The organism is Gammaproteobacteria bacterium, assembly GCA_015709635.1.
Taxonomy (GTDB): domain Bacteria; phylum Pseudomonadota; class Gammaproteobacteria; order Burkholderiales; family Nitrosomonadaceae; genus Nitrosomonas.
In genome coordinates this window covers 2191513-2422198 of the sequence record CP054180.1, presented here as the reverse complement: position 1 = coordinate 2422198, position 230686 = coordinate 2191513, and the positions used below count along the sequence as shown (strand labels likewise).

The following is a 230686-nucleotide window of genomic DNA, read 5'->3' as shown; positions in this document are numbered from 1 at the left end:
TTGCTTTGCCAGAACTGCTGCGATGGCCAGGTTGCTTTGATATTTCAGTGCCTGAATCATGGCATCGACAGGAAATGCATAGCGTAAGGCTGCGGTGGTGCGCGTGAATGCCGGCGTTTTTTTCAGGCAAGCACCGCAGATTTCGCCGGTTGGCACCGGCCACAGGCAAATAGGGCAATGGTTGGCGGGTAATTGCGGTAAATCGCGCTGACAAGCGCTGCAAAAATCTTCGTCAGTGGTTATGCCGCAAAGCAGGCAGTTTTTCTGAGTGCGGATTCGCATCGTATATAATCCATTGTTTGAAAATCGGCAGTGGTAAAATAGGCGGCACTGACATCATTCTTGATTATCGAAGGCTATCGGCAAGCGCTGCGATCGCTACAGCATTTAAACGGAACAATAGGTAAATGGATATGAATTGGGATTCACTGATAAGCGGCGAGATACAAAACGATCCGAGTGGTATCACCGGAAAATCGCAAGATTCAACAGCTTGGAGCGTAGCGGATGTTGAAGCGTTGCTGAATGCAGCGTTTAACGATCTGCTTTTCCGCGCGCAAACGGTGCATCGCCAATATCACGATGCCAACGGCGTGCAGTTATCGACGCTGATTTCAGTCAAGACCGGCGGCTGTCCCGAAGATTGCGGTTATTGTCCGCAAGCCGCGCGCTACCATACCGGGGTCGAGAATCAGGACTTGCTGTCGTTGGACGAAGTGGTTATTGCTGCGTCGGCGGCCAAGGCCAAGGGTGCTTCACGTTTCTGCATGGGCGCGGCATGGCGCGGACCGAAACAGCGCGACATCGAAAAAATGACCGAGATGATACGCGCGGTCAAGTCGCTCGGCATGGAAACTTGCGCCACTTTGGGTTTGTTGAAGCCGGGTCAGGCGCAACAGCTCGGCGAAGCCGGTCTGGATTACTACAACCACAATCTCGATACTGCGCCGGAATATTATGAAGAAATCATCACCACGCGGCAGTATCAGGATCGTCTCGATACGCTGCAGGAAGTGCGCCACGCCGGCATCAACGTGTGTTGCGGCGGTATCGTCGGCATGGGGGAGACGCGCCGTTCGCGTGCCGGCTTGATCGCGCAACTGGCGAATTTGAATCCTTATCCGGAATCGGTGCCAATCAATCATCTGGTACAGGTCAAAGGCACGCCGCTGTACGGCACCGAAGAACTGGATCCGCTCGAATTCGTGCGCACCATCGCTGCGGCGCGGATCACGATGCCGAAAGCCATGGTACGGCTATCCGCGGGCCGCCAGGAAATGTCCGATGCGGTACAGGCGTTGTGTTTTCTCGCCGGTGCCAATTCGATCTTTTACGGCGACAAATTGCTGACGACGTCGAATCCGGAAACCGATCGCGACCGGATGCTGTTGGATAAACTGGGATTGCGCGCACTGTCGTAGATGTTTGCCGATCTGGCCGGGCAGCTGCACGTCCGCGAGCAGCAAGGTTTGCGGCGGGTAAGACAGATCGTCGACAGCCCGCAGGCGAGTCATGTCATGATCGGCGGGCAGGATTATCTGGCGTTCAGCAGTAATGATTATCTCGGGCTGGCCAATCATCCGGATTTGATTCAGGCGGTATGCGAAGGCGCGCGGCGCTACGGAGTTGGCGCCGGTGCATCGCATCTGGTCAATGGGCACTCGACGGCGCATCATCAGTTCGAAGAAGCGGCGGCGGCATTCACCGGTTTTCCACAAGCGCTGTTGTTTTCCACCGGTTACATGGCGAATACCGGCGTGGTGACTGCGCTGGCGGGGCGTGACGATGCCGTTTTTGCCGACAAGCTCAATCATGCATCGCTCAATGATGCGGCGCTGTTATCGCGCGCCAAATTCATCCGCTATCCGCACCTCAATCTGGTGGTGTTGGAGAAACGGCTGGCGGCAACCCAGGCGCGGCGCAGATTGATCATTTCCGATGCGGTATTCAGCATGGAAGGCGATATTGCGCCGATTGCGCAACTGATCGCTCTGTGCGAGCGCTACAATGCGCTGCTGGTGCTCGACGATGCGCACGGTTTCGGCGTGCTCGGGCGGCAAGGGCGCGGCAGTCTGCATATGGCGCCGGGACTTGCCGCACATTCCCCGCATGTGATCTATATGGCTACACTCGGCAAAGCCGCCGGAGTGTTCGGCGCGTTTGTCGCGGCGCAACCGGATGTGATCGAAACCTTGATCCAGTCGGCGCGCAGTTATATTTATACCACCGCTACGCCGCCGGTGTTGTCGCATGCGCTGCTGACAAGTTTACGGCTGATCGAGCAAGACGAGTGGCGGCGTGAGGTGTTGACGCAGCACATTGCGCAACTGCAACAGGGCTTGCAGTCATCGCCTTGGAAGTTGCTGCCATCGACCACACCGATTCAACCGCTGTTGATCGGCGACAGCGCTGAAGCCGTACGCATCAGTCAAGGACTGCGCGAGCGCGGCCTATTGGTGCCGGCGATCCGTCCGCCGACGGTGCCGCAAGGTATGGCACGATTGCGTATTTCCTTGTCCGCCGCGCATCAGCCGCAAGACATCGCACGGCTGACCGATGCCTTGCGCGAACTGGCCGCACCGTCATGACCGCACTGCATATCGAAACGTTCGGGCAAGGTCCCGATCTGGTGCTATTGCACGGCTGGGCGATGCACAGCGGCATCTGGGGCAGCGTGCGCGATTCGCTGGCGCAGCATTTCCGTTTGCATCTGATTGATTTGCCCGGGCACGGCCTGAGCCCGGCGTGCGAACCGGGAACACTCGATCATCTGACCGAGGTCGTGGCTAATAGCTTGCCCGAGCGTTGCCTGCTCGGCGGCTGGTCGCTGGGCGGGCAGATCGCGATGCAACTGGCGCTGCAGCAACCGCAGCGGGTCGAGAAACTGATCCTGATCTCGACCACGCCATGCTTTGCTTGGCAGAATGATTGGGAGTTCGGTATGGATCGTAAGCTATTGCAACTATTTTTGGAGAATCTGAAACTGAATTATGCGACTACCATCAACCGGTTTTTGACGCTGCAAATGAGCGGCGACCGCGATGCGAGCAAAATTCTGCCGCAATTGCGCAAAAGTTTTCTGCAACGCGCCGAGCCGGATCCCGCAGCACTGGAAAAAGGTTTGAGGATTTTGCAGCACAGCGATTTGCGCGGCCGCATCGGCGACATCCGGCAACCGGTATTGATCATGCACGGCGGTAATGATGTCATCACGCACCCGGCGGCGGCGGATTGGATGCATCGGCAATTGCCGCAATCGCGCTATCTGAAATTCGATCATTGCGGGCACGCACCGTTTTTGTCGTACCCCGAACAATTTGTCATGCATCTCAATGAATTCCGAACAAACGCTTGATAAAAAACAACTGCGCGCTTCGTTTGAGCGCGCCGCCAACAGCTACGACCAGGCGGCGGTGTTGCAACGCGAAATCAGCAATCGCATGCTGGCGCGCCTGGAATACATCAAATACCAGCCGGATGTCGTCCTCGATGCCGGCAGCGGTACCGGTTACGGTACGCAGCAACTGGTTAAACGCTACCCGCAAAGCCGTTTGATCGCTTTCGATATCGCCTGGACGATGCTCACGCACGCGCGTCCGAACACCGCTTGGTGGCAACGTTTGCTGCCGTTGCAGCAGCGCAGCGGCTATGTGTGCGGCGATATCGAGCAACTGCCGTTCAAGAACGAAAGCATCGGTCTGATTTGGTCGAACCTCGCGTTGCAATGGTGCAACGACCTGGATCGCACCTTTGCCGAAATGCACCGCATATTGCGCGCCGACGGGCTGCTGATGTTCAGCACCTTCGGCCCGGATACATTGAAGGAGTTGCGTCAGGCATTTGCGAGTATCGATGGTTACCAGCACGTCAACCGCTTCGTCGACATGCACGATATTGGCGATCTGCTGCTGAATAACCGTTTTTCCACGCCAGTGATGGACATGGAATACATTACGCTGACCTACGACGACGTCATCGGCGTGATGCGCGACCTCAAAGCCATCGGGGCGCATAACGTGACCCAGGGGCGGCGCCAGGGATTGATGGGTAAGAATCAATGGCGGCAGGCGATCGATGCTTACGAAACCTTGCGCCGCGACGGTAAATTGCCGGCCACATTTGAAGTGGTGTACGGCCACGCCTGGAAGCCGTTCGATCCGCGTTCGATTCTGACACCGGAAACGCGCCGGCAGTTGGGATTGCCGCCTTAATATGGGGCAAGGCTACTTCGTTACCGGCACCGATACCGGCATCGGTAAAACCATCGTCAGTTGCGCGTTGCTGCGTGCGTTTGCCGCACAGGGGGAAAAAGTTATCGGCATGAAACCGGTAGTAGCGGGCAGTGAAAACGACCACTGGTACGATGTCGAACAACTGATCGCCGCCAGCAACATCAGCGCCGCCCGCGAGCACATCAATCCCTACGCTTTCGATCCCCCGGTCTCGCCGCATATCGCCGCGCAACAAGCCGGTGTCGACATCGATCTTGCCGTGATTCAACGTGCTTACCAGGCGCTTAGCAGTCAGGCGGATATTGTCGTCGTCGAAGGCGCTGGCGGTTTTCTGGTGCCGCTCAATGCGCGGCAAACCGGTGCGGATCTGGCGCGCGCATTAAATCTTCCGGTGATTCTGGTGGCCGGCATGCGCCTTGGCTGTTTGAATCATGCCTTGCTGACCGCGCAAGCGATCTGCGCGGCTGGTTTGTCATTGGCAGGCTGGGTGGCGAATGGCATTGATCCGCAAATGATGATGCTGGAGGAAAATATTGCCACGTTGGAACAGCGATTGAATTGTCCGCTGCTGGGAATATTACCGTTTACCAAGGAAACGGTTATGCAACAAAAATCCAGTCCGTTGAATGTTTTAAAACTCTAAGGAAGCTCTGAGAAGCTACTGCGCTCGACCATGTTGCATTTTAATCAGGTTCAAAATGCTCATTTACCATTCATAAACTATGCTGTTTCACTTGATTTCGCCTTGCTTGGTCATCGCTTGCTACCTTTTTCAGAGTTTTTCTAAGCCAATGATTGCTTGAAAAATAATTTTTTAGATCGGTACTTGATTCAATCGGAAAAACGGAGAATACTTGACATCTGCTTGTGGCCGGATTCAATAAATTTTGACCGTTTTGTCGCAGCAGGAGTATCAGACAAATGCCCTACTGTTCAAACCAGTAGTGCATTTGGAACAAGATAAATGGAACGATTTACTTTTTCCGGTGTTTTATACTCAAAATTCTAGTGCCAATCTGGTTGCCAAGGGCTTCTAAATTGGTTCGATCAATAATAAAAAAGGAATAATTCTATGTTTCATACGTTTACTCATTCAGTGATGCGGCTAGCCGCTGCTCTGATTATTACCGGAGGAGTCAGCTTATCCGCTTACGCTTTTCCGATTGCCGCACCAGGCACCGAAGGTCTTAAAGTAATTGCGACAGGCGGAGAAATCATCGCAACTTACGAAGGAAATTCCGCTTCATTCAGCAATGATCTCTACTTGGATTCTACTTTTATTTTTAATAACCACGCCACACCGGTCGGTACCTCAGTAAGCTTGGGAACTTTTGTTGCCGGAACCGAGCTCGTGTTCCGTATGCACGTCAACAATACCGGCTATGATTTCTTTACCGGTGAAGCAAGCCGCAATCCGGACGGCCACGAGCACGCGCGTGTTCAATCCGACTGGCTCCCGCATACCACGTTGGTCAGCTTCGAGGATTTGTATAACGGGCCGTTTGACTACAACGATTTAAGTTTCTCATTCACCAATACGATAGCCGCCGTGCCTGAACCGGAAACTTATGCGATGTTACTGGCCGGGTTGGGATTGGTTGGTTTTTTTGCGCGTCGCAGAAAACAAAATAACTAAAATAACAGAACTGGCTTAATTGAAGTAACCCCGTTCAATGTAACGGGGTTATTTTTTAATAGCGCCGCATAATGGTTTATGCCGCAAAATACCCCACGCAATTGGTCGCACCAAGTCACCGAAACCAGCGACGCCCTCGATCTCGAGTCCGGTGTATTTACCTGGGATGATCCGCATAAAATCGCGTTGTCGCTGAAGCATTCCGCCGACTGCAGCGAACGGCGCAAGGCGGAGCCATTTGCATCCGCGATGTCGATGCTGAATTTCTACATCAACCGCGCAGGAAAGAATTTGTCGGCGCAGCAGCGCGAGGTGCTGGAAAAAGCCAAGGATGAGTTGCGCGTACTTTATGGAAAGCCGCACCGCAGCGGCTAGGCTGCTATCCTGGCGACCGGTCACGTAGCTTTTTTTGCTTCAGCCTGTCACAATCTGCAATTTCTTTTCGCCATCATTCGTTTAATCCGATAGTTTTTTACCCATGAGTTACCTCAACTTAACCGACCATCAATTGAATCCCATCAGCCATTGGGAACGGCCGCTGGATACGGCGAGCATCCCTTTGGCGCGCGATCTGGCGTTGTTCGATCAAAACGGTTACGACCTGACCGACTTGGAACAGCGCTACGCAGCCGCCAATCAGATGCAGGCACACTCGCACCGGGAGCACCGGCATGCGCTGAAAGCGCCGTGGTTCACACAACCGGATCGGGTTGAGGGTGCGGTGCTGAATCATAGTTTGCTGTTCGAACGCAAAGGTTACGCCGGGGAAGCGCTGCAACAACTACAGCACTGGGCGCAAGCGAATCCGCTGATCTATAAAATCATTCGCATCCGCCCGAAATGGGGGCTCGATTTCAGCATCGATTACGCCGACCGTGACGGTAACGTGTTCGAAGTGTTGCATTGGGAGTACGACGGTTTCGATTATGCCGAAGTCGAAGACCGCAAGCAGGAACTGGAACCGAGATTCGCCGCCATCGATTGGGACGATGCCGCTACCAGCATCCTGCAGCAGAAAGAGCAGTGGCACCACCTCGATTTCTTCGCGCAAAGCGACTGGAAATGTAATTACTTCGGTATCGTCAAAGAACGCTTCAAGATGGTGATTTGGGAGTAAGAACATCGAGCCCACGAAAAGAAGTCGCTGACGTTTCATAGAACATCATTTTGTTTGCTCGATCACAGTCATCCGTTTAGGAGAAAGCATGTCAGACCTCAAGGATCCGAGAGTACTCTTTGCTGCGGAGCGCACGCTGCTGGCTTGGAACCGTACCAGCCTTGCCTTGATCGCCTTCGGGTTTTTGGTTGAGCGCACCGGTCTTTTGTTGAATGTCCTCGCGCCGGATCGCCTGCATGCTTCCAGCATGGTGTTGACATTGTGGCTGGGTTTCGCTTTCGTTTTCCTTGGTGCGGTATCGGCGATTTATTCATCCCGTCAGTACGCGGTTTTTCTGAAAACCCTGAATCCGGCTGAATTTCCGGAGGGCTACGGAACCCGTTGGGGCATATTGGTGAATGCCACCGTGGCTATCTTGGGTTTGGGGCTCATTGCGGTTCTTTACATTGGGCATTCGTGAGGTAATCACTGAGGAAGCAAGGATGCCGTGCGTCTAGCGATTCCAAGCGCCGTGAACACTGATTGAGTAGCCAAAAATAGCTGTTTTTTCTCGATGAATCAGATGCGCCAAGAATATTTCGGTTCAAACTGAACCAATCAGGAGTACTGAGCTCTTACACGATTCTGTTTTTCACAGCTCATCACAAAAAGAAAATGTTCTACAAAGAAACTCTCAGTCTGATTGCTATCGCGATCACTTTGGCTGCTTTCATTCCGTACATCCGGGAAATTTTTCGCGGAGCGGTCAAACCGCATATTTTTTCCTGGGTGATTTGGGGTGCGACCACGCTGCTGATTTTTCTAGCGCAACTGGAGGACAAGGGCGGTGCGGGTACTTGGCCCATCGGTGTTTCAGCCATAATTACGATAGGTATTGCCTATCTGGCCTATATCAAGCGTGCCAATGTAGTGGTCACTCGAACCGACTGGGTATTTTTTATTGCAGCATTGTCTTCGTTGCCGCTGTGGTATTGGACATCCGATCCGCTGTGGGCGGTGGTATTGCTGACAGCGATCGACGTAGCCGGATTCGGTCCTACGGTCAGAAAAGCGTATCAATTTCCGTATTCGGAGTCTTTGCTGTTTTTCGCATTATTTACGTTGCGCAACGTGTTGGTGATGCTAGCGCTGGAGAATCTTTCCGTGGCGACGCTATTGTTCCCGGCTGTCATGCTGGTGATCTGCTTATTCATGGTCACCATGATCGCTTACCGCAGGCGGGTTGTGGTCGCGTAATACATTTGCGCATTGGATTCCGCCATTAACACCGGCCGTCCCGGCTGCAGTAAACTGGCTGGGTGATGCAAGCAATCCCACAGTCCAATTAAAACAAAAGGCGCACAACAATGGCTTATAAGGAATACAAAGTGCTGTACGTGACGGAAGGCGGATTGGGGACGATTTTCCTGGGAGCCTCCGGCATTCCGATCAAGCGCTTGGAGGCGACGCTCAATAGAGAAGCGGCGGATGGCTGGACATTGGTGTTTCAGTTTGTCGAGCAGAAACGGTTTTTGTTGTTTTGGAAGCGGGAAGCCGTCATCATCACGCTGGCGCGTTGAACTGCAAAGCAGGCTGCGTATGAGCATCGCACTGAAAAGCAAGGAAACCATTCAAGAGGATGAGGAGCGCATCAGAAAATGGGTGCGCGAATTACCGGATGACAAACGGCTGCAATTTTTTAAGCAAGCCGAACAAGAACTGAAAGATCCGGATACTTATGCGGTGCTGAATTATCTCTTTATCGCCGGATTGCATCATTTTTATCTGGGCAAATGGCTGCGCGGCATGACCAATCTGGGCGTTTTTACCGCCGGTGCGGTTTTACTGTTTACTGCTTTTGCCGGTACCGGTTTGCTGCTGATGATCGCGATCACCGCGGTTGAATTGCGGGATCTGTTCAATTCGCAGAGCGTGGTTCAGGATTACAATAATAGTGTGATGGAAAATATTTACCACAGTCTGACCAAAGACTGAGGGAAGTGCTGATTAATTCAGCGGACGAGATGAAGCACGAGGCGCACGGAACACAGCAACCGAGATATCTCAACAAGATAGACGAGGGAGCGAGTACCGCGCAACGAAGTGATTCGCTCGTATAGTCAATTAATCAGCGTTTCCTGAGCAAACCGGAATCTGATCGCGGTTTCACGCATTTCAACCGGACTTGCAAAAATAACCACTTCATTCTCGAGTACTGTATGCACAAAGGGTTGCGTTTAATTCTATCCGGTTTAGTTGTAATACCATTGCTCGTATCCGTATCTGATGCCAGCGCCGAAAAGTTATGGAATTGGCGCTATACGGGAAGCAAAATATCGGCCAGCGGAACGTTTTCGACTGCCGAGACCGCGGATGAGCAAGGGTATTATCAAATTCTCACCATTGCCGGCCACCGCAACGGTGAACGCATTACCGGACTGCATCCCACCGGCAAATCGATTCCGGGGAACGAACCGTTTACGCTGGACAACTTGGTCCGTGTCGATGCAAACGGGCAGATCACGCCGAACGGTTTCGGTTTCGCCACAGCCTCCGGTAACTACATCAACACTTTTTACGCCAGTTTTCTTGCCACACCGGTATACATGGAAGTATTTGTCACGCCGACCACTTATAGCGAACTGCCGGTCACATTCGTTGCCACACCGGTTTCCGAGCCGGAAATCCAACTGGACACGCCAAGCGGTGAACCGGGAAAAATGGATGATTAAGGGGATTACGGATCGAATGAGAAAACCGCTCCTGCTCGCGCTGACCGCTCTGTTGATCGCATGCGCGACACCGCTTCACGGCGATTTAGAGCAGCAGCGGAAAAAATGGCGCGAAGCAAATATCACGCACTACCGTTTTGAATTGAATCTGGTGTGTTTCTGCGTGTTCCGGAGTCGTATGCCGTTGCAAATCGAAGTGTTGAACGGGCAGGTCGTGGCGATAATGGATAATGCCGGTCGTGCGGCCACGGCGGAGGATACCAATTATGATTATTTTTCCCGCTACGCGACATTCGACCGCTTGTTTTCCGAGATTCAATCGGACTTAAGCGGCAAAGCGGATAAGGTTGTTGTCGCTTATCATCCGGATTACGGTTTTCCAACCCGGATCACCGTCGATCGCATCACAGGCGCTGCGGACGATGAACTGAGTTTGACAGTATCCGCGTTTGAGCGGCTGCCTTAGCCGCAAGACTGATCCGGGCTGTTCTAATTGGCAATGTCGCCGGTTTGACTGGCCCAGCCGCTGGCTTGTATTTTGATGCCGGTGAATTCATCCAGACTCAGGAAACCGAGATTGGCCAGAATGGATTGAATCGCGGCATGATCGCCTTGTCCATCCGCTTCCAGCAATTTGAGCGCCTGGCCCAAACGCCCCTCACGTGTCATCAGCGCTTGGCACATGTCCTCGGAAATGCCCAGTTTATTGACGATCTGTTGCATATCGATGCCCAATAATTCGTCGAGCAGCGACAAAATGCCGACAATGAAAGCTCTTTCGTGGTGATTTTTGTCGTGCGGACGCTCGGCGGCGGCGATCAATTCCATTATTTTGCCGCGTTCCACCGCGTTTTGCATGCGCAAATCGGGCATGCCGTCTTCCGCTGAACCGGAGGTATACAGCAGCAGCTGTATCCATTTCTGTAATTGCCCGCATCCCATCAACGTGATGGCATGCTTGATCGAATTGATTTTCCGCGGCAAATCACCGGCCACGGAATTGACCATGCGCATCAGGTGATAGCTCAAGCCGGGCTGGCGTTTGAATTCCCTTTCAATGGCTTCGTGATCGCAATTATCCGTCACCAAAGTCAACAACTTCTGCAGCGACGGTTTGCCCGGATCGGCGCGCTTGACCGACATCACTTCGGGCTTGGCAAAATAGTAACCCTGAAACATCTGGAATCCCAATTGCTTGCAGCGCATTTCCTGTTCCCGGTTTTCCACTTTCAGCGCCAGCAGCAGAACCGGCCAGTGTTTCAGCGCCGCGACCAGTTTTTCCAGTTCGCTGGTTTCGAGCGCCAGCACGTCGACTTTCACGACGCTGACGATCGGTAGCAACTGTTCGATTTTGCTGTCGATGGACACGATATTATCCAGTGCGAATTGGTATCCTTTTTGTTTCAGCTCGTTGCATTGCTGCAAAAATTCCGCCGTGATTTGTTCCGGTACTCTGACTTCCAGCACGACATGCTTGCTGGGCAGCAAGCTGATGATGTCGCTCATGATCAAATCGAGATCGGCATTGATAAAACCGCGTTGCTGCCCGAGCACATTCTGAATGCCGAAGCGGCCGTAGGCATTGACGATCACGTTGGCCGACGCGGACAAATCATCGGTGATTCTGGCTGCTTCCTGGGTCTGTTCCTGGCGGAACAGCAATTCGTATGCGACCAGGTTTTGATTGCGATCCAGAATGGGTTGCCGGCCAAGAAAATAACTTTCCATTGATTCCTCCGCGTTGATCGATGACTGCAACTGCTTGTTCGGGTAAATGAAGCTGGAGTATACGGTAGGGGAAAAGGTGATCCAAAGCGGGAATAAGCGGGCTTTTCCGTTCAGCGGGGAATTTGGTCAATCGTGGGATGCATATTTAAGGAAGCTCTGAAAAAGGTAGCGAGCGACGGCCAGGCAAGGCGACATCAGGCGAAAAAGCACAGTTTACGAATGGTAAATGAGCATTTTGAGCCTGATTTCAATGCAACATGACCGAGCGCAGCAGTTTTTCAACGCTTTCTTAAGGCACAATAATCATAGCCGTAGTATTTCGCTTTTATAAGAGCATTTCCTTGCAATCGCAACCGGCGGTTGTTTTGTAGCGAGATGCAAGATTTATTTCTTTCTCAGTAAACCAATTTTGCTTTTTGGGTGGCAGCTATCTTTACTTATTTACGTAACGCCGCATCAGGGATCGATCAATATCTGTTGCTGTTTTGCACGGTTTGGACAGGTATTCTGATTGCGCTGAACTATGCGCTGAACATCGAGAGCGGCATGATTCAAAGGCTGGATTCGCGCTTTAGTCAGTTTTGTGCGCTTTTTGCGGTTTATGGCAGCGCTTTTATCGTGCCGTACGGATTTGCTATCTGGTTTAGGAGGCATCTTGTGGTGCCTGCGCCGGGGTTTTGGCTGCTGTTGCTGCTGGCGCCGGCCTTATTTGCGCTCAAGGCGAGTATCGCCAATCCATTGCAAAATACCATCGAAGGAGTTTGGGGCAGTTATTGGGCGATCGTCACGACGCTACCGTTTAAATTGCTGGTCGTGCTGATTCCTTTGATCGTTTTTTACCGGGTGTTTCCCGAGCAACCGGGTTTCTGGGGCATTACGGTGCGGGGTGTGCGCTGGCAGCCTTATGGCCTGATGCTGGCAATGATGGTGCCGCTGATTGTTTTTGCCGGCACGCAGCCGGATTTTTTGCAGGCCTATCCGCGCTTAAAGCAGATTGCCTTCATCGCGCCGCACACGGAATATTTCGGCTGGTATCAGTTATTGTACGAAATCAGTTACGGTATTGATTTTGTAACGATAGAACTATTCTTCCGCGGCTTCCTGATTTTTGCATTTGCCCGTTATGCCGGCGCGGCGGCGATTTTGCCGATGGCGGTTTTCTATTGCAGCATCCATTTCGGTAAGCCGTTGCTCGAGTGCGTTTCTTCATTTTTCGGCGGTTTGATATTGGGTATTGTTGCCCATAGAACCCAATCCATCATCGGAGGCTTGGCCGTGCATCTTGGGATCGCCTGGATGATGGAAATCAGCGGTTACGTGGGAAATTTAAGGAGCGGATAAACCCAAACCCGGATGCGACCGGCAGCGGTATGACGGTGCTTTACTTGCTGCGGGTTTTGAAGCGATCGGTGGCGCGGATCAAAGCGGCTTGTATGCCCGGTTCCCACACCGAATGCCCGGCATCGTCGATGACGATGTATTCCGCTTGCGGCCAGGCGCGATGCAGGTCGTCCGCGCTGACGATCGGGCAAACCGCGTCGTAGCGGCCTTGCACGATGGTGGCGGGGATGTCGTGCAGTTTGTGCACGTTATCCAGCAGTGAATTTTCCGGCAGGAAAATATCGTGCATGAAGTAATGCGCTTCCATGCGCGCCAGCCCGAGCGCCACGGTGTCGCTGGCGAAATAGCTGACTGTCGCCGGATTCGGCAGTAATGTCGAACACGAGCCTTCGTAGGTGCTCCAACTGCGTGCGGCGGGCATATGGATAGCCGGATCGGGATCCATCAGGCGCCGGTAATAGGCGGAGAGAATATCGCTTCGCTCTGATTCCGATAACGGTGCGACCAATTCACGCCATGCTTCCGGGAACAGATTGCGCAATCCATACAAAAACCAGTCGATTTCCTGTTTGCGGCACAGGAAAATGCCGCGCAGGATAAAACCCAGGCAGCGTTCCGGATGCGCTTCGCCATACGCCAGCGCCAGCGTGCTGCCCCACGAGCCGCCGAATACCAGCCAGCGCTCGATTCCCAGATGCTGGCGCAGTGCTTCCAAGTCGTTGATCAAATGCGGTGTTGTGTTGTTTCGTGTCTCGCCCAGCGGTGTGGAACGTCCTGCGCCCCTTTGATCGTATATCACGATGCGGTAATATGCCGGATCGAAGAAGCGCCGGTGTGCTGGTGTCGATCCGGCACCGGGGCCGCCGTGGAGAAATACCACTGGTGTGCCGGAGGGGTTGCCTGATTCCTCCCAGTACATGGTGTGAATGTTATCCAAGGCTAATGCGCCTTGCCGGTAGGGTTGGATTTCAGGATATAGTGCAACGGGTAAATGATGATTCATGATATGGGTACAAATGCCGATAATTAATTAGGTTTAAGAAAGACAGAAAAACGTGGCAAACATCACAGAGTTCGAATCTTAAATCGATTATAGTTCTTGCTATAGTGCTCGACAGGTTGTTTACTGTATCAATGTCAAAAGGAATATCATATGCCTAATACTATCCTGAGAGAACAAGAAGTTTCCATGTTGCGCGAGGAAATGGAAATATTGATGAATGAGCGTCAATGTCTGCTCGATACCACCGGTGCTGCGGCGGTGTTTGTGGCCAAGTTGGACAGTTCCATATTGCCGGATTCGGTTTGCCAAGCGGCAAAAATCTTGTCCAGTTCGTTAAATAACTTACCAGAAGAAACCTTACGGGATGCGCTGGAGAGGGTGAAGTCAGAGTTTGCAGTTCGTGTATGAGCAAAAAAAAGAATTAACCGCGCCTAAAGTTGGACTTGTTCTAACCGGCGGCGGCGCGCGCGCGGCTTATCAAGTCGGCGTGTTGCGCGCAATTGCCGAGTTATTGCCCGATAAAACGCGTAACCCGTTTCCGATCATTTGCGGTACTTCTGCCGGCGCTATCAACGCTGCCAGTATCGCGGTTTCCGCCAATAATTTTGCCGAAGGTGTCGAACGGCTTGAAGCTGTCTGGTCAAATTTTCATGTTGACCAGATCTACCGTTCGGATCTCATGGGTGTTATTCACAATACACTGCGTTGTTTGCTTTCCTTGGTATCGAGCGAGTACGGCCAGCATAATCCGATTTCCTTGCTCGATAATTGCCCGCTGGAAACCTTACTCAGAAACCGTTTTTCTTTTCGCACCATTCAGCACTGTATCCGCTCCGGTTCGCTGCATGCCTTGGGGCTGACGGCATGGGGATATACATCAGGGCAGTCGGTAACTTTTTATCAAGCGGCAAGAGAAGTGCTGCCGTGGAAGCGGGCGCAACGATTGGGTATTCCGGTTGAAATCGGCGTCGAACATTTGATGGCTTCGTCAGCGATACCGTTTATCTTTCCCGCTGTCAAATTGAACCGTGAATATTTCGGCGACGGCTCCATGCGTCAATTGGCACCCATTAGTCCGGCGCTTCATCTGGGTGCCGACAAATTATTGATCATCGGCGTGCGCAAACCTGTGACCGACGAGCCCAAACGGATGAGCGCATCGGGTTATCCGCCTTTTGCGCAGATTGCCGGGCATGCGTTGAACAGTATCTTCGTCGATAGTCTGGATGTCGATCTGGAGCGTTTGCTGCGTATCAATGAGACGCTGAAATTGATTCCGCCTGAGGCGCTTAAAGCCAAAAATATACCGTTGCGTCCGGTCGAATCGATGATGATCGCGCCGAGCGAGGGAATCAACGAAATCGCACAAAAATATGCGCATACATTGCCATGGATCATGCGGTATTTGTATCGCGCGATTGGTGCCATGGGCCCGAATGGTTCGACGCTACTCAGTTATGTTTTATTTGAAGTTCCCTTTTGCCGCGATTTGATCGAGCTGGGTTATAACGATACCTTGCAGCAAAAAAATGAACTCTTGAAGTTTATCGGGGTTCAAGACGAAGACAAGGCATAGAAAATCCGCTAGTCCTATTTTTTATTGGTTTGAAATTTTTGTCAGGAAAAATAAATGGCTTTTGATAGTCCGCAATTCTGGATCGCAGTGTTACAAATCATTGCAATCGATATCGTGCTCGGCGGCGATAACGCCGTGGTGATCGCGCTGGCGTGCCGGCGCTTGCCTGAGCAGCAGCGTAAGCTGGGTATTTTTTGGGGTGTTTTCGGCGCTATCGTACTACGCGTGGTACTGATCTTTTTTGCCTTGAGTTTGTTGACGATGCCTTATCTCAAGATCGTCGGAGCGGTTTTATTGGTGTGGATCGGCATCAAGTTGCTGCAACCCGAAGCGGAAGGGTCGCATGAGATCGATGCCAGCACGACGTTAATCGGCGCGATCAAAACGATCATCGTGGCGGATGCGGTGATGAGCCTGGACAATGTCATCGCCATTGCCGGCGCAGCCAAGGATGACATTGGGCTGGTGGTTTTCGGTTTGGTCGTCAGCGTACCGATCATTGTGTGGGGCAGTCAGATGGTGCTGAGAGTCATGGATCGTTATCCGGTGACGATTGCCATTGGTGCCGGATTATTGGGATGGATTGCCGGGGATATGGCGGTTACCGATGTGGTCACCAAAGAGTGGGTCAGTAGCGAGGCGAAGTATCTCCAGTGGATTGCACCGGCTTCGGTCGCCTTGCTGGTTATCGTTGCGGGTAAAATGTTGGCTGCGCGGAAACCCGCTAAGCTGGAACCATTGGAAGACTTGGTTAAGGAAAGAAATCCCAAATGATGGATCATGCATAAAAATTGAGAGATTGATCATGTTAAAAATTTTATTACCTGTAGATGGCTCGGATAACGCCAACAAGGCGGTGACCGATTTCATTGCTTTATTCGGCTGGTATAAGGAAAAACCGGAGCTGCATTTATTGAGTGTGCAACCTCCGCTGCATGGCAATGTCTCGTTGTTCATCAATCAAGCGGATATTAAGCAGTATCACCAGGAAGAAGGACTGAAGAGTCTGCAAAGCACGCGTGCTTTACTCGATCAGGCGGGAATTGCTTATCAGCATCACATTGTGGTGGGTGATCCGGCCGAAACGATTGTCCGGTTTGCCAGTGAGGAGCAATTTGACCAGATTGTCATGGGGCCGCGTGGCAAAGGCGGTATACAAGGTCTGCTGCTGGGATCGGTAACCAGCAAAGTGATGCAACTGGCAAAAACTCCCGTGTTGTTGATGAAGTGATGAATTTCTAGGGCTAGTCTTTTGAAGCTCAGGATCTTGGGGTGTAGCGGAGGGATAGGGAGCGGCGAACAAACCACGGCAATGCTGCTGGATGACGATGTGTTGATTGATGCTGGAGCCGGTGTCGGTAATCTGAGCTTAGCCGAAATGATCAAAATCGATCATATTTTTGTTACACATGCACACTTGGATCATGTCGCTTTTATTCCTTTTCTCGTTGATACCGTCGGTTCACTGCGCAACAGACCGATAACGATTCATGCTATCCAGCCTACGCTGGATACGTTGCAAAAGCATTTGTTCAACTGGCATCTGTGGCCGGATTTTACAAGAATTCCCAATGACAATTCCCCTTATATGCGTTACGAAGTATTGACGCTGGGGGATACTTTTTTTCTTGAGGGACGTGCGATTACACCAATGCCGGCTCATCATACCGTTCCCACCATCGGTTTTCAGTTGGACTCGGGATCCGTCAGTCTTGTTTTTTCCGGCGATACGACGACTAATGATGCCCTGTGGCTGGCCGTTAATAAGATCACGAATCTGAAGTATTTAATCATTGAAACCGCCTTCTGCAATCAGAAAAGGGATATTGCGATCAGGTCCCGGCATTTATGTCCCAGCTTACTGGCGGAAGAATTGGAAAAACTGGAACGGAACGTGGAGATATTTATTACGCACCTAAAACCGGGTGAAGCCGACGTCATTATGGAAGAAATACAGCAATGCGCCGGAAAATATAATCCACGCCGCCTTGAGAACAATCAATTATTTGAATTTTAGGAAGCGATGCCATGGGTACAATTACAACGATACAACTACAAAAAAATAGTGCGAGCAGCATAAATGAATCGGCTTTTTCCAAGAATCTACAGATTGTTGTCAATAAGATACAAGCTGCCAACGATATCGATGAAATCATGCTGGAGGTTAGTAAGGATATTTGCACGTTACTGGATGCGGACCGGTTTACTATTTATTCGCTGAGTGACGACAAATCATTTTTTGTTTCCCGGGTTAAAACAGGATTTGATTCTTTTCAGGATCTGAAACTGGCGGTGACGGAAAACAGTATTATCGGTTATGCCGCTTTGCAGAAGAGAATTGTCAATATTGCAGATGTTTACGATAAGAGCGAGTTAAAAAAATTTAATCCGTTACTTGTTTTCTCCAATGAAGTGGACAAACGCACCGGTTATCGGACCAAGCAGATGCTGGCGGTACCGATCCTGAATGCTGACAGCCGGGAGCTGGTTGGTGTGGTTCAGGTGATTAATAACAGGTGTAATGAGTCATTCACGGCTGTGATCGTGGAAGGTGTGGAGGAAATTTGCCGTATGCTTGCAATGGCATTTAGGCAGCGTCAAAAGCCCGTGCAATTGCTGAAATCAAAATACGATTATCTGATTTTCGATGCCCTGATTTCCGCCGCTGAATTAGAACTGGCAACCCGCTCGGCGCGTAAAAAAGGTTGCGATGTGGAAGACGTATTGATTGAAGAATTCCAGATAAGCTTGCCGCTCATCGGTAAAGCGCTGGCATCATTTTTTCAGGTTAAATACGAGCCTTTCAAGGTTGACCGGATTAAACCGATCGATTTACTCAGAAATTTAAAAAAGGATTATGTTGAAAGCAATTCCTTGCTGCCGATCGATGAAACCAAAGACGGGTTGATAATCCTTACGCTGGATCCCGAACGGATTAAGTCGCAACGTATCGCCAATACGATTTTTCCCAAACACAAAATTACTTACGCAGTTACCACTCAGCGTGAATTCAATGCAACGATCGAACAGTTCTATGGCGGCAGCACTGACGAGATCGGCACGGGCGACATCAATGAGATGCTGACCAATCTGGGCGCGGAAGATACTGAAGAAGCCGGCGCTGAGATCGAGGAGTCTTCGGCCGCTACCGACAACGAGCTGGTTAAACTCGTCAATAAGATCATTATCGATGCCTACAAGATGGGGGTATCGGATATTCATATCGAGCCCTATTCAGGCAAGGAGAAAACCAAGATCCGCTTCCGCAAGGACGGTTCGCTGATGTCATATATCGAAATTCCTGCAGGCTATCGCAATTCGTTGGTGACGCGGATCAAGATCATGTGTGATATGGACATTTCCGAAAAGCGCAAACCGCAGGACGGTAAAATAAAATTCAGGAAATTCGCACCGCTGGATATTGAGTTGCGCGTTGCAACACTACCCTCGGCGGGCGGCTTGGAAGATGTCGTGATGCGTATTCTTGCGGCCGGCGAACCAATTCCGCTGGAGAAAATGGGTTTTACCGGGCATAACCTGGAAGAGTTGAAAAAAATCATCAGTAAACCCTACGGGTTATTTTTTGTGTGCGGCCCGACAGGCTCAGGTAAAACAACCACGCTGCATTCCGTTTTGAAGTATCTCAACCGTGACGACACCAAGATTTGGACTGCGGAAGATCCGGTTGAAATTACACAAAGGGGATTGCGCCAAGTACAAATCAATGTCAAGGCAGGGTTGACCTTCCCGGTCATCATGCGCTCATTCTTGCGGGCCGATCCGGACATTATTATGGTCGGTGAGATGCGCGACAAGGAAACTACCAGTATCGGCATTGAAGCTTCGCTAACAGGTCACTTGGTATTGGCGACATTGCATACCAACAGTGCTCCTGAATCGGTCATACGGTTACTGGATATGGGTATGGATCCCTTTAATTTTTCCGATGCACTGCTAGGCGTACTGGCGCAGCGATTGGCCAAACGGCTGTGCAAATGTAAACAACCGCATGTCGCGGATGAAAGCGAGATTCAAGCGTTATTGCTGGAATATTGCGGAGAACTGAAAAATATAGACCGATTCAAGGCCGATCCGGAAGCCGCCTATCAAGAAATTCAGCAGCAATGGATCAAGCAATACGGCGACGAGAATGGCCGGATTACCTTGTATAAAGCCGTCGGTTGCGATAATTGCGTGGGTACCGGCTATTCCGGCCGGGTGGGATTGCATGAGTTAATGACAGCAACCGATGCGCTGAAAAAAAATATCCAAGAGCGCGCTCGTGTAGCGGATATGCTGGTAACTGCCCTAGGGGACGGTATGCGGACGTTGAAGCAGGATGGGATCGAAAAGGTTCTGCAAGGAATTACCGATATTCACCAGGTACGGGTGGTTTGTATCAAGTAAGCAATGTGACAATTTTTGTTACATTGTGACGTAGTAATGTCTTTTGTATGATGAAAGTTGCTGCCGAAAGAATTTTGCTGGATTCAATTCGTATGCATGTCCTTGAGTTTTCGTTACGAATTTTTTTGCTTATCATCAGTATTAAACTCTCATTTAGAGCTTGCTCAGTCTCAATGTATACTTCTTAGTGCATAATGTTAAGTAATCGCAAAACATGCAGGCGGTTTTAAGAAGGTACAACGCCCATTATAGGGTATAGGGATTGTGTCTTAAGAAACTGAACTGCCAAAAACTGCCACTGCCAAATAAAAAAACCGCACTTTGGTAAAGAGCGGTTTTTTTGTTGTGTCGGTTATAGCTTTGTTAACAAATTGGACCACCAGTAGCAGTGGATGTTTTGCAGCCACCAGCAATTGTCCATGATACTCCACCTGTACCAGTTATAACGGGCAGGAGTGTGTAAGTATCAGCTGCCGCTATTCCATTAGCAGCAAGGGGGGTAGCTGTTATTAGGCCGTTGGCACCAACTGTTACAGAGGTTACATTTGCTGATGCACCAGCATCATTGGGCACATCTGTATTGGCACGAGTAGCGCCAGTCGCAGGAACAACTATAGCACCAGCATTAACACAACCGCCAGTTTGTACACATAATTCAAGAGCTGTTTTAAAAGGAGCTGTTGAATTAACAACTTCCGTGAAACGTGCTTTTAAAGTATAGGTTTGATAAGCAGGCACTGCAACAGCAGCCAGAATACCAATAATAGCGACGACGATCATTAATTCAATCAGGGTAAAACCTTTTTGTGCTTGTTGCATTTGCTGTTCTCCTTTGGGTTGAGTAAGGCACACCACGTGTGTGTTTTGTGTCTATAGCAGAAACTGTGCCAGATTTGTGATTGCAAAATTTATTTTTTAATGTGCATTAATTTATAAAGTTATTGCTAACAATTGAAGTTGAATCTACTTAGAAAAGCGGGAATGTATTTAGTTTGATTGGGATTCATTTTACAGCGGATGAAATTTATTTTGTTAATTGGTGAATACTTCTTCCCATAACGCCAGTACCGCCGTGCGATCATCTTTTAAATGGTTCATTTCCACACGGGTAAATTTTTGGGCTTGTCCATCGATAGGGACGTTACCTGTCATATCCGTATCGCCGCTCAACCGCAAGCGATGCTGAATGCGCCGGAATTCCCGGTAGGCGGAGCGAACTTTCTCGGCGGTATCTCTGGAGATGAGTCCTAACTCACCGGCGAGTTTCAGCAGTGCGATATTGCCGATATTACCGGTCAATTGAGGGTAGCGGCAGGCATAACCCAGTACCAGATACTGTACGATGAATTCGACGTCGATAATACCGCCGCGGTCATTTTTGATGTCAAATAACGCGCTAGGATTGGGATGAACATCCAGCATTTTTTCACGCATTTTCAATATGTTTTGCTTGAGTTCGATAAGGTTGCGCGGTTTGCATAGGATCTCCTTGCGTGTATTTTCAAATACTTCACCCACTTGTTGATCGCCTGCAACGAAGCGTGCCCGGGTCAATGCTTGATGCTCCCATACCCAGGCTTGCGCGCGCTGGTACTGTGCAAAAGATTCCATTGAGCTGACCAGCAAACCGGAAGCGCCATTGGGGCGCAAGCGCAGATCGGTTTCGTACAGCAGACCGGCCGACGTGTGGCGAGTGAGCCAGGCGTTGATGCTTTGTCCCAGTTTGGTATAGATCTCCGCAGCATCGGGATGATCGTTCGCATAGAGAAAAACCAAATCGAGATCGGAAACATAACCCAGTTCTTTGCCGCCCAGTTTGCCGTAGCCGATGATTGCAAATGCGGGCTTTTCCCGGTGGCGTTTTTTTAGACCGCTCCAAGCCAGGTTCAGTACTGTTTCCAATATCAGATCGGCCAGTGCGGTCAGATGATCGCTGAGCGTCTCGAGCAGCAACGAACCTTCCAAATCGGTAACCAGCAGCCGGAATGCCTGGGCGTGTTGAAAGTGACGCAAAACGTCCATTTGCCACTCAATGACGTCCTCCTTGGGATTGTTGACATGATTCAACTGATAAGCGAGTTCGTTACTGAGGGCATGCCAGTCGGGAACGGGGTGAGGGGAATCTTGCCGCAGTAATTCATCCAGCAAAATAGGGTGACGCCCGAGATAGTCACTCGCCCACCGGCTGATGCTGGCGAGTTCGGCGACGCGGTGTAAGGTGTGCGGGTGTTCCAGCAGGAGCGCCAGATACGATGCCTGCGGGCTGATTTTTTCCATCAATTGCAGCATGCGTTCCAGCGTGGTTTCAACCGGCGGTAGCCCGGCCACAGCTTCAATCAACAAGGGGATTAAGGTATTAATTTGCTCACGGTTGGTTGCAGGCAGTTGCTGATAAAAACTGCTCTGATAAAACAATCGCAACCGTGCCGAGATTTTGACCGGATCACTGAATCCGAGCGTGCTCAGTTGCATGGTGGCGGCTTCCGTTTGCGAAACATCCTGTGTCTCGGTTTGCCACAAATTGGCCAGCGTGTCATGCGCGGGTGATTTCCGCGGAGTGGCAAAAATGAGCTCAAAGTGACGCGTTACGTCATTTCGGTGAATATCGAGCTGTTCCATGAAAGCCGCATAACCGGAAAATCCCATCGCAGTGGCGATCAGTTTCTGATCATCCGCGTTCAACGGCAAGGTTTGTGTTTGCTGATCGTCGAGATATTGCAGGCGATGTTCCAGTTTGCGCAGGAACAGATAAGCATTGATGAGTTCCGCGACGGTCTCCGCCGGGAGTTGCTGTTTCTTTTGCAGGCGCTGCAAAACACTGAGCGTCGGGCGGATACACAAATCGACATCGCGGCCGCCGCGAATCAATTGAAAAACCTGTGTGATAAATTCGATTTCGCGAATACCGCCCGGCCCCAGCTTGATGTTGTCGTGCATTTCGCGGCGCTCGACTTCCTTGCGCAGTTGCGCATGTAGATTGCGCATCGATTCGTACGCGCTGAAATCGAGATATTTGCGAAAAACGAAAGGCCGGACAATTTTTTCCATCAGCACCGATTCAGCGTTTGTGCCCGCATGATTGGTGATAACCCGGCCTTTGATCCAGGCATGGCGCTCCCATTCCCGTCCTTGCTTGATGAAATATTCTTCCAGCATGGGAAAGCTGATGGCTAACGGGCTGTTTTCACCATGCGGGCGCAGCCGCATATCGACCCGGAAGACATAGCCATCGATGGTCAAATCATTGAGGCTGGCGATCAGTTTGCGGCCGAGGCGGGCAAAAAATTCATGGTTCGAAATGGATTTGGCGCCATCGGTTTCGCCATCTTCCGGATAAACGAAGATCAAATCAATATCGGACGATACATTGAGTTCGCCGCCGCCCAGCTTCCCCATGGCTACCACCAGCAGATGCTGAATCGCGTTGCTGTTTTCGCCGCGCGGAAGTCCGAAACGATCGGGTTGGGTCAACCAGCTTTCGTGATACTTGAGTGCAAAATTGACGGTGACTTCGGCGAGACCGGTCATGCACGCCATCACTTCGGTTAAATCGGCCAGGCCGCTGATGTCGCGCACGGCTAACCGGAGCATGACTTGTTTGCGCAAATCGCGCAGGATGCGATGCAGTGTTTCCTCATCGTCGATTTGACCGGCGTGTGAATTCAGAAAGGCTTGCATTTCATCCCGCTGAAAAGAAAATAGGAGCGTTTCCTGCAGCGCGATTTTTCGTGCCGGTTCGCTGTCCAATATGCGCTGCGCATAACGGCTGAATGGTAGCGCGGCGGTAAGTATTGCGGCTGTCGGTTGAGCGGTCATAGGGATGATCGAATGATAAAGACTATATTGGAAATCATTTTAGATTAAGCATAAATCAAAATAGAACGTTATCAGAGTAAATGCTAGAATCTGGCTTGCTAAGTGAAATCGTTGTTCTCAGTAGGGTGATCGTTAAGAAGAAAAACGCCCGATTAAAAGGATTTGCTGGCGATGCCTGTTTCTTGACAGAGCTATTTTGAAGAACAAAACAATCGACCAGCGACTATGTTAAACAATATCAGTAAACAGCAGCAATCAATGATGGAAAACAAAAAAAATAAAGGCTTTCGCGTTGCCGCCATTCAAATGGCTTCGGGACCGAGCGTATCGGCAAATCTGGAAGAGGCGGCACGTTTAATCGAAGATGCCGTTTCCCGGAAAGCCAAGCTGGTCGTATTACCGGAGTATTTCTGCATTATGGGGATGAAGGATACGGATAAGCTGGCGGTTAGGGAACAGCCGGGCGATGGGCCGATTCAGAAATTTCTTAGTGAAACGGCAAAACGGTTGGGTATATGGTTAGTCGGGGGATCGGTGCCATTGGCGTCATCCGAAACGGATAAAGTTTACAATAGCTGTTTGGTTTATGCGGATAATGGTGCGCAAGTTGCGCGCTACGACAAAATTCATTTATTCGGCCTGCAGCTCGGACATGAGCATTACGCCGAGGAAAAAACCATTAAAGCAGGCGATAAAGTGGTGACCGTCGATTCTCCGTTTGGCCGGATTGGCTTATCGATATGCTACGATTTGCGCTTTCCGGAATTATTCCGCTTGATGAATAAAGTTGATATTATCCTGGCACCCGCAGCGTTTACCGCGATTACCGGCAAAGCGCACTGGGAAGTGCTGGTACGTGCCCGTGCGGTTGAGAACATGGCGTATGTGATCGCACCAGGACAAGGGGGATATCATGTCAATGGGCGCGAGACCAATGGTGACAGCATGATCGTTGATCCCTGGGGGGTTGTGATGGAACGCCTGCCACGCGGCTCCGGAGCTGTTGTGGCAACAATCGATCCCGAGTATCAAACCAGTTTACGGACCAATTTGCCGGCGCTGGATCACCGCATTTTGCAACCGTGTTAACCGCTTCTCCCACGATTGATAGAACGGCATAGTATGACAACCGAATACAGAGTAGAACCGAAGGACTTCCTGGCGATCGCGGATCGTTGTCTGTTGTCGCCTTATGATATCGATGCAAGCGGATTGCAACAGGTTCTGGGGCAAATCCTGACGCATAAAATCGACTATGCCGATCTTTATTTTCAGTATAGCCGCTCGGAAGGCTGGATGCTGGAGGAAGGCATTGTCAAATCGGGCAGTTTCAATATTGAGCAAGGTGTTGGTGTGCGTGCAATCAGCGGAGAAAAAACCGGGTTTGCGTATTCCGATGATATCAGCATGCCGGCATTGGTGTCGGCGGCTCAGGCAACACGGGCTATTGCCAATCAAAGCGGTTTGCAGCCGGTACAGATCGCCAAGCGGAATTCATTGGAGCGGCGGGCACAGCTTTATTTACCGGAAGATCCGATAGCCAGTCTCAAAGATGCGGAGAAGGTGGCCTTGCTGGAGCGGCTGGAGCGCTATACCCGGCAGCTTGATCGGCGCGTAACGCAGGTGATTGCGTCACTTGCAGGCGAATATGAGGTAATTTTGGTGACTCGTAGCGATGGATTGCTTGCGGCTGATGTAAGACCGCTGGTGCGTCTGTCACTGCAAGTGATCGCGGAGGAAAACGGCCGCCGTGAGCAAGGTGTGGCCGGTGGCGGCGGGCGCTTCAGTTATGCTTATTTTACCGATGAGATTTTGCAGGATTACGCGAAAAAGGCTGTGCATCAAGCCATGGTGAATCTGGATGCGCGCCCGGCACCGGCAGGCACGATGACGGTTGTTTTGGGAAGCGGCTGGCCTGGCATATTGCTGCACGAAGCGATCGGTCATGGATTGGAAGGCGATTTCAATCGCAAAGGAAGCTCAGCTTTTTCGGGCCGGGTCGGTGAACGTGTTGCGGCTCCCGGTGTCACTGTTGTCGACGATGGAACGATCCCGCGCCGGCGCGGTTCGTTGAATATTGATGACGAAGGCAATCCGACGCAATGTACGGTGTTGATAGAAGATGGCATACTGCGGGGCTATTTGCAGGATAGTCTGAATGCCCGGCTGATGGATTTGCCGGTTACCGGCAATGGGCGGCGTGAATCGTTCGCGCATATTCCGATGCCGCGCATGACCAACACGTACATGTTGAACGGCGACAAAGATCCGGAAGAAATTATCGCGTCCGTGAAGCATGGTTTGTATGCAGCAAATTTTGGCGGCGGCCAGGTCGACATTACCAGTGGCAAATTTGTTTTTTCCGCTGCTGAAGCTTACATGATTGAAGATGGTAAAATAACCTATCCGGTTAAAGGGGCAACCTTGATCGGTAACGGGCCTGATGTGTTGACCCGGGTTTCCATGATCGGTAACGATATGTTGCTGGATCCGGGTGTCGGGACATGCGGTAAGGAGGGTCAGAGTGTACCGGTGGGTGTCGGGCAACCGACGTTGCGTATTGATGGATTGACTGTCGGCGGGACAGGAATTTAACGATGCGATGATAATTAGAATGTTTTTATAACTTGTTGAATTGATATTGGGATGCAAAAAGCATGAGTGCGGAATTAACCGGTGCTGAAATCACCATACGCTGTCTGCAGGAAGAAGGCGTGCAGTGTATTTTCGGCTATCCTGGCGGTGCGGTGTTGTTTATTTATGATGAATTATTCAAGCAGGATAAAGTCCGGCATATATTAGTGCGCCATGAGCAGGCTGCAATACATGCCGCGGATGGTTATGCGCGCTCCAGCAATAAAGTGGGGGTGGCGCTGGTGACTTCGGGGCCGGGTGTTACCAATGCGGTGACAGGGATAGCGACGGCTTATATGGATTCCATTCCGATGGTGGTGATCAGCGGGCAGGTGCCGACCAGTGCGATCGGTCTTGATGCATTCCAGGAAGTTGATACGGTCGGTATCACGCGACCTTGCGTCAAGCATAATTTTCTGGTCAAAGATATAACCGAACTGGCGTCGACCATCAAAAAAGCTTTTTATATTGCATCGACAGGGCGTCCCGGTCCTGTGCTGGTCGATATTCCGAAAGACGTGACGCAACAGAAAACCAAGTTCGTGTACCCGGATAAGGTCAGCATGCGTTCCTATAATCCGGTGACCAAAGGGCATGCGCGGCAAATTAAAAAAGCGGCCGAATTGATACTCAGTGCCAAACGCCCCATGGTTTATGCCGGCGGTGGTGTGATTTTGAGTGATGCAGCTCCACAATTGACCGAATTGACGCAAATGCTGAATTTTCCCTGCACCAATACATTGATGGGGTTGGGCGGTTATCCCGCGACGGATAAACAGTCATTGGGTATGCTGGGGATGCACGGCACTTACGAAGCCAACATGGCGATGCAGTATTGTGATGTGCTGATAGCTGTGGGTGCTCGTTTTGACGATCGTGTGATCGGAAATCCGAAGCATTTTTCCAATGAAAATAGGAAGATAATTCATATCGATATCGACCCATCTTCCATTTCCAAACGCGTCAAAGTCGATGTGCCGATTGTCGGCGATGTTCTGGATGTGTTGAAAGAGCTGATCAAGTTGCTCAAGGCCGAGAAAGAAAAGCCGGATCAAGTCGCGTTGAAAGAGTGGTGGAAACAGATCGAGCTGTGGCGTGAACGGGATTGTTTGAAATTTGACCGCGGTAGCAAAATCATCAAACCGCAGATGGTGATTGAAAAGCTGTTCAACATCACCAAAGGCGATGCGTTTATTACTTCGGATGTCGGGCAACATCAAATGTGGGCGGCGCAGTTTTATAAATTCGATAAACCGCGCCGTTGGATTAATTCCGGCGGATTGGGCACGATGGGATTCGGTATGCCTGCCGCTATGGGGGTGCAACTCGCCAATCCGAAAGGAAAAGTGGCATGTATTACCGGAGAAGCGAGTATTCAAATGTGCATCCAGGAGCTATCAACCTGCAAGCAATATAGGTTGCCGTTGAAAATTGTTAACTTGAACAATCGCTATATGGGTATGGTCAGGCAATGGCAAGAGTTTTTTCACGGTAACCGCTATGCGGAATCCTATATGAATGCGCTACCCGATTTTGTCAAACTGGCGGAGAGCTACGGGCATGTCGGAATGAAGATTGAAAAACCGGAAGATGTGGAAGATGCTCTGAAAGAAGCATTTAAACTGAAAGATCAACTGGTGTTCATGGACTTCATTACCGATCAGACAGAAAACGTTTTCCCTATGGTACCGGGCGGCAAAGGCCTTTCTGAAATGATTCTGGTGTAGAAAACTAAATGCGACATATTATTTCTTTATTGATGGAAAATGAAGCAGGAGCCTTGTCACGCGTGGCCGGCCTGTTCTCGGCACGCGGTTATAACATTGAGTCGCTTTCAGTCGCACCCACCGAGGATCCTACTTTGTCGCGAATGACGCTGGTCACGATCGGGTCGGATGAAGTCGTGGAGCAAGTCACCAAGCAATTGAATAAGCTGATCGAAGTGGTAAAAATCATCGATTTGAACGACGGTGATCATATCGAGCGCGAATTGATGCTGGTCAAAGTGCGTGCGGTCGGTCCGGATCGCGAAGAAATCAAACGGTTGGCTGAAATTTTCCGTGGCTCTATCATCGATGTGACGGATAAGTCCTATACCATTGAGCTAACGGGTACGAGTTCAAAATTGGATGCATTTCTTCAAGTGATCGAACGTAGCGCAGTGCTCGAAACAGTGCGCACCGGAGCCTCCGGCATAGGGCGCGGAGAATGGATTTTAAAGGTATAATCCAGATTGTTGAAAAATCCCGGTTTTGAGTCTGGTAATCAGAGTATCAATTCTAAATAGAATTCTCTCAATTGCTCACCTGTTTCTATCCTATTTTTGTATAAAAGGAAAATAATGAAAGTTTATTACGATAAAGATGCGGATCTATCTCTAATCAAAGGAAAGAAAGTCACGATATTGGGCTATGGCTCGCAAGGACATGCACATGCTAACAATTTGAGCGAATCCGGTGTGAAAGTGACCGTTGGTTTGCGCAAAGGGGGATTGTCCTGGAGTAAAGCGGAAAAAGCCGGATTAAAAGTCATGGAAGTTGCCGAAGCCGTTAAGGACGCCGATGTTGTCATGGTTCTGCTACCCGATGAACAAATTGGCGCGGTATATAAAAGGGAAATCGAGCCCGGTTTGAAGAAAAATGCGACTTTGGCTTTTGCGCACGGTTTCAGTGTGCATTATGGGCAAGTGACACCACGTGACGACCTTGATGTGATTATGATTGCACCTAAAGGACCGGGTCATTTGGTACGTTCGACTTACTTGCAAGGCGGTGGTGTACCGTCGCTGATTGCCGTGCATCAGGATAAATCCGGCAAAGCGCGCGATCTGGCGCTTTCTTACGCAGCGGCTAACGGCGGTACCCGCGGCGGTGTAATCGAAACCAGTTTCCGTGAGGAAACCGAAACCGATTTGTTCGGTGAACAGGTTGTACTGTGCGGCGGTTTAACTGCGTTGATTCAAGCCGGTTTTGAAACACTGGTGGAAGCCGGCTACGCGCCGGAAATGGCGTATTTCGAGTGTCTGCACGAGGTCAAGCTGATTGTCGATTTGATTTACGAAGGGGGGATCGCCAATATGCGCTACTCCATTTCCAACAATGCCGAGTATGGCGATGTGTCACGCGGGCCGCGCATTATTACCGACGAAACCCGTGCGGAAATGCGCAAAATTCTGCAGCAGATTCAAACCGGTGAATATGCGCGAGAATTCATTTTGGAAAATCAGGCCGGTGCACCTGTGCTTAAATCAAGCCGCCGCATCGCAGCCGAACATCCGATTGAGCAAGTGGGAGCCAAGCTGCGCGATATGATGCCGTGGATTAAGAAAAATAAACTGGTCGATCAAGGTAAAAACTAAAGAATCAATATAATCTTTATGATTTCGGTTTTATTTCCTCTATTTTTCAGGCCCTTGTTGTAATTTATTTATGGCTTATTATCCTCATCCTATTATCGCTCGCGAAGGCTGGTTGCATATCGTGATCGCATTTTCTGCTGCAATTGGCGCGACAGTATTCCTTGACTGGCTTTGGGCGCTCCCGTTCTGGGTGATCGCTCTGTTTGTTTTGCAGTTCTTTCGCGACCCGCCGCGAGAGGTGCCGGCGAATCGTAATGCCATATTGGCGCCGGCTGATGGCAGAATCGTAGCGGTAGAAAAAACGCAAGATCCCTTTCTGCAAAGGGAGGCTGTCAAGATCAGTGTGTTTATGAATGTGTTTAATGTGCATTCCAATCGTAGCCCGGTTGACGGTGAAGTGCGCGACAAATGGTATTTCCCGGGTAAATTCATCAATGCGGATTTACCCAAAGCCTCGCTGGAAAATGAACGCAATGCGTTATGGATCAAAACGGATCAAGGCGCTGATGTGACGTGCGTGCAAGTGGCCGGATTGGTCGCAAAACGAATCCTTTGCCACGTAGCGCCGGGCGACCATTTGGCGCGCGGTCAGCGCTTCGGTTTCATACGATTCGGTTCGCGAGTGGATGTTTATTTACCGCTGAATACTAAAATTAATGTCAATATCGGTGACAAAGTGTCAGCGACATTAACTGTATTAGCAGAGTTTCGTGAAGAAGCTAGTGCAGCAGCTTGATCAAAGCAATGACGGTTTGATTTTATTTCAGAAACGGTATTTTGCGTTGATCAAGCTTTCCTGGGATTTCCGTTATCCGTATTCTTTTATGAAACGTTCATGATGCCCGATTCACAACCAGAACGTACCGTACTGAAAACCCGGTTGCGGCGGCGCGGCATCTATTTATTACCCAATCTATTTACAACCGCGGCGTTATTTGCCGGATTCTATGCCATCGTGCAAGCGATGAACGGAAATTTCGAGTATTCCGCAATTGCTGTTTTTATCGCGATGGTGCTGGATGGGCTTGATGGCAGAGTGGCTCGCTTGACCGGTACACAAAGTGAATTCGGCGCGGAATACGACAGTATGTCGGATATGGTCTCTTTCGGTGTTGCGCCGGCATTGATCGTATATGAATGGGCGTTAAAGGATATGGGGCAATGGGGTTGGATCATTGCATTCATTTATTGCGCGTGCGCGGCCTTGCGGCTCGCGCGTTTCAATACCAATATCGAGGTGATCGATAAACGTTACTTTCAGGGTTTGCCCAGTCCGGCAGCGGCTGCATTGATCGCCGGGCTGGTTTGGGTGACGATTAATTTTCACATACAAGGAAGCGATGTTAAGTGGCTGGCTTCTATTGTGACCTTATTCGCTGCATTAACGATGGTTAGCAATATTCCTTACTATAGCGGTAAGGAATTTAATCTGCGCCGTCGCGTGCCGTTTTTCACGGTTTTATTGATCGTACTGTTCTTTTTTGTATTGATTCCAAGTCATCCGCCCTTGGTGTTGTTCTTTTTGTTTGCGGCTTACGCATTTTCCGGTTATTTCGTCAAATTGTGGCGGCTCGGCAGAAATAAAAAAAATAGTGAAACACCCGGTACCTGAAGATTACCTCTTGCATCGAAAGAAAAAACTATTTATATTCCCAGCCATCATGTTTGCTCAAAATTACATTCTTCATTCACCGCATTTTATTCCGGCTCCGACTGTTCTGCCGGAACTATTACTGCGCCTCGCGCGCTAAAATTTTCTCCCCCTATATCCCTTTCTTCCCTATAAAATTCGTATAACGAGTTTTATGTTTCATTAAGGTTTTCTTCCTCAAGCGGAGAGCATAATGCAAAAGCATTTGATTATTTTTGATACAACGTTGCGTGACGGTGAACAAAGTCCTGGCGCATCCATGACGAAAGAAGAAAAGGTGCGTATTGCCTGGCAGCTGGAGCGCATGGGTGTCGATGTCATTGAAGCCGGTTTTCCGGCCGCTTCCAATGGCGACTTTGAAGCGGTCAAGGCAGTCGCCGATTCGGTGAAAGACAGTATTGTCTGCGGATTGGCGCGGGCGATTGAAGCGGATATTCAGCGTGCCGGTGAAGCGTTAAAAGGCGCGCAAGCAGCGCGTATTCACACGTTTATAGCGACCTCGCCGATCCATATGAAGAAAAAATTGCGTATGTCGCCTGATCAGGTCATTGCGCAAGCGATAAAAGCAGTGAAATGGGCGCGCCAATACACCGATAACGTTGAATTTTCACCGGAAGACGCCGGCCGGTCGGAAATCGATTTTCTGTGCCAGATTCTCGAAGCTGTGATCGACGCCGGTGCAACGACGTTGAATATTCCGGATACGGTCGGCTACACCATGCCGGAGCAGTTCGGTAAGCTGATCCATAATTTGCGCGAACGTATTCCAAATTCCGACAAAGCGATTTTTTCAGTTCATTGCCATAATGACCTAGGGTTGGCGGTGGCTAATTCACTTGCGGCCGTGATGAACGGCGCGCGCCAGGTCGAATGTACGATCAATGGCCTGGGAGAGCGTGCAGGTAATGCGTCGCTGGAGGAAGTTGTTATGGCAGTGCGCACACGGCAAGATTATTTTCCGTGCGACACCAAAATCGATACCACGCATATTGTTGCGGCCAGCAAATTGGTTTCCGGTATTACCGGTTTTCCGGTGCAACCGAATAAAGCGATCGTGGGTGCCAATGCCTTTGCGCATGAATCCGGCATTCACCAGGATGGTGTATTGAAGCATCGCGAGACCTACGAAATTATGCGTGCGGAGGATGTTGGCTGGGGAGCGAATAAGCTATTGCTGGGAAAACATTCGGGGCGTAACGCGTTTCGTAACCGTCTGACAGAATTGGGGATCGAACTGGGATCGGAAGAGATGCTCAATAACACTTTCATGCGCTTCAAGGAATTGGCGGATAAGAAACATGAAATCTTCGATGAAGACCTGCATGCACTGGTGTCCGACGAAGTGCTGGTGCTGCAAGAGCGTTACCGGCTCATATCGCTCACGGTGCATTGTGAAACCGGCGAGGTGCCATATGCAAGCATCGTGATTTCCGATGACGGCAAGGAGATGCGCGCTGAATCGGAGGGTAGCGGTCCAGTGGATGCCACGTTCCGGGCAATTGAAAAGTTGCTGTCGAGTGAAGCTAAACTGCAATTGTTTTCGGTGAACAACATAACCAGCGGAACCGATGCGCAAGGTGAGGTGACTGTGCGGCTGCAGAAATCCGACCGCATCGTCAACGGTCATGGTTCTGATACCGACATAGTCGTAGCTTCGGCAAAAGCTTATCTGAGTGCGCTGAATAAACTGCACAGCAAGCTCGAGCGGGCGCATCCGCAGGTGTAGTTATCGAAATGATGGATAAATTAACTGGAAATTCTGCTGCAAGATGATGAAGCGTAATGTAACGATACTATGTTGTCTGATTGTCTTGCTGCTGAGTTTCCAGGCGCATGCGTTTCAGTTCCAAGATGTCACCGGAAAGATTCACAAGCTTGCGGACTACAAAGGACGCTGGGTGTTGGTCAACTTTTGGGCTACTTGGTGTCCGCCTTGCCTGAAAGAAATTCCCGATTTGATTGCGCTGCATGAGCAGCGCCAGGATCTGATCGTGATCGGGATTGCGATGGATGTCGATGATCCGAAAGTGGTGATGGATTTTGTGCAATCGATGTCCATCCCATACCCGATCGTGTTGGGCAACCGGAAAATCGCATCGCAACTGGATGAGGTATCGCTACTGCCCAGTACCTATTTTTTCGATCCGCAAGGCAACCCGGCAGCGCGCCAGCAGGGTATTATTTCACGTGAAAGTATTGAACAGTTTATTGAATCAAAATCAAACGGCAACAATATCTATCAAAAGCGCTGATGGATTCACGCACATTCTGGTTGGTTGAATCCGGCTAAGAGGTCGTATAACGCCAGGTGGTTTGCCATTTATTGAATATCAGTTGCGGGTAGGCGGCTTCGCCGAGGCTGCCGTTATAACGCCCCAAAGCACGAAAGTAATCGCCTTTCTCTTGATTCAAATAATGACGCAAAATGGTGCATCCGTAGCGTAAGTTGACGCGCAAATGAAAAAGATTGTGATCTTGGTGACCGATGGCATTGACCCAGAAAGGCATGACTTGCATATAGCCGCGTGCGCCGGCGTGTGAAACGGCATATTTCTTAAAGCCGCTTTCAACCTGAATGATGCTGAGTACCAGTTGCGGATCCAATCCGGCGCGCGTTGCTTCGTAAAAAACGGTTCGCAGAAATTCTTCCCGTTCTAATGAGTCGGGTATGTATTTTTCCAAGCGGCGGCTCATGCTGACGAGCCAGGTGATATTGTCGGCGACGGCGGCATATTCGGTGTACGAAACAGCTTGATCGCTGACGCCGTGAAATAGGATGGTCTGAGTGCTGGCCGCAAGCTGTTCATACTGCAAATTATTGGCATGGCTATGACTGCCCAAGAGCAGAAAGGGAAGCATATAAATTAGTTTGTGCATAGCTTGGTCGTGATAAATGAGAAAATTTCATCCAAAGGAATCGATTGCGCGGCTGAATCGTTCCTACCTTGATATTCAATAACCGATTGCTTCAATCCTCTTTCCCCGACAACGATACGATGGGGAATGCCGATCAACTCCGCATCGGCAAACATCACGCCGGGACGCTCGTCGCGGTCGTCCAATAGTACTTCGATGTGCGTCTCCGTAAATTGCCGGTAAAGTTTCTCCACAGCATCTTGGACGAGTGCGCTTTTCTGCAGTCCAATCGGAATGATCGTAAGTTGGAAAGGAGCGATCGCGCCGGGAAAAATAATGCCGCGCGCATCGTGATTCTGCTCAATGGCAGCCGCGACAATGCGTGAGATACCAATGCCATAGCAACCCATTTCCATATTTTTTGTTTGCCCCGATTCGTCGAGGTAATTGGCTTTCATCATTTCAGAATATTTGGTGTGTAACTGGAAAATATGGCCAACTTCAATTCCGCGGCAAATTTCCAATTTACCTTTGCCGTCCGGAGAATCATCCCCCGCAACAACATTGCGGATATCGAAAACATGATCCGGCAGTTTGAGATCGCGCTTGAAATTGACTTGAGTGAAGTGAAAACCCTCTTCGTTAGCGCCACAAACAAAATTACTCATATTTATGACAGCTGGATCGGCGATCACACAAACTTCCAAACCGACGGGGCCGATATATCCGGGTACTGTTCCGGTTGTGCGTAGAATATCCTCTTCACTGGCCATCTGAAAGGCGGATAAAAAGGGTATTTTTCTCACTTTTAATTCGTTGAGCTGGTGATCGCCGCGCAGCAGCAATAAGAATATCTGGTTATTTGCTTTGATCGCCAAAGTTTTAACGGTTTTTTGCAGTGGTGCTTTTAGAAATTCAGCAACCTCGGCACAAGTTTTTTTACCGGGTGTCGCAACTTTTTGCATGTCGCCATCCGGAGCGCTTCGTTCTTGAGGAATAAATAACGATTTAGCCAATTCGATATTGGCGGCGTAATCCGAATCAGGGCAAAACGCGATGGCATCTTCGCCCGAGTCTGCCAGCACATGAAATTCGTGCGAACCACTGCCGCCGATGGCGCCGGTATCGGCTGCGACAGCGCGGAACTTCAACCCAAGGCGGGTGAAAATGCGGCTGTAGGTTTCGTACATGAGCTGATAGGTTTGCATCAAACTGCTTTCATCGGTATGAAATGAATAGGCATCCTTCATGATGAATTCGCGTGCGCGCATGACACCGAAGCGCGGCCGGATTTCATCGCGGAATTTGGTTTGAATCTGGTAGAAATTGAGCGGCAGCTGGCGGTAGCTTTTAATTTCTCTGCGCGCGATATCGGTAATGATTTCCTCGTGCGTGGGACCGAAACAGAAGTCGTGTTCGTGACGATCCTTGATTTTTAACATTTGCGGCCCGAAAACTTCCCAGCGGCCGGTTTCTTGCCATAATTCGGCAGGTTGTATGGCGGGCATAAGAACTTCGATGGCACCACTTTTATTCATTTCTTCGCGTACGATATTCTCGATTTTTCGCAATACCCGAAGACCTAACGGCATCCAGGTATACAATCCGCTGCCTAAACGCTTGATGAGCCCGGCGCGCAACATGAGTTTGTGGCTGACAAGCTCCGCTTCGGCGGGTGCTTCCTTAAGGGTTGAAATAAAAAATTGCGAGACGCGCATGAAGTGGTTCCATTAGTGATAAAAAATTGCAGCAATTTTACCTTGAAATACTTGGTTGAGTGAGAACAAGTCCATACATATAGCAAGCGGGATCGGATTTCGATTGACAGAAAATGTAGAAGAGGTGGATTTTTATTCTGTGAGCACTTTCCATCTGCAGAAAAGTGTGAAAAAATCCACCCATTTGATGGGTCGAGTGAGTATTCCGTATGATTGACCGTAATGGATATCGCCCCAATGTCGGTATTATCCTTCTAAACTCAAAAAATGAGGTTTTCTGGGGCAAACGTATAAGGCAAAATTCTTGGCAATTTCCGCAAGGTGGCATTAAGTCGGGGGAAAGCCCCGAACAGGCTATGTATAGGGAATTAAGCGAAGAGATCGGGTTGCGTCCGAATCACGTGGAGATCGTCGGGCGCACACGTGATTGGTTACGTTATGAAGTTCCTGATCGCTGGATCCGGCGGGAATGGCGGGGGAATTACAAGGGACAGAAACAGATTTGGTATTTATTGCGCTTAATCGGGCGCGACAGTGATGTTTCATTGCGTGGAAGCTCGCACCCTGAATTTGATGCTTGGCGCTGGAATCAATATTGGGTTGAGTTGGATTCGGTTGTCGAATTCAAACGCAAAGTATATAAGCAGGCGCTGATAGAGTTGTCGCGCTTATTAAAACCGGATTCTTGTCAAAATATCGGAATTGGTTATGATCAAAAAAGCCCGGCCAAAGGATCACAAGGTGTTTTGACTGACCAACTGGAAGTCAATGAATAATCCAAAGTTTTGGAAGGCTTCTCTAAGGGAGATACTGAATAATTTGTCGAGCAAGATGAGATGCAAGGCGGATGGAGTGCAGGAAATGAGACATGTCATCATCGCGATAGGCGAATTTCCGAGAGCACCCCCCAACGCAGCAGATCGCTTGCGCAGGCAATTATTCAGCATTTCCCTAAGCTGCTCTGCAAATAAAGAGAACGGTATTGACCATTCTGCTGCATTTTTAAAATTCCCATTTGTGGGTGTTTCATCAGGCGTAATCGGCTGCGCCATAACAGCCGCTTTTTTTATTTACTTAGGGAGAATACCGATGAAGATGCGTACACTGGTTGCGTCACTGTTATCGATTGGCGCTCTTGTCACTTCGATGGCTGTTTCAGCCAATGAACCTATCCAGCCCATTAAAGCCGCCAAAGTAGCAAATGCTGATCTGGTTGAACTGGGCAAGATGTTATTTTTTGATACCCGTCTGTCAAAATCAGGTTTTATTTCTTGCAATTCCTGCCATAGCTTAAGTATGGGAGGTACGGATAATATTCCGACTTCGATTGGTCATGGTTGGCAGCAAGGCCCTATTAATGCACCGACTGTATTGAATGCCAGCATGAATTTGGCCCAATTTTGGGATGGACGTGCAAAAGATTTGAAAGAGCAAGCGGGTGGTCCAATTGCAAATCCGGGTGAAATGGCTTCAACGCATAAAGCTGCGGTTGAAGTATTGCAATCGATTCCGCAATATCGTGCTTATTTCCAAAAAGCATTCGGTACCGATCAAGTTGATATTGATCGCGTAACTACGGCTATCGCCGCTTTTGAAGAAACCCTGGTTACCCCGGGTTCACGCTTTGATAAGTGGCTGGAAGGCGATAAAAAAGCCCTCAATCCGCAGGAGATCGAAGGTTATGAATTATTCAAAAGCAGCGGTTGCTCAGGATGTCATAACGGCCCAGCCGTCGGTGGTGCGCTTTACCAGAAATTTGGCGTATATCATCCCTATAAAACAGCAAGTAAGATCGAAGGTAGAAAAGCGGTTACCGGAAAAGACACCGATCTAAATGTTTTCAAAGTGCCGACCCTGCGCAATATTGAGTTAACCTATCCGTACTTTCATGACGGTGCGGCAGCAACATTGGAAGATGCTGTTAAAACGATGGGTAAGCTTCAGTTGGATCGTGATTTTAATAAGAAGGAAATTGACAGTATCGTTGCTTTCTTAAAAACGTTAACGGGTGAACAGCCAAACTTCAAGCTGCCGATTTTACCGCCTTCCAATAACAATACGCCAAGACCGGCACCGTTTTAATGATCAGTAGCCTTATTGAGAATAAGCAATGTGATTATTGAACAAAAAGGGGAATTACGACGCTGGCAGTCAGGTGTGTATGTTCGATCTGAGTGCCAGCGGTAGCCAAATGTGATAGTCAGTGCCGATTTTGGGTTGCTATTGACTTTAATTTGATATGGCGGTTCTACTGTATAAGTGCAATCAGGTATGGATTTGCATTAAAAAATAAAGTAGAGTCACTATTCCGATAACCAAAAATTAGAATAGGGAGTTACCTATGGGTAACAAGGGCCAGTTACTGCAGGATCCATTTTTGAATATATTACGGAAAGAACATATTCCGGTATCGATCTATTTAGTGAATGGTATTAAATTGCAAGGGCAAATTGATTCATTTGATCAGTATGTGGTACTGCTAAAAAATTCGGTTACGCAGATGGTATACAAACATGCAATTTCCACTGTAGTACCTGCAAGAGCCGTTACGATTCCTATCGAAACAACGGATACACGTGATGCCTGATGTTTGAATCAGGTATGGATAAATCAAGTGCTGTTGATGCAACCATACTTGTTAGTATTGATTTCGGCAGCAGTACCTATGCGGAAAGCCTGTATGAGTTGCAACAACTGGCTGTCAGCGCGAAACTTCAGGTTGTAGCAGTTGTAGAGGGGAAGCGCTCGCGTCCGGACCCGACGACCTATATCGGTAGCGGTAAAGTTGACGAGATCTCGCAACTCGTATCGCAAAATAAAGCTTCAATCGTTGTATTTAATCATGATTTATCTCCGGCACAGCAGCGTAATTTGTCATTGCGTTTGAATTGCAATGTCATTGATCGCACCAGCTTGATTCTGGATATTTTTGCGCAACGTGCTAAGAGCCATGAAGGAAAACTGCAAGTTGAACTTGCTCAGCTTGAGCATTTGGCCACTCGCCTTGTGCGCGGCTGGACTCATCTTGAGAGGCAAAAAGGTGGTATCGGTTTGCGCGGTCCGGGCGAAACACAATTGGAAACAGACCGCCGCTTGATCAGGAAACGAGTTAAATTACTCAAAGAAAGACTTGCAACGCTTCAGCGTCAGCGTGCTATCCAGAGACGTTCAAGGCAACGTACGAATGTGCTGTCGGTATCGATTGTCGGTTATACCAATGCTGGAAAATCAACCTTGTTCAATAAATTGACGCGCGCGCAAACGTATGCCGCGGATCAGTTGTTTGCCACATTGGATACTACGACACGCAAATTATTTCTTGCCGGAGGCGGGCCGGTGGTTATTTCGGATACGGTGGGTTTTATTCGTGAATTACCTCATACATTGGTTGCAGCTTTTCGCGCGACACTCGAAGAAACTGTGCAGGCCGATATATTGCTCCATGTCGTAGACGCCGGCAATCCTAATCGAGATGAGCAAATTGCAGAAGTGAACAAAATTCTGAAAGAAATTGGCGCTGACGATATTCCGCAAATTTTGATCTTGAATAAGATTGATCTGACCGACTTGGCGCCAGGCGGCAGTAAAGGTTGCGTGCGCAATGAATATGATAGAATATCGCACATTCGCTTAAGTGCAAGAACAGGTGAAGGGATAGAGTTTGTAAGGCAGGCATTGACAGAAGCAATTGTAGAGAAATCAAAGAAATTAAATGAAGAATCTACAGATATTCCAAAAATAATTGGCGATTGTGCCCCGGTGCAAGAACTTTTTTGAACAAACAAACAGGAATTATTATGGGATTAAATGATCCCCAATGGGGAAAAAATAAAGGCGAATCGGGTCCACCGGATCTGGATGATGTGTTGCGTAATGTCAATAAGAAAATCAATAATATTTTCGGACAGAAAAAAAGCGGTGGGGGTGATGATGGCTCCCAAACGCCAAGCCCTAAACCAAAAAGCGGCGGCAGTATTGCAATGATTCTTGGTTTGCTTGCGGTGGTATGGCTGGCAAGCGGGTTTTATATCGTGGATGAGGGGCATAGGGGCGTTGTATTGCGGTTTGGGCAATATGTTGACACCGCTCCGGCAGGTTTGCGCTGGCATATGCCGTACCCGATCGAAAAAGTGGAATTGGTGAATGTCAGCCAAGTGCGCACGGTTGAGATTGGTTACCGCAACAATGTGAGAAGCAAGGTTTTGCGGGAATCGCTCATGTTGACCGATGATGAAAATATCATCGATATTCAATTTGCTGTGCAATACATATTGAATAACCCGGAAAATTTCCTGTTTAAAAACAGAAATCCTGACGAAGCCGTTTTGCAGGCGGCAGAAACGGCAATCCGGCAAGTGATTGGTAAAAGTAAAATGGACTATGTCCTGTATGAGGGCCGTGAGCAGGTTGCAGCCAGTGCGACGCAATTAATGCAGAAGATTTTGGATCGCTATCAAATTGGTATTTCGATCAGCAGAGTGACGATGCAAAACGCGCAGCCGCCTGAGCAGGTTCAGGCTGCATTTGATGATGCGGTTAAAGCCGGACAAGACAGAGAGAGGCAAAAGAACGAAGGTCAAGCGTATGCCAATGATGTGACTCCGCGAGCTGTAGGTAATGCCGCTCGGCTGATTCAAGAAGCGGAAGGCTATAAACAACGTGTGATTGTAAGTGCGGAAGGCGATGCCAGCCGTTTTGAGCAAATTCTTTCCGAATACAGTAAGGCGCCCAATGTTACGCGTGAGCGCTTATATCTGGATATGATGCAGCAAGTGCTTTCGAATACAAGCAAGATTATCGTTGATCAGAAAAACGGTAACAATCTATTGTATTTACCGCTGGATAAGCTGATTAACATGAGCGGGGCATCGTCAGCATCGCCAGCGGCAGTGCAACCTATGATGCAGGAAGCATCACCTGAAAGCAGCAGTGTACGGGCACGGGAATCATTTCGCAGTCGCGAACGGGAGGCAAGATAGATGAAAAGTTTTACATCCGTATTATCAGGTATTGTGATCGCAATTTTTTTCCTGGGAAGTTCGGCCATTTATATTGTGGATGAACGGCAACAAGCTATTCTGTTTCAACTGGGTGAAGTAATCGATGTTAAAACAGAGCCTGGTTTGTATTTCAAGATTCCAATTGCTCAGAATGTCCGATATTTTGAAAAACGTATTTTGACAATGAATACGGAAGAGCCCGAACGCTTCATTACCTCGGAGAAAAAGAACGTTCTGGTCGATCTGTTTGTGAAATGGCGTATCGTGGATGTCAAACAGTATTACATCAGTGTGCGTGGTGATGAATCGCTGGCACAGACACGTTTGGCACAAACGATCAATGCCAGCTTGCGCGATGAATTCGGTAATCGCACTGTGCATGATGTGGTTTCGGGTGAGCGGGATGTCATTATGGAGATTATGCGCCAGAAAGCGGATAACGATGCACGTGCCATCGGTGTGGAAGTTGTTGATGTGCGTTTGAAACGTGTCGATCTGCCGCAGGAAGTGAGCGAATCCGTGTACAGACGGATGGAAGCCGAACGTAAAAGAGTGGCTAATGAATTGCGCTCCACCGGGGCTGCTGAGTCGGAAAAGATTCGTGCCGATGCCGACCGGCAACGTGAGGTCATCCTGGCGGAAGCCTATCGAGAAGCGCAGAAAGTCATGGGTGACGGTGATAGCCAGGCTGCAGCGACTTATGCAGCTGCTTTTCAGAAAGATGCGGAATTTTACGCTTTCTGGCGTAGCGTCGATGCTTATAAGCAGTCATTCAAGAATAAAGGAGACATGATGGTACTGGAGCCCACTTCCGATTTCTTTAAGTACCTGAAAAACCCTGTCGCCGGTAAATAATAGGAATGAATTAAAGGAAGGTGGATGTGCAATCACAGTATTGCGTGGCGTAGTAAGTTTATGTGATTTTATACTGTTGCGAATGATGAAGAGGTTCTGGGAATCGTAATTATTTTTATACGATTACATCAGAGCCTCTTAATTTTTCTCCTTATAGAAAATGCGATACTGATTTGATTTAACTGGAGTTGTTTATATTTATGTGGGAAAATTTTCTTAGTGCCGTTGCATTGATGTTGATTCTAGAGGGAATGTTACCATTCTTATCTCCGCAAACGTGGCGGGAGGCATTTAGAAGATTAACTGAGATTAACGATAATCAGATACGTTTTATAGGCCTGACTTCGATGTTGGCAGGATTACTGGTGCTTTTCATCGTCAGCTGATGCCTTTTCACTCTATCCATTGACAGTTTGTCAATCACAACTATGCACAATTGGCTACTTCCAGAGTTTGTTGAAGATGTACTACCTGCGGAAGCAATACATATCGAAGATATGCGCCGCAAGATCATGGATCTGTTGCGGGTGCACGGTTATCAGCAAGTAATGCCGCCTTTGTTGGAATATGTCGAGTCGCTGTTGACCGGCAGTGGCAGCGACATGGATTTGCACATGTTCAAGGTTATTGATCAATTGAGCGGCCGCATGATGGGGCTACGTGCCGATATGACGCCGCAAGTGGCAAGAATCGATGCGCATTTATTGAATTTTGACGGCATTACGCGCTTGTGTTATGCCAATAGCGTATTGCATACAGCGCCATCGGGAATAACTAAAACGCGGGAACCTCTGCAAGTGGGTGCCGAGCTTTACGGTCATTCCGGTCTGGAAAGTGATCTGGAGATTCAGCGGCTTATGTTGCAGTGCCTGTCTGTTTCCGGTGTCAGTAAAATTCATTTGGATCTCGGTCATGTGGCAGTTTTTCGTGGACTGATCAAAGGTGCGGGCATTTCGCACGAACTAGAGACTGAGCTTTATGCGGTATTGCAGGCAAAGGATGTGTCCACCCTGAGAGAGCTATGCATGAAATTGCAGCAGCAAACGCGAGAAGCGTTGCTGCTTTTACCGGAACTTTACGGCGATAAAAAAGTGCTGTCCGATGCCGCTAACCGATTGCCGGATTATCCTGAGATAAAATCGGCACTCAATGAACTGAGTATCGCGGAAGAGGAATTAAAGCCGGTCATCGATAAAATCGCATTCGATTTGGCTGATTTGCGCGGATATCATTATCATACTGGTATGGTTTTTGCCGCATACGCGGACGGCTGCTCAAATGCTATCGCCTTGGGCGGTCGCTATGATGAAATTGGCAAAGCATTCGGACGGGCACGGCCGGCAACGGGTTTCAGCATGGATCTCAGAGAATTGTCGAGATTGGTAAAACCTCACCCGTATCCGAAAGCAATCAGCGCGCCGTATGAAAAAAGGAATAAAGAACTGGAAAGTAAAATTGAGCAGCTGCGCCAATCGGGACAGATCGTTGTGATGGAGTTTCCGGAGCAAAAAGGCAGGCCGTTGGATTGCGACAGACAATTGGTGTTTCATGACGGACAATGGGTTGTCAAAGAAATCTGATTTTTTTAGAAACGGAATCTTTTAGAGATTAAAGATATGGCTAAAAATGTTGTCGTCATTGGCACGCAATGGGGCGATGAGGGGAAAGGCAAGATCGTCGATTGGCTGACGGATCATGCGCAAGGCGTGGTGCGCTTTCAAGGCGGGCATAATGCAGGCCATACATTGGTCATCGGGAATAAGAAAACGGTATTGCATCTGATTCCTTCCGGTATTTTGCGTAATACGGTGATGTGTTATATCGGCAACGGTGTGGTGATTGCACCGGAAGCATTGCTCAGTGAAATCGACATGTTGGAACAAAACGGCATAGATGTCAGCGGCCGTCTGCGTATTAGCGAGGCCTGCCCATTGATCTTGCCGTGTCACATTGCGCTGGATAATGCACGTGAAGCTGCAAGAGGCGATGGCAAGATCGGCACTACCGGGCGCGGCATCGGACCGGCTTACGAAGACAAAATCGCGCGGCGTGCCATACGATTGCAGGATTTATTTCATCGCGATCGGCTGGCGGCTAAATTGAGCGAGATACTGGATTATCACAATTTTGTGCTGAAGAATTATTTTCATGCGCCGGTCATCGATTTCCAGAAGACACTTGATGATGCATTGACGCAAGCCGAGAGAATTAAACCGATGGTAGCCGATGTTCCGCGACTGTTATTTGAAGCAAACAAAGCAAGCAATAACCTGTTGTTTGAAGGCGCGCAAGGTACGCTGCTCGATATCGATCACGGTACCTATCCTTACGTCACCTCCAGTAACTGCGTGGCCGGCGCCGCAGGTCCCGGCAGCGGAGTCGGGCCGCAAATGCTGCACTATGTTTTAGGAATTACCAAAGCTTACACCACCCGGGTCGGGTCGGGGCCGTTTCCGACCGAATTGGATGATGAAGTCGGCAAACATCTGGCCACACGCGGCCATGAGTTTGGTTCAACAACCGGCAGACCGCGCCGCTGCGGCTGGTTTGACGCGGTTGCCATGAAGCGGTCAATCCAAATAAATGGCGTGACCGGGTTGTGTATTACCAAACTGGATGTGTTGGACGGCGTGGAAAGTCTTAATCTTGGTGTCGGATACAGACTGAGCGATGGCAGCAAAAGCGATATTCTGCCGGTCGGTGCGGATGATCTGGGGAGTTGCGAACCGATTTATGAAGAGATGCCCGGATGGTCGGAGAATACCGCCGGAATTAAGGAATTCGCTCAACTGCCCAAAGCGGCGCAAAACTATCTGAAGCGCCTCGAAGAGGTTTGTGCGACGCCGATTGATATGATCTCCACCGGACCGGATAGAGAAGATACGATTCTGCTGCGTCACCCGTTTAAATAATGCGGCGGATTCGTTGACGAAAACCGGTATCAATGATTTAAATCCGTCATGCGCCTTGACGATTTGATACAAGTTGTCCGCTGGGAAGAAGCCGAGTCCGCTTTGCGGGCGATCAGGACAACAGTATTTATTCATGAGCAGCATGTGCCCGAAGCGATGGAATGGGATGAGTTTGATGTAATCAGCGTGCATCTGCTGGCGTGCGATGCCACCGGGCAACCGGTGGGGACTGCGCGCTTGCTGCCGGATGGGCATATCGGACGTATGGCGGTGCTGAAAGAGTGGCGTGGCCAAGGTTTCGGTAGCGCAATGCTGCGCAAATTACTGCAAGAGTTGACGCGGCGGCATCAGCAAAAAGCGCAACTGAATGCACAAACCAGTGTGGTTCCGTTCTACGAGAAATTCGGTTTTCGGGTATGGGGGGAGGAATTCATGGAAGCCGGTATTCCGCATGTCAAAATGACTTTGTCATTGCAGTAGCATCGAATCCGGTTACTTGACTTCCGATTTTCCCCACTCATTCGCCAAGGTATCCGACGCTTGTTTCCATCGGTTGGTTGCTTGTTCCGCGGCAATTCTAGCTTGCTCCGATTTTTTTCGCGCCGCTTCGGCTTCGCGCTCGGCTTCAGCCATCTTTTGCTTGGCTGAAGCCAGCTTTTTCTCGGCGAAAGCAGCGTCTTTTGCCGCAGTGTCGGCACTTTGCTTAGTATCCATCATTTTCTCGTAGGCTACGCTGGCATTTTTCTGCAGCAGCTCAATGGTGTCGGCGCGAGCAAATGGCGTACTCAAAACAATCAATAGGAACGAAGTAAAAAGAAAATTGAAAGTTGATTGCGTTGGTTTGAAGTTCATCATCATGGCCTTTGTATTGAAAATTTTCTTCGTTCTGCCTAACTGCATTTTAAGTTAAGGTAAAATCAGTATAGCAAAAAGCGGGTGCTCATGCTGATCACCCGTGGTTATCGAATTTCTCGCGAAGCGAAAAACAAGCGTGAAATTAAATGTTTTTAAGTTAATAGTTTTTGAAAGGAATTAGAATGTCGCTGCTATCGTTGTTAAAAACGAGTGTAATCTTCGCTTTCAGTATAGGATTGATCGCTTTTGCATCACTGGTTTTGGCAAGCTGTGAAGGTTGCCTGTGTCCGGGAGATCCTTGCAAGCTTTGTCCGTTACCGGCGATGGAAAATGATCCGCCCAAACCCAACGAACCCGATTTGTGCGCCAAAATTAGAGAAAAAGTGCCGCCGACTTCGGCTCAGCCCGGCTCCAACGAATATTTTCCCAGTTTGGATAAATCAGTCATGGTATGCGTCAACGAAGGGGGGGATGTCATCCGGAATAAACAGCGCAGTGCCGAATATCCAGCCCGGTTTTACTGTAGACCGCCGCGTTCCGTAAAAAAGGACTAGCACGATTCTTTCCCTTTCTTGAGCGCATCCGGTTTGCATGCTGCAGTGGATTACCTGCTGGTTTTCATTTTTCCCGGTTAAAATTTTTCTTAACTGAGAGTATCTGTTCCGCAATCGATCAGATCGTGCCGTCAGTTACTTGACGGTTATTTTCTTGGCTGCTGAGCCGTTAACTTTCGGAAGTGTCAGTTCGAGTATGCCGTCTTTATATTTCGCTTCCGTTTTTGCTTCATCAACCGCGCTGTTCAGCGTGAAACTGCGATAACTGGAGCCCTGGTAACATTCGCGGCAAATTACTCGTTCTCCCTCTTTTTCTTCCTTTTCCCTTTTGGTTTCGGCGCTGATGGAAACCCGGTTGCCGTCAACTTGTACTTTAATATCTTCTTTATTGACACCGGGGATTTCTGCGCGGACGGTATAGGTTTTATCGTTTTCCTTCAAATCGATTTTGATCAAAGACGCAATTTCCGATTCATTGAGATATGGACGCAACCCAAATCCTTTGAACCAGTCATTCATATTCATGAAAGGATCGAAGCGTACTAAATCGCCCAATAATGGAGAGCGTCGAACAATTTTTGACATGATATCAGCCTCTTGGATGGTTGTTATTGTGTAACGCTAAAACTCGATTATTCAGTTTCGTTTGTGAGAAATTGAAAATTGATAGTGTTGCTATCGAATACACCCAGCTCATTGTCAACTTCCATTTCCGCCTCGAGCCAATCTTGTACCGCATCCGCTTCACTGCCGCTAAAGCCTCGTTTCTCGGCGCGATAATACGCAGCGGTAGCGATCATTTCCTGGCGGCCGGTGCGTTTGGCCGAATTGATGACGTGATGTGCGAGTATATTTTCTTCACTTTTGGATAATTTCGTCCGCGGTCTTTTGGTTGCAGTTTCACTGACTTTGCTTGGCATTTGATCGTTCTCCTTTATATGAATATTTCAAACTCAAGAGACTGAGCGGGTTAAAAACCGCTATCGATTGACTATCTTAGAGAAAATTTTTTAAAAAATAAGTAAGAAAAAACTTATTTTTGACTAAGTAAAATACTTAAATATTGACAGCGCTTTTATTTTTGTGATGATACAAAAGTGAATCTTTTCGCGTATCTTGCGATTGTCCGAGAATCTCACATATTTTTTGAAATTCGCCGCGAATGGCAGCAGGCGGTTTTTTAAGATGAGCAGCCAAAATCTTGGCATCGGTTGTTTTCAGGATAAAGCTCGCTTCGAGCAACCGGTACAGCACCGGGGTGAGCATTTTTTTGTTATCGATGGTATCAATGAGACGTGCGGCATGCATTTTGGCGCGCCGCAATTGACCTGCTTCGTAAAAGGGATAGTTACTTTTTTGTTTGGAAAGAGGGTTACTGACGGTAAGGTTATCGAGAGTTTCAGCTGGTATCATTTGAATTTACTCCTCACGTAGGGTGATAGTTCCAGGATAACAAGCTCATGTGACAAGAATATAACAGTCCATTGAAACTTGCTTCCGATGATTCACTGTAACTTGGAAGGGAGGAAACTACAATGCGGCAAATTGCCGCTCTATTTTTATTGTTGCTGTTGGATTGTATTCGACCATCGTTTTTGCATTGTGAAACGGCTGACCGGATAAATAAATAAGCATATCGCTTATCTTTATCTAAGCAGAATGCTTAGAAATTCATAGAATACGGTTCGACGCGTGATTCGAGCTCGCAATCGTTGTACATCTTTTTGTCATCCATGTTTAAACGAGCTTAAATCCCGCAGCCTGGACTTGGCTGCTGCCCCGGTTTAGCGCCGCTTGCACGGCATCATCCGCACTTTCCAATAAAATAAACTGCATCGCCCTGCGCGTTGCTTCCGGCACATCGCGCAAATCCTTTTCATTGCGTGCGGGCAGCAACACGGTTTGGATGCCGGCACGTTGCGCTGCGAGTATTTTTTCCTTGATGCCGCCGACCGGCAACACCAATCCGCGCAAACTGATTTCACCGGTCATGGCGACATCGTGACGTACCGGCCGGTTGGTGAACAGGGAAGCGAGCGCAATGAACATCGCCACACCGGCGCTCGGCCCATCTTTCGGAATCGCGCCCGCAGGCACATGCAAATGCACATCGACGCCATCAAACAATGCCGGCGGGACATTGAGATCGCTGGCGCGCGCTTTCACCAGCGTGAGCGCCGCTTGCGCGCTTTCCTTCATGACATCGCCGAGCTGCCCGGTAAGAATCAGCCGCCCGCTGCCGTTGACGCGCGTGGCTTCAATGAACAGGATGTCGCCTCCCACGGGCGTCCACGCCAAGCCGGTGGCGACACCTGGTAAATCGGTATGCAATGCCAATTCATGTTCGAACTTTTTCGGCCCCAGAATCGCGTCCAAGTCATTCGCGTCAATGCGCACTCGCTGCTGCTGACCCTCGGCGATGCGCAACGCCGCATGCCGCATGACCCGGCCGATTTCCCGTTCGAACTGGCGCACGCCGGCTTCACGCGTATAGTTCGCCACCATGCTTTCCAGCGCGGCAGGCGTCAGCGTGCACTGTTCTTCGCGCAAGCCGTTTGCTTCGCTTTGGCGCTGCACCAGATAGCGTAATGCGATCTGCAGTTTTTCCTCTTGCGTATAGCCGGGCAGATCGATGATTTCCATGCGATCGCGCACCGGCGGCGACACAGTGTCGATGACGTTCGCCGTGGCGATGAAAATCACCCGGCTCAAGTCAAACGGCACACCGAGATAATTGTCTCTGAATGTTGCGTTTTGCTCCGGATCGAGAATTTCCAGCAATGCGGCCGACGGGTCGCCTTGGATGCTGGCGGACATTTTGTCGATTTCATCGAGCATCATGACACAATTGCGCGCACCCGCCTTGCGCAAGCCCTGCACGATATTGCCCGGCATCGCGCCGACGTAGGTGCGGCGGTGACCGCGCATTTCCGCTTCGTCGTGTACGCCGCCGAGGGAGACGCGAACGAACGGGCGCTGCAAGGCGCGTGCGATGCTCTGCCCGAGCGAAGTTTTGCCGACTCCCGGCGGTCCGACAAAACACAAAATCGGTGCACGGCCTTGCGGTTTCAATTTCTGCACGGCGAGAAACTCAATGATGCGCTGTTTGATGCGCTCCAATCCAAAGTGATCCGCTTCCAGAATCCGGCGTGCGCTATTCAGGTCAATGGGCGTTTCTTCAGGCAAGCGCCACGGCAATTCGATCATCCATTCCAGATAGGTATGCAGCATCGAATACTCGCTCGACGCGCTCGGCATACGCTGCAAGCGCTGCAATTCCTTGCGCGTTTGCGCTTCAATATCGCCGGGCATGCCGGCTTTGCTGATCGCTTCTTCCAGTTGCGCGATTTCCTGATCGTTTTCGCCGTCCTCGCCCAGTTCTTTCTGAATCGCTTTCAGCTGTTCATGCAATAAAAACTTACGCTCGCGATCTTCCATCTGTTCTTTGGTACGTTCGCCGATCTCCTGCGACAAGCGCAAAACCTCGATGCGGCGCGACAGAATATGCAACACTTTTTGCAGCCGCTCTTCGGTGTCGATCGTTTCCAGCAGCATTTGTTTTTCGCTGACTTCGGTATCGAGCAGGCTGGCGGTAATGTCGGCCAGATCGGATGGCGCGCGCGTGGCTTGCAAGGAATGCGCAAGTTCGGCAGGTACGCCGGGTAACAGCGAAAGAATTTCCATGGCGCGTTCGCGCAATTGCAAAGCGAGCGCCTCGGTTTGTGTGGAAACTTCCGCGGGTTCCTTGAGGTGTTTGATACGAGCGGCAATGAAAGGATATCCCTCGACGAGTTCTTCAATCTGGAAACGCTCCACGCCTTGGCAAATGACATGATGCGTTTTATCGTCCGAGGCGACATGGCGCACGATGTTGGCGATCGTACCGGTGCGGCATAAGGCGTCCAATCCCGGCTCATCCACTGCGGCATCTTTTTGCAGCACGATGCCGATGGGTGTCTTGGATTTCAGTGCTTGCTCGATGGTGGCGATCGAACGGATGCGGCCAACGGTAATGGGCATTAGGACATGCGGAAATAGCACCACATTGCGCATCGGCACCAAGGCGATCACATCGGCAGGCAGCGATTGGCTTATGACAGGTTGCTCCATAGCGGCTCATCCTCCAGGAATGTAAAGCGGGTTGTATTGCTCCTCTCGAATATTTGCACGCTTAACCAGGAATTCAAGTGAACAGCGCTGGTTAGTGTTCGAGGTAACCGGCTCAATTGCGGCAATTTGCCGGCTACCCAGGAAAACGATGTTGTTACGGGCGATGCCGAGTTTCTTTTTTCTGCTCGTAGCGTACCAGTTTGGCAAGGTCGAGCAGCTCTTCCGATAATAATTGCAGCGCATCGTCCAGTGTCAGTATGCCGACCAATTCTCCCGCTTCATCCACAACCGGCAAACGCCGGGCGGTTTTACGGCGCATGAATTCGATGGCTTCGTACGATGCTGCGCTCTCTTTGATGGTAAATATTTCCTGCGCCATGATATCGCCAACCGTAATGACGTTTTCGTCCAATTCGGTTGCCATAACTTCTATAACCAGATCGCGATCCGTGATAACGCCGACCGGAACCTGACGGCCGTCACGCTTTTCGACTACGATGACGGCACCGACATGATACTGGCGCATCAGCTTGGCAGCTTCCACAGTGGTTGCATCGCGCTGGATGACAATAACTTCACGATTGCAAATTTTACCGACAGACATCAGATTTCTCCTTTCTTCTCAAATAAGTGGAAAACGGTTGAATTCCCGGTTCAGCGTGACCAGTGCACGCGCAGCAGGTTTTCCGCCGGGTTGTAATGAAACTCCAGGTCTCCTTGATACGCTTCGTGGATAGCCTCGCCGATACCGCGCGCGAGATGTATGTCGGTGGTGGTAATCAGCACTTCGCCGTCTTTCTCCTCGGTCGCCATGATCCGCTTTAACGGGTGCTCGGTTTTTTCCTTTTTCTCGAAGTGCTGTACCAAACGCATAATTTCATCGCGGTGTTCCTGTAAGAAATCGCCCTGCAACATCAGGAAGCCCGCCGGATAACGATCATGAATGCGCTGGCAAGCCGGACAGCTATGCTCGTGCGCGTTGGCCGGTGCGCCCAGCCATTGCCATCGCCCTTTATGAAATACCGCGTTGCATTGCGGACATACCGTCGGTTCAGGAAGTTTGCCGGTTATTCTATACGCATCGTGTATTTGTTCCTGAAAAATACCATCGCGCCGGTTGATTGGATGGAAACCAGGATGTGTGCTTTTTGTACCCATGGTAAATCTCCTTCTAAACAACTTTTTTATTTAAATTTATATTGTTGCATCTGCGGATGAGGCCGGTTTGCTTGCGCCTGACCAAACCGCCGCTTCCATCTTGCGCGCTTTGATAATTTTGTCAAGCGTTTCCATCATGCTTCATTCTGCGGTTTCCCGCTCGTGCAGTATGCGTTCCCGATCCACTTGATCCGTCAGTGCTTGCAAGGCATTTGAAATCGTTACCGGATATGCGGGGGCGGGTTCAAGTGCAGTCATGGCAGTGGGCAGGCGGCGGTAATTTTTCAGCGTTTGATCGCGTAGCATAGCTAATGGAATTTTGGGATGAAGGCGTTTGCTCGAACGCATCATGGGCTGGATCAACGCTTCGCCCGGTTGCGGATCATTACCTTGCAATGCGATGACATCGGCGGCGATACAGCCATCCCTGTCGTACGAGCGGTAAACCTGCTTTCTTCCCGGCCATGTGGCCTTGCCTTCGGAATGTTTGCGGCGCGGTCTGCCGGCGTATTCCTGCAGTTTATACGCGCAATCCAGCGCCGGCGCGTCAATGGAAATATCGAGCGCGGTGCCGATGCCGAAACCGTCGATCGGTGCCTGCGCGGCTAACAGCGCATGCAGCTTGTACTCATCCAGATTGCTGCTGGCGAAAATGGTGGTGTCGCGCAGACCACCAACATCGAGTATGCGGCGGACATTGTGCGCGTGCGCGGCCAGGTCGCCGCTGTCCAGGCGCACGCCCTTGATCGTGATGTTATCGGCTGCAAGCTTTGGCGCCAAGTTTACCACCTTGCGCGCTGCCGCCTCGGTATCGTAGGTGTCGATGAGCAGCACCGTATTATCGGGATGACAGCGGGAAAAATGCTCAAACGCTGCGCTTTCATCCTGATGCGCCTGAATATAGGAGTGTGCCATGGTGCCGAACAACGGGATGTCGTACATCGTACCGGCCAGTACGGTTGCGGTGCCGGAAAATCCCGCCAAGTAGCTGGCGCGTGCGGCCAGCAATCCGGCTTCCGCGCCATGCGCGCGGCGCATGCCGAAATCCACCAGCAGTTTGTCTGGTGCTGCCAGCACCGAGCGTGCCGCTTTGGAAGCGATCAGGGTTTCAAAATGCAGCAGATTGATGATGCGCGATTCGACCAATTGCGCTTGCGGCATCGGTGCGGTGATGCGCACAATCGGCTCGTTGGGAAAAAAGATCGTGCCTTCCGGCATGGCGTGCACATCGCCGTCAAAGCGGAAGTGCGTGAGATAGCGGATGACCTGCGGCGGAAAGCGTGTGGCGAGCCAATCCAGTTCTTCCGGTGAGAATCGCAGATTCTCCAGAAATTCGATGACTTGTTCCAATCCGGCGGCAACGAGGAAATTCCGTCCGGGCGGAAGCTTGCGTACAAACAGCTCGAACACGGCGGTTTCCTCCATGCCTTGCTCGAGGTAGCTTTGCAGCATGGTGAATTGATACAGATCGGCCAGTAGGGGACTGGAAAGCGGGTTCATGCAAGCTCCTCGTAGCGGATGAGCTGTGCACCCAGACGAAGCATTTCCTGCAATGCACGCTGACCGTCACCGGGTTGACGGTCGATGGCGCGCACCGCGTCCTCCAGTACGAAAGCGGCGTATCGCAACCGCAACGCATCCTTCACGGTATTGAATACGCAATATTCGGTTGCGACGCCGCCAACGAAAACACGCCGGATATGCAGCGATTGCAATAATGCATCGAGCTGCGTACCGCTAAAGCCGGAATACGCATCGCTTTCCCGCGCAGGATGAAAAGCCGCGCCGCCCGATCCGGCGATGCAGTGCGGCGGCCACGGGCCGCCTTGCGGCTGAAAAGAACAGTGATCCGGCGGATGCCAATCGCGCGTGGCGAAAACCGGCAAGCGGTGCGCGGCAAAATAAGCGAGGTAGCGATTGAGCTGCGGAATGATGTCATTGCCTCCGATAACTGCGAGACTTCCGCCCGGCAGAAAATCATTTTGCATGTCAACCACGATGAGCGCATCTCCCGCTGCGGGTGCAATTTTCATGCTGTAAATTCATCATTAGCGCTTATAGCTTAGGGAAGCGCTGATTAATTCGGTGGACGAGATGAAGCACGAGACGCACGGAACACAGCAACCGAGACATATCAACAAGATAGGCGAGGGAGCGAGTACCACGCAACGAAGTGATTCGCTCGTATAGTCAATTAATCAACGCTTCCTTAAGGAAGCTCTGAAAAAGTGCCGAACGGTGATTGATCTGACAAAATACAGGTATCTTCCCCTACAGAGCCAACCAATGAAACAGATAACCTTTGCAGACGCTGAGTACTCGAACAAACGCAAGCAGACCCGCAAGGAATTATTCCTGAAGGAGATGGAACAAGTAGTGCCGTGGAAGGGATTGATCGGGATGATTGAACCGCATTATCCGCGTGGAGAAGGCGGCCGCCCCAGCTATCCCCTGATGGCTATGCTGCGAGTGCATTTGTTGCAGAACTGGTTTGGTTACAGTGACCCGGCCATGGAAGAAGCGCTGTATGAGACTACGATCTTGCGCCAGTTTGCTGATCTTGACCTGACTCGGATTCCGGATGAAACCACCATTCTTAACTTTCGCCGGTTGCTGGAGCAACACAGTCTGGCAGCGGAGATTCTTGTTGTCATTAACGGTTATCTGGGAGATCGCGGTCTGTCGCTGCGTCAGGGCACTATTGTTGATGCCACCCTGATCGATGCACCCAGTTCAACCAAGAATAAAGATGGCAAGCGTGATCCGGCAATGCACCAGACCAGAAAAGGCAATCAGTACTACTTTGGGATGAAGGCTCACATTGGTGTCGATGAGAGATCGGGCTTGGTGCACAGTGTCGTGGGTACGCCCGCCAATGTAGCTGACGTTACCCAGGTCGACAAACTACTGCACGGTGAGGAAAGCACCGTCAGTGCTGATGCGGGCTATACAGGAGTTGAAAAGCGTGTCGAACATATTGACCGCAAGGTCATCTGGCAGATTGCTGCACGCCGTGGTTCTTATAAGAAGCATCGGGAAAACAGCTTTTTGTATCAAACTCTACGCCAGATTGAGCGTGCCAAAGCCAGGATTCGCGCCAAGGTTGAACACCCCTTCCGGGTGATCAAGCGTCAGTTTGGATATACCAAGGTACGCTTTCGTGGATTGGCCAAGAATACGGCACAGCTCATCACGCTGTTTGCTCTTTCCAATCTGTGGATGGCACGCAGGTTTTTGCTGGCAAATACAGCAGAGCTGCGCCCGTAACATTCAAAATGATTGCAGAAAGAGCTCTGCAGTCACAAAAACATGAGATTTACGGCGAGTTTGATTGTTCTCTGCGCATCTCGGCCTTTTTTATAATGAAAATATCTGAAGAATCTAAGAAATATCACACTTTTTCAGAGTTTCCTTAGGTCACACGGTCATTTCCCGCCGTTGGGTACATGGTGTTTGCCCGTGCTGACCCGCTTTGCTTGATAGCCTTCACTGCCGATATCTTCGAGAAACTGCACTTCGCTGCCGGGTGCCAGCTGATCAAAATCGTGACCGGCCAAATTGTCGCGGTGAAAATACAATTCTTCCCCGTCCGCAGTCTCGATGAATCCATAGCCTTCGGTCTTGAATAACTGCGTCACTTTGCCATGCAATACCGGGGCGTGCGCTTTGGTGGCGCCGCGTTGTTTGCGAGCGTGATCTTCCAGCTGGCGTTTGGCGGCGTCGAAAGCATCGCGTACGGCGACGTAGACATCTTCATTGGCGACGCGATTCACCACGATTTCACCGCCCGGTACGGTCATGTCGATGTGCACATCAAACATCCGGCCTTGATGGTGGTGTTTGTGCGGAAGTTCGACGACGATCCGGCAGCTCATGACATGTGGATAAAACTTCTCCAGCTTTTCGGCTTTTTCGCGGATATGGCTTTCAAGCGCTTCAGAGTGCGGTATGTCTCGCGTGGTGATTTGCAAGGTGACTTCCATGACAATTTCCTCCTGGTCGGTTGAGTTTATGTTTCTAATAAAAGGCTATCCTTTGATGCATACTTTCGGCCGCAGAAACGCAACCCGGCGTGCCAGTCCCGCTTGTTCCGTGACCTCGGCCACCTGGTCGACATCCTTATAAGCACCCGGCGCTTCTTCCGCCGCGCCGCGCATCGAACGGGTGCGGATCAGGATGCCTTGCCGCTCGAGATCATCGATCAAGGTCCGGCCGTTCCACAGTTTCAACGCTTGGTTGCGGCTAATGGCGCGGCCTGCGCCGTGGCTGCATGAAGCAAACGCTTGATTGGTACGGGTACCGGCGAGAATGTACGAACCCGTGCCCATACTGCCACCGATGATGACGGGTTGCCCCACATCGCGGTATCGTGCCGGCAACCTGGGGTGTCCGGGTGCGAAAGCGCGCGTGGCGCCTTTGCGGTGCACATGCAGCCAGCGGGTTTTGCCGTCTACTTCGTGCTGCTCTTCCTTGCAGGTGTTGTGCGAGATGTCGAACAGCGTTTCCAATGATGCCTGGGGGTAGATTTCGGCGAATGTTTCGCGCGTCAGGTGCGTCAGGATTTGCCGGTTGGCTAAAGCGCAATTGATCGCGGCGTTCATCGCGCCGAGGTATTGCTGACCTTCCGGCGATTTGATCGGGGCACAAGCCAATTCCCGGTCGGGCAAGTGGATGCCGAGACGGCCAGTAGCCTTAGCCAGCATCACCAGATAATCGGTGCCGATCTGATGGCCGAGTCCGCGCGAACCGCAGTGGATGGAAATAACCAATTGACCTTCGTGCAAACCGAAAGCCTGCGCCGTGACGTCATCGTAAATGCGTTCCACGACCTGCACTTCCAGATAATGATTGCCGGAACCCAACGTGCCCATTTCGCCGCGCTGGCGTTTTTTCGCCAGTTCGGATACGTTACCGGGCACCGCACCGGTGACACAGCCGTTTTCTTCCACATATTCCAGATCCGCAGCATTGCCGTAACCCCGTTTCACGGCCCACTGCGCACCGCCCAGCAGTACTTGATCGAGCTGCTGCGGGTTGAGATTGATATGGCCTTCTTCGCCGACACCGGCAGGAATTGTAGCGAACAGCCGGTCGGCCAGCCGCTCAAAATGCGCCGCGGCCTCGTGCACATCGAGATTGCTGCGCAGGCAGCGGATGCCGCAGGAAATATCGAAACCGACACCACCTGCTGAAATGATGCCGCCCTGTTCGGCGTCGAATGCCGCCACGCCGCCGATGGGAAAGCCATAACCCCAGTGCGCATCCGGCATGGTCATCGCCGCTCCGGCCAGGCCGGGCAATGCGGCGACATTGGCGATTTGTTCCAGCACTTTGTCGTCCATGCTTTCGAGCAACGGTGCATTGCCGTATAGCAAAACTTCCGCGCGTTTGCTACCGGGTGCTTTGGGCAAGGTCCAGAGATAAGCGTGCAGTTGTTGTAATTGTTGCAGATTCATACGTCCACCACGCAGCGGGATTCCCATACCGGGCCGATTTGCTTCACTGCGAGCATGGTCAAGGTCGCGCCTTTGACTTCCACGCCGCATTCCAAACCGTCGCGCCATTTCTCTCCGGCGACTTTGGCATGCCAATGATCATTCTGGCGTTGGAGATAAAAATGGCTGAATACCATGCCGAGTTCCCGCGCCTTTCCTAACAGGAGGTTAAGCCACACCACCAGTGCCAGCTCAAGGTCGGATTCCTCGAATTCGACGGCTACGATCGTCACGGGTTGCACTTCCTCAATCTGCGTGATAATGGCAAAAACCGCATGCGCCGCCGCTTCAAACGATTGTTCGATGGTCAGGCCGCGGCCGATGATTCCAATGTCGGCATCGTGTTCGAAATACGATGAGCTCATTTTTTAATCACTTTATAAAAAAGTAGTTTCATTGTAGTATTTTTGCCGGAAGAAGTGTATTAATCTGAAAAACCGTTGCGATTGATCAATTAACGCATAACGCACGCCATGCGAGTGTAGCTCAAGAGGAGGTTGCATGCCGAAACACAATGCCGATATTGCCGCCATCTTCGAGGAGATCGCCGATTTGCTGGAGATTCAAAGCGCCAATCCGTTCCGTATCCGCGCTTACCGCAATGCCGCCCGTATCGTGGGCGAATTGTCGCAAGAAGTATCCCGCTTGCTGGAGAAAGGCGGAGACCTGACGGAATTGCCGGGTATTGGCGACGATCTGGCGGCAAAAATCAAGGAAATTGCCAGCAGCGGCCACTGCAGTTTGCTCGACCGGCTGCATACCGAACTGCCGTCTGCCATCACCGGGCTGCTGAAAATTCCGGGGCTTGGTTCGAAACGGGTGAAAGCGCTGTATCTCGATCTCGATGTGCAAACGATCGAGCAGTTGCATCGCGCGGCGCGCGATGGCCGTATTCGCTCACTGCCAGGTTTTGGCGAGAAAACCGAGAACAATATTTTGCAAGCGATCGAAGCGCATGCCAACCAAACGCAGCGTTTCAAGCTGGCCGTGGCGGCTCAGTATGCCGAAGCCCTGGAAAAATTTCTGGCTGCTATTCCGGGTGTCGTGCGTGTCACGGTCGCCGGCAGTTACCGGCGCATGCGCGAGACCGTGGGCGATCTGGATATTCTGCTGACGGCACCGGCAACGGCGTCGAATGAAGTAGTGCAGCGTTTCACAACCTATGATGAAGTGGTTGAAGTTTTGTCAGCGGGTCCGACACGCGCCAGCGTGATTCTCAAATGTGGATTGCAAGTCGATTTGCGCATCGTCGAGGAAGAATCCTACGGTGCGGCGCTGCATTATTTTACCGGCTCCAAAGCGCATAACATCGCCATCCGCCGCCTGGCGCAGCAGAGAGGTTTGAAAGTCAACGAATACGGTGTGTTCCGTAATGACACGCGCATTGCGGGAGAAACGGAAGCATCGGTGTATGCTGCAGTGGGCCTTCCCTATATTCCTCCCGAATTACGCGAAAACCGCGGCGAGATCGCTGCCGCAAGGGCAGGGCGGTTGCCGCGCTTGGTGGAGCAGGGCGACTTGCGCGGCGATCTGCATGTGCATACCAAGGCGACGGATGGTCATAACAGCTTGCGCGAGATGGCGCTGGCGGGATTGGCCAACGGCTTTGAATACCTTGCGATTACCGAGCATTCGCGCCGGCTGGCTTTTGCGCATGGCCTCAATCCGTTGCAGTTGGAGCGGCAGTGCGATGAGATCGATCAATTGAATGCCGAATTGAAAGGGATTACCTTACTCAAGAGCATCGAGGTCGATATTCTGGAAGATGGCAACCTGGATTTGCCGGATAGCGTGCTGGCCCGGCTGGATATGGTGGTCGGCGCGGTGCACAGCAATTTCAATTTATCCCGCGCCAAACAAACGCAGCGTATTCTGCGCGCCATGCAGCACCCGTATTTCACCTTGCTGGCGCATCCGTCCGGGCGCCTGATTCAGCGCCGCGCACCGTATGATGTCGATATGCTGCGCATTATCCGCGAAGCCAAGGAACGCGGTTGTTTTCTGGAACTGAATGCGCACCCGGAGCGGCTGGATTTGCTCGATACCCAGTGCCAAATGGCCAAGGAGGAGGGTGTGCTGATCAGCATCAATTCCGATGCGCATAGCGTGTACGATTTTGCCAATCTGCGGTTTGGTATCGGCCAGGCGCGGCGTGGCTGGCTGGAAAAAAACGACGTGCTGAATGCCAGGCCGCTGAAGGAATTGCGCCGATTGATCAATCGTACCCTGTCTTAATTACCATTGAGGAGAACTTGATGATTTTCGCTGACCGTATCGCAGCAGCCGGGAAACTGGCGCAAGCGTTGTCCGAGTATCGCGATAAAAACCCGCTGGTGCTCGCCATTCCGCGCGGCGCGGTACCGATGGCCAAGGTGATCGCGCAGCAGTTGAACGGCGAAATGGATGTGGTACTGGTGCGCAAACTGCGCGCACCTGGAAATCCGGAATACGCCATCGGCTCCGTCGATGAGAGCGGCTGGGTATATTTGACCGAATATGCCGAGCGCGCGGGTGCGGATCAGGCGTATATAAAGCATGAAGTGTCCGAGCAACTGGAAACCATCCGGCAGCGCCGCGCGCATTATACCCCCGGGCGCACACCGGTCGATCCCGCCAGACGTATTGTAATCGTCATTGATGACGGCTTGGCTACCGGTTCGACCATGATCGCTGCGTTGCATGCGTTACGCAACCAGAAGCCGGCTGAATTGGTTTGTGCGGTGCCCGTCGCGCCGCCGGAGACACTGAAAAAACTGCAGGGAAAAGCGGATCGCATTGTATGCTTGTCAGCGCCCGATAATTTTTATGCCGTCGGGCAATTTTATGCGGATTTTCCGCAGGTGACGGATAACGAGGTGATCGCTTGTCTTGCCGGATCATTCCGGCAGGCAAAGGATTGATAGGGTATTTTTGAGTAAAAATTGATAATGAGGAGCGTGCCATGATACGAAACCCGATTGATGTCGCCAGCCGCGTCAGTCCTAATTTATCCGCCTTGATTGCGCACCGGATGAACCGGTCGGAGCCGGGGGATGATATTACGCTGGCTACGATTCATGATTTTGTGACCGGCGTGTTGAGCGATGCGTTTACCGAGACAGAGCAATTGCATCATTTTGATATCAATGAATCGCTGCTGGATGAGTTGAACGCACTGATCGAAGAGTTTGGTGAAACGGCGCTGGCGATTGATTTTGTGCAGGAAATGGCCAGCGAATCGTTGTCACGGGTTATCGATACGGTGATCAATACAACCGACCAGGAAAATCCTGCGACACTTGAAACGGTGAAAGATGCGCTTACTTCCGGTTTATCCGCGAGTTTGGTAGGGGCGGGTGTATTGGATGAGGATGAAGACGATGTGCTACTCGCTGAAATCGAATCGTTGATCGACCGGCACGGCCCCGATGCACTGGCGGAAATGTTCATACGCTACGAATGAAAAGGCTCATCACTGAATCACTATGCGCAGGAATGAACCTTAACCTCGATTGTCAATCGAATGGCTCATTGGTTACTGCTTCTTACTTTATTTTTCTGACCTATGTATCTCGATAAAATTTATGCATTGCAAACGGGTGTAAGTCTTAAAGTGTCGACCAAAGCGTTACAAGAATTCATCGCAAACGCCATCAGCACAAAAAAATTCTCCGAACTCGCCAACATTCGCAGTACGACGGATTTGTATGCCTATCTGTCGGTTGTCGTTTGCGCGGGCGCGGAGGAACTGATCAAAAGACGGCAGCGCTGGATCAATCATAAAATCAAAGCCGATTTAATCGCCGGGCAACCGGTTGCATTCAATAGTTTTTGCAATCTCTTCTGGCGCAATCTGGATGAAGACGATCCCGACGGCGATGAATGGCAGCTATTAATGGCAAGCGACCAGTTTTACGCGCAACTGACCATGCTGCTGCACAAATTGCGTATCGCCGAACGCAACCTGCAGCAATACAGCAGAGCAATTTCTGCGGAGCTATATCTTGGGTCGGCTTAATAAGGAAATTGAGAGAGTTAATCGAATGACTGGTTCGAGTCCGGTTCCTGAAAAACGCAATCCCGCCTACTGAGCGGGATTGTTTGCAGCAAAGTTGAGTTTGAATATCATTTTATTTCTTACGGCGAGCAGTAGCGCCTAGTAATCCCAACCCAACTAATAACATGGCATAAGTTTCAGGTTCTGGAACTGGTGATATGTACCAAGCAGAATCTGGCGTAAATGATGTCGCTTGAACATGCAATGCTAACTGACCATTGATCGGTAAAGGATCGGATCCTAACCCCCCGACATGCCAGGTTACCGATTCGTTGGCTGTCAGTCTGTCTGATGATCCGCCACTGCCGAAGTCGTATCTGAAGTTAAAACTTCCACCCGGGCCGCCGCCATTTTTTGGATCAACAACAGTCACGCCGCCACCTAAATCGGTTGAGTTGGAAGATGGTTTTGTGCCTGTCACAGCCATTGAGCCTATAAATGAATCAGTGCCAAAGATTGCATTTAAATCTAAAGTAGTCAGGGTAAATGTCCAGTTTCCTCCGCCATCATCAGTAGCACTCAGATCGGCAAAGTGAACATTTGCAGGGCCACCACCGGATAGTAGCTGACCAAACGAATAGGTATTTGCTTGAACACCGCTTCCAAAAATGAGAGTACCCGTTGCGACGATTGATATCGCTAATTTTCTTAAAATCATGTTTTGCTCCTTTTTCTTTTTATATATTAAGGCTCTAGACTAACAGATCGCTTCTGCTAGTCTAGAGCCTATGAATTTGATAATAGGCGTTTTACTATTATTTTGCGTTCAATCGCAATTTCACCGAGCCCTATGAATTGTTGCCGGTTATATAAGCGTATTATTTTGCCTGCCTGCATATCGCAGTTACCTAGTTGACATCCGACGGTGCGGCCTTGCTGCAGGTGCAGTGCAGTTTGATCGTCCAGGGTAATTGCCGGGAATTCTTGCAATAAACAATCGATCGGTAACAAACAGCCATCCCGCTTGGCGGCATCCATTGTTTCCAGCGCCGGTAGAGCGTGCGCTTGGGATAAATTGAAACCATCGATTGTGGTGCGGCGTAAAGTGACGAGATAGGCGCCGCCGCAGCCCAATGCCTTGCCGATGTCTTCCGCCAATGTGCGGATGTAGGTGCCGGTGCCGCATTGGATACTTAAGCGTAGTTCATTTTCTATCAATGACTGAATCCGTATTCCGTAGATGGTGATTTTGCGTGCCGGCCGTGCGATGATTTCACCGTTTCTCGCGTAGGCGTACAACGGTTTTCCCTGATGCTTGAGCGCGCTGTACATGGGGGGGACTTGCTGGATGTCGCCGATAAAACCGTTGATCGCTTGCTCGCATTCGGAGAAAGCCGGATTGGGTACGGTTGCGGCTACTTGGCTGATTTCACCTTCGGCATCGCCCGTCGTGCTCATGAAACCCAGTTTTAAGGTTGCTTCGTAAGTTTTATTGGCGCCCAGCAGTATTGAAGAGAACTTGGTCGCTTCACCGAAGCAAACCGGAAGCAATCCGGTTGCCATGGGATCCAGTGTGCCGGTATGCCCGCATTTGGCAGCGGAGAAAAGATTTTTGGCGATCTGAATGGCTTTATTGGACGAAATGCCAAAGGGTTTATCCAATAATAAAACGCCGCTGATATTACGTTTTTTTGGCTTGGTCAAATTGGTAGAAGAACTTTTAGAGGCAACCGGAAATGTGTTCAAGTTTCCGGGTCGAGATGATGAGTGGCTTTATCTTGTGCGATGGCTTCATCGATCAATTTGGACAGATGCACACCGCGTTCGACCGATTCATCAAAAACAAAGTGAAGTTGCGGTGTGATTCTCAACTTCATGCGATGCGCCAGATGGGTGCGCAAAAAGCCTTTGGCGTGTTCCAGTCCTTTTTCCACCAGCAAATTTTCTTCTGCAGTGCATAACGTGGTGTAAAAGACTTTAGCGTTGCTGTAATCGCGCGTGACTTCAACAGCCGTAATAGTGACATGACGGCGCACGCGGGGATCTTTGATTTCATTTTGTATCAAGTCCGCCAGTTCCCGTTGTATTTGATCGGCAACGCGCAGTGTGCGGGAAAAATCTTTCGGCATAAGCTACTTGAGTCAGGGTGCTGGATTATAACGACCGGGCGGTCTCGACGATTTCATAAACTTCCAGTTGGTCGCCTACCTGGATATCGTTGAAATTTCTGAGCGATAAGCCGCATTCAAATCCTTCCCTGACTTCTTTGACATCATCCTTGAAGCGTTTCAGCGAATCGAGCTCGCAGCTGTGGATCACCAGTCCGTCGCGCAATACCCTGACCAGAGAATTTCTTTTCACGAAACCGTCAAGCACATAACAGCCTGCAACCACGCCAACTTTCGGAATACGGTAAATTTCACGGATATCGATCAGCCCGGTGATGCTTTCCTTACGCTCAGGCGACATCAGGCCGGAAAGCGCCGCTTTAATTTCATCGACTGCTTCGTAAATGATATTGTAGTAGCGCACATCAACACCAGTAGACGCGATCAGTTTGCGCGCACTGGCGTCTGCGCGGACATTGAAGCCGATGATAACGGCTTTGGATGCCAGCGACAGATTGACATCGGATTCGATAATCGCGCCCACGCCACTATGAATGATATTGACCTTGACTTCGTCCGTTGAGATCTTTTGCAATGCATAGGCCAAAGCTTCGCAGGAGCCTTGCACGTCGGCCTTGATGATGAGGGATAATACCTTGACGTCTTCTTGCTGATCAAAGACGTTTTCAAGTTTTGCCGCCTGCTGCTTGGCAAGTTTCACGTCGCGGTATTTACCTTGACGGAATAGCGCGATTTCACGTGCCTTGCGTTCGTCATCGAGTACCAGTACGGTTTCACCCGCTTCGGGCACTTCCGATAATCCTTGAATTTCAACCGGAATAGAGGTGCCTGCCTGCTTGATCGCTTTACCATTTTCATCGCTCATGGCGCGGACTTTACCGAAAACCGCACCCGCCAGTAACACATCGCCGCGATGCAGTGTTCCGGATTGCACCAGAATCGTTGCAACCGGGCCGCGGCCTTTGTCCAGCCGTGATTCAATCACGACGCCTTTGGCCGGTGTTTTGGCCGGTGCCTTCAATTCCAGCACTTCCGCTTGCAGTAGTATGCTTTCCAACAAAGCATCGATGCCTTGCCCGGTTTTTGCCGATACCTCGACAAACATCGTATCGCCGCCCCAATCTTCCGGCACCACTTCGTGCGCAACCAGCTCATGCCGGATGCGCTCGGGGTTGGCTTCCGGTTTGTCGATTTTGTTTACCGCCACAATGATGGGGATCTTGGCTGCTTTGGCATGATGAATGGCCTCGATCGTCTGCGGCATGACGCCGTCATCCGCAGCCACCACAAGGATGACAATATCGGTGATTTTGGTGCCGCGTGCGCGCATAGCGGTAAAGGCTTCATGACCCGGCGTATCGAGAAAAGTGACCATGCCGTGATCGGTTTCCACATGATATGCGCCGATGTGCTGCGTTATTCCGCCGGCCTCGCCGCCGGCAACGCGTGTGCGGCGGATATAGTCCAGCAGTGAGGTTTTGCCGTGATCGACATGCCCCATGACCGTGACAACCGGCGCGCGCGGAAATAATTCCGCTTCGCTGGCCGAAGCTTCGTGATCCGCAAGAAAATTCTCGGGATTATCGATCTCAGCGTATTTAGCGATATGACCCATTTCTTCCACGACAATCATGGCGGTATCCTGATCCAGCATCTGATTGATCGTTACCATGCTGCCCATTTTCATCAGTACCTTGATGACATCGGCCGCTTTCACCGACATTTTTTGTGCCAGTGCGCTGACGGAAATGGTTTCGGGAATCATGATTTCGCGCACGATCGGCTCTGTCGGTGCGGAAAAAGCATGGACATTCTGTTCTTCGGCATGTGCCGGTTTGCTATGTTTGTCTCTGCGCGTACGCCAACCCTGCTGGCCGTTGGAGAGATCGCCACCGCGGGTTTTTACGCTGCGTTTCTTGGTGTTCTCGTCTTTCCAGACAACCTGTTGTTGTTTGGTTTGTTTCTTTTTTTTCTCGGCTTTTTCTTCGGGTTTTACTGCGGGTTTATGCAGTGTTCCGTCGGTCGAGCCGGGATGGATATCCTCTGCTCGTTGTTCAGGTTCAGTTTTCTTGGCGGTTACCGGCTGGATATCGGTTGCCGGCTCCGCTTGCGCTGGCGGTGCGGCCGCTTCTTCCGGCTCTGCTGCCTTTTTCTTTATTTCTTCGTCTACTTCGGTTTTTTTGCGCGCTCTTTTTTGCTTAAGCTCTTCGGTTTGACGTGCGATCAGTTCCGCTTGCTTCCGCGCTTCTTCGTTGCGCAGAGCCAATTGTTCCGCATCAATGACAGGTACCGGTTCTTTTGCCGGCGGACTGGCAATCTCGGATGTCTGGCTCGCTTCCGGAAGGGGCTCAGCTTCGCCTGGTATGCCTGGTTTTGCTACAACACGTCTTTTCCTGACTTCGACTTGAATCGTCCGTGGTCTGCCCGTGCTGTCGGATTTTCGTATTTCGGAGGTTTGCCGCCGCGTTAAGGTGACTTTGCTTCTGGTTTCGCTGGTGCCGTGCGTTTTTCTCAGGTAGTCGAGTAACTGCGCTTTATCTTGCTCGGTCAAACTGTCTTCCACCAGCGTTTTTTTTACGCCGGCGGCTTTAAGCTGTTCCAGCAGCACTGCCGGTAACAAACCCAGTTCATTAGCAAATTGTTCCACACTCATTTGAGCCATTTATAACCCTTCAACAAACAAAACGACAAGCAGGCTTTCCAACATAATTTATTGTTAACCGGTTATTGAATCAAGTGAACCACGGTTCACGTGCTTTGATGATTAATCGATTTGCACGTTCGACATCGATACCGGTCATCTCCACCAGATCATCGGCAGCCAGATCGGCCAAATCGGCTTGCGTATTAATCCCTTTTGCCGCCAGCTCGCGCACGATATCGATATCCATACCTTCAATGGCAAGTAAATCCTCGGCGACATGTTCCACTTTTTCTTCATTGGCAATGGCATCCGTCAGCAGCACGTTACGCGCGCGATTACGTATTTCATTGACCGTTTCTTCATCCAGCGATTCGATTTCCAGCATCTCATTCAATGGCACGTAAGCTACTTCTTCCAGCGTGACAAAGCCTTCTTGTACCAGAATTTCCGCGATTTCTTCATCGACATCGAGTTTCTGCATGAAGAGCTGGCAAATTTGCGATGTTTCCTGCTCGTGCTTGGTTTTGGATTCTTCCACCGTCATGATGTTAAGTTCCCAGCCGGTCAATTCGGAAGCCAAGCGTACATTTTGTCCGCCGCGGCCGATGGCCTGTGCTAGGTTATCATCATCAACCACGATGTCCATGCTGTGCTTTTCTTCATCGACCATGATACTGCTGATTTCCGCCGGCGCCAGCGCATTGACGATAAAAGTCGCGGGATCGTCCGACCACAGCACGATGTCCACACGCTCGCCGGCCAGTTCACTGATGACCGCTTGAACTCTGGAGCCGCGCATGCCGACACAGGTGCCGATCGGATCGATACGCTGGTCGTTCGATTTGACGGCAATTTTGGCGCGTGATCCGGGATCCCGGGCTGCCGCTTTGATTTCCAGTAAACCTTCTTCGATTTCCGGTACTTCCAGTTCGAATAATTTCATCAGAAATTCAGGGGAAATACGGGAAAGCTTTAGTTGCGGTCCTCTGGCAGCGCGATCCACCTTATGGAGATAGGCTCGTACCCGATCACCGACGCGCAAATTCTCTTTCGGAATCGTCTGGTCGCGCGGGAGCTCCGCTTCAATTTTGCCGGATTCGATGATGGCATTACCGCGTTCCATGCGCTTGATCGTGCCGGTAATTAAATAATCTCCCCGTTCCAGAAAATCATTCAGTGTTTGCTCGCGCTCGGCGTCGCGTATTTTCTGGAAGATGACTTGTTTTGCCGCTTGTGCGCCGATCCGTCCGAATTCGATGGGTTCCAGCGGTTTTTCAAGATGGCTGCCAAGCTGGATGTCCAGATCTGTTTTTACCGCATCGCTCAAGGAAATCTGGCGCGCTGGATCTTCTACGGCGCCATCTTCAACAACCAGCCAGCGGCGGAAGGATTGGTGATCTCCTGTGACTCTGTCAATAGAAACACGCGCTTCAATATCCTCTTGAAATCGTTTCTTCGTAGCGGACGCCAAGGCGAGTTCGAGCGCAGTGAAAACAATATCCTTTTCCACTGCTTTCTCACGTGCCAATGCATCAACCAACAGTAAAATTTCCCGGCTCATAATCCTCCAGCCAAATCTTTATATGCCTATAATTTTGGAACCAAGCGCGCTTTTCCAACGTTACTCAATTCAAGATCTAACGATTTTCCTTCGACTTCAAGTTTTATTATGCCATTATTTACTTCCCGTAAAACTCCTACAAAGTTCCGTTGCCCCTGTATCGGGATACGCAGTTTGAGTTTGATCGTCTCCCCCATGAAACGGAGGAAGTCCGCTTCCTTTCGCAGCGGCCTGTCCAGCCCGGGCGATGAAACTTCCAGACGGCCATAGTCAATGTTTTCAACCGCGAACAACCTACTCAAATGATTGCTGATTGTTACACAATCATCAATGCCGATACCACCTTCTTTATCTACGAATATTCTTAATAATTTGTTGTGTGCTAATCGTTCCACCTCGACCAACTCGTAACCCATTCCTTTCAGAGTTGACTCCAATAATTCTTCTAATGCCATAGCTCCACCACAAATAAAAAATGGGCTGAAAAAGCCCATCGAATTTATTGATTTTATTTTAACAAATTTTTCTAAAATAGAAAACATAAACTTTTTCCGCGGGTCATATTTCTCAGTATTCTCAGTAACTTTTCAGGACTCCCGCAGTGAATTTGCCGAGTGGTTTTTTTGATTGCTTTTCATTGCAGAAAATAACAAGAAGTATCAATAGCGCTTGGCACCGATGATACAATTCCGTTCAAGTCTGCTGAACAGACGAGTAACGAGTACTGTACTGGAGAGAATGCATGTCGACCATTGAATCCGTTTTGAACGAAACCCGCGTTTTTCCGTCTTCTGCTGAGTTTACCAAGCAAGCCAATATCACCGGCATTCAAGCCTATCAAGCATTGTGTGCGGAAGCCGAACGGGATTATCTGAGTTTCTGGGCCAAACAGGCCAATGAGCTGATTCTTTGGCATAAACCTTTCACGCAAGTATTGGATGACCGGACGGCACCGTTTTATCAATGGTTTACTGATGGCGAGCTAAACGTTTCTTATAACTGTCTTGACCGGCATTTAGCGACTCAGGCGGACAAGGTTGCGATCATTTTCGAAGCTGATGACGGTGAAGTGCAGCGAGTAACTTACCGCGATCTGCATCAGCGTGTCTGCCGGCTTGCCAATGCATTGAAATCGCACAATATCAAGAAGGGCGACCGGGTTGTTATTTATATGCCGATGCGCATTGAAGCGGTGGTCGCCATGCAGGCTTGCGCGCGCATCGGTGCGATCCATTCGGTGGTGTTCGGCGGTTTTTCCGCTAAAAGCTTGCACGAGCGCATTCATGATGCTGCTGCGGTAGCGGTCATTACCGCCGATGAGCAGGTGCGTGGCGGCAAGCATAACCCGCTCAAAGCCACCGTCGACGAAGCCATGCGCATGAACGATACGACATCGGTCAATTTGATCGTGGTTTATCAGCGTACCGGAGCGCAAATCCCATTCGACCCGCCGCGCGATGTCTGGTGGCACGAAATTACCCAGAACGCCAGCAGCGAATGTGAACCGGAATGGGTTAATGCCGAGCATCCTTTGTTCACGCTGTACACCTCGGGATCGACGGGTAAACCTAAAGGAGTGCAACATTCCAGCGCAGGTTATTTGTTGGGAGCCAAAGTCAGCATGCAGTGGATTTTTGACTATAAGCCTGCGGATATCTTCTGGTGCACGGCCGATGTCGGCTGGATTACCGGTCATAGCTATGTGACGTACGGACCGCTGGCCATGGGGGCGACTCAAGTGATTTTCGAGGGAATTCCCACATATCCGCATGCTGGGCGTTTCTGGGAAATCATTCAGAAGCATAAAGTGACCACGTTCTATACTGCGCCCACGGCCATCCGCTCGCTGATCAAATTAGGTGGAGATTTGCCCGCGCAATACGATCTTTCGTCGCTGCGGTTACTGGGTTCGGTCGGTGAGCCGATCAATCCGGAAGCCTGGATGTGGTTTTATGAAAAAGTGGGCCGGTCGCGTTGCCCTATCGTCGATACCTGGTGGCAAACGGAAACCGGCTGCCATATGATCGCACCAATCCCTGGCGCCGTTGCACTCAAACCCGGCTCATGCACGTTCCCGTTACCGGGAATTTTCGCGGCGGTTGTCGACGAAGCCGGTCACGATGTCGAAAACGGCAAAGGCGGCTTTTTGGTGATCAAAAAACCTTTTCCCTCGCAAATCCGCACGCTTTGGGGGGATCCGGAGCGTTTCAAAAAAGCGTACTTTCCGGAAGATATCGGGCATGGCCAGTATTACCTAGCAGGCGACTCCGCATACCGTGACAAGGATGGTTATTTCTGGATCATGGGGCGCGTCGATGACGTGCTGAACGTTTCCGGGCATCGCCTGGGCACGATGGAAATCGAGTCGGCCCTGGTTGCCCATCCCTTGGTTGCGGAAGCGGCGGTGGTTGGCAAGCCGCATGAGATCAAAGGTGAAGCGGTGATCGCTTTTGTCGTGCTAAAAGGAAAATATCCGCACGGCGAGGAAGTGAGTCAAATCGCCAATACTTTGCGCGATTGGGTGGCGAAAGAAATCGGTCCGATTGCTAAACCCGAAGAAATCCGTTTCGGAGAAAATCTGCCCAAGACCCGGTCGGGTAAAATCATGCGCCGCTTATTGCGCACGCTTGCCAAAGGCGAGGAAATCACACAGGATATTTCCACACTGGAGAATCCAGCCATCCTGGAACAGTTGAAATATCCGTCCAAATAATATCCAGCTTTACTATTTGAAAAAAGTTTGAGAAAAACCGGAGAGCTATGTCATTACCGCTTGTGACTGATTTTGAACATGGCATTAGCGCCATCGACGCACAATTCCATCGCCCCAAACGGGCGGCTATCCATTTGATCGTTGAAAAAGGCGTGGCTGCGCTGGTGGATACCGGCACCTCGTTTTCCATTCCCGGCGTTGCCGCATCACTCGAACAAAAGAACATTCCGGTCGAGGCGGTTGCTTATGTCATCTTGACACATATCCACTTGGATCATGCCGGCGGCGCTAGCGAATGCATGCGTCTTTTTCCCAATGCCAAACTGGTCGTGCATCCGCGCGGCGCCAGCCATATGGCGAATCCGGCACGGCTGGTCGCCGGCGCCATGAGTGTGTATGGAGAAGCTGAGTTCAGGCGCGTGTACGGCGAAATCTACCCCATTGATGCTGCGCGAATCATCGAAGCGCCGGATGAAAGCCGCATCGATCTCAACGGCCGTTCATTGCTATTTCTCGATACGCCTGGACATGCGCGCCACCATAATTGCATTTTTGACGAGCGCAGCCGGTCTTTTTTCACCGGTGATACGTTTGGCGTTTCATACCGTGAATTCGATGTCGATGGCTTGGAATTTGTCATTCCGACGACGTCGCCGGTGCAATTCGATCCGGCCGCGGCGCATGCCTCGATTGATCGCATCATGCGCTATCAGCCGCGTTACGCTTATCTGACGCACTACAGTCAGATCGGTCATCTAGCGCAGCATGCGCAATCCCTGCATGAGTTGCTCGATGCGCACATTGCAATCGCGCAGCGCGCAAAAGATGAAGAAGATCGGCAAACCGTGATCGCAACAGCTCTGCGGGAATTATTTCTGCAGTGTTTGGAGAAACATGGCTGTCGGTTGTCGCTTGATGCAATGGATGAGCTTTTACGCTCGGATATCCGGCTGAATGCGCAAGGACTGATTCATTGGCTTGATCAGCCCACGGAGCGTTTTAAACATCTCTGATTCTGAAGGCTAATCTTGGATTGCTTAAAGAGAGATGGGGTTAACGCGAAAAATCTAATGACGTTAACCCCATCGGCTTGGAGAGTTTTACACTGTAACTTTTTTGCTTGAATAAGGCACTCTGGTTTTGGATGATCCTGTTCCCATCACAATCACCAGATAGTTTACGTACAGCACTGCGCCAAGAATGATGTCCGAAATGACCCATTCGGTTACCGATTCCGGTAGATTGAACAGCGACAAAATACCGAAAAATGTGCCGCTGATAATCAACGCTGAAATAACAAAAATGTGACCTGTTTTCATGAAAATCTCCTTATTTGAAATTTATCGAAGTTGTTAAAGTTTTTTAAGAAGGCGTTTACAGTTCATTCGATAACAATCTTCACAAAAAGTTCACACATATTTCACGATTAATTCACAAATTTTTTTCTTATTGAAAGATAAGAGAAATTTTTCATGAAAAATTGTAAAAATTCAATAAAAATGGAGCGTATCAAATTACGCTACAATGATCCTCATTGAATATGTGAGGAGATTAGTGGATGGTTACATTGTTTTCGCCGTTCAGAATCGGTGCGCTGACCGTGCCGAACCGCATTTTCATGGCGCCGTTGACGCGCTGCCGCGCAGGCGATGAGCATCTTCCGAACGCTTTGATGGCGCAGTATTACGCGCAACGGGCAAGCGCCGGGTTGATCATTGCTGAGGCGACGATGGCGATCGAAGGCAACTCAGCGTTCTGGAAGGAACCGGGAATTTACTCCGGAGAACAAATTACCGGCTGGAAACTAGTGACCGCTGCGGTACATGCCGCCGGCGGCAGAATCTTCTTGCAACTTTGGCATGGCGGCAGGGCGTGTCATCCGCTGCTCAATCGCGGCGTGCAACCGGTTGCGCCGAGTGCTATTGCCATTGCCGATGAAGTGCGCACACCGGAAGGAAAAAAACCTTACACCGTGCCGCGCGAATTGCGTGACGACGAATTGCCCGGCATTGTTGCCGGATTCAAGCAAGCTGCGTGGAATGCTTTAACCGCCGGTTTCGATGGCATTGAAATTCACGGTGCGAACGGTTATTTGCTGGATGAATTTTTGCGCGACGGCTCAAACAAGCGCATCGGATCGTACGGTGGTTCGATTGAAAATCGCGCGCGTTTGACGCTGGAAGTGCTCGAAGCCGTGAGTTCCGTTTGGGGCAGCGACCGGGTCGGATTGCGCATTTCACCGCTGAGCAGCTACAACAGCATGATTGACAGCGATCCGGCCGAATTGTCGGCCTGGCTCGCCAACCGGCTCAACGATTATCAGCTGGCGTACCTGCATGTGATACGCGGCGATGTTTACCGGCAACAAAGCGGTGATGTCCTGACGCCGATCCGCCAGTATTACAACGGTGTCTTGATCGGCAATATGGGTTATTCCGCGGAGGAAGCGGATCGCGACATTGCCGCAGGCAAAGTCGATGCCGTGGCTTTCGGTGTCAGCTTCCTGGCGAACCCCGATCTACCGGCGCGGATCAAGACAGGCGCACCGCTCAATGAACCCAATCCGGCCACGTTTTATACCTTCGGCACGGAAGGTTACACCGATTACCCAACGTTAAATTCTGTGCCGGAGCAGTGACATGCGATCGCTACCGCTTTTTCTTCTGATCGTTCTGCTTGGCGGATGTGTCTCGATACCGCAAAATGTCGCGCCGGTTGGCGGCTTCGAACTCAACCGCTATCTGGGAAAATGGTACGAAATCGCCCGGCTCGATCATGCATTTGAACGCGGACTGGCTAATATCACCGCCGAGTACTCGCTGCGTGAAGACGGTGGTGTCAAAGTCGTCAACAAAGGTTTCTCGACTGCGGATAACAAATGGAAGGAAGCGGAAGGTAAAGCGTATTTCGTCGGAAGCTCGCAGGAAGGCTATCTGAAGGTTTCCTTCTTCGGCCCGTTTTATGGCGCATATGTCGTGTTCGAACTGGATAAGGAAGCCTATCAATACGCCTTTGTCACCAGTTACGATAAATCGTACCTGTGGCTGCTGGCGAGGACGCCGGCGGTCAGCGATGAAGTGCTGAACCGTTTTGTGCAAAAATCCGGTGAGCTCGGTTTTGCAACGGACGAGCTGATATTTCCAAAGCAGAACTAGCCCAGATCTGTAATACCGACCGGATCCATGCGATGCAACAACTACTCATTACCTTAGGCATCATTTTACTCGTACTCGGTTTGCTGTGGCCGTGGTTATCGCAACTCCCGCTCGGCCGCTTGCCCGGCGATATCCACGTCGAGCGCGAGAACTTCAGCTTCCATTTTCCGCTGATGACGGGGTTGATCATTTCCGTTGTGCTGACGCTGATACTGTGGTGGTTGCGAAAGTGAGACGGTTATCAAAAAGAATCACTTGCTGTCATCCAATTTACTTGATCAGAAGCTCTCTCTTAATATAATGCCTACTAAATTAATTAATCATCTTCAACATGCTGGTCTTGTCTTTGTTTAACTGCTTGATCTATTTCAAACTTGAGATGCCCACTACTATCGGAGAAGCGATCCAGATAAAGGTAAATTATGGGTGTGATGAACAGTGTGATCACCTGCGAGAACAGTAATCCTCCGACGACAGAAAGGCCCAACGGTTGACGAAGTTCGGCTCCGGCTCCCAGACCGAGGGCAATGGGAAGCGCACCCATCAGTGCCGCCACAGTGGTCATCATGATCGGCCGGAAACGCAGCAGGCACGCGGCACGGATTGCCTGAAACGGTGCCATGCCAGCGTTGCGCTGAGCATCAAGCGCAAAGTCGATCATCATAATGGCATTTTTCTTGACTATGCCGATAAGTAACAAAATGCCGATCATCGCGATGATCGATAATTCCATATTGAACAACCACAACATCACCAATGCGCCAACTGCGGCGGAGGGTAATCCGGAAAGGATCGTGATCGGGTGGATATAGCTTTCATACAGGACGCCAAGCAGCACATAGATTACCACTAGCGCGGCAACGATCAGCATTACCTGGCTTGCCTGTGAAGACTGGAATGCCGCAGCATCACCAGCGTAGCTGGTGAGAATACTATCCGGTAGATTCAGCTCATGTTTGAATTGATCAATAAGCTTGGTGGCATCACCCAGTGCCGCTCCCGGCGTGAGATTAAATGAGATAGTGACTGCTTCAAGTTGCCCGGCATGATTAATTGCGATCGGACCTGCTTCACGCTCAACCGAGGCAACACTCAATAGTGGTACCAGCGCACCATTTTTAGCGCGCAGATGAATCTTGCTGAAAGCACTCTCATCAATGCGGTGTTCTTCCGCCACTTGCATGATGACCTTGTAACTATCGCTAGAAGTATAAATGGTCGAGACTTGACGCTCACCAAACGCACTATAGAGTGCGGAACGAACATCCGCTATCTGTATCCCCAGCAAATTGGCTTTATCACGATTGATATTGAGGCGTGTTTGCAAGCCTTTCAGTTGTGCATCACTGGTAACATCGCGAAAAATTCCTGCAGCGCGCATACGCACCATCAAGCCATCGGCAGCCGCGCTCAAGTCTTCGGCACGTACGCTACGCATCACGTATTGGTAGCGGCTTTTGCTTTGCCGGCCACCGAGTCTGAGATTTTGAATAGGGTTTATGAAAATATTGATGCCGGGAATGACGCGTACTTCACGACGAAGATCTTCAATGACCTGATTCATATGTACACGCTCACCGCGAGGCTTGAGAGACATGAACAGCCGGGCACTGTTGCTGTCGCTGGCATTGACAATCAACGTATCGACCGCAGGATGAGTGCGAATCACATTGCTTGTATGCCATAACAACTCGGTCATAGCGGGAAAGGAAATATCTTCCACCGCTTCCACCGTAATGATTGCCTGACCCATATCTTCACTAGGGAAAAATCCTTTCGGTAAAACTATAAACAGAATACCGCTGGCGACAAAAGTGCCGATTGCTATGCCAAGTACTATGCGTCTGTGATGCAGCGCCCAATCGAGAGCGCGTTCATAGGACATCAGTACTCTGGTGAATCCACGCTCGAACCATGCGGTCAATACCAGGCCACGCACGTGCGTTTGACGCATTAGGTAACGGCTGGCCAATACCGGTACCAGTGTAAGCGACACCACAGCCGACATCAGAACCGCAATGCCAACCACAGCGGCAAACTCATGGAATAGTAACCCAATTACACCAGGCATAAAAAAAATTGGAATGAATACAGCCACTAAGGAGATAGAGATTGAAATAATGGTAAAGCTCACCTCCTGGGATCCTTGCAGGGCGGCTTTCAGCGGTGGTACGCCGTTGTCAATGTGGCGTACGATGTTTTCAAGAACCACGATGGCATCATCCACTACCAATCCGACAGCGAGCGTAATAGCAAGCAAAGAAACATTATCGAGACTGTAGCCAAAGGCGCGCATCAGTGCCACTGTACCTAGTAGCGAAATCGGCAAGGACAATGCCGGAATAAGCGTAATGGTAGCCTTGCGCAGGAACAAGAAAATCACCAGCACCACGAGAGCGATAGTGATCGCCAGTGTAACCTGAACGTCGTGAATGGAATCTCGGATTGAGATTGAACGATCGCTAGTCAACTTAAGCTGGACGGATTGCGGCATTTGAGCAATCAATTCCGGGATCGCCGCTTTGATCGCATCGACTGTTGCAACGGTATTGGAGTTGGGTTGACGCTGCACCGACAGTGTGATGGCACGCTCACCATTAACCCAGCTTGCAGTTTTAATCGTCTCCACGCTGTCTTCAACCTGCGCCACATCCGATAGTTTTACTGGGTTTCCACTTGGGGCAGTGGCCACGATCAAGCTCGCGAACGCAGCGGCATTATTGAGCTGACGGTTGGCTTGGATGATAAGGGTTTGGCGCGGCCCCTCGAGCGTACCGATCGGAGAGTTAACATTAGCGTTGCGCAATGCTTCGGCTATGTCGTCGATTGTCAGATTGCGCGCTGCGAGAGCTTCGGGGTTTACATATACGCGCACAGCATATTTTTTCTGACCGTTGATCGTAACCTGTGCCACGCCTGGAAGGGTGGATAGTGTTGGCAAAATAAGATTTTCGGCAAAGTTGTTCAGGTCCGAGAGCGGCATCGACGGCGATGTCAAGGCAAGAAAAACAATGGGGGAATCAGCCGGATTGATCTTGCGGTAAGACGGCGGTGAAGTCATCTCAACCGGCAGCAAACCCTGTGCGCGTAACAAAGCCGCCTGCACATCCACAGCAGCGCTGTCAATATCACGGGCTTGGTCAAATTCAAGCGTGATCGTGGTGATACCCCGCGTGTTTGTCGAACTGATTACAGAAAGGTCGGAAATAGTGGAAAATTGACGCTCTAATTGCGTAGCTATGGAAGAAGCCATGATTTCCGGACTAGCGCCCGGGAGTGTTGCGCTGACCGAGATAGTGGGAGCATCGTAACTCGGCAGTGCGGCAATCGGTAATCCTTTGTAGGCGATGAGGCCTGCCACCATGACGAAAACCGAAAGCAGCCATGTCATAACCGGGCGGCGGATACACAATTCGGAGAGATTCATTGCATGCCTTCTGTGTTGGCAGCTTTTGTTTTACTGTCTCTCATCTTTGCTTCACTTACCACACTACCTGATCTGAGATTCTGCGCACCTTCTACAACGACGCGCATACCTGACACAATACCTTCTCCTGCTATGACGGCAAATCCATCCTGAATCAAACTTACAGCGACTGGCAGAGAAGTCACCTTGTTATCCTCATTGATTACATAAAGAAATTTTCTTTCCGGTCCAGTTTGAACTGCCTGTGCCGGAACCGTGAGGACACCTGCTAATATGTGCGGCGCGAGTGTTACTTTGACAAACATCCCCGGCCACAGGAGATTATCCGGGTTGGAAAATTCTGCTTTGAGACGGATGCTGCCGCTTGCCGTATCCACTGCATTATCGAGGAATATCAATCGCCCTGTCTTCACTTGCTGCCCGGCAGAATCCGGCGCTACATTGACGTACACTTCACCTTTGGCAAGCGCCTGCTGCAGAGCCGCAAGCTCATGCTCCGGCAACGTGAAATTAATGTTGATCGGGTCGATCTGCGTGATGCTCACCAGTACCGTGTCGTTGGGTTGTACCAGGCTGCCCGGATACACGGGAATGGCGCCTGTGCGCCCGGAAATCGGCGCAGTGATCTCTCCGAAACTGTGTGTTACGTGCGTTGCCTGCACGCTGGCCTGATCGAACCCAAGCTGCGCGCGTAATCCGTCGACCTGATACTGCACCGTGTCGAGTGCCGCCTGTGAAATGAATCCGCGCAGGAATAGCTCGCGTTGGCGCTCAAGATTACGCTCGGCACTCATTAGATCAGCACGGGCTTTCGCCAGCTGCGCCTTAGTCTTTCTGAGATTGGCATCTTCAGTACGAATATCGAGAGTGAATAACCGGTCACCCTTGCGCACAAATTGCCCTTCTTTGATATGTACAGCTTTGATCGTGGCGCTTAGTTGCGGGCGTACCTCAACTGTTTGCTGAGCGGACACAGTGCCATTAGCTGTCAATCTGACTGGCACATCGGCGCGCGTTACCACGGCACTTACTACTTGTATAACTTCGTTATTCCTGGGTTTCTTTGTTTCACCCTTGTTGCGCCAATCCCAAACGTTGGTAAGCAGTACAACGAGCAGAATACCCGCTATTATGATCCCCATGCCCCGCTTGACGAGTGCAAACGGTTTTGCAGAGTTTGTTTTCGGAATATCTTTCATCAGTAAGCTTTACCTGAGTCAACTTCCAGCATTTGACTGACCGGATCTCTCCTTGCTCATGATCATGAAGCTGAATGGCACTTTCCGTGATAATAATTCTGAGCGGCATACCATACGCATCCACGGACCAGATGTATCTTGGTGTAGAGCCTCCTTTGGTATGGCTCATGTCCTGATTGCCACTTCTTGCACCGGCCGCATGCGGATGCACTTTACTATGACTAGCGTCGATCATCAATCATTCATAATCCGGTTCGTCTATCAGAACTTCCAACAATCTCTCCCATACCCCTTTATCACACCAGCGGATAAAACGGCGGTGGGTGTTGCCCCAATTTCCATAATGTCATCACCAAACCGCACCATCCGCTCCCTTCGTCAATTGATGAATCACTTTTCCTGCCATGTCTTGCAACGTCACTTGCAGCGGCATTTTACCCAGCGCATGTGTGGCGCACGACAGGCAGGGATCATACGCGCGCACGGCGACTTCAAGGTGGTTCAGCAGCGCTTCGGTGATTTCGTGGCCATCGAGATATTGGTTGGCGACCACGCGCACCGATTCGTTCATCGCCTGGTTGTTGCTGGTGGTCGAGACGATCAGGTTGGCTTGGGTGACAAGTCCTTCTTCGTTGACGTGATAGTGATGAAACAGCGTGCCACGCGGCGCTTCGATGACGCCGATGCCTTGTGGCTGACGCTCGCCTTTATCCGCCATCAGGTCTGTGCTGGTGATGTCGGTGTCGTGCAACAAGTCGTGAATCGATTCGGCGCAATGTAGCAGTTCGGTCATGCGCGCCCAGTGGTATGCCAATGTGTCGTGCACCAGGTTGCCGTGACCGTAAGCTTTGAAGCGCTGACGTGCGGCTTCGGCCAATGGTGTTGCAATGATGTCGCAATTATTGATACGCGCGAGCGGGCCGACGCGGTACCAGCCGTGTTCGGTTCCCAATGCGGAAAAATAAGGAAACTTAAGGTAGCTCCACGAGCGTACTTCCTCGCTGATGATCTGCTGGTAATCGCAGTAATCGAATTGATCGAAAATACCGCTGCCATCGGCGGCGTGTGCGCGCAATCCACCGTGGTAGAACTCCAGTTCGCCGCCCGCTCCGGTCATGCCGAGATAATGACTCGGCAGCGTGCCGAAATCGCGGTGTTCCGGGTGTGCAGTGTGAATGTGTTCGTTCAGGGTCACGGCATCCTGGCTCCATTGCAGGATGTCGTCGATGTCGGCGAGCAAAGCATTGCGTTCGGGCAGCGAGAGCGGTTTATTCATGCCGCCGGGCACGGTGCCGGTGCCGTGGATGCGCTTGCCGGTGATCACTTCGATGATGCGCTGGCCGTATTTGCGCAGCTTGATGCCTTTCAGCGCGATTTCCGGGTATTGTTCCAGCACCCCGGCAATGTTGCGTTTTGCCGGATCGCTGCCAAAACCGAACAGAAAGTCGGGCGATGACAAATGGAAAAAGTGCAATGCGTGCGATTGCAGCATCTGACCGAAGTGCAGCAGGCGGCGCAGCTTGGTTGCAGTGGGTGTGAGTTGTTGCACGCCGACGATCTGATCGACCGCTTTTGCCGCCGCCAGTTGATGGCTGATCGGGCAGATGCCGCACAAGCGTTGTACGAAAAATGGCACTTCCCAGAACGGATGGTCCTGGATGAATTTCTCGAAACCGCGGAATTCGACGATATGAAAACGCGCTTCGACGATGTGATTATGGTCGTCGATCAGCAGTGTGATCTTGCCGTGCCCTTCGACGCGCGTGACCGGGTCGATGGCGATGCGGCGAGTAGTTGGCGGCGCAGGTTTGTCCGGTTCCATGGCGGTTAATCGTAATGCAAGCGGGATTTCTCGATTTGCGGTTTTTCCCCGGCCAGCAGCGGCTGCAGCAATTGCAGAAAAGCCTCGGCGGAAGGCGGACAGCCCGGCAAGAAATAATCGATCGGCACGATCTCGCTGACCGGATAGACTTTATCGAGCAGCAACGGCAGCTCGGGATCATCCGGGATGCGCGGATGGGTCACATTGGTGCCGCGCAGATACACTTCTTCCAGACAATCCTGCAAGTCGAAATAATTGCGCATCGCCGGGACGCCGCCGTTGATCGCGCAAGCGCCGACGGCAACCAGCGTGGTGCACTGAGCACGGAATTCGCGCAGTACATGCACATTTTCCGCATTGCACACGCCGCCCTCGATCAGCCCGATATCGCACGGGCCGCGACGCTTGATATCGGTGAACGGCGAGCAGTCGAACTCGACCCGCTCGAGCAAACCGGCGAGGCGTTCGTCCATATCGAGGAACGACATATGGCAACCGAAACAGCCTGCCAGCGATGTGGTGGCGATTTTGAGTTTGCGATTGATCGTGTGTTCAGTCGTCATTGTTCATCGGATTCCTTGACGGATAGTTCTTGCACAACGGATGCAGGGCGTTTTTGTTTTGCTAGTGAATAAGTGTCAGTCGGGCACGGTTATTCTAATGAATAATATAATGATTCCCGATGCAGAAATCCCTTGATCTGAATTACGATATGAGAGTATAACGTAAGCGAACTGACTGACGGGAATCAATCTCGTCTCGGTTAGAGAACCGGTAGCTATCACTGCAACTTTGTGAATGCCGGGAAACAGCAATGAATGAGGAGATCTTTGTGATGAAAAAATATTTACTGTCTAAAACAATCATGGCGCTTGTACTGTTGACCGGATCCCAGCTTGCTCTTGCAAGTACGGTCGTAACCCTGGGAGATCAGGATTTTGCCGACGGCGCAACACCCGTAACCGGCGATTTTCTGACTGCCGGAGGCGGTGAGCCCGCGCCGTTTAATGGTGTATTCATTGGTTCGGATGTCGGTGGCCCGAATTTCTCCACCAGTTGGGCGTTTTCCTATGGCGCGATCGCGGACACCATTACCGGCGGCAGTTTGTCGTTTGGGATTTATGATCACGAATCCGCTGCTTCCGGAAATCAAGTGGCGTCTTTTACCGTCAATGGGGTTGATTTGACCGGCGCGCTCAATACGCTGTTCGAAGCGCACGGCGGCGCCAGCCGGGAGGATAACGTATATACGCTGACGTTACCGGCATCGACCTTTGCGGGCTTGGCTTCGGGCACGGTCAACGTGTCCTTGTCGCTAGCCGGGCCGGGATTGGGTTTGTTCGGTGAAACGACGTTTAACGGCGCCGCACTGGATTTTTCCACGCTGAATATCGCAACAGCGGTTCCGGAACCTCTATCAAGCACGTTATTGCTGATCGGTGTGCCGGCAGTGCTGGCTGCAGCGCGACGTAAGATAGTCTGATACGGTTGATTTTGTTACTGAAGTTCTTTCAGAGACAAGGAGAAAATAATGCCCGATCCCTATTTAGGTGAAATCACGACGTTTGCCGGCAATTTTGCCCCCGTTGGCTGGGCTTTATGCCAGGGTCAGCTGCTTCCAATTGCGCAGAATGAAGCGCTGTTTTCGCTCATCGGAACAACCTACGGCGGCGACGGCGTATCGAATTTCGCTTTGCCGAATCTGGCCGGCCGCATCCCGCTGCACCAGGGTACCGGGCCCGGTCTCAGTCCGCGAGTGATCGGTGAGTTGGGCGGCAGCGAAACAGTCACTTTGACTACCGGGCAATTGGCGGTTCACAACCATATCGCGGTCTGCTCCAATACCACCGCCAACAATAGCGCGAGCCCTGTCAACAATTTCTGGTCGACCGATCCCGGCGGCAATACCGGGGCCTACAGCACGACCAGCGGCACTACCATGGCTGCTACGGCGATCGGCAATACCGGCGGCGGGCAACCGCATAACAATGTGCAACCTTATTTGGTCATCAACTACATCATCGCACTCGAAGGTATCTATCCTTCTAGAAACTAGGATGGTGGCAGCTGAAAAAAGGAGATTCTGGCATGAGTGATCCGTATATTGGAGAAATCCGCTCGTTTGGTTTTAATTTTGCGCCGGTGGGCTGGGCGCAGTGCAATGGACAGTTGCTTCCCATTGCCAGTAATACGGCATTATTTTCGATTCTTGGTACAACCTATGGTGGCGATGGTAAAACAAACTTCGCGCTGCCTAACCTGCAAGGAAATGCTGCCATGGGCGCGGGGCAAGGAAGCGGTCTTTCAAATCGCGTCCTAGGCGAATCCGGTGGCACGGTAACGGAGACGCTAACGATTCAGCAGATTCCGCCGCACACCCATCCGGCGAATGCGCAAGCAGGAAACGGCAACAAGCCGGACCCTGCAGGAAATTTCTGGGCGCAGGATGCGGGTGGCAGCAAGGAATACGGCGATAGCGGATCGGCGCAGATGGCGGCTGGAACAGTTACCGCCACCGGTGGCGGACAGGAGCACGATAATCTGCAACCGTATCTGGTGCTGAATTTCTGCATTGCGTTGCGAGGCGTATTCCCGCCAAGAAGTTGAATGTTTCCATGCAAAAACACGATAAGATGACGAGAGGATGATATGAGCGAGCCATTTTTGGGAGAGATTCGTCCCTTTGGGTTTGGTTTCACACCGAAGGGTTGGGCAAGTTGCGATGGGCAATTGCTGTTAATTGCCCAAAACACGGCGCTGTTTTCGTTATTAGGCACGATGTACGGCGGGGACGGCCGCACCACGTTCGCACTGCCGGATCTTCGCGGCCGCGCGGGGATGCACGTAAACTCAATCCATACCCAGGGAGAACGAGGAGGGCAAGAAGGTGTGGCGCTGCTTACAACCGCTCAGATTCCCCTCCATAGTCATACGGCAAACTGCAGTAATGGAGTCGGAACCCAAACCAACCCGGAGGGAAAATTCTGGGCACAAGATTCCAACAAATATGTCGTGTTCAATAGCGCAGGCGGCGCAACCATGGCTGCCACAGCGATCGGCAACACCGGTCAAAGCCAGCCGCATCCGAATATGCAACCCTACCTGGTGGTAAATTACTGCATTGCGTTGCAGGGTATTTTTCCAAGCCGGAGTTAGTAATCATCCAATACCGCCGGCTTGGCCGACGGTATATGACTTTTCAGCGTTATAGGTAACAACTCAGACCAGCAGGGAAGCCTCGATACTTTGAGAACGGAAATTGCACTCAGAGATCATACCAGTGGAACATGTGTTCCGAGCGATCAAGCGGCAGTTTGAATTCACCCGGGCCCGCCACCGCAGAGACTGATGAAGAATGCTGTTCCGGTAAACATGCTGATGGGCGTGGCCAACCTGTACATGCTGCGCGGGCGATTGTTGACTACTTGAGGGGGAGTCCCGTTCACCATACTCCGGCGGTGGATGATAAAGCACAAACAGGGGAAATTTGGCGGCAAAATACCGCTGAAAAATGAATTAATCGGGAATCCGTGCTCAAAAAAACGGCAGTAGTACCGGGAAATCTGAGAGCATTTAATGGTTCAGCGCTTCCTTAAGAACACTTGGTTTTATTTTATAAGCCTATCGAGTTTTCCTACCTGTGGCGGAGAAATCAAATCTGTTTTGCTGAATGTGATGAGAAGCAGTAAGGTGTATGCACTATAAAAAGTATCAGCAAGAAATGGTGAGGAGGATGCCAGAAACCGGCCGGAAGGCAATTCAAAAATGTCGAAATGGAATTTCGCATATCCCGTCTGATTTTCTGCTTTATAGAGTGACAGCTCAGGCAATGAAATCGGTATCAAAGAAGCCTGGATGGGTGGAATTCCGAAGAAAGTGGTTGCCAATTCGGTGCCGAGCGAATTGACTACGATGTTAATACGGTGGCTTGCATTTTCGTCCTGTACGACATAGCCATGCAGTCCCAACCATCCGGTAACGATTCCTTTTACGATATCTTTATCCGCACTTAATCCCGTGATGTCAAGTTTTATGGCTGAACCGCGCGGGATAGGAAATGGCATATCGCGTTCTTTCGGTAGGCTCCGCAAAACCGCTTCAGTGATTAGCAGTTGTTCGGTTGCAGTTCTGGCTGAATTGGTTATTTTTTGCGTCGTTGAGCATGCCGATAATATGCCCGCCAACACTATGCTTAAGCTCAATGCTTTAATCATTTTCTTTATCATAATCATGACTTTTAGCTCCAAAGTATTATTCGTCGATTCTGTTGTGCCAGCCAGATTCAACATTTAGCACCGCACTGGGAGACAATTATCCGCCAGTTTGGCGGATGGTTCAATGCTGACCCAGCAAACCAAAGCCTATGTAACTATGGGCTGAGCAGCTCGTGTATTGCACATAATCAGCACGCTAGGCTGGACTGCCGAAGAAAGCCCAACTCGTAAACTGCGTTTTCACCTTGTTTGGTTGTTGCTACCTTTCTAAATGCCTTCTATAAGTTATTGTCCGGAAGAGCAGGGATTTTTGATTCCGGATTTGATCCCGTTTCATGTAATAAAAAATGCGTGTTGCAAGTTCGCAGCGAAACCTTACACTGCACAGAGATAATGTATATTCATGAGGTTCGTGGTGACATCAATCGACATAATGGAATTGCACCAACACTTGCCAGAATACCTCAAACAGGTGCAGGCAGGCGAGGAGGTCGTCATTACCGTGCATGGAAAAGCCATCGCCTGGATTGTACCCGATCGTCAGGAAAGTGAAAGTGATGCAGCGCTGAAGCGGTTGGATGCACTGCCCTGCGCGGCACGGTGATCGCTGGCGATATTCTGGCGTGTGCGGTTGAAAATAAACCAAATCTGTTATCTTGGTAAGTCTTTACAATTGAATCACAATCTGTCTAATTTTAGTTAGGTGCTCTATGACCATCTCACGCACGCAGCACTGGAACCCTGAGCAGTATGCCGAGAATGCCCGGTTTGTGTCCGATCTGGGCATGCCCGTTGTCGAGCTGCTGGCGCCACAACCCGGAGAACGTATCCTCGATTTGGGCTGTGGGGATGGTCCATTGACCGCCAAGTTACTGAGTTTTGGCTGTGAAGTGGTTGGCGTCGATTCAAGTCCTGAAATGGTCGCTGCTGCGCGCGCACTTGGGTTGGATGCGCGGGTAATGGACGGACAAACGCTTCAATTCGATAATGAATTTGATGCGGTCTTTTCCAACGCTGCGCTGCATTGGATGAAAGAACCTGAAGCTGTCATCGCGAGTGTCTGGCGCTCACTTAAACCGGGTGGGCGCTTTGTCGGTGAATTCGGCGGGTATGGTAACGTTTCTGCCATTGTCGCGGCCATAGAATCTGCGCTTAATTCACGAGGACTTTCAGTTCCTAGTCCTTGGTTTTTTCCTCGCCCTGAAGAATACCGGCGACTCCTTGAAACTCGCGGTCTTGTGGTGCATAACATTATTCTTATTCCACGCCCAACTCCATTGCCCGGCAATGTTAGCAGTTGGCTTGAGACGTTCGCCCAACCTTACACCGCTGTTCTATCCGCCGCCGAGAGACCGAGTGTTATTGCCGAGATGGTTGAAGCTTTGATGCCCGTGCTCTGTGATGAAAAAGGTAATTGGAAGGCCGATTATGTTCGTCTACGGTTTTCTGCCGCCAAGCCAAATACCGCAACCTAACATTGCGGTCGAGTGGGACTGGCCTACAGCGGGCTTCGCCTGCTTCCAGCCAGCCCCTCACCTTGAACGTTAGAGTTCATGGCTAATCTAGCACGGCAGCACGGTAGGCCGGGCTGCCGAAGAGAGCTCAGCATCAAGCGAGTATGAAATCCCCGGCTTTCTCAACAAGAAATTGCGAACTAAGGGTTACTAAATCTGCAGCCTGACCGTTCCGTTCTTGCACCGCCGCAAAATTTTCGCCGCGTGGCCATTATGATTTTCCTATCCAATCCACTAACTCAGAATAACCCGTCAATGTCGCATCGGCGGTCACAAAACGGGCTGGCATTGCGAGTGCCTGGGCAATCAGCAAGCGATCGAACGGATCCGAGTGAATCATCGGTAGATGCGCAACACCCGCAGCGTGCTCGGAGGAAATAGACAATGCAATGAAGCCGGTCATTGCCGCGCCATCGGCGATTTCTTTTGCCGAGTAGTGGAATTTGATTTTTCCTAATGCCGACTTAATCGCGATCTCCCAAATACTGGCGGCACTGAAATACACTTCAACCGCAGGGGATTCCAACTGTGCTCGCAGCGATTGCGGTAACCGCCCGGGCGTGTCCAGCGCCCACAGCAAGATATGCGTATCGAGCAGCAATCGCATTGCTAGCGATTTTCAGAGGATGGTTCGATGGCCGCATTTTGAAACTGCATCATTACATCCTCGGGCAATGCGGCATCAAAATCTTCCGGCACATTTAGTTTTCCTTTGAAAATGCCCAGGCTTCGAGCGGAAGGCAAGCTATGCAGCGGCACTAATTTAGCAACCGGTTTCCCGGCTTTCGCGATGATAATTTCCTCACCGGCCGCAGCTTTTTCGATAAACCGGGATAGGTGGGTCTTTGCTTCATGGATGTTGATGGTCAGCATATTGGCATTCCGTATGATGTGGACTAACTTGACTAAGTTTAGTTAACTTGAATTTTCAAGTCAATTTTAAATTTCAGTCACTACGGATTGATCTGGTCATCTTTTCGCAGAGGATTTAAACGAGGAACAAACGATGTCGGAACAAAAACGAATAGAACAGCGCGTAGATGAGCGTGAGCTTGTAACCCCCGGCATTTTTCTTAAATCGTCAGTATTCCGCCCGGACAGGATTTCGCCTGTTCCAGGCGCGTCAGCGTCGGTAGCAGGTTGAGGCCGATTTTTTGTTTCAATTCGAGCGCTTGTTCCTTGAGTTCGTGCAGTGCGAGTGCGATTTTCTCTCCGGTTGCGGCCAGGGCGATGACGTTGCCGCTATCGCAGGATGGAAAAGCCAGTACTCGCTCGTCGAACGCCATTTTGATACGCTCCAGATTGGCTTGGTAGCCGCGGCTGCGGCCCAGCAGATTCACCGCCAAAATGCCGTCATTGTTTAATCGCGCGCGGCACATTTGGTAAAACGGCAGCGTGCTCAGTTCACCGGGGTGCGCATCGGCATCGAAACCGTCCACCAGGATCAAGTCGTACGTTTTGCCGTACGCGGCGATATAGTGCGCGCCGTCTGCAATCACGATATTCAGGCGTAGCGGATCGTCCGGCAGTTTGAAAAATTGCCGTGCGGCGGCTACGACGCGTGGTTCGATTTCAACCACGGTTAGCTTCGCCAGCGGATAGTAGTGATAAAGAAATTTAGTCAGCGATGCCGCGCCCAGACCGATCAGCAGTACGTTGCGCGGAAAACGCGCATCGTCGCGCAGCAGCAGACTGGCCATCATTTCCCGGGTGTAATCGAGTTCCAGCTGCCAAGGACGCGCGATGCGCATCGCACCCTGGATCCAGTCGGAACCGAAATGCAGGGTGCGCACCCCGGCTTCTTCGCGGATATCGATGGGAAAACTCATTATACTTTTGGTATCCGATAGCTTTGTTTGTCACCATTGCTTAAGGGAAACGCTGATTAATTGACTATACGAGCGAATCACTTCGTTGCGCGGTACTCGCTCCCTCGCCTATCTTATTGATATGTCTCGGTTGCTGTGTTCCGTGCGCCTCGTGCTTCATCTCGTTCGCCGAATTAATCAGCGTTTCCTTGAGGAAGCTCTGAAAAAGGTAGCGAGTGGCGGTCAGGCAAGGTGAAATCAGGTGAAAAAGCGCAGTTTACAAGATGTAAATGAGCATTTTGAGTCTGATTTCAACACAGCATGACTGAGCGCAGTCGTTTTTCAGCGCTTTCTTAAATCCGGCTGGCAGCGAGCGCTTGTTCCAAATCCGCCAAAATGTCGTCGATATTTTCAATACCGATGCACAAGCGGATCATGTCTTGCGTGACGCCCGCCGCAGCGAGTTCGGGTTCGGTCAATTGCCGGTGGGTTGTCGATGCCGGGTGCGCGGCCAAGGATTTTGCATCGCCGATATTGACCAGCCGCTTGAACAGTTTGAGCGCATCGTAAAATTTCACGCCGGCTTCAAATCCGCCTTTGATGCCGAATGTCATTAAGGCCGATGGGCGGCCTTGCATGTATTTCTGCGCCAGTTGATAGTATTCCGACGACGGCAGTCCCGCATACCTGACCCACGCCACGGCGGGATGCCGCTCAAGGTATTGCGCGACTTTCAGCGCGTTCTCGGTATGCCGCTCCATACGCAGCGACAAGGTTTCGATGCCTTGTAAAAAGAAAAAGGCATTCATCGGCGACATGGCCGAGCCGGTATTGCGCAGTGCGACGGTGCGCACGCGTCCGACATAGGCGGCGGGGCCGAATTCCTGCGTATAAACGACGCCGTGGTAAGCCGGTTCGGGGTTGTTGAGCATCGGAAACCGCTCCGCGTGATCCGGCCAAGGAAAATTGCCGGAGTCGACGATGATGCCGCCGACCGATGTGCCGTGCCCGCCCATGTATTTGGTCAGCGAATGCACCACGATATCCGCGCCGAATTGGAAGGGTTTCATCAATACCGGCGTGGGCACGGTGTTATCGACGATAACCGGAATACCATGTTGATGCGCCATCGCGCAAATGGCTTCCATGTCCGGAATGTTTCCCGCCGGATTGCCCAGCGACTCACAGAATACCGCTGAAGTTTTTTTGTCGATCAGCGGCTCAAGGCTCGCCGGATGGTCGTCTTTGGCGAAACGCACGTCGATTCCCAATTTTGGCAGCATGTGCGCAAACAGCGTATAAGTTCCGCCGTACAGCAGCGGCACGCTAACAATGTTGTTGCCCATTTCGGCGATATTGATCACCGCATAATGAATCGCCGCCTGGCCTGAGCTGAGCGCCAGCGCCGCGACTCCACCTTCGAGCGCCGCCACCCGTTGTTCCAGCACATCGTTGGTCGGGTTCATGATGCGCGTATAAATGTTGCCCGGCACGGCGAGATTGAACAAATCCGCGCCATGCTGCGCATTGTCGAATTCGTAGGCGACGGTCTGGTAAATAGGAACTGCCACCGATTTGGTGGTGGGGTCGGTGTGATAACCGGCGTGGATAGCGATTGTTTCGTCTTTCATTCATTTATCCTTTTAGCAGAACTCAAGAATTATTGAAGTTTAATAGATTGGCGAGATTATGCCATCGTGCCTGCTAGGGAAGCGCTGATTAATTCGGCGAACGAGATGAAGCGATAGGCGCACGGAACGCAGCGACCGAGACATATCAACAAGATAGGCGAGAGAGTGAGTACCGCGCAACGAATCGATTCGCTCGTACAGTCAATTAATCAGCATTTCCCTAGGGAAGCTCTGAAAAACTACTGCGCCCGATCATGCTGTGTTGAAATCAGACTCAAAATGCTCATTTACACCTTGTAAACTGCGCTTTTTCATCTGATTTCGCCTTGCCTGACCGTTACTCGCTACCTTTTTCAGAGCTTCCCTAGAGAGTTGTTATCAGTGGCTTGGGCGTGTGCTCAATCGCCATTTTTCCGTTCGACATGCTCCTGCAAACCGGTTTCGCGGATGGTCTGCCGGTCGTAAATGCGCTGGCCGATCGGCACCTCGTAGCCTTTTTCCTTGATCAGAATCGCGCCGACCGGGCAAATCGTTGCCGCCAGGTCGGTGACTGCCATCGTGCTGTCGGCCAGCTTGCCGCTCGGGGTATTGACGATCAGATGCGCATCCGTGCCGCGCCCGGCGATGGCGAAGACATTTTTTTGATCCACGTCGCGGCTGGCGCGCACGCATAAATCACACAGGATGCAGCGGCTGCGGTCGAGCAGGATGTCGGGGTGCGAAGCGTCGAGTTCGCGGCGTTGATAGAACTGCGCGAAGTGATCGTCCAGCATGCCGAGGTGATACGCCATCGCTTGCAATTTGCAGTTGCCGGTTTTTTCGCACGACGGGCAGATGTGATTGCCTTCGACGAACAGCATTTGCGTGATCGCTGTACGTGCTGCGTTCAATTCCGGCGTGTTGTTGCGGATTTCCTGTCCTGCCGCCGCCGCGGTGATGCAAGCAGCGACGCTGCGATTGCCGATCTCCACCACGCACAGGCGGCAATTGCCGCTCGGCGGCAGGCCGGGGTAGTGGCATAGGTGCGGGATGTAAACGCCGGCCGCCAAGGCCGCATCCATGATGGTTTGCCCCGGCGTGAACGGAATTTCCTCGCCATCGATACGGATCGTGTCAGCGCCGGTGGTCATCGTTCATGATCCAGATGGGCGGCGGCATCGTCGCGATGCGTAACTTGCCGCGCGCTGGCCAGTGCTTGATCGAGATCGAAGCGGGCGGTGAATTGCGGCTGCAAGCGCCGGGAGAAGGTGTGTGGAAATTTCCGCAGACCGTCCAGCACATGGTTTGCAGCCGTGTGTCCCAGGCCGCAATGCGATTGGTGTTGCACGATACGGCCGAGCTGCTGCAATTCACCGATGTCGGTTGCTGTGCCGCGGTCATCGGCGATGTTGTTCAGCGTGTTTTTCAACAATTGCGTGCCAACGCGGCACGGTGTGCAGAAACCACAGCTTTCGTGCGCGAAGAAATGCGCGAAATTGCGGTGGATTGCGAGTAAATCGCGCTGCTGCCCGAATACCAGAAACGATCCGCCGGTGGAAACATCGTCGAAAGCAATGGCGCGCCCGAATTCCGCCGGACTGAGCAATGTTCCGGCGGGGCCGCCGGTTTGTATCGCTTGTACATCCTGCGCACCGCAATCGTCCAGCACTTGCTGGATGGTCACACCAAACGGGTATTCGTAAATGCCGGGTTTTCCGCAATCGCCGCTGATGCTGAGAATTTTGCTGCCCGCCGATGTTGGCGAGCCTGCGGCTTTGAACCAAGCGCTGCCGCGTGCGGCGATGTGTGCGGCGGCGATGAACGTTTCGACGTTATTGACTACGGTGGGTTGTCCTAGATAACCATGCGTGACGGGAAACGGCGGACGGATGCGCGGAATGCCGGGCTTGCCCTCGAGTGATTCGATCAGCGCCGATTCCTCGCCGCAAATATACGCACCGGCACCGATGACGATATCGATGTCGAAATCAAAATCCGCTTGTCCGAGAATATGCTTGCCCAGCAATCCCTGCTCGCGGTGTTGATCCAATCGGGCTTGCAGGTGCGGTAACAGATAGCGGTATTCCCCGCGCAGATAGACAAAACCCTTCTCCGCGCCGATGACAAACGCGCACAGCGCCATGCCTTCGAACAAGGTGCCGGCGTATTCGCGCAACAGCAGGCGATCCTTGAACGTGCCGGGCTCGCCCTCGTCGGCGTTGCAGACGACATAGCGCGCACTGCCTGGCGCTGTGCGGCAGAATTGCCACTTCTTGCCGGTATCGAACCCCGCGCCGCCGCGGCCGCGCAAGCCGGATTGCTGAATGACGGTTAGTGTCTGATCCGAGCCTTGCAGCAATGCTTTCCGCAATGCGCTGCCGGATGTGAGCCGGTTGGTCAGCAGCAAATCGCGGCGCTGCACGGTATCGGATGTTTCAAACCATGCGACAGGCCATTGCTGAATAGGAGTTTCATCTGTCACGAGCTGTACCATTTGCGCGATTTTATCCGCATTCAGGCCGGTGACCGGCACGCCATTGACCAGCAGCGATGCACCCTGATCGCACATACCGATGCACGAGGTTTCGCCGATACTGACCAATCCGTCCCGGCGCGTTTTTCCGGGTGCGACTTGCAATCGCTGGCACAGCATGCGCAGCAGATCCTGCTCACCGGACAGATAGCCGCAACTGGTGCAATTGCTGAACAAAATGTCGAAACGGCCGCGCGGCTGTGTGGAGAAGAACGAATAAAACGCAACCACCGCGGCTATCTGACTGAGCGGTACATCGAATTCACTCGCGGTTTGCTGCATCGCGTGCGGCGGAATATGCCGGAATTGCTGCTGGATTGCATACAACCGATGCAGCAGGTGTTCCAAAGGAATATTTAAAGTTTTACTTTTATAACGATTCGTCATTCTTTATCAATTAGATGATCATTCGTGTGACATATATCACATATATAAAAATTAACAAGGTGTATAAACTTTAGGCTTCTAACTTTAAAGGGGTTTTCACCATGAAGAAAAGTTTCTGTCTTGTGTTGATGGGCGGCGCCGTGGTCATTTTATCGGCTTGTTCGAGTACGGTTTCTGTTAAGAAACCGGAAGCTAAAGAGTCCGATGGACTCATCTACTATATGCCTAAGAAAGATATCGTCATTACCTTCAATGTACGTGAAGAAAGTGATGAACCTAAGGATGGTGCAAATAAAAAAACAGCGGAGAAGCGCAAAATTGTTTCTATCACTAATGTGGATGTGACCCCAGCGTATCCCGATGGATCTGAATATTATGTTCTAAAGCATAAAATCAATCTGCTGGGTGATAATAAAACGGATATTGGCATTAATGAAAAAGGATTGCTATCTTCAACAAAGTCATCAATGACTAGCAAGGTAAATGAATCACTTAAAAATCTGGCATATTCTGTAGGGGCGGGGATAACAGTATTTGCTCTAGATGGTGCATCACAAGCTTCTCAAAAAATATCTTGCCCAGAAGTAGGCAATCATATCTTTAAGATTGAATTTGATAAATTTAAAGATCAAACTGTACCTGAATCTCTTATAGCCTCATTATGTGATTATGACGTAAAAATTTGGGCTGCACTTCCACTTGACAAGAGGCCCATAGCAACTTCAAGAGGAGAAAAAAATGGAGAAGCTGCCCCACCTGATATTAGTGCATTGTGGGGGCCAAATTCATGGCCTGAACCTGAAGGCTTGGAACAGTCAGGAATTTTTTATCGTCAATTGATTCCCTACAATGTCATGATTACCAAGAGCGGGGAAAATAATCAACAAATGGCGACTACAAATGCTTCTGGTGGTAGTAACAATCGGGCTACTGAGGATGAAAAGAAGAATAAAAAAGAGGATACTAGTGCTGTCAAAACTGATGGGTCGAAAGATTCTGTACTCGAGCCAACCCGCAGATTGGAAACGCTCGTATTCTTGCCATCGGCTAATACGCATTTCCTGCCCATAGCCAAATCATTCTTTGCCGACAATGCTGCCGATTTTGCGTTCGTTGATGGCATGCCGACGAAGTACGGGCAAGATACCAAGAGCGAATTTGCGGCACTCTTTAAATTACCCGGGGATATTATCGGCGGTTTCTTTGGCGGTGTTGGCGCTATATTTTCAAATTTCAAAACCATCAACACTGATCAAAGTGCAGCATTAGCAGCAGCTCAGCAGGTTGAGTTTCTTAAATTTAAACAGGAGTTATGCTTAGCCGCCGTGAGGGCTAACGACGCTGCATCAGTTTCTCTGTATTGTAAGCAACAATAATTAAAGCGCCGGACTTGGTAGTTCATATCTGCTAGTCCGGCAGCCTTGCTGATTGTTTTACATTTAATGCCCATTGTCTTTTTGTATTTCTTAATTCCAAAGCGGTAAATTCGGGTGATTTTAAGCCAGCAGCGCGGCGACAATGCCAGTAATAAAAATACCGTCGAACGTGCCGGCGCCGCCGATCGAGGCGTATGGTGTGCCGAGGCGGGAAATGTCTTTCATGTGCAGGAGGTCGGCGCCGATCAGCACCCCCAGCGTACCGCTGATGTACGCCAGCGGCGCGCTTTGTTCCGGGCTGATGACTAGCCCGACCAGTGCCGCGCTGATGGGTGCGATCAGTATCGGCATGCCGATGCCGAGTCCCTGAATCGGGCGGCTGAAGTAATAGCTGATCGCGCTGATGATGGCGATTCCCAGCAGTGTAGGAAGCAAACCCAACGCACTATGGGAAAACAGATAGAGCGACAGTGCTGCCGGTATCAGGCAGCCGCCGAGGTTGACCGATATCTGTGTTTCGTTATGAAACGGTTGCTCCGGCATCCGAAGCAGCCCCCAGTAGACCGGCTGTGTGAATTCGCGCGTTGGTGTGTCACTTTTAATCCGCGCCACCGGCAAGTTGACGACACTGCCGAATAAGGAAAGGAAGAGCACCGTCATACCCATTTCCGGCGGCAAACCCAGTTTTGCAAACGCAAACGACAGCAACTCCGTCTGAAGCAGCATCATCATGATGCCAAGCAGAAAAATGAAAAATAATAAATGCGGCGGAGAGAAATAATTTTTCATCGCGGTAGAATAAAAAAGATAGTGCCGGGTGGCACTATTGTATTCAAGATTTTTCCATTGTAGCGAGAAACGGGCTTGCAGTATCCGGATTCTGAGTGAAGGTGGCACCTGCAATTTCTGTCGGCGTGCTATGGATGCACAACATTCCGCTTGGTTGGGGCGGGTTTGACAGTCCTTCCGCGGCATGCTTGAATGACCAGCCCGTGTTGCGCTGGCTGGTTTGTATCGGTATAAGACCGGCAGAGACGCGACGGAGCGCCGCGGGCGTCAATTGTTAATGAGGAGTTTTCTATGCCGATGCTATCGATCAACCCGGCCACCGGCCAGACCCTGCAATCTTTTCCAACCTGGCAAGCCGATGAAATCGATGCGGCGCTGCAGCAGGTTGAATCTGCACAAGCCGGTTGGGCGACACTCGGTTTTGAACAGCGCGCCGGTTTCATGCGCAACCTCGCGCAAGTATTCCGCCAGCGCAGCGACGAGTACGCCCATCTGATTACCGAAGAAATGGGAAAATTGCTGCGCGAAGCTAAAGCGGAAGTGGAAAAATGCGCGCTTGGCTGCGAGCACTACGCGGAGCATGCGCAATCGTATTTGCGCGATGAAACGATTGCTTCGGATGCCAGCCGCAGCCTGGTGGTTTATCAGCCGCTGGGTGTGGTGCTGTGCATCATGCCGTGGAATTTTCCGTTCTGGCAATTGATCCGCGCCGCGGCGCCGGCGCTGATGGCCGGTAACGCGGTGGTGTTGAAGCACGCGTCGAATGTGCCGCGTTGTGCGCTGGCGCTGGAAGACGCATTTCGGCAAGCCGGATTTCCTGCAAACACCTTCCGCACGCTGATGATCAGCGCCGCTCAAGCGGAAACGGTGCTTGCCGATCCGCGTATCGCCGCTGTGACACTGACGGGCAGCAGCGCCGCCGGGCGCAAAGTCGCGGCGATTGCCGGGCAGCATCTGAAAAAATGCGTGCTCGAACTAGGCGGGTCGGATCCGTTTATCGTGCTCGACGACGCCGATATCGAAGCGACCGCTCAACAAGCGCTCACGGCGCGGCTGCAAAATATGGGACAAAGCTGTATCGCCGCGAAGCGCTTCATTCTCGTCGATACCATCGCCGATGCTTTTGTTGCGCAATTGAAAGCGTTAATGAGTCAACTGCAAAGCGGCGATCCGAGAGATGATGCCACCGGTGTTGCACCGATGGCGCGCGAGGACTTGCGCGCCGATCTGCATGCGCAGGTGGAGCGGAGTGTGGCGGCGGGGGCGCAACGGGTTACGGGCGGCGCTTTCATCGGCGCGCAGGGCGCGTACTACGCACCGGCGATTCTGGATCATGTGCGGCCGGGTATGGCGGCATTCGACGAAGAGTTGTTCGGGCCGGTGGCGGCGATCGTGCGGGTAAACAATGACGAAGAAGCGGTCCGCTTAGCCAACCAGACGCATTTCGGCCTGGGCGGCAGCGTATGGACACGCGATACGGCACGCGGCGAGGCGCTGGCGCGGCAGATTCATGCCGGTTGCACGTTCGTCAACGGCATCGTTAAAAGCGATCCGCGCTTGCCGTTCGGCGGCGTGAAGGAATCCGGTTTTGGCCGGGAACTGTCGTATCACGGCATCCGCGAGTTCGTGAATATCAAGACGATTTGGATTAAATAGCCGGAGAGAAATTGCGATTGGGTGGCTTTGTCAGGCCTACACGGCAGGTAAATGATAAATTATTTTTGCGCCATTGACTTTGATATAGCCACGAGACATTAAACCTTTATATACCGCTTCAATATCAGCAGCTAAGATATCTTTGCCGCATTTTGCATGAATGGTGCTCATCAAAGTTTTTTGTGTGCCTGGCTTGGATGTTTTTCGTTTAATGAGATCTTCCACGATAATTTTTATTGATTCATCAATGGATATTTTGGCCGATGAATTATTTTGATCGATTGCAGCCGCATTATCCTTCGCACTTTTGCCATGTATTGGCAGTGAGGTTAGACAAGGAATCTGCTCTATAGAGATTGATCGTGTAACAGAAATTTTTCTTGCCTTCATATGTTTGATCAGCGGATCGAAGCCGGTATCTTTTGAAATAATGTGAAAATAACCAGTAGAGTCGTTTGCTGCTAAAACGCCAAGATAGTAAGCGATGTGGAAATCAAGCGCATTAGTTCCAGATGTTTCGAGAATAACGTAATCCGCACGCGCTCCCAGCTCATGCATGGCCAGAACAAGTTCAACCGGAAGCTTCGTATTGCCAGGGCCTAAGAAGATTCGTACTTGAAATTGCTCACTTTTTAGTAAAGTAAGTGATTTTGCTTGAACATTCTCGTAATCAATCAGAATATAGTTTGTTTTCAAAATAGTCGCCTGATAAAAATCACAAAACGGGGCTATGACGGAACCGAGCTTATTTAGCGGCAATCTAATTTTTATTCTTTATTTCCAGCAAAAATTTTCCGGGGTGCTATCGAGAAATAGCGAGTAGTGCCGGAGGATCACAAACCGGCGCGCAGCCCCGGTATGCCGATGCGCTGGATACGGATGGCGTTGTTGCCTTCTTCGTATGCGAGCAAGCGGCCTTCCTGCTGCCACAGGCGGAACGCCAGCGAGTAGGCGAGCACGCGGATCGGATAGTCGCGCGGCAGCGTTTGCAGATACGGTTGGATCGTGGTGAAATCGGTGGCGCCGTATTGCTGCATGATAAAGCGCAAACCACCGTTCGCCGGGCCGATGTTGTAGGCCAGCAATCCCAGAAAAAGATCGTCTTTCATTTCCGCCAGATAATGCTTGAAGGTGGCGGCGGCGACAAAAGCGTTGTGCCGCGGATTATCCAGCACAATTTTTTCTACATTGAGCCGTCTGCGCGCTTGTGCGATGACGGCTTCCGGAACGCGGGTGATCTGGAATAAGCCGCGTCCGCCGTCGTGGCTATCGCGCGGGATGAACGACGATTCCGTCGCGGCGATGCCGTGCAATAGGTCAACATCGAGAGCAAAAGACCGGGCTGCGTCTTCGATTGCCTGGCGGTATTCCTGCGAACGATTGACCATTTTTTGCAACTGCGCTGCATCATGGCGGCGGTAAGCCGCATAAACCTGATGCGCGATTGTCACGCGTCCGGCTTCTTCTTTACCGCCGACCAAGGTGCGGAAATTGCCGTAAGCCAGTGTGAACTGGTCGTGCGTGACGAGCCAGGCAATCAGCAAGGCGAGTGATATAGACAGGGCCGGTGTAAAAAATTCCGAATAGCGCCGCAGCCATTGCCGCAGCTTCCACCAGCCGAGCAGAAAGAGAGCGGCGGTTATTATCAATACCAATACACCGGCAGTGAAAGGCAGCAAATGGCCGAAAAAACTGGTGCCGGAGAACCGGCCGGCGGAATAACCGAGCAGCATGATGACTGCGCACACGGCTGCGGTGCTTAAACCAAGGATTTCGATGCCGGTCAGCAGGAATGTATTTTTGAAACTGCCCGATCGGCTTCTTCTTTGTTGCTTCCTTGGTTTCCTGTTGTCGCTACCGCTGCCGTTTCCATTCCGGCTGCGAGTGCCTGCGGCGCTTCTGCGCCGTGGTTTTGGCTTCACATTGCCGGATTCGGAATTGTAGATGTTGACGGTTTTATCCATTGCAGAATTCTTCCACTCTGAGTATTTCTGCGTTATCCGAGATTCTGTAAGCAGTCAGAAAACATCTCAACGGGGTAAAGCTGCTTGTAGTCACTGTTAAGGAAACTCTGAAAAAGGTAGCGAGCAATGGTCAGGCAAGGCAAAATCAGGCGAAAAAGCGCAGTTTACATTGAGTAAATGAGCATTTTGAGCCTGATTTTAACGCAGCATGAGTGCGCGCAGTAGTTTTTCAGAGCTTCCCTAGCGTAAGCGGTGGCTCACCCATAGGGACGCAGCAAACAGCAGCACCGCCCCGCCTTGATGTGACGCTCCTAATGGAATCGGCACCGCATGCAGCAGCGTTGCAATGCCTAAGCTGATTTGCACTGCCAGCATCAGCAGAAACATGTTGCATGCCAGGCGCGTGGTTCCTTGCAGTTCTACGGTGCGCGATTTAAACCAGAAAAACGGCACGGAAAAAGCCAGTATCCAGGCAATCAGCCGATGATCGAATTGCACCGTGGTGATGTTATCGAAGAAGTTGCGGTACCACGGTTCGAGCACAAAGAGATCGGGCGGAATTACATGCCCGTTCATCAGCGGGAAGGTGTTATAAGCCAAGCCTGCGCGAATACCGGCAACGAAACCGCCGGATAACACCATGATAAAAATCAATGACGTGAGACTGAAGGAAAACCGGCGCAGGCCTCGCAGTTTCTCATTGGCCGGGGTATATTCGCGTTGCGGTGACAGCAATCCCAGCGCGACCCAGAACATCGCGGCGAAAATGACGAAAGCCAATCCCAGATGCGCGGTCAGGCGGTACTGGCTGACATGCGGATCGTTGACCAGCCCGCTCATGACCATATACCAGCCCATAAATCCCTGCAATCCGCCCAATACGAAAATTCCTGCCAGTTTGATGCCCAGCGGCCGGTCGATTTGCTTTCTCACCAGGAAATAAACAAACGGCACAAAAAATACCACACCGATCAACCGGCCTAGTACGCGGTGAAAGTATTCCCACCAGAAAATACTTTTGAACTCGTCGACGCTCATGCCTTTATTGACTTGCTGATACTGCGGTGTGGCGCGGTATTTTTCCAGCAGCACGTCCCAGTCCTGCTGCGTGATGGGCGGCATGGTGCCGACGATCGGCTGCCACTCGACGATGGAAAGTCCCGAGTCGGTCAGGCGCGTAACACCGCCGACCACTATCATGGCAAATACCAGGGCACAACAGATGAATAACCAGATCGCAATAGGTTTTTGCATAATCGTAAAAAAATGATTGCTAAAATTGAATCCGGTAACAAGTTACCGGTTGCCTTATTTGGCGCGCATCAAGCGTTGCTTGGTGCGCTCCCATTCCTTTTGTTTCTCGGATTCGCGCTTGTCGTGTTGCTTCTTGCCTTTGGCCAAGCCGATTTCCAGTTTTATCCTGCCCGCTTTATAGTGCATATCGAGGGGGATCAGCGTGTAGCCGGCGCGCTCGACCTTGCCGATGAGTCGCCGGATTTCTTCCGCGTGCAATAACAATTTGCGCGTTCTGACCGGGTCGGGATGGATATGCGTTGATGCGGTCATGAGCGGGCTGATATGACTGCCGATCAGGTACAATTCACCGTTGCGGATGATAACATAAGCCTCTTTCAACTGAACCCGACCATCGCGGATGGCCTTGACTTCCCAACCCTCCAGCACCATGCCCGTCTCGTACTTTTCCTCGATAAAATAATCGTGAAAGGCTTTTTTATTTTGTACTATACTCATGCGGGTATGAAATGGGTGGGAATCACTAAATTTCGTGCATTTTATCAGTTTTTCAGTATTCCCTCATGATGCGGGGTGACTTACTTTTATGGCAGAAATAGAAAAATCAGTTTTGGTTGAATACTCAGCCAGTCAAATGTTCGCGCTGGTCGATGATGTCGCGAAATATCCGGAGTTTCTTCCTTGGTGCGGAGGCACTTCCGTTGAACCGCAGGACGAAGTGACGACGCATGCCACCGTCAAGATCGACTATCACCATATTCAACATAGTTTTACCACTAAAAATAAACGTTTTCCGCCGGATCTGATCGAAATGAGTCTGCTCGATGGCCCATTCGAACATCTGGACGGCTACTGGCAATTCATTCCACTATCGGATAGTGCCTGCAAAATCAAATTCCGCTTGCATTACACCTTCTCGCACAAGATTCTTGAGAAACTGGTCGGGCCGGTATTTCACATGATTGCCAACAGTTTCGTAGAGCACTTCATCGAGCGGGCGGAAGTAATCTACGGCAAACGATGACGGCATTAATGCAAGTTGAAATCGCTTACGCATTACCGCAGGTTCAAGTTCTACAGAAACTCGATGTACCACCCGGCTGTACGGTGGAGCAGGCGATACGGAGCTGCGGAATTTTGCAGCAATTTCCGGAAATCGATCTGGCCAAAAACAAACTGGGTATTTTCGGCAAAATCACACAATTGCAGGTGGTGCTGCAGCCGCATGACAGAATCGAAATTTACCGGCCTTTGATCATCGATCCGAAAGAGGCCCGAAGATTGCGCGCCAAGAAGAGATAACCACTGACATTTCTGGCCTGCCAGTCCAACGTTTGGGAGAGAAAAATGAACCGCATGGTGTTGATATCTCTTGCAACTTGCCTGCTGCTTTCCCTATCCGCTTGCGCAACCAAGAAACCGGAAAAGAAAATACCGGATTCAGGATCCCAGGTCAAAATCCCGATCGCTTTCGAGCAGTTATCGCTTAAGTCCGAAGCCAGGACGGTATTTGAAGACACGGGCAAATTCATCCTGTTGGAAGGCAGCAAATGTATGCAGCGCGATAACGGCCGGGAACCGGTGACGATCGTGCAGTGGATAGAAATGCCGGGTTATGTCGATAGCGGTACGGTGGTGTTGAACGGCTGGGACTTACGCTATGTGAATCAGGATCGCGAGGTTAATTCGCTGCGCGCCGACATCGTGCACAGCAAGCTGGTTAAAAACACCGGCTCCACTTTTTTGGTATTTGAGGCGCAAGGCAAGCTGGACGATCAGAACCGCAACGATGCCTTTGAGTTTTGCGTGTTTTATAGCGCGTTCGGTTATCAATCCGCTGAAATTGGCGCCACGATCGAGGAAGATTACAACGGCGTCGAGACATCGGCGCTGCAGGATGAAAATCAGGGCGCGGTGGCTGTCATGGAACACACCGGCCAGAAAGGTACGCTGAAAAAGAACGACGCGATTGCGATCATCCCGCGCGGCTTCGATTTTCAATTCGCCGACGCGTTTGAATGCGAATGGCGCTGGGTGCTGTGCAAGTGGCGCGACCGCACCGATTATCCCCTGTTGCAAGCGGCCTACAATCTGTCGCAGGCCAATACGGCACCAAATCTCGACGGCAGCCCGCATTGGGTGGCGCAAACCATTTTTAAGGATAACAACACGCGCGCGCACCGCGTCAAAACCCGTGCCGCCTGGATTCGCGGCCGCAGCGTCAAACTGCGCGCGGATTTCCTCGCATTGAATCCGCGTGCCGGAAGGGCAAATACTTGCCGCAAAAGCGCCGACGGCGTGGTGCGCACGCAAACAGTCCGCATCAATGAACTGCCCTACGACTACGCCATCCCGATGCTGACCGGCTGGGACCTGACCAACGAATGCGAACAGCAACGGCTGCAGCGCGCCGGAATCTGGATTCACGACATCCATTTCGACCCGCAATCGCAACGGCTGGAATACAAAGTATCCTCCATCCTGCGCGACCGGGACGGCGCCCCTAGCTTCAACAGCACGCACCGAGTCACCGTGCTGGGACTCAACCGCCTGTCGTCATCGGCACAGCAACGGGCGCCCCGGTTTCGATTGAAGCTTCGGGAGTAGCGGCGGTTGCCTGGTTATTTTTGCCGTTGTAACCAGCGCTTACCTTGCACGTTCAGCTATTTATCGCAATTCTAGCTTACAGAGTTTTCTGATTCCTTCGGCGCATCCTCGCCGATCATTATTGGCTTGCCGCTCCGCCACACCACGGCATACTGGCCCAAGCGGCGTTTCTTTTCAAGCGCCTGAGTTACAGCTTTTTGCAGCGAATCCAGGATTATCTGACCTTCTTCCGAGGGTGTTGTTTTCAGAGTGATCTTCATTCCTTGACGCTCTTTAATAACTGTTGATAATAAACTTCGTGGAGAATATCACGACTGTCGCCTTTTTGTTCAAACACTAAAATGGGACTTTCACCATCGTTCATGAAACAAGTGCAGCGATCAACTTTGTGACTGAATACTTGGAACAGATTGCCAGGGCTGCGCGGGAAACGCCGCTCGATGTCGCGCAACGGGATATTGTGGCCACCATGCGCAACCCTTTCAGCTACACGCATTTCCGATATTTTGATGCTGGACAAGGCAAGATAGATCAATTCCACCCGCCAACCATCACGTTGCAACCGATTGATCAGGCGTAAATAACTACGCCCTGAAAGCGTAGTTTCGAATGCAAAATTCTCTTGGCGGCTGATGTTTTTTTCAATCTCGTTCAGAAAGATACGGCTTGCCGCAATCAGTTCGCGTTCCGGTACCAGCGGAGACAGGCCGGCTGCGATTAGATCGGCATTAACAAAATGAGCACAGTCCGCCACCTTGGACAGATATTCCAGTGCAAAGGTGGTTTTGCCCGCGCCGTTGGGATCGGCAATGATCCAGCAGGTAGGCATTATGTAGTTTTCTTACGTTTTTTCAGTGAGCAAATTTGTGTCTCACTTTTTAATACTGCGGTGATACAAAAGTATTCTCGTACGAGCTGGCATTAACACAGATCCTTCATTATAGGCTTTGGACTTGATTGTAAAGGCTAATGAGATGGTCAATTGTCAGGTCAAGAATCGGTTCGTACATAAAAGAGTTAAGGTGGATGTTCGAGCTGACTCAGCATCTGTTCAAAGGGGACAACTTCAATACTTGGTTAGCCATAAGGTTACACTCGTATATACATCTAATTTTATAAATGAAACAATAAATCCGTCATGAAAGATAAAAAACATGACACCTCGTCTTAATCAGCGCAACTACATAGATGGGTGGTTGAAAGCTTCCGAGGTTTTTTAGGGAATACATCCATTTTTTGAAAATTAATAACGCGCTAAACCTTCACAAAGGCGAAGGGGTTTGCAAATGGATTAAATCTCCTTCTTACGCGCAGTATTTGTGGATAAAGCGATTTTTTTACTGAAGAAGTATGGGAGCATAGTATGAATCAGATTGTACTGATTGCTTTACGAAGACCATATACCTTTGTAGTTCTTTCAATTCTGATTGTTATATTTGGAATCAGAGCGATACGGCATGCACCGACAGATGTTTTTCCCGCTATCAAAATTCCCGTAATTTCTGTAGTGTGGGCTTACGCCGGTATGTTGCCGCTGGATGTGTCCGGTCGTATCACTTTTTACTTCGAGCGCATGCTGACTTCGACGGTGGAAGGTATCTCGGATATCGTCAGTCAAGCGTACTATGGCATCAGCATCACAAATATTTTTCTTCAGCCACATACTAACCTCCCTGGCGCTGAAGCGGAAGTCACAGCGATAAGCCAGACCATTGTCAACGCGCTGCCACCGGATATTTCGCCGCCGATGATCATGCGTTTGGAAGCATCTTCGGTAGCGGTTGCCAGTCTGCAGGTTACGTCAGATGAGATGACGCCGGCAGAACTCTATAATCTTGCTTATACGCAAATCAGACCCCTGCTTGTAGTGATTCCGGGGGCGATTCTTCCGCATCCTTACGGTGGAAAGCCCAAACAGCTTTTGGTATCCCTCGATAAAGACAAAATGTTGGCTCGTAATGTATCGCCAACGGATATCCATGCGGCCTTCGATCGGCAGAATATCGTGTTGCCCGCGGGTGACATGAAGATCAAGCAGACCGACTGGATGGTTCAGACAAACGCAATGCCGCCGGATATCGATGAATTCAATAGTATTCCGATTAAAAGAGAAGGTAATGCCTTCGTTTTTTTGCGTGACGTCGCCGATGTTCAGCTTGCAGGTCCCCCGCAAACAAATTCCGTAATGGTGGATGGTAAACAGGCTGTCATTATTGTCGTCATGAAAAGTGGTGAGGCATCGACCCTGGACGTAGTCAACGGCATCAGGGCAGCGCTTCCACGTATCAAGGAGATCGTGCCGTCTCATGTGGATGTCAAAATCATTACCGATGCATCGGTTTTCGTGAAGGAATCCATTGAGGAGGTTACGCATGAGATGGCGATAGCCGGTCTGCTGGTCGGTTTGATCGTCATGGTCATGCTGGGCTCATGGCGTCCCATGGTGGTTGTTACGACTTCAATTCCGTTGTGTATTTTAACCTCCCTTATCTTCCTGCAAGTGCTGGGTGAGTCGATGAATGTCATGACGCTGGGAGGATTGGCGCTGGCGGTGGGAATTCTTGTCGATGACGCGACGGTGATGATCGAGAACATCGATACTCACCTGGAAATGGGTAAGGAGCTCGATGAAGCAATCATTGATGCAGCGAATCAGATCGTCATTCCGACGCTGCTTGCTACGTTATGTATATGCATTGTCTGGTTGCCGCTGTTCACGCTTTCTGGCGTATCGGGTTTTTTGTTCAAGCCAATGGCGCTGGCGGTGATATTTGCTATGCTGGCGTCCTTCATCCTGTCGCGTACGCTTGTGCCGACCATGGCGAAATATCTGATTAAGCATCCTCACGCAGAGGAACACGAAAAGGAATCTCACCAGAGCGATGAAAAGCCAGCGGGGAGGTTTGCCGGTTTTCAGCAGAGATTAAAGCATCATATGGGAATTTTCTCCCGTTTTCAGAAGGGATTCGAGGCTCGCTTTCTTCAATTCTGTGCTTGGTATGGCGGATTGCTCGAATACACAATTGAGAATCGCCGCCGACTCGCAACGATCATGCTGGCTTTCGCGCTCATCTCTCTTATTTTATTCTACTTCAACGGACGTGATTTTTTTCCTGAAGTCAGATCAGGAACCATTCAGATGCACATGCGGGCACCCCTCGGTACACGGATGGAATCCACAAACCGCATCGCCACGCTTGTTTCTAACGATATCAAAGAACTGCTTCCCGGGCAGGTCGAAGGTATCGTCAGCAATTGCGGCATACCCGTCGGACCGCATAACCTAGCGTTTATTCCGACGCCTACTATCGGAACGCAGGATTGTGACCTGACGATCACCCTGTTCAACGAAAAATCAGCAGTGTGGGATCTCCGTGAAATTCTCCATAAAGGTTTGAAAGAGCGCTATCCAGGAAGTGAATTCACATTTCAGCCAGCCGATCTGATAGCAAAGATTTTGAATTTCGGTTCCCCTTCCCCGATTACTGTTCAGGTCAACGGGATGGATATATACGGAAACTACGAGTATGCGCGCCAGTTGCAAGCCAGGCTACGTAAAATCCCTGGTTCCTCCGATGTAGTCATCCAGCAAACCATGCGTACGCCAACCATGTTTGTCGAGGGTCAAAGGACATTCGGACTCGGCGTTAACAAGAGTGAAACGGATATTGCTCTGAATATGCTGGTGACGACTAACGGAACTCAGCAGATCGATCAGAAATACTGGCTGGATCTGAAAACCGGGGTTTCATATCAGATCAACATATATAATCCTCAACCTCAGGTCGCAAGTGTAAATGACTTGAACACGATTCCTGTCAAAAAGATAGGGGATGGCGGTTTGGATGAGGATTATCAGCTTCTGGGCAATCTGACGAAGCTGTCGCCGGTGGGAACGCCTGGTCTGGTCACCCACAGAGGTATCATGCCGTTGATCGAAGTCTATGTGTCTGCCGAAGGGCGGGGGCTCGGCGGCGTGCTGGATGATGTCAAGAAGATTGTTGATGAGATGGATGATCTAGTCCCTCGTGGTTCCGAAGTTCAAATCGCCGGACAAGCCGCGAATATGGTTACTACCTATGGCGAATTGATTATTGGCCTCATAGCGGCTGTCGTGCTGATCTATCTCCTGCTGGTCATCAATTTTCAATCATGGCTGGATCCCTTCATCATCATTACGGCCTTACCTGGCGCTTTAGCAGGTATTGCCTGGGCTTTGTTCCTGACCCAGACGAACATTTCCGTGCCGGCTCTGACAGGTGCCATCATGGCTATGGGAACGGCCACGGCAAATTCCATACTTGTCGTGTCCTATGCACGGGAGCGTATCCAAATTCATGGAGACCCGTTGCTAGCTGCTATTGAGTCAGGCAAAGCGCGTATTCGTCCTGTGCTGATGACCGCAGCAGCCATGATTATGGGCATGCTTCCGATGGCTATGGGAGGATCCACCAATGCGCCGCTGGGTCGTGCAGTTATTGGCGGCTTGACGTTCGCAACTGTATATACCTTATTTTTTGTTCCCTGTGTGTATGCCGTCATCTATTACAGTCGCAAGCGAAGCGCTTCTAAAAATGAGCAGCAAGACGCCCTTCAACAAGGAGACTCATGATATGGAGAAATCAAAACAAAAAAGCATGATGATTTTGGTGATCGTTCTTGGTGTCGTCTACATGGGTTATCGAATCATTGAATCCAAGCGAGACATGGCTTCTTTAACAGAGAAAGCGATTGAAAATGACACTCCGACGGTGGCTATCGTTTATGCCAAACCACTGCCTTCTACAGAAACTATCAAGCTTCCAGGTACCATTCAGGCTTGGTTTCAGGCGCCGATCTATGCCCAGGTATCCGGTTATGTGAAAATGTGGTACAAGGATTGGGGAGCGATCGTGAAAAAAGGGGATATCCTTGCCGAAATCTACGCGCCGGCTCTTGATGCCAAATACCGGCAAAGCAAGGCGGATCTGGAGTCGGAGATAGCCCTTAATAATCTTGCTAAACTCACTGCGGAACGATATATCGCCTTGCGTAAAAACCAGGCGGTATCCGAGCAGGCGATTTCGGTGAAGGTTGCCGAGGCCAAAGCCCAACAGGCAAAAGTCAATGCCGCCAAACAAAGAGTCAGTAACTATGAAGCATTAATTCGGTTTAAAACAATTGTTGCACCGTATGACGGTGTGGTCATTAACCGTAGCATTAATGTGGGAGACTTCATCAATAAGGAAGGCACTATCAGTACACCGGAAGGTGAAGTCCGCAATCTTTTCACTGTCGCAGACATCAGCCGGTTGCGTTTGTTTGTCAATGTGCCCGAGGCATACGGTGCTGTTATGCATGATGGCTTGAAAGCCGATTTAACGGTGCCGCAATTTTCCAACCGGCATTTCACTGCCGAATTTCTAACTACTGCGCGCGGCTTCAATGAGAGCACACGCACGGTGGTCACCCAATTCGTGATTGAAAATGAAGAGCGGGATCTGTGGCCTGGCTCCTATGCGTCAGTCAATCTGACCGTAGAGGTTGCGCATAATCATCTCTCGATTCCATCCAGTTCGATGGTATTTGATGAAATGGGAGTTCGAGTTGCCTATGTAGATGAAAACAACCGTGTTCGCTTCAAGCCAATCACGGTAACCAGGTTCCTCGACGCTACTGTTGAAGTAAGCGGGGGCGTTACAACAGAGGACCGGCTTATAAACAATCCCAGCGCGGCCCTACTTGAAGGTGATTTGGTGAAAATTGTAACGCCTAGACCGGGGTATGACATGATCAATGAACCAGTGGAATCACGTGAGGAGTCGAAATCGGCCTCACATTCAGAAATACCGGATCCGAGTCCAAAACAAGCATTAAACAGATAGCATGCACCATAACGATCATTTCGATCATCTGACTATAACTGACTTGCGGTGTAAAAATGGAAACCATATTTTCAAACCTCTGTCGTCTCGGCGTAAGATTTGGTAGTTTCTTATTTCTGGCAGTTAGTCTGGCGGCTTGCAATACTTTTCCTGCATTTGATCTTTCGCCCAAATATCAAGAACCTCAATTCGTTGTTCCGGATTCTTGGGAGGGAACGAGTTCTTTCGTTAAAGCTAATCCGTCGGATGATGTACTCCGGCCCGACTGGTGGAAACTATATGACGATCCAATTCTTGACAGTCTCGTAGAACAGGCGATGGCAGCCAATCCAGACTTGCATGCTGCAGCCGAACGGTTTGTTCAAGCACGTAATGCAATGATGAAGGCACGATCTCGATATTTCCCCCAAATGGGCTTTGGGTTTGGTGGCAGCAATAACAGACAATCCGATCATACCCTCTTCCGTGCTCCCGGAGAACCTGACAGCGATACTCAAGTTCTGATGGATGGAATCGCATCTTGGGAACCGGATTTCTGGTCGAAACTCCGGAATGCCGCACAAGCCAAAATCTATCGTGCTGAGGAACGCGCGGCCGATTATGGACTGGCACGCCTTATTCTGCAGGCGGAAATTGCATCGAATTATTTCACACTGCGTGGACTGGATGCACAAATCGCGATTTACAAACAGTCGATCGACCTTTATAACTACTCATTAACTGTTGTAGAGACTCAGTTCGAAGGCAAGATCGCTTCTGCTCTCGACGTAGCGCGTGCTGAGTCTCTGTTGTACGCTACCGAGTCAAAATTGGCTCTGATGCATGGTGAGCGCAAAGTGATGGAACAGGCTATTGCAATTCTCCTTAATCTTGCTCCAGCTAGTTTTAAACTCGAACCGGTAGATAACCTCCTTACCGCGAATTTTAGCCTTCCACAGACAGTTCCATCTACTTTACTTGAACGCCGGCCCGATATTGCCGCTATGGAGCGCCGGATGGCACAGGCTAACCGCACCATTGGAATTGCACGTGCCGCTTTTTTTCCAAACGTATCCTTCCGGCTTGGAGGAGGGCTTGAGGATTCCGGACTCAATCTGCTTAGCTTGGCTAACAGTTTCTGGGCTTATGGTTCCTCTTTCTCCATTCCTCTTTTCCAGGGTGGATACCGCCGGGCTCAATTACAACAGTCGTGGTCAGCCTATCGCGAGACAGAAAATCTGTACCGTTCGACCGTACTGAGCGCCTTTCGTGAAGTTGAAAATAACTTGGCCCAGACGCATTGGATGACTATTGCCGCCGAACGGCAAGATGCCGCAGTCGGCGCTGCACGTAAAACACAAGATCTTACCATGGAACTCTATAAGGGTGCTTTGGCGTCCAGTCTCGAGCTCATTTATTCCCAACTCGGTACGCTGACAGCCAGCATCGATTCTGTAATGATTAAGACCGATCTACTGAAAGCATCGGTGGCGCTTATTCGCGCGCTTGGAGGAGGCTGGAACCGCGATCAATTACCAGCCGACAACGAAATTCAACCCTTTGGCATATTGCAATATACTGATCTTGATAAGCCAGCACCAGCCGGAGAGATTGACGTCGATGCGAATCCTGCCGATAGAAACACCAAAAACAATAACTTGACAAAACCCTCAGTTGAGTCCTCGTACATAAAAGTACGTAAATCGCCTTAAGCGCAGAAACTTTGGAGTTGTTTCCTTTGAGCTGGATCATAATGTGTTCATCAAAATGGGACAACTCCAACTCCAAAATAGAATATCGAATCATAGTTTTTAACGTTCAATCAACATCACTTCAATCTTATTCAACTTGCCATTTCGCCGGTATTCTAATTCAGTTTTTCCCCCCGCTTTCAGCGTGCGCAAAATCGCCGCATACGATGCCAAATCGCTGATCGGCTGCCCAGCCAGTTGAATCAAAATGTCGCCGGGTTGCAGTCCGGCTTGTTGCGCCGGGGAGCCGGGGAGGGTGTTGTCGATGCGCACGCCCTCGCCTTGGTACGAGAAATCGGGAACGGTGCCGAGGCTGGTTTTGCGTTTTTCTGTGGGTTTGGTGGATTCAGCAGGGGCGGGAGCGGATGACAGCGTGACCGTTAGCGGTTCGATGCGGTTGGCGAGGTATTCGCTGGCTTCTTTCAGGATGGCGGCGACTTTGACCAGTCCGGCGGAGTCGATTTTATCGGCGGTGTCGCCGGGGGCGTGGTAGTCCTCGTGTGCGCTGGCGAAGAATTGTACCGCTGGGATGCCGGCTTGGATGAATGCGGCTTGATCGCTGGAGCCGAAGTCGTCTTGCACGGCGTTGACCGGGATGCCGGTGACGAAGCTCGCGCCGCGGAAGATGTGCACCAGTTCACGCGCAGTGCCGATGCCGAATACCGTGACCGGATTGTTGTCCAGCCGTCCGACGGTGTCCAGATTCAACATCGCGATGATTTTTCCCGCCGGGAATTTTTCGCTGCTGCGGACATAATGCCTGGAGCCGAGCAGATTGGCTTCTTCGCCGGTGAACGCAACGAAAATGACGGTGCGCTCCGGTTGCCATTTCGGCGCGATCTGACGCGCGAGTTCCAGCATGACGGCGATGCCGCTGGCGTTGTCGTCGGCGCCGTGGTGGATTTTGCCTTGATGCGCGGCACGCACATCCGGCCAGCCAGTGCCGAGATGATCGTAATGCGCGCCGATCACCAGGCTTTGTCCGGCGAGCTGCGGGTTGGTGCCGGGTAGAATGCCGACGATGTTACGCAGCGTGATATTGCCTTTCGGCAGACCGGCATCCTGCTGCCAGGTCTGGAAAAAGCTATTGTCGTCACCGCCGGGCAACAAACCGATGTGCTGAAATTGCTTGGCGATATACGTTGCCGCTTCATCCAGTTCCGGCGTGCCCAGTTCGCGTCCCTTGAACGAATGGTGCGACAGATGCGTGATATCCGCCATCATGCGGCTTTCGGAAAAGACCGGTGGCAGTTCCGCCAGCGCCCGGCGCGGTTTGGTGATACCGGCGTGCGCCGTGAGCGCGGCATCGAGCGCGTAGCCGTCTTTTTGCCGCACCGGCTGCGACAACGGCGATTGCAGAACCGGCCATTGGCCTTTGTCGATATTGGTCAGCTCGTCACCCTTGAACACCAGGTAACTGTACTTGCGGTAATGCGGCAGTTTGTTGGCGAGTTCGGCGATGGCCTTGGGATTATCGGCGGCAACCCATAACAGGGTTTTGCCGGGATCGGCGGGTTGCCGGGCGGTCAGCACCATGGCGTGACCGGCTTGCGGATAGCTTTTACGCTCCAGTTGCAGTTGCTGGCGCTGAACAGCAACGCCACGGTCCGCCAGAGCTTTCGGCAGTGCGCCGGCAAACCGGTTTTGCCAGCCCAGAATCCAGACAGTGCGATCTTCCGGCAGCGTTTTTAATTGCTCGTCGGTGACGATTTCCAACGGATTCGATTGGGTTTTCTGCCAATTCGCCGCCAGCGCGCGGTATGCTTCCAGCACGGCTTTTTGTTCCTGTGTCGGCAAGATCAACAGCGGTTTCTCCGCGCCGAAGCCTTGCGATAAGGCCGAGGGAATCTCGCGATTATCCAAACGGCGGAACACATCGAAACGCGGATCGAGATCGATGCGGATCGGACGATGGGCGAACGTCATCTCGACAGTTTGTCTGGGCCGCTCGACGACAATATGCGATTCGGTCGCCATATCTTCGCCTGCCAGCGTGACAGCGACCGGTACTTGCAAGCGATACGCTTCGCCTGCTTGCGTTTGTTCGACGGTGAGCGTGAGTTTATAGCCGTCGCCGTGAGGTTCGGTTTCCGCGCTGCGCAACACCAGATCCGGCGCACCGGCGCGTTGCACCCATTGCTCGAATCGCTGCGTCAGATCCTTGCCGGTGACGGCATTGAACGTGGTGAGCAAATCGGCGAACGTCGCTTGCTGGAATTTGAATTGCTGGTAGAAACGCCGCAGCGCTTTCGTGAATACTTCATCGCCCAGTTCCAGCCGCAGCATGTGAAAAAACATCATGGTCTTGCCGTAGCCGACCGCTTCCGAACTGGCGCTATGGCGCGAGACGAAGCGGATAATCGGAAAATCCTTCTCCTTGCCGACGAAATCCGCGTATTTTTGCAGCACGTCGCGGCGGTATTCATCGCCTTTGCCGCGCTGCTCGTTGATCAGGTGATCCGCTAGATAAGCGGTCAATCCTTCCGCCCAATTGCCTTTGGCGTAGTCGACGAACACGCCGTTGCCCCAGTAATTGTGCAGAATCTCGTGAGGGTACGACGAATGCAAAATGAACGGGAAGCGAATCACCTTCGGACCAAGTAGCGTGAACGACGGCATGCCGTAACCGGTTTCCCAGAAATTCTCCACCAGTGCGAACTTGCTGTAAGGATAGGGGCCGATCAGTTTGTTGTACATGGCGATGTACTGCGCCGTCGCATCCAGATATTTCTGCGCTAACGGTTGATCGGCATTGCGCAAATACACCAGCGCATTGACCGCGCCGGCTGATTGCGCATAGCGTTGGAATTTCGCGGCGATCAAGTAGATATCGTCTTGCGGCTGCTTTTCCTCCCAGACGACATGTTGCGTTTCACTGGCGCCATTCTCACGCAATAGCGATCCCTGGCTCACCACATCCCAACCGGATGGAATTTGAATGTCGAGCTGAAACGACACCAGCGCATCGCCGAATTGCGGATACCAGGCGCTGGCATTGGCCAGAAAAACACCTTCCGGCGAAATCACCCCCGGTGTCGAACCGAAACTGCGCGCATATTCCTGCCCCGGCCCTTGTACTGCGTGATGGATCTGGCCGTCGTATTGCAACGTGAATTCCTGTTGTTCCGGCGCTAGCGTTACGCGATAGTGCCGGATCGAAATCGGCCGGGATTTCAGCGCGACCTCGTTCTCATCCGCTTGGATTGTGGCACCTTGAACATCCGTGATCGATAAACCGGCGTGCAAAAAGAATTCGAGTTGCACGGGCTCTTTGGCACTGCGCACGTGATCCGGGATTTGAATCCGGTCGGAAACAACGATTTCGGATGTATCCGGCGACAATTGGATTTCCATGTGATGATGGAACGTTGTGTTGCTTGCTGCAGCCATCAGGCTGTTGAACAGAAGAACGGTGAAAATTAAGCAGGCGGTGGCGAGTTTTAATGATTTTTGCATGTTGTTGGACGGGTTTTAACAGTTCTGATGATTGCGGGAGATTTCACAGTATTTGTACAGCAGTATGATTTTCTTCACGGTACGGTGAGCATCATATCAAACATCCTATCCTCTTGATTCACACAAAACAGGGAAAAATATTACAAATCCAGCCGGCTAAAAAACTGATCTAAAATATGCGGCTGTGTAAGTTTTGCGTGCCTTGGTTGTTAACCAGCCGTCCGTTTTGATAAACGATTAGAGGAAAGTAGCGGTATGAAGACAGACACTGACAATTTGCAGACAAAAGCACGAAGAGCGAATTTTTTTCTGCTTTCCATACTGTCCGGTATTTTTTTCTTCGCGGCATTTCAGGCTTCTGCAATGGATGTGTCGATGAAGCCCATTTCCGACAAACTCAAAGTAAAATCCAGCGAAACACGATGGATCAGCCTGGGTGCGGGCTATCGCGGTTCCGGACTGTGGACGGAGAATCTTAACGGCAATTTGAACGGCGGCAACTACAGCAACGATAATGCGCGTATTTATTTGAACGGCCAGTTCAGCGAGCATTTGAAGTTCGAAGTCAATACCGATTGTTTCTTCTGTAACAATACCAGCGCCGGGGATAACCCTAGAATGTCCTATAACGTGCTCGACGCCATCGCAAAATTCGAGTTCAACCGTTATTTCAATATCTGGGGCGGCCGTATGCTGGTGCCGACCGAACGGGGGGAATTAAGCGGCCCCTTTTTCCAGGCGACCCACGATGCTTTCAAAACGCCGTTCTTTTCGCAGGATTTCAGCACCAAATTCGGCGATGGCGGTGCCGGGCGTTATGGCCGTGACGATGGTGTGACTTTCTGGGGCAATGCGGAACCGAAGATTGTGCCAGGAACGTTGGGTTACGCCATGGGGGTTTATCGCGGATTGGAATCGACGCATACCGCGGGTCCCAATCAAGGCGGCTCAGTGCTTACTGCTGCGCGTGTAACTTATAATTTCCTGAATCCGGAGAAGAATCCGGGTTATTACACCTCCAGCACGTATTACGGTAAAGCGGGAGACATTTTGGCGCTGGCGTTCGGTATGTCGTACCAGAAAAACGGTGCCGGATCGCTCGCGCATCGCAGCGATTTTCTCGGTTTTACCGGGGATTTGCTGTTTGAAAAAGTGCTGCCAAGAAACCTGGGTGTTTTTACCACCAACGCCGAATACAAGCAGTTCTATGCCAATTACTCGACCGCTGCGTTTAGCGATAAGGATTGTTTCTGCATGTTTGACGGCAAATCGTGGACCGTCACGGGTCTTTATATGTTTCCAACCAAAGTCGGCATCGGGCATTTTCAACCCTATGGCCGGTTTACCAGCATTCAACCGAATCGCAGCAGCAACCGGGAAGAAATCGAAGCCGGTTTGAATTATATTATCGACGGTTTCAATGCGCGCATCTCAGCGTACTATCAGCATGGCGACCTGCTCATGAAGGGTTTGAATTATGCGCCGGGTGTAACGGGGCAGGCGCTTGACGTTTTTAAGATTTCTTTCCAATTGCAGATTTAGATTCCGCAAGAATACCTTCGGTAAATGATCATGCGCATGCAGTTATCCACATCTTCAGAAGAATCATCCACTCGGCAGCAGAATTTGACGGTTGTGAGTGATCGCGAGTCACAGCGCGAGGCTTTGCCGCAGTCCGCGATTAGCTGCGATAAGCCGCTGCAAGCAAAATTAGCATTGGAATTTGCGGATATTGACGGTTCTTCCCGCCTGGTGGCGCGGGATCATTTCGGTCCGCTGCTGGTACAAAAACCGCTCTATCCGGAAGGCCGGGAAGTTTGTCATGCCGTCATCATTCATCCGCCCGGGGGCGTTGTCGGCGGCGATCAATTGGAAATCTCGGCGCATGTCGGCGCGGCTGCAAAGGTGCAGATCACGACACCCGGCGCAGCGAAATGGTACAAAGCCAACGGCCATACCTCGCAGCAGAAAATCACGCTCAGCGTCAATAAAGGCGCCGCTCTCGAATGGGCGCCGCAAGAAACTATTTTTTTCAACAACGCCAATGTCAACATCGATCACCAAGTAACGCTGGAAAATGATGCCACTTACGTGGGGTGCGAAATATTGTGCTTCGGACGCACGGCATCGGGAGAGACATTCAATAGCGGTCAGATCAAGCAGCGCACGAGTATCCGGCGTAACGGCACGATGATTTGGCTGGAGCAGATACGGCTGCACGGTGAGAGCACCGCCATGCACGGTCCGCTCGCTCTATCGGGTAAACCGGTGTGCGCCACGCTTCTGGTGACCGGAAAACCGATACCGCAAGGATTGATCGATTTGGCGCGCGAAGAATCCGCGGCAATCGCCGGTAATTCCGGTCAGACCGGCGTTTCTCAGCTTAAAGCGATTACCGCGGTCCGTTACTTGGGCAATTCGAGCGAGGCGGCGCGGCATATCATGCTGCGCGCTTGGGGTTTGTTCCGCCCGGAAATTCTCGGGCGCCCCGCGATTGTTCCCAGGATGTGGAACACATGATTGACGCTGGCGCCGCCGGTAAGATTTTTTTATTTATCTTCGGATACGGCAACGGCTAAGTTGTAAATGTAACTTTACCCAGGAGAAAAGCGATGGATTTAACACCTAGAGAGAAAGACAAACTGCAAATTTTTACCGCTGGATTGCTAGCCGAAAAACGTAGAGCTCGTGGCCTGCGACTCAACTACCCAGAAGCTGTCGCATTGATTACCTGCGCAGTATTGGAAGGCGCCAGAGATGGTCGAACAGTAGCTGAATTGATGACAGGTGGACAAAAGATACTGACTCGTGCTGATGTCATGGAAGGCGTTCCCGAGATGATTCCGGATATTCAGGTGGAAGCGACATTTCCCGACGGAACCAAACTGGTCACCGTTCATAATCCGATTATTTAACGAATAAGCAATAGGAGAATGCCATGAGAGTGCCCATGATTCCAGGCGAAGTGTTTACCGAACCGGGTGAAATCGAGCTGAATGTCGGCAGAAAAACCAAAACCCTGACCGTTTCCAATGGCGGGGATCGTCCGATCCAGATAGGTTCTCACTTTCATTTTTACGAAGTCAACTCCGCCATGAAATTTGACCGTGATGCGGCGTATGGCATGCGCCTGAATATTATGGCAGGCACGGCCATCCGCTTCGAGCCCGGACAAGAGAGAACCGTGGAGCTCGTCGAGCTCGCGGGTGATCGGATCGTGTATGGATTCAATCAGAAAGTGATGGGCAAACTGAAATAGTTTGGTTCACAACAATTTTGTAGGAGTAAAAAAATGAGCGTAAAAATTTCCCGCCAAACCTATGCGGAAATGATGGGGCCGACAACCGGCGACCGTGTCCGTCTGGCCGATACCGAACTTTTCATCGAAATTGAAAGAGACTTCACCACCTATGGCGAGGAAGTAAAATTCGGCGGTGGAAAAGTGATACGCGACGGCATGGGGCAATCGCAGCACAATCACGCAGATGTCATGGACACAGTCATTACCAATGCAGTCATTATCGATCATTGGGGAATCGTCAAAGCCGATATCGGCATCAAGGGTGGCAAAATTGCCAACATCGGCAAAGCCGGAAATCCTGATATTCAACCTAATGTTACGATGATCATTGGTTCAGCCACTGAAATCATTGCGGGTGAGAATTTGATCATTACCGCCGGAGGTGTAGATACGCACATTCACTTCATTTCGCCACAGCAAGCTGAAGATGCCATGATGAATGGCATCACCACCATGCTGGGAGGCGGTACAGGTCCAGCAGTAGGAACAGCAGCAACCACTTGTACACCGGGGCCTTGGCATATTCATTCCATGCTCAGAGCATCGGATGGGTTAGTAATGAATACAGGTTTTTTTGGTAAAGGTAATACCAGTCTGCCAACGCCACTTGAAGAACAAGTTTTTGCCGGCGCTTGTGGTCTAAAGCTTCATGAAGACTGGGGTACAACTTATGCAGCTATTGATAACTGCTTGAATGTTGCGGATAAATATGATGTACAGGTTGCTATTCATACCGACACCATTAATGAAGGCGGTTATTTGGAAAATACCATTGCCGCGATGAAAGACCGGACCATCCATACCTTTCATACTGAAGGTGCAGGTGGTGGGCATGCACCGGATATCATCGCAGTCGTAGGTCAAGATAACGTTTTGCCGTCATCGACCAATCCAACTCGTCCTTATACGGTCAATACACTGGATGAACATCTTGATATGCTGATGGTATGCCATCATCTGCATGCCAATATTGCGGAAGATCTTGCCTTTGCGGAATCACGCATCCGTAAGGAAACCATTGCCGCCGAAGATATTCTGCATGACATGGGCGCCATCTCCATGATGTCTTCGGATTCGCAGGCCATGGGACGTATCGGTGAAGTCGTATTGCGTACATGGCAAACCGCTCACAAGATGAAGGTACAACGCGGAACACTGCAGGAAGATAACTCAAAGAATGACAATTTCCGCGTAAAGCGATACGTTGCCAAATACACCATTAATCCAGCTATCACACACGGTATTTCGCATGCAATCGGCTCCATTGAAGTTGGCAAGTATGCCGATCTGGTGTTATGGAGACCGGCTTTCTTTGGCGTAAAACCATCGATGATTTTAAAAGGTGGAATGATTGCCGCATCATTAATGGGTGATCCCAATGCTTCAATTCCAACACCGCAACCCGTGCACTATCGCTACATGTTTGGGGGATATGGCGGAGGAATCAAGACATCGTGTTTCACATTCGCTTCGCAAGCAGCACTTAATGCAGATTTGATCGATCAGTTGAAGCTCGATAAACACATTATTCCAGTCAAGAATACCCGGAATCTGCGCAAGAAAGACATGATTCATAACAGCGCAACACCGAAAATGGAAGTCGATCCGGAAACGTATGAAGTGCGCGCGGACGGCCAGTTGCTGACATGCGGTCCGGAGGATGTATTGCCGATGGCGCAGCGGTACTTTCTATTCTAGGGAAGCTCTGAAAAACTACTGCGCTCAGCCATACTGCGTTGAAATCACGTTCAAAATGCTCATTTACAACTTGTAAATTGCGCTTTTTCACCTGGTTTCGCCTTGTTTGGCCGTCGCTCGCTACCTTTTTCAGCGCTTCCCTAGGAATGTCGGCGGCGGAGCAGACTTTCCATTCTGAAGTTGCTCTGCCGCGGACCGCCGTCATGCGACAATTACAATGATGGCGATCCTCGATAATCCCTAACTGACGAAAATAACAGATGATTACGCTGAATACTAAAATAGATCGGGCCGAATCGGTTTTCGCGCAACTGGTTTTGCCTTATGAAATGCGCGAAAACAGCCGGCTCAGAACAGTGCTTGCGTCCGGTGAGGAAGTCGCGATTTTTACCGAGCGCGGCACCGTGCTGCGCAATAATGATTTGTTGAAAAGCGCCGATGGGCGGGTAGTACAAATCGTCGCAGCTCATGAACCCACGTACCGCATTACCTGCCGCACCCCGTACGATTTGTTGCGCTGCGCTTTTCATCTGGGTAACCGGCATACGCAAACGCAAGTCGGCGAAGGATTTCTGCGTATCCATACCGATAGCGTCTTGAAACAAATGCTGGAGGGCTTGGGCGCTACGATTACCGAGGAGAATGCGCAATTTGAACCGGAATCGGGTGCTTACGGTGGTGGTGGACACCATCATCATGGCGACGGCCACTATCATGCGCATGGTCCGTTGGCGCCAATCCCGGCCCGGCAGAAGATTCACCGGCCATCCGATCCACACTCCTAGGAATGACTTTGCAATCCGCCTTATTGCTTCGTTTGCTGCAGTTGGCGAGTCCGTCGCTGCCAGTTGGCGCGTATACCTATTCGCAAGGTTTGGAGTCGGCAATAGAGAAGGGTATCGTCCATAACGACAGCTCGGCGCGTGCCTGGATCACGGAATATTTGAGTATTGCCGCAGACTTTGAAGCGCCTGTCGCATGGCGCTTGCTGAAAGCTTTTTCCCAGCGCGATGCGGCGAGCGTCAATCATTGGACCGGATGTTTCATAGCTGCGCGCGATACCGCTGAATTCCGCGCGGAAACCATTCAAATGGGCTATTCCTTGGCAAAACTCGTCATCGATCTGAATCTTGCGGATGATTCGCTGCGCGCGATCCTGGCCGATCAACCGGAAATTCCGCTGCCCACGGCGTTTGCCTGCGCGGCGGAAGCGCTTGCGGTGCCGCCTCAGGCGGCGCTGCTCGGCATGCTGTTCTCGATGGTTGAGAATCAAGTGCTGGTTTGCGTTAAATCGGTTCCGCTCGGTCAGGTTGCAGGGCAAAGCTTGTTGCTTTCCTTGCACGATGCGATTGAAAAAGCGGCGCTGCGGGCGCAGCAGCTCGATGACGATGAATTATCCAATTGGGCGCCGGGATTGTCGCTGTTGTCCATGCAGCATGAAACGCAATATAGCAGAATTTACCGATCATAATTTTTTGGATAGACGACATGAATAAATCATCAAATCCCCTGCGAGTCGGCATCGGCGGTCCGGTTGGATCAGGAAAGACGGCGTTGTGCGAAGCGTTGAGCAAGAGAATGCGCGATCGCTATGAGATGGCGGTCATCACCAACGATATTTACACCAAGGAGGATATGGAGATTTTGTTGCGTGCCAATGCGCTGCCTCCGGAGCGTTTGATGGGTGTGGAAACCGGCGGGTGTCCGCATACGGCCATCCGCGAAGATGCTTCCATCAATCTCGAAGCGATTGCCCGCATGACCGCTGATTTCCCCAATCTTGATCTGATCCTGGTTGAATCTGGCGGTGATAATCTTGCCTCGACCTTCAGCCCCGAGCTCTCCGATCTGACGATCTATGTGATCGATGTCGCTGCCGGTGAAAAAATACCCCGCAAGGGCGGCCCCGGTATCACGCGCTCGGCGCTTCTCGTGATCAACAAAACGGATCTGGCGCCGTACGTCGGGGCGAATCTGGATGTCATGGCGCGTGACGCCAAGAAAATGCGCGGCGACCGGCCGTTTGTTTTCACCAATCTGCATACGGGCGAGGGCGTGGATCAGATCGTCGATTTCATTGTGAAACAAGGATTGCTGGAAGAAGTCAAGCAACAGGCAAGCCGGTGAATTTTGCCGCAGCTGTTTTTTTCCATAAAACTTAGGAGCTCATCATCATGGATTGGTCACTCTCAATCGACAAAGCGATGCCCAGACCGTTGCGTGTTATTTTCAGGGGTGCCGGGCAAGTGTTTTTCTGTTGCAACGCAGTTACCGGTCTTATTTTTTTAATCGCGTTGTACGTTGGCGGGATTACCGCCGGACTTGCCGCGACCGTGGGCGTTGTGAGCAGTACAGTTGCGGCTTATTTGCTGGGATTCCCGGAGGATGATATCGATACCGGACTGTACGGTTTCAATGGCACCCTAGTCGGTCCCTGCCTGTTTCTGTTCCTGGAGCATACTCCGCAACTCTGGCTTTATGTGGTGCTCGCATCGGTATTGTCGACCGTGGTGCTGGCTGCTTTGATGCGAATTCTGCAACCTTATAACATCCCGGCCTCCACCTCACCGTTTGTGCTGACATGCTGGATGTTCATGGTGGCGGTGTATGCCTTCGATGGATTTGCCCGCGGTCCCGTTTTACCGCCGCCGGGCATACCCTCAACCATTGCAGAAACTACCGCCGCATCTACAGATGCATGGTTCAATGCTTTTACGCAGGATGCAGCCATAGCCTGGTGCACGGCGATCAGCAAAGGTATCGGCGAAGTCATGTTCGCCGATAGCGTCATTGTCGGTATTTTATTTCTGATCGGTATTGCGATCACTTCCTTGCGTGGCGCATTCATGGCGTTATCGGGCGCGATCGTCGGCGTTGTCGTGCCGGTACTGCTCGGCGCGGATAAGACGCTGATCGAAATGGGGTTGTATGCGTTCAATCCGGTGCTGACGATGATGGCGGTCGGATGGGTGTTTCTCAAGCCGACCACGGGCAGCGCATTGCTGGCCTTGCTGGCGGGAATTTTGACCATTATTTGCCAAGCGGGTTTGGCGAGTTTTCTGGCGCCGATCGGTTTGCCGACACTGACATTCCCATTTGTTCTGGTCATGTGGATGTTTCTGTTCGCTGCCGGAAAATCCAAATACTGGGGAAATGCTTCTTAGCGAAGCTTTGGTAAAGGCAACGAGACGGTCAAGTGAAATGAGATCAAACGGGATTGTTTAGCTCGACACAAAGGAAGTCTGTTTTTGCGGCAGGATTTTCTTTATTTCAACCGCGCCACAGCCGCTCACGTCAGGGGGCTGCTGTGCGTATGGGGAACGGTGGAATGCGCATGTGTTTCCTGTGAAAGTTCAATCGGCACGATATGCAGCTTGCCGTGCCGCACGCCATTGGTAGCGATGATCTGATTGGCGAAGCGCCTGACATCCTGAACGGTGCCGCGAAGGATGGTGACTTCGAGGCAATTGTCGTGATCCAAATGCACATGCATACTCGACAGGGTCAGGTCGTGGTGCTGGTGATGCGCCGAAGTCACCTGACCGGCCAAATCCCTTTCATGGTGATTATAGATATAGGTCAACGTCGCAATACAATAACCTTTGTTGTCCTTCTGCAAACGGGAAGCTTCCAGATATTCCCGGATAAGATCACGAATCGCTTCGGAGCGGTTGTAATAGCCGCGCGCCTGGGCAACTTCATCGAACTGCTTGAACAGCTGGTCATCCATTGAAATAGTAAATCGTTCCATAAAAGCCCCCACCGATTGCTATCGATAATGATTGATAAAAATAAACGTTTTTTTCTTGCCGCAGTGGCAAACTCACACCGGCGGCAGGCTCGCCGGGCAACCGGGATGTGTAATAGTAATTGATCGCGTGCGTATTCAATAGATTGAAGCCCGGCAATGCGATCCGCACATTTTTGCCGATTTTATAACCGATTTGGCCGCTCAGCGTCACGGTGCGATCGATTGCACGCTGTTATCTTCGCTGCATCATTGACTTTAAAACTGATATACCAAGCTACCGCGGAACATTCGCGGTTCAGTGGGATGAAAAACAATACCATCCTTCGCTATAGATGTCGGACTTGTTTGATAACCATAATAATAACCAATATCGTAGGCCCTGGCGTTTAATAAATTTAAGATATCAAATTGCAATTTAAATTTTCTAACTTCATATCCTGTCGAGAAATTAACGATGGTTGTATTATAGGGGACCACAGGGTTGTTTGTGTCCACCGTCACATTACCGAAGTGGCGCAGACGGAGGGTAGCAAAGATATTGTGAGGCAAATTCAAGGTTGCACCTGTGTTGATTGTACGCCCCACCGCGTTGGGAATGTGAAATCCATATGTTTGGTTTGCAGGATCGCTAGCTTGGTTTAGCTGGGCCTGGTCATAACGCGCACGGGTAAATGAAAAATCAGCATCCAAGGTGAGCCAGCTGAAGGGTTTATAGAAATTGGCCCACTCGATACCGTAGCGAGTACTTGCACCGCTTGTTTCCGTAGTGCCTGTATCGCCACTAAATACAAGTTCCGATGCCGATTGTAAGTACCAGAACGCCAGGGTGGATTTCAAACCCTTGATAGCCTCGGTACGGAAACCGACTTCTGCACCCTTTGATCGCACTAACCCAGTGGCGCCCAATTGCGGTGCAAAATTGTTGTTACTTTGTTGATTAGTATTGACTACTGTTGCATTTACGCCACGGGCGTCATTAGAATGGTATCCTTCTCCAAAATTAAGATAGATTTCCGAGTCGTACCATGGTCCCAGAATAACGCTCAATTTCGGGCTCACCAAAGTGTCGGTTTTGTTGCCGGAATTTTGCGGAATGGTGAAAGCATGTACACCAAAATTGAATATATCGCCGCGCAGACCTGCGATCGTTTTGAGTTTTGGCAGCCAATAAGTCTGGTTTTGCAGATATAAACCGATGCTGGTCACCGTGACCTGATCATTGCTCACATTATTGTAAACGACTCCTCGATTTGAGTTATTCAGCAGCACATGATTCAGATCATTGCGCACCTGAATGCCAAATGTATTTTGCATATCGAAACCTGCCACCTTATTGAATAAGGTTTGCTCAATCTTGCCGCCGAAATAGATACGGGATTCCGTTTGATTCACCTGGTCACTTGGCACTGCTCCTCCTGGAAGTAGAGTGTTGTTGGAGACCGAGTTGATAAAGCCGCTGAAGTTAGAGAAGAGATCAAAATCGTACTTAGCCAGATAAAAGGTTGCCTCTCGGCGATAACTCTTTTCTTTTTGCCACCAAGTACCATTAAGCGTATAGCGCCTTGTTTTTCCATTATCAGTGGGATCGATGTTTCCAAAGCGGTTTATCAAACCTTCATTCACTGCAAATAGAGGTATCTGATTGGTTGCGCGCCAGTCTGCATGGTATGCGTTGACGCCCACACTGATACCCCAATTACCTTGATCGAGGCTATATTTAATCATGCCGTTAAACTTGAGTGCATTCTGAGCCAATACCCAAGGACCATCATAAGCATTCACATCGCCCGCATAGAGTAGATGGCCATCCCCTATACGGTTTGAATTAGCTACCGCACCACGATAAAAGCCAAATGATCCCCCTGTGAATTTGGCAAAACCTTGAGGAAGGGAATTGAAAGTAGTTATCTTGGCATGACCAGCGGAAGAAAAATCCCCTTGATCTGCATAATAAGGACCTTTCCCATATTGAACGTTATCTATCAATTCAGGGATGAGACCATTGAGATCCATGTACCCCTGCCCATGAGCATGGCTGGGCAGATTAATTGGGACGCCATCCACAAAGGTGGCGAAATCGGTACCGTGATCAAGATTGAATCCCCGTAGGAAATACTGATTGGCTTTGCCATCACCACTATGCTGTGTTGCGATCATTCCAGGAATGAACTCGACAACTTCGCCAACACGTAAAAGCGGGCGGTTCTTGATTTGTTCTTGACCAATAAACCCTTGCGATGCGGATTGTGTTTCGCCAACAAGGCGAGTGGCGCGCTCTTTCCCTCGCACTATTATCTCCTTTAGCTTGATTACAGATTTCTCGCTTACTTTATCTATTTCGGGTTTTTTCTCTGATTTGGTAGAGCGCATAATATCTTGCGAGGTAGTGTCAGCGAACTGGATCTTGCGTTTAATAGCAGCATCCTGTCTGGCTTGTTTCGCATAATAGGGTTCTTTCAAGTACTGAGTGCTGCTGATCAATTCGGGAATGATGAAATTAGTATCCGCCCAGCCATGCCCATGCGAGCGCTGGTTGACCAGTATGCCGTCGACGGTAATCCGTAAGTCCATGCTATGAAGCTGCTGCTTGAGCACCGTGCCTTCGTTGGCGGAATCGGCGCTGCCGATCAATTCCCGTGAATTGGCGCGCACCATCATTTCCTTTAGCGTCGGCACGCCCGCTGCGTTGATCGGCAACGGCAGCCAGATGAATAGAAACTGTATGTAGCTTACAAACGTTTGCCACAGTGATATAGCGCGCTTTGCCATTTTTTCACGTATAGACTTTTAAAAATACGCATTTTTATTTCATGCACTTCGGATTATATTTGCCTAAGCATTATACTTAGCATTGAATTACGTTTCTTACTTTGCAAGAAGGAAAAATCTGACATTTGTATGATAAACTTTTTTTTCTTCATACGAAATAAGTGTCAGCACGTATTGTTTGTTATAGGCAACGATACGCGTTTCGATGCGGATCTTTCTGCTCAGACCAATGAAATGCTGAAGATGAGGTAGAATGGAATCGGTTTTTATTGAAATCAAGCGTGCTATGAAGATATTCATGAACAGTGCGGCAATGTTGTTATACACATTGGCCCTTTTTTTTCACCATTCGCTACTTGCCTCGGATAGCCGTGAAAAGCCGAATGTTGTGACGACGGTTTCTCCGATCACCAACATGGTGCAAAACATCGGCGGAGTGCATATCAGGATTACCGGAATCGTTCCCGATGGTGTCGATTCGCATACTTTCGAACCCATTCCTTCCGACATAAAAACGCTGCAAGCGGCGGATCTGATCGTCATGAACGGTCTCGATCTGGAATTGCCCACCTTAACATTGGCGGAAAAAGTCAAAAAGGCGGCAACACCGATTCTGCAATTGGGAAACCGTGCATTGAAAGAAGAAGATTGGCGGTACGATTTCAGTTTTCCGCGCGAACACGGCCACCCCAATCCGCATGTATGGCTCGATATTGAATTGGCGATGCGGTATACGGAAATCATCCGCGAAGAGCTTAGCGCTTTGGATCCGGCCAATAGGGCGGCTTACCGGGCGAATGCGGCAGCCTATCTCGGCAAGCTGCAAAAATTGCATCAAGCGATCTTTACCTGCGTCGGGACAATTCCCGAAAAGAATCGCAAGCTGGTCACCTATCACGATTCCTTTGCATATTTCGCGCCGCGCTACGGCATGACCGTGATTGCGGCCGTGCAGCCTGCCGATTTCTCCGAGCCGGGGCCGCAGGAAGTGATGAACATCATTAAGCAAATCAAAAAAACCGGCGTGCCCGCGATTTTCGGTTCGGAAGTTTTTCCCAGTAAAGTGATGGAGCAAATCGCGCGCGAAGCGAACGTCAAATTTATCGATCAACTCTCCGACGACGAATTGCCTGCGCCGCCTCATCATTCTTTCATCGGCATGATGGCCGGAAATGTGGTAATCATGACGGAAGCGCTGGGTGGCAACCCGGACTGCATGGCGAAGATCGATACCGGCAATATCGGGTTCTAGCGTGCCGTCCAATCCCGCGGTCAAACTGAGCGATGTTACCGCCGGTTATGAACAGAATATCCTCTTCGCCGGTCTTTCACTGGAGATCGGCGCCGGCCGGTTTACCGGCATCGTAGGGCCGACCGCCTGCGGCAAAACTACGCTGCTCAAAGTCATGCTCGGTGTGCATCCGGTGATTGCGGGCAGTATCCGGTTGCACGATGCGCCGGTCGGACGGTTAAGGCCGAATGCAGTCGGTTATGTACCGCAGCTCGGCAATACCGACGGGCATTTTCCGGTAACCGTTGAAGAAGTCATCACCATGGGGCTTTATACCAACGGGCGCATCTGGCCTTGGCTGAGTAAGAAAGAGCGCGGCAAAATTCAGGCGATTGCGCACAGATTGGACATTCTGGATTGCTTGCGGCATCCTGTCGGCAATTTGTCGGGCGGTCAGCGGCAACGCGCATTTCTGGCGCGCGCCCTGATCAACAACCCTAAGCTCCTGATACTCGACGAACCTACCTCGGGGGTCGATATCAGAACGCAACACGAAATATTGCACTTGCTGAACGACATCAACGCCGAAGGTATCACCATTGTATTGACGACGCACGATCTGAACGCCGTAGCGTCGCATTTGCCGTGGGTGATTTGCTTCAATCGCGGCATGGTCGCGCAAGGACGCCCCAATGAAATTTTCACCAACGAAATTCTGACGCGGACATACGGCGGCGACATTGTCATCATCAAGCACCAGGGACATTTCTTGATCGCCAACAGCACGCCGCTCAACTTCGCCGATGACAGTAAATGGTAGAGTACATTCTCGAACCGTTCGACTATGATTTTTTCCGCCGCGGCTTGCTGGCCGCACTCATGGTCGGTGCATTGGGCGGCTTGATCGGTGTCTATGTGGTGTTGCGCGGCATGAGTTATATCGGTCATGGGTTGTCTCACGCAGTGATCGGTGGTGCGGTTATAGGGTTTACGCTGAATCTGAATTTTTATGCCGGTGCTTGCGCATTGGGCGTATTCGCTGCACTTATCATCAATAGAATCACCCAAAACAGCAAGATCAAGCCGGACGCCGCTATCGGCATTGTGACAACCGCCATTTTTGCGTTAGGCGTGGCGATCATCAGCAAGCTTCGAAATTTTAAGCAAAATTTTGAAGCTGCCTTGTTCGGCAATATTCTTGGGATTACCGAACAGGATTTAATGATCATCGGACTTGTCACATGTATCACGATGGTTACGATGTTTTTTACCTACCGGATGCTGCTTTTTTCCACCTTTGATCAGGAGGCCGCCCGCATCTCTGGAATTAATACCGGCTTGGCGCAATTGCTGTTTTCGCTATTGCTCACGCTGGTCATTATCGTTTCCCTCAATGTGACGGGCGTCACCATGGTGGCCGCGACTCTGATTGCGCCCGCGATGACAGCGCGGATGCTGACGGACAGTTTTAGTAAAATGGTGGTTTATTCAACGCTCATCGGCGCTATAACCGGTGTCGCCGGGCTGTATTTAAGCTATATTTTCAATGTTGCGTCCGGTGCAACCATAGTTTTGTTCAGCGCGTTGTTGTTCAGTCTGTCCTTGCTGGTAAAGCCGCTGCACAGCCATTAGCCGGAACGGAAGATTGCGGATACAGGCCGTTCCATCTGCGGTTATAATTTTCCATTCAATTTTTACCGGAATTTTGATTACACATGAAAACATCTTTAGGTATGCGGAAATTTACACGATCCAGTAGCGAGTTTTGCTCGATTTTAATTTTTTTAGCGGCATTGAACGCCAATGCCGCCGACTTCATCACCGATGAACAACAACTCTCCGTCAAGGAAAAACGCGCTGGTGAGGCATATTACCGGGCGGATTCGAAGTGGATGATTTACCAGGCGGAAGTGGCGGATGACAATCCGTTTTATCAGATTTTCCTGAAGAATATCGATAGCGGTGCGGTCACGCAGGTGTCGCCGGGTACCGGCAAGACCACGTGCGCGTGGGTACATCCATCGCAGGAAAAAGTGCTGTTTTCGTCGACGCATGACGATAAGGAAGCCAAAGCCAAAATGGCGGCCGAGATCGAGCGCCGCAAGGCGGGCGAACAGAAGTCGTATGCGTGGGATTACGATGAATACTACGATATTTACGAAACCGACTTCAGTGGTGGGCATATCAAGAATCTGACCAACACGCTGGGGTACGATGCCGAAGCGTCGTGGTCGCCGGACGGCAAATTGATCGCGTTTGCTTCCAACCGCCGTGCATACAACGGTGAATTATCCGAGGAGGAAACGGCTTTGTTCAAAGCTAATCCGGCATCGATGATCGATATTTACATCATGGATGCGGATGGTGCCAATGTCAAACGCTTGACGCAAACGAAAAGCTACGACGGTGGCCCGTTTTTCAGTCCCGACGGCAAACGCATTGTCTGGCGCAGATTCTCGGAGAACGGCCGCGAAGCGGAGATTTTTACGATGAACATCGACGGCAGCGATCAAAAGCAAATCACCCGTCTGAACATGATGTCGTGGGCGCCTTTCTACCATCCTTCCGGCAAATACATCATTTTCGCCACCAATGTGCATGGTCATCGCAATTTTGAACTGTACATCGTCGACACCGATGGTCAGAAAGAGTCGGTGCGTGTGACCGACAAAGACGGTTTCGACGGTCTGCCGGTCTTCACGCCGGACGGTAACTATATCACCTGGACCAGCGATCGCACACCCGGCAAGAAAGGGTTGCTATTCCACGGTAAATGGAATCATCAGAAGGCATTGGAAAGTCTTTCACTGAAGTAACCGAATATTAGCGCTGGTGGGTAACAACACCATCAGCGCTTCTCATTTATCCGAATCTCCCGCCTCGGAAAAAAACTTTTCCTTGCGTTTTTGTTCGTCGAAGTAGAGCGACTCGTTGGGTTCGAGTTGATTGCCTAATTTCTGGATTTGCTGCCAGATATCGGGAAATTCACCCAATCGCTTGAAGCGCCGGGCGTTTTTTTTGAAATCTCTTTTGTTGGTTGCTTTGTACAGCAGTTCGAATAGTAGCAGCCAGGCGGGGATGTCCTGCTGATTTTGGGCAAGGTGCTTCTGCAGTAATTGAATGGCGGCTTCCGCATTGTCCTGCTCGATCAGTGCGCGTGCTTCGGCTAGTATTTGACTGGGCGGTTCGGATGGATTTTCCGCTATTTCGGTTACTTCGGTTTTATTTTCATTACGGCGCAGTAGCAGCGCTTCGTATTGCTGCCGCTCGGCTGCATCGGGCAGCAGTGACTCTTCGCGGGATTGTGAGAGTCTTTCCTTGATTTTGCGATAGCTGCGCACGATCAATATGACGATCAAAAGTATCAGCAGAATTCCGAGAAGTAACACGTTATCCGGAAATAACGCCGATTCCGCCGAAGGCGTGTCAGCTACAACCGGTGGTGCGGGATTGGGCGGTTGCGGTGTACCAGGTTGCGACGGCGTTACTGCGGTTTCAGCGGGTGGCGCGGTATTCTGGGGCTGCGGCACATTTACTTCCGCTTGGGTATTTTTTGTGACCTCGGATAGAGGTTCTTTGGCCGGTGCAGAGCGGGTCGTGAGTAAGGACTGCATTGCAATGATCTGTTTTTCGATGGATTCAATGCGATTGAGGAGCTTGTTCAGTTCGTTCGTCTCTTCTTCGGCGATTTTTTCCAGCTGTGCGATAAGCTGCCATACCGGATGATCGCGACTAAAGCCGGGTTCCGCAGCCGCTTGTGCTGCTGCTTGCATTTGTCCTCGGCTGGCGCGGGCTGCGTTTGATGGGTGCGCTTTGCGTGCCGGTTTTGCATAAGCACCGATCGTTCTCAAATCGGGGATGTAGACTGTGGTACCCGTTGGGATGGGTTGATAAATACCATCGGGAAAAAGCTCCGGATTTTTGCGGATGACCGCCCGTATAAAGGCATCGCGCATACGCGCATTATTCGGGAACATCAGGCGGGCGATCTGCGGAATATCTTCGCCGGGCAGAATTTGCCAGTGCATCCCGGGTTTCGCTGCGTGATCAGCGCGAGAAGCTGTTTTCGCTTGCGCGCCATGATCGTGTCCGGAATATGAAACAGGTACTTCAGCCGAAACCGGAGTACCTGTCAGAAAGAGAAAAAAGACAACGCATAACTTGCTGCGGAATAACGTCATCTCATTCAAGAATGTATTCTTATTTACAGTGAGTTGCGACTGCTTTATTGGCATCGGCTATTTTTCTCTGGCGCAGATCATCATCCACGTACGTTAAGCCGCCAGCTCCATCAGGAACGGTTAAGCGCGGCGAATCGGTGTATATTCTAAGCTGAGTCTGGGCGTCTATACACTTTTTTTTGCTTTCTTCCGACTTTGCCTGCTGTTGTGCTTCTTCTTCCCTTCTTTGTTGCCGCCGCTTGTCGAATTCTTCCCGTTCTTCGGAGAAATTTCTGGCTCTATCTTGATTGCCTGCGGCCGGTACGGATTTATTGATATGTAATCTTTGTTCTTCCTTGGCGGCATCCGGCGGAGGCGGTTGATCGGTGTATTGTGTTCTACCGTTTTTGTCGACCCATTTGTAAATCTGCGCATACGTGTTGGTGCTGAGCAGCAAAACGATCGCGGTCATTACAAAAATTCTCATAACGTGCTCCAGAAAATGAATGATCTGCAATACATCGGTTTCGTATTTATGCAACTTAAAGATTTTCCGCATTAAATCATATCCGCTGGAAATATGTCGTATTCTCAACCGATTTGGCACAAAATTTGCCGCCGAATTTGGCTATAATGTCGCTTTGCCAAGGATTGTTATCATGCAATTGATTCAAAAAGCGCTGACCTTTGATGATGTTCTGTTGATTCCAGCCCATTCGACGGTTTTGCCGCGTGATGTCAGTCTGGCAACGCAATTGACGCGTACCATCACACTTAATATTCCTTTGCTGTCGGCGGCTATGGACACCGTCACCGAAGCGCCGCTGGCGATTGCATTGGCGCAGGAAGGCGGCATCGGCATTATCCATAAAAATATGCCGATCGAAGCGCAAGCCGCGCATGTTGCGCAAGTCAAACGCTTTGAAAGCGGCGTGGTAAAGGATCCGGTAACGATCCACCAGAATATGACCGTGCGCGAAGTGCTGGAGTTGATCCGTCAACATAAAATCTCCGGGTTGCCGGTCGTGAATGGCAAAAAAGTGGTTGGTATCGTGACCAATCGGGATTTGCGTTTTGAGACCAATCTCGATCAGATCGTCAAACATATCATGACACCGAAGAGCCGCTTGGTGACGGTGAAGGAAGATACGCCGCGCGCCGAGGTGCTGGCGCTGCTGCATAAACACCGACTGGAACGTGTGTTGGTGGTCAATGATCAATTTGAATTGTGCGGATTGATCACCGTGAAGGACATCATCAAAACGTCGGAATACCCGCTCGCCTGCAAGGATGGACAGGAACAACTGCGGGTGGGGGCGGCGATCGGTGTCGGAGAAGGTAGCGAAGAGCGCGCGATCGCGCTGGCGGAAGCCGGTGCCGATGTGATCGTGGTCGATACCGCGCATGGTCATTCGCAAAGCGTGCTGGATCGGGTGGCATGGGTCAAAAAGAATCTGCCGACGGTGCAAGTGATCGGCGGCAACGTCGCGACGGCGACGGCGGCCAGAGCATTGGTCGATCATGGTGCGGATGCGGTGAAAGTAGGGATCGGTCCCGGTTCCATTTGTACCACGCGCATCGTCGCAGGCGTCGGCATTCCGCAGATCACCGCCATCCATAACGTTTCCGAAGCACTCAAAGGTTGCGGTGTGCCGATGATCGCCGATGGCGGAATCCGCTACTCCGGTGATATCGCCAAGGCGTTGGCGGCGGGTGCGAATACCGTGATGCTCGGCGGCTTGTTTGCCGGTACGACGGAAGCGCCAGGTGAAATTGAGTTATTCCAAGGGCGTTCGTACAAAAGCTACCGCGGCATGGGCTCGCTCTCCGCGATGCAGCAAGGATCGAGCGACCGCTATTTCCAAGACAAAGAGCAAAAAAACAACGACAAGCTGGTACCCGAGGGCGTGGAAGGCCGCGTGCCGTTCAAAGGCAATATGTCGGCAGTTATTCATCAATTGATGGGTGGCGTGCGTTCCAGCATGGGATATCTGGGGTGCGAATCGATTGCTGCGATGCACCAACGGGCGGAATTTGTTGAGATCACTTCCGCAGGTATCCGTGAATCGCACGTGCACGATGTGCAGATCACCAAAGAAGCGCCCAATTATCACGTCAAATAATCATTTTTCTCCATGCATCAAAAAATCCTGATCCTGGACTTCGGTTCCCAGTACACGCAATTGATTGCCCGTCGTGTGCGCGAAACGAATGTGTACTGCGAATTGCATCCGTACGATGCCGACCCCGACTTCATCAAAGCTTTTGCCCCGCAGGGCATTATCCTGTCCGGCGGTCCCGCTTCGGTAACCGAAGACGAAACGCCGCGCGCGCCACACATCGTATTCGAGCTCGGTGTGCCGGTATTGGGCATTTGCTATGGTATGCAGACGATGGCGGCGCAGCTGGGCGGGGCGGTTGAAAATGCCCTCGTGCGCGAGTTTGGCTATGCCGAGCTGCAAACAACGTTACACGGAGCGTTATTTCAGGATATCCAAAACCGCGCGGATAAGGATGGAAACAACCTGTTGGAAGTCTGGATGAGTCATGGCGACGCCGTGGTTTCGTTGCCGGATGGGTTTGAAGTGATGGCATTTAACGCCGCGACACCGGTTGCCGCGATGGCGGACGATAAACGCCGTTTCTATGGTATCCAATTCCACCCTGAAGTGACGCATACGTTGCAAGGTAAAGCGATCATCGATCGCTTTGTGCACGATATTTGCGGTCTGGGCCGTGATTGGAACATGCCGGATTATGTCGAGGAAGCGATTGGTAAAATCCGCGCAACAGTGGGCAATGACTGCGTGATTTTGGGGCTATCGGGCGGTGTCGATTCGTCGGTAGCGGCGGCGTTGATCCATCGCGCGATCGGCGATCAATTGACGTGCGTATTTGTCGACAACGGTTTGTTGCGCGCCAACGAAGCCAAGCAAGTGATGGAGACATTTGCCAATCACCTCGCTGTTAAGGTTATACATATCGATGCCAGCCGGGATTTTTACCGTAACCTTGCCGGCGTTACCGATCCGGAAAAGAAACGGAAAGTCATCGGCCGGGAATTTGTCGAAGTGTTTCAGCGGGAATCGGCTAAAATCAGCGACGCCAAATGGCTCGCGCAGGGCACGATTTATCCCGATGTGATCGAATCCGCCGGAGGAAAAACCAAAAAAGCGCATACCATCAAATCGCACCATAATGTCGGCGGCCTGCCGGAAACATTGCACTTGAAGCTGCTGGAACCGTTGCGCGAGCTGTTTAAGGACGAAGTGCGCGAACTGGGACTGGTGCTCGGTTTGCCGCGCGCCATGATTTTCCGTCACCCGTTTCCCGGTCCCGGTCTGGGGGTGCGCATCCTCGGCGAAGTGAAATACGAATACGCCGAGTTATTGAGACAAGCCGATCATATTTTTATCGAGGAGCTGCAACGCTCCGGCTGGTACGAAAAAACTTCGCAAGCGTTCGCGGTGTTTCTGCCGGTCAAATCCGTCGGCGTGATGGGGGATGGACGCACTTACGAATACGTCATCGCCTTGCGAGCGGTGCAAACCCAGGATTTCATGACCGCCAACTGGGCGGAACTGCCGTACTCGTTACTCAGCAAAGTTTCCAACCGCATCATCAACGAAATCCGCGGTATCAATCGCGTGGTTTACGACATTTCCGGCAAACCGCCAGCGACGATTGAGTGGGAATGATTTGATGTCTCGCATTGACTTGCACTGATTTGCAAAAACAACCATAGAATTCGCTTAAATGCGGGTTTTTTGTTATTTGCGTCTGGTAATATCATGCAATAATAAGTATCTGCAAGGATGTTTCTTGCATGGTTTTCTCAATGGTATGACGCAGTAAGAATTCAGGATTTGCAGCCAATACCATTGGTACATATTTTAGGAATTCATGGTATTTTCTGTGACAAAATCAATTAATAACAGTAACTTAATGATATTTATTTTGCTTAGAAAATAATGGTGTTTAAAGTCTATTTCGTACCATGAATTAATATGATTGTGTAATTAAGTTTATGAATAAAATGGTGTAAATTTTCTAACTGATACCAAGCTAAGAAATATTAAGCCAAAAGATCGAATGTACAAAATATCAGATCGTGATGGTTTGTACGTTGCCGTTTCAAAATCATGTGGAATTTCATTCCGGTACAACTACATATTCAATGGTCGACAGGAAACCGTTACATTCGGTCAGTATGGTATAGGTGGAATAACTCTGGCCGAAGCCAGGGAAGTGCTGCATGAAGCAAAGCGCTTGATTGCTTCAGGCAAATCACCGGCTAAGGAAAAGGCGCGCGCAAAAAACCATGACAGACAGGCAAAAACATTCGGGGATTGGACTGAAAAATGGTTGAAAAGTGCTGAGATGGTAGATTCGACCAGGGATATGAGGAGATCGTGTTATGAGCGTGAGTTAAAAAAACAGTTTGGGAACATGCTGCTGCTTGAGATTAATCACGATGAATTGCGCATCTTGTGCGACAAGATTGTTGAGCGTGGTGCACCTGCAACCGCCGTTCATTCCCGCGAAATCGTGATGCAGGTATTCAGGTGGGCGCAGGAACGCGGTCAGAATGTTGCAAACCCCGCTGACATGGTGCGACCAAAGACAATCGCCAGATTCCAGCCACGGGAAAGAGCATTATCACCCGATGAAATCGGCTTGATGTACGAAGTATTTAGATAAGGTATCCGCCGGGCCGCAATTCCATGTTGCGTGCAAGCTGCTTTTATTGACCATGGTGCGCAAAAGTGAATTGACCAATGCCAATGGGCAGAAATTAGCTTCACCGATGCGCTATGGACAATACCGAAAGAGCGTATGAAATTACGCCGGGCGCACCTTGTGTTTCTGTCAAACCAAGCTTTGGATATATTTATTGCTCTCAAAACGTTTGCCGGTGGATCCGACTATGTTTTACCGTCTCGCTACGATGCAAATGCACCAATGAGCGATGCTACGCTAAACAGGGTACTTGAGTTGGTATACAAAGCTGCTCAGAATGATGGCAAAGTGCTGGATAAGTTCAGCTCCCATGATTTAAGAAGAACGGCCAGCACGTTATTGCATGAAGCAGAATACAACACGGATTGGATTGAGAAGTGCCTAGCCCATGAGCAGCGCGGCACCCGGCTGGTTTACAACAAAGCAGAGTATCGGGAGCAGCGCGCAGCCATGATGCAGGATTGGGCGGACATGATTGATCGATGGACCATCAAGGAGCGATAGCCGATCTTCCGGGGCGGATGGCTTTTTCGCCAGACTCCTTGCGCTGGTTAATCCACTCTTCTACTGCGGAAAGCTCCCATGCGACATTCCGGCTAGTCAGCGCTATCCTTCTTGGGAATTCCCCGCGCTGCTCAAGGTTGTAAATTGTTTTCTCAGATAGTGGTACTATTGAGAGCAATTTCTTCTTGTTTATTAACGTTGTGATTGTCATTTCAAACCTCAGTTACTAAGGCGTGTGGTCAATTAAGCCAAATGATAGCTGCAGCGAGGTGGATGCCGCCGAGGAAAGTTGAAGCACGTTTATCGTACCGAGTTGCAATGGCACGGTATTGTTTGAGTTTTGCAAAGAAATTCTCGATCAAATGCCGTGCTTTATACATTTCCTCATCGTATTCGCGTGGTTCCTTGCGGTTTGACTTTGGCGGTATGACGACCCGAATCCCGGCGTTCTTTAACAGATCAAGAACCCGCTCCGCCGCATCATACGCTTTATCGGCCAGAAAAGATTCTATACACGTCAGAATGTCCGGCAATAAAACATCCGCACCTTGAAGATCATGGGCTTGCCCCGGTGTAAGATGAAAACCGGTCGGGTTGCCAAGAGCATCACAGGTTACGTGTATTTTTGTGCTCAGTCCGCCTTTGCTGCGCCCAATGCACTCCGCTTCCCTATTCCCCCTTTTGTCCCCGCAGCATGCTGATGAGCACGGATAATTGTACTATCGATCATCGCATACTCATTATCAGAATCTTCGGCCAAATACGTGAAAACCCTTTCCCATACGCCGCTTTCCGACCAGCGGCGATGACGGCGGGCTATGTTGTTCCAATCTCCAAAACGCTCCGGCAGATCACGCCATGGTATCCCAGCACGGTAGCGGTACAAAACAGCTTCAACAAATAGCCTGTTATCCTTGGCTGTTACACCAACTGTTTGCTTGCGACCCGGTAACAAGTGCTCGATCCGTTGCCATTGATCGTCCCGTAATCCATAGCGCTTCACCATTTATAGCCTCCTCTAACTGTTTATAAACAGTAAATCACAATCTGATTCTCTGGGAAACTATATACAATTTAATTGTCCACATGCCCTAGTTTTTCCTCACTCATTACAAAATCATATCCACCCGATGGATCTTCATGCTTGTACACTGGCTTATTTAGCGGAAATTGTTTGTCAAATTTTTTCTGTTCTGGTGTCGGTATTAAGCTCATCATTTGTCCTAATAATTCAGGTATATTCTAAAACGGGATATCATCATCCATGTCATCAAACCCTGTCTCAAGGTTGTCCAGTATCTGTTTTGCTTTTTCAATGTCCCTGTCCTGGTTGCTTTTGTTGCCGCCGCCGAAGAAGCAGCGCAGTTCAAACAGGTCTTTGCCGATTGCTTTGTAATCTCCAAGATTACCGGATTCAGCGCGATTCAACCGTTCCAGCAGTTTGATGCTGGTTTGCTTGTCCAGTTTTTTGAATTACTGGTTGAATGTTTGAGTGATTTACAGTTCGTATTTCATGATTGATATTGTATCTCATGGGAAACATTTTGTTAACAATTATTGATCTCCGAATCAAAGTATCTAGCAGGGTAAGTTATCGTGAAAATGATAATCATTTGCATTTGATAATTTTTTCAGGTAAGATGTAAAACATTCATCAGGCTCTTAAGATGGATATACCGCATCAGCCAGCGCGTAGTTATATGCGTAGTCGGATGGTTGAATTAGCAATGGTTTACTTCCTCACGGCCCGGCTCGCTTTCCTTCTTTTCCTTTGCTTTGGCGAGCTGGGCTACCTACTAACGGTTCTATTGCGAACGCCTGAATCACACATAACAAGCTTCTCGCTTCTTATGGGTGGAACTGATTGGGAAAAATTCTGCGGTCTAACTGATTGGTAGACGCTCAGTTCTACCCATCATTCATTGCGATACATCGCTTCATCCAAGTTGACAAAGTCAGTTGGACGCGGCTTCAAGCATCTCAATCGCCGCTCTTCCGGGAGGATCAATTCATTCTTCATCCCGTTCCATACTTTCTCCGATGTGCCTGATTATGGTGATTTGCGCTTTCATTTTGCTCCACAACATGTCAGCGCCGCCAATGGTTTTTTCATGTTTTCTGGCACAGTAGAACTCATCGGCGTGTCGTGCAATTTTGCGCGCGCAATCGGCGGCGTAAGGATAGCGTTCTCCGAGTTGCTCGGAGAGTGCGCGGATTTGCTGAGGTATGAGGCTATTTTGCCCAGGATACTGTTGTTTCTTGAGAGTTGCTTCAATTTTAGAGGCAATTTTCACTATCGATTCGGAGGTTTTTATGCCCATTAAAAGACTCCAGCGCCCATTAAAGGTCGAGAAAGTTAAATTAATACGTGTGATGTGGGAGCGTGGTGAATGCTCCACTGATAATCCCGATCGGTTAGTTCATTATTTTTACAACGATTATGGCGTCATGGTGGCATGTTACGACGAAATCAACGGCGATCCAAGCGCGTTCATGCCACTCAAGACGGACGAAACTATACACACTCGTGTTAGTGCCGGCATAAAAGCCGAACTAGATGATGTTCCAGCGGATTCCGGTACTACTGAGGGGATGAGATCCCATCGGGTGCCAGTGCACGTCAGCATGCGCAAATCGATTTGTGTGACCGCATTGCGTGGAAGCGATAGGCCGGAAGATCCGGAACGCGAGGTCAGTTACTACTATGACTACAAAGGTAATCTGATGGCATGCGTGGATTTGATCAACGGCGTGATGGATTGGATTGCGCCAATTAGGTGCGGCCGGGAACGATGAATTTGACAAACTCAGCTAGACGCGGCTTCCAGCATTTCAATTGCCGTCTTTTCAAGCGAATCAATGGTTTTCTGAGTGGCGACAATGCGTTATTTCTCAGCCTTGGTTTACTCCCCAGTCATGCATGAGCAGGATCAAACCTTCGAATCCGATTCAGAGCATCGCGCAAGGAGTCTCGCGCAACAGCCATGTCGTAATCGGTTTGCAGCCCCATCCAGAATTCGGCAGTGTTGCCGAAATATCGCGCCAATCTGAGCGCTGTATCGATAGTGATTGCACGGTGTTCTCGCACAATATCGTTGATACGGGTGGCCGGAATTTGCAATGCAAGCGAGAGCGCATAGGGGGTGATTTTCAAAGGAATCAGAAACTCTTCTCGCAGAATTTCTCCAGGATGAATAGGGAGCAATTTCTCGCCTTCGGCCATGTCGCTGAAATCGATGCTGTGCAATTCTTCAATGCGGATAGTCATCGCTTGATGGCGTTAAACAATCGCCAATTCAACATGCATGCCAGTGCGGGTTACGAGCGTAATAAGCATATCAAGGCTGAATTTATCCCACTTACCGCGTACCAAATCGGAGACGCGCGATTGGCCGATGCCAAGTATTTTGGATGCTTCCTGTTGTGTCCAACCTCGCTCGTTAATTATTTTCCGCAAGCGATTCATCAATTCTGCTCGCATGGCAAGCAAGGCGGATTCTTCAGGAGAGAATCCCAAGTCGGCGAATACATTCCCGCTGGACTCAATGATGGGCTCTTTATCCATTTTTTATTCTCCTATTTGTTTATAACGACGTGCCGCCAATTCAATATCCTCGCGCTTGGTTTTCTGTGTTTTCTTTTGAAATGCATGCAGCACATAAACGGCATTATGCAGCTTGGCGACATAGATAACCCGCCACTCGCCAAGCACATGCACCCTGATTTCATAAGCTCCGGAACCTACAGAAAGCATTGGCTTGAAATCGGACGGCATCAATCCGCACTGTATAGCGTAAAGTTCAAAGCCTATTGCCCTGCGCGCTTCCATCGGAAAATTTTTAAGATCATCAAGACTGGATCCGGTAAAGCGCAATGTTTTCATGGCGCATATTATACAAGTACTTTGATAATCTTGACAGTCGCACTTAATCAGGCTTATCCGGCCAGCCGTATCGGTTCTAAATGCCGGATACTAAATGGCCGCCTTAATTCCGGCCTGCTTCAGAATAGCGTTAGCGGTGAATCTGGATACGATGGATGGTTACGGGAACCGGGAAGCTTTTGCCGGAAATAGGGCTGCGCCATATTTCATGGCTGCCTTTTCCTTGCCGGATGAATGTGCAGCCGTTCTCAAGCAAAATGCTCCGCAATTGCGGATAGAGGCCGCTGCCCATAAATTACAGGAAAATCCTATCGCGGGCTGTTTGATCTTGCTGGAAGCTGAGGCGCATCGTCTCGATGCTGACATCGATGCCGTTTTCTATTGCGATTTCCGGGGCGATTTCCCACACGCGTTCGGTCAATCCTTCGTAAGTATCAGATTCAGTAACCAAGCCGATCTCATCGCACACGGCAACCCACATGCCGGATTCGATGTCGTGGGTGACATGCACAATAAACGATTGATCTATTTTGAGAGAAGTATTCATGACTCAAGAGGTTACAACAATTTCAGATTGTTGACAAACTCAGCTAGACGCGGTTTCCAGAATCTCAATTGCCGCCTTTTCAAACGGGGCAACGGTTTTCATGGGAAACATACTATCAATAATTATTAATCTCCAAGGAGGAGAAATGAGTGTAATTATTTACGGACCGCAAGGATGCGGAAAAACATCAAATGCCAAAGCGCTGGCTCAGCACCTTGGCGTTGGCAACATTAAAGACAACTGGAAGCCCGGCGATAAATTGCCGGAAGACACTCTGGCATTGACTAATGTTGAGAATGTTCCAGAAGTGCTGGATTTTTACGAAGTGCGAGCGGTTATGGCTGACTCTTCAGTTTCAACTTGGCCAAGGGAATTTTAATTCAATGAAAACCCTTGATCCTGGCTGGAAATTTACGCCTTTATATCGGAAGTGTCCGAAGTGCGGTCATGACTTAACTAAACATTTTATAGATACCAAAACCAGCAAGGCAGAATCCGAGCAAAACAAAAGTAATTCCGGTTGGCGTGTTATTGCGCGGGTAGCTTGTGGCTATGCCGGCAGGGCTATGAGTCGTTTGCGGAATAATTCTTGTTTGAAGTGGATGATTGATCCATTCGCCAAGGCTGATGAAGAAACTGCCAAGGGAGATCAAGGTGGCTGGGATGGTGGGGAATGCAGGAAGCAATCCAGCTCCGGTAAGTGCAAAAATGAAAATGCTGACTACCATAAGAACTTGATACCAGTAGTCAAGCGCAAGTTTAGCGAGCGGATTTTCCATTATTTCTTGGGGCGCAATTCATTTTGAAAGCCGAAGCCTACAACAATTCGATTTTGTTGAAAAATCCGGTGGCTCTGGGTCTCTCAGACAAACCTGACCCAATGATCTTCGCTGATTATTGCTATCGGAAATCCACGGTCACGGTATTCCATGGCTTGTTCAATTTTTCTTCCATAGCTGGAGTGCGCCCAAGCATCGGTTGCATACACACCGATAACAAGATAATCCAGTTTTTGTGTAACTTTATTAAGCGCCAGACCCCCTTGTTTGAGCACGGCATTCTGACAAAACGACCTAGAACCATAAGCAAAGGTGCCAGTAAAGCAGAAACTACGCTCTGGCACAGTGACGTCAGGCGGAGGAACATCCAGTGGAAGTTTAGTGGCTTTGAGAATTTCACCAAATTCAAATTCGCCCCCATTGAAGTTGCGCAACGCTTCAAAGAGCTCGGTAGCTTCTCCGTCATCAAATACATTAACTTGAATTACATATTATTTTTTAATATTGACGCAAAAAAGAAAATGAGGTGATTAATGCAAGCAGTTCAAGATTTCCTTGCGTTCTATCACTGATAAAAATCAACATACAAGTCCAGTCTGTCATTTGCCCGATTAAAAGCTCTACCTTGAAGTATGTAATAATTTGATACCGTTTTACTTAAGTAGCCTGCTAATTTATTGTGAAATTTAGAAACCTTGGCATAATAAGAATCATAGCAAGGCTGAGATAGTAGATTTCTTATGCTGGCAGTTAAACTGTATTTATTTAGATTTAACTGTGAATTCTCATTGCATAATAATCTCTCAACTTTCTCTAGTTTAATCACAAATCTATCAAAATCCATTTTTTCAGGCTTATGTAAAAGAATATGATAATGAGGTCTACCATGAATGTTTTCTTCAACAATAATACCTTTTAAATCTTTATAAAATTATACTGCCAATTACAATCATTTATACTATGCTAGTAATACTCTTTTATAGCTTTCCTTTCCCATAATATAAATGACTGCTTCACTTTCTCGGTTACTATTTTTGTGTCAAAACGATACAAAGACACCAAACATACAATTGACTGTAATTAACGGGCGTTAATTAACAATTAAATATAATAAAAATTTGCTTTCAACTTTGATCTAACGATTGTTAGTCCAATTTTATATGCTAACACAAAAGCACATGAAAATATACAGAAATATATATCTTTTTTGAATATTATTCACTCAAGCATAGTATTTATTGAAGTGAATTTTATTGTTTCGTGCCGTTGAAATGGATTGGGTAATCAATTCCTCAATTCACGGTTAACACACCATGCTTGCATCCTTCTTGCGAATTCAATGGGTTTGCATCGCTCAACGTATGTAGTCGCCCCTGCAAAATTCACACAGTCATGCCGACAAACGAACGTTTTGTGTAAAAGGTGTTGATCAGTTGCAGCAGCGCAAGTCGCAATAAAGAATTCTTGATGCCCAAACGGTGTATAGCTCTCATCAGCCAGCGCAGATTGTAGCCAGCCGCACATAACACAGCGTGCAGTGCATCACCCAACTGACCTGGTAACCAGCAGCGATTCATTCGGTGATCCGACTTCAGATGCCCGATTGCAGGTTCCACGGCCTGCCGGCGCTTGAGCCAGCGCCGCTGCGGTTTCGTCAGCGACTTGTACTTGCCGCGATGGATGATTTCCACTGCCGGATTGTCAGCATCCACTCCCCGGAACCCGAGATCGGCAATAACCTGCTTCGGTATTGATCCGGTATCTTCGAGTAGCCTGTGCGTTTGTTCGAGCTGTTGGTGGAGAATATGACCATCGTAGGGATTGCCAGGAAAGGTTCTGGCACCGACTATCAGGCCGCTTTTGTGCGTAACAGCAATGCCGGCTTTAACTCCGAACTCGTAAGGTTTGCGTGCTTTGCCCTTGCCGATGCATTCGGCTTCCGGTGCGTGCAATGCATAGAGTTTGTTGTTGTCCTTGGGTTGCTGCTTATGAATCCGTCCTGCCCGTTCCAATAGCGTGGTCAATTGCTGCAGCGATGCGGCACAGACCGTCGTCACGGTTGCCAGTTTGCGCTGGATCTCCCGCAGCACGATACCAAGGATCGTGCGTTGGCGTTTAACGGTTTTGTGCAGACGCCGCAATTGCCTGGCGTGGGCATAGCCGCCTGCCCTTCGGCGCAGCGCCTTGCCTTCTTTGGCGTAGGTTTGCTTCAAGGTGATGCCAGCCCGTCTGGCTGCTTGCACAATCTTGCCGCGAGCAATTTCCAGTAACCGGCTATCCACCGGATGCGCAATTGCCTTTTCCTGAATTGTCGTGTCAACAATCACTCGTTTGAATTCAGCCGGTTTGACCGCCTTGGTGTGCACCGCAGTGTCAATCGTTGCCTTCAGCAGCTTCTCAACACCAGCTTCACCAATGGCGGTGCGGAAACGGCCAATCTGGGTGGCATCACACGGCAACTTCGATGTGTAATATTCCTCGCCGCTGAAATACTGCCACACCACATTCTCCGACCAGCGAACCACCAGCTCTTCGTCACTGAGGTTGAACGCATGCTTCAGATACAGCAACGATGCCATCAACCGGATCGGCAAGCGGGGGCGACCCGCAGTGCTCACGCCCCCACTGGCAATCGCCAATGTTGTGCCAAAAAGATCGTTGATCTCCAACACTTCACCCTGACGGTTTTTACGCTCAAAAGCAGGGACAAGTGCTGCTTCAATATCAGCCCACGGCAGTCGATTCGACAGCACTGCCAGGGGATGACGCAGATCAATTATCTGATCGAGACGCGCTCGAAAAAAATCATCGGTCGGCATTTCAGTTCCTCTTGATTCTCTCAGTGTTTTGATGCGAATAGTATAAATTCTCAGGGATCAATGCCGTCTAAAATTTGATGATTCCTGCAGTTCATGCAGGCTCTAAGTGTTTTGCAGGGATGACTATGTACTTTCAAGTTCCATCAATTCTTCAATGACAAAAGTAAGATAACTCTCGATTTCGTTAGTTGCTGCTTTTCGTTTTAACAATGAAAGCGTAGTTTCAAGATAGAAATCATATTCATCCAGAATGTCATTTTCGTCTGGGAGAATTCCTATGGGATCCCATTCATTCCATAGTTTTCTTATTTCTTGCAAATCTTAATTGTTGTTTTGAAGCTGATAATTTTGATAATGACTCATGAAAACATGATTAATGAATTGTTTGATAGTTGCATTCAATGATGAACATGAACCTATTGAGCCGGTGGTTAAAGCTATAGATGATCCAGAAATGTCCAACTGCAACCAAGAAGCTAGCTGGGACTAATACTAGGACTAATTTGTATAAAATTATCGAGGTAAGCTTATTTTTTAGGGATATTCTTATTAACCAATTGATTTTTATTGTTATGTTGAGAGGAGTCGAACCTCCGACCTACTGATTACGAAACCTAGCTATAAATTTTGTGTTTATATAAATCAACCGCTTGCAATGCTTGCCAAGCATAAAATCAGTGTCACACAACTACATATGGTGGTATTTCAGGCACAGTTTGGCACAAATTTGACACAATCAATTTTTCGATCTGTAGCTTTTAAAATTGCATCAAAATTTAACTGCAAGAGTTGGCTTGCTATTATTGATACAATGCAACCATTTGATCGCATATACAGTTCCGATCCAATTGCCAAGATTCGTTGTCGAAGATGGAACTTAAGGAAGCTAAGTAAAATACAATGAAAAATAAAGGGATAAGCTGGAGTGATGATTTCCAGGAAAAATAGATGGCATATTTCGTGTTGATAATTTTACCTGATGGTATTTTGTCATGAGTGTGACTTTACAACGGGTTATAGCATTAGTCAGTAACGGGGATGTCCGTATATCTGAACATGGTTATGATGAGTTGTCACACGACAATATCTTTGCAAGAGATATTCTCTCAGGTATTGGTGAGGCAATAGTCGTGGAAGATTATCCAGACTATCCGAAAGGCCCATGTGTACTGGTGTTACAAAAAGATAAAAAGAACAAGCCAATCCATGTAGTGTGGGGTATTCCTAGAAATGCGGACATGCCAGCTGTTGTCGTTACGGCTTATCGCCCTGACTGTGATAAGTGGAGTAATGATTTTTTGAGGAGATTATGATGAATAATAAACATCTAACGAAATTGGTACGAGAAGGCCAATACATTGCGGAAGTTGAGATCGAATTGATAGACGCAGGAGAAGGCTGGTCGCCTTATTTGTCGATTGAAGACGCATATAAATTAGATGATGTTCGTGCTGCCTTGCAACGCGGAGATATTCGTACCGCAGGAAAATTTGGTAGAGTTTATACGTTGACGCCTTTAGCAGTATAAATTTTGGGTATTGGTATCAGTTAGAAACTGACTAATAATCTATATGCTTACGTAGCAGGGGTACCTATGTGCAGTGGTAGTGAAACCAGGATCAAAAGATTTATTTTCCGCAACCAGATGTATGTTTGTCCGTGCAGCTACGAGATGGTCATATTACCTGGATGACGTGGGGTAGGCGCAAGGATGAAGTCACTGGTAAATTTCCGAATAGCAGCTGGGCACGACTGAGCTCCATCAAAAGCGGCAAATGGAAACCCTCGCACTCAAGACCGGTTTTAATTATCGCTGACCAGTTCATGGAAGAAGACCATGACAATCAATCTCATTGAGTGCCATTGGCGTTACGCTTACTAAGTAATATTTATTAAGTAGATTTGGAATTGGCTGGTAAGAATAATTGTAAATCTGATCACCACTACTGATTTGCGTGATACGACGACTTAATAGACCACTATCAGCATAGTCAAAATCTACTACTCTCCCGTCATTCGTAATGATCTGTGAAATTTCAGGACTATTAGATGTAGCATAACTAATGTCAGCATAATTGCCATTTCGATCGGTAATTCTTGTTACATACCATGCATAAACAGGTTTTGGAGTAGTGCCAATATTCACCATATGGGTCATGTCATACCGAGTACCATTGGGCGAATAAACAGCTAATCCACTATTACTACTTCCCACAATACACTCTGCTTTCCAATATTGCGTCGTAAGCATTAGAGGTGAGGAATTTCCAGTGAAAGCAAATAATTTATCGTTGGAAACCGATCGGCGGCAGGGTAAATGTGGGTGTTAAATATAACGCCACGCCGACGCGCAGCGGTACTTTCGATTCCAAGCTGAAAATCAAGATTCCCTATTCGCCGTTGAATGGCTCGTTTTTACAGAACGGCGACATGATACGGATTCAGGCATCTTACCAAAGATTATTTTTGGATGCTGGGGATAGCACGAAATTCCTGTTTCGCAGATTATTCCTGGGTAGAAGCACTAATCCTGCCAATAACAAGGAATTGCTGGTTACAAACGGGGCAGTTGCAAATGATGGATGCGCTGAACACAACTTGGTTATCAAGAAAACCGATAGCTCAACTTTTCAAATCCTTGGTAAACAGGTTGTATTCAACTTGTGGGATGGCAATACCGCAACCGACCTGTACTCAATAAACGGTGTTACAGATATCGACAACATCGATATTCAAGATGCATACCTGGATTTCGGATTTAACTTCGGCACTTCAATCACTGTCGGTGTGCCCGCAATCAAAGACGCCGCGCATCTTTATTCATGTTTTATAGAGATCATCACTTGCGGATCGGGGGAATGAAATGACTATTGATCAAACAACCATTCTTAACGGCATCAAAACGTTCACACCAAACCTGTCGTCTACACTTCTATTTGAGAGCAATTTTGAGCCAAATGTCACGCACAATAATTTTGCGGTGAATGGCATTCAGGATCAACTATCTGGAACGGATTTAACTACTGGGTTTATCTGGCCCACGGCGCAGCCCAGCTTTCCTAATGGTGGTGCAGGGCAAGCATTAAACTGCAACTGGTCGGTTATTTATCTTGGACATAAATACGCTACTCTCAGCCCGGCAAACGTTGGTAATTATGCCGTTGTAGATTTTCCAACAATGATCGGGCCGGATGGATCTACAGGAAGGGCATTGCATCTTAATCTTAAAGATACCGGTGCACTGGACAATAATAAAGATCTTCCTTACTACACTAACCGACCATTCGGCGGGCAACTTGATTTGATGTTTAACCGTATTTCAAACAATACGAATCCGCTTCCCCCAATGCTGGAGGATGTTTATTTCAGCTATTGGTGCAAACGCCCCGGTGCTTTGTCTGCTCAGATACCCAATGTAAACGATGTGGTCGTGCAAGTTGATAATAAGACGGGCGGCTGGTTTGATGGCACCAAAAATCAATACGGCGGCGGAGGTAGGGTTACGCTATGCATCGTACGCTAGGCTGACGGTTCATTGAGATGGCGTTCTGGCTATGATAATGGCGGAAATGCGTTCACGACTTATGCTCCCGATGGAATTCTCCCGCTTGATTGCTTTTACCATCAAAAATTTATTGGTACGAAACCAACAAAACAGTTCCTGTTATCCTTGACGCTTGGTTTAAGGTTGAAGGCTATATCCACATGTACGAATCGAGAGGGATATGCCTGTTTGCAATTGACGACCAGATTATTTGTCATCACATCGGCAGAACTAAGGATGAATTTGGTCTTCCTTGGGGGCGGATAATGCCATTCTTGATGTATAGCCAAGGCGGCCCGTGCGAAGGCTGGATGTGGAACATCATTGTTAGGGATTCGCCACCAAGCTCCGTTTTTTGTATGCACCGGCAGCGTTTGATCTACACAGATTGTATTAGCATCGGAAAAAAAGAAGCGGCCCGGCCATGCATCAACATGACCAAATCACCGCAAAATATATTAGAGGGGTGGAGGACGTCTTCCTGATACATAGAAAATGATTGATAAAATAATACCTACTACGAATAAAACCCAAGCTATTTGTGTAGCTGTACCTGCTACCCCGCTTAATCCCAGAACACCAGCAATAATAGCGACAATTAGAAATGTAAGCGCCCAACTAAACATGATCTTCTCCTCATCATTTTCTAGATATCAAATTTTCTATCCAATGTTTACATAAGACACCTTAAATCATGATTAAGTCTGTGTGCTAGCGAACATTAATACCAAATTGAGCGATTATTTATAATAATTTTTAAAGAAATTTAAACAAGAGAGAATCTCATATAATGTGGCTCGTCTCATTTAATTTGTGCTCGCATCTCATACAATGTTTTTCGGCCTACTGCTATTGCTTCCGTTGACTTAAGCGATACAACAAGCAATAAAAATCCATTATAAGGACGGAATTAACCTACGAGCTGATCCAGTCGGAATATTTGAATTCTTTGGCGAAGGATCACTTGAAACTATTCCTGACGGAAGCTGCATCTCTTCTTCTGAAGTTTTTGTTTTTGCTGCCTTCTCTTTATCAATAACAAAACCGGTTTTAAAATTTGGACCAATACTCTCTTTATCGACAAATTGATGATTTGGATGAAAGGATTTATCGAAAGCAAATACATTACTTACGAAAAAAGCTGTACAAAAAATAATCGCTATTGCTAAAGTTTTTCCTTGAATCATGATTTCTCACCTTTTAAGTAGTTTAGTAGTTTAGCGTGATTAATAATGGTCGTAATCCTCATGTATGTCTGTTCGGTAGCATACATATCTTTTTAACTACTTCTCTCATTTGGCAATTTGTTAACTTGCACAATTTCGCAAACTGAACGAATATGCTAACTAATCAGGTTGCAAATTCAGGTATTTTATAAAACAGAATTCGCTTTGCTTGAGCGATCAAGCATAAAAGTCAGTTTGAAATAATTTGCGGAATAATTTACACGGCAATATTCCAGATCAAAAATATACAAAGCAAAATCAATCATGGTATTAATAATGGTATTTTCAAATATTCCAAAAATTAAACCAAGTACAATCAAGGTATTTTCAGATCAATCAACAATAGAGTGGAATAGTAAAGCAATCGTTTGAGCGATACCTTGATCATCCCATGTATGTTGCAGACTCATTGCAGGCCGAATATTTTCAGGAAAGTAATCATAATCAGCACAACGGTCAGAATGAAAACGACGCGGGACATTAATTGATAAATTGCTCGCCGGATGATTATTTCTTTATGGTACTGCGCATCGATTTCTCGCATTTCATTTCTGAGTTTGCGGAATGGCGGTCCCATAATGTCGAGACAGCGTAAAAGCACCATGGCTACAACGGCGTAAGCCACCATTTCAACTTTCAGCAAATAAGCCAAAATACTGCCGCTTTCATTCGGGCCGATTAAGGTGAACAGCATGCCGATGACAACCGCCAGCATGACGGAAACATGCGTCAGCAGTGCGGAGCTTTTGGTATCGATAATCACCATATCGTGCAGGATATGGTTGATATGATTGATGTCTTTTCTCGTATCAGCAAATTTTCTTTCATCTTCCTCATTCAAAGACAGAAGCGTTTTAAAAACTTTGTCAACCAGATCGTACATCATCGGACTACCTCCGTTTTTGTTGTGTTACCACTATATGACATCTGCTGTCATATAAACAGAGGAGGGGGGCTGGAATGATTAAAGATTTAAATATGAGAGAAATTGCTTAAGCCATCAATTCCCGCAACACATAAGGCAAGATTCCGCCGTGTCTGTAGTAATCCACCTCGATAGCGGTATCGATGCGGCATAGCAGTTGCACGGTCTGGTTGCTGCCATCCTTTCTGCGAATGTTCAACGTAACATCTTGTTGCGGCTGGATGTTATCGAGTCCGGAAATATCGAATTGTTCGTCGCCTTTGATGCCGAGCGATTCAACACTGTCGTTACCTTTAAACTGCAACGGCAGAACGCCCATGCCGATCAGATTGCTGCGGTGGATGCGTTCGAAGCTGGTCGCAATGACCGCTTTGACGCCTAACAGTTGCGTTCCCTTGGCGGCCCAGTCGCGGCTTGAGCCGGTACCGTATTCCTTGCCGCCGAAAATAACCGTCGGAATGCCTTGTGTCTGATATTTCATCGCAGCATCGTAAATGCTCATTTGTTCCGGTGCAACTTCGGCAGCGCCCTGGTAGAGGGTGATGCCGCCTTCGCTGCCGGGAATCATCAAGTTCTTGATGCGAACGTTGGCGAAGGTGCCGCGCATCATCACTTCGTGGTGCCCGCGGCGAGCGCCGTAGCTGTTGAAATCAGCCTTGGCGACATGATGATCGAGCAGATAACGGCCGGCCGGTGATGTTTCCTTGATCGACCCTGCCGGGCTGATGTGATCGGTGGTCACCGAATCGCCGAATACACCCAACGCATAAGCGTTTTTGATGTCATTATCGCCGCTTGCCGCCGGTTGCAGTGAGAAGTCTGCAAAGAAAGGCGGTTCGGCAATGTAAGTCGATGTCGGCCAGTTGTAGGTTTGTCCGGTGACGGACGTGACACTGTTCCACAGTGCGTGATCCTTGGTGAGATTGCTGTAAAGTTTTCTAAACGTATCCGCGTTGGCGGCGTATTTTAACAAGGCGTGGATTTCGGCGCTGCTCGGCCAGATATCTTTCAGCCAGACCGCTTGATTGTTTTTACCGATGCCCAACGGCTCGGCCGTGAGGTCTTTCAGTACGCTCCCCGCGATTGCGTATGCTACTACCAGTGGCGGAGAAGCTAAGAAGTTGGCGCGAATGTTCGAATGGATGCGCGCTTCAAAATTGCGGTTACCGGACAATACGGCAGCGCACACCAGGTCATTCTTGACAACTGCTTCTTCTATCGGTTCGGCCAGTGGCCCGGAGTTGCCAATACACGTGGTGCAACCGTAGCCGACCAGATCGAAGCCCAGTTGCTCGAGGTAGGGCAGCAATCCGGTGACGTTCAAATAATCGGTTACGACGCGCGAACCCGGCGCCAATGATGTTTTGATGTGATGCTTGACCGACAAGCCTTTTTCCACCGCTTTCTTGGCCAGCAACCCGGCGGCGAGCAGCACACTGGGGTTGGACGTGTTTGTACAGGATGTGATGGCGGCGATCAACACATCGCCGTGCCCCAGATCAACGCTTGAGCCATTCAATTCGACATGGCATAAATCGGCTGCATTAGGCGCCGGACGATTATTGATCATTTCCGCAACATTGCGGGAAACCATGCGCCGCTCTGCGGATATAGCGTTTTTCGCTGTTTGTTCGTTGTTTTCGCTCCCTGCCGCCGCGCCGGAGCTTGGCGTCGGTATACGGCTTCCGTCGAGTGTGCCGGAGTCGACCTGGGTACACACTTCAGGCTCTTGCGTATGCACATCGCGTATGGCGTAACGTTGCTGGATGTCATCGTCTTGTTTGCCGTAACCGCTTTCTTTGACGGGTTTATTGAAGAGTTCGGTAAAGCGCGATTTGATTGCCGCGAGTTCAATGCGATCCTGCGGACGTTTGGGACCTGCCAGCGAGGGTGAGACGGAACCCAGATCCAGCGTGAGCTCGCTGGTATAGTCAATGTCGCCCTTTTTGGGGATGCCGTACATTTGCTGCGCTTGGAAATAACGTTGAAAAGCGGCGATTTCTTCCTCGCTGCGCCCGGTGCCCTTGAAGTAGTCGATGGTTGCGTCGTCGACCGGAAAGAATCCCATGGTTGCACCGTATTCCGGCGCCATATTGGCGATCGTGGCGCGGTCCGGCAGCGCCAATGAAGCGGTTCCTTCACCGAAGAACTCGACAAACTTTCCGACGACGTTCGCTTTACGCAGCATTTCCGTGATCGTCAGCACCAGATCGGTTGCAGTCACACCTTCGCGCAAATGGCCGGTTAAATGAACACCGACAACATCGGGCGTCAGGAAATAAACCGGCTGGCCCAACATGCCGGCTTCCGCTTCGATACCGCCAACACCCCAGCCGACAACGCCGATACCGTTGATCATCGTAGTATGCGAGTCGGTGCCGACCAGTGTGTCGGGAAAAATGAGTCCGTCTTTTTGGTGTACACCACGGGCAAGGTATTCGAGATTGACTTGGTGCACAATGCCGATTCCGGGAGGAATGACCTTGAATGTATCAAACGCCTGCATACCCCATTTGATGAACTGGTAACGTTCGTTATTGCGGAAAAATTCTATTTCCATATTGCGATCGATCGCGTCTTTCGTGCCGTAATGGTCGACCTGAATCGAGTGATCGACGACCAGATCGACAGGAACCAAAGGTTCGATCAGTTTTGGGTTTTTCCCCAGTTTCACCGCCGCGCTGCGCATGGCGGCGAGATCGACCAGCAGCGGCACGCCGGTAAAATCTTGCAGCACAATGCGCGAAACCACAAACGGTATTTCATCCACTCTGGCGGCATCGGGTTTCCAGTTTGCCAGTTGCCGGATATGGGTTTCCGTGATTTTTTTGTTGTCATAATTCCGCAATACCGATTCCAGTACGATACGAATCGATACCGGCAAACGGGAGATTTTTCCAATGCCGTTCTTTTCCAGTGCCGGGAGCGAGTAGTATTGCGCACGGTTTCCTGATGACAAAGACAGTTCATGCAGGCTATCGAATAAATTGTGGCTCATCGGTATTTTCCTAAGAATAATGCGGGTTAGCGGATCAATAAATCATGCTGCCGCTAATATATATTTTTGGACAGACAAAGTCACGCTTCCGCTAGGCATAAAGGAAACTTCAGTGCTGAAATTGAATCGTGGCGATAAAACTTACTGGGGTGGCTGATGGGACTCGAACCCACGACAACCGGAATCACAATCCGGGACTCTACCAACTGAGCTACAGCCACCATGATAAGGAGAATGGTGCAGTTTGTTTAGTATGTACAAACCGAGTTGAACAATTCAGTCCATTCATCAGGAAATATTTGTGGCGTGCCCGACAGGAATCGAACCTGTAACCCCCAGCTTAGAAGGCTGGTGCTCTATCCGATTGAGCTACGGGCACCAAATCGGGCTGCTCTAAAATATTAGGGCTGAAATTGGTCGGGGTGGAGAGATTTGAACTCCCGACATCCTGGTCCCAAACCAGGCGCGCTACCAGGCTACGCTACACCCCGGAAAAGGCGACACTATACCTTCTTAGTTTTGAAACGTCAATTTCTTCGTGCTCCAAGTTGAATATTCAACGTAGTGATGGGCTATGGGGGATTTTCTGTGGAGGGATTGAAAATATGCGCATGATGCATGCGTAATGTCACAAATTAACTATAGATTTATATGCTATCTTAAAATCAGATTGCTAATGAGTATGTATAAATAACTTGTTATCCAACATGTTTTCTGATAATACTATGCGATTTTTGTACGCTACCGGAATTAAAGAGGAGCCTTAGAGATGCCAAAAGAGCTACAGAGTAAACAAGTGACTCCCTATGAGCCAAAAGCAGGCGAAGAGTATATGGGTCCTGATCAGCTAATGCATTTTCGTAAGATACTGGAAGATATGAAAGTTGAGTTAGGGCAGGATATTGATCGTGCAGTTCATACGATGCAGGATGAGGCGACGGTTTTTGCCGATCCTAACGATCGCGCCAGTCAGGAATCCGATATGACGCTCGAACTGCGTAATCGTGACCGGGAGCGTAAGCTTATCAAGAAAATTGATGAAATCATTGGCAAGATCGATTCCGGGGATTATGGTTATTGTGAAAGCTGCGGTATCGAAATTGGTTTAAAGCGCCTCGAAGCACGGCCGACCGCAACACTCTGCATTGATTGCAAAACATTGGATGAGATGCGTGAGAAGCAAATAGCTAAATAGCTGAATTGTTGTTAAGTGGTGAGTGGGAAAAGTTGTATTGAAAAAATAAAAGCCCAGCCTTGGAGGCAGGGCTTTTATTGAGATTGGATGAGGACCGGATTGTGACGGTTTAGGACTCTTCCGTAACGGGATCGGTGCTACCACCATCATCGGCTGCTACGGCTTTCATGCTTAAACGCAATCTTCCTTTGTCATCAGCTTCCAGTACTTTTACGCGAACTTGCTGACCTTCGCTCAGATGATCGGAAACATTGCTGACGCGTTCATTGGCAATTTGCGAAATATGCAATAAACCGTCTTTTCCAGGGAGTACACTGACAATAGCGCCAAAATCAAGTAATTTCAGCACCACGCCATCGTAAATTTTTCCCACTTCCACTTCTGCGGTAATGTCTTCAATGCGTTTTTTGGCCAATTCACCGCCTTCCGCATTGACACACGCAATCGTCACCTGACCGTCATCGGTGATGTCAATGGTGGTGCCGGTTTCCTCCGTTAGCGTTCGTATCACGGCACCGCCTTTACCGATCACATCACGGATTTTTTCCGGATTGATTTTCAGCTTGATGATACGCGGTGCATGCACTGAAATGTCTTCCCGGGTTGATGGCAATGCTTGTTTCATAATCTGCAGAATATGCATCCGCCCTTCATGTGCTTGTATCAGTGCCGCATGCATGATTTCTTTGGTAATACCTTGAATCTTGATATCCATTTGCAATGCGGTAATGCCTTTCTCGGTGCCTGCCACTTTAAAATCCATGTCACCGAGATGATCTTCGTCACCCAGAATATCCGTCAGTACAGCAAAACGATTACCATCTTTGATCAGGCCCATGGCGATACCGGCAACATGCGCTTTGAGCGGGACACCTGCATCCATCAGCGCGAGACAGCCGCCGCAAACGGATGCCATGGAACTGGAGCCGTTGGATTCGGTAATTTCCGATACGACACGTAGTGAATAACCGAATTCTTCAGGTGTGGGCAGTACGGCGACAAGGGCGCGCTTGGCAAGACGGCCGTGACCGATTTCACGGCGTTTAGGTGTGCCGACGCGACCGATTTCTCCAGTGGCGTAGGGAGGCATATTGTAATGCAACATGAACCGGTCGTTATAATCACCCTGTAGTGAATCGATTTTTTGTTCGTCACGTGCGGTACCAAGCGTTGCAATTGCTAATGCCTGAGTTTCACCCCGTGTAAACAGCGCTGAGCCATGAGTGCGCGGCAGCACGCCATTGCGAATGATAATAGGCCGGACAGTTCGTGTGCCGCGGCCATCAATGCGGGGCTCGCCATCCAGGATTTGGTTACGCACAATTTTTGATTCCAGCGTGAAAAAGGCTTCCTTGAATGATTGAAGATCGGGACCGCCCTCGGTATCTACACCAAGCTCGACAGAAATGCGTTCGCTGATTGCTTCAATCGCTTCGGTTCGTGCCTGTTTCTGTTTGATTTTGTAGGCTTGCCGCAAATCGGCTTCCGCCAGACTGGTAACTTTTTCTTCAAATGCAACATCTTTTTCCGGTGGTGTCCAATCCCAAGCGGTGACACCGGCTTCATCAGCAAATTCGTTTATCGCATTGATGACGACTTGCATCTGCTCATGACCAAACGTTACCGCACCCAGCATGACTTCTTCTGAAAGCTCAATGGCATCCGATTCGACCATCAGGACGGCGTGCTGCGTACCTGCAACGACCAGGTTCAATTGCGTGTCTTTCAGTTCGGAAGTGGTGGGATTTAAGACGTATTCATTGTTGATATAACCGACCCGTGCTGCACCGAGTGGGCCATCAAACGGAATACCGGAAAGAATCAGTGCGGCGGAAGTGCCAATAATGGAAGGAATATCGGGATCGATCTCGTTGTCGGCCGACATGACCGTGGCCACGACTTGCACTTCATTATAGAAGCCTTCGGGAAAGAGCGGGCGAATGGGGCGGTCGATTAGCCGGGAGGTCAATGTTTCCTTCTCGGAAGGACGGCCTTCCCGCTTGAAGAAGCTGCCCGGTATTCTACCTGCAGCATAAGATCTTTCTTGATAATCAACTGTGAGTGGGAAAAAATCTTGTCCGGGTTTTATATTTTTTGCACCAACTACGGTAACAAGCACTACTGTATCATCCATTGTGACCATTACGGCGCCGTGTGATTGTCTTGCTATTTCACCTGTTTCCAGTGTGAGTTGGTGGCGCCCATAGGTAATGCTCTTTTTAATAGGTTTCAATTAACAATCCTTTTTCCTATTTGATGAATTTTTCCGAATTTTGATTTTGCTTGTGGGCCAAAATATTGATCACATGACAATTGCGATGAGAAAAAATCCCTGCGATCAATACGAGCCACGCTTGAGAGGAACATTTACTTGCGTAAGCCGAGACGTTCAATCAGCGTCTGGTAAGTATCGGCGTTACGATTTTTTAAATAATCAAGCAACTTGCGGCGGCGACCTACCATACGTAACAGACCGCGACGAGAGTGATGATCCTTGACATGTGTTTTGAAGTGTCCGATCAAATCATTGATTCGGGTTGTTAAAAGTGCAATCTGAACTTCTGGAGAGCCAGTATCCCCTTCGGCTCTTTGATAGTCGCGCACTATCTGTGCTTTTTGGTCGATTGTAACTGACATAAGTTGATTCTCCGTTGATTAAATTATCAGCCATTATTAAAGAGCCGGAATTTTACTCTTTAATCTTGTTCTTGTCCAAATCAGATCAAGATGTATGCTCAGCATGAATCGGATTGTGTCAGGAAGCGAAAATGGTGAGGTGATAGAAAGAAGACGCAACAACTAGAAGTGATTGGAGATAGCAAGAATTTTTATCCATTGGACTTTATCCTCTTTGCTATCTCAAGTGCAGTAAAAGTAAGTTTGGATACTTAAGCGGGAATGAAAGCGTCAACGATCAGCATAAAGTGACGATTCTGCATTACCTACGGTTTCAAACTTGTGAGTTTTCGCCCCCGTTACCCGATGGATTCGTGAATTGATCGTTTAATGCTTGAATATAATCATTGGCTTCGTTGATGATTTCATCGATTGTTTGTTGTGCGACATCATTCCAGCCTGCAGGTCCGCTTAGGAGCATTGGGCGGTATGCGGCAGTACTTTTATTGAATGCCTGCATATATTGCTTGTAGGCTTCGTGATCATTGCCGATTTCATTGGCCAGGTTTTTCAGCAACTTATTGGCGACCGCGCGGCGGATGCAAAAATGGATGCAAATAATGCTAAGCAGCAGAAACGAGGCAATAGCAATTGCCGAAATTTCACCTCGCATGAGTTCTTCCGGGAATGTTTTGAGAGCACCCCAGGATTCATTCATGGTGAGAGCGGTCCCTGCCAGAACCGCCAATGTGCCGAAAGCCAGACCGTCAAATAAAACCACCTTGCTTTTCCATTTTTTCAACATATCGGAAAGCTTGTTGACGATCTGATTTTTGATGCCTTTGGCTGTCTGTTCTAATTTTCCGACAATGCGATACGAGCGCTCAACTTCGATTTGATGCATTCTTGCATTGATATCGGCCATGTCTTCTTCGCGTTTTTTCTCGAAACGTTCTTTGATATGTGGGTTGGCAATCGGAACAGCCGCGGCGGGGTTATAAATGCGGTAGAACCGCCCGGTGACAAGACCCACTTCCGCCAGAGAGCGTTGCCATGCGGAAACAACTTCTTCCGGATTGTCTTCCTGCGCCGTGACATCGATCTGATTCAAAATATATAGGAATTTGTTCGCATCGGCTCGGTTAACGCTGGCCGATACCAAATAAGCCAGTGTGTCCTGCATGGCTTTCGGTTCGGGGTGGCGCGCATCAAAAAATACCAGTACGAGATCGGACAAGTTAATGATATGTTGGGTCAAGCGCAGCGTCGATGCGCGTTGATTGTCGGCATCGAAGCCGGGAGAATCGATCAGGATTTTTCCGCGAATGTTTTCGGATGGGCAGGTTTTCAGCTGCAGGTAAGCATCAATGCGTTCTTGTCCAGCCTCCGAGATTTCTTCGATACTGCGGCTGATTTGGAAAAACGGGAAACGGGGATCGGCATCCAGCGCGATGCCGGGTAGCGTCTTTGCTTCATTATGGCGACTGTAGCAAATGACTGTGAATTTATCGTCGACAGCCTGATTGCCGGTGCGTTGCAGTTTCATATCCAGATAGGAATTGATATAGGTCGACTTACCGGCGGAAAAAGTGCCCAATACGGCGATCATAGGCCACCATGTCACACAGGTTGCATAAGATTCATCTTTGTTGAGTAACCCCATGCTGTGGCCAACATAGTCCATTTTTCTGAAACTTTTTACTGCATTGGCCAGCGTTGGATTATCCGGATGCTCATCAGCTAAGTGCTTTTGTAAACTCTTAAGATACTTGTTAATTTGTGTTGAGCTATGTGACATAACGATCCCTTTCATTCTTATAAATAAAGTGCACTCTGAATTTAGTAACAGGGTGATTTTTAGTTTATCGATTCATTTTTTCTGCATGAGATGGTGCTGTTTTCAGTAAGTTATTTTGGTTTTTGGGATGTGTGCCAACCAAAATCTTTCTGCAGTAAATGAAAACAGTTTTACGGATAGCGCATGTTCAATGCGAGTCGATCTATGTCAGAAATTATTGCGCCGAACTTTGGCGATTCTACCAAGAACACTGCTGGTGTGCCAGTATATGATATTTCTCATATTTGTACCGGTTTCGCGTAAAAAAATATTATCATAGCCAACTTTATGCGCCACTGACTTCGAGTGGTTTGTGGCTCTTAACCGTAACAAAATAAAGTATCGATAGCGTAAGCCTAGTTGGAGAAAATTTTAAAAACATGTCAACAGAAAGTAATCATGAGCAACACGCACCACGTTCTGCTCACCTAGGCCGCTATATTCTTATAGGCTTTCTTACGGTGGCACCGCTATGGGTGACGTGGCTGGTATTTGATTTTTTATTGAATTTGTTGGCGCAGATTGGCGATCCTCTGCTAAAAGGAATGGCGCGGGCGGTCCGGCCGTTCTCGGATACCACGGCCAGTTGGTTGCTCGACTCTCATTTTCAGCAAGCTGTAGCTGCGTTACTAACGATCATGAGTCTCTATGGCATCGGCTTGTTGGCATCCTTTGTGATTGGCAAGAAAGTCATCGGTATTTATGAAAATATTCTGGCAAGATTGCCCTTGGTGCAAACAATCTACGGGGCTACTAAGCGTTTCCTGCACACCGTCAGTCAACCGCCCGTAACCGGGCAGCGTGTTGTGCTGATCAGTTTTCCGTCGTCAGAAATGAAAGCAGTCGGGTTTATCACGAAAGTCATGACGGATAAAAGTAGCGGAAAAAAGCTTGCCGCTGTTTATGTGCCGACCGCACCCAATCCGACATCCGGTTATATCGAAATCCTGCCGATGGAAAATGTGATCTTGACGGATTGGACGACCGAAGAAGCGATGACGTTTGTTGTAACGGGCGGCACTAATGCCCCTGAGAATTTGAATTTTTCTAACGATAAGCCGCAAGCACCGGCTGAGCAGAAACAATAACAACTGAATTACCAATGATGTTCAATTATTGATCATCGCTTTTAGTCCGGTAACGGGTAGGGCAGCGATTTAATTTCCAGCAATGGGCCTTGCAGCGATTGCCAATGAATTTGGCCGCTGTCGACACTGCTTTGCTGGATTACGGCCAGGACATCAAAGCCGCCTTGTGGTGCTACTGCTGCATTGACAATGTTACCGCTGGATTGATCTTCCATATCGCTGCTATAGAGTGCATCGCCCGCGGTGATTGTTTGTGTCGTGCTGATATGCGCCAAAAACATGCGGCGTTTGAGTTTGCCGAGATATTGCGTGCGCGCCACAATTTCCTGACCCGGATAGCAGCCCTTTTTAAAACTGACACCGCCGATTGCATCCAGATTGACCATTTGCGGCAGAAACATTTCCTGAGTTTCAGGCAAGATAACCGGGATCCCGGATGCGATTGTTAACCAATCCCAGCAATCGGCGCCAACCGGTTTGGCCTGTTGATTGAGACGCTGCCAGAGCGCGGGGGCATGTTCAATTGAAGTGATCAATTCGATGCATTGCTGAGAAAGATAAAGAACGCTGATTTCTTTATTATGAATGACTTGTAAAGATTGACTGAAGCCGCTTGGAGAGCCGGTGATGTTTTCGATCAGTGTGATGGCGTTTGGGCCTGCGATGCCGATGCGGATCAAATCATCGCTGGCATCGGTCAATTTAACTTTCGCGCGCAATACATACATCGATAATCGCTTTTGAATGGCGGCGGATAAACGGGCAGGCAATTGCATTATAAGATCGTCGTCCTGCTGCCAGAGCAGAAGGGTTGCCAGAATCCGACCCTTAGGGGAACAGTAACTGCCGTATTGCGCCTTGTGCGGATTGATTTCCCGGATATCGCAAGTGAGCTGGTTTTGCAAAAAGGCTTTTGCATCTTCCCCGGAAAAACGAATTAAACTGTGATGCGAAAGATCAGCCATGACAGTGGTTGTTTGAGTATCTTGCAGTTCTGCTGTGATATTACCGAAATGAGTCACGCCACTATTGTCAATAACGGCGTGATGTTCACGTAAATAGGTTTGCCAAGCTGGGTTCATACAAGAATTGCGGATGAATTAACGGGCGATGATTATACGATATCCAATCAGAGCGAGTGTAAGAGCGCATCGTCCGACATTGACTTCGTTACCGGACGGTAATTTTGCTGGCTGCGGCCATGAATGGTAAAAGGCGATTTCAATATGTCGGATTTACTCATTCACCTTCGCCCTTCTTATTATCTTACGGTACTGCTTGGTCTGGCGCATTGCGCCGCCGGTGCCGTATTGTGGCCGCTGGCGCTGCCGTTGGGTATGAAAGCGATAATCGTTATTTTGCTAGTCATCAGTCTGATCTATTATTTGCGTAAGGATGCGTTGCTCACTGCATCAAATGCGGCAATGGCTTTGACGCTGACCGATGAGATGACATGTATTTTGACAATGCGCTCCGGCCAGGCGATTGCTTGCCGCATACCGGATAACACCTTTGTCGCTCCTTATCTTACGGTAATCAATTTGCAGCCGACGGAGAAGTTTTTTTTGCGAAGTGTGACGATATTGCCGGATAGTATTGATGCGGAGGAATTCAGGCGGTTACGGATTTGGTTACGGTGGAAATGGAAAAATGATCGAGGATAAGCGGCAAAGACAATTTCCGCTCAGCGGAAAATTTTTCTGCTATTCTAACGAAGCAAACAGGGAAGTTATTGTTTGTAAAATTAAAAAAGGAGAGGAGATATGTTTAAAAAAACTGTTAATGCATTGATATTCGTTATTGCAATGGTATTTGCTACCAGTAATGTTTTTGCCGCATGTAGCCTGGATACTGAGAAAGATGGAAAAACTGCCTGTGGAGCAAACTAAGTGTGTTATTTGGTTGACGGAACCTGTATTGATAAAAAAGCCTCCCGGCTGGGAAGTCATGTAAAAAATCAGGTGTCTGCCAGAATTCTTGCGTGAAAGATGATGGTTCGGAAACGAAGAGTGATGGTTCCGAGACAGGAAAATGCAGTTAGTCGTTTAAAATAACACATCGTGTTATTAGCCTAGGCCGGTAAAACCGGCTTAGGAGTCTGAAGAAAATAGTCTTTTTCTCTTTAAGCGACGATAAGAGAAGTTCATTGGCCGTAGCAATAAAAATCACCATCATTCAAGCCATACGATCTACAAATTGGAACAAATCGGAGTTTGTGTTTACTGGAAAAAGCCGGGCGACGGATTGGAATAAATTTGCTGTGTACGGGTAGCATTAATTTTGATTCGAGGTTGAATGCGGAATTTACTGTTTTGGCTGATTCTTAAATTTCCCTCTGCAGTATTGTATCTTGTGCCACCGGTAATGTATCCGGGTAATCCTTGCTATAGTGCAATCCCCGGCTTTCATGGCGCAGCATGGCGGATCGCACGATAAGGTCGGCACTGTCGACAAGGTTACGCAACTCTAACAAATCGCTGCTGACGCGGAAGTTTATGTAATATTCATTGATTTCTTCGTGTAAGAGTGCAATACGGTGTTGCGCGCGCTGCAGCCGTTTGGTTGTGCGCACTATACCGACATAATTCCACATGAAACGGCGCAATTCATCCCAGTTATGTGCAATAACAATCTCTTCATCCGCATCCGTAACCCGGCTTTCATCCCATTCGGGAAGTTCGGGGAGTCCGTTCATGGGTTGATTGACGATATCGTTCCCAGCCGCTTGCGCCAGAACCAAGCATTCCAGCAGCGAGTTACTGGCTAAGCGGTTGGCGCCGTGTAATCCGGTATGGGCTGTTTCGCCGATGGCGTATAGATTATCCAGATCGGTTTTGCCGTGCTTGTCCGTAATTACCCCGCCGCAGGTATAGTGCGCCGCCGGGACGACAGGGATCGGTTCCCGGGTAATGTCGATTCCCAATTCCAGGCAACGGGCATAAATGGTGGGAAAATGTTCTTTTAAAAAACTAGCGGGTTTGTGCGATATATCCAGATAGACGCAATCCAGTCCTCGTTTCTTCATTTCAAAGTCGATGGCGCGGGCGACAATATCACGAGGTGCCAGTTCGGCGCGTTGGTCATGGTGCGGCATGAAGCGCTCACCATTGGGTAATTTTAATAAGCCGCCTTCACCGCGGACGGCTTCACTGATTAAAAATGATTTTGCATGAGGATGATAAAGACAAGTCGGATGAAATTGGATGAATTCCATATTGGCGATCCGGCAACCTGCACGCCAGCCCATAGCAATGCCGTCACCTGTGGCTGTGTCCGGGTTAGTCGTATAGAGATAGACTTTGCTGGCTCCCCCGGTTGCGAGTACGGTATTTTGCGCGGTAAATGTCAGCACCTTGTCTTTTTTCTTGTCGAGAACATAAGCGCCAAAGCAGCGCTTATGCTTCGGATTTATATAGTCCGGTAATTTGTCGCTGGTGATTAAATCAATCGCGATATGATGTTCCAATACCGAAATGTTCGGATGGTTTCGTATTTTCTCGATTAAAGCTTGTTGTACAGCCTTTCCCGTGGCATCACCGCTATGCACGATGCGTCTTATACTGTGTCCACCCTCTTTTGTGAGGTGATATCCCGTTTCACTAGTACGATCGCTGGTGAAAATTACACCTTGGCTTATCAGCCAATGTATTGCGTTCGCTGCATTTTCAGCGACATACCGGGTGATTTCTGCATCACATAAACCGGCTCCGGCGATTAACGTATCTTGTACATGTTTTGATGGAGAGTCATTATCCGACAGTGCCGCCGCGATGCCTCCTTGTGCCCATGAGCTGGCGCCTGAATCAGTGGTTTGTTTGGTTACAATGCAGACCTTTTTGTATTGCGCTATATGCAGTGCCAGTGTAAACCCGGCCAGTCCGCTGCCGATAATCAGCGTATCGAAATTGTTATGAGACATTAAGCTAGGTTATATATTTTTATGATTGATAGACTAAAAATCAGAAAGCGTAAAATTCTTCAGTTTGTACGCATTATTCTATTTTTTGAAATCAAAAAGCCAGACGGTGAACTAATTGATCAGGTTAATTGTCTTTGAAGCATGCGTGATGCAATTACATGGTTCCCGAGATTCATTTGGATATGTATACTTGTTCTGTTGCATCATTATGCAACATTTAATAACAGAACAAGAGTAAATTTAAATTTATTCAAAATGCTCAGGGACCAAGTTGTATGGGTGATCGGGAGATCGATCAACAGCTAGTAGAACGAGTTCAAGGCGGAGATAAGCATGCATTTGATCTACTAGTCATTAAATATCAACGAAAGCTGGCACGTTTGCTATCGCAATTTATACGTGATGCAGCCGAGGTTGAGGATGTTACGCAAGAAGCCTTTATTAAGGCGTATAGAGCATTACCTTCATTTCGTGGAGATAGTGCTTTTTATACGTGGTTGTATCGGATTGGTATCAATACAGCAAAGAATTTTCTGGTGTCTCAGGGGCGTAAGCTGCCGACATTGCAAGGATTCGATAATGAAGATGCTGAGGATTTTGAGGATAGCGGTTTGCTGAGGGAAATGAATACGCCTGAAAGTGAACTGATGAGCCAAGAAATTGCTCAAACAGTAAATCAGACGTTGGATTCATTGCCTGAAGAATTGCGCACAGCAATTGTATTGAGAGAGATTGATGGATTAAGTTATGAAGAAATTGCCAATATTATGAGTTGTCCCATAGGGACTGTACGTTCACGTATATTCCGTGCACGTGAAGCGATATCCGAACAGTTGCGTCCTTTGCTAGGGACAAGTAAAGACAAGAGGTGGTAATGTGAAGAGTAAAGTATCTGCATTAATGGATGGTGAACTTGATCAACAAGATGTTGCAAGTATTATCGAAGCGATAAAAAAGGATGATGATCTGTGTGATGAGTGGAAAGCGTATCATTTGATCGGCGATGCGTTACGGCAATCCACACGATTATCGATGAATATTTCTTACGATGTCAGCCAGAAATTAAAAACCGAACCAACAATCCTCTCTCCCAATATATCCCACACGACAGAAAAAAAACAAACGCGCAAAGTGCTGGCGTTCTCAATGGCGGCTTCAATAGTCGCAATGGTCTCAGGATGGGTGATCATGAATAATTTATATAAGCCGCAACAAATGATTGTGGCGGATCAATCCAAACGTGACAATAATCTAGCCGCTTCTCCCGTCCCAGTCTCCTCTCCTCCCCTGATACATAATTATTCTCACCCTCCAATTGAAATGAACGACTACCTGTTTGTACATCGTGAGTTTTCCCCAGGGATCACAATGAACGGGCAAGTTACCAATGTCAACAGCGTGACGGACTACCAGGAAAGATATGGTAGATGATTAGCCGCAAAATATTCGCGCTGTTTTTATTATTTGCGGTTAATCTCCAGATAGCATTTGCGCAAGAATTATCTCGCTCATCGGAAAGCGCACTTGGCTGGTTAAAAAAAATGGCTGATGCGCCGCGCCGGCACAACTACTCAGGAACGTTCGTATATTATGCTAATGAATATATGGAGACATCGCGTATTGCGCACAAGACGGATCAAACCGGTGAACGTGAAAAAATTGAAGTTTTAGACGGATCGCCGCGTATCGTTTTTCGTGATAACGATGAAATGCAATGTTATCTACCGGAAAGTAAAAGAATATTTACTGAGAAACGTTGGTTTCGTAAATTCTTTCCTGATGTTCTTCCTTTGCCACTCGATGATGTTGACAAGAATTACTACGTCAAGGAAACCGGGCGCGAGCGAGTCTCGGATCATGAGTGCCAAGTTCTATCTCTAACACCGCGAGATTCTTTACGCTATGGGCATCAATTTTGGATTGATGTTAAAACGGGGGTACCGGTTAAAGCGGCTGTTACCAACGGCAATCAAATCATCGAGCAATTTGCTTTCGCACAACTGGAGATTGATGGGGAGATTGATTCCAGTCAAATAAAACCGAGTCGAACACTGATTTCGGATGAATGGAAGACGACAAACCTGCTGAATTCCATTTTAAACGAGGGCGAATTAAAGTGGCGAGTCGGGAATTTGCCTGCCGGTTTCAGAAAATTGGTTGAAATGAAACGCAATTTAATTGAAAAGACTTCATTGGTCGATCATATTGCGGTATCTGACGGACTCGCAACAGTTTCCGTATTTATAGAGCCGCTTATGAAGGATTCCCCTTTGCCTGTACCTGGTTTTTTCACCAGTCGCGGTGCAATAAATATTTATGTTCGTACAGCGAATGAAAATAAAATAACGACAGTCGGCGAAGTCCCGTTGGAGACGCTTAAACTCATAGGCGATTCAGTTGTGCAACACGATTGATTTCTGCACATCAATATTCACCAATCTTGCAGTGTTTTCCTGCTGCTCACTCTATTCATAAGAAAAAATAAAACATATTATCCGGTTTAATCAATAAAAGTTATGACCATTAATGTTGATTGCTTGAACAAGCGCATAGTAAGGACAAAAAACATGCTTCGATTCCTGATCATTTCATTGCTTTTGTATACCTCATCAACCTTGGCGCAAACCGGCCAATTGCCCGATTTTGCCGGACTTGTCGAGAAACATGGCGCAGCGGTGGTGAATATCAGTGCGGTGCAGAATTCAAATACGGTGAGCAATCAGATGCTTCCTGAAATGCCGGGTATTCCGGAGAACTCACCGTTTTATGATTTCTTCAAGCGGCATATGCAACCCTTTCCCGCGCCGAGGAAATCCGAACCCAAGTCTTTGGGTTCCGGTTTTATCATCAGCTCGGATGGTTATATTCTGACCAATGCGCACGTTATCGAGACGGCTGATGAAATTACAGTAAAACTGAACGACAAACGTGAATTTGCAGCCGAAGTCATCGGCACCGACCGGAAAACCGATATTGCCTTAATTAAAATCAATGCGTCCGACTTGCCTAAAGTCACACAGGGAAATCCGGAAAATCTCAAAGTCGGTGAATGGGTGGTGGCCATCGGCTCGCCGTTCGGTTTCGAGCATAGCGTGACGGCAGGCATCGTGAGCGCAAAAGGCCGCTCGCTGGCACAGGAAAGTTATGTCCCGTTTATCCAAACCGATGTGGCGATCAATCCGGGAAACTCCGGCGGGCCGTTGTTCAATATGCGCGGTGAAGTAGTCGGCATTAATTCCCAGATTTACAGCCGGACAGGCGGATTCATGGGATTGTCGTTTGCCATACCGATTAATGTTGCGACTGAAATCGCGAATCAACTAAAAGTCAGCGGTAAAGTCAGCCGGGGAAGGATCGGTGTCATGATTCAGGAAGTGACCAAAGAACTCGCGGAATCTTTCGGTTTGTCCGACAGTACTGGCGCGTTGGTCGTTTCGGTCGAGAAGGGCGGACCTGCCGATCAAGCGGGGATCAAGCCGCGCGACATCATTTTGAAGTTTGACGAGAAAGAAGTTGCAACCTCTGCGGATTTGCCGCGCATCGTCGGTAATACCAAACCCAAATCCAAAGTTTCGATCGAGGTTTGGCGTGATGGCACTGTGAAAACAGTAAAGGTCGAGGTTGGAGAAACGCCTTCCGATGAAACGGCGGAGAACCGCAAGCACAAGCCGGGTAAGAAACAGAATGCGTCGAATCGCCTGGGGTTGGCGTTAAGCGAAATCACTGAAGAGCAACAGAAACAACTGGAGATTATCAGCGGCTTATTGGTCGAAGACATGCAAACAGGTATTGCCAGCCGTTCCGGAATTCGCATTGGCGATATCATTCTGGGCTTAAACAGTAAAGATGTGAAAACGGTTGAGCAATTTAATGAATTGCTGAATCAGGTCAAAAGCGGAAAAAATATCGCCTTGCTGGTAAAAAGAGGGGATGTCACAACTTTCATCACCATGAAGCTGAGCGATGACGACAAGAAAGAATGATGCTGTCTCGTCAGATGTGGATCAGGCGAGAAAACTGATCGTATACGGCCGGGAAGAGTGTCATCTTTGCCAGGACATGATACTTGCGCTACGGAATCTGCAAGCGCGAGTATCGTTTGATTTCCAGGTTATCGATATCGATTCCGATCCGGAACTCGCGGCGTGTTACGGAGATAAAATTCCTGTGTTGTTTTCTCCATTCACCCACCGGGAGATTTGCCATTATTTTCTCGATTTAGCAGCTTTAGATGATTATCTTGCTAAATTTCGTTAGAATGCTGCCTCTTTTAACTGTCAATATAATATTTTAATTTCCAGCTTTGCTGCACCGGTTTTTGCGCGTAGCTGGAAACATATTTTATATTTCATATTCCGATGCAGCATATTCGCAATTTTTCCATCATTGCCCATATCGATCACGGCAAATCGACATTGGCGGACCGTATTATTCATTTGTGCGGCGGCCTGTCCGATCGCGAAATGGAAGAGCAAGTGCTCGATTCGATGGATCTGGAACGCGAAAGAGGCATTACCATCAAAGCCCAGACCGCGGCATTGCGTTATAAGGCCAGAAACGGTGAAACTTATTTGTTGAATCTGATCGATACGCCGGGGCATGTGGATTTTTCCTATGAAGTTTCGCGTTCGCTAGCCGCCTGCGAAGGTGCGCTCCTGGTGGTTGACGCATCGCAGGGGGTGGAAGCGCAAACGGTAGCTAACTGTTATACCGCGATTGAACAGGGCGTTGAAGTCATTCCGGTGTTGAACAAAATCGATTTGCCGGCTGCCGATCCGGAACGGGTCATCCAGAATATTGAAGATGTCATCGGAATCGATGCGCATGATGCCGTCAAAATCAGTGCGAAAACCGGCCAGGGTATCGAAGATGTCCTGGAAGCCTTGATCGCCAAAATTCCCGAACCGAAGGGCGATCCCGATGCGCCGCTGAAGGCGCTGATTATCGATTCCTGGTTCGATAATTACGTCGGCGTGGTGATCCTGGTCAGAGTGATGGACGGCACGCTAAAACCCGGTGATAAAATTTTGCTGATGGCCAGCAAAGCGGTGCAACTGTGTGAGCAGGTCGGAGTGTTCGTGCCGAAATCGGTAAACCGCGATTCACTCAGCGCAGGGGAAGTGGGATTTATCATCTCCGGTATTAAAGAGCTCGATGCGGCCAAAGTGGGGGACACGGTGACCTCCGTCACGCGTCCGGCCGATAAACCGTTGCAAGGTTTTAAAGAAATCAAACCGCAGGTATTCGCTGGATTGTATCCGGTGGAATCCAATCAATACGATGCCTTGCGTTCGGCGTTGGAAAAATTGAAGCTGAACGATTCGTCGCTGCATTTCGAGCCGGAGGTTTCGCAGGCACTGGGCTTCGGCTTTCGCTGCGGTTTTCTGGGCTTGCTGCACATGGATATCGTGCAGGAACGGCTGGAAAGGGAATACGATATGGATTTGATTACGACCGCACCCACTGTGGTTTATCAGGTGCTGATGCGCGACGGCAGCGTAATTGAAATTGAAAACCCGTCCAAGATTCCGGATCTCTCCAAAATTGATGAGATACGCGAACCGATTATCACGTCGACCATCATTGTGCCGGAAGAATATGTAGGCGCGGTGATTACCCTGTGCGTCAGCAAGCGTGGCAACCAAACCAATATGCAGTATATGGGTAAGCAAGTGATGCTGACCTATGAAATGCCATTGAATGAAGTCGTCATGGATTTCTTTGACCGGCTGAAATCGACCAGTCGCGGTTATGCGTCACTGGATTATGAATTCAAGGAATTTCGCGCTTCCGATTTGGTGAAGCTGGATGTGCTGATTAATGGCGATAAAGTCGATGCGTTGTCACTGATTATCCACCGCAGCAACAGTCAATACCGCGGACGGGAATTGGTGCAGAAAATGCGCGAATTGATCCCGCGCCAAATGTTTGATATCGCGGTGCAGGCGGCGGTCGGCGCGCATATTATCGCGCGTGAAACGGTTAAAGCATTGCGCAAGAATGTGTTGGCAAAATGTTACGGTGGCGATATCACCCGTAAACGAAAGTTGCTGGAGAAGCAAAAAGCGGGTAAAAAGCGAATGAAACGGGTGGGCAATGTGGAAATTCCGCAAGAAGCATTTCTGGCAATTTTGCAGGTTGATAATAAATAATGAATAGTAAAGATACGGTTCTCTTGTTTGATGCTGGATTAAAGCCGCAGCGCTTTAATGAAAAAATGTTGAATGCATTACCGAAGGAATCCCAATGAATTTTCCTTTGATTTTGTTTGTACTGCTGGTGATCACCGGTTGTATTTATCTACTGGATTTCCTGTTTTGGAAAAAGAAACGTGCTGCAGATGAAAGCGAACCCTGGTGGATCGAATATCCCAAGAGCTTTTTCCCGATTATTCTGATCGTTTTCAGTTTGCGTTCCTTTGTGATTGAGCCGTTCAAGATACCTTCCGGATCGATGATCCCGACGCTGCTGGTGGGCGACTTCATTTTGGTCAACAAATATACCTATGGAATAAGGTTGCCGGTCATCAATAAAAAAGTTTTTGACTTGAATGAGCCGAAACGCGGTGACGTGTTGGTATTTCGCTACCCTGAAGACCCTTCGATCGATTACATCAAGCGCGTCGTCGGAGTGCCCGGCGACGTGATCACCTATCACAATAAACAGCTCATTATTAATGGTGAAGTGGTCAAGATGGACTACGACGGCGATTACAAATACGTGGAATCGGGTCTCGGCTATATCTATTCCGATCGCTATTCCGAGTATCTGAATAAAGATAAGAGTCATTCGATTTTGATCAATCAGGATGTTAAAGCGCTGCAATATTCAAATGTCAGAGATTTTCCGTTTCGTGACAATTGCAAGTATCACCGTACGGGATTCACCTGCGAAGTGCCACCGGGAAATTATTTCGCCCTTGGCGATAATCGCGACAGCAGCAGCGATAGCCGTTACTGGGGGTTTGTGCCGGAAGAGAATATCGTCGGCAAGGCTTTCATGATCTGGTGGAATTTTGGAAATTTTGAGCGTATCGGCTTATCCATTGAATAGGTAAAAGAGTATGAAACATTACAATACGCGGCAAAAGCAGAAGGGTGTCAGTCTATCCGCTTTGCTCGTTTGGGCGGTGATTTTAATTCTAACCGCCATTTTCGGTTTGCGCATTGCGCCCGCGTATATTGAATACTCAACGATTGAAAGAAACTTAACGGCCATCGTTAAAGATATTAACGCGCAGAGTGCCGATTTGAATCACGTGAGGGTACTGTTCAGTAAGCGTGCGCAGATCGATAATATTAAATCTATTAGCGCGCAAGACATTAAAATCAATAAGGAAAGCGGGCATATTGTTTTAAGTGCAAGCTACACGGTGCGAATACCGCTGGTGTCTAACCTATCCTTGACGATAGATTTTGACGCGACCAGCGAGTAATGGCTAATCATCATGTCAAGCGGAGCGCTACCAGGTATTAATCAATCGTTACTCGATCTATTCTGCCGACGCCTCGGGTATTCGTTCAAGCACCCCAAAATAGTATTGGAAGCATTGACACACCGCAGCCATAGCATGCCGAATAACGAACGCTTGGAGTTTCTCGGCGACGCGGTGCTGAATTGTGCGATTGCCGGGCTGATTTATAAACATTTCCCGGATTTTCCGGAAGGGCATTTGTCGCGCTTGCGCGCCAGTTTTGTCAACCAAAAAGCGTTATCTGACATGGCGCTCAGCCTGCAGATGGACCAATTGATACGATTGGGCGAAGGGGAATTAAAAAGCGGCGGTTGTCATCGCCCGTCGATTCTTGCGGATGCTTTCGAAGCTGTGTTGGGAGCCATCTATGTCGACAGTTGCTACGCGCGGGCTGAAGATGCGGTCAGCAAGCTTTTTTTACCGTTGATGCAAAATATCGACCTTAAAATGCAAGGTAAAGATCCCAAAACGTTATTGCAGGAATTTTTGCAAAGCCATAAGTTGGCGCTGCCAGAATATGTGGTTGTTACCACCAGCGGTAAGGCGCATAAACAGAAATTCAAAGTGGATTGTGTGATAGCGGCATTGAATATTCGCACCTCGGGGGAAGGCACAAGCCGCCGCAGCGCGGAACAAGCGGCAGCGGAGCTGGCGTATGAAGAAGTCATGTTCGCACCATGAGCAGCACCACTATGAAAGTTATCGATAAGATTGCCCAGAATGACTGCTGACGACGATTTCCGTACCGGTTACGTCGCCATTATCGGCCGTCCCAATGTGGGTAAATCGACCTTGCTCAACAAGCTGCTGCAACAAAAAATCAGCATCACATCGAGAAAAGCCCAGACCACCCGTTTCCGGATAAACGGTATTCTGACGGATCAGCACACGCAATTTGTCTTTGTCGATACCCCTGGCTTTCAAACGCAATACACTAACCGTTTAAATGCGGCGATGAACCGGGCGGTGACACAAAGCATGCAGGATGTGGATGTGATTCTGTTTGTCATCGAAGCGATGCGCTTTGATCAGCGCGATATTGCAGCGCTGAAAATCCTGCCGGAAAATGTTCCGGTTATTTTGGTCGTCAATAAAATCGATAAACTGTCGGACAAAAAACAGTTGTTGCCGTTCTTGAGCGAGGTGGCGAAAGCGTTTACGTTTGCCGCCGTCGTGCCGGTGAGCGCCATGCACAAGGTTCAACTGCCGGATTTGCTCGATGTGATCCGGGGTTATTTGCCGGTGAATCAACCGTTGTATGATCAAGACGAAGTAACCGATCGCAGCGAGCGTTTTATCGCCGGGGAATTTATCCGGGAGAAGCTATTCCGCTTGGTTGGCGATGAAATTCCCTATTCCACCAGTGTCGTGGTCGATCAATTTAAACAGGAAGATCAGTTGTATAAAGTTTATGCCACGATTCTGGTCGAGAAACCGAACCAGAAAGCGATTATCATTGGCAAAAAAGGTGAAAAGCTCAAGCAAATCGCCACTCAGGCGCGCCAAGACATGGAATTGCTACTGGGCGGTAAAGTGTATCTGGAAGTATGGGTGAAAGTGAAAAGCGGCTGGGCTGATGACGACAGTGTGCTGAGAAATCTTGGTTATGAATAATCCGCTGGAAGTTTTTTCTGGGCGGTATCCTGGAAGATTGCGATGACGATTGAACTCGGTGTGAATATAGATCATGTGGCGACATTACGGCAGGCGCGCGGTACAAGTTATCCGGATCCGATCGAAGCGGCGCTGATCGCCGAATCCGCCGGAGCGGATGCGATTACGTTACATCTGCGTGAAGACCGGCGGCATATTCAGGATCGCGATGTCGAAATTTTGTGCGACCGGCTGACTACCCGGATGAATCTGGAAAGCGCGGTGACTGATGAGATGATCGCTATCGCGCTACGCATAAAACCGCACGATATTTGTCTGGTGCCGGAAAGGCGTGAAGAACTGACGACCGAGGGCGGGCTCGATGTCGTGAAGCATTTTGATCAAGTTCAACGCGCATGCCGGAAACTGGCGCAAGCGGGAATCCGCGTGTCGTTGTTCATCAATGCCGATCCGCTACAAATCGAGGCAGCTGCGCGCGCGGGTGCGCCGGTGATCGAAATTCATACCGGTGGTTATGCTGACGCGCACACATCGCAAGCGCAAGCGGAGCAATTTGCCGCCATCCGGAAAGCGGTTGATCTGGGTATCGATCTGGGTTTGAAAGTCAATGCCGGACATGGTTTGCATTATGACAATGTGCAAGCCATCGCCGCTATCCCTGAAATTTCCGAGTTGAATATCGGGCATGCGATCGTCGCCCGGGCGATTTTTGTCGGTTTCAAACAGGCTGTCCGGGAAATGAAACAATTGATGCTGGCAGCGCGTGCATGATCTTCGGTATCGGTACCGATATCGTGGAATCGGCGCGTATCGCACAATCGTTGGACCGCTTTGGCGAGCGTTTTGCGCGGCGTATCCTGACCGACAGCGAATGGCAGGAATATCACTCGAGCAGCAAGCCGGTTTTGTATCTGGCCGGCCGCTTTGCCGCCAAGGAAGCGTTATCCAAAGCGATGGGCACGGGATTGCGCCATCCGGTGAATTTCACGTATATCACGATCACGCACGACGATCTGGGTAAGCCGTTTTTTCAATTCCACCCCGAGCTCGACCGGCTCATCAGTGACAAAGGCATCACGCAGCACCATCTTTCCATCAGCGATGAGATCACGATGGTTTGCGCCTTTGTCGTACTGGAGAAATAACCATGCCGCTGGGACCTGTGATGCTCGATATCGCCGGTACGCAGGTGACCGAGGATGATGAGCGCAGACTGCTGCACCCGCTCACCGGCGGGGTGATTCTTTTTACCCGCAACTATACCGATCATCGTCAACTGGCGGAACTGACGCAGCAAATTCATGCCTTGCGCAACCCGCATTTGCTGATCGCGGTCGATCATGAAGGCGGCCGCGTGCAACGTTTCCGGGAAGACTTTACACGTTTACCCGCGATGCGCGAGCTGGGGAAAATCTGGGATAAGCAACCCGCGCGCGCGCGTCATCTTGCGCTGCAAGCCGGTTATGTGTTGGCCGCAGAGTTGAATGCCTGCGGCGTCGACTTCAGCTTCACGCCGGTGCTCGATATCGATCACGGACAAAGCGGCGTAATCGGCGACCGGGCTTTTCATCACAACCCGCAAGTTGTGGCCGATCTGGCGCATCAATTGATGCTGGGACTGAGAAAAGGCGGCATGCCGGCGATCGGCAAGCATTTTCCCGGTCACGGCTACATCCGCGCAGATTCTCATGTGCAGAAATCCATCGATCCGCGCCGCTACATCGATATCGAAATGTGTGACCTGATTCCTTTCCGGCAAATGATCGATTTTGGCTTGACCGGCATCATGCCGGCGCATGTGATTTATCCGGAAGTGGATGCAAAACCGGCGGGCTTTTCAACCATCTGGTTGCAGAGGATTTTACGTACGGAACTGCAATTCGAGGGCTGTATTTTCAGTGACGATTTAAGTATGCGCGGTGCCGGAGAGTACCTGGAGTCGATGCTGTCGCGTGCGCAGGCGGCGCTCGACGCCGGTTGCGACATGATCTTGGTGTGCAATAATCCCGCCGGTACCGATGAAATTTTAAACGGTCTACAGTGGGAAATACCGGCAACGAGTCTTTCCCGTCTGGCGCGCCTGCACGCCCGCAATCACTCGGGTTCACTGATAAAACTGCGCGAAAACGGCGATTATGTCCAGGCCGTGCGTGAAATCAGCGGCATCGGCTGCGAAAGCGGCGAACTGCCGTTGCAGTAAACCGGCTTATCAGGCAAAACAAATCATCAACAGTCCTTTTGTTTTCCTTTAAAATTACTCCCTAATTTGGATCTATTGATAAGGTTGAATCATGTCGGAAATATTTGATGTAGCAGTTATCGGCGCTGGTCCGGGCGGTTATGTTGCGGCAATCCGCTGCGCGCAACTGGGGTTGAATACCGTGTGTATCGACGAATGGAAAAATCCTAAAGGCAAGGCAACTCTCGGTGGCACTTGTCTGAATGTCGGTTGTATTCCATCCAAAGCTTTATTGGAATCCTCGGAAAATTATTTCCAGATTCAGCACAAGGTGTCTGCGCACGGTATCACGGTGGAAAATGTATCCGTCGATGTTCCTGTGATGATTGCGCGCAAGGACAAAATTGTGACGATGTTCACCGCCGGTATCGCCTCGTTATTCAAGAAGAATAAAGTGAAATCGCTGCACGGCCGCGGAACGCTGCTGCAACGCGAAGCATCCGCCAATACATGGCAAATAAAAGTTGACGATAACGGTAGCGCTGAAACGATTCAGGCCAAACATGTCATCGTGGCAACCGGTTCGGTGCCGCGGCCGTTGCCTTTTGCACCGGTCGATAATGCCATGATTCTGGATAACGCCGGTGCCTTGGCGTTGACGGAAATACCCAAACGGTTGGGTGTCATCGGTGCGGGTGTGATCGGACTGGAAATGGGCAGCGTGTGGCGCAGGCTGGGTGCGGAAGTGACGATTCTTGAAGCGATGCCGGGTTTCCTGATGGCAGCGGATGAGCAAATCGCCAAGGAAGCCAAAAGCCTATTCGCCAAAGAGCCGGGCTTGCAGATCAATACCGGCGTCAACATCAAGTCGGTCAAGGTGACCGGTGATACTGTCACAATCGGTTATAGCGACGCGAATAACCAGGAACAGGTTTTGGAAGTCGATAAACTGATTGTCGCAATCGGCCGCATTCCGAATACTGCCGGGTTGGGTGTCGATGAGAATGGCCTGCAGGTGGATGAGCGCGGATTTATCGTGGTCGATCAGTATTGCCGTACCAACCTGGCGAATGTTTATGCTGTCGGCGACGTGGTGCGCGGTCCCATGCTGGCGCACAAGGCTTCCGAAGAGGGCGTGGCGGTTGCCGAAATGATTCAGCATGTGGAGAAAGGCGAAGCCGGCGAGCTTGAAGCCGTCGATTTCAATACCGTACCGTGGGTCATTTATACCGCGCCGGAGATTGCCTGGGTGGGAAAGAATGAACAGGAGTTAAGAGCAGCCGGTATTGCCTATAAAGCCGGTCAATTTCCGTTCATTGCCAACGGAAGGGCGCGTGCCATGGGGGAAACAAGCGGGTTTATCAAAGTATTGGCGGACGAGAAAACCGATCGCGTATTGGGTGTTCACATGATCGGCCCGCATGTATCGGAACTCATTTCAGAAGCGGTGATGGCGATGAAGTTTTCCGCCAGCAGCCAGGATATCGCCTGCATTGTGCATGCCCATCCGTCGTTATCGGAAGTATTCCATGAGGCTGCGCTTGGTGTGGATAAGCGTGCGTTGCATATTTGAAATTACGGTTTGTAATTCTCGTATTACGGCACTCTTATCCAAGGGTGTTGCAAATGCTTGCGAAAGCAAACTTTCGGGAAACGCTGAATAATTTGTTCAGTGTTTCCTTAGAGAAGTTCTGAAAAAGGTAGCGAGCGACGGTCAGGTAAGGCGGAATCAGGCGGGAAAGCGGAGTTTACGATGGGTAAATGAGCATTTTAAGCTTGATTTCAACGCAGCATGACCGAACGCAGCAGTTTTCAGAGCTTGCTTAGAAGCAGTGGGTCTTGTCCGGATCGACAGTACAAGACCAGCGCAGATGATGCATCCCAGCCGTTTTATTCACCAGATAGTCGGCGCGGAGTTGTTTATTTTGTTCCACGGATAGCGCAGCGGTTTCGGGCACAAATCGCTCTTCGCTCCAGAACCGGATTCTGCAAAATTGATCGGACGGGCTGCATAACCGGTTGATGACAGCGCTGTAGACAGTTTTGTCGGTGTATACCGCATGATCGATGAGTACCAGATTAACGAATTTTCCTGAAGTCCCCATTTCCACTTTACGAACAAGGCGCCATCCGTTGCCACCTTCAGATTCCGCTGCGGATTCGTCGTGGCTGTGATCTTCTCCTTCATGGGCAAAGCTGCTGAAAGGTAAAGCGAGTATCAAAAACAATAAAGCGCTTGGTAATAATTTATGCATAAATTCTCCCTGGCAAGTGCCAATTCATTTAGTAATATGGAATCTTGATTTCGTGTTAACGCATTCTTCCAGATCAGTTTTTCTTCTCCGGATAATCCTTGCAGCCGGGCAGTATACTTGAAAATTAAGTTTTGAACATTATTGACAGTTTGGTTTTGCTATTTAATCCATTATGCGATTAAACATCCGTCCGGGTGCAGAGAAATCGGGGTTGCGCTGCAAAGTAATTTTGTTCCGGTTTCCCCGTACCGAAGGTATAAAATTAGTCATTTTTCTCGAGATAGGATTTACTGGTATGTGTTACCGATGTGAACTTAAAGAAAACGATGAGCATCAAGATGCGGCAATAAATCATGGCAAGCGCGCGTTTATCAAGCTATCGGCTTTGTCTGCGCTGAGTCTGGGGATGGTGCAGGGCGGAATAGCTGCGATGGGCGAGAGCTTTGCTGCAGAGCCTGCCCGTCCGATGCCGCCCAAGCCGGAAAATGTGCTAACGCCGGATCAAGCGCTGGAAAGATTGATGCAAGGCAATGAGCGCTACGTTTCAGGTAAATCCAAGCTGCTTGATTTTCATGACATTCAATCGGCTTTGGTGAGTGGACAAAATCCTTATGCCACGATATTGGGCTGCTCGGATTCCAGAGTCAGTCCGGAGCATTGTTTCGACGAAGCGCTGGGTGATTTGTTCGTGGCGCGCGGTGCCGGAAATTATTTAACCAATGATAATATCGCCACCATCGAATACTCGGTTGCCGTACTGAATACACCATTGATCATGGTATTGGGTCATGAAAGTTGCGGTGCGGTCAAAGCGGCTGTGGAAGCGGTCGACCATCATAAAGACTTTCCCGGTCATATCCAATTGCTGGCCAGTGCGATTGCACCGGCGGTGCGGGCGGTTAACGATACCTCAAGCAGCCGGTTGATCAATGTAACCAAAATGAATGTCATCATGACGGTGGAGAGACTGAGAACCAAAACGCCGGTTCTCGATTACTATCATGATCAGAAGAAAATTCGTATCGTAGGCGGGATATATCATCTGGATAGTGGAAAAGTCGAGTTGATCGCTTAAATCCTTTGCATGGCAGAGCCTTATCGTCCGGGTAAGGCTTACGATATGTGCGGAAATTGCAGTATGACGATGATTAACATTTGTGGCACTTGACGGTTTCGGTTAAAATCCGCTTTTCCCAGGCGCGTAGCTCAGTTGGTTAGAGCACCACCTTGACATGGTGGGGGTCGTTGGTTCGAGTCCAATCGCGCCTACCAATGAACCGATCCGGCAATTTTTCTTCCTAATCCCGGTTTCCCCAGTTTCGTATGGGATGCCAACTTAACCGGCGCCATTCAGTGTTTTGCAATTTCTTATCTAATCCGGTTGAAAATGAAATGTCACCAGTATTTATCCGGCGATCGCAAAAACTACTTCCGTGTCAATGAAACTAACTTGAGTCCTAGGACTCAATGGCTATGATTTATGATGAATGGCAGTAAAGGTAAATTTTATAGAATATGTATTTAACAAAAATGCATGTTTATGTCACGGAGAGAAAATGATGCGGTTGCAAAGTAAAAAAAGAATGGCTGTGCATTTTGTGTTGTTGATGGTTTTGCTGCTATCTGCTGTTGGTATTGCTGTAGCGGAACAAATCGGCAGCGTTTCAACCAAGTTCAAGTTATTAGGTGCAAATGACAAAATTGTCATTGAAGCATTTGACGATCCCGAAATTCCCGGCGCAACCTGCTATTTGAGCCGGGCAAAAACCGGCGGGGTCGGCGGTGTGGTCGGTGTCGCCGAGGATACGTCGGATGCTTCGATCGCATGCCGTCAGATCGGGCCGATTACGTTACCTGAGAAAGTGAAGAACGGGCAGGAAGATGGCAAAGAAGTTTTCAAAAAAAGCACGTCACTTTTGTTCAAGACGTTGCAAGTGGTCCGGTTTTACGATGCCAAGCGCAATGTGCTGGTGTATTTGACCTACAGCGACCGCATTATTGAAGGGTCGCCTAAAAACAGCATTTCAATCATTCCGATTACACCATGGCACTAATGGGATGGTTATCGGCCACCAAAGAACTGCAAAATTAATTGGGTTGATTGATGGTAATTAAGAACGCCTAATATTATAATTACGCGTTATTTCTTACCCGTTGCTTTCATTGGCTAACATTATTTTTCATGCAGTTATTCGCCTTTGGTATTAATCACAATACGGCGCCACTCGATGTGCGTGAGCAGGTGACTTTTCCCGAAAATACCATGGAATTGGCGTTAAGGGATCTGGTCGGGCGCAATCCGATTAAAGAAGCCGCGATTGTATCCACGTGCAATCGCACCGAAGTGTATTGCTGCACGGACAGGCCGGAAGATGCCATGACGTGGCTGGCGGATTTTCATCATTTGCCGACACGCGAGCTGGATCCCTATTTATACAAATTTCCGCGTGAACATGCAGTGAAACACGCTTTCCGCGTTGCCAGCGGATTGGATTCCATGGTACTGGGTGAACCGCAAATACTCGGGCAACTGAAAAATGCGGTGAAATCGGCGGAACACGCCGGGACGCTCGGTTTATTGCTGCATAAACTGTTTCAGCGCACGTTCTATGTCGCCAAGGAAGTGCGCACATCGACCGAGATCGGCACCAGCTCGGTATCCATGGCCGCTGCTGCTGCGCGTCTGGCGGAACGGATTTTCGGCGATATTGGCGGACAGCGTGTGCTATTTATCGGCGCCGGAGAAATGATCGAGTTGTGCGCCAATCACTTCGCCGCACGCAGTCCCAAGAAAATTACCGTGGCGAATCGCACTACCGAACGTGCCGAAGCGTTGGCGGATCGTTTTAATGCGCAGGCGATTACGCTCAGCGATCTGCCGGAGCAATTGGCGTTGCACGACATTGTGGTGACTTGCACTGCCAGCCCGTTGCCGATTCTGGGCAAGGGCATGGTCGAACGTGCGATCAAGATCCGCAAACATCGCCCCATCTTTATCGTCGATTTGGCCGTGCCGCGCGATGTGGAATCCGAAGTGGCCGAATTGGATGACGTGTTTCTCTACTATGTCGATGATTTGGCGGAGATTGTCAAAGAAGGGCTGGATTCGCGCCAGAATGCCGTGGCACAGGCCGAAACCATCATTGATTCCAATGTCGTGGACTTCATGCGCTGGCTGGCGACACGGGAAATGGTGCCAACCATCCGTGCGCTGCGTGATCAGGGCGAGCGTTACCGCCGTCATGAGCTGGAGCGGGCGCACAAGCTGCTGGAGAAAGGCGAAGATCCGAAAAAAGTCATCGAGGCGCTCAGTAACGGTTTAACCAACAAATTCCTGCATGTACCGTCCAGCGCCTTGAACCATGCGGCGGTTGACGAACGCGAAGAATTGGTCGATCTGATCAACCGGCTATACCAACTGCATCGTCCGCAATGAACAAAAATATCACGGACAGGCTCACTCGTCTGAGTGTGCGGCTGGAAGAATTAAACCATTTGTTGAGCAGCGAATCCGCCACGGCCAACCTCGATAATTACCGCAAACTGACGCGTGAGCATTCGGATATCGTCCCCATTGTAGAGCTCTACCGCGCTTACCAGCAAAGCGAACGCGATATTCAAACCGCGCGGGAAATGCATGCCGATCTGGACATGCGCGCTTTTGCCGAAGCCGAAATACAAGCAGGTAAAGAACAGTTGGTGAAGTTGGAATCGGAAATACAAAAACAACTGCTGCCGAAAGATCCCAACGACGAACGCAATATTTTCCTGGAAATCCGTGCGGGAACCGGTGGCGACGAATCCGCTCTGTTCGCCGGTAATTTGTTCCGCATGTATTCTCGTTTTGCGGAGCGGCGCGGCTGGCAAGTCGAGATCATTTCACAAAGTGTGTCGGATATTGGCGGCTATAAGGAAATCATCGCCAAAATCATCGGGCATGGCGCGTATTCCCGTCTTAAATTCGAATCCGGCGGGCATCGCGTGCAGCGAGTGCCGGTCACGGAAACACAAGGGCGCGTGCATACTTCCACCTGTACGGTCGCCGTCATGCCCGAAGCCGACGAAGTCAGCGAGGTGGTGTTGAATCCCGCCGAATTGCGCATCGATACTTTCCGCGCTTCCGGTGCAGGCGGTCAGCATATTAATAAAACTGATTCCGCCGTGCGCGTCACCCATTTGCCGACCGGTATCGTGGTGGAATGCCAGGATGGGCGTTCGCAACACAAAAACAAAGCGCAAGCACTGAGCGTGCTGGCGGCGCGCATTCATGACAAACAAATGCGCGCGCACCATGCGGAGCAAGCTGCAACGCGGAAATCGCTGGTGGGAACCGGGGAGCGTTCGGAACGGATTCGCACGTACAACTTTCCGCAAGGACGGGTAACCGACCATCGCATCAATCTGACGCTCTATAAAATGGATCAGATCATGGATGGCGATATCGATGAATTGTGTTCGGCGTTAATGGCCGAACATCAAGCGGAGCTGCTGGCCGCTTCGGTACAAGAATAATCAGCCGTCCGGCTGATGATCTTTCAATGCAGTAAAATGCAGCACGTAACCATTTTCCAAGCTTTGGCATTTGCCCGCCGGGATATCGACCGGGTCGACGCATACATGTTGTTACAATACGTGCTCGATGCTACTCAGGTGCACTTGCTGACTCATCCCGATCAAATGCTGAGCGCGCAGCAACTGGAAGAATTCTACCACCTGGTCAAACGGCGCATTGCCGGTGTGCCGGTCGCTTATTTAACCGGAGAACGCGCTTTTTATGACCTGATTTTAAGTGTCAATGAAGCGGTTTTGATCCCTCGCCCCGAAACCGAATTATTGGTTGAGCTGGCATTGCAATTGATCCCGCTCGACCGGTCTTGCCGGGTGCTCGATCTGGGAACGGGCAGCGGTGCGATTGCGATTACCATCGCCAAGCATCGGCTGCAATCTCACGTCACCGCAGTCGATGTTTCACCGGCGGCAATGGCGGTTTGCCAGTCGAATGCGCAAAATCTGCAAATCCATAATCTGCAGCTGATCGAAGGAAGCTGGTTTGATGAACTTTCCGGGGAAAGATTTGATCTGATCGTATCCAATCCACCGTATGTGGCGGGTACTGATCCGCATCTGCAACAAGGGGATTTGCGGTTTGAGCCGCAACTGGCATTATCAGCCGGAGATGACGGTTTGTCGTGTATCAACCATATTATTCATAAAGCACCGAATCACCTTGAGAAGGGCGGATGGCTGCTGCTTGAACATGGTTATGATCAAGCGTCCGCATGCCGGCAATTGTTGCAGGATAGGGATTTTAGTAATATTTGTTCCCACCCGGACTTGGCTGGCATAATGCGCGTGAGCGGCGGTCAGTTGAATTTTGTGAAGTGAGCGATACGTTGTATCCAGCGCAGCAATTGATGACGCTTTTTTTGTTTCTGTATAAAACTTTTGGAATGATTTTTTGGAGAGATTGACACTATGAATGTTGAAGATTTAATCGAACAACAAGTGACCACACACCCGGTCGTACTCTATATGAAAGGTACCCCAGATCAGCCGCAATGTGGTTTCTCAGCGAATGCTGTGAATATTCTGAAGGCTTGTGGTGTTGATAATGTTTACGCTGTGGATGTACTGGCAGATCCGGAAATCAGGCAGGGTATCAAGGATTATTCAAACTGGCCTACCATTCCCCAGTTATACGTCAATGGTGAGTTTATTGGCGGCTCGGATATCGTGACCGAAATGTATCAAAACGGTGAATTACAGAAACTGTTTGAAAATTGATAGCGGTTTAATCGATCCATTACGATTCAGTTTATTCGCATCGATGAATAAACTGAATCGTAATCGCAAACCCACTCAATTCACCGCAGCCGCAATCACCCAATAGCGGGCAAATTTCCCCGCCGCAATAAACAGCAGCGCCCACAACCAATTGGTGCGCAACCATCCCGCCGCCACACACAGCAAATCACCAATCAGCGGTGCCCACGATAACAGCAGAATAGGCGTGCCATGCCGCCGCACCCATTCCAACCCTCGCGCACTGCCTCCCGCTTTCTTCAACACGGCTTTCTCATCCGGCAGCAACCGCCCAATCCAATACGAACTCATCCCACCCAACGTATTGCCGATCGTCGCCAAAATCAGCGCTTGCCAGTGCAAATCCGGATACGCCAGCAAAACCCCCACGAGCACAGCCTCCGATCCGCCGGGAAGCAGAGTGGCAGCGAGGAAACTGCTGGTGAATAACGCCAGAAGGCTTGATTGTTCGTCCATGTGAATTGATTTAGTTTGAAAATTTAACTTTAACTGGATAGATGTTAAGAATCACCAGTAATTACTTTAGTAGACTACGCGATTGAGTGTCACTCTCACCGCAATGCTTGATTTTATCTTAGCTTGCCGGTCAGAAGGGAATTGCTTCAACGCCGGGTTTCCGGATAGACAATCCGGCTTAATCCGGTATATATTCCGGTATGATGAAGACGGATACAATTCAGATTACGCCGGAACTGCTCGTTCTGGTTGCCGAGATTGACGAATTCAAAGGCGCCTGGTGCGCGCTTGGCACACTTGCGCCGGAGCGCCTGAAAGCGCTACGTCATATTGCCACCATCGAGAGTATCGGCTCTTCCATCCGTATCGAAGGCAGTAAGCTGACCGACCGGGAAGTGGCGCGCCTGCTGACCAACTTGGAAATCAAACGCTTCACCAGCCGCGACGAGCAGGAAGTTGCCGGTTATGCCGAGGTGATGGAAACCGTTTTTCAATCCTGGGCTGACATTCCCATTACGGAGAATCACATCAAACAGCTTCATCGTGATCTCTTGCGCTACAGCGACAAGGACGAACGGCATCGGGGTGAATACAAGACGTTGCGCAATGACGTGGGAGCCTTCGACGCAGACGGAAAAATGATCGGCATCGTATTCGAGACCGCTTCACCGTTTGATACGCCGCGCCGGATGCAGGAACTGGTGCAAGGGTTGAAAGACACCCGTGAGCTGGCGCGCCTTCATCCGCTACTAATAACCGGCATCTTCATTGTCACCTTCCTGGAGATTCACCCCTTTCAGGATGGCAACGGCCGCCTGAGCCGCATACTGACCATGTTGCTACTGTTGCAGGCCGACTATGCCTATGTGCCGTATTCGTCACTTGAAAGCATCATCGAGAACAGCAAAGAAGGCTACTATTTGGCCTTGCGCCAAACCCAAGACATCATCCGCACCGAAGCCCCGGATTGGCAACCCTGGCTGCTGTTCTTCCTGCGCGCCTTACAGCAGCAAAAACGCCGCCTGGCCGTGAAAGTGGAGCGCGAGAAGAACGCGCTCGCCATTCTGCCGGAGTTGGCGGTCAAAATTCTCGACTACGTGCGCGACCATGGCCGTGTTACCACCCGTGACATGGTGCGCGAAACCGGCGCAAGCCCGAATACACTCAAAGCAACTTTCACATCACTGGTGGAAAAAGGCTTTCTGGTTCGCCACGGCGGCGGGCGGTCAACGTGGTATAGCCTGCCATAAGAAACAACCATTCATTTTCACGAAGCAAAATGAATGATTGGGTAAGCGGTGAGTAAGTCAAAAATCAATGTTTCTGAAATTACCTTTGACATTGGCGCCGTTCAATACAAATTCTGGTTGGAAAGTTGAAATCGATGAAGCGCTTGGATCAATATCGTCATAGATAAATTTAACTTCAATAGGTATTCCTTGGATAGCAACAAATTGAAGTAATACAGAAAACCCACTTTCTTTATCGAGTGCAGTGATAGATGATGAAGAATATTTTTTACTGAGGTTATCGTAAAGATCGCTTGTAAATGCGCTGATGCCGGCATCTTTATTAGGGCTTACAACCTTCGTCAGGCATGTTATTTGATTATGTCCCGAACGTGCGCAACCATGAAAATCAACTTTGATTCCTCCAGCAGACATTGTTCCCAGCGCCGTGGGTGAAAAGGAAGTATCTTTCGGTGTCGCATCCAGTATCGAAAAAGCGCCGGTTGCGAGATTGAGTTGCAAGGTGACACTCTCATAATTCGTTGTGCCATCGACTGAAACATCCGGTATGACCAAAATACCGTTGCTGCTGGTGAAATTAGAGGTGGCTAAGAGGGGGGGGGGGGGGACACTACCAACAGCGCAAAGGCAAAAAGCATTTTCTTCATTGTTATTGTTCCTTAGTGATTAAAAATAAATGATGCTTGTTGTATTGAACGTCTGTCAGCTTTTGCTGACGCCGGTATTTTATATATAAACCATGACGGAAGATAGCCGCTTGTAAGCTTGATGAATTTTCCGTGATACAGCGGGAAACATCGCATTCAAACGGATGATTTTTTGGTCCATTGTTGCCCCGCAGTGATGAAATATTTGATATACGGTATGGCTTGATCGGATTTCCGCAGCGCCAAATACAATTTCTGATAAAGCCCTTGGTCGCCGATCCGGATTTTGTTGAGATTCAAGTCCTTGTTTTTGATATCGGCGAGCCATTCCGGCAGCACGCACACGCCGCGGTTGAGGGCGGTCATTTGCAGCATGATTTCGAGTGATTCGATTTGTTTCAGTTTGGCTGGTTCGAGGTGTGCGGGGGTGAGGAAGTGCGTGAGGATGTCGAGTCGTTCCAGAGGTACCGGGAAAGTCAGCAGCGTTTCCTTGCTCAAAAGCTCCGGTGTGATTTGTGGCAAATCCGCCAGCGGATGATCGGGTGCTGCCAGCAGCACCAATTGATATTCCGCGAGCACTTCGTATTCGATGCTGTCTTTGCGCACCAAGTCGGGCGTGATCAATACGTCGATGTGATGATTCAGCAAGCCTTCCAAGCCCGAGAATTGAAATTTCTGCACGATGTCGACATCGATGCCGGGCATTTGCCGCATGTATTGACCGATCATGCCGGTGAGCCATTCGAAGCAAGGGTAGCATTCCACGCCGATGCGCAGAATGCCTTGCCGGCCTTCGCCGTAGGCTTGGAGGGTTTGTTCTGTCTGTGCAAGCACTGGCAGCACTTGATTGGCGGCTTCCAGCAATAGCTTGCCCGCCTGGGTCAGGCGCAGGCTGCGGCCATCGCGTTCCCATAGCGCGACGCCGAGTTTCTTTTCCAGATAACCGATTTGATGCGACAGCGCGGGTTGGCTGAGACAGAGCGCATTGGCGGCTCCGGTGAGGGTGCCGTTGGTGTGCAGCGCTTGGATGATTTTCAGATGGCTGTGCTCGATCATGTATGAGGTAACCTTATTGGAACGTTAAAACTTATCATTATTATTTATTATTCATCCTTCATACAATAGCGCCACTTTGATTAATCTTGGAGTGGTGATTTATGGTAACGACACACAATCTTGGATTCCCGCGTATCGGCAAAAACCGGGAATTGAAATTAGCTTTGGAGAAATACTGGCAAGGCGCCATTTCCGAAGCTGCTTTATTGAATAGTGCGCGGAATCTGCAAACGCAGCATTGGCAGGACCAGTCCCAGCTCGATTGGATTCCGGCGGGTGATTTTTCATTGTACGATCATGTGCTGGATACCAGCTTCCTGCTGGGAAATATCCCCGAGCGGGTCAGCGCTTTGACGGGCAGTGAGCTGGACAGTTACTTCCGCGTCGCCCGTGGGCGATCGGCTGCGGATAAATCCGCGTGCAGTTGCGTCAGTGCCGGTGAAATGACCAAGTGGTTCGATACCAATTACCATTACATCGTGCCCGAGTTTGCCCGCGACACGAAGTTCTCGTTGAATGCGAGCCGCCTGCTCGAACAGATCCGGCAAGCGCAGCACATCCATCCGCGCGTCAAACCGGTCATTTTGGGGCCGGTGACCTATTTGTGGCTGGGAAAATCCAAGGACAGCAGCGAAAAACTGGATTTGCTCGATGATCTGCTGGCGGTTTACGCGCAATTGCTGGGTGCGCTCAAAAATGCCGGTGCCGAGTGGGTGCAAATCGACGAGCCGGTGCTGGTCATGGAATTATCGGAGCCATGGAAGCATGCGTTGCGCAAAGCATATTTCCAATTACAGGCAGCACCGATTAAATTGCTGCTGACGACCTATTTCGGCCAACTGCAGGACAATCTGCAACTGGCGTGTGAGCTGCCGGTGGCCGGGCTGCATCTGGATGCCGTCAGTGCGCCGGATGAAGTCGCCAAGGTGATCGACTGGCTGCCGTCGCACAAAATCCTGTCGCTCGGTGTTGTCAGTGGCCGGAATATCTGGAAAACCGATTTGACCGCCGTGCTGGATTGGCTCCAGCCGGTACACACGCGTTTGCAAGACCGGTTGTGGCTGGCGCCGTCCTGCTCGCTGCTGCACGTGCCGGTCGATTTGGATAGCGAACAGAAACTCGATGCGGATATCCGTTCGTGGCTGGCATTCGCCGTGCAGAAACTCGATGAAATCGCTATCCTCGCGAAAGCTTTGAATCATGGCCGGGCTAGCGTTGCCGCAGCGCTCCAAGAGAATCAGGCGGCCATTACCAGCCGCAAGCAGTCGCGGCGTGTGCATCAAGTTGAGGTCAAAGGGCGACTGCAGGAAGTCACAGATGCCATGGGTAAACGCCGTTCGCCTTATCAGCAGCGGGCGGTGGTGCAACGCAATCGATTCCATTTGCCGCTGTTCCCGACCACGACCATCGGCTCGTTTCCGCAAACGCAGCAGATCCGCCAAGCGCGCCGCGATTTCCGTGCCGGTCAATTGACCGAAGCGGATTACCGCCGGGCGATGCGAAAAGAAATCGAGTTCTGCGTGCGCGAGCAGGAAGCGCTGGGACTGGATGTACTGGTGCACGGCGAACCCGAGCGTAACGATATGGTGGAATATTTCGGCGAGCATCTGGATGGCTTCGCGTTTACCGAATTCGGCTGGGTGCAGTCGTACGGTTCGCGCTGCGTCAAACCTCCTGTTATTTACGGCGATGTTTCCCATCCGCAAGCGATTACCACGGAATGGATCGAGTACGCCCAATCGCTGACCAAGAAACCGATGAAAGGCATGTTGACCGGGCCGGTGACCATGTTGAACTGGTCGTTCGTGCGCGACGATCAACCGCGCTCGGAAACCTGCCTGCAATTGGCGCTGGCGATTCGCGACGAAGTATTGGCACTGGAACAGGCCGGTATCCGCATGATTCAGATCGATGAAGCGGCGCTGCGCGAAGGATTGCCATTGAGAAAGTCGCAATGGAACGATTATCTCAACTGGGCCATCCGCGCTTTTCGCATCACTGCCAACGGTGTCAGAGACGAAACGCAAATTCATACGCATATGTGCTATTCGGAATTCAACGATATCATCCAAGCGATTGCACGCATGGATGCGGACGTGATCACCATCGAAACATCGCGCTCGGATATGGAATTGCTCGATGCCTTCGATCAGTTTCAATATCCGAACGAAATCGGGCCGGGCGTGTATGATATCCACTCACCCAATATTCCGTCGGTCGATTCGATCATCCAGTTGATGCAAAAAGCCGCGCAGCGCATACCGCCCGAGCGGTTGTGGGTGAATCCGGATTGCGGACTGAAAACCCGCAATTGGGACGAAGTAAAACCGGCGCTGAGCAATATGATTGCCGCCAGCCGGCAGTTGGCTGGTCGCTTGGACGCCGCGTAAGCCAAACACGGCCGTTTTTCGGAGCTTCCCTAAATTTGACTTGCCGGTGTTATTTAGCGATGATATGCAGCACTTTATCCACCACGGTTTATAAGGAGTAACCATGACCACCAAACCTTTGCTCAAACAAAAAATCAGCGCCATTATCAGCGAAAAGCATTTGCTCAAACATCCCTTCTATATCGCTTGGACCGAAGGTAAATTGACCAAGGAGCAATTGCGTCATTATGCCGAACAATATTTTTACAACGTACTGGCCGAACCGACCTATTTGAGCGCGGTGCACTTCAATACACCGCATATGCATTCCGACACCAACAGCGGCGACATCAGCGTGCGTCAGGAAGTGTTGCGCAATCTGATCGACGAAGAACACGGTGAGAAAAATCATCCGGCCTTATGGAAAAATTTCGCCTTCGCCTTGGGCGCGAACGATAAAATCCTGGCCAATACAGCGGCATTGCCGACCACCGAAAATCTCGTCAACACCTTCCGCGATATTTGCCTGAATCGCCCATTCTATGCCGGATTGGCTGCATTGCACGCATTTGAATCGCAAGTGCCCGACATCGCAGCGGTAAAAATCGATGGTCTGGCTAAATTCTATGGCATGAACAACCCGGAAGATTACGAATTCTTCTCAGTTCACCAAAAAGCCGATATTTATCACTCGCAAGCCGAATGGGCCATCATCGAGCGCTTTGCCGATACCCCGGAAAAACAAGCCGAAGTGCTGGCTGCAACCAAGGAAGCGTGCGATGCGTTGTGGGGTTTCCTGGACGGCATCCATGAAACCTATTGCAGCAATCTGATTTGCGAAGAAAAACAAGCTGCAACGGTTCACTAATTTTGTAACAACAAGCTTTAGCTTACGATCAGCCCGGAACGGATCACAATGCGAGTTGTGTCTGTTCCGGGCTTATTAATGATGAATCCGGTTTTTCATGATCTCATCGTGATAAAACCTCTTCCGCTTCAAATCACTTAAATCCATGTCGACTCACGACCGATGCTGTTCGATTGCACCGTATTTCAAGATCGCCGAGGGTCAAGTTGACCGGTTCAAACAACTATGCGAGCAATTTGTTGCCAGAGCAAGCAGCGGGCAAAAGTGCCTCTACTATGGTTTCTGCTTTCAGGGTGACGAAGCCTATTGCCGTGAAGGGTACGAGGATGCGCAAAGCTTGTTGGCACATTTGGATAATGTGGGTGATCTGCTGCAGCAAGCGCTAACGATGGCTGAGATCGTCCGTTTGGAGATTCACGGACCCGAGGAAGAGTTGAAAAAACTGTACCAACCGTTGGTGCAGTACAATCCACAGTATTTTGTGTTGCACTGCGGTTTCCGGCGGTAATTTTTTTGATTAGTGCTTGCCTCGAACGCTGGATTCAATCGCATCCAGCATCATTCCTGCCACATTAAATCCTGTCTGTTGGGTGATTTCCTGCATGCCGGTCGGGCTGGTGACGTTGATTTCGGTCAGATAATCGCCAATCACGTCCAATCCCACCAGCATTAAGCCGCGCGTGGCTAATTCAGGCCCGAGCGATTCCGCGATTGCCTGGTCGCGTGGCGATAGCGGTTGCGCTTTTCCCGTGCCGCCGGCGGCCAGATTACCGCGCGATTCTCCCGGTTTGGGGATGCGCGCCAAGGCATAGGGCACGGCCTTGCCGCCGATGAGCAGGATGCGTTTGTCCCCTTGCGCAATCTCGGGAATAAACCGTTGCGCCATGATGGTTCGCGTACCGTAATGGGTCAGCGTTTCGAGAATCACGCTGATATTGTGATCCGCACTGTGCACGCGGAACACGCTGGCGCCGCCCATGCCGTCGAGCGGTTTCAGGATGATATCCTGGTGCTGCGCAAGAAATTCCCGGATCATGTGCGCCTGGCTGGTCACCAGCGAGGGTGCGATCCACTGCGGGAATTGCGCGATGGCCAGTTTTTCGTTGTGATCGCGGATGGCGCGCGGATTGTTGATGACGAGCGCGCCTTGCGTTTGCGCTAATTCCAGCAGATACGTGCTGTAGACGTATTCCAGATCAAACGGCGGGTCTTTGCGCATCAGCACGGCATCGAAGTGATTCAGCGCGCTAGGCAGGATGTCGCCTGTGCGATACCAATGACCGTCTTGCAGCGGCGTGTCTGTCAGCGTCAAGGAACGGCAGAAGCCGGTGACCGTGTTGTCGAGCAAAGCTAGATCATGCTGATAGAGCACATCAATCTGATGATTCCGGGCAAATGCCTCGCGCATCATCGCATAGCTGGAGTCTTTGGCGGTTTTGATCGAATCCAGCTGATCGATGATAAAAGCGAGCTTCATGGTTGCACTTAAGCCGGTAGCGGCAGCTGCGCATGCGGATCGGTTTGTTCCAGTTCCAGCGCGGCGGCTAACAGCGCCAGACGGGCGACGACGCCATAGGCATAAAAACGGTTCGGGATGATATTCGGTTGCTTGGCGTTGGCTTCCAGACAGGTGGTTTCGAACGCCAGCGGCACGAAATGCATGCCCGGGGCATTCAGGTTCTCATCGATGCCGCGCCCGGTATGCACGCGGTAAAAACCGCCGACCACATAACGGTCGATCATGTACACCACCGGTTCGGCAACCGCCTGATTGATCGTCTCAAAGGTGTAGACGCCTTCCTGCACCAGCACATGGGAAACTTGCAGTCCTTCTTTGACGACTGCCATTTTATTGCGCTGTTTGCGGTTGAGATTATAGATATCCTCGCCGCTCTTGACCGTCATGATGCCCATGCCATAGGTGCCGGAATCGGCTTTGACGATGACAAACGGGTCTTCTTTGACGCCATACTGTTGATACTTTTTGCCGATCACCGAGAGAATACGGTCAATCGCTGCCGCGACGCATTCTACGCCTTGTTTTTCCAGGAAATTGATTTCCCCGCACGAGGTGAAACGCGGATTGATCAACCAGGGATCGATGCCGATCAGGTCGGCAAATTCCTGCGCCACGCGATCGTACGCGGCAAAGTGCTCCGATTTGCGCCGTGTTGCCCAGCCAGCATGCAGCGGCGGGATAACTGTTTGCTGTAAGTCCTGCAGAACCTCCGGCGCACCGTTCGATAAATCGTTATTCAGCAGCACCGCACAGGGATCGAAGTTGCTGACACCGAGCTTATTGTTTTTACGGATGATGGGCTCGAGCGTTATCGATTGCCCGTCCGGCAAATCAATCCGGGTAGCGGTAGTCACTTCGGGCAGCAGCGTGCCGAGGCGCACATTCAGCCCGGCGCGCTGTAAGATGTTTTGCAAGGTGGCGATATTCTGCAAGTAGAACGTATTGCGCGTGTGATTTTCCGGGATCAGCAGGATGCTATGCGTGTCCGGGCATATTTTTTCAATCGCGCTCATCATCGCCTGGACGCACAGCGGAATGAATTCCGGGTTCAGGTTATTAAAACCGCCGGGAAACAAGTTGGTATCCACAGGTGCCAATTTGAAGCCGCTGTTGCGCAAGTCGACCGAACAGTAAAAAGGTACGGTGTGCTCGCGCCATTTGTTTCTCAACCAATGCTCGATGGTTGGCATGGCATTGATGATACGGCTTTCAAGATCGAGGATAGGCCCGCGCAGGGCGGTAGAAAGATGAGGTACTGGCATTTCCGTATGAAGTATTAAACCGCGGGCATTATAGCATTATGTTTTGAGCACATTGTGAAGTGCCCGATCCTGAAGTATCTTACGATTTTATACAGAAAAATTTTTGCTGAAGCGAATGTCTGATCCTCTGCCACCTATTCTTATTTTGTTAGCTGTTTCAGTTCTGGCTGTCGTCGTGTTCCGTATGCTGCGCTTGCCGCCGATGCTCGGCTATTTATTGGCGGGCGTGAGTATCGGACCCTACGCGTTAGGATGGATAGCGGATATCGATGAAACCCAGCATTTGGCCGAATTTGGCGTGGTATTTTTGATGTTCAGCGTGGGGCTGGAATTCAGCTTGCCAAAGCTGATCACGATGAAGCGCATTGTGTTCGAATTCGGCACGGCGCAAGTGATCATTTGCATTGCGTTGGTGATGGCGGTTGCCTGGATGCTTGCACTGGATTGGCACGCCGGATTGGTATTGGGTGGCGCTCTGGCCATGTCCTCAACGGCGATTGTGAGCAAAATTCTGACGGAGCGGGCGGAGCTGAATTCCACCCATGGCCGGCAAGTGATCGGTGTGCTGCTGTTTCAGGATCTGGCGGTTATTCCCTTATTGATCATCATGCCGGCGTTGGCGGTTGAGATTGATAGCGATACCGGCGATTTTGGTCTGATGCTCTCGGTTGCTGCGCTGAAGGTGATTGCGGTTCTGGCATTTTTACTGTTTTTCGGGCAGAAATTGATGCGCCCTTGGTTTCATTTGGTCGCGCGCCAGAAATCATCGGAATTGTTCGTGCTCAACGTGCTGTTGGTCACGCTGGGAATCGCATGGTTAACCGAATTGGCCGGCCTGTCATTGGCATTGGGCGCTTTTCTGGCGGGTATGCTGATTTCCGAAACGGAATACCGCTATCAGGTTGAAGACGACATTAAGCCTTTCCGCGATATTTTGCTGGGTCTGTTTTTTGTGACGATCGGTATGCTGCTGGATATGGAAGTCGTCGTGGAGAATTTCCTGTGGATCGTCGTGATTCTGGCAGCCCTCATCGTGTTGAAAATAATAATTGTTGCCGGATTGTCGCGTTTGTTTGGCGCGGATTCCAACGTCTCGATCAAAACCGGCATGAGTCTGGCGCAGGCAGGGGAGTTCGGATTCGTATTGTTGGCACAGGCCGGTGAGTTCCGTTTGATCGAAAATTCGATTCTGCAGCCAGTGCTGGCGGCGATGGTGTTGTCGATGTTCATTGCCCCGTTTCTGATTGAGTACAGCGAATCGATGATTCACCGTTTTTACGGTTCGGATTGGATGTATCGCGCCATGCAAATCACTTCCATCGCGGCGCAGACCATGGTGGCGCAAAATCATGTGATTATTTGCGGCTATGGACGCAGCGGACAAAACATATCGCGCATACTGGAGCAAGAATCCATACCGTTTATCGCGCTTGATCTCGATCCGCAACGTATCCGTGAAGCCACCAGCGCAGGGGAAGCGGTGGTCTATGGCGACGCGGCGCGGCGTGAAGTGTTGATTGCAGCGGGCTTGATGCGCGCCAAAGTGCTGGTGGTCAGTTACGCCGATACGGTTTCCGCACTAAAAATCCTGAAACATGTTCAGGAACTGCATCCGGAACTCGCGGTTGTGGTCCGGGCGCGCGACAATGCCGACATTGATTTGTTAAAAGAAGCCGGCGCCACCGAAGTTGTCGCGGAAATTATGGAAGGCAGTTTGATGCTGGCGTCGCATGCCATGATGTTCGTCGACATATCGACCGGGCGGATTTTACGCCGTATCAGGGCAATTCGCGAGCAACGCTACAGTCTATTGCGCGGTTTCTATCACGGTGTGACCGATGAAGCGGAAGACGGCAGTGAGCGATTGTTGCCGCGCTTGCTGACCATCACGATGGTTCCCGGTGCGGCTGCAATCAATAAAACGTTGGGTGAGATCGATCTGACAAGCCTGGATGTCGAAGTCACCGCAGTTAGAAGACGCAACATCCGCGGACTGTTACCGACTGAAGAAACACGCCTGGAAACGGGCGATGTGGTGGTACTGCGAGGCACGCAGGAAAATCTCGCAGCGGCTGAAATTAAGTTGATACAGGGTTGAGAATTATCGATAAAACCGATTTTAACCAAAGAAACGAGAAATTGAGCAATTTGAATGTCGCTCCGGTTGATTGCAATCCCATTCATTCAGTAAGGCTTTGATCGTTACAAGCCACTAAGAATAGACAGTTTTCTTTATAAAGTGTATATTCTCCGTTCCGTCCTTTTGGTTCAAATCGATGGCGAAAGGCAGATGTTGGTAATCTCGATGATTACATGACAAGTAGTATTAGAATGGTGCTAAGAAAAGCGCAAAATTCATCTTTTATGGAGGGAGATATGATTAAAGCTGTTCAGGCAGTTGTAGGATTGGGATTGCTCTGTTTAGGCGCAACACAAGCAGTTGTTGCTGCAACAGACATCTCTAAATTACCACGCGTAAAACAAGAATTGGTGGCTCCACCAAATGTGCCGGTGCATGATCAAGTTTCAAAAGGGCCAAGAGTTGTTGAAGTTACAATGGAAACCCAAGAGAAACTGGTTGAAGTTGCTCCGGGTGCGAAAGTTTGGGGGTTGACTTTCAATGGCAGTATTCCTGGTCCGCTCATCGTCGTAAGTGAAGGCGACTACGTAGAATTAACATTAAAAAACCCAAAAAGCAGTACGCTGGCACATAATGTTGACTTCCATGCAGCAACCGGTGCTTTAGGCGGTGCTGGCTTGACACTGATTCAACCGGGTGAAGAAGTTGTATTGCGCTGGAAAGCAACTAAACCGGGCGTATTCGTTTACCATTGCGCACCTGGCGGAACCATGATTCCGTTCCACGTTATTTCCGGTATGAACGGCGCTGTTATGGTATTACCTAAAGATGGTTTGAAAGATGCCAAAGGTAAACCATACAAATATGACAAAGCATTCTACATCGGTGAACAAGATTTCTATCTGCCAAAAGATGCTAGTGGAAAATTCAAAACCTATGGTTCACCAGCTGAAGGTATGGCCGACATGTTGGAAACTGCAAAGGGACTTATTCCTACTCACGTAGTGTTTAATGGCGCTGTTGGTGCAATTACAGGTGACAATGCATTGAAAGCCAAAGTAGGCGAGAAAGTATTGTTTGTTCACTCACAATCTAACCGTCCTTCTTATCCGCACTTGATCGGTGGTCATGCTGATCTGTTCTGGCAAGAAGGTTCATTCAACGACGTACCTCTGACCAACCAGGAAACCTGGTTTATTGCAGCCGGTGCTGCTGTTGCAGCAGCATATGAATTCAAACAACCTGGTTTATACGTATACCTCAGTCATAACCTGATTGAAGCGGTATTGCTGGGTGCTGCACTTCATATGAACGTTGAAGGTAAATGGGATGATGATCTCATGACCCAACTCAAAAAACCTGCAAGCTTTGATGCAAAAGCTGCAATGGATCACTAAGAATAGACGTAGTGTAACTTGAGGTAGTGTAAAAAGGCCTCAACCTGTTCCGGGTTGAGGCCTTTGTCATTTCCGTTGCTTGCTTTGCTCAAATCTTTTATTTATTGTTCAGTCATCGTTTCGTCATGTCCATTAAATCCCATATTCGTACCGTTCCGCATTACCCGCATCACGGCATTATGTTTCGTGATATCACGACACTGTTAAAAGATCCTATCGGGTTGCGAACAACCATACAGGAAATTTCAAGCCGCTACAGCAATGTCAAAATTGATAAAGTGGCTGGAATCGAGTCGCGCGGTTTCATTATCGGTGCTCCTGTGGCCTATCAGTTGGGGAAAGGTTTTGTGCCGATTCGTAAGCAAAATAAACTGCCTGCCGAAACGATCGGCAGAGACTATCAATTGGAATATGGCAGCGACCGGATTGAAATTCATGTGGATGCGATTCAACCGGGGGAGCGGGTGCTTCTGATCGACGATCTGATTGCAACTGGTGGGACTGCAGAAGCAGCCGTTGGCCTGATCCGGGATATGGGCGGTGAGGTTGTGGAATGCTGCTTTGTCATTGACTTACCGGATGTGGGTGGCAAGGCGCGATTGGAAAATCTGGGTTGTAAGGTATTTGCCCTGTGCGAATTTGAAGGTGGTTAAAAGCTCTGAAAAACTACTGTGCCCGGTCATGCTGTGTTGAAATCAGACTCAAAATGCTCATTTACACTTTGTAAACTGCGCTTTTTCGCCTGATTTCGCCTTATCTGACCGTCGCTCGCTACCTTTTTCAGAGCTTCCTTAAATACGTCGGCTATAAAACCTTCCCAATGGATAATCCTACTCTTTCTTCAGAGCCGATAAGATTTTTTCATGGATGCCGCCGAATCCGCCATTGCTCATGATTAAGATGTGATCACCGGGTTTTGCGGTGCTGCAGATATTTTGTACCAGTTGGTTCATGTCATCAAAGCAATCCGCTTTTTTACCGAGTGGCATCAGTGCGGTTTTTGCCCATTGCGCATCGCGGGTGAAGCAGAACACATGATCAGCCTCTTGCACGCTGTTTGCCAGAAAATCTTTCCACACTCCCATTTTCATCGTGTTCGAACGTGGCTCCAGAATAGCGACGATTCTTTCTTTGCCGGCATGGGCTCGCAACCCATTGATTGTGGTTTGAATGGCGGTCGGGTGGTGGGCGAAGTCGTCGTAGACGGTGATGCCATTGACAGTACCCCGTTTCTCCATGCGCCGCTTAACATTCTTGAACTGCGCCAGTGCGTCGATTCCAACTGGGGTCGGCACTCCGGCATGCCGCGCCGCGATCAGCGCCGCCAACGCGTTCATGCGGTTATGTTCGCCCAGTAAATCCCATTGCAACCGTCCTTGGTGCATGTCGTGACAATAGATATCAATCGTCTGACTATCTTGTAATTTTGTGTGCCAGCCGTTTTCTGTGCCGAATGCTTCGACGGGTGTCCAACAGCCTTGCTGCAGAACTCGTGTTAAATTCTGATCTTTGCCGTTTGCCACGATCAGGCCGTTGTTGGGAACAATCCGCACGAAATGATGAAATTGCCGCTCGATAACGGCAAGATCGGCAAAAATGTCGGCGTGATCGAATTCGAGGTTGTTCAGTATGGCCGTTCTGGGATGGTAATGAACGAATTTGGAACGTTTGTCAAAAAAAGCCGTGTCGTATTCATCCGCTTCGATGACAAAGAAAGGCGAAGAATCTCCAATCCGTGCCGAGATGCCGAAATTCTCCGGGATTCCGCCGATCAGAAAGCCCGGATTCAATCCAGCATATTCTAGTATCCAGGTCAACATCGAACTGGTCGTCGTTTTTCCATGCGTACCGGCTACGGCGAGCACCCAACGGTGCCGCAGAATATTTTCCGACAACCACTGCGGACCGGAAATATAGGGTAAGTTGCGATTGAGGATTTCCTCCATCAACGGATTGCCGCGCGTTACGACGTTACCGATGACGAATATGTCCGGCTGCAATTGAATCTGCTCCGGCGAATAACCCGGTATCAATTGAATGCCTTGCGACTCAAGTTGTGTGCTCATCGGTGGATAGACATCCTGGTCGCAACCGGTCACGGTGTGACCGGACTCGCGCGCAATGGCGGCTATTCCGCCCATGAAGGTACCGCAAATTCCCAGTATATGAATATGCATGTTTGACTTAAAATTCGTGATTCAATGTAGCAGGAAAACGATTATGATTGAGGGATGACGAGCATTATAAAGGATAAGGCCGTCAATACCGGAGCTTGTTTGCGGTCAATTCCTATCGAAAACAATGAAGGGTGTTATTTCCGGTTGGTGATTTTTTAGATTAATTAACTAATTTGCCAGTGCAGAACGCTCAACTCATCGGTTCGGATTATCGCGGACGGTTTGCGCCGTCTCCCACCGGACCGTTGCATTTTGGTTCGCTGGTCGCAGCGGTAGGCAGCTACGCCGATGCGAAATTTCATCGCGGCAAATGGCTAGTTAGAATTGAGGATGTCGATTTGCAGCGCACGGTGCCCGGCGTAGCGGGTCAAATTCTCGATACCCTTGAGAAATTGGGTATGGAATGGGACGAGGAAGTCATTTACCAAAGCCAGCGTTTTGAGGCATACCGGGAAGCTTTGGAGGTGCTGGGTAAGCAAGGTGTGCTTTATCCTTGTTCCTGCTCACGAAAAGAAATTGTGGATTCCAGTATCACCAGTTTATATGGTTTTATTTACCCCGGAACTTGTCTGAATAAACCTGCCTCGACAGAGCATGCTCATGTGCTTCGCGTTCAGACCCATGATGACTTAATAGCGTTTCAGGATAGGCTGCAGGGATTTTATACGCAAAGACTGCACCACGATGTCGGTGATTTTGTGTTGCGCCGTGCCGATGGGATTTACGCCTATCAATTGGCAGTCGTGGTTGACGACGCTGCGCAAAATATCACGCATGTCGTGCGCGGCGCCGATCTGCTCGATTCCACACCGCGGCAAATATTTCTGCAACAGTTGCTGGGTTACGCAACACCGCATTACCTGCATTTGCCCGTGGTAACCAACGCCGCCGGTGAGAAACTCAGCAAGCAAACAAAGGCGGCACCCATCGATATGGCGAATGCACTATGTGAATTGGTTGCTGCATTACGTTTCTTGGGACAGGAATCACCGGAAGAAATTTTGCAAGGCGATATTTCTTCTTTTTGGCGCTGGACAATAGAAAATTGGCGTGTGAGCCGGATTCCCAATGGCTGTGATATAAAACCATGAAAGTGGTAATTATGCTAGGCTGTAGCGCGTACATAGACCGGTTGGTGAAATGCCGGTGTGAATTTGCGATCATGGACGGCTTAAGTTCCTCATCTATATGAAGTAAGGGGTTAGTGTGGCTTTTTTGCCATTTAATATTGCAAGACAAAAAAGATTGCGAGTGGTCATTGTCGGTGGTGGATACGCCGGGCTTGCCGCGTTAACCAATCTGCTGCAGTTCGCTCCGGATACGGATGTCACGCTGGTGGATCCGAAAACGCAGCACTTGAAAATCACGCATCTGCACGAAACATTCCGTTATCCTCTGACCGATTTGCTGGTTCCTTTTACGGATATAGCAAGCCGCTACGGATGCCGCCACATGATGGCATCACTACGCTTCGATCCGGATATGCTGCAAGCCTGCCAGGCGGAACGGCGCTTGGTTATCAATGGTGAAGCGCTCGATTTTGATTATCTGATCATCGCAACCGGTTGTGAGAGCCAGGAGGCCAGTCACGGCGATGGCGGAAATGTGCTGCGTCTGCATGATTTTATCGTGACCGGCGGCGCGGAGCTGTTAACTGCATTTCTTCATCGGAGTGATGCACCGCAACCGGTGATCTCTGTCGTTGGTGGAGGCGCGACGGGGATACAGTTCTTGTTCGAAATCAGGCAATTTCTCGATCGTATCAAGCGTAAAGCGGATTTACGCCTGATCCATGCGGGAGAACATGTGCTGGAGCAATTTCCCGCAGGCTTTGCACAGTACGTCGAATCCCGCATGCGCGACATGAATATTGCGTTTTATCCGGATACTTATTACCGTGAGCAACGGGCTGATAAAATCGTGCTGGCGGAGAAAATCACCGGAAAGCAATTCGAATTGCCTTCGGATTTGTCGCTGCTGTTTTTAGGTAAGAAACAGCAGAATATGTTTACCGCCAATGCCTTCGGACAAGTATTGGTCGACCAGAAACCGTTGTCCAATATTTTTGTGGCCGGTGATTGTTCCTATTATCAATCGCTGGGATCGAATACATTAACCGCGCAATCCGCTGTCCGGAAAGGTAAGTTGGTGGCGCGCAATGTTTTGCGCCACGCAGGATTTCCCGGATTGCTCGAGCCTTATCTGCATCATGAATTGGGTTATATGGTGAGTCTTGGCGCATCGGATGCAGTAGGCTGGCTGGTTGCCGAAAGCAATTTGATTACCGGTCTATCGGCTTTGACGATTAAAGAAGTCGTTGAAACGCAATATGACTTATTTTTGGCAGGAATCGACACCTACTTGGTTTAGCAAATAACTGCGCAGGAGGCATTAAATGCTTGGTTTGTTCAAAGATAACCCTGTAATTGGCAAGGCCAGTGCGATCATTCAAAGCCCCAGTGACAAGATTTTCAACTTTATCGGCACCGATTTGCTGATCAACTACCCGCGCTGGTCGCCTGAAGTCAAGGAATTGGAGAAACTCACCGACGGCTCGGTAAAACTCGGAACGGTCTGCCGCCAGGTCCGTATCGATCAGGGAAATCGCTCGGAATCGACGTTTAAGGTAAAAATTTTTGAGGTGGGTTCGCGCATTTGTTTTGAAGGGGTTTCCAATCCGTACCGCTGTGACTATGTGATTGAAGCAATCAATGTTTCCGATAGCCGACTGACGTTTGTTTTTGAACTGTTGAGCCTGGACTTGCATGTACGGCCGTTCGAGAAGCTCGTGTGCATCGCGGTGCAAGATGGTACCGAGAGAGCGGTGAGAAATATCAAGAAACTGATTGAAGCGGATCGGGTTGATTCCAAATAACCGACCATTTTAAGCATAACCAATCATTGATTAACCTGGAGAGATGATCATGGATTTTATCGTTGAGAAAGACCCCGGATTAATTCCACAAGTATTGTCCAAGATTCTTGATTCATGCGTGAATGGTGTAACGCTGGCTGATCCCGATCAAGAGGATATGCCTTTGGTTTATGTCAATAAGGCGTTTGAGGAAATAACCGGGTATACATTGGCGGAAACGGTGGGTAAGAATTGCCGTTTTTTACAAGGAAATGAACATGACCAAGCCGGTGTTAAGCAATTACATGATGCAATCAAGAGCAAGAAACCGGTTGAGGTGGTTTTGAGAAACTTCCGTAAAAACGGTGAATTGTTTTATAACCACTTACTCGTTTCGCCGCTCTTCGATTCGCATGGAAATGTGCTGTATTTCCTGGGAGTGCAATTTGACATTACACCGCAGATCCGGGCGGAGGAGGAGATTAAAGCATTGAAAGAGCAGCTGGCCGCACTTAAGAGCTGAGGGGTTATTGTTGGATATATTAGCCGCAGCAGATTGATGATGCGGCATGCCGGTCAAGTTGACGGGCGATTGTAACTGCGATCTACCCAGAGTACGGGAATATCCGGTTGTACTAGGGTAAAAAGATGCAGAATGATCGCTTCGAAGAACGGATGCTGATATAGGGCACGGTCGTTGGCTTGCACGATACTCCAGCGCACGGTATCGGATGCGGATTTATTTTGTAGTGCGATTTTCATCAATAAAGAGCGAGGTATTCATACCATGAAAAATATAACACCTATTTTGATTGCCGCGATATTGACGTTTTTCCTGATCGGCGAAATTAGCGCATCGGGGGCATCGGGAAATGCCGAGACCGGGAAGGCGATTACCTTCATGGCGGAAGCAATAAAACATGCGGAAATGGCCAAAACCCATAAAGCACATGCGGAACATATTCACAAGCATGCCGAGAAAAGCCTGGAGTATGTCAAAAAAGCCGAGGCGGATGCGATCGAGAATGAAGACACCAAGGGAAGAGTGCACATAACCGAATCCATCCGGCACTTGGTCGAAGCCATCAATCACGCCAGAGTAGGGCACGCTGATATTGCGAGCGAGCACGTTACCGATGCATTGGAAGAAATGCGTCAATATACAGCCGAATAGATTTCAAAGTGTGCGGCAGGTGTTCCGCAGGCGCGAGCCGGGAATGTTTTTGATGGGCTCGCCGTAAATAGTCGCCCCTGCAAAATTCACACAGTCATGCCGACAAACGAACGTTTTGTGTAAAAGGTGTTGATCAGTTGCAGCAGCGCAAGTCGCAATAAAGAATTCTTGATGCCCAAACGGTGTATAGCTCTCATCAGCCAGCGCAGATTGTAGCCAGCCGCACATAACACAGCGTGCAGTGCATCACCCAACTGACCTGGTAACCAGCAGCGATTCATTCGGTGATCCGACTTCAGATGCCCGATTGCAGGTTCCACGGCCTGCCGGCGCTTGAGCCAGCGCCGCTGCGGTTTCGTCAGCGACTTGTACTTGCCGCGATGGATGATTTCCACTGCCGGATTGTCAGCATCCACTCCCCGGAACCCGAGATCGGCAATAACCTGCTTCGGTATTGATCCGGTATCTTCGAGTAGCCTGTGCGTTTGTTCGAGCTGTTGGTGGAGAATATGACCATCGTAGGGATTGCCAGGAAAGGTTCTGGCACCGACTATCAGGCCGCTTTTGTGCGTAACAGCAATGCCGGCTTTAACTCCGAACTCGTAAGGTTTGCGTGCTTTGCCCTTGCCGATGCATTCGGCTTCCGGTGCGTGCAATGCATAGAGTTTGTTGTTGTCCTTGGGGTTGCTGCTTATGAATCCGTCCTGCCCGTTCCAATAGCGTGGTCAATTGCTGCAGCGATGCGGCACAGACCGTCGTCACGGTTGCCAGTTTGCGCTGGATCTCCCGCAGCACGATACCAAGGATCGTGCGTTGGCGTTTAACGGTTTTGTGCAGACGCCGCAATTGCCTGGCGTGGGCATAGCCGCCTGCCCTTCGGCGCAGCGCCTTGCCTTCTTTGGCGTAGGTTTGCTTCAAGGTGATGCCAGCCCGTCTGGCTGCTTGCACAATCTTGCCGCGAGCAATTTCCAGTAACCGGCTATCCACCGGATGCGCAATTGCCTTTTCCTGAATTGTCGTGTCAACAATCACTCGTTTGAATTCAGCCGGTTTGACCGCCTTGGTGTGCACCGCAGTGTCAATCGTTGCCTTCAGCAGCTTCTCAACACCAGCTTCACCAATGGCGGTGCGGAAACGGCCAATCTGGGTGGCATCACACGGCAACTTCGATGTGTAATATTCCTCGCCGCTGAAATACTGCCACACCACATTCTCCGGCCAGCGAACCACCAGCTCTTCGTCACTGAGGTTGAACGCATGCTTCAGATACAGCAACGATGCCATCAACCGGATCGGCAAGCGGGGGCGACCCGCAGTGCTCACGCCCCCACTGGCAATCGCCAATGTTGTGCCAAAAAGAGTCGTTGATCTCCAACACTTCACCCTGACGGTTTTTACGCTCAAAAGCAGGGACAAGTGCTGCTTCAATATCAGCCCACGGCAGTCGATTCGACAGCACTGCCAGGGGATGACGCAGATCAATTATCTGATCGAGACGCGCTCGGAAAAAATCATCGGTCGGCATTTCAGTTCCTCTTGATTCTCTCAGTGTTTTGATGCGAATAGTATAAATTCTCAGGGATCAATGCCGTCTAAAATTTGATGATTCCTGCAGTTCATGCAGGCTCTAAGTGTTTTGCAGGGATGACTATATAGCTTGGCGGCTGCCCATTTGGAATAAGTGTCGACGAAGGTCTGCTGGTAAATCCGTCCCACGCCCTTGAGGGTGCCGACGTAAAAGGTATCCTGACTACCGAGATAGCCGGGATGAGCGGTCTCGATCACGCCATGGGCAACATCATCGTCCTGTTTCTTCTCCAGTATCACGAGAAAAACCCATCACCTTGCAGGCGCGGGATACATTGCCAAGCTCGGCTGCCAGATTAAGCAGACCGATCTTGTGTTTGATGATTTTCTGGTGAAAACTACTCATGGGATTACTCCTTTGCGCTTTCGCGCTTGGTTGATAAAGTTTCGCACCTCTATCAAACCGAGTAATCCCACCCTTTGGCAAGACCTTATTGTCAGATCAAGTTTGCGGCCTGTTGAAGAACCTCTGATACTACGTTGAGTTGATAATAAAATAGACTTCACTATCGACCACCGGTAAAGATCAATGCAAGGCAAACAAACGCATCAACGGGAATTATTCTCGACGATAGATCTGAGAGCTTTATTCCCAAAGATCATTTATTAAGGAAGGTCGATAAGCTACTGGATTTGGAGTTTTGTATGGCCTGACCGAAGAACTCTACTGCGTAGACAATGGACGAACCTCCATTGATCCCGTATTGTTTTTCGGATGCAGCTGATCAGTTACTTGTTTGGGATTGAGTCTGACCGTCAGCTTTGCCGTGATGTTCACCTGAATCTGGCATATCGTTGGTTTTGCCGGATTCCCCTATACCAGTCTGTACCTCACCACTCCTCATTAACCCGTATACGAGACAGAATGGGAGAATCCAGATACCAGCAAATATTTAAACTGATGTTGCTGCAATGGCAAAAGCAGGGTCGATTCACCGGCAAGCAGATTGTTGTTGATGCGACGCTCGTGAAGGCTAATGCCTCCATGGATTCCCTGGTAAAGCGCGAGAATGCTGATCCTAATGCCAGAGTTTTAAAGCAGTATGAGAAGCGGTATCATGATTTTCAGCATGGAAAACGCAAACGCCGAGTGGCTAATCAGACTCATGTCAGTGCCTCAGACCCAGATGCCACTATGGTCTATCGTAAAGGTACTGATGGTGGTCTTAAGTACAAGGTTCACTATAGTGCTGATGTAAAGACACGGATTATTACTGATTGTTATACCACGACGGGCTCTACTCATGAGGGCCCCATACTCCCTGACAGAATCGACTATTTATGTAATGAGATGGGTTTTGATGTTCAAGAAGTGATTGCTGATCGTGGATATGGTCGGGGGCCAACTTATAGTGCGTTTAGGCAACGCAAGATACGCACTTATATACCGCTGCACGATGCCCGTCTTGGCAAAGGCAAACTTACGCCCACTGAGTTCAGGTATCACAGTGAGACTGATCGATACCAATGTCCAGAGGGGTATTTTCTCTACCCTTATGAGAAATTGGATAACGGGATGATCAAACGATACCGAATCACTGGCGGGCACTGTCGCCAGTGCCCCAGGCGAGCAGATTGCTTACCCGAGTCGGCCAAAACAGGGCTCGGTTTGTCTATCGAAGTCCACATCAGCATGAAATTGACAAGGTTCGTGTACGGCAAGAAACCAGAGCTTTTATCAGCAAGATGATATTGCGCAAATGGACGATCGAAGGATTATTCGCTGAAGCCAAGCAGTTTCACGGACTAAGACGTGCCCGTTACCGGGGATTACAGAAAGTATCGATTCAGGCTCTGATGACCGCAATGGCCCAAAACATTAAGCGAATCGTCAAGCAATCGCCAAGTATTTATTGGCTTTTGAAAAAATATCTGTCTCTCCGAGAAGAAATATTGAAAGTACAAAATTATCTAAATTACTTTAGACGCATACCAAAATTTTTTCCACATGAAGCAGTCTCGGCATAAAACTGGCTTTTTCAACAGGCCGCAAACTTGATCTGACAATAAGGTCTTGCCAAAGGGTGGGATTACTCGGTTTGATAGAGGTGCGAAACTTTATCAACCAAGCGCGAAAGCGCAAAGGAGTAATCCCATGAGTAGTTTTCACCAGAAAATCATCAAACACAAGATCGGTCTGCTTAATCTGGCAGCCGAGCTTGGCAATGTATCCCGCGCCTGCAAGGTGATGGGTTTTTCTCGTGATACTGGAGAAGAAACAGGACGATGATGTTGCCCATGGCGTGATCGAGACCGCTCATCCCGGCTATCTCGGTAGTCAGGATACCTTTTACGTCGGCACCCTCAAGGGCGTGGGACGGATTTACCAGCAGACCTTCGTCGACACTTATTCCAAATGGGCAGCCGCCAAGCTATATACCACCAAAACACCTATCACATCGGCTGATTTGCTCAATGACCGGGTACTGCCGTTCTTCACCGAGCAAAGTATGGGCGTCATCCGTATCCTGACCGACCGCGGTACCGAATATTGCGGCAAGCTGGAGAATCACGATTACCAGCTCTATCTGGCACTCAATGACATTGAGCATTCTAAAACGAAAGCCAACCATCCGCAGACCAACGGTATTTGCGAGCGTTTCCACAAAACCATCTTGCAGGAGTTCTACCAGGTAGCTTTCCGGCGCAAGATTTACCACTCTATTGAAGAGTTACAGTACGATCTGGATGACTGGATGGTGTATTACAACAGCACGCGTACTCACCAGGGCAAGATGTGCTGTGGGCGCACGCCAATGCAAACTTTAATTGTCGATTCCATTATTTCTGCCTTGGTATGCCGCATTCGGATGGCTGCTTTGTCAAAGCCTATCCGACCGAAGATACTGAATCCTTTCTGGATGGGCATGTTGCTGCTTTTGCATTTTTGGGTGGGGTGCCACAATCGATCCTATACGACAACACCAAAATTGCAGTGGCCAAGATACTGGGTGATGAAGAGCGTCAGCGTACCAAGGCGTTCAGTGAACTGCAAAATCATTACTTGTTTGAAGATAAGTTTGGGCGGCCTGGCCGTGGCAATGACAAGGGGAATGTTGAAGGCATGGCTTCGATCACGCCTTCGTCATTCTTACTGCTGGCCCGGTAATAGAGTAACGATCTCGCCATCCGGATCGCCCGGCAGGCCTGACGGGAGGATAACTCATGTTCCGCAGTCATAAACTGAACTATCTCAACCTTTTTCGCCGGGGCTATAGCTTTTTTGTGACAACATCCTGCAGCGCATTGTGCATGAGTGCCAGCTCAGCACACATCTTCTTGAGCTTGGCGTTCTCGGCTTGAAGTTCCTTCAGATGCCTGAGTTGCGATGCATCCATAATACCACCCGTAAGCGGATTTCCATTTGTAGTATGTCGCATCACTGATGCCGTACTTGCGACAGGTCTCGTTGACTTTGGCACCTAGCTCAACTTCCCTGAGCAAGGCAGTGATTTGCTGTTCACTGTACTTCGATTTCTTCATCATAGAGCTCCTTTGGTTAAGAAAACTCTACTTTAAGTTGGATCAAATTTCCGAGGCGATTACACACCCTCTAAGTGTATGCTTTGGTTTCATTCCCGCCAGAGGTATTTCCTGACGGGAATGACATTTCTCTAGAGCTTATTGACGAACAATCTTCCTCAATAAGTCACTAGCGCTGCGGTACTTACCGTGGATAAATTATCTTCAGCATCAAAGGCCTTAACTGTGTAACTATAAAGAGTTCCCTTGGCGGTACCTGTAATGACATCATTAAACTTATTTGTCGTAGTTACACCGATTTTTGTCCCATTCCGATATATGTTGTATCCTGCAACCCCTACATTATCCGAGGATGCACCCCACGTTAATGCAACGCCGGCAGCAGTCGTATATTTTGATATTTTCGCAGCGACTGAAGAAGGTATAGTTGGAGCTACGGTATCGAAATTGTAGCAAGACATTCCCTCACCGCATGGAAAACCATTCCATATTTGCAGCCCTGTTGTGTGATTATCCACTGTTGCATGCCCACCACTATAAGGATTGCTGATAAATATTCGGGTTATAGGAAGCTTATAATCCCCCATATTTGGTCCATGGTGATCAACAATCACCTCACCGTCAATCGCCACCCAGAAGCGTCCGTCACTACCACCTGACCGATGCCAGTAAACCTCAAATTTGGACCATTTATCAATTGGTATTGGTGCAATGCGGTTAGTCTCAATCCAATAATCAACCGGTGTAAATGGGCCATTGGCAACATTATCACCCTTCGTGAGCCAATAAAGCTTACCATCACCTCCCTTCACGACATAAACCGTGATGCGGTAATCACCCATCCACGTATTGTTGTAACCTCCTGTTTTGAACTCAAAATGGGCACGCCAATTTCCCCCAGGAACTGTAGCATCTAGCTGTGTTTCCAAATCTGCTTGATATCTGAACCAATAGGTAATGTACAAGTCATTAACGTCGCCAATTTTCCAAGGCCTGTTGATTAAAAATGGAGCCTGTGTACCACCCGCACCTACCGGCAATTTTATTTTCACTTGCTGAGAAAGCTCATTGATCAAATCTCCCTTTGGTCCGGTAACAGGTATGATTTGATTGGTTATATAGTTTCCAATCGTTGAAGAAGTAATAGGATCGACAGTAATCAATTGAACTCCGGAAAAATCCGAACCCAATGCAGAAACCGGCCAGGTATAACCAGTTTCTTTGTCTGTACCGTTAACAGCTTGCCATGCGCCATTAGTACTAAAGTTGTAGAGCGGACCAAGTGAAATACCGGAGCCAAGGTTCGATCGAAAAAGTAAGTTAGCTGCGTGAGCTGTTGTAGCAACAAAGCTAATAGTGATAAGGATCAATAACATGAAAACCATCATGTTAATCCTGGATTGAGTGATACTATTCATATTGGATTTATTTATTCGTATTAGTTTGCTATTTAATACTGGCAAACCATTTGCGTGTAATACTGGATCAATAATATTCATTTTAGGTTCCTCCTTAGAGTTAAAAGGACGGAACTGCGTGGATATGCATGTATCAACATTATTTCATTCGATACTTGTCGAATCACAAGTGTGATTAAGACGGGTGCGTTATCTGGCAGTCCTGCCATCCTGGGGTATTTACCCTTTAGATCAGTGACTTTGCGTCCCCTGCTTTCGCAGAGTTTGCCTTTTTCATATTGCTACAGCATTACTGAAGCACAAAATATGCCAACTTAAGGTTCAAAAAAATACTATGACTAACCAGCAATCATTTATATCGCAGATAAGTAAAATGCTGTCGTAGCCTTGTCGAAAATTTGAGCGAACTCTTCGATAACATCTGTAGTCACCTCGGAAATTTGATCCAATTTAAAGTAGAGTTTTCTTAACCAAAAGGAGCTCTATGATGAAGAAATCGAAGTACAGTGAACAGCAAATCATTGCCTTGCTCAGGGAAGTTGAGCTAGTAACCTAAGTGCAACCCACACTAGACAAAATCGTCACAAGATATGGTTAAATTTCGATTTCACTAAACTGCATTGACCTATGACAGAGAGTACACGGCGGCACGATCTATCGGATTCGGCTTGGGCGCTTCTTGAGGCGCATTTGCCTGGTCAAAGCGAGCAATGGAGCGGCATCGCCAAAGATAACCGGCAGTTCATCAATGCAGTGTTTTGGATTTTGCGCACGGGGGCGCCCTGGCAGGATTTGCCCGTGAGCTACGGTGACTGGAAGAACACGCACCGCAGATTCTGTCGTTGGCGCGACCGGGGTGTTTGGGAGGCGCTGCTTGAACAACTCATTGATGACCCCGATTTTGAGTGGTTGATGATTGATGCAAGCCATTGCAAGGTACATCCGCATGCTGCTGGAGCGCGTGGAGGCAATCAGGGGATGAGTCGTACAAAAGGGGGCTCAACACCAAGGTACATCTGGCCGTGGATGCGCATGGTATGCCGGTCAGAATCATTGCTACAGAAGCTACCCGTGCAGATTGCACACAAGTTCAAGGACTCATTGCCGGCATCCTGGCCTAGCACCTGATTGCCGACAAGGGTTACGATAGTGATGCCATCGTCGAGCAAGCGCAATCTCAGGGCATGCAGGTGGTGATCCCGCCACGAAAAAATAGAAAGGGACAGCGCAAATATGACAAACACCTGTACCGGCAACGCCACCTCGTCGAGAATACGTTTCTTGCGCTTAAACAGTGGCGCGGCATCGCTACCCGCTACGCCAAGAACCTCTCTTCCTTCCTTGCTGCCGTCCAGATCCATTGCCTTGCACTCTGGTTAAATACTCGTGACGACACTATCTAGTAATTTCCTTGTTAACCCTGAGCGGTATGCCATGTGTATTTGGAACCAAATGCATAAGTGACATTTTTTGTTAGCTAATGACACGATATGTCAATGATAGTTAAATTACCTCCGACAAAGCCGGAGGCTTATTGGGTGAACGCCTCAAAGGCGTCCTAAACCATGAGCCGCCCAAGGCGGCTAAACATCTAACTTCATTTGGTCGTAGCGTTCATCCTCTTGCTCTTGGTTGCGGATATATGATTTTATCGTCCCATACCTCCTTTGCGACAATTAAAGTTTGCATTGGCGTGCGCCCACAGCACATCTTGCCCTGGTGAGTACGCGTGCTGTTGTAATACACCATCCAGTCATCCAGATCGTACTGTAACTCTTCAATAGAGTGGTAAATCTTGCGCCGGAAAGCTACCTGGTAGAACTCCTGCAAGATGGTTTTGTGGAAACGCTCGCAAATACCGTTGGTCTGCGGATGGTTGGCTTTCGTTTTAGAATGCTCAATGTCATTGAGTGCCAGATAGAGCTGGTAATCGTGATTCTCCAGCTTGCCGCAATATTCGGTACCGCGGTCGGTCAGGATACGGATGACGCCCATACTTTGCTCGGTGAAGAACGGCAGTACCCGGTCATTGAGCAAATCAGCCGATGTGATAGGTGTTTTGGTGGTATATAGCTTGGCGGCTGCCCATTTGGAATAAGTGTCGACGAAGGTCTGCTGGTAAATCCGTCCCACGCCCTTGAGGGTGCCGACGTAAAAGGTATCCTGACTACCGAGATAGCCGGGATGAGCGGTCTCGATCACGCCATGGGCAACATCATCGTCCTGTTTCTTCTCCAGTATCACGAGAAAAACCCATCACCTTGCAGGCGCGGGATACATTGCCAAGCTCGGCTGCCAGATTAAGCAGACCGATCTTGTGTTTGATGATTTTCTGGTGAAAACTACTCATGGGATTACTCCTTTGCGCTTTCGCGCTTGGTTGATAAAGTTTCGCACCTCTATCAAACCGAGTAATCCCACCCTTTGGCAAGACCTTATTGTCAGATCAAGTTTGCGGCCTGTTGAAGAACCTCTGATACTACGTTGAGTTGATAATAAAATAGACTTCACTATCGACCACCGGTAAAGATCAATGCAAGGCAAACAAACGCATCAACGGGAATTATTCTCGACGATAGATCTAGAGAGCTTTATTCCCAAAGATCATTTATTAAGGAAGGTCGATAAGCTACTGGATTTGGAGTTTTTGTATGGCCTGACCGAAGAACTCTACTGCGTAGACAATGGACGAACCTCCATTGATCCCGTATTGTTTTTTCGGATGCAGCTGATCAGTTACTTGTTTGGGATTGAGTCTGACCGTCAGCTTTGCCGTGATGTTCACCTGAATCTGGCATATCGTTGGTTTTGCCGGATTCCCCTATACCAGTCTGTACCTCACCACTCCTCATTAACCCGTATACGAGACAGAATGGGAGAATCCAGATACCAGCAAATATTTAAACTGATGTTGCTGCAATGGCAAAAGCAGGGTCGATTCACCGGCAAGCAGATTGTTGTTGATGCGACGCTCGTGAAGGCTAATGCCTCCATGGATTCCCTGGTAAAGCGCGAGAATGCTGATCCTAATGCCAGAGTTTTAAAGCAGTATGAGAAGCGGTATCATGATTTTCAGCATGGAAAACGCAAACGCCGAGTGGCTAATCAGACTCATGTCAGTGCCTCAGACCCAGATGCCACTATGGTCTATCGTAAAGGTACTGATGGTGGTCTTAAGTACAAGGTTCACTATAGTGCTGATGTAAAGACACGGATTATTACTGATTGTTATACCACGACGGGCTCTACTCATGAGGGCCCCATACTCCCTGACAGAATCGACTATTTATGTAATGAGATGGGTTTTGATGTTCAAGAAGTGATTGCTGATCGTGGATATGGTCGGGGGCCAACTTATAGTGCGTTTAGGCAACGCAAGATACGCACTTATATACCGCTGCACGATGCCCGTCTTGGCAAAGGCAAACTTACGCCCACTGAGTTCAGGTATCACAGTGAGACTGATCGATACCAATGTCCAGAGGGGTATTTTCTCTACCCTTATGAGAAATTGGATAACGGGATGATCAAACGATACCGAATCACTGGCGGGCACTGTCGCCAGTGCCCCAGGCGAGCAGATTGCTTACCCGAGTCGGCCAAAAACAGGGCTCGGTTTGTCTATCGAAGTCCACATCAGCATGAAATTGACAAGGTTCGTGTACGGCAAGAAACCAGAGCTTTTATCAGCAAGATGATATTGCGCAAATGGACGATCGAAGGATTATTCGCTGAAGCCAAGCAGTTTCACGGACTAAGACGTGCCCGTTACCGGGGATTACAGAAAGTATCGATTCAGGCTCTGATGACCGCAATGGCCCAAAACATTAAGCGAATCGTCAAGCAATCGCCAAGTATTTATTGGCTTTTGAAAAAATATCTGTCTCTCCGAGAAGAAATATTGAAAGTACAAAATTATCTAAATTACTTTAGACGCATACCAAAATTTTTTCCACATGAAGCAGTCTCGGCATAAAACTGGCTTTTTCAACAGGCCGTCTGAATTACTACATATTAGTATCTATTTTAATAGGTCAATCGCTGTTTCTCTCCTGCAAATTACCGGTTCAAATCCTTCTTAATCTGAGTAGTAGAAATTTCCGGTGTGCGGGATAAGTACACCACTTCGCAACCTTCTTCTTGCAGAAAGTCAAATTTTCCTTTCCAGTCATCACCGATCGCGAATACATCGGCATGGTATTTATGTATGTCGCTGCGCTTCTGATCCCAGCTTTCCTCGCGAATAACCAGATCTACATAGCGGACAGCTTCTAGCAGCTGTTTACGCTTTTCGTAATCGAAATAGCACTTTTTGTGTTTCTCATCCCAATTGAACTCGTCGGTGGATAAACCAACGATCAGATAATCGCCCATGGCCTTTACCCGGCGTAGTAAGTTGATGTGCCCGTAATGTAGAAGATCAAACGTGCCGTATGTAATCAATCGTTTCATAATTTCCGCAATCCCTTAGCATTTGTTCAGTTTCATCCGGATTCTCGCTTTGATATGCCGCATCATGCTGCGAGCACTAACATACGCTTCTTCACTCCAGGTACCATTGCGCCAAATCTCTTCCTTTTTTTTACGCAACCCTTTGAGAGCTTCCATAGCGTCAGAGCGGTACGGATAGAAATATAGTTCCGTGATGCGCTTCAGTTCGCTCCTATCGCTGTCATACCGGTCACGTTCCAGCAGATTATAGCGTTCCTGCGGGTCCCACTCCAGATCATAAAGTTCTTCGGTACGGTTGTGTTTATTATAAATGTATTTATAGCGCTGTCCGATAACGGCCAGCCTTCGGTTCGGTTGGCAGTAATACAAGGTATCCGTCAGCACATAATCATGTTTCGGGATTTTCTTCTCCAGAATAATATCCATCAGATCGGTGTGAGAAGTGATTCTCTCCACCTTCTTTAACCCATCAATGCGAGGCGTGATCAATGGCACATGGCATGTCAGATCATATACATGAAAGCCGTAAGCCATGATGTTCTTGTGTAGATTCATATGACCGTGATCCGCTGTAATGTAAATGGATTCATCACCGTATTTCTTCCGTACGAATCCGAGAATTTCGTCAAAGATGTCAATGTCATCGCCGTAACTGCACCGGCCGCGCAGCACATGCGGTAGATGCATCCAGATAAACTGCTTTGGTGCGGGTGGAATGCTGTTCAACTCGTTATAGATCAGCTGTTTCGTTTTTTCCAGCAGAGCATCGTTGCGCTCCAAGGTAAAGTCATTCGGGCGCTGGATAGCGCAGGTCTGCTGTATCTCCAGTACATGAACATGGGTTTTACTCTCATCGCCGAAGCAACGCACATAAGGCCATGCGCCGGTCATATAATCCGGTGACCAGAGAATATGACAATCATAGCCCTCGGCCTGCAAGCGACTGAAAATTGTTTCAAACTGCGTGGGCTGCACATAGGTGTAAAACTTACGATCCGTAAATTCATAAGGGTTTTTGCCAGTCAGCATCGCGCTGAATGCCATAGAAGTAGAAGTGGCTGCCGTATAGTGACGGAGGAATTCGGTCCCTTTTTCGGCCATTTCATCAAAATTGGGAGTTTCCCAATAACGGTTGCCGTAGCGTGGAAAATTTTCCATGCTCATGGCATCCTTGGAATAAAGCAAAATCGTATTCTGCATTGGCTAAGCAATCTTTTTTCCGAAACAATCAAAAATTATTATTTCTTCAGCTCTTAGTGGGAAACGGAAGTAAGTGGAACCGAATTCTGATATTCTTTTTTTACAGGATATAACCTGGATTTCTCAGTGGAGCAACAACACCGTAAAAGGAGAAAAAACGTCAAACAGGTAATCGTATAGCGATAATGTTATATCACCAGAAGTTAAGGAATGCAAATAGCGAAGTATAAAGGTACTACTGAAGCATACTAAATTTCTCGGGGTGCCAAAAAGTATGCCAGTTTGATACCCGTAGGCGCGATTAGCATAAAGTAAAAGATATTCAGTGGAACTAAATATGGAAATTCGACGTGTCGTAAGTAAAGATGGAAAGCAGGGGTAAATGTTATTTTGGTATTCACCACAAGACTAGCAAATTGGTGTGATAATAAGGAGCGCGGCAAGATTTCCAACGCAAGACAAAGAGAACTGGATAGCTGGGTGATTTTTGCAATACTGGAAAAACTCACCAAGCAAAAATTTTTACGAGAAAAGCTTTTGTGGAGACTTTGCTCGATAGGGAAGCGAATTAGGGTAGTAAAAATTGAATCAAATCTAGTCTTGCAGAAGCCCATTCAATTCGGTAACTGGATGACTAGACATGAACTCGTACAGTTATAGCGATGCCGCTATTTCTCAATCTTCATCAATTTCAAATTGTCAAAAGACTCTAGTATTATTATGGTCGAATATTATTCAGAGAATTTGGAATGAAACTTTCAATCATAATTAAAGCATTTAATGAAGAAGCATTGGTTGCAAGTTGCCTTGAGACTGCGTTGACAGAGGTACTAAAAATTGGTGGTGAAGTGATTCTGGTTGACTCACTATCTACTGACAGAACGGTAGAAATTGCAAGGCGTTATCCTATTCGAATTGTCCAGTTTTTACATAAAATAGATTGCGGGTGTGCATCCGCCGTTCAACTTGGTTATCAGTATGCGTTAGGTGAATATATTTATGTACTGGACGGAGATATGGAATTACAAGCTGGATTTCTATCCGTGGCATTAAATTACCTAGAATCAAATCCTGATGTGGCTGGTGTGGGAGGAAAACTGCTGGACTCAAGCATTAACACTTGGGCCGATAAACGACGTGCTTCGGAGGCAGAGGCACTGCAACAAATAAAAGATGTATTAGAACTTGGCGGTGGTGGCCTTTATCGCCGCAAGGCGATCGAATCTGTCGGTTATCTTGCGCATCGATGGCTTCCTGCTTGTGAAGAAGCTGAGCTTGGTGTTCGCTTGCGGGCTCAAGGGTGGCGCCTCGTTCGACTTCCAGAAGCTGCTGTAATCCATACCGGTTATTCTGAAAGTACTTCTCAGATGCTGCTTCGGTTGTGGCGGAATCGCCGATTACATGCCTATGGTATGTATCTTAGATCAGCTTTCGGGCATCCATGGTGGTGGTTAAGCGTGCATCAGGCATGGTTTGTTTTTGCTGCACCTGTTCTTCATATTATTGCTGGCATACTTGCAGTGATAGTGATCAATATAAAAGTGATTACGATTGTACCAGCACTGATCATTGCCGAATTTCTTGTTTGGCTGGGGGGTATTACAGTACTGGCAATAAGGAAGAGAAGTATTGCTAATGCGATTCTTTCCGTATATGGATGGAATTTCTTTGCATTAGCTGCTGCTCTTGGCGCTATGCATTCTATTCCCGATCCGACAATTCCGATTGATGCACAAGAGATTACTAATCACCATATTGCGCAGTAATAATTGCTGGATGGGTAGTATAAATCCCAATCGAAATTTATGAGGGTGATAATCCATATATGCATTGTGACGAAGAAAGATTTATTTGAAACAATATGTTGTTTTTAAAGAAATCGCTATTTCTCAGCAGCTCCTCTTGCCGATTATGAAAACTTATTGGAAAGTTCTTATCGATAATCTTGTACAAGTCCGAGATGCTTGACGCTACTTGGTTGTATCGATATATTTCATTTTTACTGAACTCATATACTTAGCAGTGATTACTATCGCACTACTTGGACCTTCGTTAACTACAGTGAGTGGTGTCAGTACTCATTTGAATCAGCTCTTTTATTCATCTTTGGCTAAAAAGTTTAATCTATTGCATTTTCAGGTCGGGAGTGAAGGGCGAAATGAATCTGGAATATCTAAGCTATTACGTTTCATATTTAGTCCAATTCACTTCTTCTGGTGGTTAATTCTGAATAGACCGCAAATTGTTCATTTGAACACTTCGCTTGAATCTAAAAGCTATTGGCGTGATGCTGCTTATCTGTTTATTGCGCGGATTATGGGTAAAAAAATTGTATATCAGGTACATGGTGGGGAATTACCACAAAAATTCTTTAGCAATAGCAAATTTTTAACCAAATTTCTTCGATTTATATTGCGTTCTGCTGACATTGTAGTGTTACTCTCACAAGAAGAGCTATCGGCATATCGCGAATTTGCACCTAATTTGCATTTAGAGGTAATCCCGAATGCAATCGATGTAAGCGAAGATGCAGAATGGAAATGTGTAATACCAACTCAAGATAGACCATTAAAGTTGGCTTATGTAGGTCGGCTTGTTAGAAGTAAAGGCATTTTTGAAATAATAGGGGCATCAAAAATCTTATGTGATCATGGCAAGAATATTCAGCTTGTGATTGCCGGATCGGGTCCAGAGGAGGCTAATCTGCATGCATATGTGCAGGATTTTGGTCTTGTGGATAATGTCAGCTTTGTCGGTGCAGTTTTTGGTGAAGAAAAGAAACAGGTATGGGAGCAGGCTGATCTGTTCGTATTTCCGACGTATCATCCGGAAGGCTTACCTTATACTTTGTTGGAAAGTATGGCGGCTCGTACTCCACCTGTTATCAGCCCGGTTGGCGCTATACCCGATGTAATAAAAGATGGTGTGCATGGTATCTTTGTTCCATCTCGAAATCCGCAGGTACTGGCTGATACTATTGAACAGTTGGACAACAACAGGGAATTAATTTGCCGCATGGGTGAAGCGGGTAGGCAACGAGTAGTGGATTATTATACGGTTACCAGGCTGGCCAAGGATTTTCACCGGGTATATCATAACCTCATGAGCTAAAGTTAGCTTCTCGCATTAATACGCAAAGGTACTCTCATGTGCGGTATTGCCGGCTTTATCGGGCCTTTCAAAAATAGCGATTCAATCGATATTCTACGCAGTATGTCTGCGGCCATTACCCATCGTGGGCCCGATGACGATGGTTTTTTGGAAGCCGCTACACGGGATGGCCGCTACCAGATTGGCTTGGCTCATCGCCGCCTTTCGATTATTGACCTTTCTACCGGCCATCAACCCATGGGAAATGAAGATGGTTCGATTCAAGTGATATTTAATGGTGAGATTTATAACTTCCATTCGCTGCGCGATGAATTAATTGCGCTGGGTCATCATTTCGCAACCAATTCCGACACTGAAACCATTGTTCATGCGTATGAACAATGGGGGGAACGCTGTGTAGAATATTTTCGCGGCATGTTTGCTTTTGCCGTTTGGGATAGTCCCAAAGAACGTCTATTTTTGGCACGCGACCGCTTCGGTAAGAAACCGCTATTTTTGTGCGAAACTCACGGTATTCTGTTGTTCGCTTCCGAGATCAAGGCTATTTTGACTTTTCCCGGAATCAAAGCCGAGGTAGATACAGCGGCCGTATGGGATTATTTTGCTTACCGCTATGTTCCCGCTCCGGCAACGTTATTTCGCGGTATCCGTAAGCTTATGCCGGGTCGTTATGCGATTTGGGAAAAAGGGGTATTGACCGAGAAAAATTATTACCACCCTCCTGATCGAGAAGTTTTTGTCGATACCTCAATCCCGGCAGACCCCGTAGGTGCTTTTCTTGAGGTACTCGACCAAGCCGTGAATATTCGCATGATCGCGGATGTTCCGTTTGGAGCATTTTTATCCGGAGGTATAGATTCATCGGCGGTAGTTGGCCTTATGTCCCACCATTCCGTGCAACCGGTCAAAACTTTTTCCGTGGGATTCTCCGAAGCCAGTTACAGCGAGCTGGGCTATGCTAAGACTATCGCGCAGCAGTTTAAGACCGATCATCATGAGTTGGTGGTTTCGCAGGAACATCTCATGCAACATTTGCCGGACTTGGTGCGTTTCCGTGATGCTCCAGTGGCCGAGCCATCGGATATTCCGGTTTATCTGCTGGCGAAAGAAGCAAGGAAAACGGTTAAAATGGTGCTGACTGGTGAAGGGTCGGATGAATTCCTGGGTGGATATCCAAAGCATGTATATGAACGCTATGCCGGATGGTATCAGACGATACCGGGTTTTATGCGTCATGGATTATTGGAACCTTTGGTGCAGGCGCTGCCTTACCGCTTCCGGCGAGCCAAAACGGCAATCGTTAACTTGGGATTGGAGCGGTTTGAAGAGCGGATGCCGCGCTGGTTTGGTGCTTTGTCTGACACTGAGCGCACGCATTTGATTGCCTTGTCCCAACCTGCAGATCGTGCAAGTGGAGTGCAATTTGATTCACCTTCTGCAAACAGCGCGTTGCGCCGTATTTTGTATTTCGACCAGACGAGTTGGCTGCCGGATAACTTACTTGAACGCGGAGACAGGATGACGATGGCGGCCTCTTTGGAGGCGCGTATGCCTTTTATGGACCATGAGCTGGCTGCATTTGTGTCAAGTTTGCCGGATAAATACCGGGTGCGCGGGCATACGACCAAATGGATATTGCGCGAGGCGATGAAGCGATTGCTGCCACCTACCATTTTAGAGCGCCCCAAAGTAGGTTTCCGTGTACCGGTTAACGAATGGTTCCAAGGCTCCATGCGGGAATATCTTTATGAGCATTTGAAGAGTTCCACATCATTGACCAAAGAATATTACCAGCCTGCGGCGCTCGAGAAAATTCTGACTGACCATGTGACCGGTCGTCAAAATCACGAAAAGCTGCTGTGGAGCATGCTTAATCTGGAAATCTGGCATCGTCAGTATCTGAAATAATATTGAGCATTTGCTGCTGGTTACGAATTAGTGGCTGTAATGCTTTGTAAGAGAAAAATTTCTGCAATTTCTCTGCAAATATTTTGATTCTTTACATGTTTTGTAATCATTTTTTATTATCTTATTCAATGCCAGCCGTGCAGCAGCTAAGGTAGCTGATTTTATTAACCATGAATAACCTTGCTTGGAAATTTAACCGATTGCGGACAATGGGATTACCTGAAATTGGTTATCGTATTCGCCAAGCTGTTCAGACCAAAGCGGAATTGCTGACCGTCAAGTGGATGCGGCGACCCCCTTCGCCGGATTGTTCGCGCTTCGGTAAGGCCTGGCTGAATCCGCTGCCGCGCAGTATGGATTCCGCGCTCTATCGTGCCGCGGCGGATCGGGTGCTAGCCGGATATTACGATGTTTTTGCTCTGTGTAACGTCCAGTTAGGTTTTCCGCCACAGTGGAGCCGCGATCCCAAGACAGGTATCGAAGCGCCACTGGTATTGGGTAAAACGCTGGATTATCGCGATGAATGCTTGGTCGGTGATATCAAGTATCTCTGGGAACCTAATCGCCACCTTCATCTGACGACACTCGCGCAAGCTTATCATTTGAGCGGCGACATGCGTTACGCGCAAGGTGTGCAGTTGTTGCTTGATTCATGGTTTGAACAATGCCCGTACCCGTTCGGGGTGAATTGGACCAGCTCGCTTGAATTAGCCATACGGCTTGTCAATTGGTCGTTTACGTGGCATTTGCTGGGTGGCAAAACCAGTTCTTTATTTAATTCCGACAGCGGGCAACGTTTTAAGCGCCGTTGGCTGGACAGTATCTATCAGCACAGTCATTTTATCGCCAGCTATCTGTCACGGCACTCGTCGGCTAATAATCATCTCTTCGGTGAGTTGATGGGGTTATTTGTCGCGGCAATTACCTGGCCTTGCTGGTCAGAAAGTGGTCGTTGGCAGCAGCAGGCTTACGCTGAACTTGAAATTGAAGCGCTTAAACAGAATGCACCTGACGGTGTCAATCGTGAGCAAGCGGTTTATTATCAGCATGAAGTAGTCGACATGATGCTGATTTGCTGGTTGGTTGGTCGCTCGAATGGCATTCAGTTTTCTCAAGACTTTATTGGCCGGCTGGAACGAATGCTGGAATTTATCGCATCGCTGATGGATATTTCCGGTGCTGTTCCCATGATCGGCGATGCCGATGGTGCGTTAATGGTGCATTGGAGTAAAGAAAGCGATTGGCATGTTTATCGTTCGCTGCTGGCAACGGGTGCGGTATTGTTTAAGCGGACTGATTTCAAAGCTAAGGCAAAATATTTCGACGATAAAAGTTGCTGGCTGCTGGGCGATGACGCCAAATACACATTCGATGCATTGGTGCCAAGTGAAAATCGATCAGCAGTGCAACGGGAATTTCCCGAGGGCGGCTATTTTATTCTCGGCAATAAACTCGACACCACCGATGAAATTCGCATCGTCGCTGATGCCGGGCCACTCGGTTATCTTTCTATCGCCGCGCACGGCCATGCCGATGCATTGTCGTTTACTTTGTCGGTGGCAGGTCACGCACTGTTGATTGATCCCGGCACTTATGCATTTCATACGCAGAAAAAGTGGCGTGATTATTTTCGCGGTACCTCGGCGCACAATACCGTGCGCGTTGATGGGGTCGATCAATCCGAGCCGGGTGGCAATTTTATGTGGTTGCGCCAGGCGAATGTACGCTGTGAGCGCTGGGAAAGCGATCAGGAGAGAGATTGTCTGATCGGGAGTCATGACGGTTATACGCGTCTGCCCGATCCGGTCATTCATCGCAGAACGATAGAATTCCTGAAGAATGAGGGGATCATCCGGGTGGAAGATGCTTTTGAATGCACTCAAGAACACACGATTGAACTTAACTGGCATTTTGCCGAAATGTGCGAAGTGCGGATTGAATCGTGCCAAGTACAAGCGGCAGTGGCCAATGTCAACATGCAAATGACGATGCCGGATAGTGCTTGCAAACCGGAATTGATGCATGGCAGAGATGAGCCGCCGTCCGGTTGGGTATCTCGCCGCTTTGATGAAAAAATGCCGACGTCGACGATTATGTGGCGGGAGAAAATCACTGGTGCGGCGAAAAGGGTGACGATTTTACGGATTACAATAGATTAAAATGTCTGAATTATTCTAATGAATTGAGAAAATATATTCTGATCAATGAGTTAAAGGAGTCACATGAAGATAAGTATATTTGGTTTGGGATATGTGGGTACTGTTTCTGCTGGATGTTTAGCTACTGACGGACATTCCGTGATCGGGGTCGATCCTAATAAAACAAAAGTTGATTTGATCAATCAAGGTGTTTCACCGATTGTCGAGAAAGATATCGGGGAAATGGTCGCTGCAGCGGTTAAAAATAATGTACTGCGAGCAACCTTGGATGTGCGTGATGCAGTGATGAATTCAGATATTTCCCTGGTATGCGTGGGAACGCCTTCACAACTGAACGGTAATCTGGATTTGAGTCATGTTCGCAAGGTGTGTGAACAAATCGGTGCGGCGCTTAAAGAAAAAAGTGCTTTTCATGTCGTCGTCGCACGTAGTACGATGCTGCCGGGTTCCATGCGTACGATTGTGATCCCGGCGTTGGAATCTTACTCTGGAAAAAAAGCAGGAGTCGATTTCGGTGTATGCAATAATCCGGAATTCCTGCGTGAAGGAACGGCCGTATTCGATTATTACAATCCGCCCAAAACTGTGATCGGCGAGAGTGACACAAAAGCCGGTGAGTTATTGATGCAGCTTTACGAAAAAATGACCGCACCGCTTATTCGAACCGCAGTCGAAACAGCAGAAATGGTTAAATATGCGGATAATACGTGGCACGCCGTTAAAGTGGCATTTGCCAATGAAATCGGCAATCTCTGCAAGGCAGAGGGTATTGATGGCCACAGGGTGATGGAGATTTTTTGTCAGGATACAAAACTGAATCTGTCTCCATACTACATGAAACCGGGGTTCGCTTTCGGCGGTTCGTGCCTGCCGAAGGACGTGCGTGCTTTGATGTATAAAGGCAAGAGCCTGGATATGGACTTACCGCTTATCAACGCCATTCTGCCGTCAAACCAGCGGCAGATTGAAAAAGGCATCAAAATGATCGTCGAAAAAGGGCACAGAAAAATCGGTATTCTGGGATTTTCTTTCAAAGCGGGCACTGACGATTTGCGTGAATCGCCCCTTGTTCAAGTCATCGAATACTTGATTGGCAAGGGGTATGAGCTCAAGCTATACGATAAAAATGTGAACTTGGCGGCTCTGACCGGCGCGAATCAGGATTATATTTTGAATCACATTCCGCATATCTCTAAATTAATGGCTTCCTCGCTGGATGAAGTGCTTAATTTTGCGCAAACCATCGTTATTGGCAACGGTGCAGCGGAGTTCCGCAGTGTACCGGCTGAAATAAAGCCCGGGCAAGTGGTGGTGGATTTGGTCCGGATCGTACCTCATTCAAGTGGAGAGGGCTATGATGGAATTTGCTGGTAATCGAGAAACGTCGATTTTACTGATCCTAATACGGTATTTTTTGATTTGCAGTTATAGACTTAGAGTTTCTGTGAAATTCGATACGCGCTTTGGCGAGCGTCGAGTAGAGAATAGGATATTCAATCGCAGCGGAATTTCAGCTGTCTCGTTAATGCGGCTTAGGAAATTAAGTGGCAGGGACTTCCTTAATGAAATCTGAAGCAACGTGGATACTTTTGGAGCGAGCTTGGTGTGCAAGCTGAATTCAATAAAATAAGGACTGCAAAAAGAATCGATTAAAGTATTCAGTAAGATGATAAATACCATATTGAATCACTACTGTAACGTTAATTGCCGCAAGTGCGGCATCATTGATGCTACAATCCCCCGGTTCGTCATGGGCTGTAGCCAAGTCCACTTTCTGGGGCGGTGCTGATTTTATGATACTGGGTACTGTACCCAATCTTGATCGAGAACTTTCCTTTTGTGGATTGTCAAGAAATCTCTCAGGTAATTCAGGAGATAGAAATAATGAAGCATAAGCCATCATATATTAATGAAGAACCCGAAAATATGCTTGCGCGGTTTCGTATTCGCTCTCGTCAACGTCGAGCGAAAATGTTTCTGGACAATTTCAAGCTTTCTCCGGAAACACGAATACTGGATTTGGGTGGCTGGAACGGTAGTCACATTCACGCGATACTGGAAGATTCTCCGGTGTTGCCCTCAAATGTCTATGTGGCTGACATTGACGAACGAGCTGTCAATGAAGCGGCAGAGCATTTTGGATTTGTTCCGGTTGTCATACCGGAAATCGGTCAAATACCTTTTCCGGATAAATTCTTTGATATTGTATTTTGTTCTTCGGTTATCGAGCGTGTCACAGTACCGAAGGATGAAGTATGGACATTAGTTTCGGGGCGCCGTTTCCAGGATGCGGCAAAGCAGCATCAACGTGAGTTCGCTAATGAGATCCGCCGTCTGGGGAAAGGGTATTTTGTGCAAGCACCTCATCGCTGGTTTCCGTTTGAGACACACTCTTGGCTCCCTTTTGTCAGTTACTTGCCGCGCAGACTCCAGGTACCGCTGTTCCGATTTACCAACCGGTTCTGGATTAAGAAAACCATTCCGGATTGGTATTTACCCATCATGAAAGATATGAAGTTCTATTTTCCCGATGCTTCTATTCTGGAGGAGCGGGTATTCGGGGTGACCAAATCTCTCATTGCTTACCAACGAAACTGATCAATGCCGTCTATTACTCCACGCCGGGTACTAATTTTAGTCGAAAATCTTCCTTCCCCTTTTGATCGCCGAGTATGGCAGGAAGCGACAACGCTGCATGACAACGGTTACGTCGTTTCCATTATTTGTCCAACGGGTAAAGGATATGAGAAGGAATATGAAGTCATTGACGGAATTCATATTTATCGTTATTGTTTGCCGTTCGAAGCCGAGGGTGCTAAAGGTTACTTGATTGAATACTCCGTCGCGCTATTTCATACTTTCCGGCTGACCTGGAAAGTGCAGTTTTCTCAGGGGTTCGAGGTAATTCACGCGTGCAATCCGCCCGATTTATTGTTTCTGATTGGCGGTTTCTTTAAGTTGTTTATGCGCAAAAAGTTTCTGTTTGATCACCATGATATCAATCCGGAGCTCTATGAAGCCAAGTTCGGGCGGCGTGATTTTTTTTATAAATTACTGGTGTTGTTCGAACGCTGGACATTTAAGACCGCCGATGTTTCGATCGCTACCAATGAATCTTATAAAAAGATCGCGATTGAACGTGGCGGAATGGATCCAACCAAAGTTTTTGTGGTGCGTAGCGGGCCTAAGCTGGATCGCTTGCGTATCTTGCCGCCCAAGAGGGAACTTAAACACGGACGGCGGTATTTGGTCGGTTATGTCGGCGTGATGGGGGCACAGGAAGGGATTGATCTGCTATTGCAAGCCGCATGTTATTTGATCAAAGATTTGGGGCGTTCCGATGTGCATTTTGGATTAGTCGGTGGCGGCACATCGCTGGATGAAATGAAGCAACTAACCATTAAGCTGGATATCGCTGATTTCGTTACGTTTACCGGTAGAGTGTCTGATCAGGAATTACTAGAAATGCTCAATACTGCTGAAGTATGTGTAAATCCGGATGTGGCCAATGAAATGAACGATAAATCCACAATGAACAAGATCATGGAATATATGGCCTTAGGCAAGCCCATTGTGCAATTCGATCTTACCGAAGGCCGGGTTTCTGCACAGGATGCGTCGTTATACGCGAAAAAAAATGATCCGGTCGATATGGCTCTGAAAATTGTGCGGTTGCTGGATGACTCTGAATTGCGGGAACAAATGGGAGAATTTGGTCGCAATCGTGTCAAGAATGAATTGGAGTGGCAATATGAGGCACCGAAGTTACTGGCCGCATACGATGTATTATTTTCTTGAGGGAATTGCTATTGGCATCTTAATACTGCGGTTCGATATGAAAACATCGAATTCTGCATGCTCTGACTGACTCTTCATTTGTTGTGATGGAATTTTTCGAACTCTAATACAGCTATTTATACCGGAACAGGAGGTGATGTGGCTCAAATATATAGTGATGGAACCTATCGAGAAAACAATCCTACTTGGCATGAGGAAGATTCGCCATGGAAGGCAGTACAAATAAAAAAAATTATTGAGAAAAATTCTCTTCATCCAAACAAGATCTGTGAAATCGGGTGTGGAGCTGGGGAAGTATTGAACCAGTTATCCAATCACTACGGCGATAAAAAAGAATTCTTCGGTTATGAAATATCTCCGCAAGCACTTGAACTGTGCGCCAAGAAATCAAAGCACAAATAAAGCACCCCGCCGCAAGCAGCGGGGTATTAACTGCGTTCTTCAATCTGCTGGTTTTTCAACCAGCTTTCGCCCCAAGGGGCGGGGAATTGAACCCGCAGAGATTTAACTTTTAAGCTTGGCAATTTATTAGAGGATGATGCAACGTATTTTGATATTGCTATGGCGATTGATGTATTTGAGCATATTGAGGATTATTTTGATTTTCTAAGAAAATTCAAAACAAAGGCAGAATATAAGATTTTTCATATCCCTCTTGACCTCTCGATTCAAACGGTGCTTCGTGCATCGCCAATTCTTACACTCAGAAGATCAGTTGGGCATATTCATTACTTTACAAAAGAAACAGCATTGGAAACCCTGAAAGATACAGGGTACGACATTGTGGATTATTTTTACACAAATAGTGCCATAGAACTGCCAAACAGGGGATGGAAAGCAAATTTAATGAAGTTACCGCGAAAATTGTTTTTCTCAGTGAATAACGATTTGGCTGTTAGGGTCCTGGGGGGCTTTTCACTGCTGGTTTTGGCCAAATAGCAGTTAAGTGATATCCATTGTTGACGCACGCATGCTTAAAAATCCTCATAATTAAAAGACTTAGTAAAAATAGAAAAGACCAGTGTCAATTCTAGATTAAAAATAACCAAGATAGATATTCGGTAATTATATTTATCAGGTGCCTGTATTGTAATTAAATTTTTGCAGATGCTTGGTGAAAAATACATGGAGAAGAAAGATGAATGAATCAGACATTCAAGACTTCTGGAATCGCAATCCTTGTGGCGATATGCAGGTTGGTGGTCTTGAACAGCGCCGGGGAAACTATGAGGCTTTCTTTACCGATTACGATAAGTTTCGGTACACAAAAGAAGCTCATATCCTCAAATGCTTGGATAATATCAATTTTGATGGGAAACAGGTACTTGAGATCGGCCTGGGGCAGGGTGCTGATTCCGAGCAGATCATAAGACGTGGAGCCCATTGGTCAGGACTTGACCTTACTCCGGAATCTGTGGCAAGAGTACAAACGCGGCTTTCCTTGCGGCAATTACCCCATCAATCAATTAAGCAAGGTAGCGTTTTGCAGATTCCTTTCGACGATAACAGCTTCGATATCGTTTTTAGTCATGGTGTCTTGCATCATGTACCAGACATCCTGACTGCTCAGCGAGAAATTAATCGTGTTTTAAAACCAAGCGGAGAATTGGTCATAATGCTCTATGCGAAGTGGTCACTGAACTATTTAATTTCTATCAGCATAGTCAGAAGATTAGGATTATTGGCGATTTATTTCATGAGACCGGATCCGCACTCGATTTATGGTCAACATCTTGCCAATGCGAATACCATGGGGTTATTTCACTACCTTAGCATGGATAATTTTATTCACAGAAACACTGACGGTCCGTTGAATCCTTATTCAAAAGTTTATGATTTACAGGAAGTTGAGAAATATTTTCCAAATTTTAAAATCATTCGCTCATATAAGCGGTTTATGCATGCACCGCCGCTTCCAGTGCATTGGTTGCCGCTTGAGCGGGCTCTTGGGTGGCACTTGTGGGTTCATCTGAAACCCATCAAGGATGACTCAGTCTGAAGCTTCTTGATAAGAAAGGCTACTATTTAATATTATACAATGATTTACTGCTGTTGATAGCCTCGGCAGTTGAGGCTGTAACAAAATATATCTTTGCAAGCTCTCCAGCTAAAAACTGCGTGACTTCATTTTTACAAAATGACAGTTTTCGCAAGTAATCAAAAGAAGAGTATTCCATTCCACTCGTTGTGAAATTCGATTGTCTACTCTCAACGATTGGAAAAATCAATGAATGATATTACGAGTGTAAGATATTATCTTATTTAATCAGTTAGATATTGTTCTAAATCTTAACTAAGGAGAAACTATGAGTTTGAATTTTTGTCGCCGAGAATTACAGTCTATAGCTGCTATTTTATTAAAACTTATTATGTGCGTCTTATTAGTAAGACAATCCACCATTAAATATATCGTGAAGCAAGGTATTATTACGGCGTTATTTGCTGGATTGTCATTTTATTCTTTAGTAGGTACTGCAGCTGATTTGACAGTCGCTTCAAGCTCCTCCGCTACCACTCTGCTTTTTAGATCGAATCTTGGCTCCGGAGTTTCACTTGGCCCGCTATATAACTTCAGCACTTATGGGGCATTGCAAAGCATTAACGGTACTGACAAGGAAACCGGTTATACTTGGCCGGTTTCCGCATTGGGTTCGGATTTCTCCGGAGTCCAGTTGATTACTGTCGATCCTATTACTTCTTCGACGATTGGAAACTATATAGCCAATCAAATTGCACCAGTTATTGGACCCAAAGGAAGCTTGATCAATGAGCTCTCACAACAGGTGAAAATAAAGGGAGATATAGGAACGGGAGGATCACAAGCACCATTAGTAATCAACAGACCATGGAGAATTGGTGACATCAATGACTTGTACATTACTTACTGGTTCAAGTATCAGGCAGACTTGGAAACGCAATTGGATATTTCGGTGCCATCGGCAAATTGGCGTACCCAGTTTGAATTCAAGACTGGAGGTTACGGTGACACATGGCGTGGAGATTACCGCATCACGGTTTATGTCGTGAAGGGAGGTGATGGTAAGCTTTATTGGCTCACGAAGGGTGATAATGTTGCCAATGGCCCATTTACACCGGTTGATTATTGGATTGAGACCAACCGCGTTGTTCCAATACCTATTGATAAATGGTCCAAATTTGAAGTTTATTGGCATCGGTCCAGTGGCAGTGATGGACGCTTCTGGGCGGCGGTCAACGGCGAAGTGATTGTTGATCACCATGGACCGAACATGGGAAATTATAATTTACCTATAACCCGGATATTTGTTAGCAATCCATACAGCGGGGGCCATGTTACAGTGGACAATCATATAACGGGATTGCAAATATGGAATGATTTTCCATGCGGTGAGGGAATGTCTTGTTATAATTTCGATACCGCAGCTCCAGCTGCGCCTTCCTCAGTCGCTGCGAAAATATCAAAATATTCGACTGCTGCCGGTGTTGCATTAACGTGGGGTGCATCCTCGGATAATGTGGCGGTTGCAGGATACAATATCTATCGGAATGGGACAAAAATCGGTGTAACTACGACAAATAAGTTTAATGATGTCATTACAGGTACCGCCAAGGGAACTCTTTATAGTTACACAGTTAAGGCCTTTGATGCTGAAGATAATTTATCCACGGTAAGTACCGCAGCGCTAGTGACTTATTGAGGAAGATTGTTCGTCAATAAGCTCTAGAGAAATGTCATTCCCGTCAGGAAATGCTTCTGGCGGGAATGAAACCAAAGCATCTACCTAAGTTTTTGTGATCAATTCTTGCGTGTGTCAGTTGATTAGAGTCTGCAAATAAATAATGAAAATCAATAATATAAAATCCTAAATAGGGGATGATGCGTTTGTATATCGATCATAATTTTTTGCATAGCAGGATGTTTTGACATGAAAATTAATATCAGTCATTACCACTGCCTAAGTTTCCAGTACTTACAACATATTATCCCAGACAAAAAATCCAGTATGAATCGTATCGTTAAACCTGAAATGAATCTTATAGTCATTATGTTATCGTTATTTATCTTGATCAATTTTATTGCTCCTGCAACGTATGCAGCCAATTTGCTTTTTCGATCAAATCTTGGTTCCGGTATTTCACTTGGACCACTATATAACTTCAGTGCTACTGGAGCATGGCAAGCTATTATCGGTACTGACAAAGAAACCGGGTATAGCTGGCCAGTCTCTGCATTAGGCTCAAATTTCTCCGGTATTCAATTGATAACTGCCGGTTCCATAACACCGTCAACGATTGGTGATCACATAACCAATGAAATCAGGTCAGTAACTGGGCCAAATGGGGAGATCGTTAATGAGCTTTTCCAACAAGTTAAAATAAAAGGAGTAACAGGAACGGGGGGGGCGCAGGCACCATTATTAATCAACAGACCGTGGAAAATGGGTGATGTCAATGACTTATACATTACCTACTGGTTCAAGTATCAGGCAGATTTGGAATCGCAATTGGACATTACAGTACCGACAGCGAATTGGCGTACTCAATTTGCATTCAAGACGGGTGGCTATTTAGATACGTGGCGTGGTGACTACCGTATCACGGTTTATGTCATGAAAGGATCTGACAAAAAACTTTATTGGACTACAAAGGGAGACAATGTTGCCAATGGACCGTTTACACCGATCGATTACTGGGTAGAAACTAATCGCATTGTTCCTGTGCCGATTGATAAATGGGCTAAATTTGAAGTTTACTGGCATCGGTCAAGCGGTAGTAATGGGCGCTTTTGGGCGGCGGTCAACGGCGAAGTGATTGTCAATCACTATGGGTCGAATATGGGAGATTACAATCTTCCTATAACTCGGATTTTTGTTAGTAACCCATATAGTGGAGGGCGAGCATCAGTGGAGAACCATATAACTGGGTTGGAGATATGGGATGATTTTCCATGTGGTATGGGAGTGTCTTGCTATGATAGAAAACCAATCGTGTCTTCTGGATCGAAGTGATGATTCGATAATCTACAATATTGAAATATATATGGGAATCACGATTAATAAACAGCTGTGGTTTTGACAAGAGAATCAAAAAGAGAATGAGAAGAATTTCAAAGCACAACTTGTAGTCTCCTTGAATTCCGATCCACTGAAAAGTAGAGGTTATTGAGATTTTGCTATAGTAAAGTGGAGAGGTGAAGGTTGGTCGAGTGATTCATGGGATCGTTCATGGTTGCTTCCTTGAGCATGTGCCATATTTCATTAAGAGTTTCAAGAATGTAGTAATTCAGACGGCCTGTTGAAAAAGCCAGTTTTATGCCGAGACTGCTTCATGTGGAAAAAATTTTGGTATGCGTCTAAAGTAATTTAGATAATTTTGTACTTTCAATATTTCTTCTCGGAGAGACAGATATTTTTTCAAAAGCCAATAAATACTTGGCGATTGCTTGACGATTCGCTTAATGTTTTGGGCCATTGCGGTCATCAGAGCCTGAATCGATACTTTCTGTAATCCCCGGTAACGGGCACGTCTTAGTCCGTGAAACTGCTTGGCTTCAGCGAATAATCCTTCGATCGTCCATTTGCGCAATATCATCTTGCTGATAAAAGCTCTGGTTTCTTGCCGTACACGAACCTTGTCAATTTCATGCTGATGTGGACTTCGATAGACAAACCGAGCCCTGTTTTTGGCCGACTCGGGTAAGCAATCTGCTCGCCTGGGGCACTGGCGACAGTGCCCGCCAGTGATTCGGTATCGTTTGATCATCCCGTTATCCAATTTCTCATAAGGGTAGAGAAAATACCTCTCTGGACATTGGTATCGATCAGTCTCACTGTGATACCTGATGGATAAGCATGGTAAATCGGCTTGAGCGCTCGACCAACGTACCAATTGCAGATCGATTCAGACCGATGATCAGGTCACCTTCCCAATGCCCGGGTAAGGCACGATCTTCCACCTCAGCAGGACGGCTGGAGATCATGACATCCTCGCTGACATGAGCCCATGATTTAGCCTGTGCCCTGGCTCTCGGTACGCGCAACGCTCGTCCCGTGCGCAGACAACTTACCAACTCGCGCTTGAGGGCACCTCGACCTTGAATGTAGAGAGCCTGATAGATGGCTTCGTGAGAGATGCGCATGGATTTGTCCTCGGAAGTCGATCAGTAACCGATTGGCAATCTGTTCAGGCGACCAGCCTTTGACCCATTTACGGTCACCACGATGTGGCTTGTTTCGTCCTATGAACGGCGCTGTCGAGGTCCCGCAATTTTACGCCCATCAGCGTCATGAACCTTGCCTTCCCCACTATTCTTGATTATGAATGCCTGGTAAAAAATTCATTTCAGGCGTATTGAGAAGATCCTGGGAACTGGTGGAAAATCCACAATCAGGCTGCAGTAAATCGAGGAAAAACGCTGTAAGTAGTGACAACCAAATCGAAGATTCAAATTTGAGAATAACTAAATGCGTGTATCGCCTTGAATCTGAGCAGAACCAAGCTGCGGTGGCACAGATTATTCGCCTAATTCGCTTTCCCGGGCGATACGGGCGAGGTCGAGCAGGTTGTTGGCGCCGGTTTTTTGCATGATTTTGGATTTGTGGATTTCCACTGTGCGGAAGCTGATGCCCAGACAGGATCCGATTTCTTTATTCGAGCGCCCTTGTACGGCCAGCAGCATGACCTCGCGCTCACGCCGGGTGAGTTTTGTCAGGCAGCTGGCAATTTCCTGATTCTGCGTGAAATCGCTGATTCTCTTTTTGGCTTCGGCAAATGCGGCACGCACGCAAATCAGCAGTTTTTCCCGGATTACCGGCTTGGTCAGAAAATCGATTGCACCGCCTTTGATGGCTTTGACACTCATGGGAATATCGCCGTGTCCGGTCAGGAAAATGATCGGCAGCAAAATCTTGCGCCAAGACAACTCATCCTGAAGTTGCAAGCCATCCATTCCTGGCATTTGCACGTCGATGATGACGCAACCGAAGAAATTCGGCTGATAGGCGTTCAGAAAGGCTTTTGCATTCTCGAATGACTGCACGCGTATGCCGGTTTGCTCGATCATCAATGTCAGCGAATCGCGCACGGCAGCGTCGTCATCCACGATAAAAACAGTCGGTTCATACATGATCATGTTATAAACGGTAAAGTAAAAAGAAATTTAGCGCCCGGTTTTGCATCGTAATCCACCCACAGTTGCCCGCCATTGGCCTCAATCAAGGCGCGGCTGATCACAAGTCCCATACCGATGCCTGATGGTTTGGTGGTAAAAAAAGGCTCAAATATGCGCTTGACGGCGATCTGGTCAAGCCCTGGCCCATTATCCTGTACTATCACAATGGCAACATTCTTTTCGTTGACAGTTTGTACTTGCGCGGTGATCGACAAAGTCGGCGAATCGACGGTGCGCATCGCTTCCACCGCATTCCTGAAAAGATTCACCAGCACTTTCTGCACTTGCGTGCGATTACATTGCACGGCGGGAAGATCGTGTTGCA

The 230686-nt window shown here is 49.2% G+C and carries 220 protein-coding genes, 4 tRNA genes, 13 pseudogenes and 1 riboswitch (2 of these 238 running past the window's edge); of the genes and pseudogenes, 142 read left to right on the top strand and 95 right to left on the bottom strand.

The genetic code is table 11. The features are described 5' to 3' along the window. Positions 1 to 282, bottom strand: the start of a protein-coding gene (locus HRU78_11585) for a ComF family protein (GenBank protein QOJ24205.1). Its footprint begins 414 nt before the window's first position; the window shows 282 of its 696 coding nt (coding positions 1–282); it begins with the start codon at positions 280 to 282; its stop codon lies off the left edge, out of view. Between the two features lie 131 nt (positions 283 to 413). On the opposite strand from HRU78_11585, the gene bioB reads away from it, so the two are divergent. From bioB to HRU78_11515, 14 genes are all read left to right on the top strand, one after another. Continuing rightward, the gene (bioB, locus tag HRU78_11580) at positions 414 to 1421 is read left to right on the top strand and encodes a biotin synthase BioB (GenBank protein QOJ25036.1); all 1008 of its coding nucleotides are present in this window, start codon (positions 414 to 416) and stop codon (positions 1419 to 1421) included. Continuing rightward, positions 1422 to 2588, top strand: coding sequence for an 8-amino-7-oxononanoate synthase (gene bioF, locus HRU78_11575; protein QOJ24204.1), 1167 nt, complete (start codon positions 1422 to 1424; stop codon positions 2586 to 2588). Then, complete coding sequence (gene bioH / locus HRU78_11570; protein ID QOJ24203.1) at positions 2585 to 3355, top strand: pimeloyl-ACP methyl ester esterase BioH; 771 nt, start codon at positions 2585 to 2587, stop codon at positions 3353 to 3355. Before bioF ends, bioH begins: the two co-directional genes overlap by 4 nt. Next, positions 3333 to 4211 carry a malonyl-ACP O-methyltransferase BioC gene (bioC, locus tag HRU78_11565; protein QOJ24202.1) on the top strand — a complete coding sequence of 293 codons (879 nt, stop codon included), beginning with the start codon at positions 3333 to 3335 and terminating at the stop codon, positions 4209 to 4211. Before bioH ends, bioC begins: the two co-directional genes overlap by 23 nt. Position 4212: 1 nt before the next feature. Continuing rightward, a complete protein-coding gene (gene bioD, locus HRU78_11560; GenBank protein QOJ24201.1) occupies positions 4213 to 4875 on the top strand; it encodes a dethiobiotin synthase in 663 nt (220 codons plus the stop codon). Positions 4876 to 5331: 456 nt separating this feature from the next. Next, on the top strand, positions 5332 to 5868 hold the full coding sequence (locus HRU78_11555; GenBank protein ID QOJ25035.1) for a PEP-CTERM sorting domain-containing protein: 537 nt from the start codon (positions 5332 to 5334) through the stop codon (positions 5866 to 5868). Between the two features lie 78 nt (positions 5869 to 5946). Beyond that, on the top strand, positions 5947 to 6243 hold the full coding sequence (locus tag HRU78_11550) for a DUF3175 domain-containing protein (protein QOJ24200.1): 297 nt from the start codon (positions 5947 to 5949) through the stop codon (positions 6241 to 6243). A 103-nt stretch (positions 6244 to 6346) separates the two neighbouring features. Beyond that, positions 6347 to 6985, top strand: a complete 639-nt coding sequence (locus HRU78_11545) for a hypothetical protein (GenBank protein QOJ24199.1) — start codon at positions 6347 to 6349, stop codon at positions 6983 to 6985. A gap of 88 nt (positions 6986 to 7073) precedes the next feature. Next, on the top strand, positions 7074 to 7445 hold the full coding sequence (locus HRU78_11540) for a DUF202 domain-containing protein (GenBank protein ID QOJ24198.1): 372 nt from the start codon (positions 7074 to 7076) through the stop codon (positions 7443 to 7445). A 194-nt stretch (positions 7446 to 7639) separates the two neighbouring features. After that, the gene (locus HRU78_11535) at positions 7640 to 8221 is read left to right on the top strand and encodes a hypothetical protein (protein ID QOJ24197.1); all 582 of its coding nucleotides are present in this window, start codon (positions 7640 to 7642) and stop codon (positions 8219 to 8221) included. A 110-nt stretch (positions 8222 to 8331) separates the two neighbouring features. Further along, entirely contained in the window at positions 8332 to 8544 is a 213-nt protein-coding gene (locus tag HRU78_11530) for a DUF4177 domain-containing protein (protein ID QOJ24196.1), read from the top strand. 31 nt (positions 8545 to 8575) lie between these two features. Then, complete coding sequence (locus HRU78_11525; protein ID QOJ25034.1) at positions 8576 to 8959, top strand: TM2 domain-containing protein; 384 nt, start codon at positions 8576 to 8578, stop codon at positions 8957 to 8959. A gap of 224 nt (positions 8960 to 9183) precedes the next feature. Then, entirely contained in the window at positions 9184 to 9696 is a 513-nt protein-coding gene (locus HRU78_11520) for a PEP-CTERM sorting domain-containing protein (GenBank protein QOJ24195.1), read from the top strand. Between the two features lie 16 nt (positions 9697 to 9712). Beyond that, entirely contained in the window at positions 9713 to 10162 is a 450-nt protein-coding gene (locus tag HRU78_11515; protein ID QOJ24194.1) for a hypothetical protein, read from the top strand. Positions 10163 to 10185: 23 nt separating this feature from the next. On the opposite strand, the gene HRU78_11510 is transcribed toward HRU78_11515, so the two are convergent. Then, complete coding sequence (locus HRU78_11510) at positions 10186 to 11424, bottom strand: HDOD domain-containing protein (protein ID QOJ24193.1); 1239 nt, start codon at positions 11422 to 11424, stop codon at positions 10186 to 10188. Positions 11425 to 11844: 420 nt separating this feature from the next. On the opposite strand from HRU78_11510, the gene HRU78_11505 reads away from it, so the two are divergent. Continuing rightward, positions 11845 to 12765, top strand: coding sequence for a CPBP family intramembrane metalloprotease (locus HRU78_11505; GenBank protein ID QOJ24192.1), 921 nt, complete (start codon positions 11845 to 11847; stop codon positions 12763 to 12765). Between the two features lie 40 nt (positions 12766 to 12805). On the opposite strand, the gene pip is transcribed toward HRU78_11505, so the two are convergent. After that, entirely contained in the window at positions 12806 to 13768 is a 963-nt protein-coding gene (gene pip, locus HRU78_11500; protein ID QOJ24191.1) for a prolyl aminopeptidase, read from the bottom strand. Between the two features lie 150 nt (positions 13769 to 13918). Between pip and HRU78_11495 the strand changes: the two genes are divergently transcribed. From HRU78_11495 to HRU78_11470, 6 genes are read left to right on the top strand one after another with little or no spacing between them, the layout of a single operon-like run. After that, positions 13919 to 14176, top strand: a complete 258-nt coding sequence (locus tag HRU78_11495) for a hypothetical protein (protein ID QOJ24190.1) — start codon at positions 13919 to 13921, stop codon at positions 14174 to 14176. Then, the gene (locus HRU78_11490; protein ID QOJ24189.1) at positions 14169 to 15344 is read left to right on the top strand and encodes a patatin-like phospholipase family protein; all 1176 of its coding nucleotides are present in this window, start codon (positions 14169 to 14171) and stop codon (positions 15342 to 15344) included. The genes HRU78_11495 and HRU78_11490 overlap by 8 nt, the downstream gene beginning before the upstream one ends. A gap of 54 nt (positions 15345 to 15398) precedes the next feature. Further along, positions 15399 to 16118 carry a TerC family protein gene (locus HRU78_11485; GenBank protein ID QOJ24188.1) on the top strand — a complete coding sequence of 240 codons (720 nt, stop codon included), beginning with the start codon at positions 15399 to 15401 and terminating at the stop codon, positions 16116 to 16118. 31 nt (positions 16119 to 16149) lie between these two features. After that, the gene (locus HRU78_11480; protein QOJ24187.1) at positions 16150 to 16575 is read left to right on the top strand and encodes a universal stress protein; all 426 of its coding nucleotides are present in this window, start codon (positions 16150 to 16152) and stop codon (positions 16573 to 16575) included. A gap of 21 nt (positions 16576 to 16596) precedes the next feature. Further along, a complete protein-coding gene (locus HRU78_11475) occupies positions 16597 to 17361 on the top strand; it encodes a 3',5'-cyclic-nucleotide phosphodiesterase (GenBank protein ID QOJ24186.1) in 765 nt (254 codons plus the stop codon). An 11-nt stretch (positions 17362 to 17372) separates the two neighbouring features. After that, positions 17373 to 19751 carry a GspE/PulE family protein gene (locus HRU78_11470; protein QOJ24185.1) on the top strand — a complete coding sequence of 793 codons (2379 nt, stop codon included), beginning with the start codon at positions 17373 to 17375 and terminating at the stop codon, positions 19749 to 19751. Between the two features lie 363 nt (positions 19752 to 20114). On the opposite strand, the gene HRU78_11465 is transcribed toward HRU78_11470, so the two are convergent. Both HRU78_11465 and glnE read right to left on the bottom strand, forming a co-directional pair. Continuing rightward, a complete protein-coding gene (locus tag HRU78_11465) occupies positions 20115 to 20570 on the bottom strand; it encodes a prepilin-type N-terminal cleavage/methylation domain-containing protein (protein QOJ24184.1) in 456 nt (151 codons plus the stop codon). A 213-nt stretch (positions 20571 to 20783) separates the two neighbouring features. Beyond that, complete coding sequence (gene glnE, locus HRU78_11460; protein ID QOJ24183.1) at positions 20784 to 23567, bottom strand: bifunctional [glutamate--ammonia ligase]-adenylyl-L-tyrosine phosphorylase/[glutamate--ammonia-ligase] adenylyltransferase; 2784 nt, start codon at positions 23565 to 23567, stop codon at positions 20784 to 20786. 258 nt (positions 23568 to 23825) lie between these two features. Between glnE and HRU78_11455 the strand changes: the two genes are divergently transcribed. The 9 genes from HRU78_11455 (at position 23826) to HRU78_11415 (ending at position 33462) form a co-directional block, all read left to right on the top strand. Beyond that, entirely contained in the window at positions 23826 to 24656 is an 831-nt protein-coding gene (locus tag HRU78_11455) for a carbon-nitrogen hydrolase family protein (GenBank protein ID QOJ24182.1), read from the top strand. A 33-nt stretch (positions 24657 to 24689) separates the two neighbouring features. Continuing rightward, positions 24690 to 26162, top strand: a complete 1473-nt coding sequence (gene tldD / locus HRU78_11450; GenBank protein ID QOJ24181.1) for a metalloprotease TldD — start codon at positions 24690 to 24692, stop codon at positions 26160 to 26162. 62 nt (positions 26163 to 26224) lie between these two features. Continuing rightward, positions 26225 to 27928, top strand: coding sequence for an acetolactate synthase 3 catalytic subunit (locus HRU78_11445; GenBank protein QOJ24180.1), 1704 nt, complete (start codon positions 26225 to 26227; stop codon positions 27926 to 27928). An 8-nt stretch (positions 27929 to 27936) separates the two neighbouring features. Beyond that, positions 27937 to 28428 carry an acetolactate synthase small subunit gene (gene ilvN, locus HRU78_11440; GenBank protein QOJ24179.1) on the top strand — a complete coding sequence of 164 codons (492 nt, stop codon included), beginning with the start codon at positions 27937 to 27939 and terminating at the stop codon, positions 28426 to 28428. A 114-nt stretch (positions 28429 to 28542) separates the two neighbouring features. Further along, complete coding sequence (gene ilvC, locus HRU78_11435; GenBank protein QOJ24178.1) at positions 28543 to 29559, top strand: ketol-acid reductoisomerase; 1017 nt, start codon at positions 28543 to 28545, stop codon at positions 29557 to 29559. A gap of 70 nt (positions 29560 to 29629) precedes the next feature. After that, positions 29630 to 30295: a phosphatidylserine decarboxylase gene (locus tag HRU78_11430; GenBank protein QOJ24177.1), complete on the top strand. Its 666-nt coding sequence runs from the start codon at positions 29630 to 29632 to the stop codon at positions 30293 to 30295. A 102-nt stretch (positions 30296 to 30397) separates the two neighbouring features. Beyond that, positions 30398 to 31171 carry a CDP-diacylglycerol--serine O-phosphatidyltransferase gene (pssA, locus tag HRU78_11425; GenBank protein ID QOJ25033.1) on the top strand — a complete coding sequence of 258 codons (774 nt, stop codon included), beginning with the start codon at positions 30398 to 30400 and terminating at the stop codon, positions 31169 to 31171. Between the two features lie 232 nt (positions 31172 to 31403). Further along, complete coding sequence (locus tag HRU78_11420) at positions 31404 to 32936, top strand: 2-isopropylmalate synthase (protein ID QOJ24176.1); 1533 nt, start codon at positions 31404 to 31406, stop codon at positions 32934 to 32936. Between the two features lie 43 nt (positions 32937 to 32979). Then, positions 32980 to 33462: a TlpA family protein disulfide reductase gene (locus HRU78_11415; protein QOJ24175.1), complete on the top strand. Its 483-nt coding sequence runs from the start codon at positions 32980 to 32982 to the stop codon at positions 33460 to 33462. A gap of 34 nt (positions 33463 to 33496) precedes the next feature. Here HRU78_11415 and HRU78_11410 read toward each other — a convergent pair whose 3' ends face one another. Then, the gene (locus HRU78_11410) at positions 33497 to 34087 is read right to left on the bottom strand and encodes a transglycosylase SLT domain-containing protein (protein ID QOJ24174.1); all 591 of its coding nucleotides are present in this window, start codon (positions 34085 to 34087) and stop codon (positions 33497 to 33499) included. After that, positions 34075 to 35784, bottom strand: a complete 1710-nt coding sequence (locus tag HRU78_11405; GenBank protein ID QOJ24173.1) for a proline--tRNA ligase — start codon at positions 35782 to 35784, stop codon at positions 34075 to 34077. The genes HRU78_11410 and HRU78_11405 overlap by 13 nt, the downstream gene beginning before the upstream one ends. Before the next feature lie 209 nt (positions 35785 to 35993). Here HRU78_11405 and HRU78_11400 point away from each other — a divergent pair, with 209 nt between their 5' ends. The 10 genes from HRU78_11400 (at position 35994) to HRU78_11355 (ending at position 45031) form a co-directional block, all read left to right on the top strand. Further along, positions 35994 to 36560: an RNA pyrophosphohydrolase gene (locus HRU78_11400; protein QOJ24172.1), complete on the top strand. Its 567-nt coding sequence runs from the start codon at positions 35994 to 35996 to the stop codon at positions 36558 to 36560. 313 nt (positions 36561 to 36873) lie between these two features. Continuing rightward, positions 36874 to 37866 (top strand): cytochrome-c peroxidase, encoded by a 993-nt coding sequence (locus HRU78_11395; GenBank protein ID QOJ25032.1) that lies wholly within the window; start codon positions 36874 to 36876, stop codon positions 37864 to 37866. A 259-nt stretch (positions 37867 to 38125) separates the two neighbouring features. Continuing rightward, positions 38126 to 38371 carry an RNA chaperone Hfq gene (hfq, locus tag HRU78_11390; GenBank protein ID QOJ24171.1) on the top strand — a complete coding sequence of 82 codons (246 nt, stop codon included), beginning with the start codon at positions 38126 to 38128 and terminating at the stop codon, positions 38369 to 38371. Further along, positions 38371 to 39561 (top strand): GTPase HflX, encoded by a 1191-nt coding sequence (gene hflX / locus HRU78_11385; protein ID QOJ24170.1) that lies wholly within the window; start codon positions 38371 to 38373, stop codon positions 39559 to 39561. Before hfq ends, hflX begins: the two co-directional genes overlap by 1 nt. Positions 39562 to 39581: 20 nt before the next feature. Continuing rightward, a complete protein-coding gene (gene hflK, locus HRU78_11380) occupies positions 39582 to 40763 on the top strand; it encodes an FtsH protease activity modulator HflK (GenBank protein QOJ24169.1) in 1182 nt (393 codons plus the stop codon). Further along, positions 40764 to 41639, top strand: a complete 876-nt coding sequence (gene hflC / locus HRU78_11375) for a protease modulator HflC (GenBank protein ID QOJ24168.1) — start codon at positions 40764 to 40766, stop codon at positions 41637 to 41639. Between the two features lie 200 nt (positions 41640 to 41839). Beyond that, positions 41840 to 42025, top strand: a complete 186-nt coding sequence (locus HRU78_11370; GenBank protein QOJ24167.1) for a DUF2065 domain-containing protein — start codon at positions 41840 to 41842, stop codon at positions 42023 to 42025. Between the two features lie 42 nt (positions 42026 to 42067). Further along, positions 42068 to 43219 (top strand): ATP phosphoribosyltransferase regulatory subunit, encoded by a 1152-nt coding sequence (locus HRU78_11365; protein ID QOJ24166.1) that lies wholly within the window; start codon positions 42068 to 42070, stop codon positions 43217 to 43219. Between the two features lie 36 nt (positions 43220 to 43255). Continuing rightward, positions 43256 to 44551: an adenylosuccinate synthase gene (locus HRU78_11360; protein ID QOJ24165.1), complete on the top strand. Its 1296-nt coding sequence runs from the start codon at positions 43256 to 43258 to the stop codon at positions 44549 to 44551. A 48-nt stretch (positions 44552 to 44599) separates the two neighbouring features. Then, positions 44600 to 45031 (top strand): GNAT family N-acetyltransferase, encoded by a 432-nt coding sequence (locus HRU78_11355; protein ID QOJ24164.1) that lies wholly within the window; start codon positions 44600 to 44602, stop codon positions 45029 to 45031. Between the two features lie 12 nt (positions 45032 to 45043). On the opposite strand, the gene HRU78_11350 is transcribed toward HRU78_11355, so the two are convergent. After that, positions 45044 to 45340, bottom strand: a complete 297-nt coding sequence (locus HRU78_11350) for a hypothetical protein (protein ID QOJ24163.1) — start codon at positions 45338 to 45340, stop codon at positions 45044 to 45046. A 254-nt stretch (positions 45341 to 45594) separates the two neighbouring features. Here HRU78_11350 and HRU78_11345 point away from each other — a divergent pair, with 254 nt between their 5' ends. Beyond that, positions 45595 to 45960: a hypothetical protein gene (locus HRU78_11345; protein QOJ25031.1), complete on the top strand. Its 366-nt coding sequence runs from the start codon at positions 45595 to 45597 to the stop codon at positions 45958 to 45960. Between the two features lie 135 nt (positions 45961 to 46095). Here the strand turns inward: HRU78_11345 and HRU78_11340 are convergent, their stop codons facing one another. From HRU78_11340 to HRU78_11305, 8 genes are all read right to left on the bottom strand, one after another. Further along, on the bottom strand, positions 46096 to 46545 hold the full coding sequence (locus tag HRU78_11340; protein QOJ24162.1) for an Hsp20/alpha crystallin family protein: 450 nt from the start codon (positions 46543 to 46545) through the stop codon (positions 46096 to 46098). A 47-nt stretch (positions 46546 to 46592) separates the two neighbouring features. Continuing rightward, on the bottom strand, positions 46593 to 46880 hold the full coding sequence (locus HRU78_11335) for a DUF2934 domain-containing protein (GenBank protein QOJ24161.1): 288 nt from the start codon (positions 46878 to 46880) through the stop codon (positions 46593 to 46595). A 136-nt stretch (positions 46881 to 47016) separates the two neighbouring features. Continuing rightward, positions 47017 to 47373, bottom strand: a complete 357-nt coding sequence (locus HRU78_11330) for a hypothetical protein (GenBank protein QOJ24160.1) — start codon at positions 47371 to 47373, stop codon at positions 47017 to 47019. A gap of 324 nt (positions 47374 to 47697) precedes the next feature. Then, positions 47698 to 50070 (bottom strand): endopeptidase La, encoded by a 2373-nt coding sequence (gene lon, locus HRU78_11325; GenBank protein QOJ24159.1) that lies wholly within the window; start codon positions 50068 to 50070, stop codon positions 47698 to 47700. Positions 50071 to 50224: 154 nt separating this feature from the next. Continuing rightward, positions 50225 to 50674 (bottom strand): CBS domain-containing protein, encoded by a 450-nt coding sequence (locus HRU78_11320; GenBank protein ID QOJ24158.1) that lies wholly within the window; start codon positions 50672 to 50674, stop codon positions 50225 to 50227. A 50-nt stretch (positions 50675 to 50724) separates the two neighbouring features. Continuing rightward, entirely contained in the window at positions 50725 to 51228 is a 504-nt protein-coding gene (locus HRU78_11315; GenBank protein QOJ24157.1) for an ATPase, read from the bottom strand. A 141-nt stretch (positions 51229 to 51369) separates the two neighbouring features. Continuing rightward, positions 51370 to 52728 carry a nicotinate phosphoribosyltransferase gene (locus HRU78_11310; GenBank protein QOJ24156.1) on the bottom strand — a complete coding sequence of 453 codons (1359 nt, stop codon included), beginning with the start codon at positions 52726 to 52728 and terminating at the stop codon, positions 51370 to 51372. Further along, entirely contained in the window at positions 52725 to 53261 is a 537-nt protein-coding gene (locus tag HRU78_11305; protein QOJ24155.1) for an isochorismatase family protein, read from the bottom strand. Before HRU78_11305 ends, HRU78_11310 begins: the two co-directional genes overlap by 4 nt. A 253-nt stretch (positions 53262 to 53514) precedes the next feature. Between HRU78_11305 and HRU78_11300 the strand changes: the two genes are divergently transcribed. Then, positions 53515 to 54495 (top strand): IS5 family transposase, encoded by a 981-nt coding sequence (locus HRU78_11300; GenBank protein ID QOJ24154.1) that lies wholly within the window; start codon positions 53515 to 53517, stop codon positions 54493 to 54495. A 158-nt stretch (positions 54496 to 54653) separates the two neighbouring features. Here the strand turns inward: HRU78_11300 and raiA are convergent, their stop codons facing one another. From raiA to HRU78_11285, 3 genes are read right to left on the bottom strand one after another with little or no spacing between them, the layout of a single operon-like run. Beyond that, complete coding sequence (gene raiA / locus HRU78_11295; GenBank protein ID QOJ24153.1) at positions 54654 to 55211, bottom strand: ribosome-associated translation inhibitor RaiA; 558 nt, start codon at positions 55209 to 55211, stop codon at positions 54654 to 54656. Between the two features lie 45 nt (positions 55212 to 55256). Then, a complete protein-coding gene (locus HRU78_11290) occupies positions 55257 to 56684 on the bottom strand; it encodes an RtcB family protein (GenBank protein ID QOJ24152.1) in 1428 nt (475 codons plus the stop codon). Continuing rightward, positions 56681 to 57088, bottom strand: coding sequence for an archease (locus HRU78_11285; GenBank protein QOJ24151.1), 408 nt, complete (start codon positions 57086 to 57088; stop codon positions 56681 to 56683). Before HRU78_11285 ends, HRU78_11290 begins: the two co-directional genes overlap by 4 nt. A gap of 136 nt (positions 57089 to 57224) precedes the next feature. Between HRU78_11285 and polX the strand changes: the two genes are divergently transcribed. From polX to HRU78_11265, 4 genes are all read left to right on the top strand, one after another. After that, on the top strand, positions 57225 to 58958 hold the full coding sequence (polX, locus tag HRU78_11280) for a DNA polymerase/3'-5' exonuclease PolX (protein ID QOJ24150.1): 1734 nt from the start codon (positions 57225 to 57227) through the stop codon (positions 58956 to 58958). Between the two features lie 20 nt (positions 58959 to 58978). After that, the gene (locus HRU78_11275) at positions 58979 to 59623 is read left to right on the top strand and encodes a phosphoribosyltransferase (protein QOJ24149.1); all 645 of its coding nucleotides are present in this window, start codon (positions 58979 to 58981) and stop codon (positions 59621 to 59623) included. Between the two features lie 41 nt (positions 59624 to 59664). Next, positions 59665 to 60165: a hypothetical protein gene (locus HRU78_11270; GenBank protein QOJ24148.1), complete on the top strand. Its 501-nt coding sequence runs from the start codon at positions 59665 to 59667 to the stop codon at positions 60163 to 60165. 102 nt (positions 60166 to 60267) lie between these two features. Then, positions 60268 to 60720 carry a hypothetical protein gene (locus tag HRU78_11265; protein ID QOJ24147.1) on the top strand — a complete coding sequence of 151 codons (453 nt, stop codon included), beginning with the start codon at positions 60268 to 60270 and terminating at the stop codon, positions 60718 to 60720. 112 nt (positions 60721 to 60832) lie between these two features. Here HRU78_11265 and HRU78_11260 read toward each other — a convergent pair whose 3' ends face one another. The 6 genes from HRU78_11260 to rimP all read right to left on the bottom strand — a co-directional run bounded on the left by HRU78_11260 (position 60833) and on the right by rimP (position 67488). Then, on the bottom strand, positions 60833 to 61417 hold the full coding sequence (locus HRU78_11260; protein QOJ24146.1) for a PEP-CTERM sorting domain-containing protein: 585 nt from the start codon (positions 61415 to 61417) through the stop codon (positions 60833 to 60835). A 68-nt stretch (positions 61418 to 61485) separates the two neighbouring features. Next, positions 61486 to 62403 carry a tRNA pseudouridine(55) synthase TruB gene (truB, locus tag HRU78_11255; GenBank protein QOJ24145.1) on the bottom strand — a complete coding sequence of 306 codons (918 nt, stop codon included), beginning with the start codon at positions 62401 to 62403 and terminating at the stop codon, positions 61486 to 61488. Positions 62404 to 62441: 38 nt separating this feature from the next. After that, the gene (rbfA, locus tag HRU78_11250) at positions 62442 to 62828 is read right to left on the bottom strand and encodes a 30S ribosome-binding factor RbfA (GenBank protein QOJ24144.1); all 387 of its coding nucleotides are present in this window, start codon (positions 62826 to 62828) and stop codon (positions 62442 to 62444) included. A 25-nt stretch (positions 62829 to 62853) separates the two neighbouring features. Continuing rightward, the gene (gene infB, locus HRU78_11245) at positions 62854 to 65490 is read right to left on the bottom strand and encodes a translation initiation factor IF-2 (protein ID QOJ24143.1); all 2637 of its coding nucleotides are present in this window, start codon (positions 65488 to 65490) and stop codon (positions 62854 to 62856) included. A 70-nt stretch (positions 65491 to 65560) separates the two neighbouring features. Continuing rightward, complete coding sequence (nusA, locus tag HRU78_11240) at positions 65561 to 67033, bottom strand: transcription termination/antitermination protein NusA (protein QOJ24142.1); 1473 nt, start codon at positions 67031 to 67033, stop codon at positions 65561 to 65563. A gap of 26 nt (positions 67034 to 67059) precedes the next feature. Beyond that, complete coding sequence (gene rimP / locus HRU78_11235; GenBank protein ID QOJ25030.1) at positions 67060 to 67488, bottom strand: ribosome maturation factor RimP; 429 nt, start codon at positions 67486 to 67488, stop codon at positions 67060 to 67062. 287 nt (positions 67489 to 67775) lie between these two features. On the opposite strand from rimP, the gene acs reads away from it, so the two are divergent. Further along, positions 67776 to 69746, top strand: coding sequence for an acetate--CoA ligase (acs, locus tag HRU78_11230; protein QOJ24141.1), 1971 nt, complete (start codon positions 67776 to 67778; stop codon positions 69744 to 69746). 47 nt (positions 69747 to 69793) lie between these two features. Beyond that, positions 69794 to 70759, top strand: coding sequence for an MBL fold metallo-hydrolase (locus HRU78_11225; protein ID QOJ24140.1), 966 nt, complete (start codon positions 69794 to 69796; stop codon positions 70757 to 70759). An 87-nt stretch (positions 70760 to 70846) separates the two neighbouring features. Here HRU78_11225 and HRU78_11220 read toward each other — a convergent pair whose 3' ends face one another. Continuing rightward, complete coding sequence (locus HRU78_11220) at positions 70847 to 71065, bottom strand: C4-dicarboxylate ABC transporter (GenBank protein QOJ24139.1); 219 nt, start codon at positions 71063 to 71065, stop codon at positions 70847 to 70849. Between the two features lie 239 nt (positions 71066 to 71304). On the opposite strand from HRU78_11220, the gene HRU78_11215 reads away from it, so the two are divergent. The 3 genes from HRU78_11215 to HRU78_11205 are packed head-to-tail and all read left to right on the top strand — an operon-like array spanning position 71305 to position 73134. Then, positions 71305 to 72384 (top strand): alkene reductase, encoded by a 1080-nt coding sequence (locus tag HRU78_11215; protein ID QOJ24138.1) that lies wholly within the window; start codon positions 71305 to 71307, stop codon positions 72382 to 72384. Position 72385: 1 nt separating this feature from the next. Next, entirely contained in the window at positions 72386 to 72901 is a 516-nt protein-coding gene (locus HRU78_11210; protein ID QOJ24137.1) for a lipocalin family protein, read from the top strand. 32 nt (positions 72902 to 72933) lie between these two features. Further along, positions 72934 to 73134 (top strand): DUF2905 domain-containing protein, encoded by a 201-nt coding sequence (locus tag HRU78_11205; protein ID QOJ24136.1) that lies wholly within the window; start codon positions 72934 to 72936, stop codon positions 73132 to 73134. A gap of 83 nt (positions 73135 to 73217) precedes the next feature. Here the strand turns inward: HRU78_11205 and HRU78_11200 are convergent, their stop codons facing one another. The 4 genes from HRU78_11200 to HRU78_11185 form a co-directional block, all read right to left on the bottom strand. Continuing rightward, positions 73218 to 76328: an efflux RND transporter permease subunit gene (locus tag HRU78_11200; protein QOJ24135.1), complete on the bottom strand. Its 3111-nt coding sequence runs from the start codon at positions 76326 to 76328 to the stop codon at positions 73218 to 73220. Then, positions 76325 to 77527, bottom strand: coding sequence for an efflux RND transporter periplasmic adaptor subunit (locus tag HRU78_11195; GenBank protein QOJ24134.1), 1203 nt, complete (start codon positions 77525 to 77527; stop codon positions 76325 to 76327). The genes HRU78_11200 and HRU78_11195 overlap by 4 nt, the downstream gene beginning before the upstream one ends. A 349-nt stretch (positions 77528 to 77876) precedes the next feature. Further along, complete coding sequence (locus tag HRU78_11190) at positions 77877 to 79349, bottom strand: Ni/Fe hydrogenase subunit alpha (protein QOJ24133.1); 1473 nt, start codon at positions 79347 to 79349, stop codon at positions 77877 to 77879. Between the two features lie 5 nt (positions 79350 to 79354). Then, positions 79355 to 79894: an NADP oxidoreductase gene (locus HRU78_11185; protein ID QOJ25029.1), complete on the bottom strand. Its 540-nt coding sequence runs from the start codon at positions 79892 to 79894 to the stop codon at positions 79355 to 79357. A 290-nt stretch (positions 79895 to 80184) separates the two neighbouring features. Between HRU78_11185 and HRU78_11180 the strand changes: the two genes are divergently transcribed. From HRU78_11180 to HRU78_11165, 4 genes are read left to right on the top strand one after another with little or no spacing between them, the layout of a single operon-like run. After that, positions 80185 to 80832 (top strand): hypothetical protein, encoded by a 648-nt coding sequence (locus tag HRU78_11180; GenBank protein QOJ24132.1) that lies wholly within the window; start codon positions 80185 to 80187, stop codon positions 80830 to 80832. 48 nt (positions 80833 to 80880) lie between these two features. Beyond that, positions 80881 to 81405, top strand: a complete 525-nt coding sequence (locus HRU78_11175) for a phage tail protein (GenBank protein QOJ24131.1) — start codon at positions 80881 to 80883, stop codon at positions 81403 to 81405. Between the two features lie 32 nt (positions 81406 to 81437). Beyond that, positions 81438 to 81956 (top strand): phage tail protein, encoded by a 519-nt coding sequence (locus HRU78_11170; protein QOJ24130.1) that lies wholly within the window; start codon positions 81438 to 81440, stop codon positions 81954 to 81956. Positions 81957 to 81998: 42 nt separating this feature from the next. Beyond that, positions 81999 to 82505, top strand: a complete 507-nt coding sequence (locus HRU78_11165; GenBank protein ID QOJ24129.1) for a phage tail protein — start codon at positions 81999 to 82001, stop codon at positions 82503 to 82505. Positions 82506 to 82957: 452 nt separating this feature from the next. Here HRU78_11165 and HRU78_11160 read toward each other — a convergent pair whose 3' ends face one another. Then, on the bottom strand, positions 82958 to 83575 hold the full coding sequence (locus tag HRU78_11160; GenBank protein ID QOJ25028.1) for a hypothetical protein: 618 nt from the start codon (positions 83573 to 83575) through the stop codon (positions 82958 to 82960). Positions 83576 to 83978: 403 nt separating this feature from the next. Between HRU78_11160 and HRU78_11155 the strand changes: the two are divergent. Then, positions 83979 to 84226 (top strand): annotated as a pseudogene (locus tag HRU78_11155) (type II toxin-antitoxin system prevent-host-death family antitoxin). Positions 84227 to 84273: 47 nt separating this feature from the next. Beyond that, positions 84274 to 85038: a methyltransferase domain-containing protein gene (locus HRU78_11150; GenBank protein ID QOJ24128.1), complete on the top strand. Its 765-nt coding sequence runs from the start codon at positions 84274 to 84276 to the stop codon at positions 85036 to 85038. A gap of 250 nt (positions 85039 to 85288) precedes the next feature. On the opposite strand, the gene HRU78_11145 is transcribed toward HRU78_11150, so the two are convergent. The 6 genes from HRU78_11145 to HRU78_11120 form a co-directional block, all read right to left on the bottom strand. Further along, a complete protein-coding gene (locus tag HRU78_11145; GenBank protein QOJ24127.1) occupies positions 85289 to 85684 on the bottom strand; it encodes a type II toxin-antitoxin system VapC family toxin in 396 nt (131 codons plus the stop codon). 2 nt (positions 85685 to 85686) lie between these two features. Further along, positions 85687 to 85950 (bottom strand): type II toxin-antitoxin system Phd/YefM family antitoxin, encoded by a 264-nt coding sequence (locus HRU78_11140; GenBank protein QOJ24126.1) that lies wholly within the window; start codon positions 85948 to 85950, stop codon positions 85687 to 85689. Positions 85951 to 86150: 200 nt separating this feature from the next. After that, a complete protein-coding gene (locus tag HRU78_11135; GenBank protein ID QOJ24125.1) occupies positions 86151 to 86906 on the bottom strand; it encodes a fused MFS/spermidine synthase in 756 nt (251 codons plus the stop codon). A 332-nt stretch (positions 86907 to 87238) separates the two neighbouring features. Then, entirely contained in the window at positions 87239 to 88516 is a 1278-nt protein-coding gene (locus tag HRU78_11130) for an O-acetylhomoserine aminocarboxypropyltransferase/cysteine synthase (protein QOJ24124.1), read from the bottom strand. Positions 88517 to 88914: 398 nt separating this feature from the next. Next, positions 88915 to 89646 (bottom strand): (2Fe-2S)-binding protein, encoded by a 732-nt coding sequence (locus HRU78_11125; GenBank protein ID QOJ24123.1) that lies wholly within the window; start codon positions 89644 to 89646, stop codon positions 88915 to 88917. Then, positions 89643 to 91415 carry an NAD(P)H-dependent oxidoreductase subunit E gene (locus tag HRU78_11120; GenBank protein ID QOJ24122.1) on the bottom strand — a complete coding sequence of 591 codons (1773 nt, stop codon included), beginning with the start codon at positions 91413 to 91415 and terminating at the stop codon, positions 89643 to 89645. Before HRU78_11120 ends, HRU78_11125 begins: the two co-directional genes overlap by 4 nt. Before the next feature lie 101 nt (positions 91416 to 91516). Here HRU78_11120 and HRU78_11115 point away from each other — a divergent pair, with 101 nt between their 5' ends. After that, on the top strand, positions 91517 to 92791 hold the full coding sequence (locus HRU78_11115) for a hypothetical protein (GenBank protein QOJ24121.1): 1275 nt from the start codon (positions 91517 to 91519) through the stop codon (positions 92789 to 92791). 120 nt (positions 92792 to 92911) lie between these two features. Here HRU78_11115 and HRU78_11110 read toward each other — a convergent pair whose 3' ends face one another. Next, a complete protein-coding gene (locus HRU78_11110; GenBank protein ID QOJ24120.1) occupies positions 92912 to 93580 on the bottom strand; it encodes a DUF1614 domain-containing protein in 669 nt (222 codons plus the stop codon). Between the two features lie 291 nt (positions 93581 to 93871). On the opposite strand from HRU78_11110, the gene HRU78_11105 reads away from it, so the two are divergent. Beyond that, positions 93872 to 95236, top strand: coding sequence for an NAD-dependent succinate-semialdehyde dehydrogenase (locus HRU78_11105; protein ID QOJ24119.1), 1365 nt, complete (start codon positions 93872 to 93874; stop codon positions 95234 to 95236). 36 nt (positions 95237 to 95272) lie between these two features. Here HRU78_11105 and HRU78_11100 read toward each other — a convergent pair whose 3' ends face one another. From HRU78_11100 to smpB, 4 genes are all read right to left on the bottom strand, one after another. Then, complete coding sequence (locus tag HRU78_11100; protein QOJ25027.1) at positions 95273 to 95935, bottom strand: hypothetical protein; 663 nt, start codon at positions 95933 to 95935, stop codon at positions 95273 to 95275. Between the two features lie 134 nt (positions 95936 to 96069). After that, on the bottom strand, positions 96070 to 97200 hold the full coding sequence (locus tag HRU78_11095; GenBank protein QOJ24118.1) for a transglycosylase SLT domain-containing protein: 1131 nt from the start codon (positions 97198 to 97200) through the stop codon (positions 96070 to 96072). Between the two features lie 240 nt (positions 97201 to 97440). Then, positions 97441 to 98454, bottom strand: coding sequence for a COX15/CtaA family protein (locus HRU78_11090; GenBank protein ID QOJ24117.1), 1014 nt, complete (start codon positions 98452 to 98454; stop codon positions 97441 to 97443). A 54-nt stretch (positions 98455 to 98508) separates the two neighbouring features. Continuing rightward, the gene (gene smpB / locus HRU78_11085; GenBank protein QOJ24116.1) at positions 98509 to 98952 is read right to left on the bottom strand and encodes an SsrA-binding protein SmpB; all 444 of its coding nucleotides are present in this window, start codon (positions 98950 to 98952) and stop codon (positions 98509 to 98511) included. 88 nt (positions 98953 to 99040) lie between these two features. Between smpB and HRU78_11080 the strand changes: the two genes are divergently transcribed. Genes HRU78_11080 through HRU78_11070 form a run of 3 tightly spaced genes read left to right on the top strand, consistent with a single transcriptional unit; the run spans position 99041 to position 101061 of the window. Next, positions 99041 to 99478, top strand: a complete 438-nt coding sequence (locus HRU78_11080) for a type II toxin-antitoxin system RatA family toxin (GenBank protein ID QOJ24115.1) — start codon at positions 99041 to 99043, stop codon at positions 99476 to 99478. Then, entirely contained in the window at positions 99475 to 99756 is a 282-nt protein-coding gene (locus tag HRU78_11075; GenBank protein QOJ24114.1) for an RnfH family protein, read from the top strand. Before HRU78_11080 ends, HRU78_11075 begins: the two co-directional genes overlap by 4 nt. Before the next feature lie 45 nt (positions 99757 to 99801). Next, a complete protein-coding gene (locus HRU78_11070) occupies positions 99802 to 101061 on the top strand; it encodes a hypothetical protein (GenBank protein ID QOJ24113.1) in 1260 nt (419 codons plus the stop codon). A 71-nt stretch (positions 101062 to 101132) separates the two neighbouring features. Here the strand turns inward: HRU78_11070 and HRU78_11065 are convergent, their stop codons facing one another. Both HRU78_11065 and HRU78_11060 read right to left on the bottom strand, forming a co-directional pair. Further along, positions 101133 to 101321, bottom strand: coding sequence for a hypothetical protein (locus HRU78_11065; protein ID QOJ24112.1), 189 nt, complete (start codon positions 101319 to 101321; stop codon positions 101133 to 101135). Next, positions 101318 to 101890: a hypothetical protein gene (locus HRU78_11060; protein QOJ24111.1), complete on the bottom strand. Its 573-nt coding sequence runs from the start codon at positions 101888 to 101890 to the stop codon at positions 101318 to 101320. Before HRU78_11060 ends, HRU78_11065 begins: the two co-directional genes overlap by 4 nt. A 534-nt stretch (positions 101891 to 102424) precedes the next feature. On the opposite strand from HRU78_11060, the gene HRU78_11055 reads away from it, so the two are divergent. Genes HRU78_11055 through HRU78_11045 form a run of 3 tightly spaced genes read left to right on the top strand, consistent with a single transcriptional unit; the run spans position 102425 to position 108616 of the window. Next, a complete protein-coding gene (locus tag HRU78_11055; GenBank protein ID QOJ24110.1) occupies positions 102425 to 105673 on the top strand; it encodes an efflux RND transporter permease subunit in 3249 nt (1082 codons plus the stop codon). A 1-nt stretch (position 105674) separates the two neighbouring features. Continuing rightward, a complete protein-coding gene (locus HRU78_11050; protein QOJ24109.1) occupies positions 105675 to 106925 on the top strand; it encodes an efflux RND transporter periplasmic adaptor subunit in 1251 nt (416 codons plus the stop codon). A gap of 56 nt (positions 106926 to 106981) precedes the next feature. Further along, positions 106982 to 108616, top strand: a complete 1635-nt coding sequence (locus HRU78_11045) for an efflux transporter outer membrane subunit (GenBank protein QOJ24108.1) — start codon at positions 106982 to 106984, stop codon at positions 108614 to 108616. A 99-nt stretch (positions 108617 to 108715) separates the two neighbouring features. Here HRU78_11045 and HRU78_11040 read toward each other — a convergent pair whose 3' ends face one another. Then, entirely contained in the window at positions 108716 to 112111 is a 3396-nt protein-coding gene (locus tag HRU78_11040; protein ID QOJ24107.1) for a M20/M25/M40 family metallo-hydrolase, read from the bottom strand. Between the two features lie 303 nt (positions 112112 to 112414). Here HRU78_11040 and HRU78_11035 point away from each other — a divergent pair. The 9 genes and pseudogenes from HRU78_11035 (at position 112415) to yut (ending at position 120274) form a co-directional block, all read left to right on the top strand. Then, a pseudogene (locus HRU78_11035) lies at positions 112415 to 113653 on the top strand (hypothetical protein). 36 nt (positions 113654 to 113689) lie between these two features. Then, on the top strand, positions 113690 to 114631 hold the full coding sequence (locus tag HRU78_11030) for an urease accessory protein UreD (protein ID QOJ25026.1): 942 nt from the start codon (positions 113690 to 113692) through the stop codon (positions 114629 to 114631). Between the two features lie 92 nt (positions 114632 to 114723). Beyond that, positions 114724 to 115026: an urease subunit gamma gene (locus HRU78_11025; GenBank protein QOJ24106.1), complete on the top strand. Its 303-nt coding sequence runs from the start codon at positions 114724 to 114726 to the stop codon at positions 115024 to 115026. A 35-nt stretch (positions 115027 to 115061) separates the two neighbouring features. Continuing rightward, positions 115062 to 115370 carry an urease subunit beta gene (locus HRU78_11020; protein QOJ25025.1) on the top strand — a complete coding sequence of 103 codons (309 nt, stop codon included), beginning with the start codon at positions 115062 to 115064 and terminating at the stop codon, positions 115368 to 115370. Between the two features lie 33 nt (positions 115371 to 115403). Then, entirely contained in the window at positions 115404 to 117110 is a 1707-nt protein-coding gene (gene ureC / locus HRU78_11015) for an urease subunit alpha (protein QOJ24105.1), read from the top strand. 260 nt (positions 117111 to 117370) lie between these two features. Beyond that, positions 117371 to 117895, top strand: coding sequence for an urease accessory protein UreE (gene ureE, locus HRU78_11010; protein QOJ24104.1), 525 nt, complete (start codon positions 117371 to 117373; stop codon positions 117893 to 117895). Between the two features lie 8 nt (positions 117896 to 117903). After that, complete coding sequence (locus HRU78_11005) at positions 117904 to 118581, top strand: urease accessory protein UreF (GenBank protein QOJ25024.1); 678 nt, start codon at positions 117904 to 117906, stop codon at positions 118579 to 118581. Between the two features lie 17 nt (positions 118582 to 118598). Beyond that, positions 118599 to 119237: an urease accessory protein UreG gene (ureG, locus tag HRU78_11000; GenBank protein QOJ24103.1), complete on the top strand. Its 639-nt coding sequence runs from the start codon at positions 118599 to 118601 to the stop codon at positions 119235 to 119237. 47 nt (positions 119238 to 119284) lie between these two features. Beyond that, entirely contained in the window at positions 119285 to 120274 is a 990-nt protein-coding gene (gene yut / locus HRU78_10995; protein QOJ24102.1) for an urea transporter, read from the top strand. A 125-nt stretch (positions 120275 to 120399) separates the two neighbouring features. On the opposite strand, the gene nikR is transcribed toward yut, so the two are convergent. Genes nikR through HRU78_10980 form a run of 3 tightly spaced genes read right to left on the bottom strand, consistent with a single transcriptional unit; the run spans position 120400 to position 123630 of the window. Beyond that, entirely contained in the window at positions 120400 to 120861 is a 462-nt protein-coding gene (nikR, locus tag HRU78_10990; protein ID QOJ24101.1) for a nickel-responsive transcriptional regulator NikR, read from the bottom strand. After that, entirely contained in the window at positions 120833 to 121072 is a 240-nt protein-coding gene (locus HRU78_10985; GenBank protein QOJ24100.1) for a hypothetical protein, read from the bottom strand. Before HRU78_10985 ends, nikR begins: the two co-directional genes overlap by 29 nt. Before the next feature lie 44 nt (positions 121073 to 121116). After that, the gene (locus HRU78_10980) at positions 121117 to 123630 is read right to left on the bottom strand and encodes a TonB-dependent receptor (GenBank protein QOJ24099.1); all 2514 of its coding nucleotides are present in this window, start codon (positions 123628 to 123630) and stop codon (positions 121117 to 121119) included. A 286-nt stretch (positions 123631 to 123916) separates the two neighbouring features. Between HRU78_10980 and HRU78_10975 the strand changes: the two genes are divergently transcribed. The 4 genes from HRU78_10975 to HRU78_10960 all read left to right on the top strand — a co-directional run bounded on the left by HRU78_10975 (position 123917) and on the right by HRU78_10960 (position 127677). Continuing rightward, entirely contained in the window at positions 123917 to 124882 is a 966-nt protein-coding gene (locus HRU78_10975) for a zinc ABC transporter substrate-binding protein (GenBank protein QOJ24098.1), read from the top strand. Then, complete coding sequence (locus HRU78_10970) at positions 124860 to 125681, top strand: metal ABC transporter ATP-binding protein (protein QOJ25023.1); 822 nt, start codon at positions 124860 to 124862, stop codon at positions 125679 to 125681. Before HRU78_10975 ends, HRU78_10970 begins: the two co-directional genes overlap by 23 nt. Continuing rightward, positions 125675 to 126493: a metal ABC transporter permease gene (locus HRU78_10965; protein ID QOJ24097.1), complete on the top strand. Its 819-nt coding sequence runs from the start codon at positions 125675 to 125677 to the stop codon at positions 126491 to 126493. The genes HRU78_10970 and HRU78_10965 overlap by 7 nt, the downstream gene beginning before the upstream one ends. Before the next feature lie 101 nt (positions 126494 to 126594). Further along, positions 126595 to 127677 carry a PD40 domain-containing protein gene (locus HRU78_10960; protein QOJ25022.1) on the top strand — a complete coding sequence of 361 codons (1083 nt, stop codon included), beginning with the start codon at positions 126595 to 126597 and terminating at the stop codon, positions 127675 to 127677. Between the two features lie 42 nt (positions 127678 to 127719). On the opposite strand, the gene HRU78_10955 is transcribed toward HRU78_10960, so the two are convergent. Next, the gene (locus HRU78_10955) at positions 127720 to 129042 is read right to left on the bottom strand and encodes a hypothetical protein (protein ID QOJ24096.1); all 1323 of its coding nucleotides are present in this window, start codon (positions 129040 to 129042) and stop codon (positions 127720 to 127722) included. A gap of 19 nt (positions 129043 to 129061) precedes the next feature. Beyond that, positions 129062 to 129508 (bottom strand): DUF4124 domain-containing protein, encoded by a 447-nt coding sequence (locus HRU78_10950; protein QOJ24095.1) that lies wholly within the window; start codon positions 129506 to 129508, stop codon positions 129062 to 129064. Positions 129509 to 129680: 172 nt separating this feature from the next. Between HRU78_10950 and guaB the strand changes: the two genes are divergently transcribed. From guaB to HRU78_10935, 3 genes and pseudogenes are all read left to right on the top strand, one after another. Next, on the top strand, positions 129681 to 131144 hold the full coding sequence (gene guaB, locus HRU78_10945) for an IMP dehydrogenase (GenBank protein QOJ24094.1): 1464 nt from the start codon (positions 129681 to 129683) through the stop codon (positions 131142 to 131144). A 12-nt stretch (positions 131145 to 131156) separates the two neighbouring features. Next, entirely contained in the window at positions 131157 to 132719 is a 1563-nt protein-coding gene (gene guaA / locus HRU78_10940; GenBank protein ID QOJ24093.1) for a glutamine-hydrolyzing GMP synthase, read from the top strand. A 394-nt stretch (positions 132720 to 133113) separates the two neighbouring features. Continuing rightward, positions 133114 to 134265 (top strand): annotated as a pseudogene (locus HRU78_10935) (tyrosine-type recombinase/integrase). Here HRU78_10935 and HRU78_10930 read toward each other — a convergent pair. The 4 genes and pseudogenes from HRU78_10930 to HRU78_10915 form a co-directional block, all read right to left on the bottom strand. Further along, entirely contained in the window at positions 134252 to 134476 is a 225-nt protein-coding gene (locus HRU78_10930; protein QOJ24092.1) for an AlpA family phage regulatory protein, read from the bottom strand. The pseudogene HRU78_10935 and the gene HRU78_10930 sit on opposite strands and share 14 nt — an antisense overlap. Before the next feature lie 28 nt (positions 134477 to 134504). Continuing rightward, a pseudogene (locus tag HRU78_10925) lies at positions 134505 to 135268 on the bottom strand (IS5 family transposase). Between the two features lie 239 nt (positions 135269 to 135507). Beyond that, positions 135508 to 135780 (bottom strand): annotated as a pseudogene (locus tag HRU78_10920) (type II toxin-antitoxin system RelE/ParE family toxin). 494 nt (positions 135781 to 136274) lie between these two features. Beyond that, the gene (locus HRU78_10915) at positions 136275 to 136586 is read right to left on the bottom strand and encodes a hypothetical protein (GenBank protein ID QOJ24091.1); all 312 of its coding nucleotides are present in this window, start codon (positions 136584 to 136586) and stop codon (positions 136275 to 136277) included. Here HRU78_10915 and HRU78_10910 point away from each other — a divergent pair. Beyond that, complete coding sequence (locus HRU78_10910) at positions 136579 to 137061, top strand: hypothetical protein (GenBank protein ID QOJ24090.1); 483 nt, start codon at positions 136579 to 136581, stop codon at positions 137059 to 137061. The two genes, HRU78_10915 and HRU78_10910, sit on opposite strands and share 8 nt — an antisense overlap. Positions 137062 to 137179: 118 nt before the next feature. Here HRU78_10910 and HRU78_10905 read toward each other — a convergent pair whose 3' ends face one another. The 5 genes and pseudogenes from HRU78_10905 to HRU78_10885 form a co-directional block, all read right to left on the bottom strand. Then, positions 137180 to 137533 (bottom strand): HigA family addiction module antidote protein, encoded by a 354-nt coding sequence (locus tag HRU78_10905; protein QOJ24089.1) that lies wholly within the window; start codon positions 137531 to 137533, stop codon positions 137180 to 137182. A 12-nt stretch (positions 137534 to 137545) separates the two neighbouring features. After that, positions 137546 to 137830 (bottom strand): XRE family transcriptional regulator, encoded by a 285-nt coding sequence (locus tag HRU78_10900; protein ID QOJ24088.1) that lies wholly within the window; start codon positions 137828 to 137830, stop codon positions 137546 to 137548. 3 nt (positions 137831 to 137833) lie between these two features. Then, a complete protein-coding gene (locus HRU78_10895; protein QOJ24087.1) occupies positions 137834 to 138148 on the bottom strand; it encodes a type II toxin-antitoxin system RelE/ParE family toxin in 315 nt (104 codons plus the stop codon). 90 nt (positions 138149 to 138238) lie between these two features. After that, positions 138239 to 138440 (bottom strand): annotated as a pseudogene (locus HRU78_10890) (type II toxin-antitoxin system HicA family toxin). Positions 138441 to 138443: 3 nt separating this feature from the next. Beyond that, the gene (locus HRU78_10885; protein QOJ24086.1) at positions 138444 to 138695 is read right to left on the bottom strand and encodes a DUF1902 domain-containing protein; all 252 of its coding nucleotides are present in this window, start codon (positions 138693 to 138695) and stop codon (positions 138444 to 138446) included. A 145-nt stretch (positions 138696 to 138840) separates the two neighbouring features. Between HRU78_10885 and HRU78_10880 the strand changes: the two genes are divergently transcribed. Further along, positions 138841 to 139074, top strand: coding sequence for an AAA family ATPase (locus tag HRU78_10880; GenBank protein QOJ24085.1), 234 nt, complete (start codon positions 138841 to 138843; stop codon positions 139072 to 139074). Between the two features lie 4 nt (positions 139075 to 139078). Then, positions 139079 to 139501 (top strand): hypothetical protein, encoded by a 423-nt coding sequence (locus HRU78_10875; protein ID QOJ24084.1) that lies wholly within the window; start codon positions 139079 to 139081, stop codon positions 139499 to 139501. A 56-nt stretch (positions 139502 to 139557) separates the two neighbouring features. Here the strand turns inward: HRU78_10875 and HRU78_10870 are convergent, their stop codons facing one another. The 3 genes from HRU78_10870 to HRU78_10860 all read right to left on the bottom strand — a co-directional run bounded on the left by HRU78_10870 (position 139558) and on the right by HRU78_10860 (position 142611). Then, positions 139558 to 139908, bottom strand: a complete 351-nt coding sequence (locus HRU78_10870) for a hypothetical protein (protein ID QOJ24083.1) — start codon at positions 139906 to 139908, stop codon at positions 139558 to 139560. 948 nt (positions 139909 to 140856) lie between these two features. After that, a complete protein-coding gene (locus tag HRU78_10865; GenBank protein ID QOJ24082.1) occupies positions 140857 to 142293 on the bottom strand; it encodes an IS5 family transposase in 1437 nt (478 codons plus the stop codon). A gap of 123 nt (positions 142294 to 142416) precedes the next feature. Then, a complete protein-coding gene (locus tag HRU78_10860; protein ID QOJ24081.1) occupies positions 142417 to 142611 on the bottom strand; it encodes a hypothetical protein in 195 nt (64 codons plus the stop codon). A 674-nt stretch (positions 142612 to 143285) separates the two neighbouring features. On the opposite strand from HRU78_10860, the gene HRU78_10855 reads away from it, so the two are divergent. Together HRU78_10855 and HRU78_10850 are read left to right on the top strand one after the other, a co-directional pair. Further along, positions 143286 to 143606 carry a DUF4258 domain-containing protein gene (locus tag HRU78_10855; GenBank protein ID QOJ24080.1) on the top strand — a complete coding sequence of 107 codons (321 nt, stop codon included), beginning with the start codon at positions 143286 to 143288 and terminating at the stop codon, positions 143604 to 143606. After that, entirely contained in the window at positions 143606 to 143821 is a 216-nt protein-coding gene (locus HRU78_10850; protein QOJ25021.1) for a hypothetical protein, read from the top strand. Before HRU78_10855 ends, HRU78_10850 begins: the two co-directional genes overlap by 1 nt. 294 nt (positions 143822 to 144115) lie before the next feature. Here HRU78_10850 and HRU78_10845 read toward each other — a convergent pair whose 3' ends face one another. Next, a complete protein-coding gene (locus HRU78_10845) occupies positions 144116 to 144544 on the bottom strand; it encodes a hypothetical protein (GenBank protein QOJ24079.1) in 429 nt (142 codons plus the stop codon). A gap of 68 nt (positions 144545 to 144612) precedes the next feature. On the opposite strand from HRU78_10845, the gene HRU78_10840 reads away from it, so the two are divergent. Further along, positions 144613 to 145155, top strand: coding sequence for a hypothetical protein (locus HRU78_10840; protein QOJ24078.1), 543 nt, complete (start codon positions 144613 to 144615; stop codon positions 145153 to 145155). 1 nt (position 145156) lies between these two features. Next, positions 145157 to 145816, top strand: coding sequence for a hypothetical protein (locus HRU78_10835; GenBank protein ID QOJ24077.1), 660 nt, complete (start codon positions 145157 to 145159; stop codon positions 145814 to 145816). A gap of 479 nt (positions 145817 to 146295) precedes the next feature. On the opposite strand, the gene HRU78_10830 is transcribed toward HRU78_10835, so the two are convergent. The 7 genes from HRU78_10830 to HRU78_10800 form a co-directional block, all read right to left on the bottom strand. Then, positions 146296 to 146463, bottom strand: coding sequence for a DUF1328 domain-containing protein (locus HRU78_10830; GenBank protein QOJ24076.1), 168 nt, complete (start codon positions 146461 to 146463; stop codon positions 146296 to 146298). 270 nt (positions 146464 to 146733) lie between these two features. Continuing rightward, on the bottom strand, positions 146734 to 147024 hold the full coding sequence (locus HRU78_10825; GenBank protein QOJ24075.1) for a hypothetical protein: 291 nt from the start codon (positions 147022 to 147024) through the stop codon (positions 146734 to 146736). A 445-nt stretch (positions 147025 to 147469) separates the two neighbouring features. Then, complete coding sequence (locus tag HRU78_10820; GenBank protein ID QOJ24074.1) at positions 147470 to 147949, bottom strand: hypothetical protein; 480 nt, start codon at positions 147947 to 147949, stop codon at positions 147470 to 147472. Positions 147950 to 148055: 106 nt separating this feature from the next. Continuing rightward, positions 148056 to 150986 carry an aconitate hydratase gene (locus HRU78_10815; protein QOJ24073.1) on the bottom strand — a complete coding sequence of 977 codons (2931 nt, stop codon included), beginning with the start codon at positions 150984 to 150986 and terminating at the stop codon, positions 148056 to 148058. 145 nt (positions 150987 to 151131) lie between these two features. Next, positions 151132 to 151207 (bottom strand) — tRNA-His (locus HRU78_10810). 81 nt (positions 151208 to 151288) lie between these two features. Then, a tRNA-Arg gene (locus tag HRU78_10805) sits at positions 151289 to 151365 on the bottom strand. Between the two features lie 35 nt (positions 151366 to 151400). Beyond that, positions 151401 to 151477 (bottom strand) — tRNA-Pro (locus HRU78_10800). A 278-nt stretch (positions 151478 to 151755) separates the two neighbouring features. Between HRU78_10800 and dksA the strand changes: the two genes are divergently transcribed. Continuing rightward, positions 151756 to 152181 (top strand): RNA polymerase-binding protein DksA, encoded by a 426-nt coding sequence (gene dksA / locus HRU78_10795; protein QOJ24072.1) that lies wholly within the window; start codon positions 151756 to 151758, stop codon positions 152179 to 152181. Between the two features lie 109 nt (positions 152182 to 152290). Here the strand turns inward: dksA and pnp are convergent, their stop codons facing one another. From pnp to HRU78_10780, 3 genes are all read right to left on the bottom strand, one after another. Then, positions 152291 to 154414, bottom strand: coding sequence for a polyribonucleotide nucleotidyltransferase (gene pnp / locus HRU78_10790; protein ID QOJ24071.1), 2124 nt, complete (start codon positions 154412 to 154414; stop codon positions 152291 to 152293). 134 nt (positions 154415 to 154548) lie between these two features. After that, a complete protein-coding gene (rpsO, locus tag HRU78_10785; protein QOJ24070.1) occupies positions 154549 to 154818 on the bottom strand; it encodes a 30S ribosomal protein S15 in 270 nt (89 codons plus the stop codon). A 313-nt stretch (positions 154819 to 155131) separates the two neighbouring features. Continuing rightward, positions 155132 to 156595 (bottom strand): dynamin family protein, encoded by a 1464-nt coding sequence (locus tag HRU78_10780; protein QOJ24069.1) that lies wholly within the window; start codon positions 156593 to 156595, stop codon positions 155132 to 155134. Between the two features lie 419 nt (positions 156596 to 157014). On the opposite strand from HRU78_10780, the gene HRU78_10775 reads away from it, so the two are divergent. After that, a complete protein-coding gene (locus HRU78_10775) occupies positions 157015 to 157722 on the top strand; it encodes a DUF502 domain-containing protein (GenBank protein ID QOJ24068.1) in 708 nt (235 codons plus the stop codon). Between the two features lie 41 nt (positions 157723 to 157763). On the opposite strand, the gene HRU78_10770 is transcribed toward HRU78_10775, so the two are convergent. Beyond that, positions 157764 to 158804: a folate-binding protein YgfZ gene (locus tag HRU78_10770; GenBank protein QOJ24067.1), complete on the bottom strand. Its 1041-nt coding sequence runs from the start codon at positions 158802 to 158804 to the stop codon at positions 157764 to 157766. Between the two features lie 144 nt (positions 158805 to 158948). On the opposite strand from HRU78_10770, the gene HRU78_10765 reads away from it, so the two are divergent. Then, complete coding sequence (locus HRU78_10765) at positions 158949 to 159386, top strand: hypothetical protein (protein ID QOJ24066.1); 438 nt, start codon at positions 158949 to 158951, stop codon at positions 159384 to 159386. Positions 159387 to 160045: 659 nt separating this feature from the next. Here the strand turns inward: HRU78_10765 and nadB are convergent. Beyond that, positions 160046 to 161641 carry an L-aspartate oxidase gene (gene nadB / locus HRU78_10760; protein QOJ24065.1) on the bottom strand — a complete coding sequence of 532 codons (1596 nt, stop codon included), beginning with the start codon at positions 161639 to 161641 and terminating at the stop codon, positions 160046 to 160048. A gap of 275 nt (positions 161642 to 161916) precedes the next feature. Here nadB and rpoE point away from each other — a divergent pair, with 275 nt between their 5' ends. The 14 genes from rpoE to lpdA all read left to right on the top strand — a co-directional run bounded on the left by rpoE (position 161917) and on the right by lpdA (position 174481). Further along, positions 161917 to 162516 carry an RNA polymerase sigma factor RpoE gene (rpoE, locus tag HRU78_10755; protein QOJ24064.1) on the top strand — a complete coding sequence of 200 codons (600 nt, stop codon included), beginning with the start codon at positions 161917 to 161919 and terminating at the stop codon, positions 162514 to 162516. Between the two features lies 1 nt (position 162517). Next, positions 162518 to 163072, top strand: a complete 555-nt coding sequence (locus HRU78_10750; GenBank protein QOJ24063.1) for a sigma-E factor negative regulatory protein — start codon at positions 162518 to 162520, stop codon at positions 163070 to 163072. Next, positions 163069 to 164055, top strand: a complete 987-nt coding sequence (locus tag HRU78_10745) for a MucB/RseB C-terminal domain-containing protein (protein QOJ24062.1) — start codon at positions 163069 to 163071, stop codon at positions 164053 to 164055. The genes HRU78_10750 and HRU78_10745 overlap by 4 nt, the downstream gene beginning before the upstream one ends. Before the next feature lie 153 nt (positions 164056 to 164208). Next, positions 164209 to 165624 (top strand): DegQ family serine endoprotease, encoded by a 1416-nt coding sequence (locus HRU78_10740; protein QOJ24061.1) that lies wholly within the window; start codon positions 164209 to 164211, stop codon positions 165622 to 165624. Then, positions 165605 to 165898, top strand: a complete 294-nt coding sequence (locus HRU78_10735; GenBank protein QOJ24060.1) for a glutaredoxin family protein — start codon at positions 165605 to 165607, stop codon at positions 165896 to 165898. Before HRU78_10740 ends, HRU78_10735 begins: the two co-directional genes overlap by 20 nt. Positions 165899 to 165999: 101 nt before the next feature. Further along, on the top strand, positions 166000 to 167793 hold the full coding sequence (gene lepA / locus HRU78_10730) for an elongation factor 4 (GenBank protein QOJ24059.1): 1794 nt from the start codon (positions 166000 to 166002) through the stop codon (positions 167791 to 167793). 94 nt (positions 167794 to 167887) lie between these two features. Continuing rightward, positions 167888 to 168694: a signal peptidase I gene (lepB, locus tag HRU78_10725; protein ID QOJ24058.1), complete on the top strand. Its 807-nt coding sequence runs from the start codon at positions 167888 to 167890 to the stop codon at positions 168692 to 168694. A 10-nt stretch (positions 168695 to 168704) separates the two neighbouring features. Beyond that, positions 168705 to 169076: a DUF4845 domain-containing protein gene (locus HRU78_10720; protein QOJ24057.1), complete on the top strand. Its 372-nt coding sequence runs from the start codon at positions 168705 to 168707 to the stop codon at positions 169074 to 169076. 12 nt (positions 169077 to 169088) lie between these two features. After that, positions 169089 to 169796: a ribonuclease III gene (gene rnc, locus HRU78_10715; protein QOJ24056.1), complete on the top strand. Its 708-nt coding sequence runs from the start codon at positions 169089 to 169091 to the stop codon at positions 169794 to 169796. Between the two features lie 39 nt (positions 169797 to 169835). Then, entirely contained in the window at positions 169836 to 170729 is an 894-nt protein-coding gene (gene era / locus HRU78_10710; GenBank protein ID QOJ24055.1) for a GTPase Era, read from the top strand. Between the two features lie 42 nt (positions 170730 to 170771). Beyond that, complete coding sequence (gene pdxJ, locus HRU78_10705) at positions 170772 to 171500, top strand: pyridoxine 5'-phosphate synthase (GenBank protein QOJ24054.1); 729 nt, start codon at positions 170772 to 170774, stop codon at positions 171498 to 171500. Continuing rightward, complete coding sequence (locus HRU78_10700) at positions 171497 to 171874, top strand: holo-ACP synthase (protein ID QOJ24053.1); 378 nt, start codon at positions 171497 to 171499, stop codon at positions 171872 to 171874. The genes pdxJ and HRU78_10700 overlap by 4 nt, the downstream gene beginning before the upstream one ends. 2 nt (positions 171875 to 171876) lie before the next feature. Next, complete coding sequence (nagZ, locus tag HRU78_10695) at positions 171877 to 172929, top strand: beta-N-acetylhexosaminidase (protein QOJ24052.1); 1053 nt, start codon at positions 171877 to 171879, stop codon at positions 172927 to 172929. A 91-nt stretch (positions 172930 to 173020) separates the two neighbouring features. Then, positions 173021 to 174481 (top strand): dihydrolipoyl dehydrogenase, encoded by a 1461-nt coding sequence (gene lpdA / locus HRU78_10690; GenBank protein ID QOJ24051.1) that lies wholly within the window; start codon positions 173021 to 173023, stop codon positions 174479 to 174481. Positions 174482 to 174731: 250 nt separating this feature from the next. Here the strand turns inward: lpdA and HRU78_10685 are convergent, their stop codons facing one another. Beyond that, positions 174732 to 175163, bottom strand: coding sequence for a hypothetical protein (locus HRU78_10685; GenBank protein ID QOJ24050.1), 432 nt, complete (start codon positions 175161 to 175163; stop codon positions 174732 to 174734). Positions 175164 to 175458: 295 nt separating this feature from the next. On the opposite strand from HRU78_10685, the gene HRU78_10680 reads away from it, so the two are divergent. The 7 genes from HRU78_10680 to grxD all read left to right on the top strand — a co-directional run bounded on the left by HRU78_10680 (position 175459) and on the right by grxD (position 180947). Then, on the top strand, positions 175459 to 176238 hold the full coding sequence (locus HRU78_10680; GenBank protein ID QOJ24049.1) for a carbonic anhydrase: 780 nt from the start codon (positions 175459 to 175461) through the stop codon (positions 176236 to 176238). Positions 176239 to 176358: 120 nt separating this feature from the next. Further along, positions 176359 to 176435 (top strand) — tRNA-Val (locus HRU78_10675). Between the two features lie 311 nt (positions 176436 to 176746). Beyond that, the gene (locus HRU78_10670; protein QOJ25020.1) at positions 176747 to 177217 is read left to right on the top strand and encodes a CreA family protein; all 471 of its coding nucleotides are present in this window, start codon (positions 176747 to 176749) and stop codon (positions 177215 to 177217) included. A gap of 128 nt (positions 177218 to 177345) precedes the next feature. Beyond that, complete coding sequence (locus HRU78_10665) at positions 177346 to 178599, top strand: glutamyl-tRNA reductase (protein QOJ24048.1); 1254 nt, start codon at positions 177346 to 177348, stop codon at positions 178597 to 178599. After that, positions 178596 to 179675, top strand: coding sequence for a peptide chain release factor 1 (gene prfA, locus HRU78_10660; protein ID QOJ24047.1), 1080 nt, complete (start codon positions 178596 to 178598; stop codon positions 179673 to 179675). Before HRU78_10665 ends, prfA begins: the two co-directional genes overlap by 4 nt. A gap of 36 nt (positions 179676 to 179711) precedes the next feature. After that, positions 179712 to 180548, top strand: coding sequence for a peptide chain release factor N(5)-glutamine methyltransferase (prmC, locus tag HRU78_10655; GenBank protein QOJ24046.1), 837 nt, complete (start codon positions 179712 to 179714; stop codon positions 180546 to 180548). Between the two features lie 90 nt (positions 180549 to 180638). Continuing rightward, on the top strand, positions 180639 to 180947 hold the full coding sequence (gene grxD / locus HRU78_10650; protein QOJ24045.1) for a Grx4 family monothiol glutaredoxin: 309 nt from the start codon (positions 180639 to 180641) through the stop codon (positions 180945 to 180947). Positions 180948 to 181022: 75 nt separating this feature from the next. On the opposite strand, the gene HRU78_10645 is transcribed toward grxD, so the two are convergent. Continuing rightward, positions 181023 to 181442 (bottom strand): DedA family protein, encoded by a 420-nt coding sequence (locus HRU78_10645; GenBank protein QOJ24044.1) that lies wholly within the window; start codon positions 181440 to 181442, stop codon positions 181023 to 181025. Positions 181443 to 181642: 200 nt separating this feature from the next. On the opposite strand from HRU78_10645, the gene HRU78_10640 reads away from it, so the two are divergent. Then, positions 181643 to 182692, top strand: coding sequence for a Fic family protein (locus HRU78_10640; GenBank protein ID QOJ24043.1), 1050 nt, complete (start codon positions 181643 to 181645; stop codon positions 182690 to 182692). 57 nt (positions 182693 to 182749) lie between these two features. On the opposite strand, the gene HRU78_10635 is transcribed toward HRU78_10640, so the two are convergent. Beyond that, entirely contained in the window at positions 182750 to 183247 is a 498-nt protein-coding gene (locus tag HRU78_10635; GenBank protein ID QOJ24042.1) for a hypothetical protein, read from the bottom strand. A 248-nt stretch (positions 183248 to 183495) separates the two neighbouring features. Next, the gene (locus HRU78_10630; protein QOJ24041.1) at positions 183496 to 184395 is read right to left on the bottom strand and encodes a LysR family transcriptional regulator; all 900 of its coding nucleotides are present in this window, start codon (positions 184393 to 184395) and stop codon (positions 183496 to 183498) included. 101 nt (positions 184396 to 184496) lie between these two features. On the opposite strand from HRU78_10630, the gene metE reads away from it, so the two are divergent. From metE to HRU78_10615, 3 genes are all read left to right on the top strand, one after another. Continuing rightward, positions 184497 to 186785 carry a 5-methyltetrahydropteroyltriglutamate--homocysteine S-methyltransferase gene (gene metE, locus HRU78_10625; protein ID QOJ24040.1) on the top strand — a complete coding sequence of 763 codons (2289 nt, stop codon included), beginning with the start codon at positions 184497 to 184499 and terminating at the stop codon, positions 186783 to 186785. Between the two features lie 103 nt (positions 186786 to 186888). After that, a complete protein-coding gene (locus tag HRU78_10620; GenBank protein QOJ24039.1) occupies positions 186889 to 187632 on the top strand; it encodes a CADD family putative folate metabolism protein in 744 nt (247 codons plus the stop codon). 145 nt (positions 187633 to 187777) lie between these two features. Further along, positions 187778 to 188140 (top strand): hypothetical protein, encoded by a 363-nt coding sequence (locus tag HRU78_10615; protein QOJ24038.1) that lies wholly within the window; start codon positions 187778 to 187780, stop codon positions 188138 to 188140. Positions 188141 to 188149: 9 nt separating this feature from the next. On the opposite strand, the gene gshB is transcribed toward HRU78_10615, so the two are convergent. After that, positions 188150 to 189109 (bottom strand): glutathione synthase, encoded by a 960-nt coding sequence (gene gshB / locus HRU78_10610; GenBank protein QOJ24037.1) that lies wholly within the window; start codon positions 189107 to 189109, stop codon positions 188150 to 188152. An 8-nt stretch (positions 189110 to 189117) separates the two neighbouring features. Next, the gene (gene gshA / locus HRU78_10605; protein QOJ24036.1) at positions 189118 to 190413 is read right to left on the bottom strand and encodes a glutamate--cysteine ligase; all 1296 of its coding nucleotides are present in this window, start codon (positions 190411 to 190413) and stop codon (positions 189118 to 189120) included. A 115-nt stretch (positions 190414 to 190528) separates the two neighbouring features. Between gshA and HRU78_10600 the strand changes: the two genes are divergently transcribed. From HRU78_10600 to HRU78_10590, 3 genes are all read left to right on the top strand, one after another. Further along, positions 190529 to 192511, top strand: coding sequence for a cation:proton antiporter (locus tag HRU78_10600; protein ID QOJ24035.1), 1983 nt, complete (start codon positions 190529 to 190531; stop codon positions 192509 to 192511). A gap of 278 nt (positions 192512 to 192789) precedes the next feature. Continuing rightward, entirely contained in the window at positions 192790 to 193890 is a 1101-nt protein-coding gene (gene nirK / locus HRU78_10595) for a nitrite reductase, copper-containing (protein ID QOJ25019.1), read from the top strand. 125 nt (positions 193891 to 194015) lie between these two features. Further along, entirely contained in the window at positions 194016 to 194543 is a 528-nt protein-coding gene (locus HRU78_10590; protein QOJ24034.1) for an adenine phosphoribosyltransferase, read from the top strand. Positions 194544 to 194720: 177 nt separating this feature from the next. Here HRU78_10590 and mpl read toward each other — a convergent pair whose 3' ends face one another. Next, a complete protein-coding gene (gene mpl, locus HRU78_10585; GenBank protein ID QOJ24033.1) occupies positions 194721 to 196067 on the bottom strand; it encodes a UDP-N-acetylmuramate:L-alanyl-gamma-D-glutamyl-meso-diaminopimelate ligase in 1347 nt (448 codons plus the stop codon). A gap of 179 nt (positions 196068 to 196246) precedes the next feature. Between mpl and gluQRS the strand changes: the two genes are divergently transcribed. From gluQRS to HRU78_10565, 4 genes are all read left to right on the top strand, one after another. Next, complete coding sequence (gene gluQRS, locus HRU78_10580) at positions 196247 to 197158, top strand: tRNA glutamyl-Q(34) synthetase GluQRS (GenBank protein ID QOJ24032.1); 912 nt, start codon at positions 196247 to 196249, stop codon at positions 197156 to 197158. Between the two features lie 115 nt (positions 197159 to 197273). Further along, a complete protein-coding gene (locus HRU78_10575) occupies positions 197274 to 198437 on the top strand; it encodes an FAD-dependent oxidoreductase (GenBank protein QOJ24031.1) in 1164 nt (387 codons plus the stop codon). 25 nt (positions 198438 to 198462) lie between these two features. Continuing rightward, on the top strand, positions 198463 to 198942 hold the full coding sequence (locus HRU78_10570; protein ID QOJ24030.1) for a polyketide cyclase: 480 nt from the start codon (positions 198463 to 198465) through the stop codon (positions 198940 to 198942). 49 nt (positions 198943 to 198991) lie between these two features. Further along, positions 198992 to 199444: a PAS domain-containing protein gene (locus HRU78_10565; GenBank protein ID QOJ24029.1), complete on the top strand. Its 453-nt coding sequence runs from the start codon at positions 198992 to 198994 to the stop codon at positions 199442 to 199444. A gap of 53 nt (positions 199445 to 199497) precedes the next feature. On the opposite strand, the gene HRU78_10560 is transcribed toward HRU78_10565, so the two are convergent. Beyond that, positions 199498 to 199683: a hypothetical protein gene (locus tag HRU78_10560; GenBank protein ID QOJ24028.1), complete on the bottom strand. Its 186-nt coding sequence runs from the start codon at positions 199681 to 199683 to the stop codon at positions 199498 to 199500. Between the two features lie 25 nt (positions 199684 to 199708). Between HRU78_10560 and HRU78_10555 the strand changes: the two genes are divergently transcribed. Further along, positions 199709 to 200095 carry a hypothetical protein gene (locus HRU78_10555; GenBank protein QOJ24027.1) on the top strand — a complete coding sequence of 129 codons (387 nt, stop codon included), beginning with the start codon at positions 199709 to 199711 and terminating at the stop codon, positions 200093 to 200095. 149 nt (positions 200096 to 200244) lie between these two features. Here the strand turns inward: HRU78_10555 and HRU78_10550 are convergent. Next, positions 200245 to 201620, bottom strand: a pseudogene (locus HRU78_10550) (IS5 family transposase). 122 nt (positions 201621 to 201742) lie between these two features. Continuing rightward, positions 201743 to 202028 (bottom strand): annotated as a pseudogene (locus HRU78_10545) (transposase). Positions 202029 to 202397: 369 nt separating this feature from the next. Between HRU78_10545 and HRU78_10540 the strand changes: the two are divergent. The 4 genes and pseudogenes from HRU78_10540 (at position 202398) to HRU78_10525 (ending at position 204749) form a co-directional block, all read left to right on the top strand. Next, on the top strand, positions 202398 to 203372 hold the full coding sequence (locus HRU78_10540) for a transposase (GenBank protein ID QOJ24026.1): 975 nt from the start codon (positions 202398 to 202400) through the stop codon (positions 203370 to 203372). After that, on the top strand, positions 203258 to 203650 hold the full coding sequence (locus tag HRU78_10535) for a transposase (protein QOJ24025.1): 393 nt from the start codon (positions 203258 to 203260) through the stop codon (positions 203648 to 203650). Before HRU78_10540 ends, HRU78_10535 begins: the two co-directional genes overlap by 115 nt. Positions 203651 to 203777: 127 nt before the next feature. Then, positions 203778 to 204453, top strand: a pseudogene (locus HRU78_10530) (transposase). Between the two features lie 2 nt (positions 204454 to 204455). Continuing rightward, positions 204456 to 204749 (top strand): annotated as a pseudogene (locus HRU78_10525) (transposase). A gap of 197 nt (positions 204750 to 204946) precedes the next feature. Here HRU78_10525 and HRU78_10520 read toward each other — a convergent pair. Together HRU78_10520 and HRU78_10515 are read right to left on the bottom strand one after the other, a co-directional pair. After that, on the bottom strand, positions 204947 to 205168 hold the full coding sequence (locus HRU78_10520) for a transposase (protein ID QOJ24024.1): 222 nt from the start codon (positions 205166 to 205168) through the stop codon (positions 204947 to 204949). A 155-nt stretch (positions 205169 to 205323) separates the two neighbouring features. Then, positions 205324 to 206664 carry a hypothetical protein gene (locus HRU78_10515; GenBank protein ID QOJ24023.1) on the bottom strand — a complete coding sequence of 447 codons (1341 nt, stop codon included), beginning with the start codon at positions 206662 to 206664 and terminating at the stop codon, positions 205324 to 205326. Positions 206665 to 206775: 111 nt separating this feature from the next. Further along, positions 206776 to 206862, bottom strand: a riboswitch (cyclic di-GMP riboswitch). 348 nt (positions 206863 to 207210) lie between these two features. On the opposite strand from HRU78_10515, the pseudogene HRU78_10510 reads away from it, so the two are divergent. Continuing rightward, positions 207211 to 207986 (top strand): annotated as a pseudogene (locus tag HRU78_10510) (IS5 family transposase). 211 nt (positions 207987 to 208197) lie between these two features. Here HRU78_10510 and HRU78_10505 read toward each other — a convergent pair. Continuing rightward, positions 208198 to 208933, bottom strand: a pseudogene (locus HRU78_10505) (transposase). Positions 208934 to 209116: 183 nt separating this feature from the next. Between HRU78_10505 and HRU78_10500 the strand changes: the two are divergent. Continuing rightward, entirely contained in the window at positions 209117 to 210559 is a 1443-nt protein-coding gene (locus HRU78_10500) for an IS1182 family transposase (GenBank protein QOJ24022.1), read from the top strand. An 83-nt stretch (positions 210560 to 210642) separates the two neighbouring features. Here HRU78_10500 and tagD read toward each other — a convergent pair whose 3' ends face one another. Continuing rightward, positions 210643 to 211035 (bottom strand): glycerol-3-phosphate cytidylyltransferase, encoded by a 393-nt coding sequence (tagD, locus tag HRU78_10495; protein ID QOJ24021.1) that lies wholly within the window; start codon positions 211033 to 211035, stop codon positions 210643 to 210645. 15 nt (positions 211036 to 211050) lie between these two features. Next, positions 211051 to 212235: a sulfatase-like hydrolase/transferase gene (locus HRU78_10490; protein QOJ24020.1), complete on the bottom strand. Its 1185-nt coding sequence runs from the start codon at positions 212233 to 212235 to the stop codon at positions 211051 to 211053. Positions 212236 to 212984: 749 nt separating this feature from the next. Here HRU78_10490 and HRU78_10485 point away from each other — a divergent pair. From HRU78_10485 to HRU78_10465, 5 genes are all read left to right on the top strand, one after another. Beyond that, entirely contained in the window at positions 212985 to 214001 is a 1017-nt protein-coding gene (locus HRU78_10485) for a glycosyltransferase (protein QOJ24019.1), read from the top strand. A 256-nt stretch (positions 214002 to 214257) separates the two neighbouring features. Then, positions 214258 to 215346, top strand: a complete 1089-nt coding sequence (locus HRU78_10480) for a glycosyltransferase family 4 protein (protein QOJ24018.1) — start codon at positions 214258 to 214260, stop codon at positions 215344 to 215346. A gap of 36 nt (positions 215347 to 215382) precedes the next feature. Continuing rightward, on the top strand, positions 215383 to 217254 hold the full coding sequence (gene asnB / locus HRU78_10475; protein ID QOJ24017.1) for an asparagine synthase (glutamine-hydrolyzing): 1872 nt from the start codon (positions 215383 to 215385) through the stop codon (positions 217252 to 217254). A gap of 209 nt (positions 217255 to 217463) precedes the next feature. Continuing rightward, positions 217464 to 219413 (top strand): alginate lyase family protein, encoded by a 1950-nt coding sequence (locus HRU78_10470; protein QOJ25018.1) that lies wholly within the window; start codon positions 217464 to 217466, stop codon positions 219411 to 219413. Between the two features lie 63 nt (positions 219414 to 219476). After that, positions 219477 to 220787: a UDP-glucose/GDP-mannose dehydrogenase family protein gene (locus HRU78_10465; GenBank protein QOJ24016.1), complete on the top strand. Its 1311-nt coding sequence runs from the start codon at positions 219477 to 219479 to the stop codon at positions 220785 to 220787. Between the two features lie 244 nt (positions 220788 to 221031). Here the strand turns inward: HRU78_10465 and HRU78_10460 are convergent, their stop codons facing one another. After that, on the bottom strand, positions 221032 to 221316 hold the full coding sequence (locus HRU78_10460; GenBank protein QOJ24015.1) for a hypothetical protein: 285 nt from the start codon (positions 221314 to 221316) through the stop codon (positions 221032 to 221034). Positions 221317 to 221384: 68 nt separating this feature from the next. Between HRU78_10460 and HRU78_10455 the strand changes: the two genes are divergently transcribed. The 7 genes from HRU78_10455 to HRU78_10425 all read left to right on the top strand — a co-directional run bounded on the left by HRU78_10455 (position 221385) and on the right by HRU78_10425 (position 228199). Then, the gene (locus tag HRU78_10455) at positions 221385 to 222011 is read left to right on the top strand and encodes a class I SAM-dependent methyltransferase (protein QOJ24014.1); all 627 of its coding nucleotides are present in this window, start codon (positions 221385 to 221387) and stop codon (positions 222009 to 222011) included. A gap of 3 nt (positions 222012 to 222014) precedes the next feature. After that, positions 222015 to 223211 (top strand): glycosyltransferase family 4 protein, encoded by a 1197-nt coding sequence (locus HRU78_10450; protein QOJ24013.1) that lies wholly within the window; start codon positions 222015 to 222017, stop codon positions 223209 to 223211. A 138-nt stretch (positions 223212 to 223349) separates the two neighbouring features. Then, the gene (locus HRU78_10445) at positions 223350 to 223613 is read left to right on the top strand and encodes a methyltransferase domain-containing protein (protein QOJ24012.1); all 264 of its coding nucleotides are present in this window, start codon (positions 223350 to 223352) and stop codon (positions 223611 to 223613) included. A gap of 159 nt (positions 223614 to 223772) precedes the next feature. Then, positions 223773 to 224150: a hypothetical protein gene (locus HRU78_10440; protein ID QOJ24011.1), complete on the top strand. Its 378-nt coding sequence runs from the start codon at positions 223773 to 223775 to the stop codon at positions 224148 to 224150. 199 nt (positions 224151 to 224349) lie between these two features. Then, positions 224350 to 225210 (top strand): class I SAM-dependent methyltransferase, encoded by an 861-nt coding sequence (locus HRU78_10435; GenBank protein ID QOJ24010.1) that lies wholly within the window; start codon positions 224350 to 224352, stop codon positions 225208 to 225210. A gap of 307 nt (positions 225211 to 225517) precedes the next feature. Then, on the top strand, positions 225518 to 226888 hold the full coding sequence (locus HRU78_10430; GenBank protein QOJ24009.1) for a hypothetical protein: 1371 nt from the start codon (positions 225518 to 225520) through the stop codon (positions 226886 to 226888). Between the two features lie 228 nt (positions 226889 to 227116). Next, complete coding sequence (locus tag HRU78_10425) at positions 227117 to 228199, top strand: hypothetical protein (GenBank protein ID QOJ24008.1); 1083 nt, start codon at positions 227117 to 227119, stop codon at positions 228197 to 228199. Between the two features lie 301 nt (positions 228200 to 228500). On the opposite strand, the gene HRU78_10420 is transcribed toward HRU78_10425, so the two are convergent. The 4 genes and pseudogenes from HRU78_10420 to HRU78_10405 all read right to left on the bottom strand — a co-directional run. Next, entirely contained in the window at positions 228501 to 228953 is a 453-nt protein-coding gene (locus tag HRU78_10420; GenBank protein QOJ24007.1) for a transposase, read from the bottom strand. Between the two features lie 79 nt (positions 228954 to 229032). Then, positions 229033 to 229473, bottom strand: a pseudogene (locus tag HRU78_10415) (IS30 family transposase). 231 nt (positions 229474 to 229704) lie between these two features. Further along, positions 229705 to 230322, bottom strand: a complete 618-nt coding sequence (locus HRU78_10410; GenBank protein ID QOJ24006.1) for a response regulator transcription factor — start codon at positions 230320 to 230322, stop codon at positions 229705 to 229707. Beyond that, positions 230319 to 230686, bottom strand: the 3' end of a protein-coding gene (locus HRU78_10405; protein ID QOJ25017.1) for a PAS domain S-box protein. The gene runs 1129 nt beyond the window's last position; 368 of the gene's 1497 nt are visible here — the last part of the coding sequence; its start codon lies beyond the right edge, outside the window — the gene reads right to left on this strand; its stop codon occupies positions 230319 to 230321. Before HRU78_10405 ends, HRU78_10410 begins: the two co-directional genes overlap by 4 nt.

Coding starts and splice junctions, on each gene's coding strand:
- bioB (QOJ25036.1), top strand. CDS start 414: ATGAATTGGGATTCACTGATAAGCGGCGAGATACAAAACGATCCGAGT.
- bioF (QOJ24204.1), top strand. CDS start 1,422: ATGTTTGCCGATCTGGCCGGGCAGCTGCACGTCCGCGAGCAGCAAGGT.
- bioH (QOJ24203.1), top strand. CDS start 2,585: ATGACCGCACTGCATATCGAAACGTTCGGGCAAGGTCCCGATCTGGTG.
- bioC (QOJ24202.1), top strand. CDS start 3,333: ATGAATTCCGAACAAACGCTTGATAAAAAACAACTGCGCGCTTCGTTT.
- bioD (QOJ24201.1), top strand. CDS start 4,213: ATGGGGCAAGGCTACTTCGTTACCGGCACCGATACCGGCATCGGTAAA.
- HRU78_11555 (QOJ25035.1), top strand. CDS start 5,332: ATGCGGCTAGCCGCTGCTCTGATTATTACCGGAGGAGTCAGCTTATCC.
- HRU78_11550 (QOJ24200.1), top strand. CDS start 5,947: ATGCCGCAAAATACCCCACGCAATTGGTCGCACCAAGTCACCGAAACC.
- HRU78_11545 (QOJ24199.1), top strand. CDS start 6,347: ATGAGTTACCTCAACTTAACCGACCATCAATTGAATCCCATCAGCCAT.
- HRU78_11540 (QOJ24198.1), top strand. CDS start 7,074: ATGTCAGACCTCAAGGATCCGAGAGTACTCTTTGCTGCGGAGCGCACG.
- HRU78_11535 (QOJ24197.1), top strand. CDS start 7,640: ATGTTCTACAAAGAAACTCTCAGTCTGATTGCTATCGCGATCACTTTG.
- HRU78_11530 (QOJ24196.1), top strand. CDS start 8,332: ATGGCTTATAAGGAATACAAAGTGCTGTACGTGACGGAAGGCGGATTG.
- HRU78_11520 (QOJ24195.1), top strand. CDS start 9,184: ATGCACAAAGGGTTGCGTTTAATTCTATCCGGTTTAGTTGTAATACCA.
- HRU78_11515 (QOJ24194.1), top strand. CDS start 9,713: ATGAGAAAACCGCTCCTGCTCGCGCTGACCGCTCTGTTGATCGCATGC.
- HRU78_11510 (QOJ24193.1), bottom strand. CDS start 11,424: ATGGAAAGTTATTTTCTTGGCCGGCAACCCATTCTGGATCGCAATCAA.
- pip (QOJ24191.1), bottom strand. CDS start 13,768: ATGAATCATCATTTACCCGTTGCACTATATCCTGAAATCCAACCCTAC.
- HRU78_11495 (QOJ24190.1), top strand. CDS start 13,919: ATGCCTAATACTATCCTGAGAGAACAAGAAGTTTCCATGTTGCGCGAG.
- HRU78_11485 (QOJ24188.1), top strand. CDS start 15,399: ATGGCTTTTGATAGTCCGCAATTCTGGATCGCAGTGTTACAAATCATT.
- HRU78_11480 (QOJ24187.1), top strand. CDS start 16,150: ATGTTAAAAATTTTATTACCTGTAGATGGCTCGGATAACGCCAACAAG.
- HRU78_11470 (QOJ24185.1), top strand. CDS start 17,373: ATGGGTACAATTACAACGATACAACTACAAAAAAATAGTGCGAGCAGC.
- HRU78_11465 (QOJ24184.1), bottom strand. CDS start 20,570: ATGCAACAAGCACAAAAAGGTTTTACCCTGATTGAATTAATGATCGTC.
- glnE (QOJ24183.1), bottom strand. CDS start 23,567: ATGACCGCTCAACCGACAGCCGCAATACTTACCGCCGCGCTACCATTC.
- HRU78_11455 (QOJ24182.1), top strand. CDS start 23,826: ATGATGGAAAACAAAAAAAATAAAGGCTTTCGCGTTGCCGCCATTCAA.
- tldD (QOJ24181.1), top strand. CDS start 24,690: ATGACAACCGAATACAGAGTAGAACCGAAGGACTTCCTGGCGATCGCG.
- HRU78_11445 (QOJ24180.1), top strand. CDS start 26,225: ATGAGTGCGGAATTAACCGGTGCTGAAATCACCATACGCTGTCTGCAG.
- ilvN (QOJ24179.1), top strand. CDS start 27,937: ATGCGACATATTATTTCTTTATTGATGGAAAATGAAGCAGGAGCCTTG.
- ilvC (QOJ24178.1), top strand. CDS start 28,543: ATGAAAGTTTATTACGATAAAGATGCGGATCTATCTCTAATCAAAGGA.
- HRU78_11430 (QOJ24177.1), top strand. CDS start 29,630: ATGGCTTATTATCCTCATCCTATTATCGCTCGCGAAGGCTGGTTGCAT.
- pssA (QOJ25033.1), top strand. CDS start 30,398: ATGCCCGATTCACAACCAGAACGTACCGTACTGAAAACCCGGTTGCGG.
- HRU78_11420 (QOJ24176.1), top strand. CDS start 31,404: ATGCAAAAGCATTTGATTATTTTTGATACAACGTTGCGTGACGGTGAA.
- HRU78_11415 (QOJ24175.1), top strand. CDS start 32,980: ATGATGAAGCGTAATGTAACGATACTATGTTGTCTGATTGTCTTGCTG.
- HRU78_11410 (QOJ24174.1), bottom strand. CDS start 34,087: ATGCACAAACTAATTTATATGCTTCCCTTTCTGCTCTTGGGCAGTCAT.
- HRU78_11405 (QOJ24173.1), bottom strand. CDS start 35,784: ATGCGCGTCTCGCAATTTTTTATTTCAACCCTTAAGGAAGCACCCGCC.
- HRU78_11400 (QOJ24172.1), top strand. CDS start 35,994: ATGATTGACCGTAATGGATATCGCCCCAATGTCGGTATTATCCTTCTA.
- HRU78_11395 (QOJ25032.1), top strand. CDS start 36,874: ATGAAGATGCGTACACTGGTTGCGTCACTGTTATCGATTGGCGCTCTT.
- hfq (QOJ24171.1), top strand. CDS start 38,126: ATGGGTAACAAGGGCCAGTTACTGCAGGATCCATTTTTGAATATATTA.
- hflX (QOJ24170.1), top strand. CDS start 38,371: ATGTTTGAATCAGGTATGGATAAATCAAGTGCTGTTGATGCAACCATA.
- hflK (QOJ24169.1), top strand. CDS start 39,582: ATGGGATTAAATGATCCCCAATGGGGAAAAAATAAAGGCGAATCGGGT.
- hflC (QOJ24168.1), top strand. CDS start 40,764: ATGAAAAGTTTTACATCCGTATTATCAGGTATTGTGATCGCAATTTTT.
- HRU78_11370 (QOJ24167.1), top strand. CDS start 41,840: ATGTGGGAAAATTTTCTTAGTGCCGTTGCATTGATGTTGATTCTAGAG.
- HRU78_11365 (QOJ24166.1), top strand. CDS start 42,068: ATGCACAATTGGCTACTTCCAGAGTTTGTTGAAGATGTACTACCTGCG.
- HRU78_11360 (QOJ24165.1), top strand. CDS start 43,256: ATGGCTAAAAATGTTGTCGTCATTGGCACGCAATGGGGCGATGAGGGG.
- HRU78_11355 (QOJ24164.1), top strand. CDS start 44,600: ATGCGCCTTGACGATTTGATACAAGTTGTCCGCTGGGAAGAAGCCGAG.
- HRU78_11340 (QOJ24162.1), bottom strand. CDS start 46,545: ATGTCAAAAATTGTTCGACGCTCTCCATTATTGGGCGATTTAGTACGC.
- HRU78_11335 (QOJ24161.1), bottom strand. CDS start 46,880: ATGCCAAGCAAAGTCAGTGAAACTGCAACCAAAAGACCGCGGACGAAA.
- HRU78_11330 (QOJ24160.1), bottom strand. CDS start 47,373: ATGATACCAGCTGAAACTCTCGATAACCTTACCGTCAGTAACCCTCTT.
- lon (QOJ24159.1), bottom strand. CDS start 50,070: ATGGAGCAACCTGTCATAAGCCAATCGCTGCCTGCCGATGTGATCGCC.
- HRU78_11320 (QOJ24158.1), bottom strand. CDS start 50,674: ATGTCTGTCGGTAAAATTTGCAATCGTGAAGTTATTGTCATCCAGCGC.
- HRU78_11315 (QOJ24157.1), bottom strand. CDS start 51,228: ATGGGTACAAAAAGCACACATCCTGGTTTCCATCCAATCAACCGGCGC.
- HRU78_11310 (QOJ24156.1), bottom strand. CDS start 52,728: ATGAACCCGCTTTCCAGTCCCCTACTGGCCGATCTGTATCAATTCACC.
- HRU78_11305 (QOJ24155.1), bottom strand. CDS start 53,261: ATGAAAATTGCACCCGCAGCGGGAGATGCGCTCATCGTGGTTGACATG.
- HRU78_11300 (QOJ24154.1), top strand. CDS start 53,515: ATGAAACAGATAACCTTTGCAGACGCTGAGTACTCGAACAAACGCAAG.
- raiA (QOJ24153.1), bottom strand. CDS start 55,211: ATGGAAGTCACCTTGCAAATCACCACGCGAGACATACCGCACTCTGAA.
- HRU78_11290 (QOJ24152.1), bottom strand. CDS start 56,684: ATGAATCTGCAACAATTACAACAACTGCACGCTTATCTCTGGACCTTG.
- HRU78_11285 (QOJ24151.1), bottom strand. CDS start 57,088: ATGAGCTCATCGTATTTCGAACACGATGCCGACATTGGAATCATCGGC.
- polX (QOJ24150.1), top strand. CDS start 57,225: ATGCCGAAACACAATGCCGATATTGCCGCCATCTTCGAGGAGATCGCC.
- HRU78_11275 (QOJ24149.1), top strand. CDS start 58,979: ATGATTTTCGCTGACCGTATCGCAGCAGCCGGGAAACTGGCGCAAGCG.
- HRU78_11270 (QOJ24148.1), top strand. CDS start 59,665: ATGATACGAAACCCGATTGATGTCGCCAGCCGCGTCAGTCCTAATTTA.
- HRU78_11265 (QOJ24147.1), top strand. CDS start 60,268: ATGTATCTCGATAAAATTTATGCATTGCAAACGGGTGTAAGTCTTAAA.
- HRU78_11260 (QOJ24146.1), bottom strand. CDS start 61,417: ATGATTTTAAGAAAATTAGCGATATCAATCGTCGCAACGGGTACTCTC.
- rbfA (QOJ24144.1), bottom strand. CDS start 62,828: ATGCCGAAAGATTTTTCCCGCACACTGCGCGTTGCCGATCAAATACAA.
- infB (QOJ24143.1), bottom strand. CDS start 65,490: ATGGCTCAAATGAGTGTGGAACAATTTGCTAATGAACTGGGTTTGTTA.
- nusA (QOJ24142.1), bottom strand. CDS start 67,033: ATGAGCCGGGAAATTTTACTGTTGGTTGATGCATTGGCACGTGAGAAA.
- rimP (QOJ25030.1), bottom strand. CDS start 67,488: ATGGCATTAGAAGAATTATTGGAGTCAACTCTGAAAGGAATGGGTTAC.
- acs (QOJ24141.1), top strand. CDS start 67,776: ATGTCGACCATTGAATCCGTTTTGAACGAAACCCGCGTTTTTCCGTCT.
- HRU78_11225 (QOJ24140.1), top strand. CDS start 69,794: ATGTCATTACCGCTTGTGACTGATTTTGAACATGGCATTAGCGCCATC.
- HRU78_11220 (QOJ24139.1), bottom strand. CDS start 71,065: ATGAAAACAGGTCACATTTTTGTTATTTCAGCGTTGATTATCAGCGGC.
- HRU78_11215 (QOJ24138.1), top strand. CDS start 71,305: ATGGTTACATTGTTTTCGCCGTTCAGAATCGGTGCGCTGACCGTGCCG.
- HRU78_11210 (QOJ24137.1), top strand. CDS start 72,386: ATGCGATCGCTACCGCTTTTTCTTCTGATCGTTCTGCTTGGCGGATGT.
- HRU78_11205 (QOJ24136.1), top strand. CDS start 72,934: ATGCAACAACTACTCATTACCTTAGGCATCATTTTACTCGTACTCGGT.
- HRU78_11200 (QOJ24135.1), bottom strand. CDS start 76,328: ATGAATCTCTCCGAATTGTGTATCCGCCGCCCGGTTATGACATGGCTG.
- HRU78_11195 (QOJ24134.1), bottom strand. CDS start 77,527: ATGAAAGATATTCCGAAAACAAACTCTGCAAAACCGTTTGCACTCGTC.
- HRU78_11190 (QOJ24133.1), bottom strand. CDS start 79,349: ATGGAACCGGACAAACCTGCGCCGCCAACTACTCGCCGCATCGCCATC.
- HRU78_11180 (QOJ24132.1), top strand. CDS start 80,185: ATGAAAAAATATTTACTGTCTAAAACAATCATGGCGCTTGTACTGTTG.
- HRU78_11175 (QOJ24131.1), top strand. CDS start 80,881: ATGCCCGATCCCTATTTAGGTGAAATCACGACGTTTGCCGGCAATTTT.
- HRU78_11170 (QOJ24130.1), top strand. CDS start 81,438: ATGAGTGATCCGTATATTGGAGAAATCCGCTCGTTTGGTTTTAATTTT.
- HRU78_11165 (QOJ24129.1), top strand. CDS start 81,999: ATGAGCGAGCCATTTTTGGGAGAGATTCGTCCCTTTGGGTTTGGTTTC.
- HRU78_11160 (QOJ25028.1), bottom strand. CDS start 83,575: ATGATAAAGAAAATGATTAAAGCATTGAGCTTAAGCATAGTGTTGGCG.
- HRU78_11150 (QOJ24128.1), top strand. CDS start 84,274: ATGACCATCTCACGCACGCAGCACTGGAACCCTGAGCAGTATGCCGAG.
- HRU78_11145 (QOJ24127.1), bottom strand. CDS start 85,684: ATGCGATTGCTGCTCGATACGCATATCTTGCTGTGGGCGCTGGACACG.
- HRU78_11140 (QOJ24126.1), bottom strand. CDS start 85,950: ATGCTGACCATCAACATCCATGAAGCAAAGACCCACCTATCCCGGTTT.
- HRU78_11135 (QOJ24125.1), bottom strand. CDS start 86,906: ATGAGTTTTCCCATCGATATCCGCGAAGAAGCCGGGGTGCGCACCCTG.
- HRU78_11130 (QOJ24124.1), bottom strand. CDS start 88,516: ATGAAAGACGAAACAATCGCTATCCACGCCGGTTATCACACCGACCCC.
- HRU78_11125 (QOJ24123.1), bottom strand. CDS start 89,646: ATGACCACCGGCGCTGACACGATCCGTATCGATGGCGAGGAAATTCCG.
- HRU78_11120 (QOJ24122.1), bottom strand. CDS start 91,415: ATGACGAATCGTTATAAAAGTAAAACTTTAAATATTCCTTTGGAACAC.
- HRU78_11115 (QOJ24121.1), top strand. CDS start 91,517: ATGAAGAAAAGTTTCTGTCTTGTGTTGATGGGCGGCGCCGTGGTCATT.
- HRU78_11110 (QOJ24120.1), bottom strand. CDS start 93,580: ATGAAAAATTATTTCTCTCCGCCGCATTTATTATTTTTCATTTTTCTG.
- HRU78_11105 (QOJ24119.1), top strand. CDS start 93,872: ATGCCGATGCTATCGATCAACCCGGCCACCGGCCAGACCCTGCAATCT.
- HRU78_11095 (QOJ24118.1), bottom strand. CDS start 97,200: ATGGATAAAACCGTCAACATCTACAATTCCGAATCCGGCAATGTGAAG.
- HRU78_11090 (QOJ24117.1), bottom strand. CDS start 98,454: ATGCAAAAACCTATTGCGATCTGGTTATTCATCTGTTGTGCCCTGGTA.
- smpB (QOJ24116.1), bottom strand. CDS start 98,952: ATGAGTATAGTACAAAATAAAAAAGCCTTTCACGATTATTTTATCGAG.
- HRU78_11080 (QOJ24115.1), top strand. CDS start 99,041: ATGGCAGAAATAGAAAAATCAGTTTTGGTTGAATACTCAGCCAGTCAA.
- HRU78_11075 (QOJ24114.1), top strand. CDS start 99,475: ATGACGGCATTAATGCAAGTTGAAATCGCTTACGCATTACCGCAGGTT.
- HRU78_11070 (QOJ24113.1), top strand. CDS start 99,802: ATGAACCGCATGGTGTTGATATCTCTTGCAACTTGCCTGCTGCTTTCC.
- HRU78_11065 (QOJ24112.1), bottom strand. CDS start 101,321: ATGAAGATCACTCTGAAAACAACACCCTCGGAAGAAGGTCAGATAATC.
- HRU78_11060 (QOJ24111.1), bottom strand. CDS start 101,890: ATGCCTACCTGCTGGATCATTGCCGATCCCAACGGCGCGGGCAAAACC.
- HRU78_11055 (QOJ24110.1), top strand. CDS start 102,425: ATGAATCAGATTGTACTGATTGCTTTACGAAGACCATATACCTTTGTA.
- HRU78_11050 (QOJ24109.1), top strand. CDS start 105,675: ATGGAGAAATCAAAACAAAAAAGCATGATGATTTTGGTGATCGTTCTT.
- HRU78_11045 (QOJ24108.1), top strand. CDS start 106,982: ATGGAAACCATATTTTCAAACCTCTGTCGTCTCGGCGTAAGATTTGGT.
- HRU78_11040 (QOJ24107.1), bottom strand. CDS start 112,111: ATGCAAAAATCATTAAAACTCGCCACCGCCTGCTTAATTTTCACCGTT.
- HRU78_11030 (QOJ25026.1), top strand. CDS start 113,690: ATGCAGTTATCCACATCTTCAGAAGAATCATCCACTCGGCAGCAGAAT.
- HRU78_11025 (QOJ24106.1), top strand. CDS start 114,724: ATGGATTTAACACCTAGAGAGAAAGACAAACTGCAAATTTTTACCGCT.
- HRU78_11020 (QOJ25025.1), top strand. CDS start 115,062: ATGATTCCAGGCGAAGTGTTTACCGAACCGGGTGAAATCGAGCTGAAT.
- ureC (QOJ24105.1), top strand. CDS start 115,404: ATGAGCGTAAAAATTTCCCGCCAAACCTATGCGGAAATGATGGGGCCG.
- ureE (QOJ24104.1), top strand. CDS start 117,371: ATGATTACGCTGAATACTAAAATAGATCGGGCCGAATCGGTTTTCGCG.
- ureG (QOJ24103.1), top strand. CDS start 118,599: ATGAATAAATCATCAAATCCCCTGCGAGTCGGCATCGGCGGTCCGGTT.
- yut (QOJ24102.1), top strand. CDS start 119,285: ATGGATTGGTCACTCTCAATCGACAAAGCGATGCCCAGACCGTTGCGT.
- nikR (QOJ24101.1), bottom strand. CDS start 120,861: ATGGAACGATTTACTATTTCAATGGATGACCAGCTGTTCAAGCAGTTC.
- HRU78_10980 (QOJ24099.1), bottom strand. CDS start 123,630: ATGGCAAAGCGCGCTATATCACTGTGGCAAACGTTTGTAAGCTACATA.
- HRU78_10975 (QOJ24098.1), top strand. CDS start 123,917: ATGAAGATATTCATGAACAGTGCGGCAATGTTGTTATACACATTGGCC.
- HRU78_10965 (QOJ24097.1), top strand. CDS start 125,675: ATGGTAGAGTACATTCTCGAACCGTTCGACTATGATTTTTTCCGCCGC.
- HRU78_10960 (QOJ25022.1), top strand. CDS start 126,595: ATGCGGAAATTTACACGATCCAGTAGCGAGTTTTGCTCGATTTTAATT.
- HRU78_10955 (QOJ24096.1), bottom strand. CDS start 129,042: ATGACGTTATTCCGCAGCAAGTTATGCGTTGTCTTTTTTCTCTTTCTG.
- HRU78_10950 (QOJ24095.1), bottom strand. CDS start 129,508: ATGAGAATTTTTGTAATGACCGCGATCGTTTTGCTGCTCAGCACCAAC.
- guaB (QOJ24094.1), top strand. CDS start 129,681: ATGCAATTGATTCAAAAAGCGCTGACCTTTGATGATGTTCTGTTGATT.
- guaA (QOJ24093.1), top strand. CDS start 131,157: ATGCATCAAAAAATCCTGATCCTGGACTTCGGTTCCCAGTACACGCAA.
- HRU78_10930 (QOJ24092.1), bottom strand. CDS start 134,476: ATGACAATCACAACGTTAATAAACAAGAAGAAATTGCTCTCAATAGTA.
- HRU78_10910 (QOJ24090.1), top strand. CDS start 136,579: ATGCCCATTAAAAGACTCCAGCGCCCATTAAAGGTCGAGAAAGTTAAA.
- HRU78_10915 (QOJ24091.1), bottom strand. CDS start 136,586: ATGGGCATAAAAACCTCCGAATCGATAGTGAAAATTGCCTCTAAAATT.
- HRU78_10905 (QOJ24089.1), bottom strand. CDS start 137,533: ATGACTATCCGCATTGAAGAATTGCACAGCATCGATTTCAGCGACATG.
- HRU78_10900 (QOJ24088.1), bottom strand. CDS start 137,830: ATGGATAAAGAGCCCATCATTGAGTCCAGCGGGAATGTATTCGCCGAC.
- HRU78_10895 (QOJ24087.1), bottom strand. CDS start 138,148: ATGAAAACATTGCGCTTTACCGGATCCAGTCTTGATGATCTTAAAAAT.
- HRU78_10885 (QOJ24086.1), bottom strand. CDS start 138,695: ATGAATACTTCTCTCAAAATAGATCAATCGTTTATTGTGCATGTCACC.
- HRU78_10880 (QOJ24085.1), top strand. CDS start 138,841: ATGAGTGTAATTATTTACGGACCGCAAGGATGCGGAAAAACATCAAAT.
- HRU78_10875 (QOJ24084.1), top strand. CDS start 139,079: ATGAAAACCCTTGATCCTGGCTGGAAATTTACGCCTTTATATCGGAAG.
- HRU78_10865 (QOJ24082.1), bottom strand. CDS start 142,293: ATGCCGACCGATGATTTTTTTCGAGCGCGTCTCGATCAGATAATTGAT.
- HRU78_10855 (QOJ24080.1), top strand. CDS start 143,286: ATGAGTGTGACTTTACAACGGGTTATAGCATTAGTCAGTAACGGGGAT.
- HRU78_10850 (QOJ25021.1), top strand. CDS start 143,606: ATGAATAATAAACATCTAACGAAATTGGTACGAGAAGGCCAATACATT.
- HRU78_10845 (QOJ24079.1), bottom strand. CDS start 144,544: ATGCTTACGACGCAATATTGGAAAGCAGAGTGTATTGTGGGAAGTAGT.
- HRU78_10835 (QOJ24077.1), top strand. CDS start 145,157: ATGACTATTGATCAAACAACCATTCTTAACGGCATCAAAACGTTCACA.
- HRU78_10830 (QOJ24076.1), bottom strand. CDS start 146,463: ATGTTTAGTTGGGCGCTTACATTTCTAATTGTCGCTATTATTGCTGGT.
- HRU78_10825 (QOJ24075.1), bottom strand. CDS start 147,024: ATGATTCAAGGAAAAACTTTAGCAATAGCGATTATTTTTTGTACAGCT.
- HRU78_10820 (QOJ24074.1), bottom strand. CDS start 147,949: ATGATGTACGATCTGGTTGACAAAGTTTTTAAAACGCTTCTGTCTTTG.
- HRU78_10815 (QOJ24073.1), bottom strand. CDS start 150,986: ATGAGCCACAATTTATTCGATAGCCTGCATGAACTGTCTTTGTCATCA.
- dksA (QOJ24072.1), top strand. CDS start 151,756: ATGCCAAAAGAGCTACAGAGTAAACAAGTGACTCCCTATGAGCCAAAA.
- rpsO (QOJ24070.1), bottom strand. CDS start 154,818: ATGTCAGTTACAATCGACCAAAAAGCACAGATAGTGCGCGACTATCAA.
- HRU78_10780 (QOJ24069.1), bottom strand. CDS start 156,595: ATGTCACATAGCTCAACACAAATTAACAAGTATCTTAAGAGTTTACAA.
- HRU78_10775 (QOJ24068.1), top strand. CDS start 157,015: ATGTCAACAGAAAGTAATCATGAGCAACACGCACCACGTTCTGCTCAC.
- HRU78_10770 (QOJ24067.1), bottom strand. CDS start 158,804: ATGAACCCAGCTTGGCAAACCTATTTACGTGAACATCACGCCGTTATT.
- HRU78_10765 (QOJ24066.1), top strand. CDS start 158,949: ATGTCGGATTTACTCATTCACCTTCGCCCTTCTTATTATCTTACGGTA.
- nadB (QOJ24065.1), bottom strand. CDS start 161,641: ATGTCTCATAACAATTTCGATACGCTGATTATCGGCAGCGGACTGGCC.
- rpoE (QOJ24064.1), top strand. CDS start 161,917: ATGGGTGATCGGGAGATCGATCAACAGCTAGTAGAACGAGTTCAAGGC.
- HRU78_10745 (QOJ24062.1), top strand. CDS start 163,069: ATGATTAGCCGCAAAATATTCGCGCTGTTTTTATTATTTGCGGTTAAT.
- HRU78_10740 (QOJ24061.1), top strand. CDS start 164,209: ATGCTTCGATTCCTGATCATTTCATTGCTTTTGTATACCTCATCAACC.
- HRU78_10735 (QOJ24060.1), top strand. CDS start 165,605: ATGACGACAAGAAAGAATGATGCTGTCTCGTCAGATGTGGATCAGGCG.
- lepA (QOJ24059.1), top strand. CDS start 166,000: ATGCAGCATATTCGCAATTTTTCCATCATTGCCCATATCGATCACGGC.
- lepB (QOJ24058.1), top strand. CDS start 167,888: ATGAATTTTCCTTTGATTTTGTTTGTACTGCTGGTGATCACCGGTTGT.
- HRU78_10720 (QOJ24057.1), top strand. CDS start 168,705: ATGAAACATTACAATACGCGGCAAAAGCAGAAGGGTGTCAGTCTATCC.
- rnc (QOJ24056.1), top strand. CDS start 169,089: ATGTCAAGCGGAGCGCTACCAGGTATTAATCAATCGTTACTCGATCTA.
- era (QOJ24055.1), top strand. CDS start 169,836: ATGACTGCTGACGACGATTTCCGTACCGGTTACGTCGCCATTATCGGC.
- pdxJ (QOJ24054.1), top strand. CDS start 170,772: ATGACGATTGAACTCGGTGTGAATATAGATCATGTGGCGACATTACGG.
- HRU78_10700 (QOJ24053.1), top strand. CDS start 171,497: ATGATCTTCGGTATCGGTACCGATATCGTGGAATCGGCGCGTATCGCA.
- nagZ (QOJ24052.1), top strand. CDS start 171,877: ATGCCGCTGGGACCTGTGATGCTCGATATCGCCGGTACGCAGGTGACC.
- lpdA (QOJ24051.1), top strand. CDS start 173,021: ATGTCGGAAATATTTGATGTAGCAGTTATCGGCGCTGGTCCGGGCGGT.
- HRU78_10685 (QOJ24050.1), bottom strand. CDS start 175,163: ATGCATAAATTATTACCAAGCGCTTTATTGTTTTTGATACTCGCTTTA.
- HRU78_10680 (QOJ24049.1), top strand. CDS start 175,459: ATGTGTTACCGATGTGAACTTAAAGAAAACGATGAGCATCAAGATGCG.
- HRU78_10670 (QOJ25020.1), top strand. CDS start 176,747: ATGGCTGTGCATTTTGTGTTGTTGATGGTTTTGCTGCTATCTGCTGTT.
- HRU78_10665 (QOJ24048.1), top strand. CDS start 177,346: ATGCAGTTATTCGCCTTTGGTATTAATCACAATACGGCGCCACTCGAT.
- prfA (QOJ24047.1), top strand. CDS start 178,596: ATGAACAAAAATATCACGGACAGGCTCACTCGTCTGAGTGTGCGGCTG.
- prmC (QOJ24046.1), top strand. CDS start 179,712: ATGCAGCACGTAACCATTTTCCAAGCTTTGGCATTTGCCCGCCGGGAT.
- grxD (QOJ24045.1), top strand. CDS start 180,639: ATGAATGTTGAAGATTTAATCGAACAACAAGTGACCACACACCCGGTC.
- HRU78_10645 (QOJ24044.1), bottom strand. CDS start 181,442: ATGGACGAACAATCAAGCCTTCTGGCGTTATTCACCAGCAGTTTCCTC.
- HRU78_10640 (QOJ24043.1), top strand. CDS start 181,643: ATGATGAAGACGGATACAATTCAGATTACGCCGGAACTGCTCGTTCTG.
- HRU78_10630 (QOJ24041.1), bottom strand. CDS start 184,395: ATGATCGAGCACAGCCATCTGAAAATCATCCAAGCGCTGCACACCAAC.
- metE (QOJ24040.1), top strand. CDS start 184,497: ATGGTAACGACACACAATCTTGGATTCCCGCGTATCGGCAAAAACCGG.
- HRU78_10620 (QOJ24039.1), top strand. CDS start 186,889: ATGACCACCAAACCTTTGCTCAAACAAAAAATCAGCGCCATTATCAGC.
- HRU78_10615 (QOJ24038.1), top strand. CDS start 187,778: ATGTCGACTCACGACCGATGCTGTTCGATTGCACCGTATTTCAAGATC.
- gshB (QOJ24037.1), bottom strand. CDS start 189,109: ATGAAGCTCGCTTTTATCATCGATCAGCTGGATTCGATCAAAACCGCC.
- gshA (QOJ24036.1), bottom strand. CDS start 190,413: ATGCCAGTACCTCATCTTTCTACCGCCCTGCGCGGGCCTATCCTCGAT.
- HRU78_10600 (QOJ24035.1), top strand. CDS start 190,529: ATGTCTGATCCTCTGCCACCTATTCTTATTTTGTTAGCTGTTTCAGTT.
- nirK (QOJ25019.1), top strand. CDS start 192,790: ATGATTAAAGCTGTTCAGGCAGTTGTAGGATTGGGATTGCTCTGTTTA.
- HRU78_10590 (QOJ24034.1), top strand. CDS start 194,016: ATGTCCATTAAATCCCATATTCGTACCGTTCCGCATTACCCGCATCAC.
- mpl (QOJ24033.1), bottom strand. CDS start 196,067: ATGCATATTCATATACTGGGAATTTGCGGTACCTTCATGGGCGGAATA.
- HRU78_10570 (QOJ24030.1), top strand. CDS start 198,463: ATGCTTGGTTTGTTCAAAGATAACCCTGTAATTGGCAAGGCCAGTGCG.
- HRU78_10565 (QOJ24029.1), top strand. CDS start 198,992: ATGGATTTTATCGTTGAGAAAGACCCCGGATTAATTCCACAAGTATTG.
- HRU78_10560 (QOJ24028.1), bottom strand. CDS start 199,683: ATGAAAATCGCACTACAAAATAAATCCGCATCCGATACCGTGCGCTGG.
- HRU78_10555 (QOJ24027.1), top strand. CDS start 199,709: ATGAAAAATATAACACCTATTTTGATTGCCGCGATATTGACGTTTTTC.
- HRU78_10540 (QOJ24026.1), top strand. CDS start 202,398: ATGCAGCTGATCAGTTACTTGTTTGGGATTGAGTCTGACCGTCAGCTT.
- HRU78_10520 (QOJ24024.1), bottom strand. CDS start 205,168: ATGATGAAGAAATCGAAGTACAGTGAACAGCAAATCACTGCCTTGCTC.
- HRU78_10515 (QOJ24023.1), bottom strand. CDS start 206,664: ATGAATATTATTGATCCAGTATTACACGCAAATGGTTTGCCAGTATTA.
- HRU78_10500 (QOJ24022.1), top strand. CDS start 209,117: ATGCAAGGCAAACAAACGCATCAACGGGAATTATTCTCGACGATAGAT.
- tagD (QOJ24021.1), bottom strand. CDS start 211,035: ATGAAACGATTGATTACATACGGCACGTTTGATCTTCTACATTACGGG.
- HRU78_10490 (QOJ24020.1), bottom strand. CDS start 212,235: ATGCAGAATACGATTTTGCTTTATTCCAAGGATGCCATGAGCATGGAA.
- HRU78_10485 (QOJ24019.1), top strand. CDS start 212,985: ATGAAACTTTCAATCATAATTAAAGCATTTAATGAAGAAGCATTGGTT.
- asnB (QOJ24017.1), top strand. CDS start 215,383: ATGTGCGGTATTGCCGGCTTTATCGGGCCTTTCAAAAATAGCGATTCA.
- HRU78_10470 (QOJ25018.1), top strand. CDS start 217,464: ATGGGATTACCTGAAATTGGTTATCGTATTCGCCAAGCTGTTCAGACC.
- HRU78_10465 (QOJ24016.1), top strand. CDS start 219,477: ATGAAGATAAGTATATTTGGTTTGGGATATGTGGGTACTGTTTCTGCT.
- HRU78_10460 (QOJ24015.1), bottom strand. CDS start 221,316: ATGATGGCTTATGCTTCATTATTTCTATCTCCTGAATTACCTGAGAGA.
- HRU78_10455 (QOJ24014.1), top strand. CDS start 221,385: ATGTTTCTGGACAATTTCAAGCTTTCTCCGGAAACACGAATACTGGAT.
- HRU78_10450 (QOJ24013.1), top strand. CDS start 222,015: ATGCCGTCTATTACTCCACGCCGGGTACTAATTTTAGTCGAAAATCTT.
- HRU78_10440 (QOJ24011.1), top strand. CDS start 223,773: ATGGCGATTGATGTATTTGAGCATATTGAGGATTATTTTGATTTTCTA.
- HRU78_10435 (QOJ24010.1), top strand. CDS start 224,350: ATGAATGAATCAGACATTCAAGACTTCTGGAATCGCAATCCTTGTGGC.
- HRU78_10430 (QOJ24009.1), top strand. CDS start 225,518: ATGAGTTTGAATTTTTGTCGCCGAGAATTACAGTCTATAGCTGCTATT.
- HRU78_10425 (QOJ24008.1), top strand. CDS start 227,117: ATGAAAATTAATATCAGTCATTACCACTGCCTAAGTTTCCAGTACTTA.
- HRU78_10420 (QOJ24007.1), bottom strand. CDS start 228,953: ATGATCAAACGATACCGAATCACTGGCGGGCACTGTCGCCAGTGCCCC.
- HRU78_10410 (QOJ24006.1), bottom strand. CDS start 230,322: ATGATCATGTATGAACCGACTGTTTTTATCGTGGATGACGACGCTGCC.